Annotated in this window: 218 protein-coding genes, 2 tRNA genes and 2 pseudogenes (2 of these 222 cut by a window edge); 125 read left to right on the top strand and 97 right to left on the bottom strand. The window is 62.5% G+C overall.

Annotated elements, in window-relative coordinates; genetic code table 11:
- The 5 genes from glgC to bglA all read left to right on the top strand — a co-directional run.
- Positions 1-1,168, top strand: the 3' portion of a protein-coding gene (gene glgC, locus NKI70_RS07375; protein ID WP_254819896.1) for a glucose-1-phosphate adenylyltransferase. Its footprint begins 98 nt before the window's first position; 1,168 of the gene's 1,266 nt are visible here — the last part of the coding sequence; its start codon lies beyond the left edge, outside the window; the stop codon is at positions 1,166-1,168.
- A 3-nt stretch (positions 1,169-1,171) separates the two neighbouring features.
- Positions 1,172-2,617 carry a glycogen synthase GlgA gene (glgA, locus tag NKI70_RS07380; protein WP_352698738.1) on the top strand — a complete coding sequence of 482 codons (1,446 nt, stop codon included), beginning with the start codon at positions 1,172-1,174 and terminating at the stop codon, positions 2,615-2,617.
- Positions 2,618-2,620: 3 nt separating this feature from the next.
- Positions 2,621-4,249 carry an alpha-D-glucose phosphate-specific phosphoglucomutase gene (locus tag NKI70_RS07385; RefSeq protein ID WP_352698736.1) on the top strand — a complete coding sequence of 543 codons (1,629 nt, stop codon included), beginning with the start codon at positions 2,621-2,623 and terminating at the stop codon, positions 4,247-4,249.
- A gap of 211 nt (positions 4,250-4,460) precedes the next feature.
- The gene (gene glgX, locus NKI70_RS07390) at positions 4,461-6,467 is read left to right on the top strand and encodes a glycogen debranching protein GlgX (protein ID WP_352698734.1); all 2,007 of its coding nucleotides are present in this window, start codon (positions 4,461-4,463) and stop codon (positions 6,465-6,467) included.
- A complete protein-coding gene (gene bglA, locus NKI70_RS07395; protein ID WP_352698732.1) occupies positions 6,457-8,085 on the top strand; it encodes a beta-galactosidase BglA in 1,629 nt (542 codons plus the stop codon). Before glgX ends, bglA begins: the two co-directional genes overlap by 11 nt.
- 16 nt (positions 8,086-8,101) lie before the next feature.
- Here the strand turns inward: bglA and NKI70_RS07400 are convergent, their stop codons facing one another.
- Together NKI70_RS07400 and NKI70_RS07405 are read right to left on the bottom strand one after the other, a co-directional pair.
- Entirely contained in the window at positions 8,102-9,886 is a 1,785-nt protein-coding gene (locus NKI70_RS07400; RefSeq protein ID WP_352569901.1) for a pilus assembly protein TadG-related protein, read from the bottom strand.
- Between the two features lies 1 nt (position 9,887).
- Complete coding sequence (locus NKI70_RS07405) at positions 9,888-10,367, bottom strand: TadE family protein (protein ID WP_352618589.1); 480 nt, start codon at positions 10,365-10,367, stop codon at positions 9,888-9,890.
- Between the two features lie 382 nt (positions 10,368-10,749).
- On the opposite strand from NKI70_RS07405, the gene NKI70_RS07410 reads away from it, so the two are divergent.
- The 4 genes from NKI70_RS07410 to NKI70_RS07425 all read left to right on the top strand — a co-directional run bounded on the left by NKI70_RS07410 (position 10,750) and on the right by NKI70_RS07425 (position 16,157).
- Positions 10,750-12,342, top strand: a complete 1,593-nt coding sequence (locus tag NKI70_RS07410; protein WP_352569899.1) for a peptide ABC transporter substrate-binding protein — start codon at positions 10,750-10,752, stop codon at positions 12,340-12,342.
- Between the two features lie 159 nt (positions 12,343-12,501).
- A complete protein-coding gene (locus NKI70_RS07415) occupies positions 12,502-13,425 on the top strand; it encodes an ABC transporter permease subunit (protein ID WP_023679313.1) in 924 nt (307 codons plus the stop codon).
- Positions 13,418-14,536 (top strand): ABC transporter permease, encoded by a 1,119-nt coding sequence (locus NKI70_RS07420; RefSeq protein ID WP_352618583.1) that lies wholly within the window; start codon positions 13,418-13,420, stop codon positions 14,534-14,536. Before NKI70_RS07415 ends, NKI70_RS07420 begins: the two co-directional genes overlap by 8 nt.
- Position 14,537: 1 nt before the next feature.
- Complete coding sequence (locus tag NKI70_RS07425) at positions 14,538-16,157, top strand: ABC transporter ATP-binding protein (protein WP_352449088.1); 1,620 nt, start codon at positions 14,538-14,540, stop codon at positions 16,155-16,157.
- A 69-nt stretch (positions 16,158-16,226) separates the two neighbouring features.
- Here NKI70_RS07425 and NKI70_RS07430 read toward each other — a convergent pair.
- A tRNA-Pro gene (locus NKI70_RS07430) sits at positions 16,227-16,303 on the bottom strand.
- Positions 16,304-16,502: 199 nt separating this feature from the next.
- Between NKI70_RS07430 and NKI70_RS07435 the strand changes: the two genes are divergently transcribed.
- Together NKI70_RS07435 and NKI70_RS07440 are read left to right on the top strand one after the other, a co-directional pair.
- Positions 16,503-18,023, top strand: a complete 1,521-nt coding sequence (locus NKI70_RS07435) for a phosphomannomutase/phosphoglucomutase (protein WP_023679317.1) — start codon at positions 16,503-16,505, stop codon at positions 18,021-18,023.
- Positions 18,024-18,040: 17 nt separating this feature from the next.
- The gene (locus NKI70_RS07440; RefSeq protein ID WP_023679318.1) at positions 18,041-20,311 is read left to right on the top strand and encodes an AGE family epimerase/isomerase; all 2,271 of its coding nucleotides are present in this window, start codon (positions 18,041-18,043) and stop codon (positions 20,309-20,311) included.
- Here the strand turns inward: NKI70_RS07440 and betB are convergent.
- From betB to betI, 5 genes are read right to left on the bottom strand one after another with little or no spacing between them, the layout of a single operon-like run.
- Positions 20,275-21,738, bottom strand: coding sequence for a betaine-aldehyde dehydrogenase (betB, locus tag NKI70_RS07445; RefSeq protein ID WP_352724443.1), 1,464 nt, complete (start codon positions 21,736-21,738; stop codon positions 20,275-20,277). The two genes, NKI70_RS07440 and betB, sit on opposite strands and share 37 nt — an antisense overlap.
- A 59-nt stretch (positions 21,739-21,797) precedes the next feature.
- Positions 21,798-23,450, bottom strand: a complete 1,653-nt coding sequence (betA, locus tag NKI70_RS07450) for a choline dehydrogenase (RefSeq protein ID WP_352591577.1) — start codon at positions 23,448-23,450, stop codon at positions 21,798-21,800.
- A gap of 3 nt (positions 23,451-23,453) precedes the next feature.
- Complete coding sequence (locus tag NKI70_RS07455) at positions 23,454-24,461, bottom strand: threonine/serine dehydratase family protein (protein ID WP_502897384.1); 1,008 nt, start codon at positions 24,459-24,461, stop codon at positions 23,454-23,456.
- A complete protein-coding gene (gene betC / locus NKI70_RS07460) occupies positions 24,461-25,990 on the bottom strand; it encodes a choline-sulfatase (protein ID WP_352724444.1) in 1,530 nt (509 codons plus the stop codon). Before betC ends, NKI70_RS07455 begins: the two co-directional genes overlap by 1 nt.
- Positions 25,987-26,577: a transcriptional regulator BetI gene (betI, locus tag NKI70_RS07465; RefSeq protein ID WP_352454288.1), complete on the bottom strand. Its 591-nt coding sequence runs from the start codon at positions 26,575-26,577 to the stop codon at positions 25,987-25,989. The genes betC and betI overlap by 4 nt, the downstream gene beginning before the upstream one ends.
- 222 nt (positions 26,578-26,799) lie before the next feature.
- On the opposite strand from betI, the gene NKI70_RS07470 reads away from it, so the two are divergent.
- Positions 26,800-27,966, top strand: a complete 1,167-nt coding sequence (locus NKI70_RS07470) for an acetyl-CoA acetyltransferase (RefSeq protein WP_352591583.1) — start codon at positions 26,800-26,802, stop codon at positions 27,964-27,966.
- A gap of 26 nt (positions 27,967-27,992) precedes the next feature.
- On the top strand, positions 27,993-28,997 hold the full coding sequence (locus NKI70_RS07475; RefSeq protein ID WP_352591586.1) for an asparaginase: 1,005 nt from the start codon (positions 27,993-27,995) through the stop codon (positions 28,995-28,997).
- On the opposite strand, the gene NKI70_RS07480 is transcribed toward NKI70_RS07475, so the two are convergent.
- Positions 28,990-30,366, bottom strand: coding sequence for a TIGR03808 family TAT-translocated repetitive protein (locus NKI70_RS07480; RefSeq protein WP_352724445.1), 1,377 nt, complete (start codon positions 30,364-30,366; stop codon positions 28,990-28,992). The genes NKI70_RS07475 and NKI70_RS07480 overlap by 8 nt on opposite strands.
- A 153-nt stretch (positions 30,367-30,519) precedes the next feature.
- Positions 30,520-31,305 (bottom strand): TetR/AcrR family transcriptional regulator, encoded by a 786-nt coding sequence (locus tag NKI70_RS07485; RefSeq protein WP_352698721.1) that lies wholly within the window; start codon positions 31,303-31,305, stop codon positions 30,520-30,522.
- A gap of 21 nt (positions 31,306-31,326) precedes the next feature.
- Here NKI70_RS07485 and NKI70_RS07490 point away from each other — a divergent pair, with 21 nt between their 5' ends.
- Positions 31,327-32,145: a class I SAM-dependent methyltransferase gene (locus NKI70_RS07490; protein ID WP_352698719.1), complete on the top strand. Its 819-nt coding sequence runs from the start codon at positions 31,327-31,329 to the stop codon at positions 32,143-32,145.
- Positions 32,146-32,287: 142 nt separating this feature from the next.
- Positions 32,288-32,761, top strand: coding sequence for a GreA/GreB family elongation factor (locus NKI70_RS07495; RefSeq protein WP_352449075.1), 474 nt, complete (start codon positions 32,288-32,290; stop codon positions 32,759-32,761).
- Here the strand turns inward: NKI70_RS07495 and NKI70_RS07500 are convergent.
- The 4 genes from NKI70_RS07500 to NKI70_RS07515 form a co-directional block, all read right to left on the bottom strand.
- Positions 32,758-33,147: a type II toxin-antitoxin system death-on-curing family toxin gene (locus NKI70_RS07500; protein WP_352624564.1), complete on the bottom strand. Its 390-nt coding sequence runs from the start codon at positions 33,145-33,147 to the stop codon at positions 32,758-32,760. The genes NKI70_RS07495 and NKI70_RS07500 overlap by 4 nt on opposite strands.
- Positions 33,144-33,365, bottom strand: a complete 222-nt coding sequence (locus NKI70_RS07505) for an AbrB/MazE/SpoVT family DNA-binding domain-containing protein (protein ID WP_095496758.1) — start codon at positions 33,363-33,365, stop codon at positions 33,144-33,146. The genes NKI70_RS07500 and NKI70_RS07505 overlap by 4 nt, the downstream gene beginning before the upstream one ends.
- Positions 33,366-33,438: 73 nt before the next feature.
- Positions 33,439-35,562 (bottom strand): methylmalonyl-CoA mutase, encoded by a 2,124-nt coding sequence (gene scpA / locus NKI70_RS07510; protein WP_352698717.1) that lies wholly within the window; start codon positions 35,560-35,562, stop codon positions 33,439-33,441.
- Positions 35,559-37,001: a methylmalonyl-CoA mutase subunit beta gene (locus NKI70_RS07515; RefSeq protein WP_352698715.1), complete on the bottom strand. Its 1,443-nt coding sequence runs from the start codon at positions 36,999-37,001 to the stop codon at positions 35,559-35,561. Before NKI70_RS07515 ends, scpA begins: the two co-directional genes overlap by 4 nt.
- Before the next feature lie 276 nt (positions 37,002-37,277).
- Here NKI70_RS07515 and NKI70_RS07520 point away from each other — a divergent pair, with 276 nt between their 5' ends.
- From NKI70_RS07520 to NKI70_RS07535, 4 genes are all read left to right on the top strand, one after another.
- Positions 37,278-38,810, top strand: a complete 1,533-nt coding sequence (locus tag NKI70_RS07520) for a helicase HerA-like C-terminal domain-containing protein (protein ID WP_352698713.1) — start codon at positions 37,278-37,280, stop codon at positions 38,808-38,810.
- A 440-nt stretch (positions 38,811-39,250) separates the two neighbouring features.
- Positions 39,251-40,288, top strand: coding sequence for a YncE family protein (locus NKI70_RS07525; protein WP_352636405.1), 1,038 nt, complete (start codon positions 39,251-39,253; stop codon positions 40,286-40,288).
- A 1,201-nt stretch (positions 40,289-41,489) separates the two neighbouring features.
- On the top strand, positions 41,490-42,632 hold the full coding sequence (locus NKI70_RS07530; protein ID WP_245274795.1) for an MFS transporter: 1,143 nt from the start codon (positions 41,490-41,492) through the stop codon (positions 42,630-42,632).
- 811 nt (positions 42,633-43,443) lie between these two features.
- Complete coding sequence (locus tag NKI70_RS07535) at positions 43,444-43,635, top strand: DUF6494 family protein (protein ID WP_023679340.1); 192 nt, start codon at positions 43,444-43,446, stop codon at positions 43,633-43,635.
- Positions 43,636-44,055: 420 nt separating this feature from the next.
- Here the strand turns inward: NKI70_RS07535 and NKI70_RS07540 are convergent, their stop codons facing one another.
- From NKI70_RS07540 to NKI70_RS07560, 5 genes are all read right to left on the bottom strand, one after another.
- The gene (locus NKI70_RS07540; RefSeq protein WP_352724447.1) at positions 44,056-44,691 is read right to left on the bottom strand and encodes a hypothetical protein; all 636 of its coding nucleotides are present in this window, start codon (positions 44,689-44,691) and stop codon (positions 44,056-44,058) included.
- Between the two features lie 21 nt (positions 44,692-44,712).
- Positions 44,713-44,952: a hypothetical protein gene (locus NKI70_RS07545; protein WP_352698709.1), complete on the bottom strand. Its 240-nt coding sequence runs from the start codon at positions 44,950-44,952 to the stop codon at positions 44,713-44,715.
- A 199-nt stretch (positions 44,953-45,151) separates the two neighbouring features.
- On the bottom strand, positions 45,152-46,207 hold the full coding sequence (locus tag NKI70_RS07550) for a hypothetical protein (protein WP_031213483.1): 1,056 nt from the start codon (positions 46,205-46,207) through the stop codon (positions 45,152-45,154).
- 552 nt (positions 46,208-46,759) lie between these two features.
- Positions 46,760-47,584 carry a L,D-transpeptidase gene (locus NKI70_RS07555; RefSeq protein ID WP_023677853.1) on the bottom strand — a complete coding sequence of 275 codons (825 nt, stop codon included), beginning with the start codon at positions 47,582-47,584 and terminating at the stop codon, positions 46,760-46,762.
- 174 nt (positions 47,585-47,758) lie between these two features.
- Positions 47,759-48,421: a haloacid dehalogenase type II gene (locus tag NKI70_RS07560; RefSeq protein ID WP_023677852.1), complete on the bottom strand. Its 663-nt coding sequence runs from the start codon at positions 48,419-48,421 to the stop codon at positions 47,759-47,761.
- Positions 48,422-48,572: 151 nt separating this feature from the next.
- On the opposite strand from NKI70_RS07560, the gene NKI70_RS07565 reads away from it, so the two are divergent.
- The 4 genes from NKI70_RS07565 (at position 48,573) to NKI70_RS07580 (ending at position 51,734) form a co-directional block, all read left to right on the top strand.
- Positions 48,573-49,451, top strand: coding sequence for a branched-chain amino acid aminotransferase (locus tag NKI70_RS07565; protein WP_352470990.1), 879 nt, complete (start codon positions 48,573-48,575; stop codon positions 49,449-49,451).
- A gap of 107 nt (positions 49,452-49,558) precedes the next feature.
- Positions 49,559-50,155, top strand: a complete 597-nt coding sequence (locus NKI70_RS07570) for a superoxide dismutase (RefSeq protein ID WP_023677850.1) — start codon at positions 49,559-49,561, stop codon at positions 50,153-50,155.
- Between the two features lie 175 nt (positions 50,156-50,330).
- Positions 50,331-50,774, top strand: a complete 444-nt coding sequence (locus NKI70_RS07575; protein ID WP_352566539.1) for a c-type cytochrome — start codon at positions 50,331-50,333, stop codon at positions 50,772-50,774.
- Between the two features lie 9 nt (positions 50,775-50,783).
- On the top strand, positions 50,784-51,734 hold the full coding sequence (locus tag NKI70_RS07580; protein WP_352569879.1) for a cytochrome c: 951 nt from the start codon (positions 50,784-50,786) through the stop codon (positions 51,732-51,734).
- Positions 51,735-51,745: 11 nt separating this feature from the next.
- Here the strand turns inward: NKI70_RS07580 and NKI70_RS07585 are convergent, their stop codons facing one another.
- From NKI70_RS07585 to NKI70_RS07595, 3 genes are all read right to left on the bottom strand, one after another.
- Positions 51,746-52,129: an SET domain-containing protein gene (locus NKI70_RS07585; protein WP_023677847.1), complete on the bottom strand. Its 384-nt coding sequence runs from the start codon at positions 52,127-52,129 to the stop codon at positions 51,746-51,748.
- Between the two features lie 145 nt (positions 52,130-52,274).
- Positions 52,275-52,901, bottom strand: coding sequence for a LysE family translocator (locus NKI70_RS07590; RefSeq protein WP_023677846.1), 627 nt, complete (start codon positions 52,899-52,901; stop codon positions 52,275-52,277).
- Positions 52,902-52,978: 77 nt separating this feature from the next.
- Complete coding sequence (locus tag NKI70_RS07595; protein ID WP_352724448.1) at positions 52,979-55,090, bottom strand: S9 family peptidase; 2,112 nt, start codon at positions 55,088-55,090, stop codon at positions 52,979-52,981.
- A 674-nt stretch (positions 55,091-55,764) separates the two neighbouring features.
- On the opposite strand from NKI70_RS07595, the gene NKI70_RS07600 reads away from it, so the two are divergent.
- Positions 55,765-56,190: a Ros/MucR family transcriptional regulator gene (locus NKI70_RS07600; protein ID WP_023677844.1), complete on the top strand. Its 426-nt coding sequence runs from the start codon at positions 55,765-55,767 to the stop codon at positions 56,188-56,190.
- 114 nt (positions 56,191-56,304) lie between these two features.
- Here the strand turns inward: NKI70_RS07600 and NKI70_RS07605 are convergent, their stop codons facing one another.
- Together NKI70_RS07605 and NKI70_RS07610 are read right to left on the bottom strand one after the other, a co-directional pair.
- Positions 56,305-56,733 (bottom strand): SufE family protein, encoded by a 429-nt coding sequence (locus NKI70_RS07605; RefSeq protein ID WP_023677843.1) that lies wholly within the window; start codon positions 56,731-56,733, stop codon positions 56,305-56,307.
- Between the two features lie 112 nt (positions 56,734-56,845).
- The gene (locus tag NKI70_RS07610) at positions 56,846-57,214 is read right to left on the bottom strand and encodes a DUF5330 domain-containing protein (RefSeq protein ID WP_023677842.1); all 369 of its coding nucleotides are present in this window, start codon (positions 57,212-57,214) and stop codon (positions 56,846-56,848) included.
- Positions 57,215-57,733: 519 nt separating this feature from the next.
- Between NKI70_RS07610 and NKI70_RS07615 the strand changes: the two genes are divergently transcribed.
- The 3 genes from NKI70_RS07615 (at position 57,734) to NKI70_RS07625 (ending at position 60,663) form a co-directional block, all read left to right on the top strand.
- The gene (locus NKI70_RS07615; protein WP_352566204.1) at positions 57,734-59,479 is read left to right on the top strand and encodes an ATP-binding protein; all 1,746 of its coding nucleotides are present in this window, start codon (positions 57,734-57,736) and stop codon (positions 59,477-59,479) included.
- Positions 59,454-60,221 carry a peptidoglycan-binding domain-containing protein gene (locus NKI70_RS07620; protein ID WP_352566132.1) on the top strand — a complete coding sequence of 256 codons (768 nt, stop codon included), beginning with the start codon at positions 59,454-59,456 and terminating at the stop codon, positions 60,219-60,221. The genes NKI70_RS07615 and NKI70_RS07620 overlap by 26 nt, the downstream gene beginning before the upstream one ends.
- A gap of 94 nt (positions 60,222-60,315) precedes the next feature.
- Positions 60,316-60,663 carry a DUF1491 family protein gene (locus NKI70_RS07625; protein WP_352454316.1) on the top strand — a complete coding sequence of 116 codons (348 nt, stop codon included), beginning with the start codon at positions 60,316-60,318 and terminating at the stop codon, positions 60,661-60,663.
- 10 nt (positions 60,664-60,673) lie between these two features.
- Here the strand turns inward: NKI70_RS07625 and NKI70_RS07630 are convergent, their stop codons facing one another.
- Positions 60,674-61,684: a DUF2336 domain-containing protein gene (locus tag NKI70_RS07630; RefSeq protein WP_352569878.1), complete on the bottom strand. Its 1,011-nt coding sequence runs from the start codon at positions 61,682-61,684 to the stop codon at positions 60,674-60,676.
- A gap of 187 nt (positions 61,685-61,871) precedes the next feature.
- On the opposite strand from NKI70_RS07630, the gene NKI70_RS07635 reads away from it, so the two are divergent.
- Positions 61,872-62,057: a hypothetical protein gene (locus NKI70_RS07635; RefSeq protein WP_023677835.1), complete on the top strand. Its 186-nt coding sequence runs from the start codon at positions 61,872-61,874 to the stop codon at positions 62,055-62,057.
- A 14-nt stretch (positions 62,058-62,071) separates the two neighbouring features.
- Here the strand turns inward: NKI70_RS07635 and NKI70_RS07640 are convergent, their stop codons facing one another.
- The 5 genes from NKI70_RS07640 to NKI70_RS07660 form a co-directional block, all read right to left on the bottom strand.
- Positions 62,072-62,620: a DUF1254 domain-containing protein gene (locus NKI70_RS07640; RefSeq protein ID WP_352698706.1), complete on the bottom strand. Its 549-nt coding sequence runs from the start codon at positions 62,618-62,620 to the stop codon at positions 62,072-62,074.
- Positions 62,613-63,197 (bottom strand): DUF1214 domain-containing protein, encoded by a 585-nt coding sequence (locus NKI70_RS07645; protein WP_352569876.1) that lies wholly within the window; start codon positions 63,195-63,197, stop codon positions 62,613-62,615. The genes NKI70_RS07640 and NKI70_RS07645 overlap by 8 nt, the downstream gene beginning before the upstream one ends.
- 97 nt (positions 63,198-63,294) lie before the next feature.
- Positions 63,295-65,454 (bottom strand): transglycosylase domain-containing protein, encoded by a 2,160-nt coding sequence (locus NKI70_RS07650; RefSeq protein ID WP_352569875.1) that lies wholly within the window; start codon positions 65,452-65,454, stop codon positions 63,295-63,297.
- A 175-nt stretch (positions 65,455-65,629) separates the two neighbouring features.
- Positions 65,630-66,262: an NAD(P)-dependent oxidoreductase gene (locus tag NKI70_RS07655; protein WP_352569874.1), complete on the bottom strand. Its 633-nt coding sequence runs from the start codon at positions 66,260-66,262 to the stop codon at positions 65,630-65,632.
- Between the two features lie 19 nt (positions 66,263-66,281).
- Positions 66,282-67,175 (bottom strand): methyltransferase domain-containing protein, encoded by an 894-nt coding sequence (locus NKI70_RS07660; RefSeq protein WP_352698704.1) that lies wholly within the window; start codon positions 67,173-67,175, stop codon positions 66,282-66,284.
- 129 nt (positions 67,176-67,304) lie between these two features.
- Between NKI70_RS07660 and NKI70_RS07665 the strand changes: the two genes are divergently transcribed.
- The 16 genes from NKI70_RS07665 to NKI70_RS07740 all read left to right on the top strand — a co-directional run bounded on the left by NKI70_RS07665 (position 67,305) and on the right by NKI70_RS07740 (position 84,886).
- Positions 67,305-68,201, top strand: a complete 897-nt coding sequence (locus NKI70_RS07665) for a LysR family transcriptional regulator (RefSeq protein WP_352698702.1) — start codon at positions 67,305-67,307, stop codon at positions 68,199-68,201.
- A 309-nt stretch (positions 68,202-68,510) separates the two neighbouring features.
- A complete protein-coding gene (locus tag NKI70_RS07670; RefSeq protein WP_023677828.1) occupies positions 68,511-68,783 on the top strand; it encodes a hypothetical protein in 273 nt (90 codons plus the stop codon).
- A gap of 212 nt (positions 68,784-68,995) precedes the next feature.
- On the top strand, positions 68,996-69,406 hold the full coding sequence (locus NKI70_RS07675; RefSeq protein ID WP_352679781.1) for a DUF3168 domain-containing protein: 411 nt from the start codon (positions 68,996-68,998) through the stop codon (positions 69,404-69,406).
- A 373-nt stretch (positions 69,407-69,779) separates the two neighbouring features.
- Complete coding sequence (locus NKI70_RS07680; protein ID WP_352698700.1) at positions 69,780-70,079, top strand: hypothetical protein; 300 nt, start codon at positions 69,780-69,782, stop codon at positions 70,077-70,079.
- A gap of 64 nt (positions 70,080-70,143) precedes the next feature.
- Positions 70,144-70,809 carry a response regulator transcription factor gene (locus NKI70_RS07685; protein ID WP_352636416.1) on the top strand — a complete coding sequence of 222 codons (666 nt, stop codon included), beginning with the start codon at positions 70,144-70,146 and terminating at the stop codon, positions 70,807-70,809.
- 10 nt (positions 70,810-70,819) lie between these two features.
- Positions 70,820-72,247 carry an ATP-binding protein gene (locus tag NKI70_RS07690; RefSeq protein WP_352449218.1) on the top strand — a complete coding sequence of 476 codons (1,428 nt, stop codon included), beginning with the start codon at positions 70,820-70,822 and terminating at the stop codon, positions 72,245-72,247.
- 121 nt (positions 72,248-72,368) lie between these two features.
- Positions 72,369-72,803, top strand: coding sequence for an RT0821/Lpp0805 family surface protein (locus NKI70_RS07695; RefSeq protein ID WP_352449042.1), 435 nt, complete (start codon positions 72,369-72,371; stop codon positions 72,801-72,803).
- Between the two features lie 222 nt (positions 72,804-73,025).
- The gene (ccmI, locus tag NKI70_RS07700; RefSeq protein WP_352698698.1) at positions 73,026-74,162 is read left to right on the top strand and encodes a c-type cytochrome biogenesis protein CcmI; all 1,137 of its coding nucleotides are present in this window, start codon (positions 73,026-73,028) and stop codon (positions 74,160-74,162) included.
- A 3-nt stretch (positions 74,163-74,165) separates the two neighbouring features.
- Complete coding sequence (gene ccmE / locus NKI70_RS07705) at positions 74,166-74,609, top strand: cytochrome c maturation protein CcmE (RefSeq protein WP_023677821.1); 444 nt, start codon at positions 74,166-74,168, stop codon at positions 74,607-74,609.
- Positions 74,610-74,623: 14 nt separating this feature from the next.
- Positions 74,624-76,612 carry a heme lyase CcmF/NrfE family subunit gene (locus NKI70_RS07710; protein WP_352449040.1) on the top strand — a complete coding sequence of 663 codons (1,989 nt, stop codon included), beginning with the start codon at positions 74,624-74,626 and terminating at the stop codon, positions 76,610-76,612.
- On the top strand, positions 76,609-77,073 hold the full coding sequence (locus tag NKI70_RS07715) for a cytochrome c-type biogenesis protein (RefSeq protein ID WP_084641257.1): 465 nt from the start codon (positions 76,609-76,611) through the stop codon (positions 77,071-77,073). Before NKI70_RS07710 ends, NKI70_RS07715 begins: the two co-directional genes overlap by 4 nt.
- Positions 77,074-77,189: 116 nt before the next feature.
- Positions 77,190-78,746, top strand: coding sequence for a Do family serine endopeptidase (locus tag NKI70_RS07720; protein ID WP_352698697.1), 1,557 nt, complete (start codon positions 77,190-77,192; stop codon positions 78,744-78,746).
- Positions 78,747-79,144: 398 nt separating this feature from the next.
- Positions 79,145-79,819, top strand: coding sequence for a response regulator transcription factor (locus NKI70_RS07725; RefSeq protein WP_352454335.1), 675 nt, complete (start codon positions 79,145-79,147; stop codon positions 79,817-79,819).
- A gap of 6 nt (positions 79,820-79,825) precedes the next feature.
- Positions 79,826-81,295, top strand: a complete 1,470-nt coding sequence (locus tag NKI70_RS07730) for a sensor histidine kinase (protein ID WP_352679794.1) — start codon at positions 79,826-79,828, stop codon at positions 81,293-81,295.
- Positions 81,295-84,261, top strand: coding sequence for a bifunctional [glutamine synthetase] adenylyltransferase/[glutamine synthetase]-adenylyl-L-tyrosine phosphorylase (locus NKI70_RS07735; RefSeq protein ID WP_352724449.1), 2,967 nt, complete (start codon positions 81,295-81,297; stop codon positions 84,259-84,261). The genes NKI70_RS07730 and NKI70_RS07735 overlap by 1 nt, the downstream gene beginning before the upstream one ends.
- 145 nt (positions 84,262-84,406) lie before the next feature.
- Positions 84,407-84,886 carry an EF-hand domain-containing protein gene (locus NKI70_RS07740; RefSeq protein ID WP_352698694.1) on the top strand — a complete coding sequence of 160 codons (480 nt, stop codon included), beginning with the start codon at positions 84,407-84,409 and terminating at the stop codon, positions 84,884-84,886.
- 50 nt (positions 84,887-84,936) lie between these two features.
- On the opposite strand, the gene NKI70_RS07745 is transcribed toward NKI70_RS07740, so the two are convergent.
- On the bottom strand, positions 84,937-87,264 hold the full coding sequence (locus tag NKI70_RS07745) for a PAS domain-containing sensor histidine kinase (RefSeq protein ID WP_352698692.1): 2,328 nt from the start codon (positions 87,262-87,264) through the stop codon (positions 84,937-84,939).
- A gap of 188 nt (positions 87,265-87,452) precedes the next feature.
- Positions 87,453-90,098 (bottom strand): aminopeptidase N, encoded by a 2,646-nt coding sequence (gene pepN, locus NKI70_RS07750; protein ID WP_352698690.1) that lies wholly within the window; start codon positions 90,096-90,098, stop codon positions 87,453-87,455.
- Positions 90,099-90,251: 153 nt separating this feature from the next.
- Between pepN and NKI70_RS07755 the strand changes: the two genes are divergently transcribed.
- Together NKI70_RS07755 and NKI70_RS07760 are read left to right on the top strand one after the other, a co-directional pair.
- A complete protein-coding gene (locus NKI70_RS07755) occupies positions 90,252-90,476 on the top strand; it encodes a hypothetical protein (protein WP_352698794.1) in 225 nt (74 codons plus the stop codon).
- Positions 90,473-91,450 carry a DMT family transporter gene (locus NKI70_RS07760; RefSeq protein WP_502897762.1) on the top strand — a complete coding sequence of 326 codons (978 nt, stop codon included), beginning with the start codon at positions 90,473-90,475 and terminating at the stop codon, positions 91,448-91,450. The genes NKI70_RS07755 and NKI70_RS07760 overlap by 4 nt, the downstream gene beginning before the upstream one ends.
- On the opposite strand, the gene NKI70_RS07765 is transcribed toward NKI70_RS07760, so the two are convergent.
- The 3 genes from NKI70_RS07765 to NKI70_RS07775 all read right to left on the bottom strand — a co-directional run bounded on the left by NKI70_RS07765 (position 91,451) and on the right by NKI70_RS07775 (position 93,935).
- Positions 91,451-92,266 (bottom strand): helix-turn-helix domain-containing protein, encoded by an 816-nt coding sequence (locus NKI70_RS07765; RefSeq protein ID WP_352471021.1) that lies wholly within the window; start codon positions 92,264-92,266, stop codon positions 91,451-91,453.
- Between the two features lie 105 nt (positions 92,267-92,371).
- Entirely contained in the window at positions 92,372-93,253 is an 882-nt protein-coding gene (locus NKI70_RS07770; RefSeq protein ID WP_352698688.1) for a uracil-DNA glycosylase, read from the bottom strand.
- A gap of 37 nt (positions 93,254-93,290) precedes the next feature.
- A complete protein-coding gene (locus NKI70_RS07775) occupies positions 93,291-93,935 on the bottom strand; it encodes a hypothetical protein (protein WP_023677808.1) in 645 nt (214 codons plus the stop codon).
- On the opposite strand from NKI70_RS07775, the gene NKI70_RS07780 reads away from it, so the two are divergent.
- The 3 genes from NKI70_RS07780 (at position 93,886) to NKI70_RS07790 (ending at position 96,562) form a co-directional block, all read left to right on the top strand.
- Positions 93,886-94,068: a hypothetical protein gene (locus NKI70_RS07780; protein WP_198023574.1), complete on the top strand. Its 183-nt coding sequence runs from the start codon at positions 93,886-93,888 to the stop codon at positions 94,066-94,068. The genes NKI70_RS07775 and NKI70_RS07780 overlap by 50 nt on opposite strands.
- Before the next feature lie 106 nt (positions 94,069-94,174).
- Positions 94,175-95,854, top strand: coding sequence for an electron transfer flavoprotein-ubiquinone oxidoreductase (locus tag NKI70_RS07785; protein ID WP_352698686.1), 1,680 nt, complete (start codon positions 94,175-94,177; stop codon positions 95,852-95,854).
- 111 nt (positions 95,855-95,965) lie between these two features.
- On the top strand, positions 95,966-96,562 hold the full coding sequence (locus NKI70_RS07790) for a DUF922 domain-containing protein (protein ID WP_352501795.1): 597 nt from the start codon (positions 95,966-95,968) through the stop codon (positions 96,560-96,562).
- Positions 96,563-96,592: 30 nt separating this feature from the next.
- Here NKI70_RS07790 and NKI70_RS07795 read toward each other — a convergent pair whose 3' ends face one another.
- The 5 genes from NKI70_RS07795 to NKI70_RS07815 form a co-directional block, all read right to left on the bottom strand.
- Complete coding sequence (locus NKI70_RS07795) at positions 96,593-97,630, bottom strand: endonuclease/exonuclease/phosphatase family protein (protein WP_352698684.1); 1,038 nt, start codon at positions 97,628-97,630, stop codon at positions 96,593-96,595.
- Between the two features lie 80 nt (positions 97,631-97,710).
- Entirely contained in the window at positions 97,711-99,213 is a 1,503-nt protein-coding gene (locus tag NKI70_RS07800; RefSeq protein ID WP_352698682.1) for an AMP nucleosidase, read from the bottom strand.
- Positions 99,214-99,293: 80 nt separating this feature from the next.
- Positions 99,294-99,488, bottom strand: a complete 195-nt coding sequence (locus tag NKI70_RS07805) for a hypothetical protein (protein ID WP_352698680.1) — start codon at positions 99,486-99,488, stop codon at positions 99,294-99,296.
- A gap of 41 nt (positions 99,489-99,529) precedes the next feature.
- Positions 99,530-99,682, bottom strand: a complete 153-nt coding sequence (locus tag NKI70_RS07810; protein WP_023677802.1) for a hypothetical protein — start codon at positions 99,680-99,682, stop codon at positions 99,530-99,532.
- A gap of 209 nt (positions 99,683-99,891) precedes the next feature.
- Positions 99,892-100,236 (bottom strand): DUF2147 domain-containing protein, encoded by a 345-nt coding sequence (locus NKI70_RS07815; RefSeq protein WP_023677801.1) that lies wholly within the window; start codon positions 100,234-100,236, stop codon positions 99,892-99,894.
- A 459-nt stretch (positions 100,237-100,695) separates the two neighbouring features.
- Between NKI70_RS07815 and NKI70_RS07820 the strand changes: the two genes are divergently transcribed.
- On the top strand, positions 100,696-100,962 hold the full coding sequence (locus tag NKI70_RS07820; RefSeq protein ID WP_010915070.1) for an SEL1-like repeat protein: 267 nt from the start codon (positions 100,696-100,698) through the stop codon (positions 100,960-100,962).
- A 374-nt stretch (positions 100,963-101,336) separates the two neighbouring features.
- Entirely contained in the window at positions 101,337-102,458 is a 1,122-nt protein-coding gene (locus tag NKI70_RS07825; protein ID WP_023677800.1) for a branched-chain amino acid ABC transporter substrate-binding protein, read from the top strand.
- A 98-nt stretch (positions 102,459-102,556) separates the two neighbouring features.
- Here the strand turns inward: NKI70_RS07825 and NKI70_RS07830 are convergent, their stop codons facing one another.
- The 11 genes from NKI70_RS07830 to NKI70_RS07880 all read right to left on the bottom strand — a co-directional run bounded on the left by NKI70_RS07830 (position 102,557) and on the right by NKI70_RS07880 (position 111,277).
- Positions 102,557-104,545, bottom strand: coding sequence for an acetyl/propionyl/methylcrotonyl-CoA carboxylase subunit alpha (locus NKI70_RS07830; RefSeq protein WP_352591960.1), 1,989 nt, complete (start codon positions 104,543-104,545; stop codon positions 102,557-102,559).
- Positions 104,546-104,656: 111 nt separating this feature from the next.
- Complete coding sequence (locus NKI70_RS07835) at positions 104,657-105,031, bottom strand: hypothetical protein (protein WP_352591963.1); 375 nt, start codon at positions 105,029-105,031, stop codon at positions 104,657-104,659.
- Positions 105,032-105,074: 43 nt separating this feature from the next.
- Positions 105,075-105,455, bottom strand: a complete 381-nt coding sequence (locus NKI70_RS07840; RefSeq protein ID WP_245274740.1) for a hypothetical protein — start codon at positions 105,453-105,455, stop codon at positions 105,075-105,077.
- 29 nt (positions 105,456-105,484) lie between these two features.
- Positions 105,485-105,859, bottom strand: a complete 375-nt coding sequence (locus NKI70_RS07845) for a hypothetical protein (RefSeq protein ID WP_352698789.1) — start codon at positions 105,857-105,859, stop codon at positions 105,485-105,487.
- A 115-nt stretch (positions 105,860-105,974) separates the two neighbouring features.
- Entirely contained in the window at positions 105,975-106,505 is a 531-nt protein-coding gene (locus tag NKI70_RS07850; RefSeq protein WP_352449023.1) for an O-acetyl-ADP-ribose deacetylase, read from the bottom strand.
- Position 106,506: 1 nt separating this feature from the next.
- Positions 106,507-108,114, bottom strand: coding sequence for a carboxyl transferase domain-containing protein (locus tag NKI70_RS07855; protein WP_352698678.1), 1,608 nt, complete (start codon positions 108,112-108,114; stop codon positions 106,507-106,509).
- Between the two features lie 4 nt (positions 108,115-108,118).
- Entirely contained in the window at positions 108,119-108,502 is a 384-nt protein-coding gene (locus tag NKI70_RS07860) for a type II toxin-antitoxin system VapC family toxin (RefSeq protein ID WP_352698676.1), read from the bottom strand.
- A complete protein-coding gene (locus NKI70_RS07865; RefSeq protein WP_023677794.1) occupies positions 108,499-108,891 on the bottom strand; it encodes an AbrB/MazE/SpoVT family DNA-binding domain-containing protein in 393 nt (130 codons plus the stop codon). The genes NKI70_RS07860 and NKI70_RS07865 overlap by 4 nt, the downstream gene beginning before the upstream one ends.
- Positions 108,892-108,973: 82 nt before the next feature.
- Positions 108,974-110,137 (bottom strand): isovaleryl-CoA dehydrogenase, encoded by a 1,164-nt coding sequence (locus tag NKI70_RS07870; RefSeq protein WP_352679828.1) that lies wholly within the window; start codon positions 110,135-110,137, stop codon positions 108,974-108,976.
- Positions 110,138-110,185: 48 nt separating this feature from the next.
- Positions 110,186-110,848, bottom strand: coding sequence for a TetR/AcrR family transcriptional regulator (locus NKI70_RS07875; RefSeq protein ID WP_352645838.1), 663 nt, complete (start codon positions 110,846-110,848; stop codon positions 110,186-110,188).
- 150 nt (positions 110,849-110,998) lie between these two features.
- Complete coding sequence (locus NKI70_RS07880; RefSeq protein WP_023677791.1) at positions 110,999-111,277, bottom strand: acylphosphatase; 279 nt, start codon at positions 111,275-111,277, stop codon at positions 110,999-111,001.
- 199 nt (positions 111,278-111,476) lie between these two features.
- On the opposite strand from NKI70_RS07880, the gene NKI70_RS07885 reads away from it, so the two are divergent.
- Complete coding sequence (locus NKI70_RS07885; RefSeq protein ID WP_352724450.1) at positions 111,477-111,977, top strand: MarR family winged helix-turn-helix transcriptional regulator; 501 nt, start codon at positions 111,477-111,479, stop codon at positions 111,975-111,977.
- A 32-nt stretch (positions 111,978-112,009) separates the two neighbouring features.
- Here NKI70_RS07885 and NKI70_RS07890 read toward each other — a convergent pair whose 3' ends face one another.
- Positions 112,010-113,122, bottom strand: coding sequence for a pyridoxal phosphate-dependent aminotransferase (locus tag NKI70_RS07890; RefSeq protein WP_352698672.1), 1,113 nt, complete (start codon positions 113,120-113,122; stop codon positions 112,010-112,012).
- A 119-nt stretch (positions 113,123-113,241) separates the two neighbouring features.
- On the opposite strand from NKI70_RS07890, the gene NKI70_RS07895 reads away from it, so the two are divergent.
- A complete protein-coding gene (locus NKI70_RS07895) occupies positions 113,242-114,894 on the top strand; it encodes a tetratricopeptide repeat-containing sulfotransferase family protein (RefSeq protein ID WP_352622527.1) in 1,653 nt (550 codons plus the stop codon).
- 80 nt (positions 114,895-114,974) lie between these two features.
- Entirely contained in the window at positions 114,975-116,627 is a 1,653-nt protein-coding gene (locus tag NKI70_RS07900) for a tetratricopeptide repeat-containing sulfotransferase family protein (RefSeq protein ID WP_352622529.1), read from the top strand.
- A gap of 262 nt (positions 116,628-116,889) precedes the next feature.
- Here the strand turns inward: NKI70_RS07900 and NKI70_RS07905 are convergent, their stop codons facing one another.
- The gene (locus NKI70_RS07905; RefSeq protein WP_352622531.1) at positions 116,890-118,041 is read right to left on the bottom strand and encodes a porin; all 1,152 of its coding nucleotides are present in this window, start codon (positions 118,039-118,041) and stop codon (positions 116,890-116,892) included.
- Positions 118,042-118,490: 449 nt separating this feature from the next.
- On the opposite strand from NKI70_RS07905, the gene NKI70_RS07910 reads away from it, so the two are divergent.
- From NKI70_RS07910 to NKI70_RS07925, 4 genes are all read left to right on the top strand, one after another.
- Positions 118,491-118,581: transfer RNA gene (locus tag NKI70_RS07910), tRNA-Ser, on the top strand.
- A gap of 94 nt (positions 118,582-118,675) precedes the next feature.
- Complete coding sequence (locus NKI70_RS07915; protein ID WP_352622533.1) at positions 118,676-118,927, top strand: GIY-YIG nuclease family protein; 252 nt, start codon at positions 118,676-118,678, stop codon at positions 118,925-118,927.
- Positions 118,928-119,024: 97 nt separating this feature from the next.
- Positions 119,025-120,221: a porin gene (locus NKI70_RS07920; protein ID WP_352622535.1), complete on the top strand. Its 1,197-nt coding sequence runs from the start codon at positions 119,025-119,027 to the stop codon at positions 120,219-120,221.
- A gap of 238 nt (positions 120,222-120,459) precedes the next feature.
- Positions 120,460-121,521, top strand: coding sequence for a tyrosine-type recombinase/integrase (locus tag NKI70_RS07925; RefSeq protein WP_352698670.1), 1,062 nt, complete (start codon positions 120,460-120,462; stop codon positions 121,519-121,521).
- A gap of 248 nt (positions 121,522-121,769) precedes the next feature.
- Here NKI70_RS07925 and NKI70_RS07930 read toward each other — a convergent pair whose 3' ends face one another.
- Positions 121,770-122,681: an alpha/beta fold hydrolase gene (locus NKI70_RS07930; RefSeq protein WP_352698668.1), complete on the bottom strand. Its 912-nt coding sequence runs from the start codon at positions 122,679-122,681 to the stop codon at positions 121,770-121,772.
- A 230-nt stretch (positions 122,682-122,911) separates the two neighbouring features.
- Positions 122,912-124,951 (bottom strand): lytic transglycosylase domain-containing protein, encoded by a 2,040-nt coding sequence (locus tag NKI70_RS07935; RefSeq protein ID WP_352698666.1) that lies wholly within the window; start codon positions 124,949-124,951, stop codon positions 122,912-122,914.
- Positions 124,952-125,278: 327 nt separating this feature from the next.
- Here NKI70_RS07935 and dapA point away from each other — a divergent pair, with 327 nt between their 5' ends.
- From dapA to NKI70_RS07955, 4 genes are all read left to right on the top strand, one after another.
- Positions 125,279-126,160, top strand: coding sequence for a 4-hydroxy-tetrahydrodipicolinate synthase (gene dapA / locus NKI70_RS07940; RefSeq protein WP_352449009.1), 882 nt, complete (start codon positions 125,279-125,281; stop codon positions 126,158-126,160).
- A 25-nt stretch (positions 126,161-126,185) separates the two neighbouring features.
- Positions 126,186-126,665 (top strand): SsrA-binding protein SmpB, encoded by a 480-nt coding sequence (gene smpB, locus NKI70_RS07945; protein WP_023768487.1) that lies wholly within the window; start codon positions 126,186-126,188, stop codon positions 126,663-126,665.
- A gap of 106 nt (positions 126,666-126,771) precedes the next feature.
- Positions 126,772-127,500, top strand: a complete 729-nt coding sequence (locus NKI70_RS07950; protein ID WP_352698664.1) for a GH25 family lysozyme — start codon at positions 126,772-126,774, stop codon at positions 127,498-127,500.
- 107 nt (positions 127,501-127,607) lie between these two features.
- On the top strand, positions 127,608-128,129 hold the full coding sequence (locus tag NKI70_RS07955) for a hypothetical protein (protein WP_352698662.1): 522 nt from the start codon (positions 127,608-127,610) through the stop codon (positions 128,127-128,129).
- A 26-nt stretch (positions 128,130-128,155) separates the two neighbouring features.
- On the opposite strand, the gene NKI70_RS07960 is transcribed toward NKI70_RS07955, so the two are convergent.
- Both NKI70_RS07960 and NKI70_RS07965 read right to left on the bottom strand, forming a co-directional pair.
- Entirely contained in the window at positions 128,156-128,833 is a 678-nt protein-coding gene (locus NKI70_RS07960; RefSeq protein WP_245274739.1) for a uracil-DNA glycosylase, read from the bottom strand.
- On the bottom strand, positions 128,830-129,411 hold the full coding sequence (locus NKI70_RS07965) for a LabA-like NYN domain-containing protein (RefSeq protein ID WP_023677774.1): 582 nt from the start codon (positions 129,409-129,411) through the stop codon (positions 128,830-128,832). The genes NKI70_RS07960 and NKI70_RS07965 overlap by 4 nt, the downstream gene beginning before the upstream one ends.
- A 278-nt stretch (positions 129,412-129,689) precedes the next feature.
- Here NKI70_RS07965 and rpoZ point away from each other — a divergent pair, with 278 nt between their 5' ends.
- From rpoZ to NKI70_RS08060, 19 genes and pseudogenes are all read left to right on the top strand, one after another.
- Positions 129,690-130,091, top strand: a complete 402-nt coding sequence (gene rpoZ, locus NKI70_RS07970; protein ID WP_023677773.1) for a DNA-directed RNA polymerase subunit omega — start codon at positions 129,690-129,692, stop codon at positions 130,089-130,091.
- Positions 130,092-130,202: 111 nt separating this feature from the next.
- Positions 130,203-132,431: a RelA/SpoT family protein gene (locus tag NKI70_RS07975; RefSeq protein WP_023677772.1), complete on the top strand. Its 2,229-nt coding sequence runs from the start codon at positions 130,203-130,205 to the stop codon at positions 132,429-132,431.
- 86 nt (positions 132,432-132,517) lie between these two features.
- On the top strand, positions 132,518-133,096 hold the full coding sequence (gene pyrE / locus NKI70_RS07980) for an orotate phosphoribosyltransferase (RefSeq protein ID WP_352647483.1): 579 nt from the start codon (positions 132,518-132,520) through the stop codon (positions 133,094-133,096).
- Positions 133,097-133,138: 42 nt separating this feature from the next.
- Positions 133,139-133,549, top strand: a complete 411-nt coding sequence (locus NKI70_RS07985; RefSeq protein WP_352647481.1) for a VOC family protein — start codon at positions 133,139-133,141, stop codon at positions 133,547-133,549.
- 231 nt (positions 133,550-133,780) lie between these two features.
- On the top strand, positions 133,781-134,362 hold the full coding sequence (locus NKI70_RS07990; RefSeq protein ID WP_023677769.1) for a DUF2062 domain-containing protein: 582 nt from the start codon (positions 133,781-133,783) through the stop codon (positions 134,360-134,362).
- Positions 134,359-134,772, top strand: a complete 414-nt coding sequence (gene acpS, locus NKI70_RS07995) for a holo-ACP synthase (protein WP_352647479.1) — start codon at positions 134,359-134,361, stop codon at positions 134,770-134,772. Before NKI70_RS07990 ends, acpS begins: the two co-directional genes overlap by 4 nt.
- A gap of 77 nt (positions 134,773-134,849) precedes the next feature.
- The gene (gene lepB / locus NKI70_RS08000) at positions 134,850-135,599 is read left to right on the top strand and encodes a signal peptidase I (RefSeq protein WP_023677767.1); all 750 of its coding nucleotides are present in this window, start codon (positions 134,850-134,852) and stop codon (positions 135,597-135,599) included.
- Between the two features lie 4 nt (positions 135,600-135,603).
- Positions 135,604-136,329 carry a ribonuclease III gene (gene rnc / locus NKI70_RS08005; RefSeq protein ID WP_023677766.1) on the top strand — a complete coding sequence of 242 codons (726 nt, stop codon included), beginning with the start codon at positions 135,604-135,606 and terminating at the stop codon, positions 136,327-136,329.
- On the top strand, positions 136,326-137,252 hold the full coding sequence (era, locus tag NKI70_RS08010; RefSeq protein ID WP_023677765.1) for a GTPase Era: 927 nt from the start codon (positions 136,326-136,328) through the stop codon (positions 137,250-137,252). Before rnc ends, era begins: the two co-directional genes overlap by 4 nt.
- A gap of 367 nt (positions 137,253-137,619) precedes the next feature.
- Positions 137,620-138,324, top strand: coding sequence for an antitoxin Xre/MbcA/ParS-like domain-containing protein (locus NKI70_RS08015; protein ID WP_352454374.1), 705 nt, complete (start codon positions 137,620-137,622; stop codon positions 138,322-138,324).
- A gap of 363 nt (positions 138,325-138,687) precedes the next feature.
- Entirely contained in the window at positions 138,688-139,776 is a 1,089-nt protein-coding gene (locus NKI70_RS08020; protein WP_352698658.1) for a porin, read from the top strand.
- A gap of 117 nt (positions 139,777-139,893) precedes the next feature.
- A complete protein-coding gene (gene recO, locus NKI70_RS08025) occupies positions 139,894-140,667 on the top strand; it encodes a DNA repair protein RecO (RefSeq protein WP_352698656.1) in 774 nt (257 codons plus the stop codon).
- Complete coding sequence (locus NKI70_RS08030) at positions 140,664-140,939, top strand: PaaI family thioesterase (protein ID WP_352698654.1); 276 nt, start codon at positions 140,664-140,666, stop codon at positions 140,937-140,939. The genes recO and NKI70_RS08030 overlap by 4 nt, the downstream gene beginning before the upstream one ends.
- Positions 140,940-141,023: 84 nt before the next feature.
- Positions 141,024-143,719, top strand: a pseudogene (locus tag NKI70_RS08035) (DUF2339 domain-containing protein).
- A gap of 1,420 nt (positions 143,720-145,139) precedes the next feature.
- On the top strand, positions 145,140-145,658 hold the full coding sequence (locus tag NKI70_RS08040) for a sigma-70 family RNA polymerase sigma factor (protein WP_352622556.1): 519 nt from the start codon (positions 145,140-145,142) through the stop codon (positions 145,656-145,658).
- Positions 145,655-146,449, top strand: a complete 795-nt coding sequence (locus tag NKI70_RS08045; protein ID WP_352637867.1) for an anti-sigma factor family protein — start codon at positions 145,655-145,657, stop codon at positions 146,447-146,449. The genes NKI70_RS08040 and NKI70_RS08045 overlap by 4 nt, the downstream gene beginning before the upstream one ends.
- Positions 146,450-146,658: 209 nt before the next feature.
- Entirely contained in the window at positions 146,659-147,765 is a 1,107-nt protein-coding gene (locus NKI70_RS08050) for a peptidase C39 family protein (RefSeq protein ID WP_352637868.1), read from the top strand.
- On the top strand, positions 147,762-149,225 hold the full coding sequence (locus tag NKI70_RS08055; RefSeq protein ID WP_352448993.1) for a RimK family ATP-grasp domain-containing protein: 1,464 nt from the start codon (positions 147,762-147,764) through the stop codon (positions 149,223-149,225). The genes NKI70_RS08050 and NKI70_RS08055 overlap by 4 nt, the downstream gene beginning before the upstream one ends.
- 22 nt (positions 149,226-149,247) lie before the next feature.
- On the top strand, positions 149,248-149,520 hold the full coding sequence (locus NKI70_RS08060) for a DUF3303 domain-containing protein (protein ID WP_023719871.1): 273 nt from the start codon (positions 149,248-149,250) through the stop codon (positions 149,518-149,520).
- 129 nt (positions 149,521-149,649) lie between these two features.
- Here the strand turns inward: NKI70_RS08060 and NKI70_RS08065 are convergent, their stop codons facing one another.
- From NKI70_RS08065 to ygfZ, 3 genes are all read right to left on the bottom strand, one after another.
- The gene (locus NKI70_RS08065; protein ID WP_352698650.1) at positions 149,650-151,788 is read right to left on the bottom strand and encodes a putative bifunctional diguanylate cyclase/phosphodiesterase; all 2,139 of its coding nucleotides are present in this window, start codon (positions 151,786-151,788) and stop codon (positions 149,650-149,652) included.
- Positions 151,789-151,852: 64 nt separating this feature from the next.
- Complete coding sequence (locus NKI70_RS08070) at positions 151,853-152,485, bottom strand: YfbR-like 5'-deoxynucleotidase (protein WP_023719870.1); 633 nt, start codon at positions 152,483-152,485, stop codon at positions 151,853-151,855.
- Complete coding sequence (ygfZ, locus tag NKI70_RS08075; RefSeq protein WP_352724451.1) at positions 152,485-153,345, bottom strand: CAF17-like 4Fe-4S cluster assembly/insertion protein YgfZ; 861 nt, start codon at positions 153,343-153,345, stop codon at positions 152,485-152,487. The genes NKI70_RS08070 and ygfZ overlap by 1 nt, the downstream gene beginning before the upstream one ends.
- Positions 153,346-153,428: 83 nt before the next feature.
- Between ygfZ and NKI70_RS08080 the strand changes: the two genes are divergently transcribed.
- Positions 153,429-154,760, top strand: coding sequence for a dihydroorotase (locus NKI70_RS08080; RefSeq protein WP_352698646.1), 1,332 nt, complete (start codon positions 153,429-153,431; stop codon positions 154,758-154,760).
- A 32-nt stretch (positions 154,761-154,792) separates the two neighbouring features.
- Here the strand turns inward: NKI70_RS08080 and NKI70_RS08085 are convergent, their stop codons facing one another.
- The 4 genes from NKI70_RS08085 to NKI70_RS08100 form a co-directional block, all read right to left on the bottom strand.
- On the bottom strand, positions 154,793-155,596 hold the full coding sequence (locus tag NKI70_RS08085) for a hypothetical protein (protein WP_352637873.1): 804 nt from the start codon (positions 155,594-155,596) through the stop codon (positions 154,793-154,795).
- An 80-nt stretch (positions 155,597-155,676) separates the two neighbouring features.
- Positions 155,677-155,934: a hypothetical protein gene (locus NKI70_RS08090; RefSeq protein WP_023677749.1), complete on the bottom strand. Its 258-nt coding sequence runs from the start codon at positions 155,932-155,934 to the stop codon at positions 155,677-155,679.
- A gap of 373 nt (positions 155,935-156,307) precedes the next feature.
- Complete coding sequence (locus NKI70_RS08095; protein ID WP_023677748.1) at positions 156,308-156,685, bottom strand: TIGR02301 family protein; 378 nt, start codon at positions 156,683-156,685, stop codon at positions 156,308-156,310.
- 48 nt (positions 156,686-156,733) lie between these two features.
- Positions 156,734-157,159 (bottom strand): NUDIX hydrolase, encoded by a 426-nt coding sequence (locus NKI70_RS08100; protein ID WP_023677747.1) that lies wholly within the window; start codon positions 157,157-157,159, stop codon positions 156,734-156,736.
- A gap of 123 nt (positions 157,160-157,282) precedes the next feature.
- On the opposite strand from NKI70_RS08100, the gene NKI70_RS08105 reads away from it, so the two are divergent.
- Positions 157,283-158,044, top strand: coding sequence for an SOS response-associated peptidase (locus NKI70_RS08105; RefSeq protein WP_023677746.1), 762 nt, complete (start codon positions 157,283-157,285; stop codon positions 158,042-158,044).
- A 56-nt stretch (positions 158,045-158,100) separates the two neighbouring features.
- Here NKI70_RS08105 and NKI70_RS08110 read toward each other — a convergent pair whose 3' ends face one another.
- Entirely contained in the window at positions 158,101-158,250 is a 150-nt protein-coding gene (locus NKI70_RS08110; RefSeq protein WP_023677745.1) for a hypothetical protein, read from the bottom strand.
- 414 nt (positions 158,251-158,664) lie between these two features.
- Between NKI70_RS08110 and cysS the strand changes: the two genes are divergently transcribed.
- The 7 genes from cysS (at position 158,665) to rarD (ending at position 165,076) form a co-directional block, all read left to right on the top strand.
- Complete coding sequence (cysS, locus tag NKI70_RS08115) at positions 158,665-160,134, top strand: cysteine--tRNA ligase (RefSeq protein WP_352698644.1); 1,470 nt, start codon at positions 158,665-158,667, stop codon at positions 160,132-160,134.
- A complete protein-coding gene (locus NKI70_RS08120; protein WP_023677743.1) occupies positions 160,131-160,517 on the top strand; it encodes a VOC family protein in 387 nt (128 codons plus the stop codon). Before cysS ends, NKI70_RS08120 begins: the two co-directional genes overlap by 4 nt.
- Positions 160,518-160,523: 6 nt before the next feature.
- The gene (locus NKI70_RS08125; protein ID WP_023677742.1) at positions 160,524-161,015 is read left to right on the top strand and encodes a GFA family protein; all 492 of its coding nucleotides are present in this window, start codon (positions 160,524-160,526) and stop codon (positions 161,013-161,015) included.
- Entirely contained in the window at positions 161,012-161,488 is a 477-nt protein-coding gene (locus tag NKI70_RS08130; protein ID WP_352569652.1) for a GFA family protein, read from the top strand. Before NKI70_RS08125 ends, NKI70_RS08130 begins: the two co-directional genes overlap by 4 nt.
- Positions 161,485-162,441: a prolyl aminopeptidase gene (pip, locus tag NKI70_RS08135; RefSeq protein ID WP_023677740.1), complete on the top strand. Its 957-nt coding sequence runs from the start codon at positions 161,485-161,487 to the stop codon at positions 162,439-162,441. Before NKI70_RS08130 ends, pip begins: the two co-directional genes overlap by 4 nt.
- Entirely contained in the window at positions 162,438-164,060 is a 1,623-nt protein-coding gene (cimA, locus tag NKI70_RS08140) for a citramalate synthase (protein ID WP_352569654.1), read from the top strand. Before pip ends, cimA begins: the two co-directional genes overlap by 4 nt.
- Before the next feature lie 83 nt (positions 164,061-164,143).
- Positions 164,144-165,076, top strand: coding sequence for an EamA family transporter RarD (gene rarD, locus NKI70_RS08145; protein ID WP_352569656.1), 933 nt, complete (start codon positions 164,144-164,146; stop codon positions 165,074-165,076).
- 55 nt (positions 165,077-165,131) lie between these two features.
- On the opposite strand, the gene NKI70_RS08150 is transcribed toward rarD, so the two are convergent.
- Positions 165,132-165,266, bottom strand: coding sequence for a hypothetical protein (locus tag NKI70_RS08150; protein WP_352724452.1), 135 nt, complete (start codon positions 165,264-165,266; stop codon positions 165,132-165,134).
- On the opposite strand from NKI70_RS08150, the gene NKI70_RS08155 reads away from it, so the two are divergent.
- On the top strand, positions 165,265-165,483 hold the full coding sequence (locus tag NKI70_RS08155; RefSeq protein ID WP_352724453.1) for a hypothetical protein: 219 nt from the start codon (positions 165,265-165,267) through the stop codon (positions 165,481-165,483). The genes NKI70_RS08150 and NKI70_RS08155 overlap by 2 nt on opposite strands.
- Positions 165,484-165,511: 28 nt before the next feature.
- Entirely contained in the window at positions 165,512-166,417 is a 906-nt protein-coding gene (locus NKI70_RS08160; protein WP_352569659.1) for a LysR family transcriptional regulator, read from the top strand.
- A gap of 115 nt (positions 166,418-166,532) precedes the next feature.
- Here NKI70_RS08160 and NKI70_RS08165 read toward each other — a convergent pair whose 3' ends face one another.
- Positions 166,533-167,144, bottom strand: coding sequence for an LOG family protein (locus tag NKI70_RS08165; RefSeq protein WP_352569662.1), 612 nt, complete (start codon positions 167,142-167,144; stop codon positions 166,533-166,535).
- 114 nt (positions 167,145-167,258) lie between these two features.
- Between NKI70_RS08165 and NKI70_RS08170 the strand changes: the two genes are divergently transcribed.
- From NKI70_RS08170 to NKI70_RS08185, 4 genes are all read left to right on the top strand, one after another.
- Positions 167,259-168,764 (top strand): LysM peptidoglycan-binding domain-containing protein, encoded by a 1,506-nt coding sequence (locus tag NKI70_RS08170; RefSeq protein WP_352569664.1) that lies wholly within the window; start codon positions 167,259-167,261, stop codon positions 168,762-168,764.
- A gap of 60 nt (positions 168,765-168,824) precedes the next feature.
- Entirely contained in the window at positions 168,825-169,199 is a 375-nt protein-coding gene (locus NKI70_RS08175) for an ArsR/SmtB family transcription factor (protein ID WP_023677733.1), read from the top strand.
- A gap of 20 nt (positions 169,200-169,219) precedes the next feature.
- A complete protein-coding gene (locus tag NKI70_RS08180; RefSeq protein ID WP_352569666.1) occupies positions 169,220-171,106 on the top strand; it encodes an ABCB family ABC transporter ATP-binding protein/permease in 1,887 nt (628 codons plus the stop codon).
- Positions 171,107-171,195: 89 nt separating this feature from the next.
- Positions 171,196-171,543 carry an antibiotic biosynthesis monooxygenase gene (locus NKI70_RS08185; RefSeq protein WP_352569818.1) on the top strand — a complete coding sequence of 116 codons (348 nt, stop codon included), beginning with the start codon at positions 171,196-171,198 and terminating at the stop codon, positions 171,541-171,543.
- A gap of 5 nt (positions 171,544-171,548) precedes the next feature.
- On the opposite strand, the gene NKI70_RS08190 is transcribed toward NKI70_RS08185, so the two are convergent.
- Positions 171,549-172,415 carry an SMP-30/gluconolactonase/LRE family protein gene (locus tag NKI70_RS08190; RefSeq protein ID WP_352569668.1) on the bottom strand — a complete coding sequence of 289 codons (867 nt, stop codon included), beginning with the start codon at positions 172,413-172,415 and terminating at the stop codon, positions 171,549-171,551.
- Between the two features lie 264 nt (positions 172,416-172,679).
- On the opposite strand from NKI70_RS08190, the gene NKI70_RS08195 reads away from it, so the two are divergent.
- From NKI70_RS08195 to NKI70_RS08205, 3 genes are all read left to right on the top strand, one after another.
- Entirely contained in the window at positions 172,680-173,378 is a 699-nt protein-coding gene (locus tag NKI70_RS08195) for a phosphatidylserine decarboxylase (protein WP_023677729.1), read from the top strand.
- Positions 173,379-173,381: 3 nt separating this feature from the next.
- Positions 173,382-174,197, top strand: coding sequence for a CDP-alcohol phosphatidyltransferase family protein (locus tag NKI70_RS08200; protein WP_023677728.1), 816 nt, complete (start codon positions 173,382-173,384; stop codon positions 174,195-174,197).
- A 249-nt stretch (positions 174,198-174,446) separates the two neighbouring features.
- Positions 174,447-174,710, top strand: a complete 264-nt coding sequence (locus NKI70_RS08205; RefSeq protein WP_023677727.1) for a hypothetical protein — start codon at positions 174,447-174,449, stop codon at positions 174,708-174,710.
- A 121-nt stretch (positions 174,711-174,831) separates the two neighbouring features.
- On the opposite strand, the gene NKI70_RS08210 is transcribed toward NKI70_RS08205, so the two are convergent.
- Both NKI70_RS08210 and NKI70_RS08215 read right to left on the bottom strand, forming a co-directional pair.
- The gene (locus NKI70_RS08210; protein ID WP_352698787.1) at positions 174,832-177,054 is read right to left on the bottom strand and encodes an AMP-binding protein; all 2,223 of its coding nucleotides are present in this window, start codon (positions 177,052-177,054) and stop codon (positions 174,832-174,834) included.
- 141 nt (positions 177,055-177,195) lie between these two features.
- Positions 177,196-177,603, bottom strand: a complete 408-nt coding sequence (locus tag NKI70_RS08215) for a tautomerase family protein (RefSeq protein ID WP_023677725.1) — start codon at positions 177,601-177,603, stop codon at positions 177,196-177,198.
- A 116-nt stretch (positions 177,604-177,719) separates the two neighbouring features.
- Here NKI70_RS08215 and NKI70_RS08220 point away from each other — a divergent pair, with 116 nt between their 5' ends.
- Positions 177,720-178,574, top strand: a complete 855-nt coding sequence (locus NKI70_RS08220) for a LysR substrate-binding domain-containing protein (protein ID WP_352691795.1) — start codon at positions 177,720-177,722, stop codon at positions 178,572-178,574.
- Positions 178,575-178,770: 196 nt separating this feature from the next.
- On the opposite strand, the gene NKI70_RS08225 is transcribed toward NKI70_RS08220, so the two are convergent.
- Positions 178,771-179,679 carry a DMT family transporter gene (locus NKI70_RS08225; protein WP_502897760.1) on the bottom strand — a complete coding sequence of 303 codons (909 nt, stop codon included), beginning with the start codon at positions 179,677-179,679 and terminating at the stop codon, positions 178,771-178,773.
- A gap of 320 nt (positions 179,680-179,999) precedes the next feature.
- Here NKI70_RS08225 and NKI70_RS08230 point away from each other — a divergent pair, with 320 nt between their 5' ends.
- The gene (locus NKI70_RS08230; protein WP_352698641.1) at positions 180,000-180,506 is read left to right on the top strand and encodes an OsmC family protein; all 507 of its coding nucleotides are present in this window, start codon (positions 180,000-180,002) and stop codon (positions 180,504-180,506) included.
- 152 nt (positions 180,507-180,658) lie between these two features.
- Here the strand turns inward: NKI70_RS08230 and NKI70_RS08235 are convergent, their stop codons facing one another.
- The 15 genes and pseudogenes from NKI70_RS08235 to rpsF form a co-directional block, all read right to left on the bottom strand.
- Positions 180,659-180,880, bottom strand: a complete 222-nt coding sequence (locus tag NKI70_RS08235) for a hypothetical protein (RefSeq protein ID WP_254820234.1) — start codon at positions 180,878-180,880, stop codon at positions 180,659-180,661.
- A gap of 130 nt (positions 180,881-181,010) precedes the next feature.
- Positions 181,011-181,316: pseudogene (locus NKI70_RS08240) on the bottom strand (hypothetical protein); the annotation flags it as partial.
- A gap of 144 nt (positions 181,317-181,460) precedes the next feature.
- A complete protein-coding gene (locus NKI70_RS08245) occupies positions 181,461-182,207 on the bottom strand; it encodes an SDR family NAD(P)-dependent oxidoreductase (protein ID WP_023677719.1) in 747 nt (248 codons plus the stop codon).
- The gene (locus tag NKI70_RS08250; RefSeq protein WP_023677718.1) at positions 182,204-182,494 is read right to left on the bottom strand and encodes a hypothetical protein; all 291 of its coding nucleotides are present in this window, start codon (positions 182,492-182,494) and stop codon (positions 182,204-182,206) included. Before NKI70_RS08250 ends, NKI70_RS08245 begins: the two co-directional genes overlap by 4 nt.
- 26 nt (positions 182,495-182,520) lie before the next feature.
- Entirely contained in the window at positions 182,521-183,990 is a 1,470-nt protein-coding gene (gene purF / locus NKI70_RS08255) for an amidophosphoribosyltransferase (RefSeq protein WP_023677717.1), read from the bottom strand.
- Positions 183,991-184,115: 125 nt separating this feature from the next.
- A complete protein-coding gene (locus NKI70_RS08260) occupies positions 184,116-184,787 on the bottom strand; it encodes a CvpA family protein (protein WP_352698639.1) in 672 nt (223 codons plus the stop codon).
- Between the two features lie 47 nt (positions 184,788-184,834).
- On the bottom strand, positions 184,835-186,253 hold the full coding sequence (gene radA / locus NKI70_RS08265) for a DNA repair protein RadA (protein WP_352453216.1): 1,419 nt from the start codon (positions 186,251-186,253) through the stop codon (positions 184,835-184,837).
- The gene (locus tag NKI70_RS08270; RefSeq protein WP_023677715.1) at positions 186,253-186,858 is read right to left on the bottom strand and encodes a hypothetical protein; all 606 of its coding nucleotides are present in this window, start codon (positions 186,856-186,858) and stop codon (positions 186,253-186,255) included. The genes radA and NKI70_RS08270 overlap by 1 nt, the downstream gene beginning before the upstream one ends.
- 21 nt (positions 186,859-186,879) lie before the next feature.
- Complete coding sequence (locus NKI70_RS08275) at positions 186,880-188,370, bottom strand: replicative DNA helicase (protein WP_023677714.1); 1,491 nt, start codon at positions 188,368-188,370, stop codon at positions 186,880-186,882.
- A gap of 206 nt (positions 188,371-188,576) precedes the next feature.
- Positions 188,577-189,545: a small ribosomal subunit Rsm22 family protein gene (locus NKI70_RS08280; protein WP_352698637.1), complete on the bottom strand. Its 969-nt coding sequence runs from the start codon at positions 189,543-189,545 to the stop codon at positions 188,577-188,579.
- Between the two features lie 3 nt (positions 189,546-189,548).
- Complete coding sequence (locus NKI70_RS08285) at positions 189,549-189,872, bottom strand: YnfA family protein (RefSeq protein WP_352698635.1); 324 nt, start codon at positions 189,870-189,872, stop codon at positions 189,549-189,551.
- An 82-nt stretch (positions 189,873-189,954) separates the two neighbouring features.
- A complete protein-coding gene (locus NKI70_RS08290) occupies positions 189,955-191,244 on the bottom strand; it encodes a cyclopropane fatty acid synthase (RefSeq protein WP_352454398.1) in 1,290 nt (429 codons plus the stop codon).
- A gap of 153 nt (positions 191,245-191,397) precedes the next feature.
- A complete protein-coding gene (rplI, locus tag NKI70_RS08295; protein WP_254820243.1) occupies positions 191,398-191,982 on the bottom strand; it encodes a 50S ribosomal protein L9 in 585 nt (194 codons plus the stop codon).
- Between the two features lie 214 nt (positions 191,983-192,196).
- On the bottom strand, positions 192,197-192,445 hold the full coding sequence (gene rpsR, locus NKI70_RS08300; protein ID WP_006203718.1) for a 30S ribosomal protein S18: 249 nt from the start codon (positions 192,443-192,445) through the stop codon (positions 192,197-192,199).
- Positions 192,445-192,945, bottom strand: a complete 501-nt coding sequence (gene rpsF, locus NKI70_RS08305; RefSeq protein ID WP_292663863.1) for a 30S ribosomal protein S6 — start codon at positions 192,943-192,945, stop codon at positions 192,445-192,447. Before rpsF ends, rpsR begins: the two co-directional genes overlap by 1 nt.
- 455 nt (positions 192,946-193,400) lie before the next feature.
- On the opposite strand from rpsF, the gene NKI70_RS08310 reads away from it, so the two are divergent.
- Both NKI70_RS08310 and NKI70_RS08315 read left to right on the top strand, forming a co-directional pair.
- Entirely contained in the window at positions 193,401-194,222 is an 822-nt protein-coding gene (locus NKI70_RS08310; protein WP_352698633.1) for a pilus assembly protein TadG-related protein, read from the top strand.
- Between the two features lie 79 nt (positions 194,223-194,301).
- Complete coding sequence (locus NKI70_RS08315) at positions 194,302-194,946, top strand: vWA domain-containing protein (protein ID WP_352698631.1); 645 nt, start codon at positions 194,302-194,304, stop codon at positions 194,944-194,946.
- A gap of 31 nt (positions 194,947-194,977) precedes the next feature.
- Here NKI70_RS08315 and NKI70_RS08320 read toward each other — a convergent pair whose 3' ends face one another.
- Positions 194,978-196,903 carry an LTA synthase family protein gene (locus NKI70_RS08320; RefSeq protein ID WP_352698629.1) on the bottom strand — a complete coding sequence of 642 codons (1,926 nt, stop codon included), beginning with the start codon at positions 196,901-196,903 and terminating at the stop codon, positions 194,978-194,980.
- A gap of 247 nt (positions 196,904-197,150) precedes the next feature.
- On the opposite strand from NKI70_RS08320, the gene fabD reads away from it, so the two are divergent.
- The 9 genes from fabD to gmk all read left to right on the top strand — a co-directional run bounded on the left by fabD (position 197,151) and on the right by gmk (position 204,198).
- Entirely contained in the window at positions 197,151-198,128 is a 978-nt protein-coding gene (gene fabD, locus NKI70_RS08325) for an ACP S-malonyltransferase (RefSeq protein WP_352471091.1), read from the top strand.
- 52 nt (positions 198,129-198,180) lie between these two features.
- Positions 198,181-198,402: a type II toxin-antitoxin system RelB family antitoxin gene (gene relB / locus NKI70_RS08330; RefSeq protein WP_352467166.1), complete on the top strand. Its 222-nt coding sequence runs from the start codon at positions 198,181-198,183 to the stop codon at positions 198,400-198,402.
- Positions 198,386-198,652, top strand: coding sequence for a type II toxin-antitoxin system RelE family toxin (locus tag NKI70_RS08335; protein ID WP_352467165.1), 267 nt, complete (start codon positions 198,386-198,388; stop codon positions 198,650-198,652). The genes relB and NKI70_RS08335 overlap by 17 nt, the downstream gene beginning before the upstream one ends.
- A 54-nt stretch (positions 198,653-198,706) precedes the next feature.
- On the top strand, positions 198,707-199,444 hold the full coding sequence (fabG, locus tag NKI70_RS08340) for a 3-oxoacyl-[acyl-carrier-protein] reductase (protein WP_352453223.1): 738 nt from the start codon (positions 198,707-198,709) through the stop codon (positions 199,442-199,444).
- Positions 199,445-199,631: 187 nt separating this feature from the next.
- A complete protein-coding gene (locus tag NKI70_RS08345) occupies positions 199,632-199,868 on the top strand; it encodes an acyl carrier protein (protein ID WP_127851501.1) in 237 nt (78 codons plus the stop codon).
- A 34-nt stretch (positions 199,869-199,902) separates the two neighbouring features.
- The gene (fabF, locus tag NKI70_RS08350; RefSeq protein ID WP_352467164.1) at positions 199,903-201,165 is read left to right on the top strand and encodes a beta-ketoacyl-ACP synthase II; all 1,263 of its coding nucleotides are present in this window, start codon (positions 199,903-199,905) and stop codon (positions 201,163-201,165) included.
- Between the two features lie 93 nt (positions 201,166-201,258).
- Positions 201,259-202,479, top strand: a complete 1,221-nt coding sequence (gene mltG, locus NKI70_RS08355) for an endolytic transglycosylase MltG (protein WP_023677703.1) — start codon at positions 201,259-201,261, stop codon at positions 202,477-202,479.
- 138 nt (positions 202,480-202,617) lie between these two features.
- Positions 202,618-203,508, top strand: a complete 891-nt coding sequence (locus NKI70_RS08360) for a YicC/YloC family endoribonuclease (protein ID WP_023677702.1) — start codon at positions 202,618-202,620, stop codon at positions 203,506-203,508.
- Positions 203,509-203,541: 33 nt separating this feature from the next.
- Positions 203,542-204,198 (top strand): guanylate kinase, encoded by a 657-nt coding sequence (gene gmk, locus NKI70_RS08365; protein ID WP_023677701.1) that lies wholly within the window; start codon positions 203,542-203,544, stop codon positions 204,196-204,198.
- Here the strand turns inward: gmk and NKI70_RS08370 are convergent, their stop codons facing one another.
- From NKI70_RS08370 to lptF, 7 genes are all read right to left on the bottom strand, one after another.
- Positions 204,199-204,492 carry a DUF1330 domain-containing protein gene (locus NKI70_RS08370; RefSeq protein WP_023677700.1) on the bottom strand — a complete coding sequence of 98 codons (294 nt, stop codon included), beginning with the start codon at positions 204,490-204,492 and terminating at the stop codon, positions 204,199-204,201. It abuts the gene before it with no gap.
- A 75-nt stretch (positions 204,493-204,567) separates the two neighbouring features.
- A complete protein-coding gene (gene rsmA / locus NKI70_RS08375) occupies positions 204,568-205,407 on the bottom strand; it encodes a 16S rRNA (adenine(1518)-N(6)/adenine(1519)-N(6))-dimethyltransferase RsmA (protein ID WP_023677699.1) in 840 nt (279 codons plus the stop codon).
- Between the two features lie 67 nt (positions 205,408-205,474).
- Positions 205,475-206,494 carry a 4-hydroxythreonine-4-phosphate dehydrogenase PdxA gene (gene pdxA, locus NKI70_RS08380; RefSeq protein ID WP_352454406.1) on the bottom strand — a complete coding sequence of 340 codons (1,020 nt, stop codon included), beginning with the start codon at positions 206,492-206,494 and terminating at the stop codon, positions 205,475-205,477.
- Between the two features lie 12 nt (positions 206,495-206,506).
- Positions 206,507-207,433: a peptidylprolyl isomerase gene (locus NKI70_RS08385; RefSeq protein ID WP_023677697.1), complete on the bottom strand. Its 927-nt coding sequence runs from the start codon at positions 207,431-207,433 to the stop codon at positions 206,507-206,509.
- Positions 207,434-207,550: 117 nt separating this feature from the next.
- Positions 207,551-209,968: an LPS-assembly protein LptD gene (locus NKI70_RS08390; protein ID WP_352542725.1), complete on the bottom strand. Its 2,418-nt coding sequence runs from the start codon at positions 209,966-209,968 to the stop codon at positions 207,551-207,553.
- Positions 209,968-211,053 (bottom strand): LPS export ABC transporter permease LptG, encoded by a 1,086-nt coding sequence (gene lptG, locus NKI70_RS08395; protein WP_023677695.1) that lies wholly within the window; start codon positions 211,051-211,053, stop codon positions 209,968-209,970. Before lptG ends, NKI70_RS08390 begins: the two co-directional genes overlap by 1 nt.
- Positions 211,050-212,252 (bottom strand): LPS export ABC transporter permease LptF, encoded by a 1,203-nt coding sequence (gene lptF / locus NKI70_RS08400; protein ID WP_352724454.1) that lies wholly within the window; start codon positions 212,250-212,252, stop codon positions 211,050-211,052. The genes lptG and lptF overlap by 4 nt, the downstream gene beginning before the upstream one ends.
- 353 nt (positions 212,253-212,605) lie before the next feature.
- Here lptF and NKI70_RS08405 point away from each other — a divergent pair, with 353 nt between their 5' ends.
- From NKI70_RS08405 to NKI70_RS08425, 5 genes are all read left to right on the top strand, one after another.
- Positions 212,606-213,772 (top strand): flavin-containing monooxygenase, encoded by a 1,167-nt coding sequence (locus tag NKI70_RS08405; protein WP_352698626.1) that lies wholly within the window; start codon positions 212,606-212,608, stop codon positions 213,770-213,772.
- 73 nt (positions 213,773-213,845) lie between these two features.
- The gene (locus NKI70_RS08410; RefSeq protein WP_352471101.1) at positions 213,846-214,229 is read left to right on the top strand and encodes a VOC family protein; all 384 of its coding nucleotides are present in this window, start codon (positions 213,846-213,848) and stop codon (positions 214,227-214,229) included.
- A 49-nt stretch (positions 214,230-214,278) separates the two neighbouring features.
- Complete coding sequence (locus NKI70_RS08415) at positions 214,279-215,775, top strand: leucyl aminopeptidase (RefSeq protein ID WP_352621266.1); 1,497 nt, start codon at positions 214,279-214,281, stop codon at positions 215,773-215,775.
- Between the two features lie 38 nt (positions 215,776-215,813).
- Entirely contained in the window at positions 215,814-216,263 is a 450-nt protein-coding gene (locus NKI70_RS08420) for a DNA polymerase III subunit chi (RefSeq protein WP_352625021.1), read from the top strand.
- Positions 216,264-216,354: 91 nt separating this feature from the next.
- On the top strand, positions 216,355-217,281 hold the full coding sequence (locus NKI70_RS08425; protein WP_352724455.1) for an aminoglycoside phosphotransferase family protein: 927 nt from the start codon (positions 216,355-216,357) through the stop codon (positions 217,279-217,281).
- A gap of 27 nt (positions 217,282-217,308) precedes the next feature.
- On the opposite strand, the gene NKI70_RS08430 is transcribed toward NKI70_RS08425, so the two are convergent.
- Positions 217,309-217,776: a carboxymuconolactone decarboxylase family protein gene (locus NKI70_RS08430; protein WP_352454415.1), complete on the bottom strand. Its 468-nt coding sequence runs from the start codon at positions 217,774-217,776 to the stop codon at positions 217,309-217,311.
- 84 nt (positions 217,777-217,860) lie between these two features.
- Here NKI70_RS08430 and NKI70_RS08435 point away from each other — a divergent pair, with 84 nt between their 5' ends.
- From NKI70_RS08435 to NKI70_RS08455, 5 genes are all read left to right on the top strand, one after another.
- Positions 217,861-218,532: a TetR/AcrR family transcriptional regulator gene (locus NKI70_RS08435; protein WP_352724456.1), complete on the top strand. Its 672-nt coding sequence runs from the start codon at positions 217,861-217,863 to the stop codon at positions 218,530-218,532.
- A gap of 4 nt (positions 218,533-218,536) precedes the next feature.
- Positions 218,537-219,148, top strand: a complete 612-nt coding sequence (locus tag NKI70_RS08440) for a hypothetical protein (RefSeq protein ID WP_352699199.1) — start codon at positions 218,537-218,539, stop codon at positions 219,146-219,148.
- The gene (locus tag NKI70_RS08445) at positions 219,145-219,993 is read left to right on the top strand and encodes a 23S rRNA (adenine(2030)-N(6))-methyltransferase RlmJ (protein WP_352622390.1); all 849 of its coding nucleotides are present in this window, start codon (positions 219,145-219,147) and stop codon (positions 219,991-219,993) included. The genes NKI70_RS08440 and NKI70_RS08445 overlap by 4 nt, the downstream gene beginning before the upstream one ends.
- Positions 219,994-220,117: 124 nt before the next feature.
- A complete protein-coding gene (locus NKI70_RS08450; RefSeq protein WP_023677684.1) occupies positions 220,118-220,570 on the top strand; it encodes a hypothetical protein in 453 nt (150 codons plus the stop codon).
- Between the two features lie 123 nt (positions 220,571-220,693).
- The gene (locus tag NKI70_RS08455) at positions 220,694-221,446 is read left to right on the top strand and encodes a sulfite exporter TauE/SafE family protein (RefSeq protein ID WP_352622388.1); all 753 of its coding nucleotides are present in this window, start codon (positions 220,694-220,696) and stop codon (positions 221,444-221,446) included.
- A gap of 38 nt (positions 221,447-221,484) precedes the next feature.
- Here the strand turns inward: NKI70_RS08455 and NKI70_RS08460 are convergent, their stop codons facing one another.
- On the bottom strand, positions 221,485-222,120 hold the full coding sequence (locus NKI70_RS08460) for a TetR/AcrR family transcriptional regulator (protein ID WP_502897773.1): 636 nt from the start codon (positions 222,118-222,120) through the stop codon (positions 221,485-221,487).
- A 62-nt stretch (positions 222,121-222,182) separates the two neighbouring features.
- Here NKI70_RS08460 and NKI70_RS08465 point away from each other — a divergent pair, with 62 nt between their 5' ends.
- From NKI70_RS08465 to NKI70_RS08475, 3 genes are all read left to right on the top strand, one after another.
- Complete coding sequence (locus tag NKI70_RS08465) at positions 222,183-222,713, top strand: DinB family protein (RefSeq protein ID WP_352569694.1); 531 nt, start codon at positions 222,183-222,185, stop codon at positions 222,711-222,713.
- 492 nt (positions 222,714-223,205) lie between these two features.
- Entirely contained in the window at positions 223,206-223,643 is a 438-nt protein-coding gene (locus tag NKI70_RS08470; RefSeq protein ID WP_084641221.1) for a hypothetical protein, read from the top strand.
- Positions 223,644-224,128: 485 nt separating this feature from the next.
- On the top strand, positions 224,129-224,725 hold the full coding sequence (locus tag NKI70_RS08475; protein WP_352569696.1) for a glutathione S-transferase family protein: 597 nt from the start codon (positions 224,129-224,131) through the stop codon (positions 224,723-224,725).
- 78 nt (positions 224,726-224,803) lie between these two features.
- On the opposite strand, the gene NKI70_RS08480 is transcribed toward NKI70_RS08475, so the two are convergent.
- Positions 224,804-225,107, bottom strand: the end of a protein-coding gene (locus NKI70_RS08480; protein ID WP_292662341.1) for an outer membrane protein. It continues 347 nt past the right edge of the window; 304 of the gene's 651 nt are visible here — the last part of the coding sequence; its start codon lies off the right edge, out of view; it ends in the stop codon at positions 224,804-224,806.

Below are 225,107 nucleotides of genomic sequence, written 5' to 3' on the forward strand. Positions count from 1 at the left end.
ACGGGCCAAGCCGGCGGTCTATTTCGGCGGCAAGACCCGCATCATCGATTTCGCGCTGTCCAATGCGCTCAATTCCGGTATCCGCCGCCTCGGCGTCGCCACCCAGTACAAGGCGCATTCGCTGATCCGCCACCTGCAGCGCGGTTGGAACTTCCTGCGGCCCGAGCGCAATGAGAGTTTCGATATCCTGCCGGCCAGCCAGCGTGTGTCGGAAACGCAATGGTACGAGGGCACCGCCGACGCCGTTTACCAGAACATCGACATCATCGAGGCCTATGGGCCGGAATACATGGTCATCCTGGCCGGCGACCACGTCTACAAGATGGACTACGAAATGATGCTGCGCCAGCATGTCGAGGCCGGCGCCGACGTCACCGTCGGCTGCCTCGAAGTGCCACGCATGGAAGCTACCGGCTTCGGCGTCATGCATGTCGATCCCAAGGACACCATTATCTCCTTCATCGAAAAGCCCGCCGATCCGCCAGGCATTCCCGACAAGCCGGATTTTGCGCTGGCCTCGATGGGCATCTATGTGTTCAAGACCAAGTTCCTGATGGAGCAATTGCGTCGCGATGCAGCAGAGCCCGGCTCGAGCCGCGACTTCGGCAAGGACATCATCCCCTACATCGTCGAGCACGGAAAGGCGATCGCCCATCGCTTCGCCAAATCCTGCGTGCGCTCGACCGCCGAGAACGAGGCCTATTGGCGCGACGTCGGAACGGTCGACGCCTATTGGGAGGCCAATATCGACCTGACCGACATCACGCCGGAACTCGACCTTTACGACCGCGACTGGCCGATCTGGACTTATGCCGAGTTGAAGCCGCCGGCAAAGTTCGTGCATGACGAGGATGGCCGCCGCGGGTCGGCCGTGTCGTCTCTCGTATCGGGCGATTGCATCGTTTCGGGCGCTTCGCTGAAGCGAAGCCTGATCTTCACCGGCGCGCGCATCAATTCCTATTCGACGCTGGAGGAGGTTGTCATGCTGCCCGACGTTCATGTCGGCCGCAACGCCAGGCTGAAGCGCGTGGTCATCGATCACGGTGTCAGGATCCCGGAGGGGCTGGTGGTCGGCGAGGATCCCGTCCTCGACGCCAAGCGTTTCCGCGTTTCGGAAAAAGGCATCTGCCTCGTCACGCAGGACATGATCAACAGGCTGGGATCGTAGTGCATGCAGGTTCTGTCGGTGGCGCCCGAGATCTTTCCGCTGGTCAAGACCGGCGGGCTCGCCGACGTAACCGGCGCCTTGCCCGTGGCATTGGCCGGCAAGGGCGTCACCATGCGCACGCTCGTCCCCGGCTATCCCCAGGTGATGGGAGCCTTCAGGAAAAAAAAGCCGGTTCAGCAATATCCGTTGCTGCAGGGCGGCAAGGCCTCGGTGCATGCCGTCCAGATCGCCGGGCTCGACCTGTTCGTGCTTGACGCGCCGCATCTTTTCGACCGTCCCGGCGGCCCATACGGCAACGCGACTGGCGCCGACTGGCCGGACAATTGGCGCCGGTTCGCGGCCTTGAGCCAGGTAGGCGGTGATATTGCCGGCGGTGCGATCTCGGGCTACCTGCCCGATATCGTCCATGCCCATGATTGGCAGTCGGCAATGACGCTTGCCTACATGCGCTACGGCAAGGCGGTCGGCACGCCGTCGATGATCACCGTGCACAACCTCGCCTTCCAGGGCCAGTTCGGCGCCGGCATCTTTGGCGACCTTGGCCTGCCGGCGGCGGCGATGGCGCTCGACGGCGTCGAATATTACGGCGGCGTCGGCTTCCTCAAGGCCGGCCTGCAGGCGGCGTGGGCGATCACCACGGTCAGCCCGACCTATGCGCAGGAAATCCGCTTGCCCGAATTCGGCATGGGCCTCGACGGCCTGATCAACATGCGCTCCGTCGATCTCCATGGCATCGTCAACGGCATCGATACCGAGATCTGGAACCCGGAAACCGACAAGCATCTAGCCTCCAACTACACCGCAAAGACGCTCAAGGCGCGAATGCCCAACAAGGCCGCGGTCGAGGACCGTTTCAGCCTCGATCGCGATGACAGCCCGATCGTCTGCGTCGTCAGCCGGCTGACCTGGCAAAAGGGCATGGACATACTGGCTGCGGCCGTCGACGGCATCGTCGCGGCAGGTGCACGGCTGGCAATCCTTGGGTCTGGCGACGCTGGGCTGGAAGGCGCGTTGCTTGCCGCCGCAGCCCGCCATCGCGGCCGCATCGGCGTCGTCGTCGGCTATGACGAGGGACTCTCCCACACCATGCAGGGCGGCTGCGACGCAATCATTATCCCATCGCGCTTCGAACCTTGCGGGCTGACACAGCTTTACGGCCTGCGCTATGGCTGCGTGCCGGTCGTCGCCCGTACCGGGGGCCTTGCCGACACGATCATCGATGCCAACGAAGCCGCCATCTCTGCCGGCGTTGCGACCGGTTTCCAGTTTGCGCCCGCCAATGCCGGCGCCTTGCTGCACGCCGTCCGCCGCCTTGTCGAGGCGCATGCCAATCCCGCAGTGTGGACGTCGATGCAGCGGCAAGGCATGAAGGCCGACGTTTCGTGGGACAAAAGCGCCGAAAAATATGTCCAACACTATCGCTTGCTGCTTTCGAAAAGGGCTGCCTGACTGATGATCCGCACCGTCGCCACCAAACCCTATCCCGACCAGAAGCCCGGCACCTCCGGGCTGCGCAAGAAAGTCCCGGTGTTCCAGCAGGAGCACTATGCCGAGAACTTCATCCAGTCGATCTTCGATGCGCTGGACGGGTTCGAGGGCAAAACCCTGGTGATCGGCGGCGACGGCCGCTTCTATAACCGCGAGGTCATCCAGAAGGCCATCGCCATGGCCGCGGCAAACGGCTTCGGCAAGGTGATGGTCGGGCAGGGCGGCATCTTGTCGACGCCGGCCGCTTCGCATGTCATCCGCAAATACAAGACCTTTGGCGGCATCATCCTGTCGGCTAGCCACAATCCGGGTGGCCCGCATGAGGATTTCGGCATCAAGTACAATGCCGGCAATGGCGGCCCGGCGCCGGAAAAGCTGACCGACGCGATCTTCGAAAAAACCAAGGCGATTTCAAGCTTCAAGATCGCCGATATCGGGCAGGTCGACATCGACACGATCGGCACGGTCAAGACGGGGGACATGACCGTCGAAATCATCGATCCTGTCGCCGACTATGCCGAACTGATGGAAAGCCTGTTCGATTTCGACGCATTGCGGGCGCTGTTCAAGTCGGGCTTCCGCATGCGCTTCGACGCCATGCATGCGGTGACCGGCCCCTACGCCAAGGAGATCCTCGAAAACCGGCTCGGCGCGCCCAACGGCACCGCCCGCAATTTCATTCCGCTGCCGGATTTCGGCGGCCATCATCCCGATCCCAATCTGGTGCATGCAAAACACCTCTACGACGAGATGATGGGGCCGGATGCGCCAGACTTTGGCGCCGCCTCGGATGGCGACGGCGACCGCAACCTGATCATCGGCAAGGGAATTTTCATCACCCCGTCTGATTCGGTGGCGATGCTCGCCGCCAACGCCCATCTGGCGCCGGGCTACAAGGCCGGGCTGAAAGGCATCGCCCGCTCGATGCCGACCAGCGGTGCTGCCGACCGGGTCGCCGAAAAGCTCGGCATCGGCATCTACGAGACGCCGACCGGCTGGAAATTTTTCGGCAATCTGCTCGATGCCGGCATGGCAACGATCTGCGGCGAGGAGAGTGCGGGGACCGGCTCCAACCATGTCCGCGAAAAGGACGGCCTGTGGGCTGTGCTTTTATGGCTCAACATCCTTGCCGTGCGCGGCGAAAGCGCCAAGCAGATCGTCACCCAGCATTGGGCGGCCTATGGCCGTAACTATTATTCGCGCCACGACTACGAGGAGGTCGAGATCGATCGTGCCAACGCGCTTGTCGACGAGCTGCGCGCCAAGCTCGGCTCGCTGCCTGGCACCAGCGTGCGCGGCATGACGATCGCCAGCGCCGATGATTTCGCCTATCACGATCCGGTCGACGGCTCGGTCAGCAAGAACCAGGGCATCAGGGTGTTGTTCGAAGGCGGCTCACGCGTCGTCTTCCGCCTGTCCGGCACCGGCACCTCGGGCGCGACGCTGCGGCTTTATGTCGAGCGCTACGAGCCGGACAAGAACCGCCACGATCTCGACACCCAGGAGGCACTTGCCGATCTGATCGTGGCGGCCGACGACATTGCCGGGATTCTCAGCCATACCGGCCGCGCCAAGCCGAGCGTGATTACGTGAGCCTAGAGCGGCGCGCCTTTCCTTCTCCCCTTGTGGGGTCCGAAGGACGGGGCGAGACCCGTGGCTCGCCCCCGAGCGGTGGATCGGCGCGTAGCGCCGAGACGGTTGAGGGGTGTTGGACGGATCGCCGTAGGTGCCAAGCTGGAGCACCCCTCATCCGTCGGCGATGGCAACGCCTCAAACTGTCTACGACCTGCTGCTGTGAGCGCGCGTGAGCCAACTCGGCGCAACTATCACCAAGGAAGGTATCCGCTTCGCCGCATGGTCCTCGTCGGCTCGGCGCATCTGGGTCTCGATCTTCGACGCGCGCGGCAACCGCGAAATCGACCGGCTGGAACTCCAGTCGGAAGGCGAGGGCGTCCACGCACTTTTTGTTGCCGGTCTCGCCGCTGGCACCCGATACGGGTTCCGTGCCGATGGCGACTACGCGCCGGAACACGGTTTCTGGTTCGATCCCAACAAGCTGCTGGCCGATCCCTATGCCGTCGAGATCGACAGGCCCTATGCCTATGACGGCCGGCTAGCCGCGCGCCGTGGCGCGGGGGCCGACACGGCGTCGCTGATGCCGAAGGCCATTGCTGGCGCCTTGCCGGAACCCTTGCCTGCCTTGCCGCCTCTGTTTCGGTCCGGCGGCCTCATCTACGAAGTGCCGGTACGCGCCTTCACAAAGCTGCATTCGGACATTCCCGAGAAGCAACGCGGCACCATTGGAGCGCTCGCTCACCCCCTCGTTGTCGAGCATCTGCAAAAACTCGGCGTGGCAGCCATTGAGTTGATGCCGGTGACTGCATCGATCGACGAACGGCATTTACCGCCGCTCGGTCTGCGCAACGCCTGGGGTTATAATCCCGTGACCTTCATGGCGCTCGATCCGCGACTGGCGCCCGGCGGTCTGGCCGAGTTGCGCGGAACGGTCGCCGCGCTGCGCGAGGCCGGCATCGGCACCATTCTCGACCTTGTGTTCAACCACACCGGCGAAAGCGACCGGCTCGGCCCGACATTGTCGCTGCGCGGCCTCGACAGCCGCGCCTATTATCGGCACGAGCCGGACGGCGCTCTGGTCAATGACACCGGAACCGGCAATACGGTTGCGTGCGATCATCCGGTCGTCCGGGAAATGGTCCTCGACACGCTTCGCCACTTTGTCCAGCGCGCCGGTGTCGACGGATTCCGCTTCGACCTGGCGCCGATCCTCGGCCGCGTCGACGGCGTTTTCGACGCCGATGCGCCGCTGCTGAACGCCATTCGCAAAGATACTGTTCTTGGCGACCGGGTGCTGATCGCCGAGCCTTGGGATATCGGACCGGATGGCTATCAGCTCGGCAATTTTCCGCCGCCCTTCCTCGAATGGAACGACAAATGCCGTGACGATATCCGCCGTTTCTGGCGCGGCGACGGCGGCATTATCGGTGTCTTGGCGACGCGGCTTGCCGGTTCGTCCGACGTCTTTGCCAAACCAGGCCAGACAACGAGCCGCAGCATCAACTTCATCGCCGCGCATGACGGCATGACGCTGGCCGATATCGCTGCCTATGAGCACAAGCACAATGAGGCCAATGGCGAACAGAACCGCGATGGCCACGACGACAACCTGTCCTGGAACAATGGCCTCGAGGGCGAGACCGGCGACCAGCCAATCGTTACGGCCCGTTTCGATGACCAGTGCGCGCTGCTGGCGACGCTCTTTGCCTCGCGCGGCACGATCATGCTGACGGCCGGCGACGAGTTCGGCCGCACGCAGCGCGGCAACAACAACGCCTACGCGCAGGACAATGACATCACCTGGCTCGACTGGGCCGGGCGCGACCTGGCGCTCGAGCACCATACGGCTCTGCTCGCCAGGATGCGTCGTGTCGTGCCGGCGCTTTTGGACACAACGTTCCTGACCGGAGAACCGCCTGCGGGCTCGGAAATCCCAGACGTAGCCTGGCTGACGGAAACCGGCATGCCGCTCGACGAGGCCGCCTGGCACGATGCCAGGCGGCACCGGCTGGTCATGGTTCTCGGGAGCGGTGAGAACAGTCGCCTTGCAGTGGTCATCAACGGCGACCGCCGGGCCTGCATGTTCACGCTGCCGGAACGGGCGGGTTTTCTTTGGCGCCCAGCTATCGAACCGGATAGTAGCGATATCTCGCGGCCGGTGCCTGGGCGAACGGTCCTGTTCATGATCGAAAGCAGGACAGCGCGGGCGGGCGCAGGGGAGAGCCATGATGCCTGACAATGCCGAATGGTGGCGCGGCTGCGTCATCTACCAGATCTACCCGCGCTCCTTCCAGGATACGACAGGCGACGGCAGCGGCGATCTCCGCGGCATCACCTCGAGGCTGGCCCATGTCGCATCGCTCGGTGTCGACGCGGTTTGGCTGTCGCCTTTCTTCAAGTCGCCAATGGCCGATATGGGTTACGACGTTTCGGATTACTGCGCCGTCGATCCGATGTTCGGCACATCAGAGGATTTCGACGCGCTGGTTGCCGAGGCACACCGGCTCGCCCTGAAGGTGATCATCGATCAGGTCTTGTCGCATTCGTCGGATCGGCACGAATGGTTCGTCGAAAGCCGCACGAGCCACGACAACCCCAAGGCCGACTGGTACGTCTGGGCCGATGCGAAGCCCGACGGCACCGCCCCCAACAACTGGCAGTCGCTTTTCGGCGGCCCGGCCTGGGAATGGGACGCAACGCGCAGGCAATATTACCTGCACAATTTCCTCGCCTCGCAGCCGGACCTGAATTTCCACAACCCACAGGTGCAGGACGCCTTGCTGGAAACGGTGCGGTTCTGGCTCGAGCGCGGCGTCGACGGTTTCCGGCTGGATACGGTCAACTATTACGTCCACGACCGCTGGCTGCGCAGCAACCCGCCTTTGGCGGAAAGCGTCGCCGGCACCAATGCGGCAACCAGCCCCTATCTCTATCAGGAGCATCTGTTCGACAAGAGCCAACCGGAAAACCTTGCTTTCCTCAGGCGCTTCCGGGCCTTGCTTGACGAATATGAAGGCCGCGTCGCTGTCGGCGAGATTGGCGACGAAACTCGTTCCTTGCAGACGCTCGCCGCCTATACCGGCGGTGGCGACAAGCTCCAAATGTCCTACACGTTCGACCTGCTCGGCCCGCAATTCTCGGCGTCGCATGTGCGTGGCTGTGTCGAGGCCTTCGAGAGTAAGGTGTTCGACGGCTGGGTTTGCTGGGCGTTCTCCAACCACGATGTCGTGCGCCATGTCAGTCGATGGACAAGGCCCGGCGGCGATCCGGACAGGGTGGCGAAATTCTCGATCGTGCTGCTTTCTTGCCTGCGCGGATCGATCTGCCTCTACCAGGGCGAAGAACTCGGGCTGGAGGAGGCCGAACTGGCGTTCGAGGATTTGCGCGATCCCTTCGGCATCCGCTTCTGGCCGGCAATCAAGGGCCGGGATGGGTGCCGAACGCCGATGGTCTGGGAGGCTGGCGCCGACAATGCCGGCTTTTCGACGGGCAAGCCGTGGCTTCCGGTCCCGGCAAGCCATCGCGCCCGGGCGGTCGACGTCCAGGATGGCGAGCAAACCTCCGTCCTGGCGAGCTACCGGGCGATGCTGGCCTTGCGCAAGCAGCATCCGGCGCTGGTTCGAGGCTCGATCCGGTTCCTCGATGCCGAAGGCGACGTCCTTGCTTTCATTCGCGAAGGCGGTGACGAAAAGCTGCTCTGTGTCTTCAATTTCGCCGACGAGCCGGCCGGCTGGCAATTGCCACCGGATCTGGAAGCGATAGAGCCGATAGACCTTGGCGGTGCTGCCGGCGTCTTGCAGGAAAGAACTCTGTCGCTGCCGCCGCTGGGCTGCTTCCTCGGCCGGATCGGCTGAGCTCTATTTCATTATCTCATTGAACGAGCACGGAGCGCCCGCAAGTCGCGCCGACAACCCGCACATCGGCCTCGCCGACATGCACGCCGACAGCTGCAAGCACGTTATAGACCAGTTCGTCGACCGGCGCCGTCACGCCGTTCAGAACCGTTACCACCGCCGGCTTAACCGTTCCGAGCAGGGCCGTCACGTCCAGCCCGAGGCCCAGTGCATTGACCGAGAGCGAGAGGCCGCTGACCAGCGATGTCGTGAGTGATTGCGTCAGGTTTTTTGTAGCGACAGTTTTTATCGTCTTGTTGGCGATATCGGTGCTGTCGAACGTCAATGCGGTCGCATCGTTGTTGGTGATGGCAAGTGATGACGAACCCTTCACATCGAGCAGATTGAGGGTGAGCAGCAGAAGCTTTACGCTTACCTGTGCAATCGTGGCATCGGAGAACGATTGCGGATTGCTGAAATCGGCGAAGGCCGATGGGTTGTTGTCGGCGTCGCTGGTGGCAAGGTGCAGCGAGGCCACGCCAGGCTGCGCGGCGATCGAGACCTTGATGCTATCCGGCCGGCCCGTCGGGCAGCTGATGTCGGTTAGCTTGGCTTCCGCATAGGCGACTTCGACATGCAGAGGCAGGTTGACGGACAGCAGGCTGATGCCGCCGCCGAGATTGGAATTGCCGATGCCCACTGTGGTGACCAGCTTGATGCGCGTCTGCGCGGTGCGCACCACGGTGCCTTTTTCCCCGACGGCCAGCCAGGGTGAATATTGCATCGGTTCACCGATGGCGATGGCGAGCGTGGTGGAGGTAAGTCCCGGAATAGTGGCGCCGAGATCGACCTGGACCTGGTTTGAGCCATTGGCCAGCGAGGCGGCGGCACCCAGCATGCCCATCGCGCTTGCGTCGACGGAAAAGCCGGGAGACTTTTGTCCGAGGCCGAGCTTACCGATCGAGCCAAGATCGATAAGATGACTGAGGGGTATCTTGACTGTGTTGGTGGCCCTCGACGCGATCGTCTGCAGCACAAGTTTGCTGGCGCTGCCCGACCCGGACGCATTGGCCATGGCGGTCGCGATCTGGCCTACCGTCGCTTTTGACGCCAGCACGTCGGAATAGCTGACACCTGTCAGTTGCAACTGTACGGCAAGGGCATCGACGAACGAAAGCACGTTTACATCGGCCGAGATCAGCGCGTTGTAGTCCATGACGCTGAGCGAAATGTTGGCGCCCAGCAACTTGCTGAGAAGCGCGTTGAGGATGCCGCCATTGACGCTGAGGAGCCTGGACCCGACCGAGAACATCGCTTGCGGGGTCACACTGGCAATGGCTTCGGTGCCGACAACCGGAGTAGGGATGAGCGAACTGGCGAAATACCGGGCGGGGATTTTTTGCAGAGTGACGCGAACGGCGTTGTAAGGCGTTTTGCCGGCTTCGAAGCGCTTGTCGACACCAACGGAGGACGCCGCTGAGTATCGGCCGCCGGTGACCGACACGACGGTTTTGCCAACCGTGGGAACGATTGTCTGACCTGCCTTTTGAACAATGATGCCGGGCATTCGGTTGTCACTGAGCGTGGTTACCGCCGCGGCTTCCATATTGTTGATGTTCGACGCCGCGGTGATCGCCGCCAGATCGGTCATCGCCTGGGCTTCCCTGCGCTCCGTGTAGATCGAACCTTCGTCGACAGCGAAGGCCGCCAACCCCAGCGCGAACGGTGCTATCAGCGCCGTCATGACGGCAAAGTTCGCCTTCTCGTCGCCAACCATCGAGCGAGCGATCCGCCCGATGCCCCTCAGCAAGAACTGCGACATTTCAAATGCCTCCAATCCTGATGGTCGACCTGCGTGAGATCGTGGTTTGCGGCATCGCAAGGCTGGGCAACAGGTTCCAGATCGGCAGGTTGCTGGCATCGTACTGGATCGACACGACGAACTGATTTCCGTCGGCCGTGCTGTCCGTCGCTTGATAGGTCAGCTTGCCGGAATCGACGAACGGGTATCCACTGGCATTGTTTTTGACGAAACTCGCCACCAGCGCCTGGCGCTCGGTTTGATTCAATCCGGCAATTGCGGTGCGGGCGGCATCGGCGGCGATTTGCTGCAAGGAGTTGCTTGCACCAAAATAGATACCATATGCAACCATTCCGAGCAAAAGAAGGATAAAGATTGGGGAAAGCAGGGCGAACTCGACCGCGGAAGTTCCGGACTCTTCTCCAATTTTGCGTAGATTCGTCCGTACTTGGCGCAATATTTTACGCTTCAATGCGACAGTATTACTGTCTATCTTGTTCATTGCCCTTGCCCGTTGGAACCCAAGGTCGATGTGCCGATCCCATCGAAGTTTGTAACCCTTGGTTGCCTAAGAACCAATTAATACATTCCGGTAAACTGAAATGATCGGCCAGATTATTTCCCAGATCGGCGTTCTGGCCGGGAAACCCAGTCAAACTCATGGTTTCGACCATTGATTGGCCGCCCGCAAAACGACTGCCCCGGCCCCCTTACTTTGGGTGACCCCGAGAGTCTGTTGAAATAAAAAATCTCCACGTTACTGTTTGGCCACCAGCTGCCGGAAAAGGGAACCGGCTGCGCGCTCGAAAGGAACCAACCAATCGGTTTCGGGGCGTCAACACTTAGAGACGTGGCCGAAGGGCGACGTCATTAGGGAGAACTCCATGCTGAAACATGTGCTGAAGGCGACGGTACTCGCCACGACCATGGTCTTGGCCGCCGGTACGTTCTACACGCCGGCTTTCGCCGAGACCGTCTACAACCGCGGAGCCGCCGCCGAAGCGGAGACGCTCGATCCGCACAAGACCTCGACGGTCTACGAAGCCGATATCATACGCGACCTGTTCCAGGGACTGGTCATGCATGACCAGAAGACGAACCTCATTCCGGGCGCCGCCGAAAGCTGGACGGTGTCCGACGACGGCAAGGTCTACACCTTCAAGCTGCGCAAGGACGGCCTCTGGTCGGATGGCAGCCCGGTGACGGCGGACGACTTCGTCTATTCCTTCCGTCGGCTGGAAGATCCGGCCACCGCTGCCGAATACGCTTCCATGCTCTATCCCGTCAAGAATGCGGAGGAGGTCAATACCAAGAAGGGCAAGCCGGAGGATATGGGCGTCAAGGCGATTGACGCAAATACCCTCGAAGTCACGCTGAAGGCGCCAACGCCGTACTTCCTGGAGATGCTGACCCATCAGGCGACCTATCCTGTTAACAAGGCGTCTATCGAAAAGCTTGGCGCCGACTGGATCAAGGCAGGCAAGCTGGTCTCCAACGGGGCCTTTACAGCGGCGGAGTGGATTCCCAACGACCATTTGAAGCTGGTCAAGAATCCGAAATTCTGGGACGCCGCGAGCGTCAAGTTCGACGTCGTCAACTACATCCCGACCGAGGATCGCTCGTCGGCGATGAAGCGTTTCGAGGCGGGCGAACTCGACAGTTACGGCGACCTGCCGACCGAACAACTCGCCGATCTCAAAACCAAATTCGGCGACCAGGTCCGTGTCGGGCCATATCTCGGCATCTACTATTATGCGATCAAGACCGATAAGGCGCCGTGGGATAATGTCGAGCTGCGCAACGCCATCTCGATGGCGATCGATCGCGACTTCTTGGCGGAGAAAGTCTGGCAGAATTCGATGCTGCCCGGCTATTCCATGGTGCCTCCCGGCATCGAGGGCTATACGCCGGCAATGGCCAAATACGCCGACATGCCGCAGATCGACCGCGAGGACGCTGCCAAGAAGATCCTCGAGAAACTCGGCTATACACCCGAGCATCCGCTGAAAATGCAGATCCGCTACAACACTTCGGAGAACCACAAGAACACAGCGGTCGCCATTCAGGAACAGCTGAAGCCGCTTGGCGTCGAGATAACACTCCTCAATACCGACACCAAGACCCACTACTCCTTCCTCGAGCAGAAGGGTGACTATGACGTGGCGCGCGCCGCCTGGATTGCCGACTACAAGGATCCCGAAACCTTCCTCGGCATCTCCCGCAAAGCCAGCGGCAACAACTATTCGGTCTACAACAGCCCAAAATACGAGGCGGCGATGGACAAGGCGGCGGCCGCCGGCGGCAACCCTGCAGAACGCATGAAGGAACTCGCCGAGGCCGAGCGCATCCTCATCGATGACGTCGGCGAGATCCCGCTTCTCTACTACAGCTACCACGATATCGTTTCCTCGAAGTTGCATGGCTTCGACGACAATGTGATGGACATCCATCCGTCCCGCTTCATCAGCAAGGACTGATCCCTGGCCGGGCCACCGCGCATCGAATGCGCGGTGGCTTGCCGTCGCATCGGACCTCCGTGAATCGGATCGATTTCCGGAAAGCCGATGCGAAGATTTGAAGGCTAGAGCGCAATCGTCCAGCTGGACGCGCGTTGTTCTGGATCAAGCGGGGCACCGATGCTGCGTTACGTATTCCGGCGGCTTCTGACCGCCATTCCGACGCTGTTCGTCATCGTGACCATGGCGTTCTTCCTGATACGCGTCGCGCCGGGCGGCCCGTTCAACCAGGAGCGGGGCCTGAGCCCCGAGATCAGGGCCAATCTCGAAGCTCAGTTCGGCCTCAACGATCCGCTCTGGTTGCAGTACGTCCACTATCTCGGCAATCTTCTGCGCGGCAATTTCGGCCCCAGCTACAACATGCCGGATTTCACCGTCGGCGAGTTGTTCAAGGAGGGCCTGCCGATCTCAATCCAGCTCGGCGCTTCGGCGCTCATTCTGGCGCTGCTCCTCGGCAGCGTGCTCGGCAGTGTTGCCGCGCTCAACCAGAACAAGCTTGCCGACTATTCGGTGATCGCGCTGGCGACCGCCGGCAGCACCATTCCAACCTTCGTCATCGCCCCGGTAATCCAGCTTGCATTCGGATTGACCTGGAGGCTGCTGCCGATCGGCGGCTGGGGCGATGGAGCCCTCATCAATAAGGTCGGCCCGGTGCTGACGCTCGCCCTTCCGCAGATCGCCATCGTCGCCCGCCTGATGCGCGGCTCGATGATCGAATCGCTGCACTCGCATCACATCCGCACCGCGCGCGCTCTCGGCCTGTCCGACTGGTCGGTCGTCGTCAAGCATGCACTGCGCGGCGCCATCCTGCCGATCGTCTCCTTCACCGGTCCGGCAGCCGCAGCCCTTCTCACCGGCTCGGTCATCGTCGAGACCATCTTCTCTATCCCGGGCATCGGCCGCCATTTTGTCGTTGCTGCACTCAACCGCGACTACACGCTGGTGATGGGGACGGTGGTGGTCATCGCGCTCTTCACCATTGTCTTCAACCTGATCGTCGACGTCCTCTATGGGGTCGTCGATCCGAGGGTGCGCTATGACTGATATCGCAGTTGCCGCACCGGTCGTCGGCCGGTCCCTGTGGGGCGACGCCTGGGCGCGCCTCAAGGCCAATCGCGCGGCCATGTTCAGCCTCTATTATCTTGCCTTCATCGCCGTCATCAGCGTGTTTGGGCCCTATCTCGTGCCGCACCAATACACCACCATCTATGCCGACTATGTCCGTACGCCGCCGAGCTTCTCCGCCTATCCGAAGGCCGACATGATCGAAGGCGCTCTTGATGAGGCGATCAGGCGTATGCGCGTCGACATCAAGGAGTGGCGGCAGGAGGGCAGCCGTGTGTTCGTTACCGCAAAATCGTCCAAGCCGATCGACGACCGCAACATTCGCTACCTTGATCGTTCCGATACCTTTGATGACACAAAGATCGAGAGCAAATCGCCGGACGGTCTCGAAATGGTGATGAGTGCCTCGATCAAGCAGCAATATTTCCTGTTCGGCACCGACAATACCGGTCGCGATCTCCTGTCCCGAACGCTGATGGCCGGGCGCATATCGCTAGCCATCGGCCTGCTTGCCGGCATTGTGGCCGTGGTCATCGGCGTGCTCTACGGCGCCACCGCCGGCCTTGCCGGCGGCAGGGTCGACGAGGTGATGATGCGTGTCGTCGACGTGCTTTATTCTTTGCCGTTCATCTTCTTCGTCATCATGCTGGTGGTGTTCTTCGGCAGGAACTTCGTGCTGATGTTCCTGGCCGTCGGCGCGGTGCTGTGGCTCGACATGGCGCGCATCGTGCGCGGACAAGCGCTGTCGATCCGCCGGCAGGAATATGTCCAGGCGGCGGAGGCGATGGGCGTCGGCCAGCGCGGCATTCTGCTGCGCCATGTGATCCCCAATTTGCTCGGGCCGGTGGTGATCTACATGACGCTGCTGGTGCCGCAGGTCATTATCCTGGAGAGTTTTTTGTCGTTCCTCGGGCTCGGCGTCCAGGAGCCGATGACCAGCTGGGGCGTGCTGATCTCGGTTGGCGCCCAGAACATCGGCTCGGCCAACTGGCTGCTTCTGTTCCCGGCCTTCTTTCTCGTCTCCACGCTGTTCGCGCTGAATTTCGTCGGCGATGGGCTGCGCGACGCGCTCGACCCGAAGGATCGTTGAGATGGCTGCTTCCGAAACCATCCTCAGCGTCAAGGACCTTCGGGTCCGCTTCCGCACCCTCGACGGTGTGGTGGAGGCGGTGAAGGGCATCAATATCCACGTCAAATCAGGCGAAACCGTCGCCGTCGTCGGCGAATCCGGTTCCGGCAAGAGCCAGACGATGATGGCGGCGATGAGCCTGCTCGCCTCGAACGGCGAAGCCACCGGCACCGTCGATTATCGCGGCCGCAATCTTTTGACCTTGAGCAAGCCCGAGCTCAACAAGATCCGCGGCCGCAAGATCAGCATGATCTTCCAGGAGCCGATGACTTCGCTCGACCCGCTCTATTCGATCGGCAACCAGCTGATCGAGCCGATCCGCAAGCATCGCGGACTTGGCGCCGCCGCGGCGCGCGAGGAGGCGCTCAAGCTGCTGCGGCTGGTCCATATTCCCGATCCGGAGCGGCGGATGAAATCCTATCCGCACGAGTTGTCGGGCGGTCAGCGCCAGCGCGTCATGATCGCCATGGCGCTGGCCAACGACCCCGACATACTGATCGCCGACGAGCCGACGACCGCGCTCGACGTCACCATTCAGGCGCAGATCCTCATGCTGCTCGCCGAATTGCAGCGCAAGCTCGGCATGGCGATCGTCTTCATCACCCACGATCTCGGCATCGTCCGGCGCTTTGCCGATCGGGTCTATGTGATGCGCTATGGCGAGGTGGTCGAGGAGGGCGAGGCGGAAGCGATCTTCGCCAACCCGCAGCACGGCTACACCAAGATGCTACTTGCCGCCGAACCGACCGGCACCAAGGCGCCGCCGCCTCCGAATGCCCCTGTCCTGCTTGAAGGCAGGAACGTCGAGGTGACCTTCAAGATCGGCGGCGGATTTCTTGGCGGCGAGCCGCTGCTGCTGCGCGCCGTCGATCGCATTTCGATACGGCTGAAGCGCAACCAGACGATCGGCATCGTCGGCGAATCCGGCTCGGGAAAATCGACGCTCGGCCGCGCCTTGCTGCGGCTCCTGCCCAGCGACGGCATCATCCGGCTTGGCGACCGCGACATTTCCCACGCCGACCGCCAGGCGATGCGGCCGCTGCGGCGCGAATTGCAGCTGGTCTTCCAGGACCCGTTCGGCTCGCTGTCGCCACGCATGACTGTCGGCCAGATCATCACCGAGGGGCTCCTGGTCCACGAGCCCAATCTGTCGGGCAGGCAGCGCGATCTCCGCGCGGTCGACGCCTTGCTCGAAGTCGGGCTCGACCCGAACACGCGCAACCGCTATCCGCATGAATTCTCCGGCGGTCAGCGGCAGCGCATCGCCATTGCGCGCGCCATGATACTCAAGCCTAAAGTGGTGGTGCTGGACGAGCCGACCTCGGCGCTGGACCGCTCCGTGCAGAAGCAGATCGTCGAATTGCTACGCAAGCTGCAGGCCGACCACGAGCTATCCTATCTGTTCATCAGCCACGATCTCGCCGTCGTGCGCGCCATGGCCGACTACATCATCGTCATGAAGCAGGGCAAGATCGTCGAGGAGGGACCGGCCGAGGCGATCTTCAGCAATCCGCAGGCAACCTATACGCAGACACTGATGGCCGCGGCCATCGACGTGACGCGATTTCGCCTGAGCGCATAGCGCGATTGGTCAGACTGCGGCGGATGGTGGTTGTTTCGGGAACAAAAACAGCTAAGCCGCTGTTTTTTCTGGTCGGAGTGGCAGGATTTGAACCTGCGACCCCATCGTCCCGAACGATGTGCGCTACCAGGCTGCGCTACACTCCGTGACCAGACCGCGGGCTTATAGCCGCCGCATTTGGTTACTGCAAGCGCCAATGGCAGCGCTTCTGTCGCATTTCTTTCGCTTTCGCCGCCACGTCATACAGGTTTCAGTTTCCTGTCGCACAAACACGGCTTAAAGGGCTTCTGGGTAACCGTCCACTTGCCTCGAAGCACCTGATTCAGCCACCTGGAGTTTGCAGCTTTGTCGATGAAGATCGTTAGCGATGTCAGACCAAACACTTTTGAGTTTGAAACCTCTGCGTTGATCAAGCCGTCCGGGTTTCGCGAATATGATGCGCGCTGGTGGTTCGGCCATCCCGGCTCGAACGAAACGCCGGAACTCAATCTGATCGGCGTCCAGGCGCTCGGCATGGGGCTCGGCACGCTGATCCGCCGTCTGGGTGCCGGACCCGACATCGTCACCGGTCACGATTTCCGCTCCTATTCGCTTGCCATAAAGCTGGCGCTGGTTTCCGGGCTGATGGCGGCCGGCGCACGGGTCAAGGATGTCGGGCTGGCCCTGTCGCCGATGGCTTATTTCGCCCAGTTCGCGCTCGACACGCCGTCCGTTGCCATGGTCACTGCCTCGCACAACGAGAATGGCTGGACCGGCGTCAAGATGGGCGCGGCGCGCCCGCTGACTTTTGGTCCGGAGGAGATGAGTGCGTTGAAGGGGATCGTGCTGTCCGGCGATTTCGATCTTGTCGGTGGCGGCTCCTATGACTTCGTTGCGGACTTCCGCAAAACCTACCTTGACGATCTGACAGCGGGAAAGCGTATCTCGAGGAAGCTCAAGGTGGTGGCCGCCTGCGGCAACGGCACCGCCGGGGCTTTCGCTCCCGAAGCACTGGAAAGGATCGGCTGCGAGGTGATCCCGCTCGACGTCGAGCTCGATCATACGTTTCCCAATTACAATCCCAACCCCGAAGACATGCAGATGCTGCACGCCATTCGCGACAAGGTGCTGGAAACGGGCGCCGATGTCGGGCTAGGCTTCGACGGCGACGGCGATCGCTGCGGCGTGGTGGACAATGAAGGCAACGAGATTTTCGCCGACAAGGTCGGCGTCATGCTGGCGCGCGACATTTCGCACCTCTATCCCGGCTCGACTTTCGTCGTCGACGTCAAGTCGACCGGATTGTTCATGACTGACAAGGTGTTGCGGGAAAATGGCGCGGTCACCGACTATTGGAAAACCGGTCATTCCTATATCAAACGGCGCGTCGCCGAACTCGGCGCTGTCGCCGGTTTTGAGAAATCGGGCCACTTCTTCTTCAATCCGCCGATTGGCCGCGGTTATGACGATGGCCTGGTCACGGCAATCGCCATCTGCCAGATGCTGGACCGCAGCCCGCAAAGCAGCATGGCCGACCTCTATCGCGATCTGCCGCTGACCTTCGGCACGCCGACCATGTCGCCACATTGCGCCGATGAGCTCAAATACGGCGTCGTCGAGCGCGTCGTAGGCGACTTTCGCAAGATGAAGGACGAGGGCACGGTCTTCGCCGGCCAGAAGATCGCCGAACTGATCACCGTCAACGGCGTCAGGGTCGTGGCGGAGGATGGTACATGGGGGTTGGTGCGGGCATCATCGAACAAGCCTGAGCTTGTGGTGGTGGTGGAGAGCCCGGTATCGTCCGAGCGGCGCCGGCAGATGTTCGAAGCCGTCGATGCGGTGCTGCGCCGCAGCCCCGAAGTCGGCGCCTACAATCAGACCTTTTGAGCACGAGGCTTGTTTTCATGACCGAACGGATCGTCAGTTTTGTGATGAGCGGCGGCGTCGGCTCGCGGCTGTGGCCGTTGTCGCGCGAGGACAATCCCAAGCAGTTCCATGATTTCTCGGGCGACGGCTCAATGCTGGCCAAGACGCTGCGGCGGCTGACCGCGCGGCCGGAAGGCGAAACGCCGGTTTTCCTGATTGCCTCGGAAAGGCATGCCGACCGCGTTCATGCCGACATTGCCGGTCACGAGCTTTCCGGCGGCGGCCCGCTGTTCGAGCCGACCGGACGCAACACCGCCGCGGCCGTCGCCTTGGCAAGCCTGCGCACGCTGTCGGAATTCGGCGACAGCCTGGTGCTGGTGGTGCCGTCCGATCATGAGATCGCGACGCCACAGCAATTCTGGCGGAGCATCGAGGCCGGCACGGCGGCGGCGCGCCAAGGCAGGCTGGTGGTGTTCGGCATCAAGCCCGCCCAACCCGAGACCGGTTACGGCTACATCGAGGTGGCCGGCGAGCGTGATGGCATCTGCGATGTCTCGCGTTTCGTCGAAAAACCCGATCTCGCCACGGCGCAGAGCTATCTCGAGGCCGGCAATTTCTACTGGAACACCGGCATCTTCCTGTTTCGCGCCAGTGCCATGCGCGACGCGTTCATGGCCTTCCAGCCCGACATCTGGAGCGCCACAGAGGCTGCCTACCAGGCTGCGACATCGGATCTTTCCGGCCTCTACATGCCTCTGGAGCTCTATGCCGCCATCCCATCGACATCGATCGACTATGCGATCATGGAGCGCGCCAGCGGCATCGCCATGGTGCCGGCCGGCTTTCGCTGGAATGATCTCGGCTCCTGGCAATCGCTGCTCGACGTCGGCCCCTCCGACACGCAGGGCAATGTCATCGTCGGCGATGTCGTCGCCATCGATTGCGAGAACTCCTATATCCGCAGCGACGGCCGCCTGCTGTCGGCCATAGGCCTGAAGGACGTCGCCATCGTGTCGACCGCCGACGCCACTTTCGTCGCCCCGGTCAGCCACAGCCAGAACGTCAAGAAGATCGTCGAGCAGCTCGAAAAAAGCGGCCGCCTTGAGACCAGGTTCACGCCCGCCGACGACCGCGTCATCGAAAGCGGCGCCTGGCAGCGCCGCGTGCACCATTGGCTGTTCGAGGAGACGGTGCCGTTGTGGTCGACTGTCGGCGTCGATGAGCGCCACGGCGGGTTCCACGAGGCGCTCGGCTTCGATGCCGCCCCGCTGATGAAGCCCAAGCGCATGCGCACGCAGGCCAGGCAGATCTACGCCTTCGCCGTCGCCAAGGCGCGCGGCTGGAACGGCCCGGCCGATCGGCTGATCAGCCACGGCCTCGAATTCATGGCCAGGCACGGACGTACCGACAATGGCGGCTGGGTACGCACGCTCAACGTCGACGGCACCGTCGCCGACGCCGCCGAGGATGCCTATGACCATTCCTGCGTGCTCCTGGCGCTGGCGCATGCCCATATGTGCGGCAATCCCGATGCGTTGCGGCTTGGCCAGGAGACCTTTGCGTTCATCGACGCGCATCTCGAGGACGAACGCCTGACCGGCTTCCGCGAGACCTCGAGCGGCGAGGGCGAGCGCCGCTCCAACCCGCACATGCATCTGCTCGAGGCATTCCTGGCCTGGCATCAGGCGACCGGCGAGCGCGCCTATCTTCGTCGCGCCGCGCGCATCGTCGATCTATTTCGCAGCCATTTCTTCGACCCGGAAAGCTGGACGCTGGGTGAGTATTTCGACCATGAATGGCGGCCGGCCCCTGGCGGGAAGGGCACGTGGACCGAACCCGGCCATCATTTCGAATGGGCCTCGCTGCTGGTCGACTTCGCCGGCCGCAGCGGCCAGAGCGGCTTGACCGGCCTTGCCCGGAAGCTTTACGCGTCGGCGATTGCCAATGGCCTGAACCGCGCCACGGGCCTCGCCTACGGCGCCGTCTCGCGGCAAGGACTGCCGCTCGACCGCGTCTCGCGCAGCTGGCCGCAGGCCGAAGCGATCAAGGCGGCGATCGCGCTGGACGGTTCGGGCGGTCCCGACCTGAAGCCGGAAATCGAGGCGCGTGTCGGCCGGCTGTTCCGCTGGCACATCAATCCGGCACCGCTCGGCCTGTGGATCGACCGCATCGACGAGCGCGGCCGCTCCTTGGCGAGCGAGGTGCCGGCCAGCATCTTCTATCATCTCGTATGCGCGCTGACGCAGTATCTGGACGGCACGGCGCCCAAGGATCAGTACGGGCTGGCGACATCACCCGTCTCGACGTAGACCGACTTCAGCTGCGAATAAAGCGCCAGTGCCGCGAGCGAATTCTCGCGGCCGATGCCGGACTGCTTGAAGCCGCCGAACGGGATTTCGACCGGCGTCAGATTGTAGGCGTTGATCCAGCAGATGCCGGCCTGCAGTTCGGCAATGACACGATGGGCGCGCGCCAGGTCGCGCGTGAACACGCCGGCGGCGAGGCCGAATTCGGTATCGTTGGCGCGATCGATCACCTCGTCCTCGCTGTCGAATTTCAGCACGCTCATGACCGGCCCGAAAATCTCCTCGCGGGCGATGCGCATCGTGTCGACGACACCGGTGAACACCGTCGGCTCGACGAAGAAGCCGCCCTGAAAACCCTGCAGCGAAGGCACGTTGCCGCCGCAGGCGAGCACCGCGCCATCCTGCTTGCCGGCCTCGATGTAAGAGACCACCTTGTCGTGCTGCGCCTTCGAGACCAGCGGCCCCATCTGCGTGTCCGGATCGAGCGGATCGCCGATGCGGATTTTCTTCGTCCGTTCGGTCAGCCTCTCGACGAAACGGTCATGGATGCTACTCTGCACGAAGACCCGCGTGCCGTTGGAGCAGATCTGGCCGGTCGAATAGAAATTGCCGAGCATCGCGCCGCCGATGGCGTTTTCGAGGTTGGCGTCTTCGAAGACGATCAGCGGCGACTTGCCGCCGAGCTCCATCGTCGCGTGCTTCATCTTCGAGCCGGCGAGCGACAGCACTTTGCGGCCGGTTGGCACCGAGCCGGTCACCGAGACCTTGGCGACGACATCATGGCCGACAAGGCCGGCGCCGACATCGCCAAAACCCTGCACGACGTTGAACAGCCCGTCGGGCAGCCCGGCCTCGGTGTAGATTTCGGCGAGCGCCAGCGCTGAAAGCGGCGTGTTCTCCGACGGCTTGAACACCATCGCATTGCCCATGGCGAGCGCCGGAGCGGATTTCCAGCCGGCGATCTGGATCGGATAGTTCCAGGCGCCGATGCCGACGCAAACGCCGAGCGCCTCGCGCCTGGTATAGGCAAAGGGTCCGCCGAGATCGACGGCCTCGCCATTAAAGGTGGTGACGGCACCGCCGAAATATTCCAGGCAGTCGGCCGCCGACGGGGCGTCCGCAACCAGCGTCTCCTGGATCGGCTTACCGGTATCCAGCGTCTCGATGCGCGCCAGATCGGCATTGCGCGCGCGCAAAATGTCGGCGGCACGGCGCAGGATGCGGCCGCGCTCGACCGGCTTCAGCCGAGCCCAGGCCGGCTGTGCCGCACGCGCCGCCTCGATCGCGAGTTCCAGCACGTTCGGCGTCGCCGAGCGCAGCATGGCGATGGTCTCGCCGGTTGCCGGATAGATAACCGGCAGCGCTGCGCCGCGCTCGTCGTCGATATAGCGGCCGTTGACATAATGCGATGCCGTTGGCTGGGCGCGCATGACTGTTCTCCAAATCGTCTTGTCGCGGCATGCGGAATATGCGTCCGCCGGATCATGGCCTATCTGTCCGACACCTGCCAGCGCGGATTGATCCATGGTTCCTGGTTGGACGGTGGCAGCGGCGTACGCCCGAGAATGTGGTCGGCGGCCTTCTCGCCGGTCATGATCGACGGCGCGTTGAGATTGCCGTTGGTGACGCGTGGAAAGATCGAGGAATCGGCGACCCGAAGCCCTTCGACGCCAATGACGCGGCATTCCGGATCGACGACGCTCATCGCATCATCGGCACGGCCCAACTTGCAGGTGCCGCAAGGGTGGTAGGCGCTTTCGGCGTGGTCGCGAATGAAGGCGTCGAGCTCTTCATCCGATTGTACATGCGAGCCCGGCGACAGTTCCTTGCCTCGGTACGGATCGAAGGCCGCTTGCCCGAAGATCTCGCGGGTCAGCCGGATGCAGTGGCGGAACTCCGTCCAGTCGTCCGGATGCGACATGTAGTTGAAGCGGATCACCGGCTTCGATTTGGGATCGGGCGAGCGCAGCGTGACCGAACCGCGCGACTTCGACCGCATCGGCCCGACATGCGCCTGGAAACCATGCGCCTTGGCCGCCGCCTTGCCGTCATAGCGGACCGCGGCCGGGATGAAGTGATACTGGATATCCGGATAGTCGACGCCGGCGCGCGAGCGTACGAAGGCGGCCGCCTCGAAATGATTGGTGGCGCCGAGGCCGGACTTGAAGAACAGCCATTGTGCCCCGATCAGCGCCTTCGAGAACGGGTTCAGCACCGAGTTCAGCGTGATCTGCTTCGTCGATTCCTGCTGGATGTAGAGTTCCATATGGTCCTGCAGATTGCGACCGACGCCGGGCCGGTCGACAATCACCGGAATGCCGTTCTCCCTAAGGTGCTGGCCGGGGCCGATGCCGGACAGCATCAGGATCTTGGGTGAGTTGATCGAGGACGCGGCAACGATCACCTCGCGCCGCGCTCTGATCACCTGAATTCGTTTGCGCACTTCGATCTCGACGCCGGTGGCGCGTTGATTCTCGATGATTACCCGCCGGGCGAAACCCTTGACCAGGCTGACATTTTTCCGCCTCAGCGCCGGCCTCAGATAGGCGCTCGCTGCGGACCAGCGACGGCCGCCGCGGATGGTCTGCTCCATCGGCCCAAAGCCTTCCTGCTTCGCGCCGTTATAGTCGTCGGTCAGCTCGAAACCGGCCTGACGGCCTGCCTTGACGAAGGCGCCGTAGAGTGGGTTCGTCCTCGAGCCGCGCTGCACAGTCAGCGGGCCGCCGTGGCCGCGCCAGCCATTCTCGCCGCCATTGCTGTCCTCCATGCGCTTGAAGTACGGGAGCACATCGGCAAAGCCCCAGCCGGTCGCGCCCTGTTCGGCCCAATGGTCGAAGTCGCGGGCATGGCCGCGCACATAGACCATGCCGTTGATCGACGACGAGCCGCCGATGACCTTGCCGCGCGGCGTCGCCAGCACGCGGCCGCCGAGGTGCGGCTCCGGCTCGCTGGCAAAGCCCCAGTCATAGAGGCTCATATTGAGCGGGATCGACAGTGCCGACGGCATCTGGATCAGCGGGCCGATATCGCTGCCGCCATATTCGATGACGATCACCGAATGCTTGCCGTCCTCCGACAGCCGGTAGGCCATGGCCGAACCGGCCGAGCCGGAGCCGATGATGACGAAATCCGCTTCAAGCATGGTTCATGCGCGCCCGTGGTTCATATGCGCAATGAAATCGGCCAGCGAGACGTTGCCGCCGGTTGCCATTACGAGAACGGTCTTGCCGGTGACGTCGACCTTGCCGCCGAGCAACGCCGCCAGCGAAGCAGCGCCGGATGGCTCGAGCACCAGCTTCAGCCGCTCGAAGGCGAGGCGCATGGCGCGCCGCACCGAAGCATCGTCGACGGTGACGCCGCGAACGCCGGCGGCCTTCACCGCTGCGAACGGCGCGTCGCCGGGCCGCCGCGACATCAGCCCGTCGCAAATCGATTTCGGCCCGATCGGCATGGTTTCGATGGCGCCATGCGCCAGCGACGAGCCCATGCCGTCAAAACCTTCCGGCTCGACACCGATGATCTTCGTGGCTGGCGACAGGTAGTGAAAGGCCAGTGAAACACCGCCGATCAGGCCGCCGCCGCCGACCGAGCAGAACAAGAGATCGGCCTCCGCTTGCCTGGCGGCGATCTGGTCGAGTGCCTCCAGCCCGGCACCGGCTTGGCCGGCGACGATCTCCGGATCGTCGAACGGGTGTAGCAGCGCCAGGCCTTCGCTCGCAGCGATCTCGCGCGCCTTGGCGGCGGCGACTTCCTCACGCGCGCGCTCGCCATGGTCAGTCAGCACCACGCGCGCGCCGTAACCCAATGTGGCGTCGCGCTTGGCGGCCGGCGCGTCGATCGGCATGACGATGGTGACGGGAATGCCAAGCGCTTGGCCAGCCGCCGCTAGCCCCTGCGCAAAATTGCCGGAGGAGTAGGCGACGACGCCCTTTTTGGCTTCGTCAGGCGAGAGCTTCTTCAGCCGCCAGTAGGCGCCGCGCACCTTGAACGATCCTGCCCATTGCAGCGATTCGGCCTTGACGAAGACGCGGGCGGCGCCGGTCTCGCGCGCGAGTGCCGCCGATTCCAGCAGCGGCGTGACCTGCGTCGCCTTGGAGGTGACGGCATAGGCCTGCCTGAGATGGTCGAGCGAGGGGACGAGACTATCTGCCATCATTCGCCTCGCGGAAAGCGCTTCTGCTCTTCGAGCAGGTCGAGGTTCATGTGGTTGCGCATGTAGCGCTCCGATGCCTTCTGCAGCGGCTGGAATTCCCAGGGATAATGGGTGCCGTTGCGCAGCGCCGGGTAGACCACCCAGCGGCGTGCCTGGCTGGCACGCACCGCCGCGTCGAAGGCCGCCATGTCCCAGCGCGCCCGCACCTTGTCGGTGAAAGCGGCCACCAATGCCGCATTGGCCGGATCGGCGGCGAGATTGGTCAATTCCTGCGAATCCGATTCAAGATCAAACAGTTGCGGCGGATCGATCTCGCAATGGATGAATTTGTAGCGGCCCTCGCGCATCGCCACCATCGGCGCGTTGGAGCCTTCGGCGGCATATTCCATCAGCACCGGCGCGGAGCGTTTCTTTCCGTTCAGCAACGGCAGCAGCGACTGGCCGTCAGTCCACGGCGCAATCGCGCTGATGTCGATGCCGGCGAGGTCGCAAAGCGTCGGCGTCACGTCGAGATTGGAGACCGGCGTCTCGATCAGGCCGGCGGCGATGCTCTTGCCGGCGATCATCAGCGGCACCCGCGCCGAACCTTCGAAAAAGCACATCTTGAACCACAGGCCGCGCTCGCCCAGCATGTCGCCATGGTCCGAGCAGAACAGGATGATCGTGTCGTCGAGCATGTGTGTGTGCTCGAGCACCGACATCAATTCGCCGAGCTTGTCGTCGAGATAGGAGATGTTGGCGAAATAGCCGCGCCGTGCGCGGCGTATCTGCTCAGCGGTGATGTCGAACCTGTCATAGTCGCTGGCGCGGTAGAGCCGCTGCGAATGCGGGTCCTGCCTGTCGTAAGGAATGAAGCCGACCTCAGGCTCGAGCGCCGGGCAATCCTCGTAGAAGTCCCAATATTGCCGCCGTGCGACGTAAGGATCGTGCGGATGGGTGAAGGAAACCGTCAAGCACCAGGGCCGACGTGCGGCATCGTCGGAGACGCGGGCAAAATCATAAAGCTTCTGCACCGCATGGAAGGCGACCTCGTCGTCATATTCCAGCTGGTTGGTGATCTCGGCAGTACCGGCGCCGCTGACGGAGCCGAGATTGTGATACCACCAGTCGATGCGCTCGCCGGGTTTGCGATAGTCGGGCGTCCAGCCGAAATCGGCCGGATAGATGTCGGTGGTCAGCCGCTCCTCGAAACCGTGCAATTGGTCCGGCCCGACGAAATGCATCTTGCCGGAGAGGCAGGTGTGATAACCGGCGGCGCGCAGATGATGGGCAAAGGTCGGGATCGAAGACGCGAATTCGGCGGCGTTGTCATAGACCCCGGTGCGTGACGGCAACTGGCCGCTCATGAATGCGGCGCGGCCCGGCGCGCAGAGCGGCGAGGCCGTGTAATTGTTGCAAAAACGCGCCGAACGCGCGGCCAGCGCCTTCAGATGCGGCGCGTGCAGGAAGTCCGCCGGCCCATCCGGAAACAGCGTTCCGTTGAGCTGATCGACCATGACGATCAGGATGTTGGGTCGCTTGGATGTCACTGCTTCTGCCGTCCGCTGAGCTTCGTTTCGAGATAGTCCTCGACCAGTGCAATCGCGGTCGCGGCATCAGGAACACCGTCCTTCAGCGCGCGCCTGATATAGAGCCCGTCGATCAGCGCCGCGGTCGCTTCGGCGACCCGGTCGGCCTCGCTTCTCGGCAGGATGCCGGCCAGCCCGCTGAGCAGATTGGAATGCAGCCGGCGCGCATAGACCTTGAGCAGCCGGCGGAGTGCTGCCGATTTCTGCGCCTCGACATAGAAGGCGAGCCAGGCGGCGATCGTTTCGGGCTGGAACTGGATGTCGGAGAAATTGACCGCGACCACCGCCGAGACGCGCTGGCGCGCCGTGCCGGCCGCGCGAAGTGCACGGCGCGTATCGGCGGTGAGCTCGCTCAGGATGTGCCGCATCGTCGCCAACAGCAATTCGTCCTTGACGCCGAAATAATGGTGGGCAAGCGCCGAGGACACGCCGGCGCGCCCGGCGATTTCCGACATCGTCACATCAAGCGAACCGCGCTCGCCGATCGCCGAGATCGTTGCGTCGATGAGCGCCCTGCGGCGCAACGGCTCCATTCCGAGTTTCGGCATTCCTGCTCCGGCCTGTTGGGACAGATTATTTTTTATTGACGCATCAATCAACAAAAATCCAGCCTGATTTGCTGGCAAAAGCCAGGCACTATGACCAGATGATCAAGATCAAGCGATTGTGCGGTTCTGGCCCCTTCACGAAGCCGGCTGAACGGTTCATGCTTGAACAATGCTGAGGCGGGCCGCGACATACGTTGCCCGGCCCGCAGGATGGAGGTTGCCATGACAGCATGCATCGTCGGCTGGGCGCATTCGCGCTTCGGCAAGCTCGAAGGCGAGACGCTGGAGGGCCTGATCACCAAGGTGGCAGTCGAGGCGCTCGATCATGCCGGCATCGGTCCAGATGACGTCGACGAGATCGTGCTCGGCCACTTCAACGCCGGGTTTTCCGCCCAGGATTTCACCGCGAGCCTGGTCCTCCAGGCCGATGACCGGCTGCGCTTCAAGCCGGCGACCCGCGTCGAGAACGCCTGCGCCACCGGCTCGGCGGCGGTCAGGCAAGGCATCCGCGCCATCGACGCCAATGCCGCCCGTATCGTGCTGGTGGTCGGCGCCGAGCAGATGACGACGACGCCCGGTCCCGAGATCGGCAAGAACCTGCTCAAGGCCTCGTATCTGCCGGAGGACGGTGACACGCCGGCAGGCTTCGCCGGCGTCTTCGGCAAGATCGCCCAAGCCTATTTCCAGCGCTACGGCGACCAGTCGGATGCGCTGGCGATGATCGCCGCCAAGAACCACAAGAACGGCGTCGACAATCCCTACGCGCAGATGCGCAAGGATTTCGGCTACGAGTTCTGCCGGCAGGAAAGCGAAAAAAACCCCTTCGTCGCCGGTCCGCTGAAGCGCACAGACTGCTCGCTGGTGTCGGACGGTGCCGCCGCGCTTGTCCTTGCCGACACGGCCACGGCGCTGAAGATGCGCCGCGCCGTCGCCTTCCGCGCCAATGAGCATGTTCAGGATTTCCTGCCGATGTCGAAGCGCGACATTCTCGCATTCGAAGGCTGCGAGCAGGCCTGGAACCAGGCGCTGAAGAAGGCGGGCGTGACGCTCGGCGACCTGTCCTTCGTCGAGACGCATGACTGTTTCACCATCGCCGAACTGATCGAGTATGAGGCGATGGGCTTGGCCAAGCCGGGCGAGGGCGCCAAGCTGGCCCTGGATGGCGAGACGGCGAAAGATGGAAGGCTGCCGGTCAATCCGTCTGGCGGGCTGAAGGCCAAGGGCCACCCGATCGGTGCCACCGGTGTATCGATGCATGTGCTGGGCGCGATGCAACTCGTCGGTGAGGCGGGCGGCATCCAGGTGCCGGGAGCAAAGCTCGGCGGCATCTTCAACATGGGTGGTGCCGCGGTCGCCAACTACGTTTCCATTCTCGACCGGATCAGATAAACCCGCCCGCATTTGCGGGAGGTGACATGACAAATCCGGTTCTGGTCGAAGTCTTGCGCGGCGCTATCGTCGAGAGCGCCCATCGCGGCGCTGTTGCCGTCTTCGACGCCGACGGCAAGCCCGTCTGGGAGATCGGCGACACGGCACAGCCTGTGTTCCCGCGCTCGGCGGTCAAGGCGATCCAGGCGTTGCCGCTGGTCGAGAGCGGCGCTGCCGATGCCTACGACTTCGGTGACCGGGAGCTGGCGCTGGCCTGCGCCTCCCATTCCGGCGAGCCGCCGCATGTCGAGCTGGCGCGCGCCATGCTGGCGAAAGCCGGCCTCGACGAGACGGCACTCGAATGCGGCGCGCATTGGCCGTCGAGCCACGGGGCGACGCTGGCGCTCGCGCGCGCCGGCCGTGCGCCGAACACCTTGCACAACAATTGTTCCGGCAAGCACTCAGGCTTCCTATGCACCTGCGTTCACAGCGGCATCGCCCATCGTGGTTACGTCAAGGCTGGCCATGCTTCGCAGGAGATGGTGCGCGAAGCGATGCAGGCGGTGACCGGTGCTGCCCATGACGCCGATCACCGCGGCACCGACGGCTGCTCGATTCCGACCTATGCCGTGCCGTTGCGCAGCTTTGCCCTTGGCTTTGCCCGCATGGCGACAGGTGCCGGCTTCGAGCCGGTGCGCGCCCGGGCGGCGAAGCGGCTGCTTTCTGCCTGCATGGCCGAGCCGTTTTTCGTCGCCGGCACGGGCAGGTCCGACGTCGCGATGATGGAGGCCGCCCCGAGTCGGATTTTCGTCAAGGGAGGCGCCGAAGGTGTTTTTTGTGCAGCCCTTCCGGAGCTTGGCCTTGGCATCGCGCTGAAATGCGACGATGGCGCCGGCCGCGCCGCTGAAGTGATGGTCGCGGCCGTGCTGGCTAAGCTGCTGCACGCCGACCACGCGCTCGCTGTGAAATTGATCGAACAGGCAAATCCGCCCATCGAAAGCCGGATCGGCGCCAAAGTCGGCGCGCTCCGGCCGACGGCCACTCTCAACTGACGTGGTTGCGCTCGACGGTCAAATGCGCGTAGCCGGCATTGCCTGATGCGGCGAGGTCACCGGTCACTCGCTCGGCCCAGCGTTGGCCGACGATCGCGCCGTTCTGGACCCCGTCGATGACGTTGTCGGAGATGATTGCCGTTCCGGCACCTTCGACCACGCTGACGACGATGCCGGTTCCGGCCTTGCGGACGATGTTTCCCGTGGCGACCACATTGCGCATGAACGGTCCCCAGCCGATCTGCATGCCGTAGAGCGGCGCATTCTCGACGACATTGCCGGAAACGGTGGTGTCGGCCTCGACGCTGATGCCGACGCCGAAGCCGGGCGCGTCCGCAGGGTAGGGACCGCTGGTCGACAGATTGCGGACGATGTTGCCGGAGCACACGCCCATGCGGCCGCCTTCGTTGAAGTTGACGATCGAAATACCGTTCGCAGCACCATCGACGATGTTGTTGCCGATGACGGCGCCTTCGAACGAGAATTCGGAATACACGGCCGTCTCGCCCGAACGCGAGCAGGTGTTGCCGGTGATCTGCAAATTGCTGGAACTGTTGGCGCGGATCGCCGAGAACGCGCAATCCGAGACAATATTGCCGGAGATGATGACGTTGCCGGCGCGGAACGCATTGATGCCGTTGCCGTTCTGGCCGGTTCCGCCGCTGCGCGCCTGGATGCGCTCGATCCGGTTGCCGCTGACGATGGTGCCGTCTTCCGCCGCCTGCCAGCGGTGCACGAGAATGCCGCCATTGGCGCAGTCGGAGACGCTATTGCCTGATATTTCCAGGCCATCGGCCTCGACCGAATAGATGCCGGCATCGGCCGCACCGGATATCGCCGAGCGCTCGATTCGGCCCGAGGCATGTTCGAGCGCCAGACCGTTCTTGCCGCTGCCGGTCATCTGGCAGTTGTCGACGACCAGATGGGCGATGCGGCGCAGATCGAGCAGGCCTTGCGTGTAGTCGCCCATCCAGCGGTTGCTGCCATCGAACACCAGCCCGCTGAGTTCGATATGCTCGGCCCGTTCGGCCATAATGAGATGGCCATTGCCGCCATAGACGATCCGCGATGCGCCCGGCACGCCGGACAGGCGCACGCGGCCGGGCAGCGACAGGTTGGAAACGATATAGATCCCCGGCGGCAGGAACACCGGCATGTCGCGGTCGTGCGCGTCGCGCAGCAGCTTGGCGAAAGCCTTGCTCTGGTCGTCAAGCGCGCCGGGCCGGACGCCGCGCTCGGTAGCGTTGATCGCCCCGCGCATCGCGGCTTTCTCGACGCCGGCCAGGTTTTTCGCCGCTGCTTTGCCGAGCGAAATCCCCATGACCGCAAAGCCGGCGGTCTGCGCAAGCAGCGTTCTTCTGTTCAACATCGGCACAGATCCCTTGCGTCCAACGGCCACGCCGCAGGATTCGTGCCAGACTAGCCCGGTCGAAGTGTGGTGAAAATCTGAAGCTTGCCAGCCAGGACGGAATATCGCTTTCGGCCCTTCTGTGGGCGATCAAACGAAGCCCCTTTTGAGCCTCTATTCGATCCTCGTTGGCTCGGCGAACACCGCATTTACCCCGTTGAAGGCAAGTTGCAGGAATGTCTGGTCGATCTCCGCGGGGGACAGCTTCGTATCCCTCTCAAGCCACCAGTGCATCACTTCAAAGAACGCGCCAACGATGAAGCGTGTGGCGATCTCAAGTCTGGCCCCGCCTTGATCACCTTGGATATTCGCCAATTCATGGCGAACCTGCCTGCTTATCCAGCCGCGGATCTCTTCTGGCATTTCGCGCTTTTTCCCGCCCATCAGCGCACGGTGCATCTCCCGCGTGGCAAGAGCATGCTCGAACACCGGACCGCTGAAGGAAAAGCCCTTGGCGTTTCGCTGCGAATAGCGTTCGGCACCGTGCGCCTGCAAGGTCTTCAGATGGTCGTCGATCGTTGCTTTCCTCAAGCGGTCCTTGTCGGGATAGTGTGTGTAGAAAGTCGAGCGGCCGACATCGGCTTCCCTGCAGATGTCCTCGACCGTGATCGCCGTATATCCCTTCTCGGCGGTCAGTCTGAAAAGCGCCTGCTGCAGTCGGCTGCGGGTCCTGGCGACCCGACGGTCGATCGGTCCGGCTGGCATCGGCAACATCCTTTTCCGGCCATAGGACACCAAATCGTCCAGTATTGGGCGCGTCGGTGCGATGTGGCCAGTAAAACTGATACTGGACACACTGTCCAGTATCATATGCTCTTGCCGAAGGCCCAGCGCGATGCCCGGCTGGCCGGAGATAAAGCAATGCACCAACGTCTTTTCGGAACAATAGTTGGAGGGCATGCGCTAGTCGCGCTCGTCAAAGTGGCCGTGGTGCTCGCGGCATTTTTCTCGTTGGGACAGGCAAATGCGGTCTTTTCCTTGGGAATTCCCGTCCTTCTGCTTCATGCTGGTGTACTCGTCGTGATCGCAAGCCTATTGATATGGCAAAGCGCTCACGGGCGGCTGTCCGCCAAGGTCCGCATCCCGGCCGCCGGCGAGGAGAAGGCGCCGCATGTCGGCATCACGCTCCATTCCGCCGCCCTGTACGACACGCTCGCGTGGCTTCTGACCTTCGGCCGCGAACGTGCTTTTCGCGAAAGGATACTAAGTTTTGCGAAGCTGAAACCGGGAGAAGTGGTCCTGGATGTCGGGTGCGGCACCGGCACCACCGCGCTCCTCGTCAGACAGAAGGTGGGGCCGGAGGGGCGTGTGGACGGCGTCGACGCGTCCGCCGAAATGGTTGCGCGCGCAACGGCAAAGGCCCGGCGGGCAGGGTTACAAGTCGGGTTCTCGACCGCCACCGCTCAGGAACTGCCTTTCAAGGATGGGGAATTTGATGTCGTCCTCAGCACGCTGATGTTCCACCATCTTCCAAAGAAGGGCCGCGAGGAATTCGGCAGAGAGGCCTTCCGCGTCCTGAGGCCGGGCGGTCGTGTGCTTATCGTCGATTTTGCGAAACCGCCGCGCCAGAAGAGCACCTTTCGGCTCCACCGGCATGGTTACGTCGATTTGGACAAAGTTGCAGCGGATCTCGGCCGGCATGGCTTCAATATCGTTGAGCAAGGCGACGTCGGAACCAAGGGGCTCCGCTACCTAGTTGCGCAACCGGACCTTAGCCTTGCGGCCCTCGAAGCGCGATAGTGCGCCAAGTTGAGGCATTCGCATGGTCAGCTTTACACCCCAAGCAGCTGTCTAATCTCGGGTACTGAACCCAGATCTTCACCATTAGCCCCTTCATCAGCAATGGCTTGTGGAGTCGCCGTTCCAAGCCTAAGTTCGTCAGATGAGCAGGGCCTTCACCCGCGAGGAAGACAGCGAAAACGCCATTGCCGGCATCGGCGAGCGGCCGATCAGCCATCACCGCAATCTGGTCACGGAACGCGGCATGGCGCTGATCGATGCCGAGGTGGCCGCTCTGCGCGACGAACTGGGCAGAGCCGAGAAGAGGGCCGACCGCGAGCGCATCGCGCTGGTCTCGCGCGATCTCCGCTATTGGACGGCACGGCGGGAAAGCGCCGAGCTTTCGGTGCCGGAACCGGGCAGCGACCTGGTTCGTTTCGGCATGGGTGTCACCCTGGAAAGCGACGACGGCAAGAAGGTGCACTGGAAGATCGTCGGCGAGGACGAAGCCAATCCGGGCAAAGGGACAATTTCCCATATGTCGCCGATGGCGATGGCGCTGTTCGGCAAGAAGATCGGCGAAATTGCCGTGGTCAACGGCAAGGAATGGGAGATCGTCAAGCTCTCCGACAGTTAGTCTTCGAGCTTGACGACATGATCGCGGAAGAACGCCGCGGCGCCGGCCTCGTCGATTTCGCCGGCGGCGACGCCCATGACGAATTCGTAAAGCATGCCGTTATTGGCCGTCAGGGCATAACCATTCACAATCAGAAATGCGCCGGCCGCGACAATGGCCGTGCGTTTGTTGCCGTCGACAAAGGCATGATTTCTGGCAATGCCGAAGACATAGGCGGCTGCGAGTTCCTCAACCGACGGGTCTCCGTAGTTGGCCTTGGTTTCGGCGCGAGCGAGCGCCGATTCGAGGGCATTTTCATCCCTCAAGCCTTGTGCTCCGCCGTGTCGGCGCAACTGCTCCGCGTGCATCGCTTCGACTGCACGCCGCGTCAGAAACTCCCAGCTCATTCGGCGAGCTTCTGAAGCGCGACCTTGTATTTGTCCATCACCTCGCGGGCGGCTTTCATTTGCCGCTCGAAGCTGTCGTCCACCGGCTTCAGCGCAAGGCCGTCACCTGTTTCGACGATTTGAAGCTGGTCGCCGGCCTTCAGGTTCAGGCGGTCGAGAAGCTCCCTCGGCAGGATCACGCCTTCGGAATTGCCGATCTTGCGAATGGTCGTGTTCATGGTGAGGCATCCTGTTGCAACGCTGATTATAACTCAGCGTGTTTCTTGTTACAACAGACATTATAACAAAGCGTCAGCCGGCCTGCAGCAGCCGATCCATCAGCCGCTCCGCCGCTTCCGGGATAACCGTGCCGGGCGGGAAGATTTCAGTGGCGCCTGCCTGCCGGACTGAGTCGTAATCCTGCGGCGGGATGACGCCGCCGGCGACGATCAGCATGTCGTCGCGGCCCAACTTCTTCAGTGCAAGCTTGAGTTCGGGAATGAGCGTCAAATGGCCTGCTGCCAGCGACGAGGCGCCGACGATGTGTACGTCATGCTCGACCGCCAGCCTGGCGATCTCGTCCGGAGTCTGGAACATCGGCCCGACGGTGACGTCGAAGCCTAGGTCGGCAAAGGCGGTGGCGATCACTTTCTGGCCGCGATCATGGCCGTCTTGCCCCATCTTGGCGACCAGAATGCGCGGCTTGCCGCCGGACTTTTCCTCGAACGCTACGATCTTGTCCTGCAGCCGGTCGACCACCGGATTGTCGCCGAGCGCGTTGCGATAGACCCCGGAGATCGTCTGCACCGAGGCGACATGGCGGCCGAAGACCTTTTCCAGCGCCAGCGAAATCTCGCCGACCGTGGCGTTGGCGCGTGCGGCCCGGATGGCGCATTCCAGCAGGTTTGCGTTACTCCCGGCAGCACGGGTAAGCGCGTCGAGCGCGCTCTCGACGGCGGCGACGTCACGCGTGCCTTTCAGCCGCTGCAGCTTCGACAATTGCCGCGCCCTGACTTCGGCATTGTCGATCTTCAGCACGTCGACTTCGATGTCCGTGCCGGGACGGTGAGCATTGACACCGACCACGATCTGTTCGCCGGAATCGATGCGCGCCTGGGTGCGCGCGGCAGCCTCTTCAATGCGCAGCTTCGGTAGGCCCTTTTCGATCGCCGCGGCCATGCCGCCGAGGCTCTCGACCTCCTCGATATGCGCAAGCGCACGCGCCGCCAGATCATGCGTCAACCGTTCGACATAGGCGGAGCCGCCCCACGGGTCGATGATGCGCGTCGTGCCGGATTCCTTCTGCAGGATGAGCTGTGTGTTGCGGGCGATGCGGGCCGAATGGTCGGTCGGCAGCGCCATTGCCTCGTCGAAGGAATTGGTGTGCAGCGACTGCGTATGTCCTTGAGTCGCCGCCATCGCCTCGATCATGGTGCGGATGATGTTGTTGTAGGGATCCTGCGCCGTCAGCGACCAGCCCGAAGTCTGGCAATGGGTGCGCAGCGACAGCGAGCGCTCGTCCTTCGGCGAAAAGTTCTTCAGCATCAGGCTGGCCCACAAAAGGCGCGCTGCTCTCAGCTTCGCGACTTCCATGAAGAAATTCATGCCGATCGCCCAGAAGAAGGAAAGGCGCGGCGCGAAACGGTCGATGTCGAGGCCGGCCGCGACGCCGGCGCGGGCATATTCGATACCGTCTGCAATCGTGTAGGCGAGCTCGAGATCCGCCGTCGCTCCCGCCTCCTGCATGTGGTAGCCGGAGATCGAGATCGAATTGAACTTCGGCATGTGCTTCGACGTGTAGGAAAAAATGTCCGACACGATCCGCATCGAAGGTTTTGGCGGATAGATGTAGGTGTTGCGCACCATGAACTCTTTCAGGATGTCGTTCTGAATAGTCCCGGTGAGATCCTTCTGCGCGACGCCCTGTTCCTCCGCCGCCACAATATAGAGCGCCATGATCGGCAGCACCGCGCCGTTCATCGTCATCGAAACGGTCATCTCATCGAGCGGGATGCCGTCGAACAGCTGGCGCATGTCGAGAATGGAATCGATGGCGACGCCGGCCATGCCGACATCGCCGGCGACGCGTGGATGGTCGCTGTCATAGCCGCGGTGCGTGGCGAGATCGAAAGCGACCGACAGGCCCTTCTGGCCGGCGGCAAGGTTGCGACGGTAGAAGGCGTTGGATTCCTCGGCCGTCGAGAAGCCGGCATATTGCCGGATCGTCCAGGGTTGCTGGACATACATCGTCGGGTAGGGGCCGCGCACGAAGGGCGGCAGGCCCGGATAGCTGTCGAGATGCGGCAATCCCTTGAGATCGCCCTGGTTGTAGAGATGCTTGACGGCGATGCCTTCCGGCGTCATCCGCTGGCCTTTGACCTCGACCGGCGCCCGCCGCGGCGGCAACCAGCCGATCTGGCTGAAATCCGGGATCATGGCACGGCTCCGATCGACTGATCGATGCGGATCGGAAATAGCGGCTCGCACACCGCAACGCCTTCGGTGAAGGCAGGCCGCCGCTCCGCCGCCAGCGTCTCGACCGGACGCTCGGTCTTCGACGGGTGCAGCGTCGTGCCGACGATCGCCCGTTCGCCCGCCTGGTAGGCTGCGTTGCGGCGGGCGGAAGCTGCCTGGACGCGCCTCTGGATGTGGCCTTGCTCAAGGCTGGTCAGCACGCCGCCTTCCGCCTCGATCTGCTGGAACTCCTGCCAGGCCGCCGCGCAGAGCTCCGCAGTCAGCGCTTCGACGGCGCCCGAACCGCAAACCGGATCGGCGACGTGATCGACGTGGCTTTCGCTGGCCATGATCAGTTGCGCGTTGCGGGCAACGCGGCGGGCAAAGCCCGCGGGTAGGCCGTGCGCGATCGTGTGCGGCAGGATGGCGATCGAATCCGCGCCGCCGGCGGCAGCCGCGAAAGCGGCGATGGTGGTGCGCAGGATGTTGGTTTCCGGGTCGGCCGCCGTCATCATCCGGAAGGAGGTTTCGGCATGGATGCTGGCGGTGGAGGGCGGTATCGAGCAGGCCTCCTGGACACGCGCCCACAGTCTGCGCAACGCCCTGACCTTGGCCGTCGACACGAATTGGTCCTGGTCGACGCTGAGCGCAAAACCGATATGCGGCGCTGCGTAGACGAGCGGCTGGCGCGCCTTCTCGAACAGCCTCAGATAGGAGACGGCCGAGGCGAGCATGGTGCCAAGCTCCTGCGCCTCGGTGGCGCCGGCATTGTGGAACACCCGCCCGTCGGCTTCCAGCAGCACGCCGGGCACACCCATCGAAAAGAAATGCGCCAGCGATTGCGGCATCGAAGCCTGTAAAGCCTCGATCGACATGCGCAGCCTGCCGGTCCCGGCAAAGATCGCCGCCGGATCGATGCCGAAGGAGAGGTTGAGCTTTGCCGGGTCGGAGCGGCGCTTGGTCAAAAACGCCACCAGCCAGTCGGCCACGGCACGGCTCCAGGGATGGGCGTCGATGCGGATCTGGATGCGGTTGAGCGGCACGCCGTCGAGCACGCCCTCCAGCGCCTCCGCCGTCCTGGGCAAGCCATAGCCGAAGGCGTTCGGCGCACCCTCGAAGACAAGCGACAGTCCGGTGGCACCCTGCGCGACGTCTTCCAGCGCCTGCGCACTGGCGCGGCCGATGTCCGGATCGTCGATGCGCTGGCTGACGATCCACGGTGATCCCGGGTTGGCGCGCACGACAGGCTCCGCCGTGACCGAACGCTCGTAGAGCGGCTCGATGCGGATGGCGTCGTCCGTATGCGAGACGAGCTTTTCCTCGAAGGACCCGCCGGCCAGCGCCTTCTCCGCCAGCGCCAGCCATCGTTGCCGGTCGACGTTCGGAAGTTCGGCATCCTGGGTCAAGGCACCGGCGACCATCGGTTCTCCTCGTTCTAGCGGCCGCAGCGGCCGACTATGTCAGTCTACGGTCCCCGGCCCGATATCACAATGCAGCACACTTGCAGGTGCAACACGCCTTTCGTGACGGCGACCGTCAATCGATTGCCAAACATGGGCAGGTTCCGCAAGCTCCAAAAGCCATTTTCGACGGTGCCCATTGTCGCTGCGCAATGGCCTCACTATACCTGCGGCGGGGCTCCCTTTTCTTCAAGGGATCAGTGCATTCAACCCTATAGGTTTGCGGAGACCGGACACATGGCCGACGACACCAGTATCTTCATAGGGGCCAGCCGCAAGCCGGACGACAGCTATCAGCGGCCCGAACAGCTTTTGCTGCAATATGGCAATCGTCATGGCCTGGTCACCGGCGCGACCGGCACCGGCAAGACGGTGACCCTGCAGATATTGGCCGAGGGTTTCTCCAATGCCGGCGTGCCGGTATTCTGCGCCGACATCAAGGGCGACCTGTCGGGTATCGCCATGATGGGCACAGCGCAGGATTTCCTGGTCAAGCGGGCCGAGCAGGTCAAGCTCGATCCCTATGAATTCCAGGAATTCCCGGTCATCTTCTGGGATCTGTTCGGCGAGCAGGGCCACCCGATCCGCGCCACGATCTCGGAGATGGGGCCGCTGCTTCTGTCGCGGTTGATGAACCTTTCCGAGGCGCAGGAAGGCATCATGAACATCGCCTTCCGCATCGCCGACGAGGAAGGCCTTCTGCTGCTCGACTTGAAGGACCTGCAGTCACTGCTGGCCAACATCGCCGACCGCGCCGAAGAGATCGGCGCCCGCTACGGCAATGTGACGAAACCTTCGGTCGGCGCGATCCAGCGCACGCTGCTGGTTCTGGAGCAGCAGGGCGCTGCCAATTTCTTCGGCGAGCCGGCATTGCGGATATCCGACATCATGCGCACCACGCGCGATGGACGCGGCGCCATCAGCGTGCTCGCCGCCGACAAGCTGATGATGAATCCGCGGCTCTATGCGACGTTCCTTCTGTGGCTGATGTCGGAACTGTTCGAGGAACTGCCGGAAGTCGGCGATCCGGACAAGCCGAAGCTGGTCTTTTTCTTCGACGAGGCGCACCTTCTGTTCGACGATGCCCCGAAGGTGTTGGTCGACCGCGTCGAGCAGGTGGTCCGGCTGATCCGCTCGAAAGGCGTCGGCGTTTATTTCGTCACGCAAAATCCGCTGGATATCCCTGAAACGGTGCTGGCCCAGCTCGGCAACCGCGTGCAGCACGCACTTCGTGCCTATACGCCGCGCGAACAGAAGGCCGTCAGGACGGCGGCCGAGACGTTCAGGCCCAATCCCGACTTCGACTGCGCAACCGTGATCACGCAGCTCGGCACCGGCGAGGCGCTGGTCTCGACGCTGGAAGCCAAGGGCGTGCCCTCCATGGTGCAGCGAACGCTGATCCGCCCGCCGTCATCGCGGCTTGGCCCGATCACGCCCAACGAGCGCCGCAAGCTGATCACCGAGAGCCCGGTTGCGGGACAGTACGACGAGACCATCGACCGCGAATCGGCCTTCGAGATCCTGCAGAAGAAGGCCAAGGACGCCCAGGAGGCACAGGCGCAGCAACAGGACGCAGGCCGTTCGCGCTGGACCATTCCCGGCTTCGGCAATGACGATCCCCAGCCGACCGGCCGCCGCCGCGCGCCGCGCCCCTCCAACCGCCAGACGGTGGCGGAGGCGGCGATCAAATCCATCGTGCGCTCGGTCGGCTCGTCGGTCGGACGAGCGATCGTCCGCGGGATTTTGGGGAGCCTGTCCAGGGGGCGGTGAGGGGGCATCGGACCCGAAGGCGGGCATCTGTGTTGGCAAATTCTGTCTTGGCATCAAGCGCCAGCAGCCAGATCTGGTGGACAGAGGACGGCGGCTATGCGCCATTTGCCGACCTTCATTGCGTTTCTCCAAACCTGCCGTTCGCGCTACAGCCTGATACGACCATCAGCGGGCATAGCTGCGTCCTTGGCTCGGCGCTATCAGTAATCAGTGCCGCTATCGCTTGGTTACGTCAGGGTAAAAATCTGATGCTGGACATCAGAGGTCGAACGGTCGGAGTCGACCACCCAAAACCGAAGTTCAATCCGCGACACTATCCAATTGCCCGTCGCTTGTAATCAAGAGGTCATTGGCCTAATCTGAACTGAGGGGATGAGCAGTCTCCCCTTCAGACGGCTTCCGTCAAGCACTGCGCAAGATCCTATTGAGGGATGGCGCGCGTGGATGGCAGGTTCCTTTCAATTGCACTTCACTTATTGTCGCGAATTGTCGCAACTGCTTTGATGGCTGCGGCAAACCTGCCGGTTGCGACGTTTGACGCTGCGGGCCAAGGCACGGAGCCGCCATTACGGCTCGAGGCCAGAATCCCACTCGGAGATGTGCGCGGCCGCATCGATCACATGGCGATCGATTTAAAGAGGCGGCGCTTGTTCGTTGCAGAACTCGGCAACAACAGCATGGCGGTGGTCGATCTCACCCATCGAACCGTGCTTCGCACAATCAAGGGATTACGGGAACCACAAGGTGTCGGCTACCTGCAAGGGACCGACACCCTGTATGTCGCGAATGCCGGCGACGGCTCGGTTCGATTGTTTCGAGGAGCCGATTATGCCGCTATCGGCAAAGTCGACCTAGGGGAAGATGCCGACAATGTTCGCGTGGATAGCGCGACCAATCGGGTCTTTGTGGGGTATGGCAGCGGTGCGCTGGCTGTCATCAATCCCACGACTAACCGGAAAACCGGCGATGTGCCGCTAAAGGCGCATCCCGAAAGTTTTCAGCTCGACGCGAGGACGAGCCACGTCTTTGTGAACCTGCCGGACGTTCATTCAATCGCGGTCGTCGACCGCACATCACTGGCTCAAATCGCAAGCTGGCCGACCGCCGGTTTGGCCGGCAATTTTCCGATGGCGTTGGACGACCCTCACCAGCACGTCCTTATAGCTTTTCGCCACCCTGCGTGGCTCGGCATCTTCTCCATGGGAGACGGTTCGCTCGTCGCGACTGCGAAGATTTGCGGTGATGCCGACGATGTTTTCGTCGACTCGAAACGGCAGCGAGCCTATATCAGCTGCGGAGACGGATTCATTGACGTGCTGGATACCCGGGACCCGCCATATCGACGCATCGCGCATATTCCGACTGTGTCCGGTGCGCGCACTTCGCTCTTTGTTCCCGCGCTTGACCTGCTTCTTCTCGCGGTTCGAGCGGGCGGAGAGCAGCTGCCGGCAATCTGGGCGTTTCGTCCAACACCTTGAGGTGCGCACCCGTGTGGACGACGTTTTCCTGTTGAGCTGCATACCGATTGCCTATTCGGCATCGGGCGGAGATGCTTCAATGGCCAGGAGCTCTAAGCACTCAATCTCTTGCATCACCTTTCCAGCGATACCTTGCAAATCGCCGTACATGCCGACGGTCGACTCGATTGCGCCTTGTTGGATGATGCTGAGCTCTATTGGATCATGCAAAAGGCATTAAAATGACCGGGATGCCTGCGTTTGGTTCAACGCACAACCAGGAAGAGCTATGGGCGATGGTGGCCTTTACCCGACGTCTTCCAGAGATGTCGCAATCGGAATACGAGAAAACACCGAAGCCTCTGAAGGGCATCATCAGGCTGGAGGTGAAGACCGTGCACCGGCTGCGTTTCGCAAGTGAGTCGTACAGGGACTGCGGAAGGGCGGTCGTGATCGCTATCCGGTCGTGGCGACAAAGGGCCGCCTGATCCTCGGCTGTAGATCGTGTTCGCGCATCAGGCGACGAATCTTCCCTGCCGCCCAGGGCGGTGACGCTTGATAGCCAGGTTCGAATTTGTCGCGGAGGGCGCTGCTGGGATCACCGGTCCTAACTTGGTAAGACGTGGGTAGGTTGGATTGTCCGGTTCAATTGGTCATGACTGCCACGCAACGTCCGCGTCCGCGACCACGATCTGACGGAACTTCTTCCGCGATGGCAGCCTTCTTTTCAGGTTGCGACAGACGCAGGACATCTTCGAGACAGAGCGCGCCGCCATCTCCGCTGCCGCCGTCCCGCGCCGCGAATTCACGCGGGCCAACTTGAGGACTACCTGAGGACAACCGGGGCGACGCGTTGGTGTATATGACGCTCGGCACGGTGAAGTGGGTGGAGCTTGGTGTCCGCACGTCCTGTATGCAAGGTCACGGGCAGGTTCTGACCCTATTCCCGACCTTGACAGCCAAGCGCAATATGCGCCAGTTGCGTCTTCGGTCGTTGCAAGCCTTGACACGATATGAATCAGCATTGTTGGGCGGCAGCCTGAGGATTGAAACCGATATTCGCCTCGCTGGAATGTCTAACGCGACTCCGTCATGATCTTCCGGCCCTGTCGAGCGACGCTGCCAAAGCCGGTGACGCCAACGCAGGTGATGAGGGCAGGCTAGATCAGTGCAGCAGATCCGCCCGGCGACTTTTCTTTTTGCGGCCCGAGCCTTGCGCGACATGGGCGACGGCTTTGTGGCCGTTCTGTTGCCGGTCTATCTCCTCGCATTAGGCTTCGCGCCTCTGCAGGTCGGCATCATAGCAACCGGATCGCTGCTCGGTTCAGCGCTCTTAACCATCGCCGTCGGACTCCTTGGTGCCCGACACGATCACCGCCAACTCCTGTTTGCCGCCGCCAGTCTGATGGTCGCCACGGGTGTGGCCTTTGCTGTGGTCCACGACTACGCGCTGCTTTTGGTGATCGCCTTCGCAGGCACCATCAACCCGTCGGCCGGCAGCGTCAGCGTATTCGTGCCCTTAGAGCATGCCGTGCTCACACGCGAAGTCACCGACGCCGCGCGGACCAAGATGTTCGCGCGCTACAGCCTTGTGGGTGCGCTCGCAGCCGCGGTTGGCGCGCTCGCTTCGGTGACACCTGATCTTCTGGCTCCAGCCGGCCTCGATCAACTCACCGGCATCAAGGCGATGTTCGTGCTCTATGCGTTGCTGGGCCTGCTCGGCGGTCTCCTTTACGCGCAGATCCCGCAGCGCCGTCCAACGTCGGACTCCGGCAGCACGTCCGCGCTTGGCCCCTCGCGGAATATCGTTTTCAAGCTTGCGGCCCTTTTTAGCCTTGATGCCTTTGCCGGCGGCTTCCTCGTCCAGTCGCTGCTTGCCCTGTGGCTTTTCGAAAAATTCGACCTGTCGCTTTCGGAAGCGGGCTTTTTCTTCTTCTGGTCCGGCGTCCTTTCGGCGTTCTCATTCCCCGTTGCCGCCTGGCTGTCGCGGCACATCGGACTCATCAACACGATGGTGTTCACACACATTCCGTCCAGCATCGCCCTGATCCTGGCGGCCCTTGCGCCGACGCTCCCTCTGGCGCTCGCCCTGCTGCTGATCCGTGCCGCGCTTTCGCAGATGGACGTCCCGACGCGCTCATCTTACGTCATGGCGGTCGTCACGGAGGCGGAGCGGGCAGCCGCCGCGAGCTTCACATCGGTCCCGCGCAGCCTGGCTGCCGCAGCCAGTCCCGCCCTGGCGGGCGCTCTGTTCGCTGCCTCGTTCCGGGCTTGGCCCCTCCTCATCTGCGGTGCACTGAAGATCGCTTACGATCTGCTGCTGCTGATGCAGTTTCGGCACCTCAAGCCGCCGGAGGAACGCTGATATTTGGGTGCTTGACGGGGAGGGGTCAATCGCGAAGGCAAATGTTGGAAAGATCGTCGATCACTTCGGCTCTGACTCCGGACTTGTCGAATGCCTGATGTGACCCGACATCCTCGACGCGATGCCTGCAGACCATCACCCGCAGCGCAGCAGACAACGAAAGTCTCCGCTGGGCTCTGCCGATCAGGCAGGCCGTGCTTTGTAAAAGCGGCACCAACCATCGGGGCTGATTTCACCCGCGACAATCTAGGATGCATTCGGCTTCAGGAAATGGGTGCACCCGGCGCAGCGGCGACCTTTGTTTGGAACATCCTAATAAAGCGCCACAGGCTTTGGGGTTGTTTCGGCGCCGCGCGCCGCAGGCTGACCTGTCATGCAGGAAGCAAGCCCACCTGCACCGGCAAATCGCCGCGCCGGTCGTCGACGCCTTAAGAAATTTCCGGCGAGACAGCGCTTGGCCTGGCTTACGTTGTGCCGACCCGCAATTTATCTCACCACGATCTTCTTTAATGGTCTTTCCTCCCAATCGAACCCAAAGAAGCGCCGAGTGCTGATCAGATCGATTTGAGGTACTCGATCAGATCACTCTTTTCCTGATCGGTCAGATCAAGGCCGAGATGGCCGTCATAGTGCTCCTTCTGCGCAAGACGTCGATCGGTTCCACTCCTCCTGCCAGGGGTCGATCAAGTTTAAGGACCCGACGTCTCCTCCCGGCTCGAGGTCTATTTCAATAAAACCGTACGTCACCGTCCTGCTTCCTTGATCCCTTGCCTTCCCTTACAATCCCTTCCGGACACAGAGGAGTTCCGCCATGAGCGAAGACGCCGTCAACATGTCGATCCGCAAGTTCCTGAAGGAAGTCGGCGTCACCTCACAGCGCAAGATCGAGGAGACGGTGCGCGAAGGGCAAATCGGCGGCAAGAAGCTGAAGGTCCGCATGACGCTGACGGCGGAAGGCACCGGCCTCAACCACGTGGTGGACGGCGAGATCGAACTTCCATAAGCCGGGCGAAGCGACCTAGCGAAACGTCCAACGCGGCCGAAAGCCGTCGAGACGGATCAGCGGTTGGAATGGCGTCTGGCCGGGTCGATGTAGTACCGCTCACCCCACGCTCTTGCGACTCTGAGGGAACGCGAAAGACCGACCCAACCAAGCCGTTTGACCCGCGCTGGCAGCTGCTGAGTAGGCGAAGTCAGCATCGCCTCGATCGCGCCACGAACGGTCATTGGTCAGCTACTAACGGAATGTCTCGATCCCATTACTTGCCGTTCGATAGCGCGGACGGACATAACAGTCACGTGGCCTCATTGCGATCATGAGGCGTGCACCCTACCATTTGCCTGGCGGCCTTTAGGGGTCATCACCGTCGGGGGAGGCGTCTGCGCTGCCACCTTCTAAAACGTCGTCGCTTGCGACGCGGTTCTACTTACCGGCGTTGCTCAAGCTGAACAGATCGACGCGATCACGAGAGGGTAGCTCCGGCTGGTCCGCAACGACGAAAGCAGTCTTGTTCCAGCTAACGTCGAATTGGTCGAGCTTACTCACTAGCTTCCTGCGCTCTGCGGCGGAATGCAGCGCTTTGAGTGCCTGCGTTTCATCGGTGCTGATCCCGAGCAACCTTCCACCCGTGGCAGTAAGGTAGGCCAGCAACCAGCCAATAACGAAAGAAGCCGCTCGAATTATTGGCGTTGTGTCCAACAGCAGCGGAACAGAGAAGATCGAGCCCAAGACCACACCAATGCCGATTCTGACGGCTCTGTTGCGGCGAAGGGTCCCCTCGACATCAGTGCAAAGGGCCTCAATCGCATAACGGTCCTCACGGTGCTTGGCCTCCAGCTTTGCGCCCAAGATTGTTGCTTCTTGCTCCCTCTCCTTCTGTATCGTCTCAATTCGTTCATTGACCTTGTTTAACCGTTTTTTCCCTTCGGCTTTTGCCTTGTTGACCGCTTCCAGCCCTTTCTGACGTTCCTCTTCGAGGTGCGGATGCAGCATCTCCTGCCACAAAAGCGGGAGGTTTTCCTCGGTCACGACGTTGGACACACCTAGCGTTTTATCCATGAGGGCCTGCGCGCTGCGATCCTACGAAATCAGCAAATCGAGCTGGCGGCTCTTGTCGTCATCCCCCAGCGCATCAGTGAGCCGATTCACGGCCGCTACCACTCCCGGACGGATCGCGAGCACATGTTCGCAGCTTGCCAGCAGCATTCGTTTTGGAATGTTGAGATCACCGGCCCCCATGCCTGTGCGGAGCCAGATGGCGGTCGCAAGTACGCGGCGATGAACGACGGGCGGCACCGTTTCGTCAGGCAGTCCGCTCATTTGGACACACGCTCGGCGGACAATTTGGGCAAGAAGACCGTTCCGAGTCAGGCCGACCGCGTGCGACTTGAATATGTCTCGGCTAGTTCTGCCCCGCCGCTGTCTGACAATGAAGGCAGTGATGTCGGTGTCGTGTTCACGCGCCAACGGATTCTCGGCGTAACTGAGCCTGCCGTAAAGGTCCTGCCAGTTGTCCTTGTTAAAGAACTGGTGCTCGGATGGCCTGCTCCCGGGTTCGATACGTAGCCTTCACACCCACTGCGTCCAACAGGGGAGCAGGGTTGCGCGACACCTCGTTCACATACTCCCGCAAGACCTCACGCCTCAATAGGGCATGCGCAGTCGGGCCTGTAGGGCGCGGATTCTTCAAGACGGCTTGCAGGTTATTCTTTATCTCGTCGAGGCTCTGCCCGAAAATTCGAACCGAGGCCCCGATCCTGATGAGTTCGGCCACGACAGGGGCAGTGTTCTCGCGCGCCAACTTCCCGGAGACACCGAGAAGTTCCATCGCAACTGGCGCATCCAGATAGACAACGAGGTCGGTCTTATCGACCGAGGTCACCGGCTTCACAAAGTCCTGAACGACCTCGGTCAGAAGCCCGATAGCTGCAATCCGGGCAAGTACCTCAGCACTGCCTTGGTTCTCCTCGATTGCATGTTTGACGAAGCGCGCGCACAGGAATTTCTCTTCGTCTCGGAGGGAGGTCGTATTGGGGATTTCTACTACCTGCCGCAGCTTTCCTGACGCATCCGGTTTGACGCCCGCTTTGAACTCGATGCTCTTCTCGCTGAACGCTTCGACGTAAAGGAGCCATTCGACAAGGATGTCCTCGAACTCTTCGACGTCTCGGGGGATTGTAGTGAGTGGCGAAAGCGCTTCGGAGAACTCCTTAAACTGAGTGGCGATGCGGCGTAGCTCAGCCTCAACGGTCTGAGTGGATGCATCCGGCTCGCCGTTGTCAGCCATCTGAATCGTATACGTGGTATCCTTGGCACCTGCGATGTCAGCAACAATCCAGCCGTGACGCTCTAAGTAAGGGACAAATGTCTCGACCAGATCGGAGTTGAAGTTCCACTTGTACATATCGCGAATTGCTGCGGCGATGACATCTGGGTCGAGTTTGCTGCCATTGTGACGGCGCAAGATCGGATCGAAGAACGGCAGCAACCCTTCCAGCACGTTTCCGCTGTCATTTCCGAGTGCAGACAACGCCCCGTAAATGCGAACCGCCGACCGAGTAAGTTGCGTTGCCATGACCCGTATTGAACCGTTGCCTACGGTTGCAGACTAAGGGTCAACGTGGTCGCAGGCTACTGCTTATTGTGCATGTCAAGATGATCATGGTCGGTAATTGTTATGGTCAACGTCGCGGATAGACGCGAACAGCTTCCACCTCTCTTAGCCAAATCAATCCGAAGCGATCCGGCGCCCTAGTGGACGCTCCGCTTCCGAGCCGAGGCGTCGCAGTATGGTCACATCGGGGAAGGTCCGCTTCCGCTCATCGCAAACAGCCTCGAACCGTCGGGCTGAATGACCGCAAACAATAATCCATAGCCGACGATCGCGATCACTGGCCTTGGAATGTCTGGCAAGGGTCAGGAGCGCTGGTTGCGCTCAACGTCGGGTTTCGGGAAGGAGAAACGGCCCAGGACGGACAGCAATGGGTAGGGAACGCTGGTTGCGTTGAATGTCGGCTATCGGGGGGCTCGGCATAAGCATCGGACCTAAAAGCGGGCACGGGCAAGCCGACGCTCGGCAAAGCCAGCAGGAGCCGTGAGCAATCCCGCCTCCGCGCTTTCGACCAGCTCAAAAGATCGAGTTTGTGATCGATTTTATCGGGCCGAGCAGGATCGATCCTTCCGGCACGCCAGCGTCGATCGGGATGGCTTTGCGGTTTGCTGTCGCCACCATCGGCTGACCGATGTCGGCCGTCACCACGACCGGGGTCTTGTTCGGCACACGATCATAGAGATCGATGATGTCCTGGTTCATCAGGCGCACACAGCCCGACGACACCGACTTGCCGATCGACCGCCATTCCGGCGAACCGTGCAAGCGGTAGAGCGTGTCCTGGTTGCCCTGGAAGAGATAAAGCGCCCGCGCGCCAAGCGGGTTCTTGAGCCCACCGGGCATGCCGCCATTGTCGGCGCTGTACGGCTTCAACTCCGGCTGCCGGGCGATCATGTCGTCCGGCGGCGTCCATTTCGGCCATTTCTGCTTCCATTGGACCACCGCATCGCCCGACCATTCGAAGCCGGCGCGGCCGAGGCCGACACCGTAGCGGATCGCCTGGCCGCCCGGGCGCACCAGGTAGAGGAAGTGATTGGTGGTGTCGACGACGATGGTGCCCGGCTGCTGCCCGGTCGGATCGTCAACGATCTGGCGCAGGAACTGCGGGTCGATCTTGTCGGCCGGTATGGCCGGCAGCTCGAAGCCGCCATCCGACATCGGCCCATACATCGTCACATAGTCGCCGAGCGCCGGCTCGACATAGGTCGGCGGCGGTGGCTCGACCGGTTGTTGCGACAGCGTGGTGCAACTGGAGACCGCGACCGAGGCGGCGCCAAGGGCTGCTGCGTTGAGAAAACCGCGACGGCTCAGGCGAAAAGAGGACGATGGGGGTGTGAACATGATTGCCTTTTTTAAGTCTCAAATCGCAACAAAGCATAAATGCGTCCTGTTGCGCGCGGTTGCCCGAGCAATGCCCGGCGCGATAGGCGGTTCCAATTCTGGCCGCAGGGTGGACAAACAAAGGCAAAGCTGTGACCGGATCGTCACTGTTGCGCCGACGCAACATTTCCGGTGTCACCCCCCGGCGACCAGACCTTCAAGGGACGGCAGGATCAGGGCCGGTGGAAAATCCCGGTATTCCTCAGGCTGATTGGCGCGGTTGATCCACACTGTCCTGAAGCCGAATTTGGTGGCGCCGGCGACGTCCCAGCGGTTGGATGACTGGAAAGAGACAGCGCCCGGATAGAGGCGCCAGCCCGTGGTGACCATGTCGTAGACCGACGGATCGGTCTTGAAGCGCCTGACGCTGTCGACGGAAAAGACGTCGTCCAGGACCTGGTCGAGCGCGGCGGACTTGACGGCCGCTTGCAGCATCTCAGGCGAACCGTTGGACAGGATCGCCAGCCTTGCCCCCGATGCCTTGAGCGCCTTGAGCACGGCCGGTACCTCCGGATAGCAGTCCAGCCGCCAATAGGCCTCGAGCAGCTTCGCCCTCAGCCCGGCATCGGCGGATGGAACCTTGCGCAGGGCGAAGTCGAGGGCCTGCTCGGTGAGCTGCCAGAAATCGGCATAGGCCCCCATCAGCGTCCTGACCCAGGAATATTCCAGCTGCTTGGCGCGCCAGATATCGGACAGCAACTGGCCGTCCGGCCCGATCTGGTCGGCGTGACGGCGCACGGCCGCATGCACGTCGAACAGCGTGCCATAGGCGTCGAAAACGTAAGCCGCGAACTGCATTCGACAGTTTTGAGGCCGCATAAGGCAAGGCGCAAGCGCTGATTGCAGTCCGCCAGCCCGCTGGCCTCAACAAATCTCAGCCATGCCGGTTGACGGCGGCCGCCAAAGCATCTTCCAATGCGCCGCAACAAGCATCGAACGGAACCTGGCAATGACATTGGCGACAGCGGCGCAATCCGCGACATGGACCTTCGTCGACGGCGACTGGTACGAGGGCAATGTTGCCATTCTAGGGCCGCGCAGCCACGCCATGTGGCTCGGCACCAGCGTGTTCGACGGCGCTCGCTGGTTCGAGGGCGTCGCTCCCGATCTCGATCGCCATGCAGCGCGGGTAAATGCCTCGGCGATCGCGCTCGGTCTGAAACCGACGATGAGCACCGACAGGATCGTCGGCCTGACCTGGGACGGGCTGAAGAAGTTCGACGGCAAGACGGCGGTCTATATCAGGCCGATGTATTGGGCCGAGCATGGCGGCTATATGGGCGTGCCGGCCGACCCGGCCTCGACGCGTTTCTGCCTTTGCCTCTACGAATCGCCGATGATCTCGCCGGCGGGGTTTTCGGTGACGGTGTCGCCGTTCCGGCGCCCGACCATCGAGACCATGCCGACCAACGCCAAGGCCGGCTGCCTTTATCCCAACAACGGCCGTGCCATCCTCGAAGCCAAGATGCGCGGCTTCGACAATGCGCTCGTGCTCGACATGCTGGGCAATGTCGCCGAGACCGGCACCTCGAATATTTTCCTGGTCAAGGACGGCCATGTCCTGACGCCGGCGCCGAACGGCACCTTCCTGTCCGGCATTACCCGCGCGCGCACCATGGCCCTGCTAGGCGAATACGGTTTCACGACGACGGAAAAGACGCTGTCGATCCGCGATTTCCTGGAGGCGGACGAAATCTTCTCGACCGGAAACCACTCGAAAGTCGTGCCGGTCACCCGTATCGAGGATCGCAATCTGCAGCCGGGACCGGTGGCCAAGAAGGCGCGCGAACTCTATTGGGAATGGGCGCATTCGACTTCGCCCGGCTGACCCGCTAAAAAGCGGCCGGCGCTTCGTTTCCGGAGTTGTTCCAGACCAATCCAGTCCTATGTTAGTCCGGTATCGACACCGGATTTTTCCACGAGGGAGTACGACCGATGGCTTTTGAATTGCCCGCCTTGCCCTATGATTACGAGGCTTTGCAGCCTTACATGTCCAAGGAAACGCTGGAATATCACCACGACAAGCACCACAAGGCCTATGTCGATAACGGCAACAAGCTGGCCGCCGAGGCGGGCATGGGCGATTTGTCGGTCGAAGAGGCCGTCAAACAGTCCTTCGGCAAGAATGCGGGCCTCTTCAACAATGCCGCCCAGCACTACAATCACATCCATTTCTGGAAATGGATGAAGAAGGGCGGCGGTGGCAACAAGCTGCCGGGCGCATTGCAAAAGGCGGTCGACAGCGATCTTGGTGGCTACGACAAGTTCAAGGCCGACTTCATCGCCGCCGGCACCACCCAGTTCGGTTCGGGCTGGGCCTGGGTCTCGGTCAAGGACGGCAAGCTGGCGATCTCGAAGACGCCGAATGGCGAGAACCCGCTCGTCCATGGCGCGACGCCGATCCTCGGCGTCGATGTCTGGGAACATTCCTATTACATCGATTATCGCAACGCCCGGCCGAAATATCTCGAAGCCTTCGTCGACAGTCTCATCAACTGGGACTATGTGCTCGAACTCTACGAAAAGGCCTGATCCGTTCCAGAAAGCCCCGGCAGAACCGGGGCTTTTCTTTTTCTGCATCAGAACGACAGCTGCAAAAATTTCACGCAAGCGTGAGGCGAAGCGTCGGAATTTTTAAGCCATCCTTGCCGTTTGTCATCGGGGTGGGACCGCATTCTGAATTTGCCTTCAACATGGAGCCAAGTGAATGAGAAAGCTTATCCTCGCCATCTCGATGCTCGCCTTCGCCGGTTCGGCGGCATTTGCCGACCCGGTAGCCGACCGGCAGGCCCTGATGAAGGAACGTGGCAAGATCGCCGCCGGATTGTCGAAAGTGGTCAAGGGCGAGACGCCCTACGACGCCGCTTCGGTGCTGACGGCGTTGCAGGCACTGCAGGTCAATGCCGAGAAATTCCATGCCGGCGTCGACACGCTTTTCCCGGCGGGCAGCGACACCAGCGACACGACGGCGTCCCCAAAAATCTGGCAGGACATGGCCGGCTTCAAGACGGCTGAAGGCAAGTACCTCGCCGACGTCAAGGCGGCGGTCGCCGCAGCACCTGCGGATGCCGACGCGTTGAAGGCGCAGTTCAACACCATTGGCGGCGGCTGCGGCAACTGTCATCAAAACTACAGGGTGAAAAAAGGCTGATAGCGGGCAATGCGCTTGCTGAAGAAACTTGTCGGCGCCGCCCTCGTTCTGGGCGGCGCGGCCGCGATTGCCGGCTGGTTCCTGTCGGCTCCGGTCAGGCTCGATGCCGCAACGCTGGCTGAGCTTGGTCCTGGCGACGCCGCCAGGGGCAAGCGCATCTTCTACGCCGGCGGCTGCACATCCTGTCATGCCAAGCCTGGCTCGCAAGGCGACGCCCGTCTTCAGCTGGCGGGCGGCCTTGAACTCAAGACGCCATTCGGCACCTTCGTGCCGCCGAACATATCGCAGGATACCAGGGACGGCATCGGCGCCTGGTCGGTCGAGGACTTTGCCAACGCCATGCTGAAGGGCGTGTCGCCGTCGGGCGAGCATCTCTATCCGGCATTTCCCTATGCTTCCTACGCGCGCATGAAGCCGGCCGACATTGCCGATCTCTATGCATTCCTGAAGACGTTACCCGCGGTCGCCGGCAAGGCGCCCGCCAATTCGCTGGCATTTCCCTTCAACGTCCGACGCGGTCTTGGCTTGTGGAAGCTGCTCTATTTGAGTGACCAGCCGGTCGTTTCCTTTCCCGACGGCACACCGGATCCGGTGTTGACAGGCCGCTATCTGGTCGAAGGCCCCGGCCATTGCGGCGAATGCCACACGCCGCGGGATCTTGCCGGCGGCACCAGGAAGAGCCAATGGCTGGCAGGTGCGGCCGCCGCCGAAGGCAGCGGCATCGTGCCGAACATCACGTCGGGCGAGGGCGGCATCGCGGACTGGTCCGAGGCCGACATCGCCAACTATCTCGAAACCGGCTTCACGCCGGATTTCGATACGGTCGGCGGCGCAATGGTCGACGTGCAGCGGAACATGGCCGTGCTGACCCCGGAGGACCGCGCGGCGATCGCCGCCTACCTGAAAGCCGTGCCGCCGCACCCCAACGGCTATCCGGCGCGCAAGAAGCCGTCGAGCTGACGGCCGTTGCGTCAGCGGTCGCCGAGAAAGTCGAAGCCGGTTTCGAAGAAGTGATTGTAGTCGCAGGTCATTTCCTCGCCGGGCCCAATGTCGCGCAAGGCATAGGTCTCCTCCGGCTGCGAGACGTCGCAATTCGGGTCGTCGGCATGGTTCATGTAGCGCGCATCGTCGGCTTCGAAGACGATGTAATTCGGGTCGCGCCGGTCCGGATAGGCGTAGCGGTCGAGATAGGTTCTGACCGGCCCGGTTTCCCGCTCGTAGGCCGCTACCTCGATGCGCCGGTCGTATTTCGGGTCGAGCTTCCAGACCAGCGTGCCGCGGGCAATGTGGTTCTTGGCAAAGACGCCGATGCCCTGGATGGGCGATTTGTCGAGATAGACATCGACGAGCAACATGGCAGATCCCTGGGTGATTGTGTGTTGGCGCGGCTGTGAAAAGGCCGCGCACTGGGTAGCGCGCGGCCTTTGCAATTGCGAGCGGAAAATCAGCTGTGCCTGCCCATTATCCGAAGCCTCGTACGGCTCGTCGCCTGTCGAGACCCTAGCGCTGTTGCAGCGCCAGCCGGATGCCTAAGGCGCAATAGATACCGCCGACAGCCTTGCCTTGCCATCTCAGCACCGTCGGGTTTCGGCGCAGGAATGCACCGAGGCCGCCCGCACCCACGGCGAAAACCACCGTGCTGACGAGGCCCAACAGAACAAAGATGATGCCCAATATCGCCAGTTGAAGCATCACCGATCCGTTTTCAGGCCGCACGAACTGCGGAAGAAATGCGAGGAAGAAAAGCGCGGTCTTGGGATTGAGAACCTCGGTCAAAACAGCCTGCCGAAATGCTTTGGCAGCGGGGATCGCAAGTGCGCCGGCGGCCGGATAGGCCGGCGTTTTCTCGATGATCGCGCGAATGCCGAGATAAATGAGGTAGGCTGCGCCGATGTACTTCACGATGTTGAAAAGCGCCGCCGACGTGGCAATTATCGCCGAAATGCCGACGATCGCCATGAAGGTGTGAACCACGTCGCCGGCCGCGATCCCGGCGCCGGTCGCAATGCCCACCCTGGTTCCGGAACTGGTTGCCCGCGCCACCGTCAGAAGAGTGGCGGGACCCGGGATGAAGACAAAGCCAAGCACAACCGCGACATAAGCTATCAACGTGGCGAGATCGATCATTGGTGGGCTCCGCAACTCTCACCGCCAATGAAGCCACGTCGCGGAACGGAAGGCAATGACCGCTCATCCGCCGATGCTCACGCCGCAAGCTCGGCCTTGCCCGTCACCTTGAGCGCGAAGGCGTAGGTGAAGGCGATTTCCTCCAGTCTTGAAAACCGGCCGGAGGCGCCGGCATGGCCTGAATCCAGGTTGATCTTGAACAGCACCGGATTCCCACCTGTCTTGCGGTCGCGCAGCCGCGCCACCCATTTGGCCGGCTCCCAATAAGGGACGCGCGGGTCGGTCAGGCCGGCCAGCGCCAGGATCGGCGGATAGTCGAGTGCGGCGACATTGTCGTAGGGCGAGTAGGCGGCGATGGTCCGGTAATCCTCCGCCGACGCGATCGGATTGCCCCATTCCGGCCATTCCGGCGGCGTCAGCGGCAAGCTGGCGTCGAGCATGGTGGTGAGCACGTCGACGAAGGGAACCTCGGCGACGATGCCGCCGAAGCATTGCGGCGCCATGTTGGCGACCGCGCCCATCAGCATGCCGCCGGCCGAACCGCCTTGCGCAACGATGCGGTCATGCTGCGTATAGCGTTCGGCGACAAGGTGGTGGGCGGCAGCGACAAAATCGGTGAACGTGTTCATCTTGTTCGCCCGCTTGCCGTCGTCGTACCAGCCATAGCCCTTGTCCTTGCCGCCGCGAACATGGGCTATCGCGTAGACAAAGCCGCGGTCGACCAGCGAAAACAGATTGGTGTTGAACGCGGCGGGTACGGCTATGCCGTAAGATCCGTAGCCGTAAAGCAGGCAAGGGGCGGACCCGTCGAGCGGTGTGTCGCGGTGATGGAGGAGCGAGATCGGCACCAGTTCGCCGTCGGCGGCAGGCGCCATCAGCCGGCGCGTGACGTAGTGCTCCGGGTCGTGGCCGGACGGCACTTCCTGGGTCTTGAGCAGCACCCGCTCGCGGGTGCGCATGTTGTAATCGAAGACCTGCGCCGGGGTCGTCATCGACGAATAGGAAAAGCGCATGATCTCGGTGTCGTATTCGTAGGAGCCGGACAGGCCGAGCGAGAAGGCTTCCTCGTCGAAGGAGATCAGGTGCTCCTCGCCGCTCTTGCGGTCGCGCACGACGATGCGCGGCAGGCCTTCCTTGCGCTCGAGCCGGACCATGTGGTCCTTGAAGCCGATCATCGAAAGGATCAGCCGGCCCGCTTCGTGCGGCACCAGTTCCTGCCAGTTGGCGCGCACCGGATCATGGGCCGGCGCCGTCATGATCTTGAAGTCCTTGGCGCCGTCGGCATTGGTGAGGATGAAGAAGATGTCGCCGCCTTCCTCGAGTTCGTACTGCAGGCCCGTCTGGCGCGCCGCAACCAGCTTCGGCTCTGCGAACGGATCGTCGGCGCTCATGATGCGGTATTCCGAGGTCTCATGGTCGTTGATGCCGATCATGATCCACTCGTTGGAGCGCGTGCCGCCGACATCCATGAAGAAGCCGGGATCGGTCTCCTCGTAGATCAGCCGGTCGTTTTCAGGACCGTCGCCAAGCGCATGGAACAGCACTTTGGAAGGACGGTGGTTGGGGTCGAGGCGGGTGTAGAAAAAACCGTCATTGCCGGCATCCCACACACCGCCGCCGCCGGTGTCCGGGACCCTGTCCGCCAGATCGTTGCCGCCGGCCAGATCGCGGACGCGCAGCGTGTAGAATTCGGAACCCTTGTCGTCGAAGGCCCAGAGCAGCTTGCTGTGGTCGTCCGAATGATCGACGCCGCCCAGGCGGAAATAGGGCTTGCCCTCGGCCTCGGCATCGCCGTCGAGCAATATCTGCTTGTCGCCGCCGTCACGCGCCGTGCGGAAATAACGCGGCTGCTGGCCGCCAAGCTTGAAGGAGGAGCCGTAGGCGTAAGGTCCGTCCTTCATCGGCACGGAAGAATCGTCTTCCTTGATGCGTCCCTTCATTTCCGCGAAAAGCTGCTTCTGCAGTTGGACCGTATCGGCCATCAGCGCCGCCTGGTAAGCATTCTCGGCTTCGAGGTGGGCGCGGATTTGGCCGTCGAGCAGGGACGGATCCCTGAACATCTCTTGCCAATTGGCGGCCCTCAGCCAGCCATAATCGTCCGTCCGCGTTATGCCGTGATGCGTGTCGAAGATCGGCCGCTTCTCCGGCTGCGGCGGCGTGGCGGTCGGAAACACTGGGGTTCTGGTCATTGCGTCTCGCTGTGGAAGCTACTTGAATGGCGAATGAACACGCCGAGCAGCGCGGGTTCAAGGGCTATGATCTATTGTCGTGGTGGCTCGAGAGGACGGGCTGGAGGAGCGGATAACGAATATTTCTTCTCGGACTGCCGCGGTTCTCGCCGTCGCTGCGATGACCCTGCCAGTGCCGGTCAATCTCATGCAACTGCCTTCGCGGCTTGGCAAGTGGCCGATATGGCTGGGTCTACGGAAATACATTACCCCATTTCAATGACACAGCGCACCGCTCCGGCGACGGCTCGCGAGCAACAGTAACGCTTCGCAACCTATGATTTTACTGAATCCGCCGATCATCCAGGCTGTAATGCCGCCGGCAGGGTCAAGCATCGAACTCTATTTACCTGCTGCCGTTTGTGTAATGGCTGCTTGCCGCGGCGTCAGTCGATGCTGGTCTGACCAGAAAAAACGGCAAAGTTACGCTTTGCACGAAAGAGTGAAGCTGAATATGGAAGATTTGACTTGTATCGCTGAATAGACCGAAAGAAGCGAATTGACTTACTTGGCGGCCCGGCCCATTAAGATGCCGCGACGCGAATCGCGGAGGCTTTTTCCTGCACAAGTTCGCGCGATGCCCAACTATCGAAACGGGCGCAAACAGAAACAATTCTCGTTGGGGCCTGAACGCCATGGATATTACCGAAACACCTTCCAGAAACAGTGACGCGCTGATCGAGCTCACCGCCGACGTGGTGGCTGCCTATGTCAGCAACAATCCCGTACCGGTCGGCGAACTGCCGAACCTTATCGCCGATGTCCATGCCGCTCTCGGGCGTGTCGGCGGGGCCGCCGAGCAGCCGCCTGCCGACAAGCAGAAGCCGGCGGTAAATCCGAAGCGGTCGGTGCATGACGACTACATCATCTGTCTCGAAGACGGCAAGAAGTTCAAGTCGCTCAAGCGTCACTTGATGACCCACTATGATCTGACGCCCGACCAGTATCGTGAAAAGTGGAACCTGGACCCGAGCTATCCGATGGTTGCGCCCAATTACGCGGCCGCCCGTTCGCAGCTCGCCAAGAAGATGGGTCTCGGCCGCAAGCGCAAGGGACGCTGACAAGCGGCTCTTCCGGTTTGATACTCAAACGGCGCCTACAGGCGCCGTTTTCGCATTGTGGGGAGACCAAGCTCAGGCCGCCAGTTCTTCATGCCGCCGGCAATTGCCGTCCGGTCAGGCGGTCTGCTTCAGCGCTGCCTCGGCGTCACGCTTGATGCGCTTGACCATCGAGCGAAGACCATTGGCGCGCTGCGGCGACAGGTGCTCGTCAAGTCCGAGTGCCTTCAATGTGGCCTCTGCGTCGGTCCTCTGGATTTCGCTGGCCGGCCGTCCCGAAAACAGCGCCAGCATGATGGCGACCAGGCCGCGCACGATATGCGCGTCGGAATCGCCCTTGAAGGTGATAACGGGGTCGACACCCCCGCCTTGCTCGGTGGTCAGCCAGACCTGGCTGACGCAGCCGGGCACCTTGTTGGCTTGTATGCGTTGCTCGTCGGGAAACGGCGGCAGCGCTTCACCCAGTTCAATCACATAGCGATAGCGGTCTTCCCACTCGTCGAGCAGGGAAAAGTCGTCGCGGATGGTCTGGATCGTCGTCGTCATTCCCCCGGATATAGTCATCCGGCGCTGCCACGTCACGGAAAAAGAGGAGAAACGCCGCAGGTGCCGAGAGCGAGAGCCTTGCGGTTTAGCGATGAATTCGGCCGAAACAGTCTCAGTTCTTCGCCGGCAAGTGCACTTTCGCCGGCAAATCGACTTTCGCCGGCAACACGATTTCCTCGGACACGCTGCCGGTGGTCGTCACCGTATCGGGTTCAGCGGCCTTGTCGTCCAGCATGGCGGCCGCGATCTTGGCGGTCTCCCTGGCCCGGGCGGTGATGGTGTGCATTGCCGATTTGCCGGTCTCGCACACGTCCGGCTTGCGCTCGCAGATGCCGGCGATATCGCCGACGGCTTCGCGCGCCGCAAACAGCGCCTGGAGCGGCCCGACGCTTTCGCGGCCCGCATCATCGGCGCCGACACCCAGCGGCAGCGCCAGAAGCACCAGCGAAAACCAGAAAGCAGCTCTTATCAGAAAGCCCATCTGTCTGTCCTTTATGACGTCATGCATCCGAACCGCACGACCCTTGTACCGCGATACTGACACAGACGCGCAAAGGACGGCTTGTCCCGAAAGCAACAGTTTTCCTTAAATTTTAGGTAGATTCGAAACGAAGCGTTTTGAAGTTCATTTGCCTCGAACGGCTCAGATTTTATTTAGCAAATGATAACCATCCAACCTATTGTTTTTCATTATCATTTTCTTAATCGGCGACAGTTTGATGCCATCGGTCGTAGGTGCAGGCGCGGGCGGTGTGGATAACGCTCCGTTTACTATGGCGGCAATTGCCCCGGTTTTTCCGCGCCGGTATCCCGATATTTGCAGCCTGCCGGGGGACCATCGGCCCAGCCTTATCCATTCCTTAAACGCTGGATGCGAGTTTCGGAATCGACAAAAGCCGCCTGCAAAGCAGGGCCGTTCACGACCGGGTGCGTTGAGTTGAGTGCGATCAAGGCCAGATACGCCGAGTTGCCGGGCGCGATAGCCGCCGGTTGCGAACGGATGGTTCATCCGTCCGTGCTCGGCCAGAGCGATCGTCGCCGCCACAGTCGGTTCATTGGCGCCATGCTGGCGGCTCCTTTCTTCAGCGCGGGTGCAGCGGTGACGCTGGTCACGTCGGGCATGGGCGCGGCCGTGACCGTGGCTGCCATCTTTGCGGCGTTCGGCCTTTGCTGGTTCGCCGCCCTGCTGGTGGCTGCATCGGGCAAGATGACCCTGGCCGGCCAACTCGCCTTGGTCGTCGGCAGCGTTGCCCTCGGTGCCCTTATCGCTGCCGCCGGCGGTGTGGCCTCGCCGGTTGCCTTGCTCGCGGTAGCGGTGCCGTTTGAAGCGTGGTGGATCGGCCAGTCGCGCCGTGCCGTGATCTGGGGCGCCATATCGGCCTTTGTCGCAGTCTTGCTGCAGCCTTTAGCCGGTTCCGTCTTGCCGCTCGACCAGACCGAAATCGCCGCATGGCACTGGCTGGTACCACTGGCCTGGGCACTCACGCTCATTCCGCGTATCGCTCCGCTTCGCGGCGCCGCCAGCGCACAGTTCGATCCGGCCGGCAGCCACCGGCTCGAAGACCTCATCGACGCCGTCGTGCTGCGAATCGCGGCGCATGGCGAGGTTCTGGACGTCTCGGCTAAGGCACGCACTATGCTGCGGCTGCCACCGGAGCTGCTTTTCGGCACCGGACTTTTCGATCGCATCCATCTGTCCGACCGCGTCCCGTATCTCAGTGCGCTGGCCGATATGCGCGATGGCGCCCTGTCGCGCCGGCTCGACCTTCGCGTACGGCTGCCGCAGAGCAGTGGCGTGACGGCCGACAATTACCGGCCGTTCTCGCTCGAGATGATGCGCGCGCCGGGGCAGGAGACTGTCTTTACGCTTCTTCTGCGCGAGAACGACGAACTGGCCGGACTGCGCCAGGAGCTTGCCGCCGCCAATGAGGCGGCTGCCTCCGCCGAGGTGGCGAAAGGACGCTTCCTTGCCGTCGTCAGCCATGAGTTGCGCACCCCGCTCAATGCCATCATCGGCTTTTCCGACATGTTGCTGCACGAGATGTTCGGCAGCTTCAAGGATCCGCGCCAGAAGGAATATGTCGGGCTGGTCAGGGATTCGGGCCAGCACCTGCTCGCCGTCGTCACCTCGATACTCGACGTATCGCGGATCGAATCGGGCGCCTACGCGACCGAACCGGAACCGTTCCGCTTCCGCGAAGCGGTCGAGATGTGCCAATCGATGATGCGCCTGCAAGCCGAGGCAAAGGCCATCGATCTGCAGGCCCAGATCGCGCCGGACGCAGGCGAAATAAATGCCGACCGTCGCGCCGTGCAGCAGATCCTGATCAATCTCGTCTCTAACGCGATCAAGTTCACGCCCGAAGGCGGCAATGTCGTCATCGGCGCCAAGCGCATCGGCTCGCGGCTGCATTTCTGGGTCCGGGATACTGGCATCGGCATCGCCGAGGAAGATTTCGCCAATCTCGGCAAGCCGTTCATGCAGATCCAGAACGACTATACCCGCCGTTTCGAAGGCACAGGCCTCGGGCTCTCGCTGGTGAAGGGGCTGGTGGCGCTGCACGAGGGCACCATGTCGATCGAAAGCATGCCGGGCGAGGGCACTACGGTGACGATCAGCCTTCCCGTGAGCGGCCCGACGGGCCGCTCGGCGGAGAAGGCCGGCGTGGTGCCGATGTCCGCGGCCAAAGCCAGAGCGGACGGTGGCAAGGGGGAGAGCAATGGGTCGCTCCGCAAAACAGCCTAAGGCGGTCAAACGCCGCGGCAATGCCTTCGAGCACGGAGCTATGGCTCTGGGCAGCCTGATCTCGCGCAATCCTGTTGTGGTCGGCGGCTCCACCGCATTCCTGGTGACGCTGTTCTACGTCTCGGCGAACGCGCTTTGGTACCAGCCATTTCCGCATGCCGGCGCGTTTTTCGCCACCAGGAGTATCGAGCGCTTTCCCCGGGCGGACAGCGACGAGCCCGAAACCACCATCAATATCGTGCGTCCGGCCGCTGCGCCGATCAAGAGCGACCCGGTCGTCGAACAGGTCCAGGGCATTTTGAAGGATCTCGATTTCTATTCCGGCACCGTGGACGGGATTCCCGGACCGAATACGCGCAAGGCCATCCAGGCCTATCAGCAGAAGGTCGGATTGAATGCCTCCGGCGAGATCGACAGCGTCCTGCTGGATCAACTGGGTGCCACGCCGACGACCGCAGCCGTGGTTCCGCATCCCGTGCCGCGGCCGGTCGAAACGGTCGCTGTTCCAGCCGCCATTCCAGCGTCCGCACCGGCAAATGCGGTGGCGCCGGATCCCCGCATCGTCAAGATCCAGGCCGGACTGAAAGCGTTCGGCAATGACGACATTCAATTGGATGGCGTCGTAGGCGCGCGCACCAAGGCCGCGATCAAGGAATTCCAGGCGCTGTTCGGCTTGCCGGAGACCGGCGAGCCAGACGAGATCGTCTACGTCAAGATGCGCGAGATCGGCCTGACCAACTAAGGGTCGTGACGGCCGCTCGCCGGTCGCTCGGCAAAGACCGGTTACGGTTTTCCGGCCAATGCTGTAAGGACCGCCGCATGTCCAGGAATTCTCCATGCGGGTAACCACCGATCTGTGGGTGTCGGCGCTGTTGCGCCGGGTTTTCAGCGCCGGCGGCTTTGCCGCCGTGGTCAAGCGCGGCGCGACGGAAGCCGGCGCGGTTTTCGTGCTGGCGCGGGGCAGGCTGGGGGAGATAGCGCTGTTCGGGCCGGCGCCGCAGACGAGTTACGATTCAGCCAGGCCGGACGACCGTTTTTTCAGCCTGCTTGGCGAAGGCGACGATGCCGCCATCTTCGACGCGCGGCTGGAGCGCGAGAAGAGATTCGATCCGGATATCTGGGTGGTCGAGATCGAGGCGGGCGCCATTCCCGTCGAGGAGCTTATCTCGGTCAAGGCGTCGTAACGGCAAGCCTTCAGATGCGACGCGCCTTTGGGGTGGCGGCTATATCGGCGCTGTTCGGCTTGCGCAGGTCGGCATTTGCGGCGACGCGCCCAGGCTTGCGAACAATTTTCGATACGGTGTCGGCCTTCCAGCCGCGGAGCCTGTCCAACGCCGCGTCGCGGTGCAGCAGGCGGTAGCGGTCGAGGAAGATGCGGATCGCCTGCGGGTGCGGAAACTCGGTCGGATAGATGGCCGCCGTGATCAGGAACGCCTTGTCTTCACTAAGGTCGAGCGCGCGCAAGGCGGCCAGCAGCGGTGTGTAATTGTGGCTCGCGGTGAGCGTCCGCGCCGTTGAAAAATCGACTTCGAGCGCATCGGCGAGCGCTGTCTGGAAGAATGCCGCATTGCCGGTCAGCGCGGTCTCGCGCAGCTTGACATAGGTTTGTGGCTCGACGAACGGACTGATGGCGGCGCCGCTCTCGGCGCGCATCATGGATCGCAGCCTGCGGCGTACAGTTTCAGCGGCATCGGAAGCCTCTTGCCTGTTGACCTCGCCCGCAACCACTTCGGCGTTTTCGGACGCGGCTTTGGCGGTTGTTTCCGGCTGCTGCTGCGACCGCACCAGCGTCGGCCTTTCGAGCACTTTGATGAGATCCGCGATCGTTTGATTGAGATCCTTGCGGCGGGCAATGGCACGGGCATGCGGCAGGCCGTGACGCCCGATCAGCGCGATCAGGTCGACGTCGCTGAGGGCGCGCGAGCGGATCAGCAGCGGAGCGGCGATGTCGACCCGCTCCTGGCAAAGCCGCCGCACCAGCGCGGCAGGTGCATATTCGCATTCGGAAAGGGCTGCCGCGACGTAGCGGCGCGATTCGACCGAGACATTCTCGAAAAGCGGCAGCGTCAGGTCTTCGAGCTGCGCGATTTCCCGGCGCGAAGGGCGGGTGAGCGAGCAGAACGCCGATACCGCGGCGCGAAACAGCCTTTCGGCCTTTCCCGATTCAGCTCCTGCTGCGATTTGCCTGAAATCCGAAGCTGACACGAAGGATACGCCCGACACTCGACACGATCTGGACAGCGCTCTGCCGGGCTGTACCGGTTTCGCGTTTCCCAAGAACAAAGATCAATTTAGCGGCGATCCGTTAGCGCTCCGTTAACCTACTACCTTCTTAATCGACTATGGAGGCGTTGCGTTGTGCTCCGGGGCAACCGAGAGGAATACGCGAACCATGGGCATGGTACTGTCTTTCGTGCCGCGAACGGCGGCAACCAATCGAGCACAACAAGCCGCGCCGGCGGCAGTGATCATCTTTCCCGGGGTGCGCTACGAGCAGCGGCCGCTGACGGGCGAAACGCGGCCGGCCGGCCCCGACAAGCCGGGACCTTCGGGAACATTGCCGGTACCGCATCACTGAGCATCGGAACCGGCTTAAAAATCCTGCAGTTCGCAGGAACTCTGTTCGAGAAACCGCGAGACGATCGGCTTCCAGCTGTCGTCGGGCACGAACGAACGGACGACGAATACGCCTTCCTCTATCGGCGCCTCGACGAAGATGGCCCCTTGCAGTTCCTCGGGAAGATCCTTGCGGACCTCGATCATCTGGGCCGGCGTCAGCACAACGGTGTCGAGCACGCCTGCGGTCGCGCTGTGGTCGTTGAACGAGTAGATGTTGTGGCCGCCGCGGTCGTAGACCGATATCGACCAGAACGGCACCTTTCCCGGTGCCTTGACCCGCATCATCCCCTCGGCAAGATCGAAGCGGCATGCCGCCGCATAAAACAGCGGATCGACCGATTTCACCACCGGCGCGCCGCCGGCTTCCGCGTCGAGCCTGGTCATCTTGTAGAGATCCGAAGCCATGGCCAATCGCGACCAGGCGTCGCGTTCGGAAAACTCGGGGACGAGCAGCAGCACGATGATGTGCACGATGCCGGCGCCGAGCAGGCCGAGCAGCACGGCATGCAGCAGGCTACGCATTGCAGCCGACCTTCTGGATCTGCGGCAGCGTGACGTCCGAGAGACCGGTGCTGCTGGCGATCGGCGTGTCGTAGAACGTAAGCACCAAGTACATCTTGCCGGCGCCGCTGGTCAGCAGCCAGTTGCCGGGCACAGGGCGGCTGCCGACGGAAATGACCACCGAATTGTCGGCCTGGCGCAGCACTTGATAGGACTGCAGCGCAGCCGGCCTCGGCTTGCCGGTCTCGACCACGCCAAGCGACTGGTCGGCGGCATAAAGCGTCCAGAACCGGGCGGTGGGAAAGCCGCCCGCAATCTTGTAGGCACATTGCCGCTTGAGCTGTTCGCCGCCGGAATCGCGCTCGGCGATGAAGGACAGTCCTTCCGCCTGTCCGAGCGCCAGCACGCCTTCGCGAGCCACGCGGGCCTTCGAATAGGGATCTGCCGTCGGCGTGCCGATATCGGGGAAGGCGGTCCATTGGCCGATCCTGATGGCGCCGACGCCATCCTGCAGCTTCAGTGCATACCAGACGCTGCCGCCACCGCCGACGACGGCTATGGCAAGCGAAAGCAGTGTCAGGAAGGCGTTCTTGAGCATGAGGAGGCAGGGAACCGAAGGCCGGGACTGAAAGATTGCCGCTCGGGGATATCGCGGCGCAGGGCCTTGTGGCAAGCGGCCCTGTGGAATTGACCGCTCAGAGCGCCGACAGGGTCTCCGGCGCAGCGGGCGCGTCGAGCACGGGTGCCGCCTGGAACAGCTTCGTGAGTTCCTTCAGGGTCTGGGTGGTCCGGCTGGACAGCACCGGCGGACGCTCGGCGGCGGCATCGGCTGCTGCCTGTTCGGCGCTCTTCTTCTCCGCTTCCTCGGCCTTGGCAGCGATTTCGGCATCGACGAAGGGGTGATCGAGGCCGGGGATCGGTCTGAGGTCGATATTCTGGTGCGCATAGAGCATCAGGCGCTGCCACACCATGGCCGGCAGCGTGCCGCCGGTCATCTTGTTGGTCGCGGTGAAGTCGTCATTACCGAGCCAGACGGCGGCCGTGTAGTTGCCGGTAAAGCCGACAAACCAGGCATCGCGGTAGGACTGGGTCGTGCCGGTCTTGCCGGCGACGACGATGTTTGGAAGGGCTGCGCGCCGGGCAGTGCCGATCACCGGCACCGCCGCCAGCATGGTGTTCATGTATTTGAGCGCCTGCTCCGATAGCACCCGGTGCGGCGGCGGCGCATCCTTGGCGAAGTCGTAGACCACCTCGCCGGTACGGGTGAAGAGTTGGCTGACGCCGTGCCGGGTTCCGGCAAAGCCGTTCTGGGCAAACACGCTGTAACCCGTTGCCTGGTCCATCACGGTCATGCCCGACGTGCCGAGCACCATGGTCTTGTGCGATTCAAGCGGCGACTCGACGCCCATCGCCTCGGCCATCGCCTTGATCGGCTTGATGCCGAGATAATCCTTGGCCAGCCGCACCGGCACCGTGTTGATCGATTTGGCCATCGCCGTGATCAGCGTGACGTTGCCGGCCGACCCGCCATTGTAATTGTGGGGCGACCAGCTGCCCCAGGAGATGGGTCCGCCGGAAACCACCGAATCCGGCGTGAAGCCATGCTCCATCGCCGTCGCATAGACATAGGGCTTGAACGAGGAGCCGGTCTGGCGAAGCGCTTTGGTGGCGCGGTTGAACTGGCTGGCGCCGTAGTCGCGGCCGCCGACGATCGCCCTGACCGCGCCATTGGTCTCGATGACGACGATGGCGCCCTCGGTGACGTTGTATTCCTTGCCGAACTGGCGGAGGTGGAACTCCATCGATTCTTCGGCCGCCTTCTGGATGTTGGCATCGAAGGTGGTGTGGGCGACAAGCGAGTGCGGGCCACCTTTGGCGGCGATCTTCTTGACCTCGTCGAAGGCCCAGTCGAGGTAATAGTCGGGGCTCTTCTGCTCGCCGCGGTCGACGATTTCGGCCGGGTGCAGCCTTGCCTGCAGCACCTGGCCTTCGGTCATGAAGCCGGAATCGACCAGATTGGACAGCACCACGTTGGCCCGCGCCCGGGCGGCGGGCAGGTTTATGTGCGGCGCATATTTGGTCGGCGCCTTGAACAGGCCGGCCAGCATCGCCGCCTCGGCAAGGTTCAGGTCCTTGACGCTCTTGCCGAAATAGAAATCGGCTGCCGCCTCGATGCCGAAGGTGCCGCCGCCCATATAGGCGCGGTCGAGGTAAAGCTGCAGGATTTCCTTCTTCGACAGATTGGCTTCGAGCCACAGCGACAGGAACGCTTCCTTGATCTTGCGCTCGAACGTCCGCTCATTGGTCAGGAACAGGTTCTTGGCCAGCTGCTGGGTGATGCTCGAGCCACCCTGGACGACGGAATTTGCCCGCACATTCTCGAATATGGCGCGCGACAGGCCGAGCACATCGATGCCGTAATGGTCGAAGAAACGGCGGTCTTCGGTCGCCAGCACCGCCTTGATGACATGGTCGGGCATCTCGTCGACCGGCACCGAATCGCGCTGGATGATGCCGCGCTGGCCGATCTCGTTGCCGTAGCGGTCGAGGAAGGTGACGGCGAAGTCGCCTTGCGTGCGCCAGTCGCCGGCGGTTATCTGGAAGGCCGGCAAGGCCAGCGCCAAAAGCACGACGATGCCGCCGGCACCGAGCGTAAAGCCTTCACTCAACAGTTCGATCAGGCCACGGCGCCAGCCGCCGACGCGGAAACGCCGCGAGAAGATGGTCGCCGCTTCCCAGAACTGGCGCGCCCTGAAGCCGATTTCGTAGACCGAGGAATCGATCCATGCATCCACCGCCAGCAGCCTTGCGGCGATCGGACCTCTTCTCTTGCGTGGTTCCAAAGGACTGGCCATTCCAGGATCCGGCTGCGGCGATGCCGCCAACTGAGAAACCGCATACCGGCAATTTCACGGCGGCGCGCCGCTATGACTATTCGTCCATTTTGGCGCTGCCTACAAGGACGATGAAGATAAGGGCGATGAAGATAAGCGGGAGGTTTGTCGAGGGGAAGACGGCTCCCGTGCGGCGTCAGCGCAGGATGCTGACTGTCCTGCGCGAGTAGGTGGTGTCGTTGATCTGGGCGAGCATGAAGGCCGCTACGTCGGCCCGCGCCAGTGTCGGCAGCAGCGATGCCGCCCGGATGCCATTGCCATGGCGGAATTCACCCGTTGCCGCCCCATTGCTCAGCTTGGGCGGCCGCACGATGGTCCAGCCGAGACTGGATTGAACGACCAGGCTTTCCTTCACCTCATGGTCCGTCACCTCATGGCGCAGCACCAATGGCACGATGATGTTGCCCAACAGGAGGCCTAGTTGCCGCCGGCCGTCGCGAACGCCAAGGAATGAAAGATAGATGAGCCGTTCGGGGCCGGCCTGCTGCATCGCCGCGACGATGAAGCCGATGCCGGCAACGACGGCCGGATCGCGTTTCAGCGGCACGCCCACCCCAAGACAGCTGAAAACCGCATCATACCTAACAACGGCGCGTTCGACTGCCTGCCGATCGGCGACGTTTCCGACGATCACCTTGAGATTTTCGTGGCTGATGGCAAGCTTGCCCGGCGTGCGGACGAAGGCGGTCACCGCATGGCCCTTCGCCAACGCCGCCGAGACAAGCAGTCGACCCGTCGCACCGGAAGCGCCGAAGATCAGCAGTTTCATCGTCCGCTCCTGGAAACCGTTAGCCCCGCTTACGCCCGGCGACGAAGGCGACAGGCGCCCCGGTCGGGCCGGGCAGCAACCGGCTGTCGGCATAGCCGCTCTGATCGACCAGGTCCTGGGCTGCGCCCTTTTCAAAGACCGTGCCGCCCCACATTGTGGTGCGGAAGCGGGCGAGGGCGTCTCCCAGTGCATCCGGTCCAGGATTGACCATTGCCAGCAGCAGCCAGCCGCCGGGCCGCAACGCGGCGTGGCTGCGCTTGACGATGGCCCTGACATCCGGCTCGGGGATGAAGGCGCTTGGTACGAAAACAAGGTCGAACGCGTCCGTGTCCGCGATATCCTGGCCCAGCCCGGTGTGCAGTTCGATGCGATGTTCGAGCCCGGCTGCCCTGACGTTGGCAGCGGCCTGCGCGATGGCTTCAGGCAAGGGATCGACACCGACCGCCTTCAGGCCGGGCCATTGCCGCAGCATCGACACCGACAGGGCGCCGACGCCGACGCCGATATCCAGGAAGGCTGCGCCCGGTGCGGCGAGCCTCTCCGGCAAACCGGCCAGTTGTGGCGCGATCAGCCGCTTCAGCAACGCCGGGAAGCCAGATGAAACGTCGCCGAAGGCCTGGCGTAAACGGGCTTCCAGGGCCTCGACGCTTTCGGAGGAGCGCGACAGCAGCTTGCCACCTGAAAGCAGGTCGACCCGGATGCTGGCCAGCACCGGCGTAAGTTCGATGACGCCAGCACTTGCCACGACGTCGGAGGCGCCGAGTTCGGCAAGCACGGCCCCTGTGCGCCGGGCCACACTGCCCTCGAGTGGCGTGCCGGAAATACGCGCCTCCATCGCCAAACCGAGCGCCACCAACGCATTGGCCGACGTCGCGTGCCGCGCCACCATCGTTCGCAAACCTTCGATATCCATCGATCGCTTCCCTGAATTGGATCAGGCCTATTCTCGCGCGGACGTCAAATTCAGGCGATTTGCAATTTCCGCGCATGCTTGTGCAAAACTGCACAGGTGCGCGGCGAGGAATTGATCTAGACTAGGTTCGTGACCAAGACCGGCGAACCGGACTGGAACGATTTGCGCTACTTTCTCGCTGCCGCCCGCGCAGGAACGTTGTCGGGAGCAGCGCGCGTGCTCGGCGTGCGTCACACGACGATCAGCCGGCGCCTTGCTGCTCTTGAGGCGGCACTCGGGGTTTCGCTTGTCGTGCGAACGCGGCAAGGCATCGAGATCACGCCGCTTGGCCAGACATTGCTGCCGCTCGGTGATGACCTTGAACGTACCATGCAAGCACTGACGGCGCTTGTGCGTTCGGGCAAGAATAGCGTTCGGCTGGCACTGCCGTCGGGCTTCAGCCCCCTTTTTGCCGAGCGTATGGCCGGGTTCCATAAGACCCACCCCGATATCAATCTTGAACTGACGAGCGGCAGCAGGCCCGTGGACCTGCAGCACGGCGAGGCCGACCTAGCGGTCAGGATCGGCACCGTCGCCGCAGACGATTTGATCGCGCAGAAGCTTTGTGTTGCGGGCTGGTCGATCTATGCGTCCCAGCGCTATCTCGACCGTCACCCAATGCCCATCGACCCTCGCCAGTTGGCCGGACACGAGATCATTGGATTTCACGCAAGCCTTGCCGGCGTCCCCGGCGCCAAATGGGTTGAGGCGCACGGCGCCGGCGCGACAATTGTCCTTCGCGTTGCCGAAATGACGGAAATGTTGGCGGCGGCTCTGAGTGGCGCCGGTCTGGCGGTAATGCCCTGCATGTTGGCCGAAGCTGAACCGCGGATGGTGCGCCTTGCCCCCGACATTCTCGGCAGTCATCCGGTGTCGCTTGTCTATCGCCGTGAAATCGGGGCGGAGGCGCCGGTGCGCGCCGTCATCCGCTTCGTTTCTACCATCATCAAGGACCATGCCGAGGTGATCAGCGGCGAAACCCAGTAGGGGCATGGTGCAGCCGCTTGCGCGAGGTGCCGAGGATTGGCAGTCGTCACACGGGACGCTTGTCCCGCTCTTTGCGGGTCGCACCGTATCGTCCGGCGTTGGTCCTCTCGGAAGACTCGCTGGATACTCGATTTGCGGGAGCGCCAGAGAATCTTGCGATCCGCGATAATATTAACAGGTATTATTTCTGCCAGGTCTCTCACCACAGTTGGGTCATGCCAAATGCCTGAGAATTGAATTTCCGCTGTGAAACACCTATCTTACAGTGAAATTCACGTTTTCGACTTTAGCTGCAAGGAGATTTTACCGATGGCCCAAGGCAATCAGAACATCATGGGAAAATCTGAGGCTCGCTTCATGGAAAATCAAAAGAAGACGGCGGAGCGGAACAAAGCAACTGCCGAATATCTCTCGGAGGCGAAGGCCAGGACCATCAAGACGGCAAGGCTGAGGGAATTGCGACTGGCCAAGGAAGAGGCGGACCGCGCGGCGGCGGCTCTGAATCCGGTCGCGCCGAAGAAGAAGCGGGCGTCGCGGGCACTCAAGCAGGCCGTATCCGCATCGACGCAGGCGAAATCATGAGCCTGACATTTCACAATCCCAGCCGCAGCTAGGAAGCAAACGCATCCGCTTCGTCTGCCGCGGCGTCGCGCATCCCAGGAGCAGGGCTTATTGCCGAGATCATGAAGGTTCATAATCCGCATGAGACGCGCTGATTCGCGCTTTGCCGGGATGCCTTCATGCAACGCAGCTACGCAGCCGGGAGGTCGACGCGACGGGCGAAGGGAAAGACGATGACCGCGCCGGCCGTCGAATTGCAGAGGGCCATATTCGAGGCAGTGAACGGCGATCCCCACCTGTCGGCGGCACTGGGCGATGCAAGATTGTTCGACCATGCGCCGGAAAATGTTGCGTTCCCCCACATGACCTTCGGCCGCACCAGCGTCTACGATGGGGCAACGGGGATGGAGAACGACGCAGAACAGTTGCTGACGTTGCATGTCTGGTCGAAATCAGAGGCCAGCAAGGAAACCAATGACATCATGGACCTTGTTAGCACCCGCCTGCGCGATACGGCTCTCTCGCTCGGCGAACATCGCCGCGCCTACCTCAAGCTCGAATTCGCCGAAGCCCGCTACGACGAGGACCTTTCGGCCCATCACGGGCTGCTGCGCTTCCGCGCCGTGATCAAGGACGAGGGCTGACCACCGGGCACTTTTTGCAAATCGGGCAATTTTGTTCTTGCTTTGTGCCGGCAGCTATGCTACTAATTCCCCTATGGTGCTGATGGCGCCAGCGACCCGCCGCAGAGGCGGGTTTTTTGTTTCAGGTTCGGTTCGCCTGAACTGCCATCGGTTGCCTTGGGCCGGATGCTTCGTCCTCCCAAATGGTCCTGCCCGCCAGATGATGCCGGTTGTCGGCGAAGGATTGGAGGGCTAGGTTAAACATTGGCGATTTCGCGGAGCCGGGCGGCGAAATGGCAATCCGGTAATCTCGCGCTTCAGGGGTGTGGCGGGCATGCATTCGAGCGTTCACCGTTCATATCACGTTCAGCACCGGCGCGTTAGAACGCTGACCATGAAAACCCTTCGCTCCCACTTCCGGACCGCGGCACTGGCGCTCGCAGCCGCCGGTCTGCTTGCGTCGCAAGCGATGGCGATCCCCGTTGTCGTGCCCGAGCAGCCGCAGCCGGTCGTCCTGGCCGCCTCCGACTGCTACGCGATCGGCCAGCAGGTGGCCGAGCAGAATGGCGGCACCTTGGCCAAGGCCTCGCAGTCGACACGCGGCGGCCAGCCGGTCTGCGTCATCGTCGTGCTCGTTCCGGGCAAGGACGGGCAGCGTCCTCGTCGCTCGGAGATCGTCGTTCCGCTGAACTGAACCGTGCCGTTTCCCAGTCTGCCGGAATCGGCCTATATCTGAACAGCTTCAACAGGCCTTCCGCATGCGCGTACTCGTCGTCGAAGATGACAAGGATCTCAACCGGCAGATCGGCGATGCGCTGGTCGATGCCGGCTATGTCGTCGACCGCGCTTTCGACGGCGAGGAAGGGCTTTTTCTCGGCGACACCGAGCCCTACGATGCCGCGGTGCTCGATATCGGCCTGCCGCAGATGGACGGCATCAGCGTGGTCGAACGCTGGCGGCGCGGCGGCCGCAAGATGCCGGTGCTGATCCTGACGGCACGCGACCGCTGGAGCGACAAGGTTGCCGGCATCGACGCCGGCGCCGACGACTACGTCACCAAACCCTTCCACATCGAGGAAATCCTGGCCAGGGTGCGGGCCTTGATCCGGCGTGCTGCCGGGCACGCTTCGTCCGAACTGACCTGCGGGCCGCTCCGCCTCGACACCAAGGCCTCCAAGGCCGACGTCGACGGCGTGCCGCTGAAGCTGACCTCGCACGAATTCCGCTTGCTTGCCTATTTGATGCACCACATGGGCGAGGTGGTGTCCCGGACCGAGCTGGTCGAGCATCTCTACGACCAGGATTTCGACCGCGATTCCAACACGATCGAGGTCTTTGTCGGACGGCTTCGCAAGAAGATGGGCATCGACATGATCGAAACTGTTCGCGGCATGGGCTACCGCATGCGTAAGCCGGAGGCGTAACGCGGAACCGCTGCCTACAAAACCCGCCGTCTCGAACACGCCGTCGCTGCGGTCATGGCCGCGTTCGGTGGCGTTTCGCGTCATCGCCTTTTCCACGGTCTGGGCGATCCTCACTCTGGTCGTCATCTTCACCTTGATCACCACGCTCTATCGCCAGGCCAGCGAGCGCGGTTTCGACAGCCTGCTTTCGGCGCATCTGTTCAACCTGATCGGCTCGGTCGGCGTTTCCGAAAGCGGCCAATTGACCGGCGCCCCCGACCTTGGTGATTTGAGGTTCTCGGAACCGAATTCCGGCTGGTACTGGTCGGTCGAGCCTGCGTCGGAAGGCGTGCACGGCGATCTCCATTCGTCGTCGATGACCAAGGCGATCCCGTCGCCAAGCGTTGCCGAGGTGCCCTTCAATGCCAGCTTCCAGCGCAGCTATTCAGCGGACGGCATCGAAGGCGAGCAGTTGGAGGTGTTCGAGAGCGAGTTCGTGCTCGATGCGAAAAACCGCGCCGCGCGCTTCCGCGTCATGGGCAACCAGACCGAGCTCGAGCAGGAAATCGCCACCTTCCAGCGGCGCCTTTTGACCTATCTGTCGCTGTTCGGCGTCGGCATGATCGCCATCAATGCGATTGCCATCCTGCTCGGCCTGCAGCCGCTGCGCCGGGTCAGGAATGCGCTTGCCATGGTGCGCGAAGGAACCGCGCAGCGCCTAGACGGCCGTTTCCCGGCCGAGATCGAGCCGCTCGCCAACGAGACCAATGCGCTGATCGAGAACAACAGGCGTATCGTCGAGCGGTCGCGCACGCAGGTCGGCAACTTGGCTCACTCGCTGAAGACGCCGCTTGCCGTGCTGCTCAACGAGGGACGGGCGCTGGGTGGCGCCAAGGGCCAGCTGATCGCCGAGCAGGCCGCTTCCATGCAAAAGCAAGTGGACCATTATCTGCAACGTGCCCGCGTCGCCGCGCAGCGCGACAGCCTCGTCTACCGTACGCCGGTGGCGCCGCTGGTCCAGCGCATGGTTCGGGTGCTGCAGAAGCTCAACCCGCAGACGGCGCTGTCGCTCTCACTGCCGGCCACCGACATCGTCTTTGCCGGCGAACGCGAGGACCTGGAGGAGCTGCTCGGCAATCTGCTCGACAATGCGATGAAATGGGCAAGGAGCGCGGTCGCCGTTTCGGTCAAGCCAATCTCCAGCAAGGGTGGCGCTGGCACGGAAGGCGCAGCCAGCCTGTTCGAGATCAGCATCGAGGATGACGGCCCCGGCATTCCCGACGACAAGGCGCGCGAGGTGTTGCAGCGCGGCCGGCGTCTCGACGAGACAAAACCGGGCAGCGGGCTCGGACTTGCCATTGTCGCCGACCTTGTCAACGAGTATGGAGGCTCTCTGGCGCTGGAACGATCCGTCATGGGTGGATTGAAGGCGATGGTTCGATTGCGGAGCCTTCAGTAATGCTTTTCCAGATTGCTTTTCCAGGTGGCCGGCTGCGGCCAAATTTCCGACAAACATCGACATTATGGCCGCGCCAGCTGCTGACAGCGCGGCGGTCCAGCTCAAGAAAGCCGGTATTGGCATGAAGATTCGCGTCGCGCTCGTTTCCGCCCTGCTCGCCGTCTCCGGCTGCACAACGCTCGGCAAGGGCCCGGCCGTTACGGTGACGCCGGCCGCGACGCCCCCCAGCGGCGCCAAGGTGGCGACGACGATCATCTCCGCCATGGGCGGCGGCCTCGTCGGCGGCTCTATCGGCGCCGGCCTGAGCGAGACCGAGAAGCGCAGCGCGCTCGAGGCGGAATACAAGGCGCTTGAATACACGGCGAGCGGCCAGAAAGTGGCTTGGAAGAGCGACGGTTCGGCCCATCGCGGCGAAGTGGTCGCCGCCCAGCCCTATCGCGTCGGCTCGCAGGACTGCCGGCAATACACCCATACGGTGTTTACCGGCACCGCCGGCGCCACCGCGCGCGGAACCGCCTGCCGCAATGCCGACGGCAGCTGGACGCCGCTGACGTAGCTGGCCGGCCGTCGATCCGCCGATTCCGGTCCGGCACTAAAGCGCGTCGCGTTCGACCGGCCTCATGCGACGCGCTTTAGGTTCTTGTTTTGATGCATGGTCGTTATCGCAAAACCGCTGCACACTTTTGCGCGACATGCATTATCGATCGGAGCGGCCCCGCCAAAGCGTCGCAGCACGCTTGTGTTGGCAGGGCAAGGGTCTCGTTCTATTGGAAGAGCCATGCTGTTCTGGGTCATAGCCGCAATCCTTACGCTGGGCGCAAGCCTGGCGGTGCTGCTGCCCTTGGCCGGCGGATCGAAGAACGCGTCCGCTGCCGGCGATCACGATCTTGAAGTCTATCGCGACCAGCTGGCCGAGCTTGACCGCGATATGGCGCGTGGCCTGATCCAGCCAATGGAGGCCGAAGAGGCACGCGCCGAAATCGCCCGCCGCATCCTTCGCCTGAGCAATGCCGGCCACGCCGACGACACGGCGACGCAGCCGTCGCGGTCGACAAGGCTGGTGGCGACCGCGGCCGTGCTGCTGGTTCCGCTGGTCAGCTGGGGCCTCTATGGCCAGCTCGGCTCACCCGACCTGCCGTCGCAGCCGCTCAGCGAACGCCTGGCCAAGAACCCCGCCGACAGCTCGGTCGACGAGCTGATAGCCCGCGCCGAGGCGCACCTGGCGGCCAACCCATCCGATGGCCGCGGCTGGGACGTGCTGGCGCCGGTCTATCTGCGCATGCAGCGATACGCCGATGCGGTGACCGCCTATCGCAACGCCATCCGCCTCGACGGCGACAGCGCCGCCCGCCAGGCGGGTCTTGGCGAGGCGATCGCCAATGCGGCCGGCGGCATTGTCTCCGCCGAAGCGCAGGCGGCTTTCGAGGCGGCGTTGAAGCTCGATCCGGCCAATCCGAAGGCCTCGTTCTATCTCGCCATGGGCATGGCACAGGAAGGCCGCATAGCTGAAGCCACGGCGACCTGGCAAAAGATGCTTGCCGCCTTGCCGCAGGGCTCGCGGTGGCGCGGCGCCGTCGAGCAGGCGCTGGCCGAATCCGCCGCCCGCAGCGTCGCTTCGGAGGCGCCCGCGAAAGGGCCGACCGCCGAGGATATCGATGCTGCCTCCTCGATGTCGCCGCAGGACCGGCAAGCCATGATCAGCACCATGGTTGCCGGCCTCGACGAAAGGCTTCGGCAAAATCCGCGCGACGAGGAAGGGTGGATGCAGCTCGTTCGTTCCTATGCCGTACTGGGCAAGACCGATCAGGCGCGTGACGCGCTCAATCGCGGTATCGCCGTCTTTGGCGCGGACAGCGACCAGGCCAGGAAATTCACCGCCTTTGCCGCCTCGCTTGGCGTGACGGCGACGGAGTAGACGATGACGCGCAAGCAGAAACGACTGTCGGTGATCGCAGCGGGGTTGGGGTTTCTCGGTGTTGCCACAGGGCTGACCTTCTATGCGCTTGGCCAGAAGGCCTCCTATTTCTACATGCCGGCCGATCTGGCCACCGCCAGCCTTCAGCCGGGCCAGCGCATCAGGCTCGGCGGTCTCGTCGAAAAAGGTACGGTCGAGCGTAGCCAAGGCGCCACCGTCGCCTTTTCGGTGACCGACAACCAGAAGGACGTCAAGGTCACCTATACCGGCATTCTTCCCGACCTCTTCCGGGAAGGACAGGGCGTGATCACCGAAGGCTCGTTTGGCCCTGACGGAATCTTTGTCGCCGACAGCGTGCTGGCCAAGCATGACGAGACCTATATGCCCAAGGAAGTGGCCGACGGCCTCAAGGCCAAGGGCGTATGGCAGGAGAGCAAGAGTGACTAGCGGGTGCGGTGACAATGGTTGAAACCGGACATTTCGCCCTGATCCTGGCGTTTGCGCTGGCCCTGGTGCAGACGATGGTGCCGTTGTTCGGTGCGCGCACCGGCAACCACAAGATGATGGCCGTCGGCGCACCGGCCGCGCTGACCGGCTTTGCCTTGACGGCGCTGTCTTTCGTGGCGCTGACAACCGCCTACGCCGGCTCCGACTTCTCGGTTGAGAGCGTCTGGGAGAACTCGCATTCGCTGCAGCCGCTGATCTACAAGATCACCGGAACCTGGGGCAATCACGAAGGTTCGATGCTGCTCTGGGTGCTGATCCTGACGTTCTTCGGCGCGCTCGTCGCCGTCTTCGGCGGCAATCTTCCGGCGACGCTCCGGGCCAATGTGCTTGCCGTGCAGGGAGCGATCGGCGCCACTTTCTTCCTGTTCATCCTGACGACGTCGAACCCGTTCGTCAGGCTCAATCCGGCGCCTATCGAGGGCCGCGATCTCAACCCGATCCTGCAGGACCTCGGCCTCGCCATCCATCCGCCGCTGCTTTATCTCGGCTATGTCGGTTTCTCGATCTGCTTTTCCTTCTCTGTCGCTGCCCTCATCGAGGGCCGCATTGACGCTTCGTGGGCGCGCTGGGTAAGGCCGTGGACATTGGTTGCCTGGATGTTCCTCACCGGCGGCATCGCCATGGGCTCCTACTGGGCCTATTACGAGCTCGGCTGGGGCGGCTTCTGGTTCTGGGATCCGGTCGAGAACGCATCCTTCATGCCGTGGCTGGCGGGCACGGCGCTGCTGCATTCGGCGATCGTCATGGAAAAGCGCTCGGCGCTGAAGATCTGGACGCTGCTTCTGGCGATCCTGACCTTCTCACTGTCGCTGCTCGGCACCTTCCTGGTGCGTTCCGGCGTGCTGACCTCGGTGCACGCATTCGCCACCGATCCGACGCGTGGCGTGTTCATCCTCTGCATCCTGACGCTGTTCATCGGCGGCTCGCTGGCGCTGTTTGCCTTGCGCGCCTCCCGGCTGACGGCCGGCGGCCTGTTTCACCCGATCTCGCGCGAAGGCGCGCTGGTCCTGAACAATCTGTTCCTGACCACCGCCACCGCCACCGTGCTGGTCGGCACGCTCTACCCGCTCGTCGTCGAAGCCCTGTCTGCCGACAAGATTTCGGTCGGCGCGCCGTTCTTCAACCTGACATTCGGCCCGCTGATGGTGCCGTTGCTGGTCGTCGTGCCGTTCGGGCCGCTCCTCGCCTGGAAGCGCGGCGACATTTTCGCCGTCGCCCAGCGCCTGATGGCGGCTTTCGCGGCGGCGCTGCTCGCCGTGCTGGTGACGGCCCTGTTCATCGATGGCGCTTCGGTGTTGGCGGCACTCGGTGTCGGCCTTGCCTTCTGGCTGATCTGCGGCGCGCTCACCGATCTCGCCGTCAAATCCGGCTTCGGCACCGTCGTGCCCGCCACCATGCTCAGGCGCTTCGCCGGCCTGCCGCGCTCGGTCTTCGGCACAGCGCTTGCGCATCTCGGCCTCGGGCTGACAACGCTCGGCATTGTCGGCACGCTTTGCTTCGGCACCGAAAAAATCTTGGCGATGCATGCCGGCGAGACCGTCGAACTGTCCGGCCACAAGCTGCGCTTCGAGGGGCTCTATCCGGCCCAGGGGCCTAACTACAGTGAGGATCGCGGCCGCTTCGCCCTGCTAGGCGCCGACGGCAGCGTCGCAGGCGAGATCACCTCGGCCAAGCGCTCATATCCGGTGCGCCAGATGACCACAACCGAATCCGGCATCAGGACGATCGGCTTCAGCCAGCTCTATCTTTCGCTTGGCGACGAGGGCAGCGATGGCTCTGTGGTCGTTCGTCTGTGGTGGAAGCCGCTGGTGACGCTGATCTGGGGCGGCGGACTGGTGATGATGGCGGGCGCGGCGATGTCGCTGCTCGACCGCCGCCTGCGCGTCGGCGCACCGTCGCGCCGCAAGGCTGCGGCCGGCGTGCCATCGGCGAGCCCGCAATGAAAAGGGTCACGCTGGCCTCGCTGGTCCTGCTGCTGGCGCTGTTGTTCGCCGGCGCCGCGCAGGCGGTCAAGCCCGACGAGGTGCTCGCCGACCCGGCACTCGAGGCGAGGGCGCGCGCTTTGTCGGAAGGCCTGCGCTGCATGGTCTGCCAGAACCAGTCGATCGACGAGTCCGATGCCGACCTCGCCCGCGACCTGCGCATCCTTGTGCGCCAGCGCCTGGTCGCCGGCGATACCGACCGGCAGGTGATGGACTATGTCGTTTCGCGCTACGGCGAATTCGTGCTGCTGAAGCCACGCTTCAATCTGCGCAATGTTTTGCTCTGGGGGACGCCAGTTCTTCTGCTGCTCGTTGGCGGGACATTCATCCTGCTGGCCGCCCGTTCGCGCCGTTCGACGGTGACCGCTGCATTAACTGCCGAGGAACAGGCGGCGCTGGACAAGATGCTCCGCCGCGATTGATCGATACATTACGAAAGTTTCATGTACCGGAAATGGCGCCGTAATGTGCGGCCCTCTATTTCCTTTGTCGAGGATGCCAATCAAGGGGCGTCCCTTGAAAAGAGGATACGAGAACCATGAATGTTGCCCCCAATTCATATCTACGCACCCGCAAACGCCTTCTGGCCGCAGCCGCATCCCTGGCCATTGCCGGCGCGATCGGCTTTGGTGCTGTTGCCACCGGGACAGCCCCGGTGCTGGCCGACGCCGTGCGTGTCGAGGCACCGCAGGTCCCGAGCTTCGCCGATGTGGTCGAGCGCGTTTCGCCGGCGGTCGTCAGCGTGCGCGTCAAGGCCAAGATCCAGTCGACGGCCGATGACGGTTCCGGCCAGATGGACGACGAGGACGGCTTAGGCAATCTTCCCGACAACCCGCAGCTGCGCCGGTTCTTCCGCGAATTCCGCGGCTTTGGCGATCAAGGCGGCGATCAGGGCCCGAACGGAATGCGCCGTTTTGGACACCGTGACCGCAACAACGACCAGCCGCGGCCGGTGGCGCAAGGGTCCGGTTTCTTCATCTCCGATGACGGCTATCTCGTCACCAACAACCATGTCGTCGAGGAGGGCACCGCCTTCACCGTGGTGACCAATGACGGCAAGGAACTCGACGCCAAGCTGATCGGCACCGATCCGCGCACCGATCTTGCCGTGCTCAAGGTCGATGACGGCAGCAAGTTCACCTATGTCGACTTCGCCGATGATTCCAAGGTTCGCGTCGGCGACTGGGTGGTGGCTGTCGGCAATCCGTTCGGCCTCGGCGGCACGGTTACCGCAGGCATCGTTTCGGCCCGCGGCCGCGATATCGGCGCCGGCCCCTATGACGACTTCATCCAGATCGACGCCTCGGTGAATCGCGGCAATTCGGGCGGCCCGACCTTCAACCTCAACGGCCAGGTCGTCGGCATCAACACCGCGATCTTCTCGCCCTCGGGCGGCAGCGTCGGCATTGCCTTCGACATTCCCGCTTCGACCGCCAAGCAGGTCGTGCAGGATCTGATGAAGAACGGTACAGTCCAGCGCGGCTGGCTCGGCGTCGAAATCCAGCCGGTCACGCCCGAAATCGCCGAGTCGCTTGGCCTTGGGTCCGGCAAGGGCGCGCTCGTTGCCAGCGCGCAGGACAACGGTCCCGGCAAGAAGGCCGGCATCACCGCCGGTGAGGTGATCACCCAGGTGGACGGCAAGGACGTTGCTTCGCCGAAGGAACTCGCCCGTCTGATCGGTGCTTACCCGCCCGGCAAATCTGTCGATGTCACGGTGTGGCGCAACGGCAAGAGCGAGGCGGTTAAGGTCGATCTCGGCAAGCTGCCGTCGAGCGACAAGCAGGCCTCGGCCGACCAGCAGCCTGCCCCCGCGCCGAAGACCGACACGCTCGCCGATCTCGGCCTGACCGTCACCAAGTCTGACGATGGCAAGGGCCTTGTGGTGACCGATGTCGACCCCGACAGCGATGCCGCCGATCGCGGCATCCAGCCCGGCGACGTCATCACCTCCGTCAATTCGGCGGAAGTGAACGGCACCGGCGACGTCGACAAGGCGATGGCCGACGCGGTGAAGTCCGGCCGCAAGGCGGTGCTGATGCAGATCACCCGCGACGACAGCAACCGCTTCGTCGCACTGCCTGTCGCCAAGGGCTGAGCGCATGACCCCGAACACGTATTCCGTTTTCGGAAAGGCTCATGCGCCGATTCAAGGTGCTAGAGCGTCCTTTGCGCGTCCAAGAGGACGCGCGGCGCTCTAGTGGTCGACTTTTCCGGTGCGGCGGTTTTCAACACCCCCGAGCCGCCGCACGGGAAAGCAAGGGCCTGAATACGCTAGTCAGTCATCGTGTTCCGCCCCAGCGGCAGCGGGCTTCCCATCGCCCGCTGCCGCTCGAACATGCCGCTCAAGGCGTGAAGCAGTTTTAGGCTACGACATGCTAAAACAAAGACTTACCGCGTATCCCTGAATCACTTTGTTCGCGATACGCCATGGAGAAGGCCACGATGCATATGCCGGCCACTCAATCTTCCAGCGAAATCGCGTATAACGGTTCTATGAAGATTCTCGTCATAGAAGACGATCGCGAGGCAGCCGACTACCTGCAGAAGGCGTTCGCCGAGGCCGGCCATACCGCCCATGTCGCCGGCGACGGCGAAACCGGCTTCGCGCTCGCCGATTCCGGCGACTATGACGTCATGGTCATTGACCGCATGATGCCGCGCCGCGACGGCCTGTCGGTCATTGCCGGGCTCAGGTCCAGAGGCAATACGACGCCCGTGTTGATCCTGTCGGCGCTCGGCGAAGTCGACGACCGGGTCACCGGTCTGCGCGCCGGCGGCGACGACTATCTGACCAAACCCTACGCCTTTTCCGAACTGCTCGCCCGCGTCGAGGTGCTGAACCGCCGCGCTAGCGCCAGGGAAGCCGAAACCGTCTACCGGGTGGGTGATCTCGAACTCGACCGGCTGTCGCACTCGGTGCGCCGCGCCGGGCGCGAGATAACGCTGCAGCCGCGCGAGTTCCGCCTGCTCGAATATCTGATGCGCCATGCCGGCCAGGTGGTGACGCGCACCATGCTGCTCGAGAATGTCTGGGACTACCATTTCGATCCGCAGACCAACGTCATCGACGTTCATATCTCGCGGCTGCGGGGCAAGATCGAGAAGGGCTTCGACAAGCCGATCCTGCACACGGTTCGCGGCGCCGGCTACATGCTGAAAAGCGGCTAGAACCCCATGACTCTTTCCGTGCCGGCCATCATGAAGACGACGGCAGCGCGGCTTTCGGCGCTCTACCTCCTGCTGTTCGCCATCTGCGCGGTGCTGCTCGTGTTCTACATGACCTCGCTGTCGGCGCGCATGCTGACCGGCCAGACCCAGGACACGATCAACGAGGAGGTGCTCGGCCTCGCCCGCGCCTATCAGCGCGGCGGCTTGCCGCTGCTGGTCCGTGTCGTCGAGCAGCGCTCCCGCCAGCCCGGCGCCAATCTCTATCTGATCGCCGATGCCAACGGCCAGATCCTGACCGGCAACGTGCAGAGCCTGGAGCCGGGGGTGATCGAGGCCGAGGGCTGGACCACCGAACCGTTCTCATACCGCCGCTTCGGCGAGGGCGAGCTCGAGCGGCAGCGCAACCCGGTCTCCGACCCGAACGAGCCCGCCCAGAGCGAAGTCCAGGCCGAAGGCGAGAAAGGCCACAACGCCATTGCCCTGGTGCTGCGCCTGCCCAACCAGATGATCATGCTGGTCGGCCGCGACCTCGGCGAGCCGGAGCGCTTCCGCGCCGTCATTCGCCGCGCCTTGATGCTGGCGCTCGGCATGATGGGCGTCGGCGGGCTGCTGATCTGGTTCTTCGTCGGGCGCGCGGCGCTGAAGCGCATCGACAGCGTGTCGGAGGCGAGCCGCCGTATCATGGGCGGCGATCTTTCCGGCCGGCTGCCGGTCACCGGCGCCGGCGACGAGTTCGACCGGCTGTCGGAAAACCTCAATTCCATGCTGGCCAGGATCGCCACGCTGAACGAGGGCCTGAAGCAGGTCTCCGACAATATCGCCCACGACCTGAAGACGCCGCTGACCAGGCTGCGCAATCGCGCCGAGGCGACGCTTTCCGGCAAGCACAACACCAGCGACTACCGGCAGGCGCTGGAAGGAACGATCGCCGAATCCGATCAGCTGATAAAGACCTTCAACGCCATCCTGATGATCTCGCGACTGGAAGCCGGCTATTCCTCGGAAAGCACCACCAGGGTTGATCTGGCCGCTGCCGTGCACGACGTCGTCGAACTCTACGAGCCGGTAGCGGAGGAGGCGGGCGTGACGCTCGAAACTTCGGTGCAAGGTTCCTTCGCCGTCAACGGCAATCGCGAGCTGATTGGCCAGGCGCTGTCCAACATCGTCGACAACGCGATCAAATATTCGACCGACTCGACCTCCAGGCCTACGGTTCGCGTGACGCTGGAGCGTGTCGGTAGCGAGATCAGACTCGCCGTCTCCGACAACGGCCAGGGCATTCCCGATGATGTCGACCGCGCCAGGGTGACCGAGCGTTTCGTGCGGCTGGAAAAGAGCCGCTCGCAACCGGGTTCCGGCCTTGGCTTGAGCCTCGCCAAGGCGATCGTGACGTTCCACAATGGACGGCTTGAGCTTCTGCCCGGCAATCCCGGATTGTCGGTCGTCATGAGTTTTCCCGGGCGGGAGGATCGCTGATGGTGGCGAGGATGGCAGTGCGACGCCTCGAAACGGACTGGCTGTTGAAGCCGGCGATAAAGCTCGTTCCGCTGGATGCAAGCCGCGCCAGGCAGGAATTGTCGGAGATCGCCGACGCCGCGCGGCAAAAAGAACTGCCGCGACTGGCGAAATTCTTGGCAGGCAAGGGGGTCGTCCAGGATTTCCTCGCCGCCGTGTTCGACCTGTCGCCGTTCCTGCGCGATACCGCGCGCCGCCGGCCGCGGATACTCGATGCGCTTTTCGACGGGAGCGTCGAGGCGCGGCTGTCATCGATCGGCGCCGCGGTCGACAAGGCAGCACGCGTACAGGCCGTCTCCGAAAGCAGCCTGATGATGGAGCTGCGCCAATGTAAGGCGGAGGCGCATTTCCTGATCGCCTTGGCCGATCTCGCCGGCGAAGCCGAGACCTCCCTGACGGTGCGGCGACTGAGCGACCTTGCCGACGCCTGCACGCGTGCGGCCGTCGATTTCCTGCTCCGCGACGCGCATGAGCAAGGCAAGCTCCGATTGCCGGATGCCAAAAATCCGGCGCGACGCTCGGGCTGGATCCTGCTCGGCATGGGCAAGCTCGGCGCGCATGAGTTGAACTTTTCCTCCGACATCGACCTCGTCGTCTTCTTCGACCCCGATGCGCCAGCTGTCGTCGATCCGCTCGATGCAACCGAGCTGTTTTCGCGCCTGACCCGCCGGCTGGTCCGCATTCTCCAGGACCGCAGCGAGCATGGTTATGTCTTCCGCACCGATCTCAGGCTTCGTCCCGACCCCGGCTCGACGCCGCTGGCGATCCCGGTCGAGGCGGCGCTGCGCTACTATGAGGCGCGCGGCCAGAACTGGGAGCGCGCCGCCATGATCAAGGCGCGCCCGGTGGCCGGCGATGTTGCTGCCGGCGCCGTGTTCCTGAAGGAACTGCAGCCCTATATCTGGCGCAAATACATGGACTACGCGGCGATTGCCGACGTCCATTCGATCAAGCGCCAGATCCACGCCCACAAGGGCCATGGCGAGGTCGCGGTCAAAGGCCACAACGTCAAGCTCGGCCGCGGCGGCATCCGCGAGATCGAGTTCTTCGTCCAGACCCAGCAACTCATCGCCGGCGGCCGCTTTCCCGAACTGCGCGGCCGCGAGACCGTGCCGATGCTCGGCGAGCTCGCCGCGCGCGGCTGGATCACCGTCGACGCGCGCGATGCGCTCACCAGGCAATACTGGTTCCTGCGCCGCGTCGAACATGCCATCCAGATGGTTGCCGACCAGCAGACGCATATCCTGCCGGAGGACGAAGAGGGGCTGGAGCGCGTCGCCCGCATGCTGGGCTTTGCCGATGCGGCAGGCTTTGCCGAAACGTTCCGCGCGGCGCTGCACCAGGTCGAGCGCCACTATGCAGCGCTGTTCGAAACCGCGCCGGAGCTTTCGGCCGGCATCGGCAATCTGGTCTTTACCGGCGACGTCGACGATCCCGATACCTTGCAGACCTTGCAGCGGCTCGGCTTCCAGCGGCCGAGCGACATCTGCCGGGTTATCCGCGGCTGGCACTTCGGCCGCTACCGCGTCACCAGGTCGGCGGAAGCGCGCGAGCGGCTGACCGAACTGACGCCGGCGCTGCTGCAAGCCTTCGGCCAGACGCGGCGGGCGGACGAGGCAGTGATCCGCTTCGACGAATTCCTTGCCGGCCTGCCTGCCGGCATCCAGCTGTTTTCGCTGCTGCAGTCGAATCCGGCTTTGCTGAAGCTGATGGCGACTATCATGGGCGCGGCACCGCGGCTGGCCGCCATCATCACGCGCCGGCCGCATGTCTTCGATGGGCTGCTCGATCCGGCGCTGCTGAGCGAACTGCCAAACCGCGCCTATCTGTCGGCGCGCCTTGCCGCCTTCCTCGAAGGCGACAGAGCCTATGAAGACGTGCTCGACCGGCTGCGCATCTTTGCTTCGGAGCAAAAATTCCTGATCGGCGTCAGGCTGCTTGCCGGGTCGATCGACCCGCCGCGCGCCGGCCGCGCTTTTTCCGATCTCGCCGACCTGACCATCGAGGCGGCATTGCAGGCGGTGATGGCGGAATTCGCTTTGCGTCATGGCTATATTGCCGGCGGCCGGGTCGCGCTGCTCGGCATGGGCAAGCTCGGCAGCCGCGAACTGACGGCGGGCTCCGACGTCGACCTCATCCTGCTCTACGATCACGACGCCGATGCGGAGGAGTCCGACGGCGACAAGCCGCTTGCCCCCTCGCATTACTACAGCCGGCTGACACAGCGGCTGATCGCCGCCGTTTCCGCGCCGACCGCCGAGGGCGTGCTCTACGAGCTCGACCTTCGCCTGCGGCCGTCCGGCAACAAGGGGCCGGTGGCCACCCATGTCGACGCCTTCAAGAAATATCAGCGCCAGGACGCCTGGACATGGGAGCACATGGCGCTGGCGCGCGCCCGCACGATCGGCGGCGATGCCAAGCTCTGCCGCGAGGTCGAGGGAGAGGTTGCCGCAGTGCTCGCTCTGCCGCGCGATCCAGCCAAGGTGATGGCCGAGGCATCCGAGATGCGCGCCATGGTCGACAAGGAGAAGCCGCCGCGCGATCCCTGGGACATCAAGCTGATCCCGGGCGGCCTCATCGATCTCGAATTCATTGCCCAGATTGCGCTGATCACCGGAAAGATCGAAGCCGGCCGCAGGGCCACCGGCACGGCTGAGGTCCTGTCGCGCCTGGCGCCGGATTTCGCCAGCGCCCAGGTCAGGCAGGAACTGGTGGATGCCTATTCGCTCTATCTGGCGCTGACCCAGATAATACGGCTTTGCCTCACCGGCGCGTTCGAACGCGACGACGTTCCGCCAGGGCTTTCGGATCTGCTTCTGGCCGTCACCGACCTGCCGGATTTCGGGGTGCTTGAAGCGCATGTCGGGGAGACGTCGCAGAAGGTCAGAAAGGATTTCGACCTTCTGCTTCGTGCGAAACAACCGTGACGGCAACCAGCCGTACGGGCGAGAGCATCGGGCCCAAAATTGCGACCTGCTTTGGGAGGTTCCGATGTTCAATCAAAGAGATAGAGCGGGGGATTGAAGGTCCGCCGCTCTAGCATCGGGGGTGACGATGCAACAGGAGAAGACCATGAGAAAGACAACCAGACTTGCACTCGTTTTCGCAGCCCTGGCCGGCGCCGTCGGCACCGCTGCCTATGCAGACGAGCACTCCGGGGCCGGGCCGCGCGACGGAATGATGATGCGCCTCGGCAAGGTCATAAAGGACAATGACGGCACCATCACCTTCGACCAGTTCTCCGACGCCATGAACGCGCGGCTGAAGAAGATGGTCGCCGACAATGGCGGCAAGCTGACCGTGGCACAGCTCGCCGACGCGCTGGAGAAAGCACGCTTCGAGCAGATGGCCAGGCGCATCATCGCCCGTTACGACACCAAGGGCGACGGCACGCTGACCGCCGATGACATCACAACCCGCCAGAAGAAGGTCTTCGCCATGCTCGACCGTGACAATGACGGGAAAATCGAGAAGAACGAACTGCCGAAGGGTCCCGGCGGTCACCGCCAATGGGACGGCGAGGGCAATGATGGCACTGACGGCATGCAGTGAGAATTGATAACGCTCCGGCGGTGCGAGCCGCCGGAGACTTATTTTGTCATTCAGGCAGCGGCCCTGACCGCCTGCGCGGCTTTCTTGATCGGGATGCGTACCGAGACGATCGTGCCGACGCTTTCGGTCGAGCGGATCTTCAACGCGCCGCCCTGAAGCTCGGCCAGCGAGCGCGAGATGGCGAGGCCGAGGCCGGAGCCGGCATGGCTCTTGGAGAACTGGTTTTGCACCTGTTCGAATGGCCGCCCGAGCTTGCTCAGCGCCGCCTTCGGGATGCCGCAGCCATTGTCCTCGATCGTCAGGATCAGCGCGGCGGAAATGCTGCGGGCTCTGACCGAGATGTGGCCGCCTTGCCCGGTGAACTTCACCGCATTGGACAGAAGGTTGATGAGGATCTGCTTGATCGCCCTGCGGTCGGCGAACAGCGTCAGCGAATCGGCGATGCGGGTTTCGACGGTGATCGACTTTTCCGCCGCCTGCAGAGAAACGACGCGAACAGTCTCCCTGATGAGCGGGCAGAGATCGATTTCTTCCTGATCCAGGGCGAACTGGCCGGCCTCGATCTTCGACATGTCGAGGATGTCATTGATCACACCGAGAAGATATTTGCCGCTGCCGTTGATGTCGGTGGCATACTCTTCGTAGCGCGGCGAACCGAGCGGCCCGAACAGCCGCCGTTCCATCAGTTCCGAGAAGCCGATGATCGCGTTGAGCGGGGTCCGCAACTCGTGCGACATGTTGGCCAGGAATTCGGATTTGGCCCGGTTTGCCGCTTCGGCGCGCTCGGTTTCCTTCATGTATTTGCGATTGAGTTCGACGAGCTCACGAGCCCGTTCTTCTTCCGCGCGGCGGGCAAGGCTGAGGTCATGGATTGTCGCCATCAGCCGGCGCTCGCTGTCGACCAGCTTCTCCTGGTGCAGCTTGATCTGGGTGATGTCGGAGCCGACAGAGACGGTACCGCCGTCCCTTGTCCGCAACTCGTTCACCTGCAGCCAGCGGCCGTCGGCAAGCTGGCGCTCGAAGGTCACGCCTCCCTGCGGTCCGTTGGTGTTGGCAAGCCGCCGCTCCGAGGCGAAGGCCAGCATGCGTTCCTCCAGAACGGCGCGCGGAGCGCCCGGCATCACGTCGCGATCCAACAGGCCGTTGTCCTGCTGGTATTTGGAATTGCACATGATCAGGCGCTCGGACGAATCCCACAGCACGAAAGATTCGTTGATGTTTTCGATGGCTGTCCTCAGGCGCAGGTCCGCCGCTTCGGAGCGCAGCGCCAGATGCCGCTGCTCGGTGACGTCGACGGCGATGCCGATCAGCTGGATCTCCGGCGCTTCCGGGTCGATAACGTGTGCTCTTGCGCGCATCCAAACCCATTGCCCGTCGGCATGGCGCATCCGGAACACCTGATCGATATGGTCGATCTCGCGTGCGACGATCCTGTTGGCGAGTTCGAACAAATCGCCGTCCTCGGGATGAATGATTTCATCGACTTCGCCGAACGACAGCATCGTGTCACAAGGCTCGTAGCCCAGCATGTCGTACATCGAGCGCGACCAGTACATCTTGCCGCGCACCATGTCCCAATCCCACAGGCCGCAGCGGCCGCGTACCAGCGCCATGTCGATGCGCTGGTGGGCTTCGAGATAGATGCGATCGGCGGCCTGGGCGCGCGCCGCCTGGCCGAAATAGGCGTAGAGGATGATGATCAGCACACCGGCCGTCAGCACGAACAGCGTGACATTGAGTGACACCGTTTTGCGCCAGGCGTCAAAAACTGTCTCCCGCGGCACGAACGCTGCCGCGGCACCCTTTCGGCCGTTCGCCAGGCTCACTGCCGCGTACCAGTCCTGTCCGCCGATGCTGACCTCCATCACCCCGGCGCGGTCGCCGAACATGAACAGCGGCTGCCCGCCCTGTACGACGCCATCGAGCGACCGGCCCTCCCAGTGCATCGACTGCGGCGATACGGCAATGATCTTGAAGGCGCTATCGGTGATCGCCAGTACGTGGCTTCGGCCCATCGCGCCCTGACGACCGGTGCTCTCCAGCAGGTCCTGGATCGCGCCGGGCGTGGAACCCATGGTCGCATCGGCAGCGATCGAACTGGCCAGTTGGCCGGCGGCCAGCGCAAGGATCGCCTTGGCGTCGCGCTCGATCTCGTCGCGCTCGTTCATCAGTGACAGAAAGCGCAGTACTGCGATGATCAACAGAAACATGATAATGAGGGCCGGTATCGATCGCCGCAACAGCGGCTCGGCTGCCAGCAGCCGTCGGTAGGCAGGTTCGGCGATGAGCCGCGTATTGCCCGCGAGACCGTCGCTTCGCGCCTCGCGCCGCCCAAAAGCCGTCCCACCGGGCGCGCCCCACGCGTCCGCCTTCGCCATAAATGGCACTCCCCGATTTTCTGTCCCGCTTGACGATCCGGCAACGCCGCACTTCCGAATCGTCACTAAAGAATCAAAGGTGATTCGCCTTGTCCAGAGGCGCGGCGAAAAAAGATTAAAAATCGACTAAAATAACTGGGTTTTCGGGGGGTCTTCCCTTTTTCCCACAAGGGGACAACGGAGGTCGCTTACGCCAGGGTGCGCTCGACGATGTCTCGCAAATCGGCCGACAGCTTCTCGGTATTGGCGATCGAAAGCAACGCCTCCCTTGCCTTGGCCTGCCGCACCGGTTCGAGCGAGCGCCACGACCTGAGCGCCGTCGCCAGCCTGGCGGCCACCTGCGGGTTGCGTTTTTCGACCTGCAGCACCGTTTCGACGAAAAGCCGGTAGCCTTGGCCGTCGGTGCGATGGAAGCCGGTCTGGTTGGCGCTGGAAAACGTGCCGATGAGTGCCCGTACCCGGTTCGGGTTGGCCATCGAGAACGCAGGGTGGCCTGTCAAGGCGCGCACCGCGTCGACGGTTTGCGGGCCGGGCACGCTGGCCTGGATCTGGAACCATTTGTCCATGACCAGCGGATCGGTTGCATATTTCGCCTCGAAATCCGCCAGCGCCTTGGTCGCCTCCGGTGAGCCATGGTGACGGTGCGCAAGCACGGTCAACGCCGCGGCCCGGTCGGTCATGTTGGTCGCCGATTGGAAGTGCCCGGCAGCGAGTTCCGCACCTCCCGGCAGCAAGGAGAGATAGTCCAGCAGGACATTGCGCAGCGCCCGCCGCCCGGCACTGGCCGCGTCCGGGCTGAACGGACCAGTGTCGGCGAGCCGATCGTAAAGTTTGGAGAATATCTCGCGGTTGGCCTCGGCGATCGCAACCGCCAGCGCCTCGCGCGCCGCGAAAATGGCGTCGGGGTCGATGTTCTTGCCGATGTCGCGGGCGATATCGGCCTCGCCGGGCAGCGCCAGCGCCAGTGCCCGATAGGCGGGTTCGAGCGCTTCGTCGCCGGCTATTTTGCCGGCAAGCCCGGTCAGCCGGGCGCTGAACTCGGGTTGCCTGTGGTCCAGGATCTGGCGGAAGGCTGCAATCAGCGCATCGGTCAAAAGCGTGTTGAACGACTGCCAGCGCGAGAAGGCGTCGCTGTCGTGCCCAGCCAGAAAAAACTGGTCGTCGGGCCGCTGCTCGACCGAAAGTGTCACCGGCGCCGAAAAGCCGCGGTTGAGCGACATGGCTGGACGCTCGCCAATCCCGGAAAACCTGACGACATGGCGGCGTTTGCGGATATGGATGACACCGTCCTCGACGTTCGCCCCTTCGGCGCCGCTGTGGGCTATCGCCTCGCCACCGGCGCCAACCAGGCCGAAGGCAAGCGGAATGTGCATCAGCCGCTTGCGGCTTTCCGACGGCGTTGGCGGCACCGACTGCTCGATTTCGAGCGTGAATTCCCGCGCTGCCGGATTATACGCCGAACTGACGGTCAGGTTCGGCGTACCGGCCTGATGATACCACAGCGAAAACTGCGACAGGTCGCGACCCGAGACGTCTTCGAACACTTTGATGAAGTCTTCGATCGTCGCCGCCTGGCCGTCGTGACGTTCGAAGTAGAGGTCCATGCCGGCGCGGAACGTCTCGGCGCCGAGGATGGTATGGATCATGCGCACGACTTCCGAGCCTTTTTCGTAGACCGTCGCCGTGTAGAAATTGTTGATCTCGCGGTAGCGGCGAGGCCGGACCGGATGCGCCAGCGGCCCTTGGTCCTCGGGAAACTGATGGGCGCGCAGCGTACGAACCTCGGCGATGCGCTTGACGGCGCGCGAGCGCTGATCGGCGGAGAATTCGTGGTCGCGGAAAACCGTCAGGCCTTCCTTCAGGCAAAGCTGGAACCAGTCGCGGCAAGTGATTCTGTTACCTGTCCAATTGTGGAAATACTCATGGGCAATGATGGCCTCGATATTGGCGAAATCGGCGTCGGTCGCGGTTTCCTGGTCGGCCAGCACATATTTGTCGTTGAAGATGTTGAGACCCTTGTTCTCCATTGCGCCCATATTGAAGTCGGACACGGCGACGATGTTGAAGACATCGAGGTCGTATTCGCGGCCGAATGCCTCCTCGTCCCATTTCATCGACCGTTTCAAAGCGTCCATGGCGTAGCCGGCGAGCCTCTCCTTGCCCGGTTCGACATAGATTCCGAGCTCGACCCTGCGGCCAGACAGGGTGACAAAACTGTCCGAGATCTTGCCGAGGTCGCCCGCCACCAGCGCAAACAAATAGGACGGCTTGGGGAAGGGGTCGTGCCAGACCGCATAGTGCCAGCCGCCGGCAAGCTCGCCGCTGCCGGCCGGGTTGCCGTTGGACAAAAGCAGCGGCGCCTCATTGCGCTCAGCTTCGATACGCACCGTATAGACCGACAGGATGTCGGGACGGTCGAGGAAATAAATGATGCGGCGAAAGCCTTCGGCCTCGCATTGCGTGCAATAGACGTCGCTCGAGCGATAGAGGCCCATCAGCGCTTCGTTCTGCGCCGGCGCCAACACGGTTTCAATTCTCAGCTGGAAGCGCCTTGTCGCAGGGGGGCTGATGATTGTCAGTTGATCGGGCGTGACGAGAAAATCCGCAGGGCTCGGCTCCTGGCCGTCGATGGCGATGCCGCGGAGCGTCAGCCCGTCGCCATCCAGCACCAGTGGCACCGACGCCGCAATCCCGTCGCGGCGTTCGACCGTCAGCACGGCGGTCACATGCGTTGCTTCAGGCGAAAGGCGGAAAGTCAGGCTGGTTTCCGGAATGAGATAATCACTGGGGCGATAGTCTTCGAGCTTGAAGACCTGGCCGGTATCTGTGCGCATTCCTTGATTTTTCCTGTCGATCGGGTGCGGCGGGCGGGTCCGCTGGTCCAAATAATTTGAAGTCTGCGCTCTTTACACGAAACGCTCCCTCGACAAAACTGCAGCGACGTCTATTTCAGGCGATCATTTCCCAAGCATCATCGCGAGGCTTCCATGACCGTCGTCACGCCGAAATTCGGAACGAGCGCCTCTGTGTTGCGTCGCGAGGATGTGGCCTTCATCAAGGGCGCGCGGGAGGCGGGTACGATCGGGTCGATGCCTGCCGCGCTCAATGCGGTGACCGACGCGCACTACCGCACCTACGGCATCAGGCATATCGACATGCCGGCAACGCCGGCGTGCATCTGGGCGGCGATCGAGGAAGCAAAAGGGGCGTGACAGCCAGACCGGATTTGCCAGTGCTTGCAGTTGGCGACCTTGCCGGCGAGCACAGCACGCTGACCGGGATCTTGCTCAAGATCGTATCGGTGGCGGTCTTCGTCGGCATGTCGTCCTGCATCAAGGCGGCAGGCACCGTCCCGGCGGGCCAGATCGTCTTCTTCCGCTCCTTCTTTGCCATTTTTCCGATCATCGCCTTCCTCGCCTTCCAGGGAAAACTCGGAACCGCCTTTTCGACAAAGCGCCCGCTCAACCACATTGCGCGCGGCGTCGTCGGTGTCTGTGCCATGGGGCTCGGCTTCTTCGCGCTGACGCGGCTGCCGCTGCCGGAGGCGATCACACTGAACTACGCGCAGCCGCTGCTGGTCGTGGTGTTCAGTTCGATCTTCCTCGGCGAAGCCATCCGCATCTATCGCTGGAGTGCGGTTGCCGTCGGCCTGGTCGGGGTGCTGATCATCTCGTGGCCGGAACTGACGCTGCTCAGTTCGGGCGCTGCCCTTGGCGATCAGGAGGTGCTTGGCGTCATCGCCGCCCTGATAGCCGCGGCGATCTCGGCCATCGCCATGCTCCTGGTTCGCAACCTCGTCCAGAGCGAGCGGACGGCGACCATCGTGCTGTGGTTTTCGGTAACCGCGAGCGTCATGGCGCTGCTTTCGCTGCCATTCGGCTGGCAGGCGCTGACGCCAGCACAGGCGGGGCTTCTGATTGCCGCGGGTTTTTGCGGCGGGCTTGGCCAGATTCTGATGACCTCGGCCTATCGCCATGCCGAGGCTTCCGTCGTGGCACCGTTCGAATACACTTCGATGATCCTCGGCGTCGTCGTCGGCTATCTGGTCTTTGGCGATATCGCCACGATCAACATGCTGGTCGGCGGCATGATCGTGGTTGCGGCGGGGATTTTCATCATCTGGCGCGAGCGCCAGCTGGGTCTCGAACGCACCCGCACCCGCAAGGCCGTCGCGCCGGAAGGGTGATCAGCCCGCTGCGTCGGTCCGCTCTTTCGCCAGCCGCATCAGCACCGCCCGCGTCTGCTCGTCGGCGGGGAAAAAAGATTCGATCGCCAGCTCCGCCAGCGTCACGTCGAGCGGCGTGCCGAACACGGTGATGGTGCTGATGAACGACAGCACCGCGTCGCCATGGGCAAGCTTGAGCGGATGGACAATCGCGTTCGGCTCGACCGGCGCCGGCCGGCTGCTTTTAAGGCCGGACGGATAGGCCCGAAGCTCGCGCTCGAGCTCGACCAGAACCGGATCGGCGGCAGCGTCGTTCTGCCGCTTCAGCCGCTCCAGAAGATGCGTCCGCCATTCCGCAAGGTTGACGATGCGCGGCGCGATGCCGCCGGGATGCAGGCTGAGGCGCAAAACGTTGACCGGCGGCTTCAGCAGTGAGGCGTCGGCGACATTGGCGAGGAACGGGCCGATGGCGGCGTTCGCCGACACCAGGTTCCAATGCCGGTCGACGGCAAGCGCCGGGAACGGCTCGTGCGCCTTGAGCACGGTCTCGACCGCCGCCATCGCCGGTGCCATCGAGGCATCGTCAAGTGGTCGTTCGCTGAAGCTCGGGGCAAAGCCGGCGGCCAGCAGCAGCTGGTTGCGCTGCCTGAGCGGGATCGAAAGCTGCTCCGCCAGATGCAGCACCATGTCACGCGAGGGTGCGGCGCGGCCGCTTTCAACGAAACTCAGATGCCGCTGCGAGATCTCGGCCTCCATGGCGAGGTCGAGCTGGCTCATGCGCCGGCGTGTACGCCATTCGCGAATGAGACTGCCGGCGGAAATCTGGGCTGCTGTCATAACGAGATGACTAGGCCGGCAGTGGGCGCATTTCAATTACCTGCGAGGTCATGGTGCCGCCCTTCCTTCCTCGCAAGGGGAGGACGGAAGACGCGTTCTGCACCGTTACCCAAGTGCCCGCAACTTCGCCTTCACTTCGAGGAAATCCCGCCACGCCAGCTTCTTGTGCGCCGGCGTTCTCAACAAATAGGCCGGATGCAGGGTCGGCATGGCGGGAATGGCGACGCCAGACGGGGTCGTGTGGACGCGCCAGTTGCCGCGCAGCCGCAATATGCCTTCGGAGGTGTTGAGCAGGGTCTTTGCCGACGGGCCGCCGAGATTGACCAGCACCTTCGGATTGACCAGTTCGATCTGCCGCTCGATGAACGGCCGGCAGATCTCGGTCTCGTGCGGCGTCGGCGTGCGGTTGCCCGGCGGCCGCCAGGGAATCACGTTGGCGATGTAGGCAGATGTCCGGTCAAGACCGATCGCGGCCAGCATGCGGTCGAGCAGCCGGCCCGAGCGGCCGACGAACGGCAAGCCCTCTATGTCCTCGTCGCGGCCCGGTGCTTCGCCGACCAGCATCACCGCGGCAGTCGGATTGCCGTCGGCGAACACCAGGTTCTTGGCGGTGAATTTAAGATTGCAGCCGTTGAATGCCGCCATGTGCTGGCGAAGCTCGTCGAGGTTTGCCGCCGATCTCGCCAGTTGCCGCGCCAATGCCGCCTGCGCCTCGTCGGGCACCGTTGACATGGCCGGGGACGTTCGCACTGCCGGTGCCGTATTCGGTCTCTCGCCCATTTCGCCGCGCGACACGCTCGTCGAGCGATGAGGCGATGCATTTTCACCGGCCGGCAGAGCGGCCGCCGCAGGCACCCGCTCGGGCGGCCTGGCTTCTGCAAACCTGTTTACCGGCTGTTCTTCAAGTGCCTCGTCGACGCCGGCGCTGGCGTAGAAGGCCAGCAGCTCGGCGAGATCGGCTCGGCTAGTGTGGGGGGCGGCAGTCATGGTTTCACATTCGGCCGCGGAGCTTGAATTTGCAAGTTCAGCTCGACGGTATGCGCGGATCCTGCACGAGATAGAACGTCCAGCGCGGCGTGTAGTCGGTGATCAGGAAATAGAAGCTGGCGGTCTTCAGCGGGTCGATCTTGCCGTTCTTGAACAGCAGGCGGTCATACGGTTCGAAATTGCGGTCGAAATCGGCGTAGCTGCTCGACCAGATATTTTCGGGCGTTTTGTTGCGCTGGTCGAACGACAGGCCGTCGCCGAACACGCTCGGCTGGTCGAGGATCTCCTGGAGTTCGAACTGGAACTCGACCCAGGCTTGGCCGCTATTGTTGAGCACGTCGATGCGCATATACATCAGACCATTGGCGAAGTCTCCCGCCTTGCCGAACGGCTGGATCGGCCTTGTCGTGCGAATGGCCAGCGTTACCGGCGTCGCTGAATTCAGCTCTTCGGTGATGACCAGCGGATCCTCTTTCGTGCCGATGCCGGAAGCCCCGGTGATGCGGAAACCGCCGCGCTCGTCGGAAAAGGAATAGGCGCCGGTCGCCCAGACCAGTTGCTGCTCGGCACGGGCATCGAGGGCCGTCAGTGGCAGAAGCGCCAAGAGCGCCGCACGGCAAAACCGGCCGGGCGTGAAAAAAAAGCGCGTCGATGAAAAGCCAGCCGGCCCGAATATGCGCATGGCGGGAAGTATGGCCGATAAGCAAGCCGTCGAACAATTAAAAACATCAGTGCGACATATCTGTGCAAACGGAATAGGATTGAAGATTGATGCTCGTCACCGCGAATCTGTGCGGCAGGACGCGACTTTTTGACGAAATCGGTATTGTCACGTCCGCGCCGGTTTCCCGTCGCTATTTGATGCGCTATGCAGCGCGTGAGCCAGCAAGATGCCGGGAATAGCGAGCCAGTGAGGGATCGATGAGCGATATCGAACGCGAAAGCATGGAATTCGACGTGGTCATCGTCGGCGCCGGCCCGGCCGGCCTCGCCGCCGCGATCCGTCTCAAGCAGGTCAATCCCGAGCTTTCCGTCGTCGTGCTGGAAAAGGGCGGCGAAGTCGGCGCGCACATCCTGTCCGGCGCCGTCGTCGATCCGATCGGCATCGACCGGCTGCTGCCCGGCTGGCGCGAAGAGGAGGGTCATCCCTTCAGGACACCGGTCACCGATGACCATTTCCTGGTTCTCGGCCCCGCCGGTTCGTTCCGTCTGCCCAATATCCTGATGCCGCCGCTGATGAACAATCACGGCAACTATATCGTCTCGCTCGGCAATGTCTGCCGCTGGCTGGCGACCAAGGCCGAGGCGCTGGGCGTCGAGATCTATCCGGGCTTTGCCGCGGTCGGCCTGCTCTACAACGAGGCCGGTGCGGTCACCGGCGTCGTCACCGGCGACATGGGCGTCGAGAAGGACGGCACGCACGGTCCGGGCTTTGCGCCGGGCATGGCGCTGATGGGCAAATATGTCTTGATCGGCGAGGGCGCGCGTGGCTCGCTGGCCAAGCAACTGATCGCCAAACACCACCTTTCCGACGGCCGCGAGCCCGGAAAATACGGCATCGGCCTCAAGGAACTCTGGCAGATCAAACCGGAAAACCACCGGCCGGGCCTTGTCCAGCATTCCTTCGGCTGGCCGCTCGATTTGAAGACCGGCGGCGGCTCCTTCCTCTACCATCTCGAGGACAACCAGGTGGCAGTCGGCTTCGTCGTTCACCTGAACTACAAGAACCCCTATCTGTCGCCCTTTGACGAGTTCCAGCGCTTCAAGACACATCCGGCGATCCGCGGCACCTTCGAGGGTGCCAAGCGGCTGGGCTATGGTGCCCGCGCCATCACCGAAGGCGGCTGGCAGTCGGTGCCGAAACTGTCCTTCCCCGGCGGTGCGCTGATCGGCTGCGCGGCCGGCTTCGTCAACGTGCCGCGCATCAAGGGCTCGCACAATGCCGTGCTCTCCGGAATGCTGGCGGCCGAGCATGTCTGTGATGCGATAGCCGCCGGCCGCACCAATGACGAGTTGGCCTCCTACGAGGCCGCCTGGCGCGCCACCGATATCGGCAAGGACCTGAAGAAAGTGCGCAACGTCAAGCCGCTATGGTCGCGCTTCGGCACCATTGTCGGCGTCGGCCTTGGCGGCCTCGACATGTGGCTGAACACGCTGTTCGGCTTCTCGCCCTTCGGCACGATGAAGCACGGCAGGGCCGACTATGCGACGCTGGAACCGGCCGCCGCGCACCAGAAGATCGCCTACCCGAAGCCGGACGGGGTGCTGACCTTCGACCGGCTGTCGTCGGTGTTCCTGTCCAACACCAACCACGAGGAGAACGAGCCGGTGCATCTGCTCGTCGCCGACATGGACCTGCAGAAGCGCTCTGAGCATGACGTCTATGCGGGACCCTCGACGCGTTACTGCCCGGCCAGCGTCTACGAATGGGTCGACAAGGATGGCAATGCCGCCGCCGATCCTGCGGCCAAGGATGTGCGTTTCGTCATCAACGCGCAGAACTGCGTGCACTGCAAGACTTGCGATATCAAGGACCCGAACCAGAACATAAATTGGGTGCCGCCACAGGGCGGCGAGGGCCCGGTCTACCAGAACATGTAAGTCACAAGGTTTGCTCCGGACTAAACAAGATGAGGAGCAGCGCAACCGTAGGATTGTTGAATAAACCGCCTGCCTGTGTTTCCTTTCTGCGGCGACAGGGAGGAAGGAAAAATGCGCCTGGCAGTTCTGACGAGCGTTGTGGCGATCGGGGCATTGTGCGCCCCTGCAGCCTTGGCCGGCACTAAGGTGCTGGTCAAGACACGAACTTACAACATTGCCGGAACCACCGGCGCGGCCCTGATCGAGGCCATGGATCGCAGTGGGCCGAAGCACGGCTTCATGACCCACGCCATCGCGCAGACCGGCTACAGCGTCGATGATTGGACCTTCGACGCCCAACGGGAAAACGGCGTCTGCCGCCTGCGCCAGGCCAACGGGACGCTCAATCTCTTCTATACCTATCCCAAACTAGTCTCAGCCACGTCGCCTGCGCTGCAGAAGCGCTGGAAGCGGTTCTTCGCTGGCGTTCGCGCCCATGAAGAGACCCATGGCCGCATCGCCAGACAGATGATGCGGGCCACCGAAAAGTCGGTTCGAGGGCTGACAGTCGGTGATGACCCGCACTGTTTCGAGGCACGTCGCGAGGCAAAGCGCCGGATCAATGCCATCTATGCCGAATACGAGGCAAAGCAGATCGCCTTCGATGCGCACGAGCATCGCGACGGCGGCCCTGTCGAGCACCTCATCCGCGCTTTTGTGGGCCAGTAATAAGCCAGGTCGAGATTGGACTGCGGATTTTCAGCTTCGCGTCCCGCCAGGCAGCGCCGCAAGCGCGGTCGCCGTCTGGTGCTCGTCGAGCGGCTTTTGTTCATCCGACCGAAGCGAAAACTCCACCAGCACCGGCAGATGGTCTGAGCCGGTGTCCTCAAGGGTCGACGCCGAATGGATAACAATGGCGCCCTTGCTGAAGACCTGGTCGATCGGCAGTCCGGCGAAGCGCAGGAAATCCGGCAGCCTTCTGTAGAGCCAGGTCGGCCCGACCGACGGCATTACAGTCAGCTTGCCAAGCGATGCGACGCGCCGGACGGCGGCGCTCCATGGCGCTGCGTTGCAGTCGCCTGCCAGGATCGACGTCTCGCCAAGCGAGGCGATTTCGTCAGACAACCCTCCAATCTGCCGTGATTGGTTGTGCGGCCATGGCCAGGTGAGGTGGATGGCGGCGACATCGACGTCGGTTCCGCCGAAATCGACCGTGGCGATCGCCATCGCGCCGCGGCTGTCGCAGTGCGGCTCCGTGCCTATGCCAAACGGTCGTCTGGACAGCAGCGCAACGCCGAACACGCCATTGGGATATGGGCAGAGGATCCGGTAGGGATAGCCGCCGGATAGCAGCCCAAGCTTTGCCTTCCACGTTTCGGACACCTCGTCGAGGGTGATAACATCAGGCTGGGTCCGGCCGATCAGCGACAGCACCTTCTCAGGCGTTGGATTGTTGAACCTGAGGTTCATCTGCAGCAGGCGGTAGACTGGCTCGTCACCGGGTTTGGCTTCGTAGGCGGCCTGCACCTGCCATAGCCGCGAAAGCGGCAAGGCATTCGGCGTGGTGGCAAAGGAGGCTATCGCAAACAGCAATGCGACCGCGGCCTGCAGGCGAAACGAGGTGGCGAGCAGCGGCAGCGCGCAAAGCGCCATCAGCACCGAAAAATGGACGCGGAAATGAGCAAAGGAATCGAGGGCCGGATGCAGCGATCCGAAGAACCCGGCCACCAGCGCGGCCGAGAGTGCAAGCATTGCGACGAATGCCAGCGCAACCGTCATGTCCCAAACACGTGCCATCGCTTTGTCTATCGGCAGAAGTGCGGCTCAATCAAGATGACGAAATGTCCTGACCTGGACCGACACATGCGATTCGGCATTTACTGGAAGGCAGTTTCCGAAAAGCTCCTGAGTTTGCGCGAATGCAGCCGCTCCATCGGCATTTCAGCCAGCTTCTCCATCGCCCTGATGCCGATGGTCAGATGCTGCGCTACTTGCCGCTTGTAGAACTCGGTCGCCATGCCCGGCAACTTCAATTCGCCATGCAGCGGCTTGTCGGATACGCAAAGCAGCGTGCCATAGGGCACCCTGAAGCGGAAGCCGTTGGCGGCGATCGTCGCCGATTCCATGTCGAGAGCGATCGCCCGCGACTGCGACAGCCGCTGCACCGGCCCGCGCTGGTCGCGCAGCTCCCAGTTGCGGTTGTCGATGGTGGCGACGGTGCCGGTGCGCATGATGCGCTTGAGGTCGTAGCCGGAAAGCCCGGTGACCTCGGCGACCGCTTCCTGCAGCGCCACTTGGATTTCAGCCAGCGGCGGGATCGGCACCCAGACCGGAAGATCGTCGTCGAGGACATGGTCTTCCCGAACATAAGCGTGTGCCAGCACATAATCGCCCAGCGCCTGCGTGTTGCGCAGGCCGGCGCAATGGCCGAGCATCACCCAGGCATGCGGCCGGAGCACCGCAATATGGTCGGTGATGGTCTTGGCATTGGAAGGGCCAACGCCGATATTGACCATGGTGATGCCGCCATGGTTCGGCTTCTTCAAATGATAGGCCGGCATCTGCGGCAGGCGAGGGGGCGCAGCACCCTCACCAGGCGCGCTGTCGCCCACTTTGGTCACGATATTGCCCGGCTCGACGAACTCTACATATCCGTTACCGCCATTGGCCATCAATTCGCGTGCACGGGCGACGAATTCGTCGATGTAGAACTGGTAGTTGGTGAACAGCACGAAGTTCTGGAAATGCTGGGGACTGGTCGCCGTATAGTGCGACATCCGATGCAGCGAATAGTCGATCCGTTGTGCGGTGAACGGCGCCAGCGGCCGTGCCTCGCCCAATCCCACTTCAAAGGTACCGTTGGCGATCTGGTCGTCGGTGCCGTCGAGATCCGGCACGTCGAACAGGTCACGGATCGGCCGTTTGATGCGCTCCGCAGCGGCGCCGTCGACATGCGTGCCTTCGAGAAAAGCGAAATGCAGCGGGATGGGAGTGGTCGATTCCGAAACCGTGACCGGAACGCCGTGGTTGCGCATGATCAGCCGAAGCTGTTCGGTGAGGTAGCTTTCGAAAAGAGCAGGCTGGGTGACGGTGGTTGAGAAATGCCCCGGCGTCGGCATGTGGCCATAGGCCTGCCTTGAGTCGATTTGGGTGAACGAACTCGTGGTGACGCCGATCTCCGGATAGAAGGCCCGGTAGCGTTTGTTGTTGTCGCCGCCCGCGGCGAGCGCGGCAAATGAATCGCGCAGGAACTTGGTGTTGCGGTCGTAAAGCACCTGCAGGGCCGCGACCGCCTTCTTGGCATCGTTGAAGCTCTGTCGGCCAAACGGCTCCGGCGTGACGACCGATTCAATGGCTTGGGGATAGATTCGCTTTTCCATGACTCAATATAGAGAGTTGGACGCGCGGTTGGGAGGGGGTAAGGCGGCCTCAATACGCGCTGTCGGCGTTTTTCGGTCTGCTAACCGCGCTGCAGGCTAACCAGCAGCACAAAGCCGAGGCCTGACTTCCTCAACGCAGGCGCCTCGATCGTCGAGCCAGCATTGGTGCGCATCGTCGGCACGGCCAGTACCGGGACCGAAAGAACAGTCAGGATGCGCGCCGCGCGCGGCAGCAGCCGAAGCGTCTTGAGGGTGTTGGCGGCGAGGCGGTTCATCGGCGTTTTGCTTTTCTCTAAAGGTTCAGCTCTTTGTCGTTTCAGTGGTGAAGATGGTTCAAGCAACCGAGTCGGCAGGAACTGGCGACGTCCCAGGAGCGGGACGGCCGGCCGGCTTCGGCGACAAGGACGGCGAACAACATGCCGAACAGGCTCATCAGCAGGCAGACGATGGTGAAGCGGCGGGCAAGCATTGCGCGGTGTCTCCTTCAATACGCATGACAATGCCTTGCCCCGGCTGAACCGGCTCTGATGGCTCCGTTCATCTGGGGTTCAAAATGGTTGATGATCTCTGGGCGTGCCGCCTTGAAAGCAGCGACCTATGGCGACGCCGCGGCTGCGAGACCGATAACATGAAAACGGGGCCGACTGGCCCCGCTCACCCCTGGCAGGAATGGCACGATCAGAGCTTATGCCAGGTCTGGCTCTTGCAGATCAGCCCGCCGAGCACGCAGCCGCTCATCTTGAGCGAACTGCCGGAAAGCGATGCTTTGCCCGAATAGGTCTTGTCGGTTTCCGGGTCGGTTATGGTGCCGGCATATTTGTTGTCGCCGGCAACCTTCAGTGAACCGATGTTCTTGCCGGCAAATTTGCCGGATTTGAGCGTAATCGAAAATGCCCCGCCGCCACCCGAAATGGCGGCAGTCGATCCGGCTTGCGTTTTCCAATTGCCTTCGATCGGATCGGCCCATGCCGCGCCGGTCATCATTATTGCGGCCGCGAGGGCCAGGCTCACTTGTCGAAACATGTCTTTCCTCCCTCAGGTAAGTCCAATCGGGCTCCGTCCCGGGTGTCTGCCCCTTACGCAAACGTAAGCTAGTCCAGCTCCCGGAAAAACAAAAGCGGTGCCGCGACGGAAGGGTTGCGGGTTTTTGCCCGCTCCCGAACGGCCGCGCCGGCGAAAAATGAAACGGGCCGCACACGTCTTTGTCTTCTGTGGTTAGCGGAGTCTTGATCCGCGCCTCGCAAGTTTTCTTCAAATCTTGTGCAAACCGGCGCGATTGCTGGCTTTGTATCCTTAACGAATTTTCGCGTTTACCTCTTGTTTTAGCTTTGTTTTCCTCAAATTAAGCACGCCATTTAACGACGGATTCAAGCCTCCGGGGCATTCTCGAAAGCATCGAAAGAGCGGCCGCCCCCGACGGTAATCAAGGACACCGAGGGACAGACGGAGACAGCTCTCGGGAGCCAGAACAGGGGATTTGAAATGGCACGTTTTGAAATGCTTGAAGCCGGCTTCGGCGCCATGGGGGCAACTGCCCAGGCCGATATTCTCTTCGAGTTGGGCATGATGTATGCGACTGGCCGCGATTGCGAGACCGATGTCGTCGCCGCCCACAAATGGTTCAACATCGCCGCGATCAAGGGTTCGGCCCGCGCCGCTGAACTGCGCTCCGAATTGTCTGCCGCCATGTCGAAGGTCGAGATCGCCAAGGCGCTGCGCGAAGCTCGCGAATGGATGACGATGCACTGAATTCGCCGGCATCGACTTCACAAGGGTACTGACCTCACAACAGGGATGCTTCGGGTCAAGGCCGCGCAGAGGGCCGGGCCCGAAAAATCAAGGCCGCGCAAGACGGCTGAGCCAACAAGATCAAGAACACGGCGGCAAGCTGTGCAATAGACAGGGAAGGCGAGCGGGTCCTGGCGCCGATGGGAAGCTCATGGCAAAAGCCGCGACCGGCCGGAACAAGGCTGGCGCGGCTTTGTCTTTGGGACTGCGTGTTGCAGGCCCAATCGAGTGCCGACGATGCGTCTAGACAGCCCCGGTGAAGGGTGAAATTCTCCCGCCACTCTGGAAGAGGCGCGGCCGGGATGGTCGCGCGAGAGTGGAGGAGTTGTGTCACCATGAAGAAATTCAGTATTTTGAGCGCCGCCATATTTGGCCTAATGATGACCGCGCCGGTAGCCTTCGCCGACGACATCACCTTTTCGGTGGTCGGACCGATGACCGGTCAGCTTGCCACCATCGGCGATCAGTTCAAGCAGGGCGCGCAAGCCGCCGCCGACGCGATCAACGCGGCGGGCGGCGTCGACGGCCGCCAGATCAAGCTCGACATCGAGGACGACCAGTGCGATCCGAAGCAGGCGGTTTCGGTCGCCAACCGCATCATCGCCAATGGTGTCAAGTTCATCGATGGCCACGCCTGCTCGGGCTCCAGCATCCCGGCCTCCGCCGTCTACGCCGAAGCCGGTGCGCTGATGATGAGTCCGGCTTCCTCGAACCCGGTACTAACCGACGCAGCGGCGAAGGCCGGCTGGCCGACGATCATGCGCCTCTATACGCGCGACGATGCGCAGGGCGCTTTCATCGGTCCATGGATCGCCAAGAAATATGCCGGCAAGAACGTCGTCATCATGCACGACAAGAGCGCCTATGGGCAGGGCGTGGCCGATGCCGTCAAGGCAACGATGAACCAGAACGGTCTCAAAGAGATCCTCTACGAGGGCATCAACGCCGGCGAGAAGGACTATTCCGCGCTTGTTACCAAGCTCAAGGAGCTGAAAGCCGACGTCGTCTATTTCGGCGGCTATCACCCCGAAGCCGGCCTGATCCTGCGCCAGTCGGCGGAGCAGAACCTCAAGTTCCAGTTGATCATGCCGGACTCGATCGCTTCCCCGGAATTCTGGCAGGTTGCCGGTCCGGCCGGCGAAGGCACCATGTTCGTCTTCCCATCGGACCCGCAGGCGAAGCCCGAAGCCAAGGAAGCCATCGCCAAGATCAAGGCCGGCGGCTTCGTGCCGGAGGGCTTCACGCTGTTTTCCTATGCGGTGATCCAGGCCTTCGCCGAAGGCATCAAACGCGCCGGCAGCGACGATCCGGCAAAAGTCGCTGAAGCGTTAAAGAACGGCCAGCCGATCAGCACGGTTGTCGGCTCGGTCACCTTCGACGAGAAGGGCGACCTCAAAAACGCCAGCTACGACATCAACCAGTGGCACGACGGCAAATACGCGCCGATCCAGCCGTGATGGCCGCGGCGCCGCAAGACGCGCTGCTGTAATTGAACATGGCCGGGGTCAAACCCGGCCATGTTGTTTTTGGCGACGCCTTTGTCACGCGTTCGAGATCACTTCGTGGATAGGGAAACAGCAGTCAACTGAGGTTCCTCGGCAAAGCGAACCAGCACGGTGCCGTCGGTTACCTGCGCGCCTTCGGCAGCAATCTCGGCGATAACCCCGTCATGGGGCGCGGCAATGGTGTGCTCCATCTTCATCGCCTCCAGGATCAGCAGCGGCTGGCCCTTGATCACGGACTCGCCTCTGGCTGCACGCACCAATTTGACTAGGCCGGGCATTGGCGCGCGCAGGCTGCCGGAAGCGGCGGCGGCTTCGTCGGCTCGCGCCAGCGGATCCGGCACGGCAAAACCGTAGCCTATTGCACCATCGAAGACCGTGACGTGGCCCGGCCAGCGGGCGAGGCGAGGCGCGGCGCGAAGATCATGCGAATTGACGCTGTCATAGGGCGCATCCAGCGCCACCTCGAACCGTCCGTCCGGCCGCACCGACACGCGCGTGACGATCTCCTGCTCGCCAAACTTCAGCAGCATGCGCCGCGCTACAGTGTGGAAATGCGCATAGCCGGCCAGTGACGACCAGGGATCGTCCGAGGACGGCAAGTCGCCCGCACCGGACGCGGCAAGTGCCGCGGCGGCAATCGTCTCACCGCTCGGCGGCGGAACCGCCGTCAACGCCTGCAGATGCCTAGCGATCAGGCCGGTATCGACATCGCCCGCCGCAAAATCTGCATCAGCGACTAGGGCGGCAAGGAAGGCAGTGTTGACCGTCGAGCCGGCGATTTCTGTCTGCGACAGCGCCGCGCCAAGCGCTGTGAGCGCTGCCCGTCTGTCCTTGCCGTGGATGATCAGCTTGGCGATCATCGGGTCGTAAAACGGCGAAATCGCATCGCCGGCGCGCACACCGGTTTCGATGCGCATGGTCGCACCCTCCGGTGCCGGCTGCGGAAATTTCAAATGGTGCAAGGTGCCGGTCGCCGGCAAAAACCCTCTTGCCGCGTCCTCGGCATAGATGCGCGCCTCGAAGGCGTGGCCGGAGAGCGCGATCTCGCTCTGCGTCTTCGGCAGTTTTTCGCCGGAGGCTACCCGCAACTGCCACTCGACCAGGTCGATGCCGGTGACCATTTCGGTGACGGGGTGCTCGACCTGCAGGCGGGTGTTCATTTCCATGAACCAGAAACGGTCGGCCTTCAGCCCTTGCGAGGCATCGACGATGAACTCGATCGTGCCGGCGCCGGAATAGTGGATTGCCTTGGCGGCTTTCACCGCCGCCTCGGTCATCGCCTTGCGCAGTGCCGGCGTCATGCCCGGGGCAGGCGCCTCCTCGATCACCTTCTGGTGGCGGCGCTGTGCCGAGCAGTCGCGTTCGTGAAGATGCACGGCGTTGCCGAAATTGTCACCAAACACCTGCACTTCGATGTGGCGCGGCTTGTCGACATATTTTTCCACCAAGACGCGGTCGTCACCGAACGCGGCTTTCGCCTCGCGCCGCGCGCCCGACAGTGCTTCCGAAAAATCATCGGGATGCTCGACGCGCCGCATGCCTTTGCCGCCGCCGCCGGCGCGCGCCTTGATCAGTACGGGGTAGCCTATCTCGCGCGCCTTGGAGGCGAGCAACACGATCTCCTGCGCTTCGCCATGGTAGCCCGGAACGACAGGCACGCCGGCCTTTTCCATCAGCCGCTTGGCCGCGTCCTTCAGTCCCATGGCGCGGATCGAGGCCGCCGACGGGCCAATGAAGATCAGCCCAGCCGCCGCGACCTGGTCGACGAATTCGGGGTTTTCCGAAAGAAAGCCGTAGCCCGGATGGATGGCCTCGGCACCTGTGGCCAAGGCCGCCGCAATGATCTTGTCGCCGCGCAGATAGCTTTCGTTGGCGGGAGAGGCGCCGATATGCACCGCTTCGTCGGCCATTTCGACATGCAAGGCGCGATCGTCGGCGTCGGAATAGACGGCGACGCTGCGCACACCCATCCTGCGTGCCGTGCGGATCACCCGGCAGGCGATCTCGCCACGGTTGGCGATCAGGATCTTGGCGAACATCGGGCCTCCACAGGCAGAGCTGCCGCCAACGGCGCGAATTCTCGTCACGCGAACTGCGGCAATGCCCTGCTTTGTAGTCTGGCGGTCAAAGGGTAGGCAAGCGAGGCCTGCCTACTTTGAGGCCGCGATTTCGCAAGCTCCCCCGGTCGTGACCCTGTAACGGTCGCGGGTGACCTGGCAGGATTTCATCGCCATATCCTCGGCAGCCTTTTGCGAGGGCGCATTCAAGCGCGAGCCGCACAGGATGTACAACGAACGCACCCGGGAATACGGAGTGGTCGCATAAGCTGAATGGCCGCTGGCCGCCACATAGGCCTTATATGCCTTGGTGCATGGCCGATCCGCGGTCGCCGGAAAATACGGGTAGAAGCGGACGTCGCCCTTGCTTCCAGCCAGCGATTCCGCCGCGCCGACATTGGGGCTCGAGATTAGAAGCAACCCGGTTATTAGCGAGAAGACTGCTTGTTTGACGCCTATAGATTTCATTTTTCCCACCCATTGAATACGTCGAAGGCCGACGAGTGTCGGTCTATTTGGAGGCAGCTATGGCGCAGGCCCCTGCAGTCGTGACCTTGTACTTGCTGCGCGCGGACTGGCAGGATTTCAACGCCAGCGCCTCCGCAGCCTTCTGGGATGTTGCATTCAGATAAGCACCGCAAATAGTGAATTCGGTTGCCCAGTTGAATGGCGTCATCGCATAGGCCGAGTGACCGCCAGCCGCCACATAGTCCTTGTAATTCTTGCCGCAGCCTCCGATTGTACCCGGTGCAAAATAGACCGGAAAGCGGCTGTCGCCCTTGCTTCCCGCCAGCGATTCGGCGGCGCCGACATTCGGTGCAGAGGCCACAAGCAGTGCAAGTACCGACATGGTTGCTCGCTTGATTGATAAAGATTTCATTGCCAAACCCATTTGAACCCCAAACACTGAAATATATTCGCCTACTTGGAGGCAGCGATTTCGCAGCCGCCGCCTGTTGTAACTCTGTAACTGTTGCGGGCGGCCTGACAGGATTTCAACGCCAATTCTTCGGCAGCTTGCTGTGACGGTGCATTCAAGCGCGAGCCGCAGATGATGTACAGAGAACGCACCCGGGAATACGGAGTGGTTGCATAGGCTGAATGGCCGCCGGCCGCTACATAGGCCTTGTAGGCCCTGGTACACGGATCCTTCGGGCTCTGCGGCAAATAGGGATAGAAACGGGTCTCGCCCTTGCTTCCCGCCAGCGACTCCGCTGCGCCGATGCCAGGGGTCACTAATATAAGCAACCCTGCAAGTAAATGCACAGTTGTTCTCTGAAAAACCCGCCGCCTCATCTTCGCCCAATCCCCATTGGTATTTGCGATGATCAATAGCCGTGATTCTTTCGTCTGGCCAGATCGAGAAGCAAAAAATAGTCTGGAGATGTGGTGGGTTGTCTCCCGCGCAGGGTCACACCCTGCCGAGTGCAGCAACGACCCGCTGATACAATTCGGTCGTCGGCTCGTCGAAGCAGCAGAAAATGACGGTTTCCGGAACGATGTTCTGGCCGATGAAGGCGCTCACGGTCCCGACAGCAATTTGCGTCGCCTGATCCTTCGGATAGCGGTAGGCCCCGGTCGAGATCGCTGGAAACGCTACCGTCCGGCAGTCCTTTGCGGCGGCGATTTCGAGCGACCGGCGATAGCAGGAGGCGAGCAGTTCGGCTTCTCCTTTGCTGCCACCTTGCCAGACCGGCCCGACCGTATGAATGACGTAGCGCGCGGGCAGCCTGTAGCCCTTGGTGATTTTTGCGTCTCCGACCTTGCAGCCATGCAAGGTCCGGCATTCTGCCACAAGCTCGGGGCCGGCCGCGCGGTGGATAGCGCCGTCGACGCCGCCGCCTCCGAGAAGAGAGGTATTGGCGGCGTTGACGATGGCATCGACCGCCAGCTTCGTGATGTCGCCGGTTTGAATGCGAATCCTCTGGCCGATTTCGCTCATCTCACATCCTGAACACGCCGAATTTTGTCTCCTCGATCTCGGCGTTGAGCGCGGCCGAAAGGCTGAGCGCCAGCACCTCGCGGGTCTTGGCCGGGTCGATGATGCCGTCGTCCCAGAGCCTTGCCGACGAATAGAGCGGGTGTCCCTCGTGCTCGTACTTCATCAGGATCGGCTTCTTGAATTTCGCTTCCTCCTCGGCGCTCCATTCCCCACCCTTGCGCTCGATGCCTTCGCGCTTGACCACGGCAAGCACCGTTGCCGCCTGCTCGCCGCCCATCACCGAAATGCGGGCATTCGGCCACATCCACAGGAAGCGTGGCGAATAGGCGCGTCCGCACATGCCGTAATTGCCGGCGCCGAACGAGCCGCCGATGATCACGGTCACCTTCGGCACCTTGGCCGTTGCGACCGCCATCACCAGCTTGGCGCCGTCCTTGGCGATGCCGCCGGCCTCGTATTTTCGCCCGACCATGAAGCCGGTGATGTTCTGCAGGAAAATCAGCGGGATCTTGCGCTGGCAGCACAACTCGATGAAATGCGCGCCCTTTAGCGCGCTTTCTGAAAACAGCACGCCATTGTTGGCGACGATGCCGACCGGCATGCCGCTGAGATGGGCGAAACCGGTGACCAGCGTGGTGCCATAATTCTGCTTGAACTCATCGAACTCGGAACCGTCGACGGTGCGGGCGATTACCTCGCGCACGTCGTAGGGCTGGCGCAGATCCGTCGGCACGATGCCGTAGAGTTCATGTGGATCGTGAAGCGGCGGAATCGATTTCTGTAAGGCAAGGCTTACAGTCTTGTTCCGATTCAGGTTTTTGACGATACGCCGGCATATGGCCAGCGCATGCTCGTCGTCGAGCGCATAGTGGTCGGCAACGCCGGAAAGCCTTGTGTGCACGTCGGCGCCACCGAGGTCCTCGGCGGTGACGTCCTCGCCCGTGGCCGCCTTCACCAGCGGCGGGCCGCCGAGAAAGATGGTCGCCTGGTTGCGCACCATGATTGTCTCGTCCGACATCGCAGGCACATAGGCGCCGCCGGCCGTGCACGAACCCATGACGCAGGCGATCTGCGGAATGCCGGCGGCCGACATGTTGGCCTGGTTGTAGAAGATGCGGCCGAAATGATCGCGGTCGGGAAACACCTCGTCCTGGTTGGGCAGATTGGCGCCGCCGCTGTCGACCAGATAGACGCAAGGCAGATTGTTCTGCAATGCGATCTCCTGTGCACGCAGATGCTTCTTCACCGTCAGTGGATAATAGGTGCCGCCCTTCACCGTGGCGTCATTGACGACGACCATCACTTCGGTGCCTTCGACGCGGCCGATGCCGGCGATGAGGCCGGCCGAAGGGATGTCCTCGCCATACATCGACCATGCCGCGAACTGGCCGATTTCGAGGAAGGGCGAGCCTGTATCGAGCAATTGGGCTAGGCGTTGCCGCGGCAGGAGCTTGCCGCGGGAGACGTGCCGCTCACGCGCCTCTTCCGAGCCACCGCGGTCGATGGCGGCGGCTTTTTCAGCAATATCGGCGACCAGCGCCCGCATGCGCTCGGCATTGGCGCGGAAGGCATCGGAGGCGGACGACATCTGAGAGGTGAGGGGGGCCATGGCGCTACCGGATCAGCTCGATCTTGCAGCCGACATCGAGGTCGCCCCAATCGCGATCAGCGGTGACGGCAATGGCATTCTCGCGAATTGCCAGCGCCAGGCAAGCCCGATCGCCCAGCGACAAGCCGCGATGCCGCGTCAATTGGCGAAGCTGCCCGGCGGCGATGCCCATCGCGTCGTCGAAAGCGGCGATCGGCATGCCGAGACTGGCGAGGTCGTCCGCGGCCTGTTCCATGCTGCGTCCCTTGTCGATCAGCTTGGCGATGATTTCGGCCGCATTGACCGAACTGCATTGTGCATCCGGCGCGAGCCCCAAAGCATTATCGGTGCCTTGCTCGTTGAGCAGGATTGCGAGCGCCGCCGAACTGTCCATGACGTAGGGCTTCATTTCGCCCGCTTTCCTGTCGTCCCTTCGGCGTGAAGCCGGTCGAGACGCTTGTCGCTTCGACGCTGCTCTTCCCGTCGCTCTTTCAGAAATTCGTCGACGACGCTTTCACCGGGCTGTTTCAACGCTGACAATTCGGCCTGGACGCGTCGCAGATTCTGCAGCCACGATCTTACCCGCAGCTCGCCGTTTTCGACATGAAGGATCATGTCCTCGCCAGGCTTCACGCCCATCTCCTCGCGCATCGCGGCAGGAATGACGAAGCGCCCGCCCTCGCCAAGCTTGACACGCTCGCGTTTCGCCGGAGCACGAAGCTGTGGTTGGCGAGCGCCGGCATCGAACCGTGCTTGCGGATCTTCGTCAAATCCGGACTTTCCCGTTTTGCCAGCCATGGTCCGTCTCGCCTGTGTTGTGGCACATATTCGGAAGTGTGCCACATCGTGCGGCTTCTGGCAAAATCTCAAAAAGACGCCATCAGGCGCCCTCCACCATGATTTCCCGCCCGATCAGCCAGCGACGGATTTCGCTGGTGCCGGCGCCGATCTCGTAGAGCTTGGCGTCGCGCAAAAGCCGGCCGGTCGGGTAGTCGTTGATGTAGCCGTTGCCGCCCAAAAGCTGGATGGCGTCGAGCGCCATCAGCGTTGCCTTTTCGGCGGCGAACAGAATACAGCCGGCAGCATCCTTGCGGGCCGTCTCACCGCGATCGCAAGCGGCGGCCACGGCATAGACGTAGGCGCGCGCCGCGTTCATCGTCGCATACATGTCGGCGAGCTTGCCTTGCACCAGCTGGAATTCGCCGATCGGCTGACCGAATTGCCTGCGTTCATGCACGTAAGGTATCGCCACGTCGAGGCACGCTGCCATCAGCCCGACCGGGCCGCCGGCCAGCACGGCGCGTTCGTAGTCGAGGCCCGACATCAGCACCTCGACGCCGCGCCCTTCCTCGTGCAGCACATTGTCGAACGGCACTTCGACATTCTCGAACACCAGCTCGCCGGTGTTCGAGCCGCGCATGCCGAGCTTGTCGAGCTTTTGCGCCACGGAAAAACCGGCAAAAGCCTTTTCGACGATGAAAGCGGTGATGCCGCGCGAATTGAGTTCCGGATCGGTCTTGGCGTAGACGACCAGCGTCTCGGCGTCCGGCCCGTTGGTGATCCACATTTTGGTGCCGTTCAGCACATAGCGATCGTTGCGCTTTTCGGCGCGCAGGCGCAGCGACACCACATCGGAGCCGGCACCCGATTCCGACATCGCCAGTGCGCCGACCTTCTCGCCGCTGCAGAGCGAAGGCAGATATTTTTCCTTCTGCGCCTGCGTTGCCCAGCGGTTGATCTGGTTGACGCAGAGGTTGGAATGGGCGCCGTAGGAGAGGCCGACCGAGGCCGAGGCGCGCGAAATCTCCTCCATCGCCACGACATGGGCGAGGTAGCCCATGCCGCTGCCGCCGAAATCGGGATCGGCGGTGATGCCGAGCAGGCCGAGCCCGCCGAGCTCCGCCCACAGATGTGCCGGGAATTCGTTCGAGCGGTCGATCTCGGCGGCGATCGGTGCTATCTTTTCCTGCGCGAAGCGCCGCACCAGGTCGCGCAGCGCCTCGATGTCTTCGTCAAGCCCGAAGTTGAGCGTCTGCGTGTACATGCCGTTCCTCCCGGCGCACGATCCCGAAAATCGGGATCATGCGCGAAATCAAGTTGCTAGAGCGTCCTTTGCGCGCCCGATTAGAGGCGCGGCGTCGTAGCTCGTTGACGCGCCATCGCTCTTTGCTCCAACAAGGCGCATTGTCATTGCTAGATATGTAGCGGTGACTTCGGCGATCGACAGTCGTTCGCCCGGCCGGAACCAGACGATGACGCCGGTCATCATCTGGATCAGCGCCATGGCGGTGAGCCCGGTGTCTTCGATGCTGAATAACCCCGCTTCGACGCCGTCGCGCAGGATGGCGCGCAGCTCCTTCTCGTAGGCCGTGCGCATGCGCAGGATCTGCGTGAGTTTTTCATGCGACAGGCTGCGCAGCTCCATGTTCGAGACATGGGTGGAGTGGCGGCGTTCGATATGGAAAGCGATGTGGTTTTCGACATAAGCGGCAAGCCGCGCTGCCGGATCGGCGCCGACAGGGCGTGTTGCGCGCCACGCCTCGATCAAGCCTTCCATATGCTCACGCATCAGCATGAACAGAAGGTCCTGCTTGGTCGGGAAGTAGCGGTACAGCGCCGCTGCCTGGACGCCGACCTCGGCCGCCAGCTGGCGCATCGACATCGCCTCGTAGCCGAGACGCGCAATCAGGCTGACCGCCGCCTCGCGGACCGCAGCTTCGGTCTTCTCTCCGTCGGAACCGGTCGTACGCGCCATGACAAGCCGCCTTTTCGCGGATAATAAAACAAACGTTCAATTAATTCAAGGACCGAGGCATGTCCGGGCAGGGCAATGGCTTCAGATTTGCTCTATCTGCACCCTGGAGAATTTTGTGCGATGGAAGCGAATGAGCAGGACCATGCCTTGCTAGGCAACAATCCTGAAATCGGCCGACGTGTCGCGAGCCTCGATCTCTTCGACATCGACCTTTGAAACCGCTGCCCCTGGCGGCCCTTGCCAAAACCGTTCGATCATCGTCGAGACCGCCGCCCCGGTCCCTGCGATCAAGGCTGTCACCGAGCCGTCAACTTCGTTGCGCACCCACCCGGCAAGGCCAAGCGCCGACGCCTCGCGCCGCACCCAAACCCGGTAGCTGACGCCTTGCACCTTGCCGTATATGCGTACCTGCACCGTACGATCGGTCATCGCGCTCTCCATCCTTTGAGTCGAGTCTGGCGCATCGCCGCGCAAATTCAACCGCGCAACGTGCATCGAAGGTTTCTCTCCGGTCGCTATCCGCCAGATTTCGCACTGCGAGATAGGTGGCGCCTCCACCGATGATTGACTAAGTCAAATAATAGGCGATCATGGCCCTGACGGAGCGGTCCGTCCGAAGGAGGTCGACATGCCGGCCGATCGGAATGCCCTTGTCGCGGAGATACGTGGCTTCAATCGCTTCTACACGCGCCTGATCGGGCTGCTCGACCTGACCTTGACGCACAGCGTCTATACGCTGGGCGAGGCGCGGCTGCTGTTCGAATTGGGCGGCCGATCCCGCGCTGTCGCCAATAGCGGCGGTGAGGCAGGGTTTCTTGCACGGGCGTTCCACCTCGATCTCCGGCCGGCGGCCTCCGAAATCGCTGCCGAACTCCGCCTCGATCCGGCCTATGTCTCGCGCGTCCTGAGGAGGTTCGCCGCCGCTGGCCTGACCGAGACACGCTCTGACCCAGCCGATCGGCGCAGACGTATCCTGTCGCTGACCGCTCGCGGAAGTGCTGAGCTCGCCAGGCTTCAGGCTGCGGCGGATCGCGACCTCGCCCGGCTGACGGCCGGCCTCGCCGATGGCGCGGCTGCCGAATTATCGGACGCCTTGAAGCGCGTCATGCGTCTGCTCGGGGAGAAATAGCGGGCAGCACTGGAATCCCGGCGTTGCGCTCTTCAGTTCCCCCGCGCTGCCGCCAGTGCGCCAGGCAGTTCCTCGGCAAAGATGTCGAGCTCGTGGTCGAGGCCGACACTGACCCGGATGCAGCGGTCGAGAACCGGCACCATCGGCTTGCGGATGAAGACGTCGCGTGACAACAGCGCCTGTAGCACTTTCAGTGCGAAAGCGCCGTCGCGGCCGCAGTCGATGGTGACGAAATTGGTCGCCGAAGCCAGCGGCTTCAGCCCGCTCGCTTCGGCTATTGCGGCGATACGCCGGCGGCCGGCGGCGACCCGCGCCACCACGCTATCCAGCCAAGCCTGATCGGCAAGCGCCTCGACACCGGCGATCTGCGCCATGCGGGTGACGCCATAGTGGTTGCGGATCTTCTCGAAGTCCCGAATCACCTGGGCCTCGGCCACCGCATAGCCGCAGCGTATGCCGGCCAGCCCATAGGCCTTGGAGAAGGTGCGCATGCGGATGACGTTCGGCGGCGCCACATCGATCGGCGGCAGCGCTGAGGCTGGCCCTAATTCGCCATAGGCTTCGTCGAGCACCAGCATTGTGGTCTCCGGCAAGGCTTCGATGAAGCGGCTGAGCTCGGCGGCTTCCCACCAGCTGCCCATCGGATTGTCCGGATTGGACAGGTAGACCAGTGGCGCCTTTTCCCTGGCCACTGCCGCCAGCAGGCCGTCGAGGTTTTCCCGATCGTTCTCGTAGGGCACTGCGACCAGCCGGCCGCCGACGCCGGCAACATGAAAGTTGAAGGTCGGATAGGCGCCGAGCGAGGTCACCACCGCATCGCCCGGCGCCACATACATGCGCGCAACCAGGCTGAGCAGCCCGTCTATGCCTTCGCCGACGACGACGTTTTCGGCGCCGACACCGAGATGCCGGGCCACGGCTACCTTCAAATCGTGATTGTCAGGGTCGCAGTACATCCACATGTCGCCGGCAATCTCGGCCATACGGGTAACGACGCGCGGCGAAGGGCCAAAGCTGCTCTCATTGGCGCCGATGCGGGCGCGAAAGGCGCGGCCGCGATCACGCTCCTGCGCCTCCGGGCCGACAAACGGTACCGTGGAGGGAAGCGCGTCGATGAGCGGCGTAAGGGGAGGGCGCAGGCGCATGATAGGGCTCGTTCGAAAGGGGGCCTTCTTGCTAGCCTGCCAGCTTGGCCTGCGCAAGTTCCGCGGCAGGCGGGCACGTCAGGCTGGATTCTCCCGGATCATTTTGCTAGCGAGACATGATGAGCAACCGACTGCCGCCCGCCTGGTCCAAACATATAAAGTCCCGCTCGGCGCCGAAAGTGGAACCGCCGAAAGCCAAACCATTGTCGCGGGCGCAGGCTGACGACATGCTGCTGAAACAGGCATATGACTTTCAGCAGGCCAAGCGGTTGGCCGAGGCTAAGGAACTGTGCCGTCGCGTGCTGGAGCGCACGCCCAACCATCCCTTGGCATTGTATATCATGGGCACGCTATTCATCGGGCTCGACGATGAAATTGCATTGCGATATTTGGCGCGAGCCGTCGGCGAGGAGCCTCGAAACCCCTATTACCACCTTAGTCTGGGTGAAACCTATCTGAAGGTCAGCGAATATTCGCCCGCAATCACGCATATTCAGCAAGCATTGAAGCTGAAGCCGGATTTGCTGGAAGCGCTTTGCGCGTTGGGACGCGCTTACGTCGAATTCGACAAGGCTGACATGGCTCTGCCGCTTTACGAGAGAGCGCTCAAGATCAACCGCGATCATCCTCGCGTTCGGGCGGGATTGGCCAGCGCCCTCATCGGTCTCGGCCGCATGGACGAAGCCGAAATCTATCTGAAAGAGGCGATCGAACGTCGCATAGCCATGCCAGCCGCCTATAATGAGCTTGTGCGCACGCGCAAATTCACTGAAGAGCCGGCGGAACTTAAGTCCATCTTGCGCGAGCTTGGCAACCCAAAGCTTGACCCGGACAGTGCGATGACACTTCATCACGCTGCCGGCAAGGTGCTGAACGACCTTAAGCGCTACGACGACGCGATAGATCATTTCAAGAAAGCCAAACAGGTCGCCGGCTATAAGTTCGATCTGGAAACCTATCGCCGCTGGGTCGACTCCACGATCGAGTTCTTCAACCCGGATATGTTGGCTGCCAAGGCGGGTTATGGAAGCCCATCGGAAGTGCCCGTGTTTGTACTGGGCATGCCCCGCTCGGGGACCACCCTGACCGAGCAGATTTGCGCGAGCCACCCGGATGTTCACGGCGCAGGAGAACTCAGCAAGCTAAGACGAACTGCAAATGCTGTCGGCCTTACGAGGCTTTCGGCACAGGGCTTGGGCCAATCGATCGTGCCGATCACCCCCGACCTAGCCAAGATGCTGACCGAGGGGCACCTGTCCTACCTTCGTGAGCGTGCGCCGACCGCACTTCGCATAGTCGACAAAATGCCCCAGAATTTCGAACTGGTCGGTCTCATAGGCCTTCTTTTCCCCAACGCGCGGATTATTCACTGTCGCCGCGACGCCATCGACAATTGCCTCTCATGCTTTTTCCTGAATTTCTCCAAGGGACACAGCTACATCACCGACCTGCAGACGCTCGGGCTGTATTATCGTGAATATGATCGCCTGATGCGACATTGGGACAAGGTTTTTCCGGGACGCATCTTCGAAAGTCGCTACGAGACGCTGGTTGCGGATCAGGAGGCACAATCGCGCCGTCTGATCGATCATCTTGGATTGCCCTGGGACGATGCCTGCCTGCGCTTCTTCGAGAATGACGGTTCGGTCAACACGGCCAGTCGCTGGCAGGTTCGGCAACCCATCTACAACTCGTCCATCAAGCAATGGAAAAATTATGAGAGCAAGATCCAGCCGCTGATTGACGCCTTGGGCGACCTAGCCGAACTTTGAACAAGGAGGGCGCCCGACAGGATAGGCCAGCCCTTCAGGCCAGGCTGGATTCTCCCGGACCATTTTGCTAGCGAGACATGATGAGCAACCGACTGCCGCCCGCTTGGTCCAAACACATAAAGTCCCGTTCGGCGCCGAAAGTGCAGCCGTCGAAAGTGAAATCGCCCTCGCGCGCGCAAGCTGACGACATGCTGCTGCGACAGGCGCTCGAACTTCAGCAAGCCAAGCGGCTCCCGGAGGCGGAGGAATTATGCCATCGCGTTCTCGCCCGCACGCCCAACCACCCGCTTTCGCTCTACATCCTCGGCACGTTGGGGCTCGGTATCGACGACGAGTTGGCTCTCAAATATTTTGCGCGGGCAGTAAGCCAGACGCCTCAGAATCCATATTTCCACCTTAGCCTGGGAGAGGCCGGTCTGAAGCTTGGCGACAGCTTGCTTGCGATCAGGCACCTGCAGCGCGCCTGCGAATTGAAACCCGATCTGGTGGAAGCGCTTTGCGGACTGGCGCGTGCCTACGTCAACTTCGACAAGGCCGAGATGGCTTTGCCCCTTTACGAGAAGGCGCTAAAGATCAACGGCGACCATCCCATGGTCCGGATTGGTCTGGCTGGTGCGCTCACCAGCCTCGGCCGCATGGACGAAGCCAGAGCCTATCTCGATCAGGCAATAGAACGTCGCGTCGATGTTGGGGCAGCCTACAATTACCTGGTCGACACGCAAAAGTTCACCGAAAAACCTGCCGAGCTCGACTCTATCCTGCGGGAACTCTCCAATCCCAGGCTCGAACCCGTTGCTGCATCGCAGCTTCACCACGCGGCAGGCAAAGTGCTGAACGATCTTCAGCGCTATGAAGAGGCGATAGATCACTTCAAGAGGGCGAAAAAGGCCGCTGGTCACGATTTCGACCTGGAGTACTACCGCCGAAGCGTCGATTCCATGATCGAGATTTTCAGCCCGTCACTATTGGAAGCCAAGGCTGGCCACGGCAGTCCGTCTGAAGTGCCTGTGTTTGTGCTGGGCATGCCCCGGTCGGGGACGACGCTGACGGAGCAGATCTGCGCGAGCCATCCGGATGTCCATGGCGCCGGGGAGCTTACGAAGCTGCGGCGAATCGCGAACTCGATGGGCTTTAGAATACTGTCGGATGAGGACCTGCGCAGTTCGATTATGTCGATGACGAGGGATCAGTCGAGGGCACTGGCCGAAGAATACCTGTCTTATCTGCGCCAGCACGCGCCTGCCGAGCCCCGCATCGTCGACAAGATGCCGCACAACTTCGAGTTTATCGGCGTGATTGGAATTCTCTTTCCCAACGCACGCATCATTCATTGCCGGCGCGATGCCATCGACAATTGCGTCTCCTGCTTCGTCTTGCATTTCACCAAGGACCACGGCTACAACGCCGACCTTGAGACACTCGGGTTGTACTACCGCGAATATGATCGCTTGATGCGGCACTGGGACAAGGTCTTTCCCGGACGTATTTTCGAAAGCCGCTATGAGACGCTGGTTGCGGATCAGGAGACGCAATCGCGCCGTCTCATCGATCATCTCGGCTTGCCTTGGGACGATTCCTGCCTGCGCTTTTTCGAGAGGAGCGGATCGGTCAATACCCCCAGCCGCTGGCAGGTCCGGCAGCCGATCTATAGTTCATCCGTCAAACGCTGGAAAAAGTATGAGAGCGCAATTCAGCCGCTGATTGACGCCTTGGGCGATCTGGCTGAAATTTGAACAAGTAGGATGCGCCCGATCGGCCGAGGTCGATCGTGACTTGCTGTCGAGATACATTGATCCGGTAGGCCAGCTCTTCAGATCGGCCCAAGTTTTTCTTTGCACGAACAAGCGTGCGGAGCGAGCATTGCATTCGACCAGCCCTGCGATCGGCTGCTCAGCAGCAGCCTGCATTATGCATCGAGAGTTGACAGCTGCGTCGCGCCGATACGAAAAACCCGGCGGTTGCCCGCCGGGTTCAATCTCAATCTAGCTCGGACTGTTAGAATGAGCGCTGGAAGCGGAGCATGCCGCCGACGCTGTCCTTGTCGTCGGCATTGGTCCAGTTGCGATCGTAGGCTTTGTCAAACTGACCGTCGCGGGCCCAATCAACTTCGGCAGTGATCGTGAAGCCGGGAACGATATCGTAGGCAATGTTCGCGGCGACGCCGTAGTTTTTGTCATCGTCAGCCGACGCCTGGAGGTTGAACGAGGTCTTCTCGTTTATGGTGTAAGTGCCACCACCCCAGACTGCCCAGTTGCCGCCCCATTGCTTGTAGAAGTTGCGGTCGATGTTGTCGTCAGAGCCGTAGCCGGCCATGATGAACAGCGTCAGGTTCTGTATCGGCGTAACGTCGACGCGAACCTTGCCGGCCCACTCTTCCCAGGTGCTGTCATAGGCGGCGACACCGGTGATCGAGCCCCAGCCCTGTGTGTATTTGATACCGCCGACGACATACGGGACATAGCTGTCGATGGAATCATTGCCGCTGTTGCTGTCTTGGAAAATGCCAGGATCCGCGGCGGCACTGCCCGAACCGGTTTCCAATGAAGCCACGGCCGAGAAGCCGTTGCCGGCATCGAAGTAATACTGGACGACATTGGTGTCGAAGCCGCCGTAGGGGACCAGCGTATCCTGGATGACGTTGCCGGCGTAGCCGATGAAGGTATCGAAGGCCGATTCGTCCTTGCCGACGCGCAGACCACCGAGCTGGACCCAGGCAAAGTTCAGCGAAACGCTCGTACCGCCATTGAAGTTGTCATCAAGGTAATCGTTGTGGTTACCCCAGTTGAAGCGCGTCTCGGTGTAGGTCTTCAAGGTGCCGAGCTCGGTTTCCTGGCCGGTCCAGGTCTTCAGCGTGAAGCGGGCGTGCTTGTAGTAGGTATCCTGCGAGTCGCCGTCCTGCTGATCGGTGGTCTTTGCACCGTCGAATGAGCCGACGTCGCCGATGCCGATGTCATAGCGGACGTAGCCGCCGATGCGCAGGCAGGTTTCGGTGCCGGGGATGTAGAAATAGCCAGCGCCGTAGACGTCGCAAATCTTGACGTATTCAGCGGGTTCCGGCTCGGCGACGACGACGGCGTCGGCGGCGCGCGCACCGGAAACTGCGATCAGTGCCGCAGCGGAGCCGAGAAGAAGGCTCTTGATGTTCATTTTCTGACCTCCAGTCAAAAGTTAAAAAACGGGTCTGGGTATTCTTTGCTGAAGGACAGCGTTCCCTGCCCCATCCCCACTACCGAAAAAGATGCGCACCGCGCCGCTCCTTCAAACCCGACATTACCCATGAGACGGCGGCGTTCAACCACGATCGTACCGGCAAAAGGTTTGTGTTGGCGCTATACCCCAGCGTTGTTGCACAAATGACACGATTTGGCCTCACTCCGAAAGCTCCCGTTAACCAACAGCCCTTCGCAAGCCGTAGCAAACGGCGGATTCCGGCGATGGTCGGCCTGAAATGTGACCATGGCCCGAGTCGCGAACCAGGGAATTGCCGCAGAATCGCCACATCGCCGGGCGGCGCTTTGGCGAAGGGTCGATTTTTCAAGGATAATAGCGCCAGCTTGTTGATTGTGCCGGCGCTTTTCTTTATCCACCGGCGCAACGGAGAGGTGGCCGAGTGGTCGAAGGCGCTCCCCTGCTAAGGGAGTAGAGGTCAAAAGCTTCTCGTGGGTTCGAATCCCATCCTCTCCGCCACCCTACGCCCTGCGGGCTTCGGGTGGCAGACCACCCGAAACCGCATTTTGGGCGTAGGGTGTCGCCCGAAGCTACGAAGTAGCGTAGGGGGACCATGTGGTACGTCTATTTTCTGCAACTCCGTAACGGCGATGTCTATGTCGGATCGATCAACGATCTTCGACGCCGTTTTGATTCGCACCGATCAGGCTATGTGACTTCGACTAAGGCTTATCTGGCTGCAATCTTGAAGGCCTACATCGGGGTTGAAACCGAGGCCAACGCACGGCAACTCGAGCGATATTTCAAGACCGGTTCGGGCAAGGCCTTTGCGAGTAAACGTTTTTGGCCGACAGAGCCTCGCTGACGGCCTTAGGACCTATCTATTTGAAATATAAATAAAAACGAACCCAACGAGTTGCTTTTCGCCGACCTCCGTCCCGATTCTGACTGGAGGTCAGAAAATGAACATCAAGAGCCTTCTTCTCGGCTCCGCTGCGGCACTGATCGCAGTTTCCGGTGCGCGCGCCGCCGACGCCGTCGTCGTCGCCGAGCCGGAACCCGCTGAATACGTCAAGATCTGCGACGTCTACGGCGCTGGCTACTACTACATCCCCGGCACCGAAATCTGCCTGCGCATCGGCGGCTATGTCCGCTATGACATCTCCGTGGGCCAGGCTGGCTCGTTCGACGGCGCCAGGTACCAGGACCTGTCGGATGCCTTGGATGGTGAAGACAACGTCAACGACGGCTATTACAAGCAGGCTCGCTTCACACTGAGGACCTACACCGGCCAGGAAACCGAGATGGGCACCTTGAAGACCTACACCGAGACCCGCTTCAACTGGGGAACCGGTTATCAAGACGTGCCTGGGTTCGACGAGCACTTTTCCAGGTTTGGTAGCAGGGGCGTTTCGCTGAATTTCGCCTGGATCCAGCTCGGTGGTCTTCGCGTCGGTAAGGACGAAACAGCCTTCAACACGTTCACCGGCTACGCCGGCAACGTCATCCAGGATACGATCGTTCCCTACGGCGGCTTCGACACCAATGTCGTCCAGTACTACTTCGATGCCGGCAACGGCTTCTCGGCCGTGGCTTCGTTGGAAACCGGTGAAGGCTTTATCCTTAACAGCGCCAATACTGCCACCACTCTCGGTCACGACTCGGTCGACAGCTATGTTCCGTATATCGTTGGCGGCGTGAAGTACACGCAGGGCTGGGGTTCCATCAGCGGTGTTGTTGCCTATGACAGCAGCCTGGAAGAATGGGCCGGCAAGGTTCGCCTCGACGTGACGCCGATGCAGAACCTGTCGCTGTTCCTGATGGCCGGCTACGGCTCTGACGACAATCTCCCGCGCAACTTCTACAAGCAGTGGGGCGGTAACTGGGCAGTCTGGGGTGGTGGCACCTACACCATCAACGAGAAGACCTCGTTCAACCTGCAGGCGTCGTATGACGAAGCCAAGGAAGCTGGCGTCGCGGCCAATATCGCCTACGATATCGTTCCCGGCATGACGATCACGGCCGAAGTGGACTGGGCTCATAACAGCCACCACATCGATAGCGACTCGCTGCCCGGTTATGAATACAACTGGACCGGCATCCCGGGCGACAAGAAAAACGCCGTTGGCGGCTTCCTCCGCTTCCAGCGCTCGTTCTAAGGGCTGGACTTAAGGCAAGTGAAATCCAGCCCGGGCGCCTTAACGCCCGGGCTGTTTTTGTTTTCGCGACTGGTCGCAAACAGAAGGAAAAGGGGGTTCGGTAGCTGAACAGGGTTGTGGAACGATGTCGTTGGGATCCGCCACTGGTGGATGAAATCGGCCGCAACGCTTAAAACTCTTGAAAGGGCACCGCCAAGCAGGTAGGTCTAGGCCTATCCACTCGGGGGTGTGGCGAATAATGACGAACGATGCGATTCAAGAGGGAGGAACCTCTGATCATTTTTCGATGTTTTCTTCTCAAACTGCAAAAATAAAATTCAGTTACAACAAGATACGAGAAGTAAAGTCGCACAGGATCGGAGAACTTTTTTCAGCATACCGGGACATACTTTGGGATGACGGGCGGCATAAATACAATGTCAGCTCCTTCATCGGCGAAATAGACGAGATCCTCCTTGGGGAGCGTTTCAGCGCCTTTGACCAAAGCACCCTCGACAATCTTATCGGCACCTTGCGCCAGCGCGGCAACAGCAACGCAACCATCAATCGGAAGATGGCTGCCCTCAGCAAACTGCTGCGCAAGGCTCACAAGATGGGAGATATCCACAGCCTGCCCGAGTTCCGCCGCCAGAAGGAGCGGGCGGGACGGATTCGTTTCCTCGAAAGGGACGAGGAGGCCCGGCTGTTCGCTGCCATCAAGAGCCGCAGCGAGGACGCTTATCGGCTTTCCGTCTTTCTCGTCGACACCGGTTGCCGCCTCGGCGAAGCGCTGGGTTTGATCTGGAACGATATCCAGGAGCACCGCGTCAGTTTCTGGATCACCAAATCCGGCCGCAGCCGCACCATTCCGATGACCGAGCGGGTAAAAGAGGTGATCAAGCTGCCGGCCACCGAGGGCCGCCGGCCCAAAGGCCCGTTCACCAAGCTCAGCCAGGCGCAGTTTCGCGCCATCTGGAACGATGCTAAGGCCGAAGTCGGGCTTGGCGCCGACGATCAGGTCGTGCCGCATATATTGCGCCATACTTGCGCCTCGCGTCTCGTCCAGGGCGGCATCGACATCAGGCGCGTGCAGATGTGGCTCGGTCACCAGACGCTGTCGATGACCATGCGCTACGCCCATCTGGCCACCAACGACCTCGATGGCTGCGTCACTGTGCTGGAGACGCCGCGGTGCAGTGGCGCGGACAGTGGCGGCGCAAGCGCTTTGTCTGCTCATTCAGCGATGGATGAGCAGAAGAATAAGCCGGCTAAGAGCGAAAAGTCTCCGAAAACCGTGGTGAAAAGAGCAAAATCCCGGTAGTGTCGCCCATCTGGGTCGCGTACGGCTCTCCCTTCTCCCCTTGTGGGAGAAGGTGGCCGAGCGCAGCTCGGTCGGATGAGGGGTGTTCCAGGGAACGCCAACGCCTCATTTCTTCCAACACCCCTCAACCGTCTTGGCGCTACGCGCCAATCCACCTTCTCCCACAGGGGGAGAAGGGAAGAAACGTGGGCACCGACTTCGACAATCTGTCACCGCTAAATAGGGTCCGTGTAAAGCTTTCAAGGTGGTTATTTGATCTTGAGTTTTACTTCTAACCACCCCGCCCGCTCCGCCCGATCGAAAAAACCAGCGATCCTGCCCGGCAGGATCCCGGACTCCAAAAACGGTGCATGGCCCTGGCCGTCGGCGGTGATCGTCTCGATATCGGTATGGCGCGTCCGCATCTGCTCGAGCGTTTCGGCGGACAGCAGCTTCGAATTCGCGCCGCGTATGACGAGCATCGGGATGGCCGCCAGCGCGTCGAACTGTGGCCAAAGATCGGCCAGCGGCCGGCTGGGATCGAGCCCCGCCAGCGTCTCGACCAGTTTCGGATCGAAATCGGGCAGAAATCCCTCCTCGGTCTCGCGGTAGAGGGCTGATGCCATCCGCTCCCAATCCGCATCGGTCAGCGCCGCAAAATCCGCGCCATGGGTGCTGCGCAGGCCGCGGACCACCTCTGCGTACGTCTTCGGCCTGGGCGCGAGGTCGAGATAGGAGCGGATATGGGCGAGACCTTGCGACTCGATCACCGGGCCGATGTCGTTGAAGACGATGGCCTTCAGCACTGGCGGCCGCATCGCCCCGAGCACATGGATGATCAGTCCGCCGCGCGACGTCCCAATGAAGGCTGCCTTCTCGATGTTCAGCGCCGCCAGCCCGGCAAGGATATCGCCCGCCTCGATGCCGATATTGTAATGGCCGATATCGGCATCGTAGGCGGACTGCCCGCGCCCGCGATAGTCGAAGGCGACGACGTTGCGCTTCGCTTGCGCCGACAGATAAAGCGCCAATTCGTGAAAGTCACGGCAATTGCGGGTCAGGCCGGGCAGGCAAACGACTGGCCAGCGGCCGGAATTCGCTTCGCCGTAGATGCGGGCGTGCAGGGACAGCCCGTCCGGCGCGGCGTAGAAGAAATCGGAGAAGCCTTCGTCGTTTGGCATGTACACTCGATTCCGTGCTGCTGTCAGATCGTTGCGACTGCTACAGGCGAGGGCAGGGGCGGTCAAATCGGGGGCTCTTCCTTCTCTCCTTGTGGGAGAAGGTGGATCGGCGCGTTAGCGCCGAGACGGTTGGGGGGTGTTGGACGGAGCGCTGTCGGAACCAAGCTGGAGCACCCTCATCCGACCGAGCTTCGCTCGGCCACCTTCTCCCACAAGGGGGGAAGGAAAGGCTAACCCCGGCCGTTCACCAGATCTCCGACAATATCGTACTTGCCGGAGATACGCATCTTGTAGACCTCGTAATTCTCCATCACGCGCTGAACGTAACTTCTTGTTTCCGTATAGGGAATCCGCTCGATCCAGTCGACGACTGCATCGACGTCCTTGCCGTGCGGGTCGCCGTATTTCGCCACCCACTGGGCGGCGCGGGCGGGACCGGCATTGTAGCCGGCGAAGGTCAGCACGTAGGAGCCGTCGAAGCGGCCGAGCTGCTCGCCGAGAAAGGCAGCGCCCAGCGTCGCATTGTAGCCGGCATCGGTGGTCAGCCGGGCCTGAGAAAATGTCATGCCGGCCTTCTTCGCCAATTGCTTGGCCGTGCCTGGCATCAGCTGCAGCAGTCCTCGCGCGCCGGCGCTGGAGACGGCGCCGATGTTGAACTCGCTTTCCTGGCGGGCAATCGCATAGGCCAGCGCCTTGCCCGAGCCGGAAATGTTGGCGGTGTCGGGAATGACGCCGAGCGGATGCGACAGCGCGCCGACGTCGATGCCACGTGCGCCGGCGATCTTGCCGACCTTCAGCGCCATGAAATGGTTGCCTTGTCTTTCCGCCAGCATCGCAAGCAGCGCCAGTTCGCCGGGGCTGCTCAACTGCCCGGCAAGGTCGCGGTAGAGGGTTTCGGCATAGCGGTCATAGCCAGCCTGCTGCAGCCGCTCGATGGCGCTGACAGCCTCGCGGGTGGCAAAATTCCGGCGGTCGGCGGCACTTGGCTGCGGGTAGACGATATTGAGGGTCCGCTGGCCGACACGCTCGCCGGCGAGCTGGCCGTAAAAGGTCGTGCCGTAGCTGGCGGCGCGGCTGAAATAATCCTTGGCACTGCCGGGACCGCCGACCTCGGCGGCACGGCCGAGCCAGTAATAGGCGCGCGACAGCGACATCGGCCCTTGGGCGAGCTCCGCGATTTGCGCAAAATGCTTGGCGGCGGTGCTCGGGTCGTTGAGGCCGCGCAGCGCGTACCAGCCTGCATGGAATTCCGCCTCGGCAGCATTGGCGGGACTTTCGGCGGCATGCGCGGCGACTATTCTGTAGGCGGTCTTCATGTCGCCCTGGTCGACCAGCTCGCGCGACAGCACCCGGCGTTCGACCCACCAGGCGTCCGGATCGACCAGCGCGTCGCGGTCGCCCGGCGCCTTCAGCACCAGCGCGGCGGCATCGGAAAATTTCTGTTGCTTGCGCAGATATTCGGCTTCGGCAAACAGATAGCCGGCCGCCCGCTGCGCTGCCGGCACCGCCTTCAGCAGCTTGGCCGCGTTCTTGTCGCCTTTGGTGACCGCCGCCCAGGCATCGGCCAATTGCTGGGCGCCGGCGAGACCGGCGACGCGCAGCGCCGAAGCGACCCGATCGGCATAAAACATGCGCTCCATGCGGAAGCGATGGTCGGCGGCCGGGATCAGCGCGCCGAACTCGCGGATGACCGCCGCCTCGTCCGTGGCTTCGAGCTTTTCGGTGCGCCAGAATGGCGACAGCACCGAGCGCGCCGCCTTGGTATCGCCCAGCGCTACATAGGAGCGGGCAAGGATCACCACGCCCTCGAAGGTCAGCGGCTGGCTGCCGTCGAACGCCCGCACCACGACCTGTGGCGCGGGGTTCTCGCGATAGAGCGCGCGCTCGCTGTTCTTGCGCAAGGCGATCGTGCCCGGCCAGTTCGGCAGCATCTTCGCGGCATCGGCGATGTCGCCGCTCGGCACTTGGTCGCTGCCATAGAGCGCAATCGCCCAGGCAAGGATGTGCCGATCGAGCGATTTGGCCGGCAGCGCTTCGCGCACCTGGCGCGCGCGCTGAATGTCGTTTGCCGCCAGCGCATCGAGACCGCTCTTCAGCGCCGCGACGCTGGCGGATGGCGAAGGGGACTGCTTCAGTGCATCGTTCTGCGGCTCCGTCATCGGGATCGCCGACGTGACCTGCCCATCGACGCTGCCGCCGATCGCCGCGCCGGGGACCAGCACAACGATCGCGCCGAGAAGCGCGAAAAGATGAGGCCGCCTGGTCGGCATGGATTTGGTCTTTTCCTATTTCTTCGATGCTACAGCTGGCACAGATGAACTGCAGCCTATTCGTCTGTGATGAAGGGCCCGTAAAGAAAACCCTATCGAGGTCGTTCGAATTGCAATTGCTGGCGCAATGCTTGCCGCGCAACAATGTCGAGACTATGGTGCGCCGCTTCGCTTTCGGCTAGAAGGCGCGCACGACAAACACCTACAGCGCCGCGCGTCTTCTCAGACGCGCAAAGGACGCTGTAGCAATTTAAATTGGCGCATGATCCTTTCCGAAATCGACTGCGATTTTCGGGGTCATGCGCTAGTCCCAAGGAGTTGGACGACATGCTAAGAGGCTCGCTGACCGCGCTCGTCACACCGTTCGAAAAGAGCGGCCGTTTCGACGAGAAAGCCTTTCGCGCGTTCATCGCCTGGCAGATCGCCGAAGGCACGACGGGCGTGGTCCCGGTCGGCACCACCGGCGAGTCGCCGACGCTGTCGCATGACGAGCACCGCCAAGTCGTCAAGGTTTGCATCGAGGTCGCCAAGGGCCGGGTTCCGGTCGTCGCCGGCGCCGGCTCCAACAACACCGACGAGGCGGTCGGCCTGGTCCAGTATGCCGAGAAGGCGGGCGCCGACGCGGCCCTTGTCGTCACGCCCTATTACAACAGACCGACGCAGCGCGGCCTCTATGCGCATTTCGCCGCCGTCGCCAAGGCGACCAGCCTGCCGATCATCATCTACAACATTCCACCGCGCTCGGTGGTCGACATGAGCCCGGAGACGATGGGGCAATTGGTGCACGACTTCAAGAACATCGTCGGCGTCAAGGATGCCACCGGCAAGGTCGAGCGGGTTTCGGAGCAGCGCGCCACCTGCGGCAAGGATTTCATCCAGCTCTCCGGCGAAGACGCCTCGGCGCTCGGCTTCAACGCGCATGGCGGCGTCGGCTGTATTTCGGTGACGGCAAATGTCGCACCCAGGCTTTGCGCTGAATTCCAGGAGGCAACGCTTTCCGGCGACTGCGCCAAGGCGCTCGACCTGCAGGACCGTCTGTTGCCGCTGCACAAGGCGATTTTCATGGAGCCCGGCGTTTCCGGCGCGAAATATGCGCTGTCGAAGCTGGGCAAGGTCGAGAACGTGCTGCGCTCGCCGCTAATGACGGTCGAGCCGTCGACCGCCGAGAAGATCGACGCGGCGATGAAGCACGCCGGCTTGATAAACTAGGGATGAGGCGCCACCTCTCCGCATCATGAATCAAGTCAGAAAAGCCGATCCCAACAACAAGACCGTTGCGGAAAACCGCAAGGCGCGGTTTTCCTATGAGGTGCTCGACACGATCGAGGCCGGCCTGGTGCTGACCGGTACGGAAGTGAAATCGCTGCGCCAGGGCCAGGCCAATATCCAGGACAGCTACGCCTCGGTCGAGGGCGGCGAGATCTGGCTGATCAACTCCTATTTGCCGGAGTATCTGCAGGCCAACCGCTTCAACCATGAGCCGCGCCGCCGCCGCAAACTGCTGCTCAACAAGCGCGAGATGGCCAAGCTGGCGCAAAGCGTCGACCGCGAAGGCATGACGCTGGTGCCGCTGAAGATCTACTTCAACGACCAAGGCCGTGCCAAGCTGCTGCTCGCCGTTGGCCGCGGCAAGAAGCTGCACGACAAGCGCGAGACCGAAAAGCAGCGCGACTGGTCGCGCGAGAAGGGCCGGCTGCTGAAGGAGCGAGGGTGAGGAGCGGTCCGCGAAGCGGAGGAAAAGCCAGCGATTTGGCTTTTCGAGCGACGAACGCCCGGAGCCATAGCGGCGGGCAGGGCGGACCAAAAGGGATAGGTCTCGTTTGAAAAACCGGATCGTCTTATGGGGCGCGGCCGGTCTGCTCGTGGCGGGCCTCGTTCTGGCCGGCGGCTATACCTACTTCCAGACGTTTTCTCCGGACCGCCGCAAATATCCGGTCAGGGGCATCGACGTCTCCCATCATCAGCGGCAGATCGACTGGCGGCGTGTTGCCGCCGACGATGTCGCCTTCGCCGTGATCAAGGCGACGGAAGGCGGCGATCATGTCGACGATGCCTTCGCCGCCAATTTGCGCGCGGCCCGCGCCGCCGGTCTTGCCGTCGGTGCCTATCATTTCTTCACCTTCTGCAGACCGGGTGCCGATCAGGCACGCAACTTCATCTCGGTGGTGCCGCACGATCAGCCTTTGCTGCCGCCGGTGGTAGACATCGAGTTCGGCGGCAATTGCCCGCAGCGGCCAACTCCCGAACAGCTGAGCGCCGAACTCTCCGCCTTCCTCGGCCCGGTCGAGGCGGCGTTCGGCAAGACGGCGATCCTCTATGTGACCGACGAGGCGGCGCAAGCCTATGCCGGGCAGCTAGCCAGCCGCCCGCGCTGGCTGCGTTCGCTGGCGCTGCGGCCGGGCCATGACAACTGGATCTACTGGCAGTATCACAACCGGGGCCGCGTCGACGGCATCAGCGGCGACGTCGACCTGAATGTTCTCCAGGGCGGACCTGCGACGCTGGCCGCATTGTTTGCCGCAGCGCCTGAAGCGACGGCGTCGGATTGACGCTATTCCTGTCCACCAAAACACCCTCGATGGCCCGAAGACAGAGCGACGAAGCGTTCCCCATGTGGCTATTCATATCGCAGGCGGCGCCGTGCTAAGTACATTTGATGCCGGAGCGCCCTTCATCAACCAATGACAGCAACGCCCCGCCTGCTGCGACGGACGGCGGCGACCCCCGCCTGGCATTTGTCTATGCGGAGGCGGTGCGTGGCCTCCAGCACCAGCAGGGCGTGGTTGAAAGTCTCAATACGCGCGCCGGCAATCTGATCTTCGCAACCGCGTTCGCGAGTTCTCTCCTCGGAGGCAGGGCGCTCCTGGATGGCGTGGGGCCTTGGGACTGGCTGGCGCTGACATTGCTTTTTCTTATCGGGCTGCTGGTCGCGATTATGGTGTGGCCGTATTATAACTATACGTTCCGTTTCGATCCAGAGAAGCTGCTCCAGGACTTCGTCGATCGGCACCCTCCCGCAACCCTGGACGGGATGCACCGAGCGCTTGCGCTGCGCATCAAATCCGACATGGCTAGCAATTGGCGGATCATCCAACGCCTGCGCGTCGCGCTGCAGCTTGCACTGTTTCTGTGGTTGCTGGATCTCCTGGCCTGGTTGTTCGCGATCGCCCGAATCTAGGGCTTGCCAGCGGGCCTCGTCCGACTCTATGTCTTCAGAAAAGCTTCTATCTGACTGAAGACGTTGACGAACATCGCTTCCGTCAACACGCCGGTATTGGTGTTGTAGCGCGAGCAATGATAGCTGGAAAACAGCGTGATGCCATTGGCCTGCTGCTGCCCACCATGCCGGAACGGATAGGCGGCAACGCGCTGGCCGAGCGCCCGCACGGTCGACTGGTGCGCGATCGAGCCAAGCGCCAGCACAGCGCGCAGATTTGGAAATCGCGCGATCGTCGGCACCAGGAACGTCCGGCAGGTCGCTATCTCGGCGCCAACCGGCTTGTTGTCCGGCGGCACGCAGCGCACCGCATTGGTAATCGCCGTACCGACAAGCTCCAGCCCGTCATCCGGTCGCGCTTTGAATTCGCCGCGCGCAAAGCCGTGCGCGATCAGCGTGTTGTAGAGCAGGTCGCCGGCAAAATCGCCGGTGAAGGGGCGCCCCGTCCGGTTCGCCCCGCGCAGTCCAGGCGCCAGCCCGACGATCAGCAGACGCACTGCATCCTCGCCTTCCGGCGGCAAAAAGGTCGGCACCGGCGCGTTGAACCAGGACGGCTCGCGCCGTCGCCACTCGGCGATGAAGTCGTGCAACCGCGGGCAGAGCGGGCAATCGCGATCGGGTTCGGGGGAGACGACCAGGGGCGCGGTCAAGGCAACGACCGTCAATAGTCTTCCTCGTCGACTTCGGCCGGTTCGGGCCGGCGCACCGGCCGCTCCGACGGATCGCGGCCGACTTCATTCTTAAGCGTCATCAAGTCGATGAAATGGTCGGCCTGGCGGCGCAGATCGTCGGAGATCATCGGCGGCTGCGAAGCCATGGTCGAGACGATCGACACCTTGCGCCCGCGCCGCTGCAGCGCCTCGACCAGCGTGCGGAAATCGCCGTCGCCCGAAAAGATGACATAATGGTCGACGACATCGGCAAGCTCGAGCGCATCGACGGTCAGCTCGATATCCATATTGCCCTTAATCTTGCGCCGGCCGGTCGAGTCGGTGAATTCCTTGGCCGGTTTGGTCACCACCTTGAAGCCGTTATAGTCGAGCCAGTCGATCAGCGGCCGTATCGAGGAGTATTCCTGATCCTCGACCAGCGCGGTGTAGTAATAAGCGCGCAGCAGATAGCCGCGTTTCTGGAAGCTCGCCAGAAGTTTGCGGTAATCGATGTCAAAGCCCAGCGCGCGCGAGGTGGCGTAGAGATTGGCACCGTCGATAAAGAGAGCGATTTTTTCACGAGGATCGAACATGGAAAATGTCCTTTTTCGAAATAAGCGGTCGTCTAAATGCGTGGCGACTATCGGCCGGTCTGATAATAGACCTGTTGGCCTTCATCGTTCGAGATAACGCCAGTTTTACGGCAATCCAAGGCACCATGCCGCACCGCAAGCAATTGTGATCGGCGCTGTGTCGTCGCAGGCGGCCCGCGTCAGAGCTGCGCACCGCCATAAAAGCTTGTATTTTGGCAGCGTTCAGGTTATGGACCGCGCCTGTTTTCCATCAAATCCAGGCATGAAAGGGGCAACTCATGGCCCGCGTAACCGTTGAAGATTGCATCGACAAGGTCGACAACCGCTTCGAGCTGGTGCTCTTGGCCGGCCACCGCGCCCGTCAGATCAGCCAGGGCGCGCAGATCACCGTACCGCGCGACAACGACAAGAACCCGGTCGTTGCGCTCCGCGAAATCGCCGAAGAGACGCTGTCGCCGGACGACCTCAAGGAAGATCTCATCCATTCGCTGCAGAAGCATGTCGAGGTCGATGAGCCGGAAGCCGATGGCGAGGCGATTGCCGACCAGACCGGCAGCGCCGTTGCAGCCACCGATGCCGACGACGCCGAGGACAACGTCACCTTCGATCGCATGACCGAAGAAGACCTGTTGGCCGGCATCGAAGGCCTGGTGCCGCCGGAAAAAAGCGACGATTATTGATCTTAGCGACAACTGCCGACACTTTCGCGTCGGCAGTTTCGTGGCTATCTATGACATGCGCCGTACGCCAGTGCGGCGCATGATTCATTTCAGCATTGCGAGATCCCGGCCATGATGCGTCAGTATGAGCTTGTCGAGCGCGTGCAGCGCTACAAGCCTGACGTCAACGAGGCGCTGCTCAACAAGGCCTATGTTTACGCCATGCAGAAGCATGGCCACCAGAAACGCGCCTCCGGCGACCCGTATTTCTCGCATCCGCTCGAAGTCGCCGCCATCCTCACCGAAATGCACATGGACGAGGCGACGATCGCCGTTGCCTTGCTGCACGACACGATCGAGGACACCACGGCGACCAGGGCCGAGATCGACGAATTGTTCGGCCCGGAAATGGGCAAGCTGGTCGAGGGCCTGACCAAGCTGAAGAAGCTCGACCTCGTCTCGAAGAAGGCCGAGCAGGCGGAGAACCTGCGCAAGCTGTTGCTGGCGATCTCGGAAGACGTGCGCGTGCTTCTGGTCAAGCTCGCCGACCGCCTGCACAATATGCGCACGCTCGACCATGTGCCGGAAGCCAAGCGCCTGCGCATCGCCGAAGAGACGATGGACATCTACGCGCCGCTGGCCGGCCGCATGGGTATGCAAGGCATGCGCGAGGAGCTGGAGGAGATTGCCTTCCGCTTCATCAATCCGGAAGCCTACCGCGCCGTCACCGCACGGCTGGCCGAAATCTTCGAGCGCAACAAGGGCGTGCTGTCGGAGATCGAGAAGGCGCTCTCCACGCTGTTCGACAAATATTCGATCAAGGCCGAGGTCAAGAGCCGGCAGAAGAAGCCGTGGTCGGTATTCCGCAAGATGGAGGCCAAGGCGCTGTCGTTCGAGCAGCTGTCCGACATTTTCGGCTTCCGCGTCGTTGTCGAGACGGTCGAGGACTGTTACCGCGCGCTCGGCGCCATCCACACCACCTGGTCGATGGTGCCCGGCCGCTTCAAGGATTACATCTCGACGCCGAAGCAGAACGACTACCGCTCGATCCACACTACCATCGTCGGCCCGTCGCGCCAGCGCGTCGAATTGCAGATCCGCACCTATCAAATGAACAAGATCGCCGAATACGGCGTCGCGGCTCATTCGATCTATAAGGATACCGGTGGCAAGATGAATGGTGCCGCCCATGCGATCTCGAAGGAAACCAATGCCTATGCCTGGCTGCGGCGCACCATCGAGCAGCTTGCCGAAGGCGACAATCCCGAGGACTTCCTCGAAAACACCAAGCTGGAACTGTTTCAGGACCAGGTATTCTGCTTCACGCCGAAGGGCATGCTGATCGCGCTGCCGCGCGGCGCCACGCCGATCGACTTTGCCTATGCCGTCCACACCGACGTCGGCGACACTTGCGTCGGCGCCAAGGTCAATGGCCGCATCATGCCGCTGATGACGGAGCTGAAGAACGGCGACGAGGTCGAGATCATCCGCTCGAAGGCGCAGGTCCCGCCGGCGGCGTGGGAATCGGTGGTCGTTACCGGCAAGGCACGCTCGGCCATCCGCCGCGCCACCAAGAACGCCATTCGCAAGCAATATTCAGGTCTCGGTATCCGCATTCTGGAGCGCGCCTTCGAACGCTCCGGCAAGACCTTCACCAAGGAAAGCCTGAAGCCGGTGCTGCACCGGCTGGCGCGCAAGGACATCGAGGATGTGCTGGCCGCGGTCGGCCGAGGCGAACTTGCCTCCACCGATGTCATGAAGGCGGTGTTTCCCGACTACAAGGACGAGCGTGTCACGCTGGTCGCGCCCAAGCAGCGCGAGGAGGGCTGGTCGAAGATCCGCAACGCCGCCGGCATGCTGTTCCAGATTCCGGGCCGCGCCGCACGCAAGGACAAGAACCAGCCGCGCGACGACGCGGTGCCGATCCGCGGTGTGCGCGGCGATCTGCCGGTGCGCTTCGCGCCGGAAGGGGCAGTGCCAGGCGATCGCATCGTCGGCATCGTGCAGCCGGGAACCGGTATCACCATCTATCCGATCCAGTCGCCGGCGCTGCAGGCCTTTGACGACCAGCCCGAGCGCTGGATCGACGTGCGCTGGGATATTGACGAGCGCACCAAGGAGCGGTTCCCGGCGCGCGTCTCGGTCACCGCCATCAACGCGCCGGGCTCGCTGGCCGACATTGCACAGGTCGTCGCATCCAACGACGCCAATATCCACACTCTGTCGATGGTGCGCACCGCGCCCGATTTCACCGAAATGCTGATCGATCTCGAAGTGTGGGACCTCAAGCACTTGAACCGGCTGCTGTCGCAGCTAAAGGACAATTCGAGCGTCAGCGATGCAAGGCGCGTGAATGGGTGAATAGTGAATAGTGAATAGTGAATAGTGAAGAGGGTGCTCTCACTACCATTCACCATTCACCATTCACCATGGACATGGAGTGAACGATGAACACCGATGAAGTGCTGGGCATTTTCCGCGAGGCCGGCGCCGTTCTCGAAGGGCATTTCATCCTGACGTCGGGCCTGCGCAGCCCGGTCTTTCTGCAGAAAGCGCGTGTTTTCATGCATGCCGACAAGACCGAGCGCTTGTGCAAGGCGCTCGCCGAAAAGATTCGCACTGACGTGCCCGGCAGGATCGACTACGTCGTCGGCCCGGCGATCGGCGGGCTGATCCCGGCCTATGAGACCTCGCGCCATCTTGGTGCGCCGGCGATCTGGGTCGAGCGGGAAGGGGGCGAATTCAGGCTGCGCCGTTTCGAGATCGCCAAGGGATCGCGCGTCGTCATTGTCGAGGACATCGTCACCACCGGCCTGTCGATCCGCGAGACCATCGACTGCCTGCGCGGCCTTGGCGCCGAAGTCGTTGCCGCCGCATGCATCATCGACCGTTCGGCCGGCAAGACCGATGTCGGCGTGCCGCTGATCGCACTCGCCGAATACGAAGTTCCGGCCTATCCGGCCGACAGGCTGCCGCCCGAACTCGCCGCCATACCGGCGATCAAGCCGGGCAGCCGCAATATCTAATGCATGTCGCCCAAAAGTGTGCGGCGGTTTTGGGACAACGACATGCATAAAAACAAGTCAAGAGGCGCTTCCGTGATTGCCGGCATCGATCATTTCGTGCTGACGGTTCGTTCGGTGGACGATACCTGCGCCTTCTATCAGCGCGTGCTTGGCTTCAAGCGCCTCGACGAGCCGGACCGACCAACGGCGCTGCTGTTTGGAACGCAGAAGATCAATGTGCACGAGGTCGGGCACACCTTCGAGCCGAAGGCGAAGGCGCCGACGCAGGGCTCCGGAGATTTCTGCTTGATTGCTGCCCGGCCGCTCGCCGAGATATGTGCCAACCTCGCCGCCAATGGTGTGGTGATAGCGGTCGGCCCGGTCGAGCGTGTCGGCGCTCGGGGTGCGATGATGTCGGTCTATTTCCGCGATCCGGACGGCAATCTCGTCGAGGTCAGCGAATATCGATCCTAAGTGACGCTCCTTAAATTCGCCGCGATCATGCCCTGTTCAGAACGGCGACACCCAGGGCCGGCGCGACCGGCCACCAAGCGGATGCCGTCGGCCTCGTTGTTCTTCGGCCAGCGCATCGCTATATCAAAGTCGTAGTTGCTTTTCGGCGACCGCAGAGCGCAGCATGGGGCTGTCGCGCCCGGCTGGAGAAGCCGGCGTGAAGCTATTGACGGAACTAGGAACAGGAACAGAGTGCTTTTTCGACGGCGCAAGCCTGATGGTTTTTTCGAGCGGGTGCGTACTTATTTGTGGCCGCGCCGCTCGTTCTCGCGCTCGCTGCGGTATTTTTCCAAGCGCATCCTGCGGCTTAGGGCCACGCCGCATGCCGTGGCCGCAGGTGTTGCGGCGGGCGTATTCGCGTCGTTTTTCCCGCTTGGCTTTCACTTCATCATTGCTGCCATCCTGTGCTGGCTGATCGCCGGCAATCTGGTCGCGGCAGCACTCGGCACGGTCTTCGGCAACCCCCTAACCTTTCCGCTGCTATGGGCCGCCTCCTGGGAGGTCGGCAAGCTGATCCTGCATGAACACCTGCCGGCGCATGGCCCGCCCGCGCATCTCGGCGACATGCTGCATAATCTTTCCTTTGCGCAATTGTGGGGACCGGTGCTGAAGCCGATGACGATCGGCGCAATACCGCTCGGCCTGGTTTTCGGCCTGCTGTTTTACGGCATCACCCGCTGGGGCATGGTCACCTTCCACGAGCAGCGCCGCAAGCGGCTGGCCGAAAGAGCGGCAAAGGCTGGAAAAACCGGGCCGGAAGTTCCTGCCGAATGATTATCGGTATCGGCAGCGACCTCATCGACATCAGACGCATCGAGAAGTCGCTGGAACGCCATGGCCAGCGCTTCATCCAGCGCATCTACACCGAGATCGAACAGGCGCGCTCCGAAAACCGCGCGGCGCGTGTGGCCTCCTACGCCAAGCGTTTCGCTGCCAAGGAAGCCTGCGCCAAGGCATTGGGTACCGGTATGGCGCAGGGTGTGTTCTGGCGCGACATGGGGGTCGTCAACCTGGCCAGCGGCAAGCCGACCATGGCGCTGACCAATGGGGCGGCCGCGCGGCTGGACGAAATTCTGCCTGAAGGGCACCGCGCGGTGATCCACCTCACCATCACCGATGATTTTCCGCTCGCTCAAGCCTTTGTGATCATTGAAGCGTTGCCGGTCGAAGAAGCGCCACATTGATTGCATCTGACCACCGGCATGACGTTGCCCAGCGCGCGCCGAGACTCTATACCATCCAACGCACAATCGAGGACGACATGAGCGTGGCTGAAAAAACCCAGAAGAAATCCGGCGGACTTGGCGAAACCGTCAGCGTCATAGTCCAGGCCCTGCTGCTTGCGCTGGTCATCCGCACGCTCCTGTTCCAGCCGTTCTCGATCCCGTCCGGGTCGATGCGGCCGACTTTGCTCGAAGGCGACTATCTCTTCGTCACCAAGTGGTCCTACGGCTTCTCCCGCTATTCACTGCCGTTCGGGCCGAACATCTTTTCGGGCCGCATCTGGGGCTCAGAGCCGAAGCGCGGCGACGTGGTGGTGTTCAAGTTTCCGCCGGATCCTTCTGTCGATTATATCAAGCGCGTCGTCGGCCTGCCGGGCGACAAGATCCAGGTCAAGGATGGCCAGCTCTTCATCAACGACGTGGGCGTGCCGCGCGTCAAGGTCGGGCAGATCGACAACCGCGACATCACCGAGGAGAACGGGCCGGTCGATGTCTATCGCGAGACGCTGCCGAACGGCGTCAGCTACGACACGCTCGACCTGACGCAGGCTTCGATCGGCGACAATACCAAAGAGTTCAAGGTGCCGCCCGGTCACTATTTCATGATGGGCGACAATCGCGACAACTCGTCGGACAGCCGCTTCACCGTCGGCTTCGTGCCGGACGAGAATTTGGTCGGCCGCGCCAACCTCATTTTCTTCTCGATCGGCGGCAGCGCCAGCCCGCTCGAAATCTGGAAATGGCCGTCACTGATGCGCGCCTCGCGCCTGTTCGATTTCGTCAATTAGGGCCATGGCGGCGACGAAACGGCTGACCGCCGATGCGCTCGCCGAGGCGCTCAGGGAGCGCACCGGCCACAGTTTTGGCGACCATCAGCGCCTGCAGCGGGCGCTGACCCATGCCAGCGCTCGCGGCAGTCACGCCGGCATCGACTACGAACGTTTCGAATTCCTGGGCGACCGCGTTCTCGGCCTTGTCGTTGCCGATATGCTGCTGGCGGCATTTCCCGACGCCGCCGAGGGTGAGCTGTCGCTGAGATTGAACGCTCTGGTCAACGCTGAAGCCCTGGCGGAAATTGCCGAGGAGATCGGCCTGCCGGAACTTATTCGCGCCGGTTCGGACGTACGCGGCCTCGACGGGCGCAAGCGCGTCAATCTGCGCGCCGATGCATTGGAATCGCTGATCGCCGTGCTCTATCTCGACGGAGGGTTGGAAGCGGCCCGTGCCTTCATCCACAGATACTGGCAGCCGCGCTCGCAAGCCATTGACGCCGCCCGTCGCGATGCGAAAACCGAACTCCAGGAATGGGCGCATCAGGCGGCAGGCGCAGTGCCGGTTTACATAATCGACAGCCGCGAGGGACCGGACCACGATCCGCTGTTCACCGTCAGTGTCAAGGTCGGCGCCTATCCGCCGGCGACCGGCAGCGGGCGCTCCAAGCGCGAGGCGGAGCAGGCTGCAGCCGCGGCACTTCTGCAGCGGGAAGGCGTCTGGCTCGATCAAGGGAGTGCCGCATGACCGCCACCGAAGCTCCGGCAACAGAAGCTCCCGCTACCCGCTCCGGCTTCGTCGCGCTGATCGGCGCGCCCAATGCGGGGAAATCGACGCTGGTCAACCAATTGGTCGGCGCCAAGGTGTCGATCGTGACGCACAAGGTGCAGACCACGCGCGCTATCGTGCGCGGCATTGCCACCCACAACAACGCGCAGATCGTCTTCGTCGACACGCCGGGCATATTCAAGCCGAAGCGCCGGCTGGACACCGCGATGGTGACCACAGCGTGGGGCGGTGCCAAGGACGCCGATATCGTGCTGCTCTTGATCGATGCCGAGCGCGGCATCCGGGGCGATGCCGACGCCATCCTCGAGCGGCTGAAGGATGTCCGGCAGCCGATGGTGTTGATCCTCAACAAGGTCGATCGGGTCAAGCACGAGACGTTGCTGGCATTGTCGGCGGCAGCCAACGAAAGGGTGCCGTTCAAGCGCACCTTCATGGTTTCGGCGCTGACCGGGTCCGGCTGCAAGGACCTGCTCGACTATCTCGCCGAGACCTTGCCGGCCGGCCCCTGGTACTATCCGGAGGACCAGATCTCCGACCTGCCGATGCGCCAGCTCGCGGCCGAGATCACCCGCGAAAAGCTCTATCTCAGGCTGCATCAGGAACTGCCTTATTCCTCCCACATCGAGACCGAGAAATGGGAAGAGAAGAAGGACGGCTCGGTGCGCATCGACCAGACAATCTATGTCGAGCGTGACAGCCAGAAGAAGATCGTGCTCGGCCATAAGGGCGAGACGATCCGCGCCATCGGCCAGGCCGCGCGCATGGAAATCGCAGGCATACTCGAGCAGAAGGTGCACCTCTTCCTGTTCGTCAAGGTGCGCGAGAACTGGGGCGACGATCCCGAGCGCTACCGTGAAATGGGGCTCGAATTTCCGCACTGAGCCTGTTTGGGCGATCCGCAGAGCGGCCTGTTGGCCGCCTCAGGATTCTGAGCGGTCGCCGGGCTGCCCGATTGGTCGACTTGCATATTGAACAGCCGGCCGAATCATTCCGGGAGGCCATGCGCCGGCCATGTCGGGCCGACCCGTTCCTTGGGGGTACCGGCGCGACGGGAAATCCTGAGCGGTTTCTGAGAAATTTCCGATACTTCATGCAAAACAGGCCAGCTGACCGGCTGGAACTCCTGCCGATACTGCGATCGAGCATGGTTACCGTTTGTCGTCTCTCCGTCATACACCCTGCCTATAGGCGTGCGAAGACCCGCTTCCGAGCAAACCGGAACAGGCGGGCAAGCAGCCAGATTAGGACATGACCAGGACTTGGAATCGCATCGACCCCATCCGTCAGATCGAGTTTGCAAACGCCGTCGCTGTTGAGATCGAGCGCGTGCTGGCGCGGCAAGGCAAGGTTACGAACAGCGATGCGGTCGTTGCAGCGGGCAGGGTCGCCGGCGCCGTTGCCGCCGCCGTCGCTTTGCTTGCGCCGACCGACATCAGTGCGATCGACACCATGCAGGAAAGATTACCCGGCATGGCGTCGCGTTTCGTGCGGATATTGGCAGCCGAAGCTGCGGAACGCCGTGCCCGGACGCATCTGTCGACGGCGCACGAAGGCCAAGGGGCAGACATCCAACACCTGGCCGGAACGGGCGACCTCGACTCGATGAGGCTCGAGGACTGGGCCGGTCGGGTCGCCGGGTCGACGTTCCTGCAGCAAAATCTCGGCATATCGCGCTCGACCCTGCATCGCTGGCAGCGGAGCGGCACCGTCGTTGCGTTGCGCACCGGTGGCCGCAAACATGTATTTCCCCTGGCCCAGTTCATCGACGGCAGGCCGGCGCCGGGTATCAAGGAAGTGTTATCCGCGATGCCCGATCCACGGCATGCCTGGTCGTGGCTGATCGGCCCCGCGCCCGGCCTCGCCGGACGTATTCCCATTGAAATGCTCAAACGGGATCTGGTGGCAGAAGTCGTTCTTGCCGCACAGAACGCAGCGATGGCGAAGTCGCCTTGATCTCGCTGCCAACGTTAGAAGTCTATTCCAAAAAAAGAACACGTAGAAGGAATGTATGTCGGACTCGTATCGGTTTGCCGGCTAATGGCATAAGTATATTTTTGTACAATTGTGACAGTGTGTCGTTTGTGCCGGGGGCAAATTGTGAAGAAAATATAAAGTGATATTTGTGCAACATGAATTTAGTCTGTTATACAAACATTGATTATTTTTGGAATCGTCATTGAGACTGGAATGCGGATGAGTATGTTCGCCGCCTGAAGAGGGGGTGCGGTGCGCGCCTTTTTCGACGTGGGTGAGGCGTTCAGCCGTTCAACCCATGAATCCAAAGCCATTTTTAACTTTGACTGGAGAGGTCAGAAAATGAATATCAAGAGCCTTCTTCTCGGCTCAGCCGCGGCATTCGTCGCGGTCTCCGGTGCGCGCGCCGCCGACGCTGTTGTGGTCGCCGAGCCGGAACCCGCCGAATACGTCAAGATCTGCGACGTCTACGGCGCTGGCTACTACTACGTCCCCGGCACCGAAATCTGCCTGCGCATCGGCGGCTATGTCCGCTATGACGCCAGCTTCGGCGACGCCGGCCGCGTTTTCGATGGCGCGACGACACATGACCTTATGGACGGTGACGAGCAGCAGACCTGGAACAAGAATGCCCGCTTCAATCTGAAGACGTGGACCGGCCAGGAGACCGAGCTCGGCACGTTGAAGACCTATACCGAGACCCGTTTCAACTTCGGCAACACCAAACACACCGTGAGCGGTGTTGATTTCAGCGTGCAGGACAACAAGGCGGTTACCCTGAACTTCGCCTGGATCCAGCTTGGAGGTTTCCGCGTCGGTAAGGATGAAACTGTCTATGATTCGTTCATCGGTTACGCCGGCAACGTCGTCCAGGACACTATCATTCCTTACGGCACCAAGGACACCAACCTGATCAGTTACTATTTCGATGGCGGTAATGGCTTTACGGCAGTCGCCTCGGTCGAAACGGGCTCCGGCGCTGACCAGTCGATCGACAGCTACGTTCCGTTTGTCGTCGGCGGCGTGAAATACAAGGGCGACTGGGGTGCGATCACTGCGGTCGGCGCCTATAACAGCACGTCGGAAGAATGGGCCGGCAAAGCTCGCCTCGACGTCAAGCCGATTACTGACCTGACCCTGTTCGTGATGGCGGGCTACGGCAGCGACGACAACGTCGCGAAGAACTTCTACAAGCCGTGGACTGGCAACTTTGCCGTCTGGGGCGGCGGCAGCTATGCCGTCAACAAGAAGACGTCTTTGAACGCCCAGGTCTCCTATACCGACGACCAAGACTTCGCCGTTGCGGCCAACGTCGCCTACACCATCGTTCCTGGTTACACGATCACCGCCGAAGTCGATTATTACGACAATTTCGATGCCGACGATGCCGACACAATCGGCGGCATCTTCCGCTTCCAGCGCTCGTTCTGATCAAACGACGATCTCGCAAAAAACGGCCCATAGCGATACGCTACGGGCCGTTTTGGTTTGGCGGCGGATACGTCGCACATCTTGATTTCGCCATCCAACCGGTGACAAGCTCTCGTCATGGAATGGCGCGACGAGGGAATCATTCTCGGCACCCGCAAGCATGGCGAAACCAGCGCCATTCTCGAGGTGATGACGTGCGCGCATGGCCGCCATCTCGGTCTCGTGCGCGGCGGCCGTTCGCGCAAACAGCAGCCTGTCTTGCAGCCCGGCAATCGCGTCGACCTGTTGTGGCGGGCGCGGCTCGACGAGCATCTCGGCACCTTCCAAGTCGAGGCTATCGAGATGAACGCCGCCCGGCTGATGGACAGCGCCGTTGCCGTCTACGGCCTGCAGACGATGGCCGCGCATTTGCGTCTTCTGCCTGAGCGTGACGCCCATGGCGGCCTTTACGAGACGCTTGCGGTGATGATCGCTCATCTCGACGATGCCGATGCCGCCGGCGAGCTGGTGGCCCGCTTCGAGCTGCTGGTACTCGACGAACTCGGTTTCGGCCTCGATCTCAGCCAGTGTGCGGCGACCGGCACCAGGCAGGACCTTGCCTATGTCTCGCCGAAATCCGGCCGCGCCGTGTCGCGGGCGGCGGGCGCGCCGTGGCGCGACAAGATGCTGGCGCTGCCTGCCTTCCTGCAGCGCGGCTCCGGGCTGCGCGCCGATCCGGCGGCGATCGAGGACGCCTTCCGGCTGACCGGCTTCTTTTTGACCCGCCATGTCTACGAACCGCGCGGCATCGAGCCTCCCGGCGCCCGCGCCGGGTTTCTCGCCGCCTTGCGCAGGCATCATTCACCCGGCCATGAATCCGGCAAGGCAAGCGCCGGGGAAACCACCAGATGAGCGAAGTTGAACCTGATCCCGAAAACGTTTCGCCGCTCGGCCTTGGCACCATTTCGCAGGTGGGCGAGGCCCATGCGACGGCCGAGTTCAAAGTGAATTTGACGCGGCCGATCACGCCAAGGACGGGCGAGGTGGTGTGCGACGGCAAAGTGGTGCACAAGGGCCGCACGCTGACGGTTTCGGAAGCGGCGCTGAACGACGCCAACGGCAAGCTGCTGGCTTTCGGCACCGAAACATGCTCGATCTTTCCGGCCAATCTGGCGGCACGTTGAATGGACCGGCCGTTTGGCCGCCGCATTTGAATGTCACTGAACATTGAATGTCAGTGACAACTGGCCTGGTTTGGGGGAACCGCCATGTTTGAAAGCCTGATTGGCCTCGTCGCCATCATCGCGCTGTTCGTCATCATTTCACGCCAGCAGAGCCGCATCGGCCTGATCGAGCGCGAGCTTGGCGCCTTGCGCAGCCTTGTGCTTTCGGGCACGCCCGCGCTGCCGCCGCAAGCCAAGGAACCGGCTGCAAACGACAGCAAACCGGCGGATGCCGCAATCCCGCTTGCGGCTGCAGCCGACATGGCCGTATCGCCACGGCCCGCAGCGGTCGTGTCAGCTACAGAGGCCGATGCCGATACAACGGCGCCGTCCGCGCCGGAGTCGGCGCAACCGGCGGCAGCGGCGAAGGCAGCTCGCCAGTCCGACGTCGAAACGGCGCTCGGTACCCGCTGGGCGGTCTGGGTCGGCGGCATCGCGCTGGCGCTGGGTGGCTTGTTTCTGATCCGCTACACCATCGAGGCCGGCATTTTCGGGCCACGCGTGCGGCTTGTCATGGCGGCGGCACTCGGGCTGGTGCTGGTCGCCGGCGGCGAGTTCATCCGGCGCACCGGCTTCAGGGTGCCGGTGCAAGGCGCTGCCGGTGCCTATATCCCGGCGATCCTGACGGCGGCCGGCGCTTTCATCCTGTTCGGTACCGTCTACGCCGCGTACAGCGTTTACGGCTTCATCGGCCCGACGCTCGCTTTCACGCTGCTCGGCGCCATCGGGGTGGCGACGATCGCGGCAAGCCTGGTCCACGGTCAGGCGCTGGCCGGCGTCGGCCTGCTCGGTGCCATGGTGACGCCGCTGCTGGTCGCCTCGCAGGCGCCCAATCCGTGGGCGCTGTTCGGCTACCTGGCGATCGTGCTCGCCGCCACCTGCGTCATTGCCCGCATCCGCGACTGGAGGCTTTTGATGGCCGCAGCCTTCGTCGCCACGGGCATCTGGACCATCTTCTACATGACCGACGCGCCGGGGGCGAACCTTGCCGTCATCCTCTTTATCGACGGGGTGACACTGGCCGTGCTCGCCTTCGTCTGGCTTGGCCGCCGCGACGAAGCGGTCGCCGGCAGCGGCTTCGACTGGCCGTCGATCGCGCCGGGCTTCTTCGTTGGCCTTTCGGCGCTGGCCCTGTTTGTCGATCCGGCCTTCGCCGCCATCCGCGGTGCATTGCCGGGGGCCGCCCTTGTCGCAGCCCTGGTGGCGGTGGCGCTCTACCGGCCGCGGGCGCTTGCACTGCTGCACGCCGCCGGGCTGGCGACGGTACTGGTCTATTTCGGCATCATTCCGCCGACCACGATCGCTTCCGATTTTTCGGGTGGCACTCTTGGCGTCGACGGCATGCCGGTCGTGGCGTCCGATGCCTTGATGCTCAGGGTCGGCATCGCGCTCGGCCTGGTCTTCATCGGCGCCGGCTTTTGGGCGGCGCGCCGTTTTGCGGCCGCTGGCTGGCTGCGCGCCGCCGCATGGGCGGCCTGGAGCGCTGTCGCGCCACTGGTTTGCTGGCGCTCTGGTCTGCCTTCGGCAATCTCGACCGTGATCTTGCTTATGCGGCGGTCGCAGCCGTTTTGGTCGGCGTCTTCGTCGCCGGCGGCGAATGGATAGCGCGCGGCGAAGCGCCGCCGCTGACCGGCGGCGCTGCCGTCTCCTTCGCGCTCGGCGGCGCGGCGATTGCCGGCCTGCTGATGCTGCACATGGCCTTCGGTTCAGGCTGGACAACCATCCTGCTCGGAGCAGCCGCCGTCGTGCCGGCGCTGGCGACGCGCTGGCGCAGCTATCCGGTGCTTGGCTGGATTTCCGTTGGTGCGGTGATTGCAGTGCTCGGCCGCGCTGCCTTCGACCCGACCATCGTCGGTGCCGAGTTCCTGTCGAAGACGCCGGTGTTCAACTGGCTGCTGCTTGGATATGGCGTGCCGGCGCTCGCCTTCGGCTTTGCCGCCTGGCAGCTTGCCCGAACCACCAACGGCCGACCGCGCCTCGGAATGGAGGCCGGCGCCGCGCTGTTTGCCCTGCTCACCGTCGCCATGCTGGTGCGCCATGCCATGCATGGCGGCGTCATCGATACCGCTGCTGCGACGCTTGCCGAACAGGCGATCTACACGCTGATCGCCATCGGTGGCGGTGCCATCCTGGTCGCCATCGACATGCGCTCGCCAAGTTCGGTGCTGCGCTACGGCTCGATTGCAGCGGGCGTGGTCTCGGTCGCGTTCATCGTCCTCCAGCATTTTCTGGCGCTGAACCCGTTGCTGACGGATGAATCGACCGGCAGCATTCCGGTGTTCAACCTTCTGTTGCTCGCCTACCTCTTGCCGGCAGTCGCGACAGGCGCACTGGCGCTCTATACCCGCGACAAGCGGCCGAAATGGTATGCGGCCATGCTGGCGGTTGTGGCGGCGGTGCTCGCCTTCGCCTATGCGACGCTGTCGGTCAGGAGGCTGTTCAAGGGTGAGTTCATCGGCCTGTGGAGCGGCCTCGGCCAGCTCGAGACCTATACTTATTCGGCGCTCTGGCTGGTCATCGGCGTGGTGCTGCTCACCGCCGGTGTCTGGCTGAGGTCGCAGGTGCTGCGCATTGCGTCGGCGGCGCTGATCTCGGTCGCCGTGCTCAAGGTCTTCGTCTTCGACATGTCGGAGCTGGAAGGTGTGTTGCGGGCGCTGTCCTTCATCGGCCTCGGCGCGGTGCTCATCGGCATTGGCTTGTTTTATCAGCGGCTGCTGACAAGGGCCGCGAGGGAGGCCTAAGGGATCAGGGGAGATCGCTGGAGTCACGGCCTTCCTCAATTTTCCAAGGATGCAGAAAAGGCGCTGTCGCCGAAGCTGCCAATCTCCCCAGTTGTGGGGGAGATGCCCGGCAGGGCAGAGGGGGGCGCGAAGGAACGCGGCCTCAAAGGCGAACAGGGCGAAGCGAATTCGCATTTTTTGCCGGTCGCAACGTATTTTGTTCTTGCTTTGTGCCGGCAGCTATGGTAATAATTTGGGTATGGTGCCAATTGGCTCCAATGACCCGCCCGCCGAGGCGGGTTTTTTGTGTGTGCCGAGCATGATCGACAGCTCGGAGGTGCAAGTCCTCTACCCAGCCTGATGGCGGCGAAGGGTTATCGAAGCACAAGGGCGTCGTCGTGAGGCGGGGTCTGAAGGAAATGTGGAGCAAAACCACGACCCGATGGACAAGAACCGGATATGAGGCCTACCCGGCCGGACGAGCGGGCAACTGACCGCGAAGTCCAAGGTCATCAAGGGCCGGGGTGGTAAATCTGGCGGGTGTGCGGGGAAGGCGGTCGATCTTACCTTGGGAGAGCTGTGCCGTGTCCGGGATTCCGGACTGGGCCCGCCGTGAGGCGCGCCGATCGCGGTGCAGAAGTCAGCAGAGGGCATAATAGTCGCCGGGCTTGCCGCGGAGGCGAAGGCCCGAACGGTTTGGAAGGACGAGTAGGACGGAGTTCTCGCATTGGCCATGCGGCGGAAAATCCAGCTGGAGCTAGCCTTCCCTGAAGCCTGAAGTGGGAGCGGGTGAAGCCCGCAACCGTCTCGGGGCAGGGACCGAAGCCGGTGCGGCGAACGCCGTTTCCGAAAGCCCGGCGGCCATGGCTCCTGCCAAAGCCGCATAACCAGCCGAACCGCCCTGTACGGACCCGTATGCTGGGTAGTGTGGGAGGGGAGGAGCCGCAAGGTTAACCCCATCCCGATTCTGGCTCCTTTTGATCAAATGTTGCGTGATCTGCCGATGGCAATGTCGGCGGGACAGCGCCCTGGACAGCGCCCCCCTCTGTCCTGCCGGACATCTCCCCCACTTGCGGGGAGATCGCTGTTATTACTGCCTTCGCCAATCTTCCAGGGATGCAGAAAAGGCGCTGTCGCCGAAACCGCCAATCTCCCCCCTTGCGGCGGCGGGCCAGAGGGTGTGCGAAGGAACTCGACGGCTCGATTCTGGATCGCTGCGCCTTCCGGCACGTGCCAAGGCGGGATATCGGGTCTTTGTCGCGTCGCTCGCGATGGGAGGGACTCTGTTTGCCTCTCAATCCTGCCGGGAATAAACCTGCCGCTGGCAGCGTTATTCAGATGCTTGGGTGACCGGGGCGGCGGACCGCTTCGCGCTGGCCGCTTGCGCCGCGCCGCGAAGGCGCGTTCAATCACCACGGACAGGGCTCCAGAACCAGCGGTCATGGACGAAAAGAAGGCAGCAATCCTTGGTGAAATACCGCGTCTGCGCCGCTATGCACGCTCGCTGTTGCGCGACCGCGATTCCGCCGACGATCTCGTCCAGGATTGTCTCGAGCGGGCACTTGTGCGGCTCGACAACTGGCAGACAGGAGAAAGCCCCAGGAGGTGGCTGTTTACGATCATGCATCATTTGTTCATCGACCAGATGCGCAAGGTGAACCGGCGCGGCGAGGCAGCGATGCTGCCGCTCGAGGCGAGCGAGGCGCAGGCAGCACCCGCCGAGCAGGTCGAGAGCATCGCCTCGCGCGAGATCGTCGAGGCTCTGCAGGCGATCAGCCCAGACCGGCGCGCGGCCCTTGTGATGGTCGCCATCGAAGGGTTTTCCTATGCCGAAGCCGCCAACATCCTTGGAGTCCCCGCCGGCACTTTGATGTCGCGCATCGCGCGCGGGCGTGAGGAACTGCGCGCGCTGCTGGATGATACCGCGCGCCGCCGATCGATAAGGATCGTCGAGAAATGAGCCGGCGCGATTTCTCCGAACGCGACATTCACATGGCGCTCGATGGCGAGTTGCCGGGCGACGAGCGGACGGCCTATGAGGCATGGCTCGACGCCAATGCCGAGATGAAGGCCAAGAGCGCACGCTACGCCGCCGACCGGGCAGCATTGCGCGCGGCCTTTAACGGCGTGCTGGACGAACCCGTCCCGGTGCGGCTGAATAAAGTGGTGCTCGGCGAGGCGCCAGCGGTCAGAGCGTCGCCGTCGCGCTCGCGTTGGTGGCTTGCGGCCGCCGCTGCCGCCATCCTGGTGATTGGCGGTGCTGGCGGCTATCTTGCCGGCATCGGCGGCCTCGGCCTGGAAAATACGGCCGAGGACCAGCTTGCCGAAGAGGCGATTGCCGCCCACGTCATCTATGCCGCTGAAAAGCGGCATGCTGTGGAAGTGCCGGCAAGCGACAAGGATCATTTGCAGAACTGGCTGTCTAACCAGGTAGGTTTGAAGCTCGTCGCGCCAGATCTGGCGGCGCAGGGATTCCAACTGGTCGGTGGCCGGCTGCTGCCTGCCGGCCAGGGCAAGGCCGCGATGCTGCTTTACGAGGACGACAAGGGCGAGCGCATATCGCTCTTCGTAATCGCCGAATCGGCGGCCAAGGCCAAGGGCACTTATGGGTCGGAGGAAAATGGTCCTGAGGCCGTCTACTGGCTGGACAAGGGTTATGGCTGTGCCGTCGTCGGATCGCTGCCGCGCGAGCAGCTAGCCGCGGTGGCCAAGAGCGCCTATGGCCAGCTTCTGGCGGGCTTGAAAAGCTGAGCAGGATCTCGTTTTTCCGGAGCCGCGCCGATGCCGAAACACGAAGGTCGTTTCAAAGCCTTTGCGCGACCTGCCTGCCTTGAAAACTGTCACAATTCGGCCCTAATCGAGGTGCGATAGCGCTTGCTGAATGCTGGCGCTTCGGCTGGTGTGACCGATGTTTAGACTAGGGCCGTTTCCACAACCCAATCGAGGTTTTCTGAGCCCGCATGCCTGCCGAGATTCGCAAGGCCCGCGCGTCCGACGTCGATGACCTCGCCGCCATCGAAAAAGCCGTTTTCTCGAGCGACCGCATTTCTCGCCGCTCCTTTCGCCAACTGATCGAACGCGACACCGCCGAACTGCTGGTTGGCGAGAACGATGGCCACGTCGCCGGCTATGCGGTCGTGCTGTTTCGCAAGGGCAGCGGCGTCGCACGACTCTATTCGATCGCCGTCGGTCCATTTTTCGGCGGCCGTGGCGTTGGCCGCCTGCTGCTGGAAGAGGCTGAAGCCGCCGCTTTCGAGCATGGCCGCATGATGCTTCGTTTGGAAGTCCGCGAGGACAACCCGCGCGCCATCCAGATCTACGAGCAGAGCGGCTACCGCAAGATCGGTCGTGAACCGGACTACTACGAGGATGGCGCCACGGCGCTGCGCTATGAAAAGACCTTGCGCGGCGACATTCCGGTCGCCACCGAAGTGCCGTTTTATCAGCAGACTTGCGAATTCACCTGCGGACCATGCTGCCTGATGATGGCGATGGCTTACTTCGGCCCCGGCTTCGTGCCGGATCCGGTGATGGAAATCCGGCTGTGGCGTGAGGCGACGACCGTTTTCATGATGTCGGGGCCGGGCGGCTGCGAACCGTTCGGGCTGGCCGTCGCCGGTTATGAGAGCGGGCTTGCTGCTGAGATCTATGTCTCCTTCTACGGCGCGCTGTTCCTGCAGTCGGTGCGCAGCGAGGACAAGCGCCGGGTCATGGAGCTGGCGCAGGTCGACTTTCGCCGCCGCGCGGAACTTTACGGTATCCCGGTGAATTACCGTTCATTCGGGCTTGACGACATTCGCACCGCGATCGCAGAGGGAAAACTGGTGCTGGTCCTGATCAGCGGCTTCCTGATGTTCGGCAAGAAGGTTCCGCACTGGGTATTGGCCATCGGTGACGACGGCGATCATATCCTGATCCACGACCCTTGGGTCGAGGTCGAGCGGCAGGAGACGATCCTCGATGCTGCCAACATTCCCGTGCCTTACGGCATCTTCATGAACATGGCGCAATTCGGCCGCGACGGATTGCGCGCCGCCATCACTCTCGGAAAGCGCGACAGCCAATGACCTGGGTCATCCTTACCGGCCGGCAGAACGATCTCGACCAGGTGGCGACGCCGCACAAGATCATCACCAATCGCGACTACCTTGCCCATCCGGCACTGTTTCGCGGTCAGCGGCCGAAGGTCATCAACCTGTCGAACAATTATGGCTACCAGAGCCGCGGCTATTACGCGTCGCTGCTTGCCGGTTCGCGCGGCCATAAGGTCATCCCGACGGTCGAAACGATGATCGACCTGTCAGAACGCAAGCTCTATGAGCACGCGTTGCCGGAACTCGAACTCGCACTCAACAAGTGCCGCAAGGACCTGGGTGGCGCTTTTCCGCAGAAGGTCTGCATCTTCTTCGGCATCGGACCATCCAGGATCTGGGACCGCTTCGCAAAACTTCTGTTCGACTGGTTCCGTGCCCCGGCTCTCGAGCTCCACATCAGGGACAGCGCCGAATGGGCCTCGATCCGCAAGATTGGCTTCCATCCCCTGGCCAGGATGACCGAGGACGAGGAAACGCACTTTCTCCAGTGCCTGGAGACCTACACCAACCGCGAGTGGCGCGACACCAAGGGCCGCACGCCGGCGCGCTACACTTTCGCAACGCTGGTCGATCCGCATGAGGAACTGCCGCCGTCGGAGATTTCGTCGCTGCGCCACTGGGCCAAGATCGCTGAAAAGATGGGCGTCGAAATCGAGCCGATCACCAAGCGGGATCTGGCCAAGCTCGCCAACTACGACGCGCTGTTCATCCGCGAGACCACTTCGATCTCCAACCACACCTACCGCTTTGCCCGCCGCGCCCAGCAGGAAGGCATGCCGGTCATCGACGATCCGCTGTCGATGATCCGCTGCACCAACAAGGTCTATCTCAACGAGCTGATGACCTACAACAAGGTACCGGTGCCGCCGACGGTGATGATTGCCGGCACCTCGGACCTGGAAGTTGCGGCACAGACGCTGGGCTTCCCGCTGGTGCTGAAGATCCCGGACTCCTCGTTTTCGCGCGGCGTCAAGAAATGCGGCACCTTTGAAGAGTTGAAGACGCTCGCAACCGAATGGCTGGAGGATTCCGACCTCCTGATCGCGCAAAAATTCATTCCGACGGAATATGACTGGCGTGTCGGTGTCCTCGGCGGCCAGCCCTTGTTCGCCGTCCATTATCTGATGGCCAAGAAACATTGGCAGATCGTCAATCATAAGGCCAACGGCAAACCCGACCAGGGCGGCATCAAGACCTTCACCCTGAAGGAAGCACCGGCCCATGTCGTCGAGACGGCGGTGAGCGCGGCGCGCTGCATTGGCGACGGCCTCTACGGCGTCGACCTCAAGGAAACCAGGGACGGCGTCTTCGTCATCGAGGTCAACGACAACCCCAACCTCGACCACGGCTGGGAAGACTCCGGCGAAAAAGACGAGGTCTGGGTGCGGCTGACGCAGTGGTTCCTGGAGCGGCTGGACCGGCCGGGGCGATAATATCCGAACTGAGGGGAAAAAGATGCTGTTCTTCGTAACCGAGGATTTTCGCGGCTGCGACCGCAAGGAGATCTACCGCCGTTTCCGCGACCAGGGCCGCCTGAAGCCGGACGCGCTTCTCGTGCACCACAGCTGGATCGCAGCGGATATGAGCCGCTGCTTCCTGCTGGTGGAGGCCGATGACGTCACGCTCCTGCAGCGGTGGGTCATCGAATGGGCGGATCTGGTCGAATTCGAGATCGTTCCCGTGGCGACGAACAAGGATATGGTGGAGGCATTGAGCGGACATCTCTGACCCGTTGGGAACCTCCTGGTTCGCCACACCTGAATGCCGCCTTCTCCTATCAAGGAATTAACACGCGGATCGAGCGTCATCTCAAGGAGATCTAAGGCGGTTGCCCGCGCTTCCGCGAGACTGTCGCACTTAGCCGGACTGCCGGATCGTCGCGCTCGACTTCAGCAGCCGATTAATGTCCGACGCCTTTGACGGCACCCCGATCAAATAGCCCTGGGCCTCGACACAACCCTCCTTTTGCAGGAATTCAAGCTGCGCTTCGGTCTCGACACCTTCGGCGGTGACGGTGATGCCCAGCTGTGCGCCAAGCCCGATGATGGTGCGCACGATCGCCGCGGTATCGCGACTGTCGATGTCACGGGTGAAAGAGCGATCGATCTTGATCTTGTCGACGGGAAAGCGCCTGAGGTAGCCCAGCGACGAATAGCCGGTGCCGAAATCGTCCAGCGCGATGCGGACGCCCAGATCGCGTAGCTGCCTGAGTGTCTTGAGCACCAGATCGCTCTCGTCCATCAGCACGGTTTCGGTGATTTCCAGTTCAAGCCGGTTGGCCGGCACGCCCGAGAACGCCAGTGCCGAGATAACGCTGCGGGCAAAGGTACCGCTTTTGATCTGCACGGCGGAGACATTGACTGCGATGCGCCAAGCCGCCCAGCCTGCCGCGGTCGTGCAGGCTTTTCGCAGCGCCCATTCTCCAAGCGGCACGATCAGCCCGGTCTCCTCGGCGGCCGGAATGAAGTCGTCCGGCCGTACCAGGCCGCGCACCGGCGAACGCCAGCGCATCAAGGCTTCGGCACCGACGATTTCGCCGGAGGCGATGTTCATGATCGGCTGGAAATCCAGCTCGAATTCCCGGCGCGACAGCGCTGCCCTGAGATCGATTTCGAGCGCCCGGCGTGCCCGCACCATCGCGTCCATGGCTGGTTCGAAGAAGCGGTACAGGTTGCGCCCTTCGCTCTTTGCCCGATAGAGCGCCATATCGGCATTTTTCAGCAAAGTGTCGGCGTCCTTGCCGTCATTCGGAAACAGCGCGATGCCGAGACTGATGCCGACACGCATGTCGTGTCTTTTGTCGCGAAACGGCTTTCCGATGATCTCGACGATGCGTTTGGCCAGCTTTTCCGCGTCGCCCGGGCTTTTGAGATTGAACTGGATGATGACGAATTCGTCGCCGCCGAAGCGGGAGACAACGTCCGTTTCATTGCGCAGGCACCGTTGCAGCCGTTCGGCCACGCATTTCAGCAGCCAGTCGCCGGAAGGATGGCCCCAAGTGTCGTTGACCGCCTTGAAGTGATCGAGGTCGAGCGAGAATATCGCCAGCGATCCGTCTCTCGTCTCACTCAGGGCTTGGTCGAGCCGTTCGCGAAGCATCGAGCGATTGGGCAGGTTGGTCAGTGTGTCGTGGTGCGCAAGATGGGTCATGCGCTCTTCCACGCGCCTGCGCTCGGTGACGTCGTCGAACGTCGCGACCCAGCCGCCGCCGCTCATCGGCCGGCGCGCAACCAGCAGCGTTCTGCCGTCAGCGAGATGGCGATGCGTTACGTGTGTTTTCCCCGCCCGCAGGCAGGCTTCGATTTGCGAGATTTCGTTGTCGGGGTCGAGCTTTGTATAAATGCCCAGTTCCAGCAGCCGCTTGAACGCATCATGGTGACTCATGCCAAGCGGGAAGTCGGCCGGCCTGACATGATAAAGTTCCAGGAAACGTTCGTTGCGCACGATCAGCTTGCCATCCGCATCGTACATCAAAAGGCCTTGCGACATGTTGGCAAGTGCCGCGTCGAAACGGCGGTGCTGCTCCTTCAACTCCTGCTCGGCGCGCCGTTGCTCGGTGATGTCCTCGTAGATCGATACCCAACCGCCTGACGCCAGCGGCCGGTGCGAAATGTTGACGATACGCCCGTCTGCAAGCGTTTCCTCATAGGTGGAAGGTTTTGCCTGGTCGATATAGGGCTTGCGGATGGCATAGAGTTGCTCAGCGCTTTGCGAGGCGATGCCGATATCCACGCTGTGCTGGAGGATGTCGAAAAACCGGATGCCGGGCCGCACCACTTCGGCGTCGAGGCGAAAGATGCTGATGTAGTTCCTGTTGCAGATGATCATCCGTTCATCGGCATCGAACATGCACAGGCCATGCGACATGTTCTCGACCGCTGCCGAAAAACGCTCGTTCTGTTCGCGTAGCTCGTCTTCAATAGGTCGCGGCTGACCGACGCCTTTGGCCCTCCGTCGGCGGACGGACGAACCAGCCTTGATACCGGCAACGGGCATGAGGCAAGCCTATGGACCATGGTTAACCATGGCACTGTTGTCCCTGCCGGTTAATTTACCGTTTTCAGCCGGCTGGAACGGCAGTCTGGCGTCGCGACTTTTCGATCGCCGCAAAGCGTTTGAGAAAGGCATTCTGCGCCCAAGTCACCGAGCGCGGCGTGACGTCGAAGCGCTCGGCGTTGAAGCCGCGCGGCCGCCCGAAGAACTCCGTCGCCTCTGCCGTCGAAAAACCCGCAAGCAGCGTTGCTTCGAAATAAGCGGCGATCTGATCCGCTCGCTTGATCTCCTTGCGCAGTCCCGCGTCGAGTTCGGCCGGCAGTGAAAAGCGCAGATGGATGGCGCGCTGCAGTCTGATCTCGCAATCCCTGTAGCTGCCGCCCATCACGGATTTGAACGGCGAGATCATGTCGCCGATGACATATTCCGGCGCGTCGTGCAGCAGCGCCGCCAACCGCGCGTCGGCGTCGGCATCCGGCATCAGCTCGCCGACAAGCGTTTCGACCAGCAGCGAATGCTGGGCGACCGAAAAGGCGTGCTCGCCTCTGGTCTGGCCGTTCCAGCGTGCGACGCGGGCAAGGCCATGGGCAATATCGGAGATCTCGATGTCGAGCGGCGAGGGATCGAGCAGATCGAGCCGTCGGCCGGACAGCATGCGCTGCCAGGCGCGCGGCGGCGCCCCGGCGCGATCGGCAGCCATCAGGCGTCCTCCGGGCCGATGGCTTCCTGCGGAAAGCTGAATTTCGCCCAGGACGGGATAGCGAGCGACACGGCGACGTCCTCCGCCAGGATCGGCAGGCCGGCGTCGAGCGCTGCCTTGACCCGGTCAATGCGGGCAATGGCAAGGCCTGTCCTGGCCGCGGTCGAGCCAAGCGTGCCGACCGGTCGCCCCTCCACGGTCAACTCTGCGCGCGAAGTGGGCAGGGTGCGTTCGGCCGAGACAATCAACACCCGACGCCTGGCAGTGCCGCGATGCTGCATGCGCGAGACGACCTCCTGGCCGACGTAGCAGCCTTTCTTGAAGCCGACACCGCCGATCTCGTCGAGCAGCACGTCATGCGGAAAAGCGTCGCCGAGTTGGTAGTCCGCACCGCTTTCTGCAATGCCATGGGCGATGCGAAAGGCTTGCCATGCGGCAAGGTCGCCGCCATCTGCGGTGTCATCATAGAAGCGCTTGACGGCAGTATCGACAAACCGCGCATCAGCAAACGGTGCTGATTCAAATTGCGAAGTGGTTGAATCGCTTCCCCATGCGACGGCCACAACCGGCTGATCCAGCTTGGCAATTTCGACTTTGGCGCGCAATTTGTAGAGCGTCAGCCGTCGCATGAAATCATCGGCGGTCTCGGTACGGCATTCAAGTCGGAAAGCATTTTCGTCGGCGCGCGAGATCAGGAAGTCGAAAAGGATCTTGCCTTGCGGCGTTAGCAGCGCGCCGGGCTTTGCTTCGCTGCTGCCGAGCACGTCGAGGTCGGTGGTCAGGATGTTCTGTAAAAAGTGCTCGGCATCCGGCCCGGACACGGAAACGAGTGCGCGATCTCTGAGCGAGGCAAAGGGCATGGTGGGAAAACGAGCCTGATCTTGCAAAACTATCGGCCATTACGTAAGCCGCTGGCACTTCCCCCGCAAGAGACCGGATCCGTATGGCCCTCATCTACGATCTCATCCTGACAGGCGGCACCGTGGTCAATCACGACGGCCAGGGTTTTCGCGACGTCGGCATCAATGGTGGGCGCATCGCTGCCATCGGCGACCTCCGCCAAGCGTCGGCCGGTGAGACGATCGAGTGCCGTGGGCTGCACATCCTGCCGGGCGTCGTCGACAGCCAGGTGCATTTCCGCGAGCCGGGCCTGGAGCACAAGGAAGATCTGGAGACGGGCTCGCGGGCAGCGGTGCTCGGCGGCGTCACCGCCGTCTTCGAGATGCCGAACACCAATCCGCTGACCACCAGTGAGGCAACCCTTGCCGACAAGGTACGGCGTGCCACCGGCCGCATGCATTGCGACTTTGCCTTCTGGGTCGGCGGGACCCGCGACAATGCAAAAGACGCTGGCGATCTCGAGCGGCTGCCTGGTGCGGCCGGCATAAAAGTTTTCATGGGCTCGTCCACCGGCGACCTGCTGGTCGAGGACGACGAAGGCGTTGCCTCGATCCTGAGGAACACACGCCGCCGCGCCGCCTTTCACTCCGAGGACGAGTTCCGGCTGCGCGAGCGGCTTGGCGAGCGCATCGCCGGCGATCCGTCCTCACATCCGGTGTGGCGCGACGAGATCGCTGCGTTGCGCTGCACGGAGCGCCTTGTGCGAATCGCGCGCCAGGTCCGCGCCCGGATCCATGTGCTGCACATCTCGACCGCCGAGGAGATAGGCTTCCTCGAACAGCACAAGGATGTCGCGACCTGCGAGGCGACGCCGCATCATCTGACGCTGAGCGCCGATGATTATGCGCAGTTGGGCACCCTGATCCAGATGAACCCGCCGGTGCGCGCCACGCGCCATCGCGACGGGGTCTGGTACGGCGTTGCGCAAGGCATCGTTGATGTGCTCGGCTCCGACCATGCGCCGCACACGCTGGCCGAGAAGGCAAAGCCTTATCCGGCGTCGCCGTCCGGCATGACCGGGGTGCAGACTTTGGTGCCGATCATGTTGGATCATGTCAACGCCGGCCGGCTGACGTTGCAGCGCTTTGTCGACCTGACCAGCCACGGCCCGCAGCGTATTTTTGGCATCGCCAGGAAAGGCCGTATTGCCGCCGGCTACGATGCCGATCTGACCATCGTCGATCTGAAGCGCCGCGAGACCATCGCCAACGCCCAGCAAGGCTCCAAGGTCGGCTGGACGCCTTATGACGGCAGGCAGGTGACCGGCTGGCCGGTCGGCACCATCGTTCGCGGCCGGCGCGTGATGTGGGAAGGCGAGATCGTCGCGCCGGGCCAGGGTAGGGCGGTGGAGTTTTCCGAGGCGTTGGCGGGCTAAGCTCCTGTCTCCAAGAGACCATGCTTAGCCACTCAATCGCCGGCGACGAAGAACGTCCATTGTCCGGTCGGCGTGATGCCGACGCGGTAGAAAATGTAGGCACCGAACTGCTTCATGTCGTCATAGTCGCTGGCGGTGACGATCTTGAACAGCTCGACCCGCTGCCTGGCATCGAGCTTGTCCAGTGGCAGGGCGAAGAAATAGGGCCAGACATAGAGATCCTGCGGCGTGCCGGCATCGACATGGACAAAACCGGCATTGAGCACCTCTTCCAGGATGGCGAGGATCTCCTGGCCTTCCGTGTCGCCGGAAAGGCCTTTCAGGAAGGCGATCGGGTCGCCCTCCATGTCGCCCAGCGACAATTGGGTCATCATGTCTCCCGTGCCGATCAGCGGCCGAAGCTTTTCGATGTCGCCGCTTTTGCACGCCTCGACGATCAGATCGTGCATGCGCCTGACCGGTTCCGGCAACTTGGCGAGGTCGTAGACGACTTCGGGCACAGGCGCGTCGGGATCGACATGCGGATTGGCCACGCCGCCATCATTGGCCGGCCCTTTCGGTTCGGTTTGTTCCGGCTCGTCGGATGGCGTCGGCTGGCTGGCCGGTGGTGGCGTCGTGCCGAGCGGGCCGGGCATCGGCACGGTACTTCCAGGCGGCGACATGTCACCGTCGGGCGGCGGCGTGACCGGCGAAGGCAGGTCTTCGCGCTTAATCTCGCTGAGGGCGTGAGCGGGACTGCTCGCAAGAAACAGTGCAAGGGGAATCGTGGCGCAGGAAACAGTAAGCCAAATGCTGAGGACCAGGCCGCGCGGCTTGCCTGATATCGAAAAATTCACCGCCTGCTACTCCCTGGTTCCAGCCCATCCATGTGCCCGGACATGATGTCCGGCGGCGCGCCGTCGTCAAAGAACCGGGGTCAGTGCCGCAGTCTTTCGGGCTCGAAGGCCCCGGCAATCACCTTTTCACGCATGCGATCGAGCAGGGCAAGCGCCGAGGTCTCGCCATTGGTGCGCAGCATTTCGCCGAATGCCGTTTCGAGGGCTGCCTCGGCGATGATTTCCGGCTCGATCCCGGCCGACAATCCTTCTGCCCAGGCTTCGCTGTGGCTTTCCACGGCGGTCAGGCGCTTTTCTTCCCTGACCAGCGCGTCGATGTCGTTGACGCCATGTTCCATTGCGATTTCCACCCTTTCAAGCGGTGATCCGTTGGACAGGGATCAAGCTTGAGTTGTCCCTTTTACACGCAGGCGCAGTAAGTATTTGTAAATACGACATTTTTTTGGTCGTCTTCTACAAATTCCGTCGCGTCCAGCAAACCTGCGTCCGATCCGATTCAAACTTAGCCGATTAGGCCGGCCAAGGGGACGGAAACCTTCAGTTTGAGTTAATTTCACATTCGCGCGCTAACGTTTCGTTAACATAGTTGCAAAAGTGCAACATCAGGTTTGCACCAAGACCTCACCCGAGGCAAGCGGAGAAGTGTCGAACGCGTCCGCCGCCACAGCGCCGGCGGTTGATGCCGGTTTGCCGGAACGGCAGCTGCCGTCGTCAGTTTCCGTAGCGCGAAGCGATGTCGCGAGACAGCGTCTCGCCTTCCTTCATGTAGCGGCTGATGGCTTCCGTCGCCGAGGCGGTGCATTGCGTATAAGTACCGCCGAACGACCGGTAGCCGCGGTTGAAGCTGGCGATGAAGCGGGCGCGCCGCTCCGGGTTCGGATTTTCCGATGCGATCAGTTTTTCCATCTCGGCTCGCCACCGATCGCCCTTCTCGCCACACAGATTACGCAGGAAATGCAGCGAGCCGAGCACTTCCGCCAGCCGCATCAGCCCGGGCTCGAACGGTGCTTCGGCGGCAATCGCCGGGCGCGCACCGACAACCACACTGACGGCGAGGCATGCGGCGAGAAACGAAGACGTGCGGCTCATGAGTCCTTGTGCTGAAACAATTTGTCGCCTGCAAGGCGATTCTCTGGCTCAGGTCCCGCCGTCTTTGTTGGGACCGAGTAGATCGTCCGCAATTTCAAACACCGCATCGGCGAGCGGCATCGCTGTCATTTCGGCCAGCGTATAGAAAGCCGCGGTCTCGGCGTCGTCGCTGGCCACCGCCTCGCCGCCAGCATAATCGGCCCCAAACACCGTCAGCCAGTAGTCGACCGGATGCCCGTCGCCGCTGCCGTCGATGTGGATTTCCCGCAGCGGCCGATAGCTGCGCGCCTGCAATCCGGTCTCTTCCAGCAATTCGCGCCGTGCTGCCTGTTCCAGCGTCTCGCCGGCTTCGACCTTGCCGCCGGGAAAGGCATGGAGGCCTTGCGAGGGCGGCCTGGCCCGCTTGACCAGCAGCACCGTGTTCTCGCGCACGACGCAGACCGAGACTGCCGGAATGATCTTGCGTGCTTCCATGGGCTTCGGATCGCTCGATTGGCATAGCCCGTTGTGGACCGGCCGTCGGCGAACAGCTTTAGCGGTTGCGAAAGGCGGGTTCCATGGCCACTTTCACATGCCACCAATTCGAGAGCTGAATTCATGTGCGGACGCTTTGCCTTGACCGCCACTCCGGACCAGACCGCCGCCTTTCTCAGCCTGGCGGAACTTGAGGAGTTTCCGGCCCGCTACAACATCGCGCCGACGCAGCCGGTGCTGATGGCGCTCGCCGGATTGCCGCAGGCGCCGGGCTCGAACCTGCCCGACCGCCGCTCGATGCTGGTGCGCTGGGGCCTGATCCCGGCCTGGGTCAAGGATACGCGTAACTTCCCGCTGCTGTTCAACGCGCGTTCTGAGGGGGCTTCGGAAAAGGCGTCGTTTCGCGCTGCCATGCGCCATCGCCGCGCCCTGGTACCGGCTTCGGGATTCTACGAATGGCACCAAACCGGTGGCAGAAGAGGGCAGCCCTATTGGGTGCGGCCAAGGCGTGGCGGGCTTGTCGCCTTCGCCGGGCTGATTGAGACCTATGCCGAGCCGGGCGGCTCGGAAATGGACACCGGCGCCATTCTGACCGCCCACGCCAATGCCGATACTGCCCATATCCACGACCGCATCCCGGTGGTGATCCATCCCGAAGATTTCGCGCGCTGGCTGGATTGCAGCACGCTCGAGCCGCGCGATGTGGCCCATCTGCTGAGACCCGCCCAGCCCGATTTCTTCGAAGCGATCCCGGTTTCCGACCTCGTCAACAAGGTCGCCAATACCGGGCCGGAGATTCAGGAGAAGGGCGTCGTCGAGCCTGAGCCTAAGAAGGTCAGGCGCCAGAAGTCCGGCGCGAACGACAGTCAGATGAATTTATTTTAGCAAAAGCTACTATTGCTGGGTGCGCCGTGAGCGCCTCAACCTTCCCGACGGCATTCTCAGGCAGCGCGCGGCGAAACGATCTTCTGCGCCGGCTTCTTCTTCTTCGCGGTGTGCAGAAGAGCTGCGACGATTGCTGCCGGGCCGATCGCCCGGTAGTGGCTGGCGAGCGCCGGTTGCTTGGCGCGGTTGGATTCTTGCTTAGGCATTGTTCTCTTCCCTGGTAACGTCTTCGTGTCTGCGTTTGCTGGCCGAATCCGACCAAATCGTGACGCTTGCTGATCTAGCCGGCGAATGTTTCATCACAGTGCCGACCTGTTTAATAAAATGTTTCAGTGGCTCAATTCCTGTGAGCCAACGATATTTTTGGCGAAGGTAGCGACTTGACGGCAACACCGGGCAAGGCGATAAAGCCGGCCATGAAAACGTCTTTCGCCATTTGTGGCATTTGCATTATCGGCTAGCCTCGCGCTGGTCCTGGACGTTTTCGCCTCATCTCCTCCCAGATTGGACAAACGCCCCGGCCAGCAGGCTGGACCCCGATTTGCGCCTCGGCGTAACCGACTCCATCCAGAGCACGATCCCAAAAGATCATGCCAAAGTAACGCACCGGGAACGCACGTATGTCTGACGCATCGAAGAGCCTGCGCCTCTACAATACGCTAACGCGGAGCAAGGACGATTTCTTCCCGATCGATCCGCGCAACGTGCGCATGTATGTCTGCGGCCCGACGGTCTACGACTTCGCCCATATCGGCAATGCGCGGCCGGTGATCGTCTTCGACGTGCTGTTCCGTTTGCTGCGCCATCTCTACGGGCAAGCGCACGTCACTTACGTGCGCAACATTACGGACGTCGACGACAAGATCAACGCCCGCGCACTGCGCGATTTCGGCGGCGAGATTGCCTCTGGCAAGCTGTCGCTGAACGAAGCGATCAGGCGGGTCACCGAAAAGACCGCCGGTCAGTTCCACAAGGACGTTGCGGCGCTCGGTTGCCTGGAACCGACGGTCGAGCCGCGCGCCACCGAGTTCGTCGAGCCCAGGCCCGACGGCAAGGTCGACATGATCTTCTTGATTCAACGCTTGATCGAACGCGGCCATGCCTATGTCGCGGCTGGAGAAGTCCTGTTCGACACCGCTTCCATGCCGGACTACGGGCAGTTGTCGAAGCGCAATCTCGACGAGCAGCAGGCCGGCGCCCGCGTCGCCGTTGATTCGCACAAGAAGAACCCGCAGGATTTCGTACTGTGGAAATTGTCTTCGCCCGAGGAACCGGGCTGGGACAGCCCGTGGGGCAGGGGTCGGCCCGGCTGGCACATCGAGTGCTCGGCGATGTCGGCCGCCTATCTCGGCGAGGTGTTCGACATCCATGGCGGTGGTATCGACCTGATCTTTCCGCACCACGAGAACGAGATCGCGCAATCGCGTTGCGCCCACGGCACCGAAACGATGGCCAAGATTTGGATGCACAACGGTTTCCTGCAGGTCGAGGGCCAGAAGATGTCCAAGAGCCTGGGCAATTTCTATTCGATCACCGAATTGCTGGAAACGGATACCTTTGGCGGCCGCAAATGGCCGGGCGAGGTGCTCAGGCTGGCGATGCTGATGACGCACTATCGCGAGCCGATCGACTTTTCCGTGCGCAAGCTGGAAGAGGCGGAGAATACGCTGCGCAAATGGAAGCGGGCGGCCGATCTGGCGCCGCCGACGGCAAAGCCGGTGCCGGCGGATGTGATCGAAGCGCTGTCGGATGACCTTGCCACCTATGCCGCATTCCAGTTGCTGACGCAGTTGGCTGGTGATGCTGTTGATTTCAACGCAGGTAGCGGCAAGGCAGCCGCCGAAGACAACGATGCTGCCGCTTCACTGAAGGCATCGCTTCTGTTCCTCGGCTTCGACATCGCAACAGCCAAGGTGGATGAAGACGCCATTGCCAAGGCGATCGCCAAACGCCTCGCGCTGATCGCCGCCAAGAACTGGGCCGAGGCCGACCGCATCCGCGACGAGTTGCTGACGCAAGGCATCCAGTTGAAGGACGGCAAGGACCCCGTCACCGGCGAACGCATCACCACCTGGGAGGTAAAAAGATGATCGATCATCTCGGCATCACCGTTTCGGATTTCGACGCGTCGAAGGCTTTTTACGACAGGGCGATAGCGCCGCTCGGCGCCTCGCTGCTTTACATGGTGCCGCAGGAATATACCGGCGGCGCCAAGGTCGGCGGCTACGGCCGCGACCGGCCGGTGTTTTGGCTGCATGCCGGCAAGGACAAGCCGAAGGATCATCAGCATGTCGCCTTCACCGCTCGCAGCCGCGCCGAGGTCGATGCCTTTCACGCCGCGGCGATTGCCGCCGGCGGCAAGGACAATGGCGGGCCGGGCCTGCGCCCGCACTACCATCCGAACTATTATGGCGCCTTTGTTTTCGATCCCGACGGCAACAATGTCGAGGCGGTTTGCCATGCCCCGGAGTAGTGCGCGATGAGCCTCGACAACAGACCGGTCTATACAGGCGGCTGCCAGTGCGGCGCGGTGCGCTTCCGCGTCGAAGGAGCTCTCGGCGATGCTTCCGTATGCCATTGTCGCATGTGCCAGAAGGCGAGCGGCAATTTCTACCTGCCGCTGGTCTCGGTGCGCGGCGCAAGGCTGGACTGGACGCGCGGTGAGCCCAAACGCTTCCGCTCGTCCAACGCGGCTTTGCGCGGTTTCTGCGCCGAATGCGGCACGCCGCTGACCTTCGAAGCGCCCGACGGGGTGGCCCTCGCCATCGCCACATTCGACCACCCCGAGGAGATCGCCCCGACCATCCAATGGGGTGTAGAAGCCAAGCTCCCGTACGTGGATCACGTCCACGAATTGCCAGGTGAGGAAACGATGGCCGACGTCTCGTCGGCCTCCTATCTCGCCGATCTCGTCTCCTACCAACATCCCGACCACGACACCGAACAATGGCCGCCGGAGGAAAAATCATGACCGAAACCGTTCGTACCGGCGGCTGCCAGTGCGGCGCCGTGCGCTTCCGCATCCACGGGGCGCTCGGCCGCTCGTCCATTTGTCATTGCCGCATGTGCCAGAAACAGTTCGGGTCGTTTTTCGGCGCGCTGGTGACAGTGCCGAGCGACGGGGTCGAATGGGTGCGCGAGGAGCCGAGTTACTTTCAGTCGTCGGTCAACATCGATCGCGGCTTCTGCGCCCGCTGCGGCACACCGCTGACCTACCGCCAGCCCGGCGCGCTGGAGATCGCCATCGGCGCCTTCGACGACCGTTCCGATCTGGCGCCGCAGATCCAGGTTAACTACGCCGCCAGGCTGCCTTGGGTCGAGACGATCTTCGACGCGCCGATCCATGACGACCCGGATTTCTACGCGCGACAGGAATCCATCATCTCCTTCCAGCATCCCGATCACGAGACGGCCAACTGGCCGCAGCAGGGCCTGAAATTATGAGCAGCGAATTCCGTACCCTCTATCCCGAGATCGAGGCTTTCGAGTCCGGCATGCTCGACGTTGGCGATGGCCATCAGGTCTATTGGGAGCGCTCCGGCACCAGAGGGGCCAAGCCGGCTGTCTTCCTGCATGGCGGGCCGGGCGGCACCATTTCGCCAAAGCACCGGCGGCTGTTCGATCCGAAGCTGTACGATGTCATCCTGTTCGACCAGCGCGGCTGCGGAAAATCGACGCCCAATGCCTCGCTTGAAGCCAACACCACCTGGCACCTGGTCGCCGACATCGAGCGCCTGCGAAAAATGTGCGGCTTCGACAAATGGCTGGTGTTCGGCGGTTCGTGGGGTTCGACGCTGGCGCTGGCCTATGCCGAGACCCACCCCGAGCGGGTCAGCGAACTGGTCGTGCGCGGCATCTACACGCTGACCCGCGCCGAACTCGAATGGTACTACCAGTTCGGCGTGTCGGAGATGTTCCCCGACAAGTGGGAGCGGTTTCTGGCGCCGATCCCGGAGGCCGAGCGCGGCGACATGATGGCCGCCTACCGCAAACGGCTGGTCGGCAGCGATCCTGTGGCGCAGGTCGAGGCCGCCCGCGCCTGGAGCCTGTGGGAAGGCGAGACGATCACGCTGCTGCCGGAACCGGAAACCAGCGGTCCCTTCGGCCAGGATGATTATGCCCTGGCTTTCGCCCGCATCGAGAACCACTATTTCGTCCATGCCGGCTGGCTGGAAGAGGGACAGCTGCTGCGCGATGCATGGAAGCTTAAGGATATCCCGGGTACCATCGTTCACGGCCGCTACGACATGCCGTGCCCGGCGCGCTACGCCTGGGCGCTGCACAAGGCGTGGCCGCAAGCGGATTTCCATCTGATCGAAGGCGCCGGCCACGCCTATTCGGAGCCGGGCATCCTCGACAGGCTGATCCGCGCAACGGACATGTTTGCCGGGAAATGACCATGGCTCGCGAGCGCCTTTATCTGTTCGACACCACGCTGCGCGATGGTCAGCAGACGCCGGGTGTCGACTTCTCCGTCGAGGACAAGATCGCCATCGCCAAGCTGCTCGACGAGTTCGGCATCGACTACGTCGAGGGCGGCTACCCCGGCGCCAATCCAACCGACACCGCCTTCTTTGCCGAGCGCCGCACGGCCGATGCCAAGTTCGTTGCCTTTGGCATGACCAAACGGGCAGGAGTGTCGATCTCGAACGATCCTGGGCTTGGCGCGCTGGTCCAGTCGAAGTCGGACGCCATCTGCTTCGTCGCCAAGAGTTGGGACTACCATGTCCGCGTCGCGCTCGGCTGCACCAATGAGGAGAACCTCGAGGCGATCAAGGCCTCGGTCGAGGCGGCGCTCACTGCCGGCAAGGAGGCGATGGTCGACTGCGAGCATTTCTTCGACGGCTTCAAGGCCAATCCAGATTATGCGCTGGCCTGCGCCAGGACGGCCTACGATGCCGGCGCGCGCTGGGTGGTGCTGTGCGACACCAATGGCGGCACGCAGCCCTCCGAGGTGCGCGCCATCGTCGAAAAGGTGATCGCCGCCGGCATACCGGGCGATCATCTCGGCATCCACGCCCATGACGACACCGGCCAGGCGGTGGCGAATTCGCTTGCCGCCGTGGGGGCCGGCGTGCGCCAGATCCAGGGCACGCTGAACGGCATCGGCGAGCGCTGCGGCAACGCCAACCTGATCTCGATCGTGCCGACATTGGCGTTGAAGCCGGCCTTTTCGGGCCGCTTTGCTACAGGCATTTCGGCAGAAGCGTTGACCGGTATATCGCGCCTGTCCCGCGCCTTCGACGAGTTGCTGAACCGCGCGCCCGAAGCGCAAGCGCCCTATGTCGGCGCCTCCGCTTTCGCCACCAAGGCCGGCATCCATGCCTCGGCGCTGGCCAAGGAGCCGGCGACCTACGAGCATGTGCCGCCAGAGACTGTCGGCAACCGCCGCCGCGTCATGGTTTCGGACCAAGGTGGCAAGGCCAATTTCCTCGCCGAGCTGAAGCGGCGCGGCATCGACATGCCCCGGGATGACCATCGCCTCGATGCGCTGATCGCTGTAGTCAAGGAACGTGAGGCGGAGGGCTACGCGTACGAAGGCGCCGACGCCAGCTTCGAGCTTCTGGCGCGCAAGATGCTGCATGGCCTGCCGGAATTCTTCCGCGTCACCTCGTTCCGCTGCATGGTCGAGCGCCGCTTCGACGCCAACGGCCAGCTGAAGACGGTCTCGGAGGCGATCGTGAAAGTGCTGGTCGAGGGCGAGGAGAAGATGTCGGTCGCCGAAGGCCATGGCCCGGTCAACGCGCTCGACATTGCGCTGCGCAAGGATCTCGGCAAATTCCAGAGCGAGATCGCCGATCTCGAACTGGCCGACTTCAAGGTGCGTATCCTCAATGGCGGCACCGAGGCGATCACCCGCGTGCTGATCGAATCGCATGACGGCACCGGTGCGCGCTGGTGGACAGTCGGTGTCTCCGAAAACATCATCGATGCTTCGTTCCAGGCGCTGATGGATTCGATCGTCTACAAGCTGATGAAGAACCGCGACATGGCGGGATTGGCGGCGGCGGAATAGCGTTGAACCATCAGCGAGACTCCATTGATCCATCAGCAATTTGCGATGGTTTTGGGCAAGCCGCTGGCGCATAGCCTTGGGCCATGGCTACCCAAGCACTTCAAATCGAGGCCGATACCAAAGCTCGTCGCGGCTTCCTGCTGGCGCTCGGCGCCTACCTGCTTTGGGGGCTGCTGCCCTTCTACATGAAGGCTGTCGCGCATCTGCCGCTGGCCGAAGTCATTGCCCACCGCATCGTCTGGTCGGTGCCGATCGCGGCCGCTGTCCTGGTCTGGGCCGGCCGCACTGCCGATTTCAAAGCGGCAGTTCGTTCACCGCGCATCATTTCGATGGCGGTGCTGACGGCGGCGCTGATCTCGGTCAACTGGGGCATCTATGTCTGGGCGATCGCGGTCGACCGCACCATCGAGACCGCGCTCGGCTACTACATCAACCCGCTGGTCAGCGTCGTTGTCGGCGCGCTGCTCCTCGGCGAGCGGCTCGACCGCCTGCAGATCGCGGCGGTGGTGCTGGCGGCAATCGCGGTCGCGGTGCTGACCATCGACGCCGGCAAACTGCCCTGGGTGTCGCTGGTGCTAGCCTTTTCCTTTGCCGCCTATGGCTTCTTCCGCAAGACGCTGCCAATCGGCCCGAGCCAGGGCTTCCTGCTTGAAGTGCTGCTGCTGTCGGTGCCGGCACTCGGCTACATCATCTTCCTGATCGCCACAGGACAGGATCATTTCGTCTCCAGCTCGCTGAACGACACCGCCTTGCTGATCGGCTGCGGTCCGGTCACCGCCGTGCCTCTGCTGTTGTTTGCGTTCGGCGCCAGGCTGCTGCGCCTCTCCACCATCGGCATCATGCAATATATCGCGCCGACGATCGTCTTTTTGATCGCGGTGCTGATTTTCGGCGAACCCTTCGGCAGTGTTCAGGCCATAGCCTTCGGGCTGATCTGGGCGGCACTGGCGATGTACTCCTGGTCGATGTTTTCTTCGGCGCGCAAGACCGTTTCCGCATCAGCTCGAGCCGCGTAACGAAGAAAGGCGGCTGGCCGGTCTTAATGCCGGCAGCCGCGTCTTTCACGAGCGCTCAGCGCTTCGGCCCGAAGCCGGGATATGGCTGCAGCGGCACGACGGCGGCAATATCCATCATGCCGGCCTTGACCAGCGGTAAAGTTGCAAGATGGTGGCGCACATCGACATCGCTGCCGGCTTCGAACATCATGCCGCTGCCGGGAATGTCGCCCCGATTCCACGGCGCCTTCGGCATAGAGCGTGCGGCGCTGCTCGGCCTCGCCAGGCAGCAGCGGCGCGAAATCGGCGTCGGTGAACTTTTCGGTGTTGCGCGCAAGAAGGGCAAAGAACTGCATCGGAATCTCCTGATGTTGGCCGTTGGAATGGCGGAAATATTCGCTTCTGCTGGCCAGACAGTCCAAGACTGATTAGGCTAAATTTGAGACCTCACGGGACTTGAGCATCGAAGCAACAATGTTCGACCTGCGCCAGCTCCGCTATTTCATCACGGTGGCCGAAACCGGCAACGTCGGGCGTGCCGCCGAATTGCTGCACATCTCGCAGTCGCCGCTCAGCCGTCAGATCATTCAGCTGGAGGAGCAGCTGGGCGTCGCACTGTTCGAGAGGGCGAGGCAGCGTGTTCATCTCAATGCCGAGGGCCGCGCTTTTCTTGCCGAGGCGCGTGCGCTGCTGGCCCATGCAAGACGGCTCGAGGAACTCGGCCGCAATCTCGCCAGCGGTACGGTCGGCCGTCTCGCCATCGGTTATGTGGAAGGTGCGGTCCATGCCGGGCTTGTCGCTCGGATGCTGCGCCAGTTTCGCCGCGACCGGCCCGAATTTCATCTTCAACTGAAGGGTCAGCGTTCCGCCGCCCAGATCGAAGCGCTGCGCGAACGATCGCTCGATCTGGGCCTTGTCAACACGCCTCCTTCTGCCGATGATCCCGACATCGTCGCCATGCTCATCATGCGCGAGCCGCTGGTTCTGGCGATGCCGGAAGGCGATCCATTGGCAGAAATCGCGGAGATACTGCCGCAGCAACTGGACGGCCGTACCTGGATCACGGTGGTGCGCCAGCCTGACGACACCAACCGTAGCCAATTTCTCGCCGCCTGTGCGAAGGCCGGTTTCCTGCCCGACATAGCCTATGAGACGACCGATCCGTTGACGTCGTTGGGCTTGGTCAGCGCCGGGCTTGGGCTGGCGACGGTGCAGGCCAGCCTGCGGAGTGCCGCCCCGCTTCAGATCGTGTTTCGCGATCTGCCGTGGTTCGAACGCACCGTCTCGATCCATCTCGCCTGGCGGCGTCAGGACAAGCGTGCGGTCATCGGAGACTTGAGGAAGGCAGTAGGGAAGGAGTGAATAGTGAATAGACAGGCGCCGGTTTGGAAAGTCTTCTACTTCACCATTCACCATTCACCATTCACCATTCACCATTCACCATTCACCATTCACCATTCACCATTCACCATTCACTCTACATCTTATCAATCACCGACTGCACGCCCTCCGTCGGTGCATCGACGGAGAATCCCGCCACCATGATAGCGGCGACGATTGCTTCCGGATCCTCGACCACCAGCGGCTTGACCCGTTGCGCCGTGTGGATGAAGCCCTCCGCTGCCATGTGGTCGAGCAACGCCAGCATCGGATCCCAGAACCCTCCGACGTTGCCGAAGACGATCGGCTTGCGGTGATGGCCGAGCTGCGCCCAAGTCATGATCTCGACGATCTCCTCGACGGTGCCGATGCCGCCGGGCAACGCCACAAAGGCGTCGGATTTCTCGAACATCCTGTGCTTGCGCTCGTGCATGTTGTCGGTGACGACGAGCTCGTCGAGCCGGTTAAGCGCGGTTTCGGTCGCCTCCCTGTTGATCAGAAAACGCGGAATTATGCCGGTTACCTTGCCACCGGCCTTTAATGCCCCTTCAGCGACGGCACCCATGATACCTTTAGTGCCGCCGCCATAAATCAGACGCAGGCCGGACTTGGCGATCGAGCGGCCAAGCAGGTGTCCGGCCTTGATATAGGTTTCATCTCGGCCCGGGGACGAGCCGCAATAGACGCAGACAGATCGAATCGTGTTCATGTTATGATTGGTGATAGGGACTATTGGCATGGTCAAGCCCTGGGGCGGGCTTTTTCTTGTCGGCTTTGGTAAAACAGGCTAGACCGAAATTAGGTGGCTAAGGGGCAGGGAAACATGGCAATTAATCCATTGAAGGCGTTTTTGTTCGCGGCTGGCGGCTCTGTCGCCGCGGCGGGAACCGCCTATGTATCGGGCGCGCTCGACCCGTATCTCAATTCTACCCGGCCTGCGGAGGTCGCGGCGCTGACGCCGCCGGCTTCGAAACCGGCCGCTCCGGCGACCGAGGGCCGGCTGCCGCCTGCGTCTGCCGCGTCCACCGATGCGGCAGCGCCCGCCGCGCCGGCCACAGCAGGTGCAATCGTGCCGACCTTCGACATCGTGCGCGTCGAAAGCAACGGCTCGATCGTCGTCGCCGGCAATGCGGCGCCCAACGCCAAGGTCGAGATTCTCAACGGTTCGGCTGTCCTCGGCTCGACGGTCGCCGGTCCCGACGGCGCCTTTGCCATTATTCTCGACGATCCGCTGAAGCCCGGCGACTACACGATCACACTGCGCTCGACGGCTGGCAATGTCGTGACCGCCTCGGCGCAGACCGCCGTCGTTTCGATCCCCCAGAATTCCACCGGCCAGGTGCTGGCAATGGTCGAGGAGCCGGGCAAGCCGTCCGAACTGCTCACTGTTCCGGGCCCTCAGGCGAAATCTGACGCCTCGCCGCCTGTCGGCGAACAGGCGGCCGTTCAGCCACCCGCCACCGGCACCGAATTGCCGGCTGCCGCAGCGCCGGCGCCAGCCGCCCCGGCGGCTGATGTTCCAGCAGCGCCTGCTCCTGCCGCGCCGGCCGCTGTTGAAGCCGCGCCGGCTCCGGCAGCACCCGCCACACCGGCAGCGCCCGCCACTCCCGCGGCGGAGCCGAAGATCGTCGTCGAAGCTGTCGAAATCGACGGTAACAAGATTTTCGTTGCCGGCCTTGCCGATCCCGGCCGCAAGGTGCGTGCCTATGCCAACGATATCCTGCTCGGTGACGCGAAGACCTCGCCCGACCGCCACTTCCTGGTCGAAGCGACACGCGACATCCCGGTCGGCACCTACACCATCCACGTCGATGCGCTCGACGCCGACGGCGTGACGGTGGTGGCCCGTGCGGCTGTGCCGTTCGAGCGCGAGCCTGGTGAGGCGGTTGCGGCCGTGGCGCCGGCCGAGCAGAAGCCTGCCGGGATAAAACCAGCCGAGCCGAATGCTCCGGCGACCGAAGCCGCACCGGCAACGGCCGCCGAAACGCCCGCAACTGCCCCCGCTCCTGCAACCGAGGCCCCGGCCGAAATGGCTGTCGCAACGCCCCCGGGCGAAACTCCCGAGACCGTGGCGCCAAAGCTCGAACATGCCGATGGCGCAGTCATCATCCGCCGCCATGACACGCTGTGGCGGATTTCGCGGCGGGTCTATGGCCAGGGCATGCGCTACTCGACCATCTATCTCGCCAACCAGGACCAGATCAGCAATCCGAACCGCATCTGGCCGGGGCAGGTGTTCAAGGTGCCGGAGAAATCGAAGGAAGGCGAGCCCGCCGATCTCAAGGCAATGGGCGACCAGATGACGACGGCGCCAGTCAAGACCGAGTAGCCGTTCTGCCCATCAGGATAGCTTGCGGCAGGGCCAGTCATCGTTTATCGCCGATGGACGATGACCGAATCCCCCCTCGTAACGGACCGAAGCCGCGCGGCAGATGAACGCGCGCCGGCCAACTGCACGCCGGCCAACTGCACGCCGGATAGCCGCGCTGTCGCTGTCCGGCTCGCGGCCCTTTCGCATCCAGCGCGGATCGAAATTCTCAAACACCTTTCCGCAAGCCGTTCCTGCTGCTGTCGAGAGGTCGTCGAGCATCTCGACCTGGCGCAGTCCACCGTTTCCCAGCATTTGAAGATCCTGGTTGAGGCCGGGCTGATCCGCTTCGAGCCTGACCGCCAGCGCTCGCGCTATGAGCTCGACCGCGCCGCGCTCGCCGATGTTTCGGCATCGCTGGCCGCGCTGGTCGATTCCTGCTGCTCCGGCCGCTAAAATCATAAAGGTAAACAAGAATGGCCGAGAAAACCGTTTCCGCAGATTCCGGCTCGACCTTCAGAACGTTGCGCAATCTCTGGCCCTATATGTGGCCGGCCGACCGCGCCGACCTGAGGGCGCGCGTGGTGTGGGCAACCGTACTGCTGGTTGTCGCCAAGCTGACCCTGGTGGCCGGACCCTATTTCTTCAAATGGGCGACCGACGCACTGGCCGGCGATAGCAAATCGCCGCCGCCGCTGCCGGCCCTGTTGCTGGCGCCGGTCATGCTGGTCGTCGCCTACAATGCCGTGCGGCTGGTGCAGCTCGGCTTCAACCAGTTACGCGACGCCCTGTTTGCACGGGTCGGCCAGCATGCGGTGCGCCGGCTCGCCTTCCGCACCTTCGTGCACATGCACGAACTGTCGCTGCGCTTCCACCTCGAACGGCGCACCGGCGGACTGTCGCGCGTCATCGAGCGCGGCACCAAGGGCATCGAGACGATCGTCCGCTTCACCATGCTGGCGACGGCGCCGACAATCGTCGAATTCGCGCTCACCGCCGGCATCTTCGCCGTCGCCTATGGCTGGCTATACGTCTTGGTGATCGCGGTCACGGTCTGGCTCTATGTCTGGTTCACCGTTAGGGCGAGCGATTGGCGTATTTCGATCCGCCGTGAGATGAACGAAAGCGACAATGAAGCCAGCACGAAGGCGATCGACTCGCTGCTCAACTACGAAACAGTCAAATATTTCAATAACGAAGCCATGGAGGCCGAGCGGTTCGACCGGTCCACGGCGCGCTATGAGTTGGCGGCGACCAGGACCTGGACCTCGCTTGGCTGGCTGAACTTCGGCCAAGGTGTGATCTTCGGTATCGGCATGACCGTCGTCATGGTGATGTCGGCGCTCGAGGTGAAGGCGGGCACACAGAGCGTCGGCGATTTCGTCTTCGTCAACGCCATGCTCATACAGCTTTCGGTGCCGCTGAATTTCATCGGCATGATCTACCGCGAAATTCGCCAGGGCCTGACCGACATCGAAAACATGTTCGATCTGCTTGACGTCAAGCGTGAGATCGTCGATCGGCCGGGCGCCAAGCCGCTGGTCGTCGATGCCGGCAGGGTCGAGTTCCGCGACGTACATTTTTCCTACGACCCCAACCGCAAGATCCTGAAGGGCATCAGCTTCGAGGTGCCAGCCGGCAAGACGGTGGCCATCGTCGGCCCCTCCGGAGCCGGCAAGTCGACCATTTCGCGGCTTTTGTTTCGCTTCTACGACATCCAGCGCGGCAAGATTCTGATCGACGGCCAGGACATTCGCGACGTGACGCAGGAGAGCTTGCGCGCTGCCATCGGCATGGTGCCGCAGGACACGGTGCTGTTTAACGACACCATCGCCTACAACATCCGCTACGGCCGCGTCGGCGCCAGCGAGGAGGATGTGCGCAAGGCGGCAGAACTGGCCCAGATCGGACCGTTCATCGAGCGGCTGCCCGACGGCTATCGCTCAATGGTCGGCGAGCGCGGATTAAAACTGTCCGGCGGCGAGAAGCAGCGGGTGGCGATTGCCCGCACCATTTTGAAGGCACCGCCGATCCTGATGCTCGACGAGGCGACCTCGGCGCTGGACAGCCACACCGAGCAGGAGATCCAGGCGGCACTCGACCTGGTCAGCCAGGGCCGCACCACCCTCGTCATCGCCCATCGGCTGTCCACAGTGATTTCGGCCGACGAGATCATCGTCCTGCAGGATGGCCAGATCGCCGAGCGCGGCACCCATGTCGCCTTGATAGCCAAGCGCGGCCTTTATGCATCGATGTGGGACCGCCAGCGCGAGGCAAGCGAGGCCGAGGAGCGGCTGCGCATTGCCCGCGAAAGCGACGAGTTCGGCGTCGTCGTCCGCCGCCGCACCTCGGAGGTGAGCTGAAAATTCGTGCTTGACCTCAACTTAAGTTGAGATCGTAGGCCGTTTTGGATCGCAGCAAGATGCGTCGTTCAAAAACGGAGACAATCGATATGAATGGGATAAATCAGGCAGTTAGTGGCGGCAGTGTATTCCGGGTGGACAAGTTTGTCGTTCCGGCCAACGCCCGCGAGGAGATTCTTGCCAAGGTCCGGATGACGCATGATTTGCTGCGCCAGCAGCAAGGGTTCGTCCAGGATTTCCTGCTTGAGCAATTCTCGGGGCCGGGCGAGTTCAACCTCGTGACCATTGTCGAATGGGAAGGGCAGGCCGCCGTCGACAAGGTCGTGCCGATCATCAAGGCCGCGCATGAGCGCAGCGGCTTCAATCCTCAGGAGACCATCGCGCGACTTGGCGTCAAGGCCGATATTGCCAACTATCAGCGGATTCACGGGATGTAAGCTCTCTACGGCCAGCCGGCGCCCGGCGCAGTAGCGTCGACGCTGAGCACTTGGCCGGTACGGGCATCGCTGATCATATGTTCGAAGCCGCGCCATTCGGCGGCGACGATGAACAGCGTTTTTCCCTCGCTGCCGCCGAGCATGCAGGCAAAGCAGCCGCGGTCGACATCGACACTTTCGAGCATCGCGCCGCCCTCGCGCACCCGCACGCAATGCCGGTTGGGAACGTCGGCGTACCACGCCGCACCTTCGGCATCTAGGCAGATGCCGTCGGGAAAACCGTTGCCGAGATCGGCCCAGACCCTCCGGTTGGAAAGGCCACCATCGGCAGCGATGTCGAAGGCGGTCAGCCGGTTGGCGTGGGACTCGGCAACGATAAGCGTCTTGTTGTCAGGCGTCACCGCCATGCCATTGGCGAAGGCGAGGTTCTCAGCCACCTGCTGAACCGAGCCGTCAGGCGCGACCAGCACGATGGCGCCGGGGCCGAAATGCTGGCCGGGACCCGGAGCAGGCCCACCACCATTGACATAGATGTTGCCGCGTCCATCGACGACGATCTCGTTCCACGGGCTCTTTGATAGTTGTCTCAGATCGGCATGGGTGACCAATGTCCCGTCTGCCTCCTGCCTGAGGATCAGCCCTTCGCGGCCGGACACGACAAGCAGGCGCCCGTCCGGCAGCCAGTCAATGGAATAGGGCAGGGTGGCCGGCACGGTGAGCGCGATCTCGCTGTTGCCTAGGGCGTCAACGGCGATGATCTGGCCTGTGCCCCAGTTGCAGAACCACAGCCGGCCATCGTGCCAGCGCGGTGACTCGCCGAAGGCCAAGCCGTTCATCACCACTTGCACTTGCCTAGCTGCTGATTTCTGCATGGGCCGAGAACCTCCGGGTTTGCGCAAATCGTCATGGCCGAAAGGCCGATGAGAGGCGCTGTCTTGCCAAGGACGGGCGAGAGTGCTGCGTTCCGACAATCGCAATGAACATTTCCGGTTGATCACTTCGGCAGTCCGGATGCTGCTAACGGCATCCTGAAACGGCGGCGACCGCCACCCCCCGAGCGCTCTCATTGTCGCGTTGCGACCGCGGGGTGTTTCCGCTATTGAGGCCGGACTTGGAACCAAGGTTGCCCTCATCCCATGAGCCTCGTTGACACGATCAAGAATGCGTTCGTTCCGATCCATCGCGAGGGTTATCCCTTTATCGCTGCATTCGGCGCGGCGACGCTCTTTCTTGGCTATTTCTCCTCGACCCTGTTCTGGATCGGTCTCATCCTGACGGCCTGGTGCGCCTATTTCTTCCGCGATCCCGAGCGTGTCACGCCGATCGACGACCGGTTGGTTGTCAGCCCGGCCGACGGCATCGTTTCGGCGGTTGGCCCGGCAGTGCCGCCGCGCGAGCTTGGCCTCGGCGGCGGCGAAATGACCCGCATCTCGGTATTCATGAACGTCTTTTCCTGCCACGTTAACCGCTCTCCGGTGCGTGGCCGCATTTCCAGGATCGAGCATCGGCCAGGAAAATTCCTCAATGCCGAACTCGACAAGGCAAGCACCGAGAACGAGCGCAACGGGCTGGTCATCGAAAGCCCCAATGGAACGGTGGCCGCGGTGCAGATCGCCGGCCTCGTGGCGCGGCGCATCGTCTGCTGGGCCGAGCCCGGCGGCGCCATCGGCACCGGCGAGCGCTTCGGGCTGATCCGCTTTGGCTCGCGCGTCGATGTATTCCTGCCCTCGACCGCGACGCCGCGTGTCGCCGTCGGCCAGACCGCGGTTGGCGGTGAGACGGTGCTGGCGGAATTCGGCGGCGTTGCCGCAACGCCGCTCGTGCGGATCTCCTGACCGGTGGCCCCGCCGTTCAAGAAATTCGAGGCGCATGGCGGCGGTGGCCCGCGCATTCGCGAAATCCCGATGCGCATGGTGCTGCCCAATCTGGTCACGGTGCTCGCCATCTGCGCCGGCCTGTCCGGTATTCGCTTCGGCTTCGAGGGCCGCTTCGAGCCAGCGGTGGTGATGGTGCTGCTCGCGGCCTTCCTCGATGGTATCGACGGCCGTCTGGCGCGAATGCTGAAGGCGACTTCCAAATTCGGCGCCCAGATGGATTCGCTGGCCGATATCGTCAATTTCGGCGTGGCACCGGCGCTGGTGCTCTATGCCTTTCTGCTCGACAGGGCAGGTTCGCCGGGCTGGATCGCCGCGCTGCTGTTCACCATCGCCTGTGGGATGAGGCTTGCCCGTTTCAACGTGCTCGACGAAGAGCTCGACCGTCCGCAGTGGCAGACCGAATATTTCGTCGGCGTGCCGGCGCCGGCGGGTGCGGTGCTGGTGATGCTGCCGCTCTATCTGTTCTTCCTCAGGCTTGGGCTTGAACCCAGCCGCCTGGCAGCCTTCATTGCCACCGGCTTTACAATATTGGTGGCGTTCCTGCTGGTCAGCAGACTGCCCGTCTATTCCGGCAAGAGCGTCAGGATACCGGGCGACAGAGTGCTGCCGATCATCCTCGCAGTCGTCCTCTACGTCCTGCTTTTGATGACCTATCCCTGGTATACGCTGACGGCCTCGGTTGCCGGCTATCTGGTCTTCTTGCCGTTCAGCGTGCGCGCCTATTCGAGACGCGCCAAGCGCGAAGGCGAGAAGGTGCCGTCCTCGGATATTGGCTGACAGATTTGGTGCCAGTTCGCGTTGGGCCTGGCAGTGCATGATTCCGAAAAGGGTCGTCCGTTTAGACTCAGGACCGGCTCACACAGCGCGCGGCGCTGTGGAATGCACCTCAAAAACACCGGTTTCGGAACTTGCTGGGCGGCTAGACCGTTTGTGTTTGGTAGGTCCGTCTGAGCGGCTGCTCGTGGTACGTCATCTACGTCGCGCAAGCTGCCGCATCGGGCTCAGAACCATCGGAAACGAGGAGAAATGGCTGTCATCCTCATCGGCGTGTTACTGACTGTCGCCGGCCTCGTCTATATGGCGGTAGCAGCCATCATGCGCGGGCGGCTTAGTGAACCGGCCGCTGTCTCCACCGCGCCGGACAGTCCGACGCCTTATCTCGCAACACCAGGTCCGACCCTGGAGCCGCGGCGGCGCGGGCTCCGTTTTCTCGGCCTGTCGCAGAACTGGCCGGGCCTGCTGATGATGGCCGTCGGCGCCATTCTGCTGTTGTCGGTGGTGGTCTTCTAATGCATTCGCGCAAAAGTGTGCAGCGGTTTTGCGATAACGGCATGCATAAAAGCAAGAATCTAAAGCGTGTCGCACAAGGCCGGTCGAACGCGACGCGCTTTAGAGTTCTCGACAGCAAACCTCAGGCGGCTGCGCTCAGTCCCAGCCTCTCGAGTGCCAGCTTTCTAGTCGAGACATAGTCGGTCTTGCCGGAGCCCAGTACAGGGATCTCCTCGACCTTGACGATGTCGTTCGGCACCATCAGTTCGGCCGCGCCGGCTTTTTTGCCGAATTCGCGCAATTCGTGGGGATCGGCATTGTCGGCGGTGGTGACCAGAACGAGGCGCTCGCCGCGCCGCTTGTCCGGCACCGCTACCACGGCGTGATGCTCTTCCGGCCACAGCGACTGCACCAACATCTCGACCGCACCAAGCGATACCATCTCGCCGGCTATCTTCGCGAAGCGCTTGGCGCGGCCGCGAATGGTGATGAAGCCTTCGCGATCGACCGAAACGATATCGCCGGTGTCGTGCCAGCCTTCGAGCGGCTGCAACTCGCCAGGCCGGTCGCCGGTCATGTAGCCCATCATCAGGTTCGGCCCGTCGAGCCACAGCCGGCCGGCGTCGCTGATGCCTTCGACTGGTTCGAGTTTCATGCGCATGGCCGGCAGCAGCCGCCCGACCGTTCCATCGCGGCCGTGGATGGCGGTGTTGACGGCAACCACTGGTGCGGCCTCGGTCAAGCCAAAACCTTCGATGATCTCGGCCTGGAAGCGCTCGCGGTAAACCCGGCGCGTCTCCGGCTTCACCGCCTCGGCACCGGCCACGACGAAGCGCAGGCTGGAAAAATCGCCGTCCTTGGCGGTGCGGGCATAGTTGGCGAGGAACGTGTCGGTGCCGAACATCACCGTCGGCCGGACCTTGCGCGCCACCTCCGGAATAAGTTTGTAGTGGAGCGGTGACGGGTAGAGGAACAGCTTTACTCCGGTGACCAGCGGCAGGATGGTGCCGCCGGTCAGCCCGAACGAGTGGAACACCGGCAGCACGTTGAGCAGGATATCGGCCGGCGAGATGGTGATGCGAGCTTCCGCCTGCATCGCATTGGCAAGAAGGTTCCGGTGCGACAGCACCACGGCCTTGGGCGTGCCTTCCGAGCCGGAGGTGAACAGGATCACCGCCGGCTTGGCTGCATCCTGGCGCTGCAACGGCCAGCGCCACAGCAAGCCGGCTGCGGCCTTGTCCAGCACGGTCACGCTTGCGCGGACATCCTCCAGCCACAGCAGTTTCGCCCCGCCCTTTTCCACCGCCTCGACGATGTCGGCGAGGTTGGCCTTTTCGACAAAGGCGCGTGAGGAGACCACGGTACGGATCATCGCCGTGCGGATGGCGGCGGTGACGCTGGCCGGGCCGGCGGTATAGTTGATCATTGCTGCCACCCGCGCAGTCGACAAAAGTCCGACGAACGACAGCACGACGCCATTGGCGTTGGGCAGGAGCAGCCCAACCGCTTCGCCCGGCGCTGTTATTGCCTCGAACCGTCGGCCCAAAACCCTGGCGCCGATGAACACTTTCCGGTAGCTCAGGGCACCGCCAATGACGTCCTCGATTATTGGGTGCGAAGCGCCAACACGGTCGGCCGCATCGCGCATGGCGAGGAACAGCCCTCGGTCGAGATCACTGCCGAAAAGCCTGGCCTCGGCGAAGCGATCAAACAGCGCATTGGTGTTGGAGGCCTGATCTGGGTTCCGCGCCACCAGCTTGGCGATGGTCATCGGCTCCAGCGCGCTGATCGACAGCTGCGGAAACCAATGGCGCGGCGCCTTGTCCGCCGGCGTCAGCGAGGCCGGCAGGCTGCGTGCGCCGGCAACGAAGACCGGCACGATACGGGCGTCGGCCTGCATGGCGATACGGGTGATGGCGCGAAACAACCGAAACGACTTGACGTCTGGCTCGACCGCATCCGGCAGGTAAACGGCGAGCCGGCCCTTGCCCTTCAGCACCCGCACCAATCTGCGGCTGACGAAGACATGCTCGGCGTTGAAGGCGATGGTGCGGCCGAGCTCGCGCCACGGCTCCAGCCACGGCGATCTGGCCGAAGCCTGGTCGAGGATGTGCAGCGTGTCCTCCGGCAGCAGCGACAGCATCAGCGCCGGCTCGATGCGTGACTGATGCCAGATGACATAGATGACCGGGGTCACCGACCTGCGCGCAATCTTGATGCGCTCGTCGCTGATCCGGTAGGCGAGCTTGAACGGCACGTAGAGCAGCGCCTGGCTCAAACGCAGGCCGAGGCGGAACTTCTCCACCACGCCGATCAGCAGCCAGGCCGCGACAAGACCCGCAAGCAGCGCCAGTGTCAGGATCATCGCCGCATCTCCCAACGATCTCACGTCACGGCTCTTCAGTGGCCGCTTCGGGTGAGAACCTAGCCGAAGTTGGATCAACGTCAATGCGGCTCCATTTTTCCTTCTCTCCTATGTTTGATTCGGCTCGGCTGCCTATCGCAGCTACGCCGCTTTCATCCTTCCGCTGATGAAGCGGAATTCCTGCGTCTTGCCGCCAAAGCCATAGGCGGCCGCAGGCACTTCATGCACGAGGGCGTAGCTTTCCTCATGCACCTTACCCAGCAGCCGACCGAATGCCGCGAAAATTGCCTGCAGATACGCCTCCAGTTCGAGCTTGGTGTTGGTGCCGTCGACAACCTTGATGTCGAGCCAGGCCGTGTTGGTGCCATGCTCGGCCAGCGACTTGCCGCCGGCGAACCAGTGCTCGGGGTCGTGATAGGAAATGGCAACAGCTGTGATCGTCGCGTCCTTGCGCAGATGCGTGGCCGTCAGTTCGGTCACTTCCTTGGCAATGGCGGCGGACAAAGCGGCATCGGGCTTGCCGGTAACGCTGACATTGATGATCGGCATATTTCTTCTCCTCGGTTTCAAGCGGCGCCTCTTCGCCGTCGAGAAAATCATGCCATCATCCTTTGATCAAAAAAAATCGAATTGTTTTTTGATAAACACTTTGATAGTATCGAATTGTGCAGATGTTCGATCCCGACCTCCTCAAAACTTTCCTCGCTTTCGTCGATGGCGGTTCCCTGGCGCGGGCCGCGTCGATCGTCGGTCGCTCGCCGTCCGCAGTGACCGCGCAGATGCAGCGGCTGGAGGATGTTGTCGGCGAACCGCTGCTGGTGCCGCAGGGGCGAGGGCGCGGCCTGACGTCGGCAGGCGAGGATCTGATCGTTCACGCGCGTCGCATCCTTGCCGCGCACCGCGAGGCGTGGCTGGCCCTCAAAGGCGCGCACGCCGACGGGCGCGTCGCCATCGGCACCACGCAGGATTTCGCCGACAGCGGCTTGCCGCAGCTTCTCAGGGCTTTTGCTGTCAGCCATCCGCGCGTCAGGATCGAACTGCGCGTCGGCCGTTCCGCCGAACTGGCGCAGGCTTTGCAGGCCGGCACCCTTGATCTGGCCATTGCCATGCGACAGGTGCCGACACGGGACGAAGTCGGTGTGCTCAAGGAACCAATGATCTGGCTTTGCTCACAGAACGGGCTGGCCACCCGCCACGACGAACTGCCCTTGGCGCTGCTCGATCCCCATTGCGGGTTTCGCGAAGCGGCGACCAGTGCACTCGATGCGGCCGGCCGTCGCTACCGCATTGCTGCCGGCAGTGCCAGCCTTGCCGGCCTGCGCACGGCGGTGCACGCCGGCATCGCCTTGACGTTGAGGACGGCGCGCTTCGCGCATTCCGGCATCGTCGAGGCGCCGCGCGATCTTGATCTGCCGCCGGTGCCGGTCGCCGAATTCGCCGTCCGCTTGCGTGAGGATGCCGACCGGCCGGCGCAGGATCTGGCAGCGTTGTTCAGCGGCAACCTGGCCTTGGCCAATTGAGCCAGCAAAGAAAAAGCCGACCTTGCGGTCGGCTTCTAAGTAGGACGGGCCGAGGGGTTTGGGGGGACTTGGGGTGGCCCGTCGCAGCCATAATGCCTGAGCCCTATGATGGTTCCATGACTTTTCAAATTAATTTTCAGGACCGGATTTCTCGTGATCGGACCACCAACTCGCGCTCGGACGCGGCGAGGATTGGTCATGCATCCGCTGCGCGCTGCCTGGCCATCAGCCAGTCGCGGCCGGCGTGAGCGAACACCGCGCAAAGCACGATGGCGCCACCGACCATGCTGGCTGCCGGCGGGATCTCCGCCAGGAACAGGAAGGCAAACAGGATCGCGAATGGCACTTCAGCTGAACCCAGCAATCCGGACTCGGCCGCCGGAATAAGCCGGGTGCCCTCCGTCCACAGGATCGAAGCCAGCGCGAATGAGGCGCCGAAGGTGGCTAGAAGCACAGCGTCCCTGGCCGAGACAGCCAGCGGATCGGCGACGAACCAGCCGAGCACGAACAGAAGGAATGCCGACACCGCACCCGCCCACACCACCGGCGTGTCGCGGAAGGCGCGCACCATGATCATGTAGAGCGCGCTGCCGATCGTCATCAGCAGCGCCAGCCCGTCGCCGAACAAATGGCCGGTGCCGAAGCCGGACCAGACCATGATTGCCACACCGCATAGTGACACAGCAGCGGCCGCAAGCGTCTGCAGCCGGAACGGCTCGCGGACCAACAGGAGGGCCAGCAGCGCGGTGACGAACGGGGCCGTGGCATAGATGATCGCGACATTGGCGACAAACGTGAACTTGAACGCCGAGATAAAGGCGATGCTCGCGAGCGCGCCCTCGATCGCCAGCAGCCAGCCTCGCCAGCCGAGCCGCAAGCTGTCGCGACCGCCGGAGCGCTGGCGGCGCCATAGGACATAGAGACTGATCAGGATCGAGCCGACGAAGCCGCGCCAGCAGGTAATGGTCAGCGGGTCGGCATGGATCGATTTGGTCAGCACGCCGGTGAGGCCGAAAACGGCCGCCGATGCCGAGACCAGGATGATGCCGAGGGTACGCTCGCGGGCGCTTTCCACTGTGCATGGCATGTCCAGCGATCCCATCATCTCACCAGCCTACGCTGCCCTTCTTGACACCATAGCGTCAGCTTGAGGCGTCCTGCATCGAAAACAGCAGGTAGGCAGCCCCGATGAACAGGATTCCGGCAAGAACCCGTTCGCGGGTTTCCACGATGGCGATATCGGCCATATGTCCGGCGGCCTTACGAATGTGTTGCGAGAGACGGTGTGAAGGCGTTGGATGCTCCCCGTATCGTCAGGCTATACAGGCGAAACCCTGCCAAGCGCTACGCCAGTGGAGACTTGCGTTTGGGCAGACGGCATCGCCGTTAAGCAGCGAAGCCAGGCAACTATGGGAGAGAAACGAAATGGACGCGATCGCATTGAAGGCCATGCAGGCGCCGCTGAAGGTGGCCTATCGCGACGACGCCTCGCGCGCGCTGATTACTCTCCGCGCCAAAGGCTCGATCGACGACCAATCGATCGCCTGCAAGGTCGAGACAGGCAGGGCGATCGCCATTGCCGGGCTGCATCCGGCGACCGGCGGCACCGGGCTCGAACTCTGCTCCGGCGACATGCTGCTGGAGGCACTGGTGGCTTGCGCCGGCGTCACGCTGAAGGCGGTAGCGACGGCGCTGGAATTCAAGCTTGGGGCCGCCACGGTGGAAGCCGAAGCCGACCTAGACTTTCGCGGCACGCTTGGCGTGGCAAAGGATGCGCCGGTTGGCTTCCGCGCCATCCGGCTGACATTTGGCCTCGACACCGACGAGCCGCAGGAGCGCATCGATGCGCTGCTCAAGCTGACCGAGCGCTACTGCGTCGTGTTCCAGACCATCAGCCAGAAGCCGGAGCTGACGGTAAGCGCGCGACGCTGACGATCTCCCCCTCGAGGGGGAGATGTCGCCGAAGGCGACAGAGGGGGTTGTCTCGCGTGAACCGCCAACCGTTGCAGCAGGCCGAGCCCGGTCGGACCAACCCCCTCTGGCCTGTCGGCCATCTCCCCCTCAAGGGGGGAGATCACGCTGTCCTACTGCGCCGACGGCTCCTCGGCGTCGCCCTCGTCGGCGAAGGGCGAGGCGCTCGGCACGCACTGCACCGACCAGCCGGCCGGCGTCGGTTGCTTCTGGTATTCGGTTATGGCGAAGGCGCACTGTTCGCGGGTGTCGAATGTGCTGGGCAGCACGACCATGCCGCCTTGCGGGCCGGCGATCACCAGATACCAGACTAACGCTACGCTCGGTGCCGCCATGAGTATTTCCTCGCTCTGCTTGTTTTGGGAGTCGCACGATCCTAGCAACTCCGGCCCAGCGGCGAAAGCTGGGCCAAAGCGCGGCGTTAAGCCACGGCATCACAGCCACGTGACGTCGGGTCGTTTTGGTTCAGTTCACCGCAAAACAATAGAACAGGCCGTCGCCGCCGGTGCCCTTCAGCGCTTCCTGGCTGCAGCCACCGCGTGACGCATGCGAGGAATTCCACGATTTGGCGGCTGCCGAATCATCGAGGCCGGTACGATCGTGATGACCCATCATCGCCACACCTTCTGCTCCGCTCAGCGTCCAGTCGCCGCAGGTCTGGTCGGCTATTTTCGTGCCATCCGGCTTGGAGCCGGTCAACACGTCGTGCCGGTTGGGCGTGTCGCCGCGGCCGTTGACCATTTGGCCCTTTTCGTCGAGTGCCGTCTGTCTGCGACGACGCGGCGCCGATTACTGCAAGCAGCGCGGCGGCAGTCAAGAGAAGCAGCCTCCGCATATGGTCCTCCGTTTCTCGAATTGTGGCACCCGAACAACGTTGGTGCCGGCGCAATTCTTCCGGCAAAATGCGATATGTGGCTACTCCGGCTGCCGGTAGGCGACAAAGCGATTGTGCTTGGCCTGGAAGATCAGCCCGGTCTCCTTGAGCGTAGGGCTGGCCAGCGGCACGATACGCTTGGCGATCTCCGAAGGGTGCGGCAGTGTTTCAGGATCCTCGCCGGGTACGGCCTGCGCCCGCATCGCGGTGCGCGTTGCCCCGGGATCGGCGGCATTGACCCTGAGCGGCAGGTTTTCGGTCTCATGCGCCCATGAACGCGTCATGGCCTCGACCGCCGCCTTCGACGCCGCATAAGGCGCCCAGAAGGCGCGTGCGGAGTGGGCAAGGCTGGAGCTCAGCACGATAGCACGGCCGGCATCGGAAAGCCTGAGCAGCGGGTCGACCGAGCGGATCAGCCGCCATGTTGCGGTGACGTTGATGGTCATCACCTTCTCGAAGGTCTTGGCCTCGACATGGCCGATCGGGGCGATGACGCCGAGCACAGCGGCGTTGGCGACCAGTATGTCGAGCTTGCCCCAGCGCTCGTGGATGGCGCCGCCCAGCCGGTCGATCCCCGCCATGTCGGCAAGATCGAGCGGTACCAGCGTCGCCTGTCCGCCACCTGCCTTGATCTGGTCGTCGAGTTCTTCCAACCCGCCGACGGTGCGAGCAACCGCAATCACATGCGCACCGGCCGCGGCAAGCTCCCTGGCGACGAAATAGCCGATACCGCGCGAGGCGCCGGTGACGACCGCAACGCGGCCGGAGAGATCGAGGGGAGGGGTCATGAGCTATTCTTGGGTTGCTGGTCTAAGAACGACAGCTGAATGAAGGCAATCAATTGTTTGGCGGAATTCTCGTCAAGAGGGGCAAAAACCGTTGCATCACCACCAATGGCTTTGACGACGACATACTTGTCCTGAGTCTCCCTCGCCTCTCTAGCTTGGCAAAAAAGAAATCCATTACCGAGAGGCGTATCGATATCGACCTCAGATCTAATCTGATCTTTGAGCAAGGATTTTGCAAATGAGAGTGAATCCTTGAGGGCTTGCCATAAGCCTCGTCGAGCGCTCATGTCTTACCCCCGTCCGGATCGGAATTCTAAGACCCGCCCGCCGCCAGTAGCGACAGCGTGCGCACATTGTCGGAGCCTTCGAAGTCGGCAAGCCGGGTCGGATACTGGCCGGTGAAGCAGGCGTCGCAGAATTGCGGCTGCTCGTTGTCGCGGCCGGCCTCGCCGACGGCGCGGTAGAGCCCGTCGATCGACAGGAAGCCGAGCGAATCGACGCGGATGAACTCGGCCATCTCCTCCACCGACATGCGCGACGCCAGCAGCTTCGACTTTTCCGGTGTGTCGACGCCGTAAAAGCAGGAGGCGCGCGTCGGCGGCGAAGCGATGCGCATATGCACTTCCTTGGCGCCGGCATCGCGCACCATCTGGACGATCTTCTGGCTGGTGGTGCCGCGCACGATCGAATCGTCGACCAGCACCACGCGCTTGCCTTCGATCATGCGGCGGTTGGCGTTGTGCTTGAGCTTGACACCCATGTGGCGGATCGAATCGCCGGGCTGGATGAAGGTGCGGCCAACATAGTGATTGCGGATGATGCCGAGCTCGAACGGAATGCCCGCGGCCTGCGAAAAGCCGATCGCCGCCGGCGTGCCCGAATCCGGCACCGGCACGACGATGTCGGCCTCGACCGGACTTTCCTGCGCCAGCTCGGCGCCGATGCGCTTGCGCACTTCATAGACGTTGCGGCCTTCGACCGACGAATCCGGCCGCGCGAAATAGACATATTCGAAGATGCAGAAGCGGGTCTTCTGCGGCTCGAACGGGAACAGGCTTTCGATGCCCTTGCTGGTGACGACGACCATTTCGCCGGGCTTCAGGTCGCGCACGAAACGCGCACCGATAATATCGAGCGCGCAGGTCTCGGAGGCGAGAATCCAGGCGCCGTCGAGATCGCCGAGCACCAGCGGGCGGATGCCGAGCGGGTCGCGGCACCCGATCATCTTCTTGGACGTCATCGCCACCAGCGAGAAGGCGCCTTCGACTTGGCGCACCGCATCGATGAAGCGCGAATTCAGGTCGCGCTCCTTGCTGGTGGCAACCAGGTGCAGGAGCGTTTCGGTGTCGGAGGTGGAAGAGAAGATGGCGCCTTGCTTCTGCAGGGCGCGCTGAACGGTCATGGCGTTGGTGAGATTGCCGTTATGGGCGACGGCAAAGCCGCCATCGGCAAGTTCGGCAAAGAAAGGCTGGATATTGCGCAGACCGGCGCCGCCGGTGGTGGCATAGCGTGTGTGGCCGATGGCACGGTTGCCTTGCAGGCTGTCGATGACACGCTGCTTAGTAAAGGTGTCGCCGATCAGGCCGACATGGCGCTCGACATGGAATTGGGTGCCGTCATAGGAAACGATGCCGGCCGCTTCCTGGCCTCGATGCTGCAACGCATGCAGACCGAGCGTTACGATGGCTGCGGCGTCCTGCCGGCCGAAAATGCCGAACACGCCGCATTCGTCGTGGAAATGGTCGTCGGCTTCGGCGGAAAGCACGTCGTCTGCGTCTGCCACTGAGGCTGCCATTGGGGCTCAAGCTCCGCTAAAGTCGCCATATAAGGTCATAGCGCATCGAAAGCAACGCACGTCGTGCGGCGTTCACATGATCGACAGTCTTGAGCCTGGCAAGTCTGTCGAAATCAGTTTGCCGGCGCCGGGTTTGCAGGTGCCGGCGTCGCGGGCGCATTGTCGGCCGGCGGCGCATCGCTGTCGTCGGGTGCCGGAGCAGTGGTGTCGTCGCCGGCGGCAGGGGCTTCCGCTGCAGGCGCGTCGGGGGCCAGAGGCGTCTCGGTGGCCGGCTGATTCGGATTGAGCTTGTTGAGGATGGCGTTTTCCGGATCCTCGGGCAGCAGGCTTTCGAGCTTGGCGCCGATCGATTCGAGCAACGGCTTTGACTTGGCGTTGGCAATCCAGCCTGGAGCCTTGGCGCCGGCCAGCCAATTGAAGAAAAGCAGCGCGACAGCGACGACCAGGATGCCGCGCGCCGCGCCATAGAGGAAGCCAAGTGTACGATCGAGCGCGCCGATCCTGGAATCGATGATCCAGTCGGCGAGCTTCATGGTGATGACCGAAACGACGATCAGCGCGACAATGAAGACGATACCGGCGGCCGCCGCCATGGCGGCCTTTTCATTGTCGACATAGGGCTGAATGTAAGGCAGCACCGGCTTGTAGAAGAAGAAGGCGGCGGCCGCGGCGGCTGCCCAGGAGATGATCGACAGGATCTCGCGCGAAAAGCCGCGAACCATTGCGAGCATCGCCGAGACCAGGGTGAAGCCGACGAGTATTCCGTCAAGCAGCGTAATCGGCATGTTTTTCGCCCCACTCCGATCTCTTTTTCACGACTCGACGAGCCGCATCACTCTTGCTCGTCGGCGCGGCTGCGCCGAGAGCCGGCTATGCGCGCCACGAGATCGGCAAGCTCGGTGGGCTGGAAAGCGCCGGCTCCGATCCCCCCGACCCCATTGCCGCCAACAAGTTCCTCGCTGCCCAAGGGCAGAACCGCGCGTCCGAAACCCAGCTTTTCGGCTTCCTTGAGGCGCTGCTGCGCATGCGCAACCGGCCTCACCGCACCCGAAAGGCTGATTTCGCCGAAATAGACGCAATCGGCGGGAAGGGCAAGACCGGTGAGCGAGGAAACCAGTGCCGCCGCCACTGCCAGGTCGGCCGCCGGCTCCGAAATGCGGTAGCCGCCGGCAACGTTGAGATAGACGTCGTGCGTGCCGAAACGGACGCCGCAATGGGCTTCCAGAACCGCCAGGATCATCGACAGCCGGGCACCGTCCCAGCCGACGACGGCGCGGCGCGGTGTGCCCAGCGTCGATGGCGCCACCAGCGCCTGGATCTCGACCAGCACCGGCCGTGTGCCTTCCATGCCGGCGAAAACCGCGGCACCCGGCGACTTCGCATGGCGCTCACCGAGGAAAAGCTCGGACGGGTTGGCGACTTCCCGCAAGCCCTTGTCCGACATTTCGAAGACGCCGATCTCATCGGTTGGCCCGAAGCGATTCTTGACCGTGCGCAGGATGCGGTAGTGGTGGCCGCCTTCGCCCTCGAAATAGAGCACCGCGTCGACCATGTGCTCGACGACGCGCGGTCCGGCGATCTGGCCCTCCTTGGTGACGTGGCCGACCAGAACGATCGCCGCCCCTGTGGATTTTGCGTAGCGGATCATCGCCTGGGCGGCGGCACGCACCTGGGTCACCGTGCCGGGCGCCGAATCGGCCATATCGGTCCACAGCGTCTGGATCGAATCGAGAATGACCAGATCCGGCCGCTTGCCATCGGCGATGGTGGCGAGGATGTCCTCGACATTGGTCTCGGCGGCGAGCTCGACCGGGGTGTCGGCGACGCCGAGCCGCTGGGCGCGCAGCCTGATCTGGGCGACGGCTTCTTCGCCCGAGACATAGACGATGCGGTGGCCCTTTGCTGCCAGTGCGGCGGCGGCCTGGGTGAGCAGCGTCGACTTGCCGATGCCGGGATCGCCGCCGACCAGCAGCGCCGAGCCGCGCACGAAGCCGCCGCCGGTGGCGCGGTCGAGTTCGCCGATGCCGGAGACGATGCGCGGCGCGTCCTCGATGTCGCCGGAGAGGCTGGTCAGCACCACCGCGCGGCCCTTGCGTGCATTGCGCGTATTGGCCGGGCCGGAACCTATGCCGCCTGACGTGCCTTCCTCGACCAGCGTGTTCCACTCGCCGCAGGCATCGCATTTGCCGGCCCAGCGCTGATGCACCGATCCGCAATTCTGACAGATGAACTGGATACGGGACTTGGCCATCAGTTTATTGGTTCCAAGAGGTATTTGGAACGATCCCAGTAAATCGGCAAAGCATTTTCGACTGTATCGAAATGAGTGCGGCGCTGGCCGTTGCTCTGAGCCCAATTGTCGTATGCCGACCAACATGCATAGATGAACAAATTTACCGCCAAATCATTGTCTCGCCTGACTTCTTCATGCAGCGTTTCGAACAATCGCCTGAGCGCTAACGAGAGGCGGCGGTCCTGAAGCCGATGCATGAGAAGGAATGCACACCCGATCGCAGCGACAGACGTACTCTGCCGAGAGTCCCCTGACCAAAGTGCCAAAAGGCCCAGAAGATCATCGATGTCGCGAGTCGTTCCCAGCTTCCAAATCCGATAGAGGCCGGTCACTGCCGCGCTTCGCGTATAGTCTTCGACATGCTTGGCAAGGAATTTCCTCACCAATTCAACGTTCTCGGGCGTCGGTTCGCTCGAGTAGCAGAACACCAGCAAACCGGCGTGCGATTCCGTGCGAGAAATTGACCCGGCAGATCTCAAATATTCAGTGAGTTGCGCGCGTTCATCCTCGGAGATGTCATACTCTTCGAATTTTATCCTTTGGTAGATATCGCTAAAGTCCAATCGGCTGCTCCGCGACAATGCCTACTCGAACCGATCCGGCAAATGATGCTCTTCCGCAAGGTCCGAGAAGCGGGTGAATTCGCCCTGGAAGGCGAGGCTGACCGATCCCGTTGGGCCGTGGCGCTGTTTGGCGACGATGACCTCGGCCTTACCGCGCATCTCGTTCATCTCGTGTTCCCATTTGATGTATTCGTCGGTGCCCGGCTTCGGCTCGCGGTTCTTCAGATAATATTCCTCGCGGTAGACGAACAGCACCACGTCGGCGTCCTGCTCGATGGAGCCCGATTCGCGCAGATCCGAAAGCTGCGGGCGCTTGTCGTCGCGGCTCTCGACCTGGCGCGACAGCTGCGACAGCGCGATGATCGGCACCGCCAGCTCCTTGGCTAGTGCCTTGAGGCCGGTGGTGATCTCGGTGATTTCCTGGACGCGGTTTTGCGAGGATTTTGCGCTCGATCCCTGCATCAGCTGGATATAGTCGATAACGATGACGTCGAGGCCGCGCTGGCGCTTCAGGCGACGCGCGCGGGCCGACAGCTGAGCGATGGAAATGCCGCCGGTCTGGTCGATGAACAGCGGGATTTTCTGCATTGTCTGCGAGCAGGCGACCAGCTTTTCGAAATCCATCTCGCTGATCTCGCCGCGCCGGATTTTCGACGACGGGATTTCCGTCTGTTCGGAAATAATGCGGGTGGCCAGCTGTTCGGATGACATTTCGAGCGAAAAGAAGCCGACGACGCCGCCATTGGCCGCCTTGAACGAGCCGTCCGCCTGCTGCGCCGGGACATAGGCCTCGGCGATGTTGAAGGCGATATTGGTGGCGAGCGAGGTCTTGCCCATGCCGGGGCGGCCGGCAATGATGATCAGGTCGGACGACTGCAGGCCGCCCATGCGGCGGTCGAGATCGCGCAAGCCGGTAGCAACGCCCGACAAATGCCCGTCGCGCATATAAGCCGCATTGGCCATGTCGACGGCGGTCTTGACGGCATCGGTGAAGCTCTCGAAGCCGCCATCGTAGCGGCCGGTTTCGGCCAATTCGAACAGGCGCCGCTCGGCATCCTCGATCTGGTCGGAGGGCGACATGTCGACCGGCGCGTCATAGGCGATGTTGACCATATCCTCGCCGACAGTGATTAGCGCGCGCCGCGTCGCCAGATCGTAGATGGCGCGGCCATAGTCGGTGGCGTTGACGACGGTGACGGCCTCGACCGCCAACCGCACGACATATTGCGCCACCGTCATGTCGCCGACCTTCTCATCGGCCGGCAGGAAGGTCTTCAGCGTGATCGGCGTCGCGATCTTGCCCATGCGGATGAGCTCGGCCGCGACCTCGAAGATCTTTCTATGCAGCGGCTCGTAGAAATGGCCGGGCTTCAGGAAGTCGGAGACGCGGTAGAAGGCATCGTTGTTGACCAGTATGGCGCCGAGCAGCGCCTGCTCGGCCTCGATATTGTTCGGCGCCTCGCGATAGAGCGGTGTTTCCGCCACGCCGAATTTTCGTGCTGCCTCTGCCATGATGTCCCCGGTCCTGATCCCCGTCTTTCGATATCAGAACGAGACAAGTCGGTGATGACTTATCTGCATCAGTCCCCAACCAACCAACTTTGATGCCCACGATTCACAGCCAGGTTCTTTCGGTGGAAAGAATCTCGATTGACTCGAATCAAGATGGCGAGCCTAGCCGTTCTCAGGCGAGAACAAAACAGGAAAATAGCTGCCGGTCATTCCGGCAAGGCATCACCCCAATCCAGTCGCCGCGCGGCCTTGAACGTCTCGCCGTCGCGCTTGGTGAACAGTCGCTCGGCAGCACCCCCATCCTGTTCGCAAAGCTTCAGCAAGACCTTGCCGGAGCCCGACTTCGGCGGTGCGATCACTCGCGCTCGAGGCGGAGCGGCCGGATGGCGGGAGGCCGCGACAAAGATGAATTTCTCGTCCTCCCACGGCACCTCGGCATCCTTGGCCAGCCGGTGCAGGCGCGAGCGGGCGACGCGACGGGCGAAATGGCACCAGTCGGGAGCGACGAGCGGGCAGGGCGCCTCATGCGGACATGGCGCGAGCACATGCGCGCCCGCCTCGATCAGCTGCCGCCGCACGGCAAGAATACGCTGCCAGCCGGCCGGCGTGCCCGGCTCGACCACCAGCAGCGTGTCTGCGGTCAGCTGCCAGAGCCGGTCGACGAGTTTTGCCAGCGATGCCGGCGCGATCTCATCCAGCACATAGGCCGAAGTCACCAGCTCGGCCGGATCCAGATCGACCAGGTCGATGGTGATGTCGCCGGTCCGCCAGGCGGTCCTGGCCGTGATCGAATCCGCGGCAAGTGCTTCGCCGACCCTTCGTACCGCGGCGCCGGCCTCGAGTAGCACCGCCTGTTCGAGATCCGGCCAAAGATTGATTGTGGCCCAAAGCACCGTGCCAGGGCCGGCGCCGACATCGAGCAAGGTCTTCGGAGCATAGTCGGGCCGAGACTCGCCCACCGCATCGAGGCTGGCGCGAACGGCCGCATAGGTCGCCGGTAGCCGCGTTGCCAGATAGGCCTTCACCGCCATGTCTTCGGCCATGTGCAGGCGACCGTCGCGCAACTCTGCGCGGTAGCGGTCCGACAGCGTCTTTGCCGCTTGCTTAAGCATCGGCAACGGCACCTGTTCGAGAAGGCGGTCGACGCCTTGTCTAAGCGGGACGGGCAGTTCCATCGCTTACGCCGCCCGAGGTGCGAGCACGATGACCGAGGCGCCAACGATGCAGATCGCGGCACCGGCAAGGTCCCAGCGGTCTGGGCGCACGCTTTCCGCCAGCCACAGCCAGACCAGCGAGGCGGCAATGTAGATGCCGCCATAGGCGGCATAGGCACGACCGGCCGCACTGGCGTCGACCAGCGCCAGCAGCCACGCAAATAGCACCAGCGAGACGAGACCGGGCGCCAACCACAGCGGCGACTTGTCCAGCCGCCACCACGCCCAGAACGAAAAGCAGCCGGCGATCTCGGCAAGTGCGGCGGCGACGTAGAGGAGGTAGGTCATGAAAAAAGGTCCCGCGTTGACGAGACCTTTTTCAGCGTGCCGGCCGGCAATGGCAAGCGGCAATGGTGCAATCGCAGGCAGTCTACTCCGGATCCGCCACCTTGCGGCGGCGAGTGGGCTTGGCCGCAGAAGCCTTTTCACGACGTCCAAGATCGCGCATCTCCAGCGCCTTCTCGCAACTGGCCATGTAGTCGCGCGTCATCGGCAGCGTGTCGTTCTTCTTGGCAATCTGGATTTGGAAAATCACCAGATCCTGCCAGCGGAAAGCGGCTTCCGAGGCGGCAAGATAGAACTCCCACATGCGGCAGAAGCGCTCGTCATAAATCGCCTTGGCCTTGTCGCGGTTGGCGGCGAAGCGCTCGCCCCAATGCTTTAGCGTCTCCGCATAATGCAGCCGCAGGACCTCGATATCGGTGACGACGAGCCCCGATTTCTCGATGGCCGGCATCACTTCGGAGAGTGACGGGATGTAGCCGCCCGGGAAGATGTACTTGCGGATGAAGGCGCTGGTTGCCCACGGCACGCCGGAGCGGCCGATCGTGTGCAGCAGCATGACGCCGTCCGGCTTCAGCAGCGTCGCCGACTTGTCGAAGAAGGTGCGGAAATGATTGACCCCGACATGCTCGAACATGCCGACCGAGACGATGCGGTCGAAACGCTCATTGAGCTCGCGATAGTCCTTGATGTCGAAATGCACCCGGTTTTGCAGGCCTTGCGCATGGGCGCGGTCGGTGGCGACGCCGTGCTGCTCGGTCGACAGCGTCACGCCTTGCACGTCGACGTCGAACGCCTTGGCTAGATAGAGCCCAAGCCCACCCCAGCCGGAGCCGATATCAAGAACCGTCTGGCCGGCCTTCAGCCTGAGCTTGGCGGCGATATGGCGCTTCTTGGCCGCTTGTGCCTCGTCGAGCGTCATGTCCGGCTGCTCGAAATAGGCGCAGGAATATTGCATGTCCTCATCGAGGAAGAGGCGGTAGAGGTCGCCCGACAGATCGTAATGGCGCTGCACGTTGCGGCGCGCCCGCGACGCCGTGTTGATCTGCTGCAGGCGCCGGAAGGCGTGGCGCAGACCTTCGATCGCCTTCGACCAGGTGGCATCGATACCGCCGCTGCCCATGTTCTGGAAGGCAATCCGCATCACCCCCAGAACGCCGCCCTCGAGAATGTCGAGTTCACCGTCCATGTAGGCTTCCGGCACCGCCAGCATCGGATCGAAGGTTATTGCGCGCTCGGCATGCCTTGTCTTGATGTGCATGTGCACCGGCTCGCCGCTGCCGTCACCGAAAGTCACCATCGAGCCTTGCGGCCCTGTCACCTTGAGATTGCCTATGCGGACCAGGCGGTCGAGAACGCGTTTCAGCAGAATATTCATGACCAATTGTCCCCTCTCGGCCAGACATGCTGTCCTATTCTGCATCAAGATATAGGGGTTCGAAAAGTTCCATTTGGCATAAAAATGCCCGGGTACGAGGCCCGGGCATTGGTCCAGAATAGCGATTAGCCGGCGAATGCCGACGAATGACGATCAGCCGTTGTCTTCGCCGCCTTCGAACTCCGCATTCGGATCGAAGAAGTTTTCCGGCCGCGCATTATCGTTGATGTCCTCGCCGTAGATGGCTTCGGCGGTGGTCAGTGTTTCGCCCTTGGCCTGGCGCTCGGCTTCGTCGGCCGTGCGGGCAATGTTGAGCGTGATGGTAACCTCGACTTCCGGGTGCAGCGCGATCGCCACATTGGTGACGCCGATGGTCTTGATTGGCTGGTTGAGCAGGATCTGGTTGCGGTTGACCGAAAAACCTTCCGCCGTCACCAGCTCGGCGATGTCGCGCGTCGAGACCGAACCATAAAGCTGACCGGTTTCGCCGGCCGAGCGCACGGCGATGAAGCTCTTGCCGTCGAGCTTTTCTGCAATCTGCGCGGCTTCGGACTTGCGCTCCAGGTTGCGGGCTTCGAGCTGGGCCCGCTGTCCCTCGAACTTCTTCTTGTTAGCTTCGTTGGCGCGCAGCGCCTTGCCTTGCGGCAGCAGGAAATTGCGGGCGAACCCGTCCTTGACCTTGACGGTATCGCCCATCTGGCCGAGGCGGGAAACGCGTTCGAGAAGAATGACTTCCATGGTTTTGTTCCTTCGCTTGGGCGCTATCCTCAGGATCGGCGCCGAATTGTCTGGAACAGGTCAGGAAGCTGGGGCGTCATCGCCTGTGTCGCTGTCCTGCCTGTCGCGGCAGTTAGGATCTCTTGTCGAAATCCAACCCGGGATTTAGTGTTCGATCCGGCTACGCCCGTCGTGGCCGGTGAAAAAGCGGGCGGCGAACCGCCCGCCTGAAGTGTTAGCGGACCACGTAGGGCAGCAGGCCGAGGAAGCGGGCGCGCTTGATCGCCTTGGCGAGTTCGCGCTGCTTCTTCTGGCTGACGGCGGTGATACGCGATGGCACGATCTTGCCGCGCTCGGAGATGTAGCGCTGCAGAAGCCGCACGTCCTTGTAGTCGATCTTCGGCGCGTTGGCGCCGGAGAACGGGCAAGTCTTGCGGCGACGGTGGAAGGGGCGCCGGGTTGGGATCTGGTTGATGTCGACCATTATTCTGCGGCTCCTTCAAAGCCTTCGCGCGGACGGCGCGGGCCACGATCGGCACCGCCATCGCCGAAGCTGCGCGGCGGACGATCACCACGGTCACCGCGATCGCGGTCGCCGAATGAGCGCGGGCCACGATCGCCACGGTCGCGGTCGCCGAAGCCGCCGCGTTCCGAGCGCTCTTCGCGCTTCTGCATCATTGCCGACGGACCTTCCTCATGCGCATCGACCTTGATGGTCAGGAAACGCAGTACGTCCTCGGACAGACCCATCTGACGCTCCATTTCGTTGAGCGCGGCCGGCGGGCAGGTGATGTCCATGAGTGTATAGTATGCCTTCCGGTTCTTGTTGACCCGGTAGGTGAGGGACTTCAGTCCCCAGTTCTCGACCCGGCCGACGGACCCGCCATTCGCGGTGATGACGCCCTTGTACTGTTCGACAAGCGCATCGACCTGCTGCTGCGAGAGGTCCTGCCGGGCAAGAAACACATGTTCGTATAGAGCCATAGTATTCGTGCCTTTCTTCGTTTCTCTCCCGGTTCCCGGCGGCAAAAGCCTCTGCAACTTCTCTGACCCGCAATCCTTGCGAAGGCGGGGAAGAAAGGAGCATGACGAGACGGTCGAGAGCGGAGACACGGGAGGCGGAAGCGCTTCTGGCTTCACGCGAAGGTTTCGAAAAACCTCCGGCCCTCCGTTCAGCCCCCAGCAAGGACCGGCAGATTGCGGGCGTCTATACAGGAATTTGACCGCAAAGCAAGGCCAAACGACAGGGCAAACGGCCCTACCGTCCCAGAGCGCCACGGGCCTCGACGGCAAGGCTTACGGATTTCCTGAAACCGGACCTTAACCACCATGCGAAGTTCCAGCACCGGCGGGCGTGGCGGCAACCCGTCGTTCATCATGCGGATGCAAAAGCAAACAGTCTGTGCGAGGTCGGCAGCAAGGCGGTTTTGGGGACAAAAATGCTTTTCGACAAATTCTGCCGTTCGAAGAGCGGCAACTTTGCCCTGATGCTGGCGTTCGGGCTGCCTGCGGTTCTGACCGCCGTCGCCTTTGCCGTGGACGTGTCCACCTTGATGAGGGCCAAGGTCAGCTTGCAGAACGCGCTCGATGCCGCGAACCTTGCATCTTCGCATCTCGGCGACATCGAGGCTTCGCGCAAGGACGTCTTCGACCGCTACTTCCAGACCAATGTCGCCGGCCACAGCGAGTTGAGGAACGCCGAAGCGACGCTTACCGTGGAAAGGGGCCTCAATTACATCCAGACAAAGGCTGTCGCCATGGCGGACGTCAATTTGAACTTCGCCTTCCTGTTCGGCAACGACAAGCGCATCACCGTCGATGCCGGCGCCGTCGAATCGACCAATCAGCTCGAAGTCGTGCTAGTGCTCGACAATACCGGGTCGATGGCCAGCAACGATCGCATCGGCGCATTGCGGACGGCGGCGACGGCCCTGATCGATATGCTCGAAGCGGCGAAGTCGCCGACGCGCAGCGTACGTGTCGCGGTGGTGCCGTTCGTCACCGCCGTCAACGTCAAGGGCGAGGACTACGATCCGGCCTGGATCGACATGGCCGGCAAATCGCCGAACAATGGCGCCAATTTCCCCTTGGTCGGCGGCAAGCGCGTCAACCATATGGACCTGTTCAAGCAATTGGGCGTCGAATGGAGAGGCTGCGTCGAAAGCGCGGCCCGGAACCAACAATGTTTCCGACATTTCGCCCGACCAAAACAAACCGGACACCCTGTTCGTACCCTATTTCGCGCCGGACGATCCAGGTAACGCTAAAAATCCAACCAGCTCCTACGGCAATTCAGCGACCGGCTACAACAATTCCTATCTCGACGATACCGTTGTCACCGTGCTTCCCGGCCTCACCAGCGACATGGCGAAGTACAGTGTTTCGACGATGAAGCTGATCAACGACAAGAGAGGCCCACTGACTATCGGCCCAAACCGGGCCTGTCCGACGCCGATAGTGCCGCTGACCGATGATTTCGACAAATTGCGGAAGGCCGTCGGTGAGATGATCGAATGGAACGGCTCGGGGACCAATGTTTCGGAAGGCTTGTCATGGGGGATGCGGGTGCTCTCGCCGGAACCGCCTTACAGCGACGGCGCGCCGTTCAGGGCGTCAGGCACGACCAAAACGGTGCTGCTGCTCACCGACGGCGAGAATGTTGTCTATGGCGCGAAGGATACGCCACAGAAATCGGACTATGGCTCCTACGGATTCCTGGCCTCGGGTCGGTTTGGATCCAGCGACCAGACCGCGGCTGCGCGCAATGTCGACGATTGGACAACCAATGTATGCAACACATTGAAGAAGCAGGACGTACAGATATTCACAGTGCTGCTGCAGGCCGACACCGCAGCCAACCGCAAGCTCTACGAGGCCTGCGCATCGTCGCCGTCGGATTATTACCCGACCAACGACGTCAGTCAGCTCGAAAGCGTCTTCCTGAAAATCGGAAGCTCGATTTCGCAGCTGCACTTGACGAACTGAACGACGTCGGCCGCTCTCCCGCAGCCGCTGCTCAACTCGTGTGTGCAGCCACTTTGCCTGTGGTTTCGGGGAAGAAATCGGGCGCCGCATGGCGCTTGCCGAACATCATGTCGTATTGCAGCAGACGGAAGTCGCGGATTGCCGGATCGATCTCTTTCTGACGCGACCAATCGGGGGTGGCGTCGCCCCCGGGTGCCAAAAGCAAATTGCGGTCGATAACGCGGTAGCGCTCTCGCAACTGTCCGAGGAAGCCGGTGTAATAGGGATGGCTGATGCCGGCTGTCTTCAGGATATGGTAGGGCAGGAAGGACGGGCTGACGGCGCCCAGATCCTCGGCCGGGCCGCTGCGATTCGACCAGACGACCAGCGGCGTCTGGTGGTGTAGCAGCATCTGGTCGGCCGCCTCCTTGCGCGGCGCAACATTGTCCTTCAGGAAGCCGGTCTCGACGTAGACCGGCCCAAGCGGCGGCAGATGGTCGCCGAAGAACGCGATGACGGTCGGCCGCTCGCGTTTCTTCGCCCATTCGATCAGCCGCTCGAGGCCGCGGTCCGCGTCGGAAGAGCCTTCGGCATAGCTCAACAGCGATTCACGCGCCCATTGGCTGATCGGCGCCTGCACCTTGTGGGTCGGATTGTTATAGCGATACGGCTCATACGGCCCGTGGTTCTGCAGGCTGACGGCGAAAAAGAAGACCGGCTCGGCGCTGGTATCGGCTTCGTGGATGATCTCGTCGGTCATCGCAGCGTCCGACGCGAGCGGTCCGCGCTTCTGCATGGGCGGCAACGTCTCCTCGGACTTGAAGTCGTTGAAGCCGAAATCGGCATAGACAGCCCCCCGGTTCCAGAACCAGTTAGTGCCGGGATGGATAGCGCGCGCCCGGTAGCCTTGACTTTTCAGGAAGGTCGCCAGCGAGGGAGTCGGTGTCCGCACATATTGCTGGTAGGGAATGCTGCCCGCCGGCAGGAAGGCGTTGGAAAAGCCGGTCAGGGCCTCGAACTCGATGTTGGCCGTCATGCCGCCGAACTCGGGCGAGAACATGTAACCCGTGCGCAGTGCCCGCACATTGGGGATAGGGTCGGGCGTGATGGTGACGCCGGGTAGCTTGGTCGGATCCCAGAAGGATTCGCTCATGACGACGATGATGTCGGGCTTCTCGGCGGGTACCGAAGCCGTCACCTGCGGTTTGCCGATCGCTTCGATCGCCTTGCCGGAATAGCCGGGCGGCGCCGAGACATGCGCCATCGGGACGTTCAGCGCGAAGGCGAGCGCAAAACCGTTCGAGGCATAGTTTTCCTTCTGGTCCCACATGATCGGGATGATCTGCAGCCGGTCGCGTGTCCACGAGAAAGTGGCATAGTCCATGATGGAGACGAAGAAGGCGATCAGCGGCACCGTCAGCGTCAGCCGGGCAAGGCGGCCCTTGTGGCTGAGTGCCGGAACGCGGCGGCGCCATAGCCGCCAGCCATAGACGAGCAGCGACAGCCCGCCGACGATGCCGATCGCCAGGGCAATGGCGGTTCCCGGGCGATCGCGTACCAGAAGCGGCATCAGTGCCACGATCTGCCGGGAATAGAGGAAATCGGTCGGATAGAGCGGATCGCCGAGATACAGCGACTTCTGGTGGCCGACGAACGCCAGCGACAATGTCAGCGGCGCGACGATCATCAGGCTCTGATGACTGCGGCCGAGCACGGCGTCAAGGCCGATGAGGATCAGCGCAAAAATGATGATCGTGGTCCAGCCGGGTTTGAAAGGCTGCAGAAAGAAATCAATGGTGCCGGCAAAGTTGCCGCGCACGATCAGTTCGATGGCAAACACAAGGACGGCCGCAGCCAGCAAGCTGATAAGGCCATAGCGGATGACAGGCCATTTGCGCGCCGGCAGATAGCCGGTCGACGGATCGCCTTCAAGAAACTGGGGCGCCGCCTCGGCTGCGCTCTGCTTGGTCTTTGCCACTTCAATAGTTCCCCGGCCCGCAACAAAAGCGTCACTCGATTGTCATCGAACTGTCACGCAAAGCTTAGCGCCTGCGGCGGAAATAAGAAGAGCCAGCAAACAAATCGTGAGCGGTTTTCATCATGAGTGATCGCCAAAAAGCCTGCCGAAACAGGCACTCGGCCGATATTACGCGATCAAGGTTGGACTTGACTTGGCCGCACGCCTTGCGTCACAGGCAACGTGAACCAGCAGCTGGGAGCCGCCGATGGCCATCGCATTCACCTTTCCGGGGCAGGGCAGCCAGGCTGTCGGCATGGGCAAGGACCTCGCCGATACCTTTGTGGAATCGCGGCGGATCTTCGAGGAAGTTGACGACGCGCTCGGCGAAAACCTATCGAAGCTGATCTGGGAAGGCCCGGAAGAGACGCTGACGCTGACCGCCAACGCCCAGCCGGCGCTGATGGCGGTGTCGCTTGCCGCAATCCGGGCGCTGGAGGCGCGCGGCTTCTCCCTGAACGGCAAGGTCACCTATGTCGCCGGCCACTCGCTCGGCGAATATTCGGCACTTGCGGCCGCAGGTTTCGTTTCGGTCGCCGACGCCGCCCGGCTGTTGCGCATCCGCGGCAACGCCATGCAGGCGGCTGTGCCGGCCGGCGAGGGCGCCATGGCGGCGATCATCGGGCTGGAGCAGGCCGACGTCGAAGCCGCTTGCGCAGAGGCCGCCCAGGGCGCCGCCAAAGATCCCGCACAAGCCTTGGTTTGCCAGATCGCCAATGACAATGGCGGCGGCCAGCTGGTGATCTCCGGCGCCAGGCCAGCGGTCGAACTGGCGGCGAGGCTATGCACGGAGAAGGGCGCCAAGCGGGCGCTGATGCTGCAGGTCTCGGCGCCCTTCCATTCGGCATTGATGAAGCCTGCGGCCGAGATCATGCGGGAGGCGCTGGCCGCCGTGACGAAGAGTGCGCCGGTCGTGCCGCTGGTCTCCAATGTTACGGTGACCCCGACGAGCGATCCCGACGAGATCGCCCGCCGACTCGTCGAACAGGTGATCGGGCGCGTGCGCTGGCGCGAAACGGTGGAGTGGTTCGGCAGCAACGGCGTCGTGACGCTTTACGAAGTGGGCGCCGGTAAGGTGCTGTCGGGGCTGGCCCGCCGCATCAACCGCGACATTGCCACCAGCAGCATCGGATCGGCGGCGGAGGTCGAGACCGCACTTGCCGCCTTGGGTGACCACGTAGCTTGAATTCATCTGTGCTTGCCGCTACATGAATACATGTATCGCAACAAGGTGCGGCATGCCCACATCGATCCGCCTTTCTCCTGAAGTCGAGCAGCGCCTGGATTTTCTCGCGGCCAAGACTGGTCGCAGCAAGGCCTACTATCTGCGCGAGCTCATTGAACGTGGTCTGGAGGACTTGGAGGATTACTACTTGGCTGCCGAAGTCGTTGAGCGGATCAGGCGTGGTGAAGAAGACGTCATGAGAGCCGAGGACTTCTGGCGTGGCCTGGACGCTTGAATACGCCCGCTCGGCGCGAAAATTTGTCGAAAAACTGGATCCGCAGACACGTCACCGTATCCGTGATTTTATTGAAAACCGCATTGCCGTTCTCGACAACCCGCGTGAACTCGGCAAACCGCTGAAGGGCCCGCTCGCAACCTTTTGGAGATATCGCGTCGGGGATTATCGCATCATTTGCGATGTGCAGGATAACCGGCTCGTCATTCTGGTGGTAACCATAGGCCACCGCGGCGACGTTTACAGATAGCCGAACTCACCGGCCCGTATGATTGGCCAGTACGATTTGGGAAGAGGATAAAACATGTTCGAATTGACCGGCCGCAAGGCGCTCGTCACCGGCGCATCGGGAGGTATCGGCGAGGCGATCGCCCGGGTGCTGCACGGCCAGGGCGCCATCGTCGGCCTGCATGGCACACGTATCGAGAAACTGGAGGCGCTGGCCGCCGAACTGGGCGACCGGGTCAAGCTTTTCCCGGCCAATCTTTCCAACCGCGACGACGTCAAGGCGCTCGGCCAGAAGGCGGAGGCCGACCTCGAAGGCGTCGACATCCTCGTCAACAATGCCGGCATCACCAAGGACGGGTTGTTCGTACGCATGGCTGACGCCGACTGGGATAGCGTGCTCGAGGTCAACCTGACCGCCGTGTTCCGGCTGACCCGCGAGCTTACCCATCCGATGATGCGGCGCCGCCATGGCCGCATCATCAACATCACTTCAGTGGTTGGCGTCACCGGCAATCCCGGCCAGACCAACTACTGCGCCTCCAAAGCCGGTATGATCGGCTTTTCCAAATCGCTGGCGCAGGAGATCGCCACCCGCAATATCACCGTCAACTGCGTCGCCCCGGGCTTCATCGAATCGGCGATGACCGCCAAGCTCAACGACAAGCAGAAAGAGGCGATCATGGCGGCGATCCCGACCCGGCGCATGGGCACGGGCGCCGAAGTCGCCTCTGCCGTCGCCTACCTAGCTTCCAACGAGGCAGCCTACGTCACCGGCCAGACCATTCATGTGAATGGCGGCATGGCAATGATCTAACACTTGGGAAAACGCTTCATTCCGTCTTGGATGCACGGGATTTTTCGTGTAATGCCGCCCGCAACCCGGCGGTTCGGGCAAAAACCGGTCCTGTTCCGCTGCGTTTCCGGCAGGACCATCTTTCAGCTTGATTAGCGGCATTCTGCCCGCTAACGAAGACAGACAACCAAAAGACGAGGATGCCCAAATGAGTGACACCGCAGAGCGCGTCAAGAAGATCGTCATCGAGCACCTTGGCGTCGATGCCGAGAAGGTGACGGAGCAGGCGAGCTTCATCGATGATCTGGGCGCGGACAGCCTCGACACGGTCGAACTTGTCATGGCGTTCGAAGAAGAGTTCGGTGTCGAAATCCCGGACGACGCCGCCGAGACCATCCTGACTGTTGGCGATGCGGTGAAATACATCGACAAGGCCTCCGCCTGACGCTATTTGCAGTCATCACCGGGGAGGACCTGCGATGAGGCGTGTCGTCGTCACGGGCCTTGGGCTGCTTTCGCCGTTCGGCATGGGCTTCGAGCACAGCTGGAAGGAGCTTCTGACCGGCCGCAGCGCAGCCAAGCGCATCACCGAATTCGAGGTGGAAGACCTTGCCTGCAAGGTCGCCCACGTCATTCCGCGCGGTGACGGCTCCAATGCCACTTTCAATCCTGAAGCCGTTCTCGAGCCGAAGGAACTGCGCAAGATCGGCGATTTCATCCTGTACGGGATCGCGGCCGCCGACGAGGCACTCAAGGATTCCGGCTGGCAGCCGAAGACGCATGAGGAACAGTGCGCCACCGGCGTGCTGATCGGTTCGGGCATCGGCGGCATCGAAGGCATCGCCGAGAATGCGATGATCCTCAAGGAACGCGGTCCGCGCCGCATCAGCCCATTCTTCATCCCTGGCCAGATCATCAACCTCGTCTCCGGTCAGGTCTCGATCCGGCATGGGCTGAAAGGCCCCAACCATGCCGTCGTCACCGCTTGCTCGACCGGTGCGCACGCCATCGGCGATGCCGCCCGGCTGATCATCTGGGGCGATGCCGACGTTATGGTCGCAGGCGGCGCCGAAGCGCCGGTGACGAGACTGTCGATCGCCGGGTTCGCCGCTTGCCGCGCGCTCTCCACCGAGCGCAACGACGCGCCACAAACGGCCTCACGCCCCTATGATCGCGATCGCGACGGCTTCGTCATGGGCGAGGGCGCCGGCGTTGTCGTGCTCGAGGAGCTCGAACACGCCAAGGCCCGCGGCGCCAAGATCTATGCCGAGGTCACCGGCTACGGTCTGACCGGTGACGCCTATCACATCACCGCGCCTGCCGAAGACGGCGACGGCGCTTTCCGTTGCATGACCGCGGCGCTGAACCGGGCGAAGCTGACGCCGGCCGATGTCGACTACATCAACGCGCACGGCACCTCGACCATGGCCGATACGATCGAACTCGGCGCCGTCGAGCGGCTGGTCGGCAACGCCGCCTCGAAGATATCGATGTCGTCGACCAAATCGTCGATTGGCCACCTGCTGGGCGCGGCTGGCGCTGCCGAGGCGATCTTTTCGATCCTCGCCATTCGCGACAACATCGCGCCGCCGACCATCAATCTTGACAATCCGGAGCGCGAAACGGCGATCGACCTGGTGCCGCACAAGCCGCGGGCCCGGCAGATCGACGTGGCGCTGTCCAACTCCTTCGGCTTCGGTGGCACCAACGCCTCGCTCGTCTTCCAGCGCTACAATGGCTGACCGCTCTGCCGGTTTCCGTCTGCCGTCAATTTTGCCATATTCGCCCCTACTCTGCCCGAGGGGATTCGTCGCAAGATCAAATGGTAGGGCGCTATGAACACAAATCCGGCCGATAACGGGGAATTCGGGCAACGGGCAGCAACGCCCGGCCCGATCGTGCCGAAGACGGCCAGCGAGGCGTTGCGGCCCGAGGCCGGCACGCCGCCGCCGAAGCGCTCGCGTGCCTCGCGCAGCCAGTTCGTCGTGTTCATGAACTTCGTCATCTCTTCGGTGATGCTGATGGTGCTGGCGGCAGGCGTTGCGCTGTATTTCGGCAAGCAGGAGTTCAACGAGCCCGGCCCGTCGGCCAATGGCGACACTTTCCTGGTCAAGCCGAATAGCGGCGTCCAGGAGATCGCCGACCAGCTTGAGCGGCGAGGGCTGATCAGCGACGCCCGCATTTTCCGCCTTGGCGTGCGCGCCTTCGGCAATGATTCCGCCCTGAAGGCCGGCGAATACGAGATCAAGCCGCAGGCGTCGATGCACGATATCATGGAACTGCTGAAGAGCGGCAAGTCGGTGATGTATTCGCTGACTATCCCCGAGGGGCTGACGGTCGCGCAGGCGCTGCAACGGATTGCCGAGCAGGACGCGCTGACCGGCGATATGCCGTCGACCACTCCACCTGAGGGCAGCCTCGCCACCGACACGCTGCGTTTCACCCGCGGCGCAACACGCCAGCAGATGGTCGACAAGCTTCTGGCCGACCAGAAGAAGCTGGTCGACGAGGTCTGGCAGCGCCGAGCGCCGGATTTGCCGATCGCCAACGTTGAGGATTTTGTCACCCTAGCCTCTATCGTCGAGAAGGAGACCGGCAAGGGCGATGAACGCTCGCGCGTAGCCGCCGTCTTCCTCAACCGGCTGGCCAAGGGTATGCGGCTGCAGTCGGACCCGACCATCATCTACGGCCTGTTCGGCGGCAAGGGCAAACCCATCGACCGCCCGATCTATCAGTCGGACATCCAGAAGCCGACGCCCTACAACACCTATCTGATCAACGGCTTACCGCCGACGCCGATCGCCAATCCCGGCCGTGCGGCGCTGGAGGCAGTCGCTAATCCGTCGAAGACCAGCGATCTCTACTTCGTCGCCGACGGCACCGGCGGGCACGTCTTTGCCTCGACGCTCGATGAGCATAACGAGAATGTCGCTCGCTACCGGGCACTGCTGAAAAAGCAGGCGCAGGACGCCGCCAAGGCCGGGGCAACCAATACCGGAGCCGACACGCCGGCGGGAGCCATCGTTGACGATGCGGGCGCCACCGCCGCCCAGTAGGGCCGGACGCCATCAGGTTGGCCCTGTGCATGTCCGGGTGGATGTGCAAGGGCTGCTATGGCATTGAAATTCACATGATCCTGTCCGGAGAAAATCGCTCCGGCTTGAGGGGCATTCGGCAAAGGGACGCACGGCTACATGAACTTGCAGAGCATGACCGGTTTTGCGCGCAGTGTCGCCGAACACGACGGCACTTCGATTGCCTGGGAAGCCAAGTCCGTCAACGGCAAAAGCGTCGAGGTCAGGCTGCGGCTGCCGCAAGGTTTCGACCGGCTGGAGCCGGCCGTCCGGCAGACGGTGCAAAAGCGTTTTGCGCGCGGCAATTTCCAGATGACGCTGACCATTGGCCGCGCCGCCGGCGCTCAAGCGCAACCCGTGGTCAACGAGGCTTTCCTGAAGGATCTGGCGGGCTTGGCCAAGCGGCTGCAGGAGCAGTTCGGAGTAGCCCCTGCGGCGGCCGACGGCCTGCTTGCGCTGCGCGGCGTCCTCGACATTCCCGAAACCATCGAAACCGAAGAGGCGCGCAGTGCGCTCGATACCGCAATACTGTCGGCGCTGGAAGCAGCACTGAACGGGCTGCAGCAGGCGCGCCAGGGCGAAGGTGCGGCACTTCGTTCCCTGCTGTCCGGCCATATCGATGCCATCGAGGCGCTGACGCTGCGGGCCGAGGCCGATCCATCACGCGAACCGGCCACGATCCGCGAAAGGCTCGCCGAGCAGATCCGCCTGTTGATGGACGCGTCTGCCAACCTGGACGCCAGCCGGCTGCATATGGAAGCGGCGTTCCTGGCCACCAAGGCCGACATACGCGAGGAAATCGACCGGCTGAAGACACACGTGGCGTCGGGGCGGGCACTGCTCGCCGGCGGTGGCGCCATCGGCCGCAAGCTCGATTTCCTGGCACAGGAATTCAACCGCGAATCGAATACGCTGTGTTCCAAGTCGAATGCTGCCGCGGTCACCGCCATCGGGCTGGAACTGAAGGCGGTCGTCGACCAGTTTCGCGAACAGGTCCAGAATCTGGAATGATCCCGATGCCAAGCCACATGACTGCCAAGCCCCATGACCGCTAGGGATGTGGGTTCCCGCATTCGGCGCCGCGGGCTGATGCTGGTCTTGTCGTCGCCGTCAGGCGCCGGCAAGTCGACGATTGCGCGCAATCTGCTGGAGAGCGATTCCAGCCTGGAATTGTCGGTCTCGGTCACCACGCGGCCACGCCGCGGCAGCGAGATCGAGGGCGTCCATTACCACTTCCGTACCATGCGCGAGTTCGAGCGGCTGCGCGATTCCGATGCGCTGCTCGAATGGGCGGAGGTGCACGGCAATTGCTACGCGACGCCGCGCGAGCCGGCTGAACAGGCGCTGGCCGAAGGCCGCGACATGCTGTTCGACATCGACTGGCAAGGCGCTCAGCAACTCAAGGAGAAGATGCGCGCCGACATCGTCTCGATATTCATCCTGCCGCCATCGATGAAGGAATTGAAGGCGCGGCTGAAGCGTCGCGCCGAGGACCAGGAAGCGGTGATCGAGACGCGGCTCAAGAACGCCCGCAACGAGATCGAGCACTGGAAGGAATATGATTTCGTCATAGTCAACGACGATCTCGACCGCGCTTTCGCCGAGGTGCGGGGCATCGTCACGGCCGAACGGCTCAGACGCGATCGCCGGCCGGGCCTGTTCGATTTCGTCTCGGGGCTGCTCGACGAAAAGACGGATTGATCAAGGCGCTGTCCCCGCGACCAGGATCAGATTGCGGCTGAGCGCGGCGTCGCGCAGTTCCAATGCCGCGGCATATTCGGCGGAGCGGTACCAACGCCGCGCCGTGTCCATGTCGGGGAATTCCACGATGATCAGCGGCCCGGGAGACCAGTCGCCTTCCAACCTTTCCACCTCGCCGCCGCGTACCAGATAGCGCCCGCCATGCTGGGCGATGGAGGCAGCCGCGCTGGCGCGATAGGCTTCGATAGCCTCTGCGTCACGGATCGTGACGTCGGAAATGACATAGGCGGCCACTGTTTGTCTCCGGGCAGGGTTTGTCCGGCTATCTATGCCATGAGAGCGGAAATTCCACGCGGACGCTTCCCGGCATCACACCGCGTTGGTCAGGCGAACGAATTCCTCGACGCTGAGCGTCTCCGCACGCCTGGTCGGATCGATGCCGGCGCGGGTGAGCAGTGCCTCGCCGCCGAGGCTTTTCACGCTCTGCCGCAGCATTTTCCGGCGCTGGCCGAATGCCGCTTCGGTGACGCGGCTGAGCCGTTTCACCTCTGCCGGCAAGGGGTTGGCACGCGGCACAAGATGCACCACCGAGGACGTCACCTTGGGTGGCGGCGTGAACGCCTGCGGCGGTACGTCGAAGGCAATCCTCGCCTCCGTCCGCCAGCCGGCCAGCACGCCGAGCCGACCATAGGCCTCGCTGCCGGGGCTGGCTGCAATGCGTTCGGCGACCTCGCGCTGGAACATCAGCGTCATCGATGTGTAGAACGGCGGCCACTCGGTGACGGTCAGCCAGCGGATCAGCAATTCGGTGCCGATATTGTAGGGCAGGTTGGCAACGATTTTCGCCGACCCGCCGCTTCCCGGCACTCCTTTTGCAAGCGCTGCAAAATCAGCTTTCAGCGCATCGCCGGCTACGATCTCGAGCCGACCCGGATAGTGGTTCGCGATCTCGGCCAAGGCCGCCAGGCAGCGCTCGTCGCGCTCGATCGCGACGACCCGCCGGGCGCCGTTGAGGAGCAGGGCACGAGTCAGCCCGCCCGGACCGGGACCGACCTCGATAACCGTAACGTCGCTCAGGTCGCCGGCGGTTCGCGCAATCTTGCTTGTCAGGTTAAGGTCGAGCAGAAAATTCTGGCCCAGCGCCTTTTTCGCCTGCAGCCCATGGCGCTCGATCACCTCGCGCAGTGGCGGCAGGCCGTCTATGCTCATCGGGCTGGGCTCATCAGGCGGGCTCATCGGGTTAAGGCCATCGAATTTGGCTGATTGGGCTCAGGGCCTACGGCCTTTTCCCGGTATCGGCAAGAACGCGAGCGAGTTTCAGCGCTGCAATCAGGCTGCCGGCACGGGCGATGCCCTTGCCGGCGATGTCGAAGGCGGTGCCGTGGTCGGGCGAGGTGCGGACGAAGGGCAGGCCGAGCGTGACGTTGACCGCCTCGTCAAACGCCAGCGCCTTGGCCGGGATCAGCGCCTGGTCGTGATACATACAGAGCGCCACGTCGTAGCCGGCGCGGGCGCGAGCATGAAACAGCGTGTCGGCCGGCAATGGCCCGAAGGCGTCGATCCCTTCCTGCCTCAGCCGGTCGACTGCCGGGCGCACGATCCGCTCGTCTTCGGTGCCCATGGTGCCGCCTTCGCCGGCATGCGGGTTGAGGCCGGCAATGGCGAGCCGCGGCTTGGCAATTCCGAAGCGGTTCGCAAGGTCGGCGGCGGTGATGCGGCCGGTGGCGACGATAAGGTCCGTCGTCAGCTCTTTCGGCACCTCGGCCAGCGCGATGTGGATGGTGACCGGCACGGTGCGCAGGTCCGGTCCGGCAAGCAGCATCACAGGCGTCACTTCGGTGCCGGTGTGAAGCGATGCCAGATGCGCCAGATATTCGGTGTGGCCGGGAAAGCGAAAGCCGGCGTCGTAGAGCGGCTTCTTGGCGATGGGGCAGGTGACGACCGCGGCAGCGCGGCCAGCCAGGCAGTCGGCAACGGCGCGGTCGATCGCCTCGATGATGCCGGCGGCGTTGGCTGGATCCGGGCGGCCGGGACTGTCGACGAAACGGGCAGCAAGCGCCACCACCGGCAGCGCGCGCGAAAACACCCCCGGCGCTAACGCCGGCGTCGTCTCGGCAATCGCGATATCGGTGCCGAGCCTGTGCGCCCGCGCGGCAATCAGTGCCGGATCGGCAAGGAGATAAAAAGACGGAACGCCAGCGCTATCGCGGGCCTGCCAAGCAGCGATGGCGATGTCCGGCCCCACGCCGGACGGATCGCCGACGCTCAACGCCAGCGGAAGCTCTGCGTCAGCCACGGCGCTTCGACTTCAGCGCTCGATTATGCGGGCTTTCTTCCGCAACTCCTCGACATATTTCTTCGAGAGTTCGTCGGCGTTCTTGTCGTTCGAACCTTCACTCTGGAACACCATCTGCGCGGCTTTGTCGTCTGACACTTCGCGCGACGAGCAGATGCCGATGAATTCGACACCGCGGTCGGTTTCGCGCGTCGTGGTGGCGCCGCCGACCTTTGTAGCCTTTATCTGCTCGGCCCAGTCCGCCGGCAATTGGGGCGCCAGCACCCGGCCGAGATCGCGAACGGTGACATCGATCAGGCCCTTGGCGAATTCGCGGGTGGTGTTGCAGCCGTTGAAGCGGGCGCGCATGGCATCGGCTTCGCGTTTGCGCTTGGCCAGCGTCGCGGTTCGCTCGGCGGCCGGCACCACGAAGATGACCTGCTGCAGCATGTACTCTGTGGCGCTCGGTTTGCTGCCGCCTTTTTCGAGCATGCGCTTGACGAGGTCCTGCTCGCTCATTGCGCCGCCACCGTCTCCGGAACGGGAACGCGCGGTCAGCGCCTGGTTCCAGGCCATCTGTGCCCGGATAAACTCCTTGAAATGCTCCTTGGTGACGCCGGATTGCGCCATCGCGCCGTCAAGCTGCTTGAGCGGCATCTTGTTGCTGGTGGCGAAACGCTGATAAGCGGCATCGACCTGCGCGTCGCTGATGCGGATGCCGAGCCGCCGGGCTTCGGCCAGACGCAGCGTCTGGTCGATCATTTCCTGGCCGGCATCGCCCTTTCTGTGCTGCAGGCGCAGGAAAGCGGCCCGATGCTGGATGTCGCCGGTGGTGATCGGTATATTGTTGACGACGTATTTGATCTCGGTGGCGAAAACTGGCCGCGTCACCGCGGTGGTCGAGAACGCCACCAGCAGCGCGAACCCTGCCGAAAAGAGGTATTTCCTCATCGAAAGCATCCCAATTCCATCCCGATTCAGCCGAACCTATCCCAGTTCAGGCCGTCAAAATTCGTGCCTGCTCTATGCGGCGAAACAATGTCGTCCGCCAGCCGCCCCGTTGCCGACCGCTGCCCGTTATTGAATGGTGTCGATGGAGCGTTGCGACGAGCCGAAATCGCCGAGCGTGCGGAACGACAGGTTGAAGCCGACGTTCTGCGATACTTCCTTGGTGTTCAGGTCACGTCTTTCCGAAAACGTCATCAAATAGGTAAAGCACGAATCACTATAGGCAAAGCCGACCCCGTCCTTGACCAGAACGCTCTGCTCCAGATCATATGTGCCGGTGCCAAAGACGCGCCAATTCTCGGCAAGATGTGTCGAGGCGCCGAGCGTAACCTCATGGCGATCGGTCGAGAAGCCATAGAGTGGCTGCGCCTGGATGAAGGCGTATTTGGCGCTCAGCGACACCGGCAGGCCTGAAAAGGCGGCCTTTACCTCAGCGCGGCGGATCTCGAAGCTTTGCTCGTCGAAACGGCCGCTGACCGAGCCGGAAAACCCGCTGGGGCTGTTGAAGCCGACAAGGCCGACATAGTCGGAGGTTGCAGTTTCAAGACCTGAATAGGCGCCGACATTGACCAGGTCCGGCGTGCCGAACGAGTTCTGGCCGCCGAGCTGGTAGGATTGGCCGAACACCGCATTGGTGCCCCAGCCATTGTCATATGCGCCGGAATAGCGCAGCCCGACATTGGCGCGTGTGCCGCCTTCCATGCGGTCATAGCCCGAGAATTTGTCGCGCTCGAACAGCGTCGTGGCGTCGAAGACGAAGCTCTGGGCGTCCTCGTTGGGGACCGCCAGCCCGCCGACATATTGCTCGTTCGGACGCATGAATACCTGCGCCATCGGTTCGAAGACATGGCTGGAACTGGTCATCGAAAACAGCACCGGCCAGCGCATCTCAAGGCCGGCGGTCGCCATGTAGCGGGCAAGCGATGAACGCATATCGTCCTCGACGCCGAGATTGGTCGCCATCTGGTTGACGGCGTCGAGCGAGGCCGAGGAGGCGTTGACGTAGCCGGCGTCGCCGCGCAGCGCCAGGAGCGGTGTCAGCAGCAGCCCGCCATCGGTGGTGAAGGTGCGCTTCCATTCGGCTTCCGCGGTAAGGCGCCCGGATTGACCGTCGATGCCGCGGACGTTGTTGACGGACGAAGGGATGCCCGAATTTGCAAGAGCCGTATCGAGCCTGTCGCGGTCAATGACCCGCGCGTTGACGTCGAACGACAGCTGCCCGCCGGCCACCGGCATGTCGGGGATATAAGCGTAGTCGAGCGAGGGCAGCACCCAGGGCTGCTTGGCGGCGCGTGCAGTCGGATCGCTGGCGAGCGTGTCTTCCTGAACCTCGAAGTGCATGGCGCGCACGTCGAAGTAATTGCGATCGTTGAGCCCCGTCAGGTACACCTCGGAGCGGTGCACGCTATCGTTGAAGCCATCGATGTCGTAGGTGCGCGCGAAATTCTTGTCGCTCTGCAGCAGGATGTCCCAGCCGAAGTCCCAGCGCGGGTTGATGGCGAACTGGCCCTGGGTGCCCATCATGCCGCGGAACCTGTTCGGGTCGCCTTCGGTACCCGAATTCACGTTGTGGCCATTGTCGTCGATGAAGGCGTCGGGATTCTCCTGCCGGATGCCCGCAATCTTCAGGCTGTACTGACCGTTGTTGAAGCGCTGCCTCCACTCGGCCTCACCGAGGAAACCTTGCTTGGTATAGCCGCTGCCAGTGACAGTGAGATCGTAGGTCGGCGAGAGCGCGAAATAATAGGGGACTTTAACACCGACGCCGAGATCGCTCTTGTAGGCGACGCCGGGGATCAGGAAGCCGCTCTTGCGCTTGACCGTTGGGTCGGCGATCTCGAAAGCCGGCAGATAGGCCAGCGGAAAGCCGAAGAACTCGAAATTCGAGTTCTCGAAGCGAACCGTCTTCTTCTCGCCGTTCCAGATGATCTTCCTGGCCTTGATACGCCAGGTCGGCGCTTTGTCGGGCTTGTCCTCGCACGGCTCGCAGGCGGTGTAGACGCCATTGTGGAACGTCGTCAGCACGCCGCCCATGCGCTCCGCGCTTTCGGCGGCGAAATACGCCTTGTCTATGGTCTCGACCCGCAGCGCGTTGACGAAGCCGTCGGCGAAATCGTCAGTGATGTCGGCATGCTGCGAATAAATTTTGGTGCCGTCGCTATTGACGAGTTCGACATTGCCGCTGGCGACGAGGCGTTTGGTGTTGCGGTTGTATTCGACCCGCTGGGCGACGAGACGGTTGCCGCCGTAGTCGATCTGGACGCCGCCGACGGCCGTCACTGTCTGCTTGTCGTTGTCGTAGACCAGCGTATCGGCTGCCAACAGCATCTGCGTGCCGCTCGGAACCTTCGTTGCCAGCTCACTGACGTCCTGGGCGAAAGCCGGAGCAACCGGGGCGGCGCTGGCAAGCAGGCATGCCAAGGCGCTCGCCGCAGAGAGGCGTGCCAAACCGGCGTGCCTATGGCTGCGCAAAACCGCCTCCCTCACTAGCCGTCTTCCTTGTATAGCAGGAATGTCACCCCGAAGAACATAGCCACGACAACCGGGACCCAAGCCGCTACGGCAGTGGGTACGAATCCCGCTACGCCGAATGCCTTGACCAGCACCGAAACGACATAAAGCAGAAAGCCGGCCACGATGCCACCCAGAATCATCGTTGCCGACTGCCCCATCCTCGCAAATCGCATTGATACCGTTGCCGCAATCAGCGTCATCGCGACAAGCAGGAAGGGCAGCGCAATCAGGGAATTGAACTGCATGGCGAAGGCGTTTGCCTTGAGGCCGAAGGAGCGGGCCACTTCGATCTTGCCGGGCAGATCGTAGAAGGGAATGGTCTCAGGGCGCGCCAACCGCTCTTGCACGAATTCCGGCTTGAGATTGGTCGGCAGCCGATCGCTAGGTAACGACTGGATGGTACCGTCCCGGAACACCTTGACGTCCTGCAATTCCCAGTAGCCGTCCCGCAAAAAGGCGCGCGCCGCATCCTTGCGCTCGATGATGTCGCCTTGCGGGCTGAAGCTGAAGAAGACCGCGTCGGCCATCTCCAGGCCTTGATTGAGAATGGCGCGCGCGCCGATGATGGTGTCGCCGGCGTTGGTTTTCTGCCTGATCCAGGGCGCAGCATCGGCCGAGACGCTGTTCGACTTGCCCGAACGGAGCTGGGTCTCGATCTCCTCGGACCAGGAATAGGCGTGCGCGGCTACCGGATTGATGACGCCGACCGACAAGGCTCCAAACAGCAGCGCCCCGATGCAGCACGGCAGCAGGAATTGCCATGCGGAAACCCCGGCGGAACGGGCAATGACCAATTCATATTTGCGGTTGAGCGACACCAACGTCGCCATCGCCGAGAACAGGCCGACGAACGGCACCGTCTGCAGCATGATCATCGGCATCCTGAGCCCCGAAATGGCGAACGCAGTTGCGTAGGTGAAGCCCGGCACGCCGGTCGTGCGGCCGGAAAGCTCGGTGAAATCGATCAGGAACACCAGCGCCAAGAGGCCGATGAAGAACCAGATGGTGATCGTCACATAGCGAAAGAAGAAGTACCGACCCAGAGTCCAGCCCATCAGCCGGCCCCCTGCCCGGATGCGCCACGCCTGGCAAAACGGAGCTTGATGGCGCTCCAGCCGTCACTGAAGCGGCCGGCAAGATTGGTTATCCAATCGGCCCAGGCAACCGGCAGTTCCATGGTCCGGTTGGACACGATGAACCAGATGGCGATCGCCGATGCCACGATCGGGACGCCGTAGACCATATAGGCATATTGCGGCACCTTGTCGGCCTTGCCGGCGGCAAAGAACCCGAGCCAGCGCACGAACAGTGCGATCGCGATTGCCGTGATCAGCGGGTGCACACGCGCCTCGCGATGCGAGCGCGCATCTCCGGCAACGGCGAGCGCGATCAGCGCGAAGACGAGCGAATAGGACCACTCGGAAAAACGCTGGTTGAGCTCGGCCAGGTACCTGTTCGGCTTTTGCTGGTACATCTTGTCGTTCGGACTTGGATTGAGCAGATACTGGGTCGTCCGGTCCTTCGGCAAAAGCAGGATGTCAGATGATGCCGACATGAAAGCGGACAAGTCGAAGGCGTAGGAGGTGAACCGGATCACCGAGAGGTCGCCAGTCATGGTTTTGCGATGGATGACGCCGTCATTCATCATCAGCACCTTCTCGTCGCCGCGTTCGATGATGCTGCCGGTCTTGGCGTAGTAGATGAGATTGACGCCTTCTTCGCGCGAATCGGCGACGAAGATGCCGCCGAGACGGTTGTCGGGAAGCCGTTCGCCAACCTCCAGGAACAGGCCGTCATCGATCTTACGGAAGGTGCCTTCCTGGATGATCAACGACAACAGATCGGCACGCGACGACGCAATCAACTCGCGGTTCTTCTGGCGTGCGTAAGGGTCGACGCCATTGTCGACGGCGAAGGAAAAAACGCTGGCTGCAAGTGCCAGAAGCATGATCGGCCTGACGATGGTCCAGCGTGAAGCGCCGGCGGCATTGATGACGGCCAGCTCCGAATCCGAATTCATCACGCTGAGTATCTGGGCGACCGCGACCACCAGGGCGAACGGCACGACGATCGGAACGATCGTCGGGATGATCAGCGCTGCGACTTCGAAGAAGGTGAGGGCCGACTGACCGCTATCGGTGACGAGGTCGATGCGGGCGAGCACCTGAGTCGTCCAGACGATCGCCAGCGTCCAGACGAGCGCCAGCGCGAATACCGCGAAAGCACGGCGCATGATGTAACGTTCAACGACCTTCATGAAGGCTTTTCTCGGCGATTTCGAACGGCATCATGCCTTGGAACAAGGTAGTCGTCCGGCGCCGGCTGCACAACTGGCTCAGTTTGGCGGTTCGATCTGGGTTCTGTCCCGGATCGCAAAATCCGCTGGGCCGGAGTGTCGGCGGCAATGGATAAGAAAGAGCGAACATTGTTGGTTAACAACAGGTTGCGGCGGGAAGCGGGGCCGTGCCGCGACGAATCGTGGATGGTTCGATATCGCATATGGGAGCGATTTCGGCCAAAGTCTTGTCAAATGCGGCAAAACGACCAAATGTCGCGCCGGTCGCGACCGCCGCGACATGATAAGACGGGTCAGGATCTGTGAGCCCCAGCATGGAAGCGGAAAAATTGCGCGGTCAAACCGGTCGGGAAACGATCTTTGACGGCGCGATCGTGGTCGGCGCCGGCGCAGCCGGCCTTGCCGCCGCCCACGCCTTGATGAAGGCCGGCGTACCGACGCTCGTCCTGGAAAAGGAGAGCCGGCTTGCCGAACCCTGGCATCGGCGGCACCAGCGGCTGCACCTCAATACGCATCGCGATCTCTCGACGCTGCCCGGCGTCGGCTATCCCGCAGGCACCCCGGCTTTTCCGCATAAATCGGCCGTCATTCGCCATCTGAACGATTTCAGCCAGGCGCATGGTCTGCCGGTCGCATTCGGCGTTGCCGTTGAAGAGATCACGTTCGACGGCGATCACTGGACCGTGCGGACGAACTCCGGACGTCGTCTGGCGCGTCATGTCGTCGTCGCCACCGGGCGCGACCGGCAGCCGTTTATTCCCGCGTGGAAAGGCATGAAGGATTTTGCAGGCCGGATTATCCATTCGGCCGATTTTGGCGAGGCGAAGGACTACGTCGGCAAAAAGGTGCTGGTCGTCGGAGCCGGCAATTCGGGGTTCGATGCACTCAATCATCTTGCGAATGCAGATGCCCAAAGCATCTGGCTGTCGGCCCGCAACGGCCCGTCGCTGCTGCCGAAACGCATCGGCAAGGTCGCCGTCCACAGGCTTTCACCGTTAATGGCGAGCTTGCCGGTGCGGCTGGCCGATGCGGTGATGGCGACAACCCAGCGCCTGGTTTTCGGCGACTTGACGAAATTTGGGCTTCCGCCGGCTCCCACAGGCGGTGCGAGCCGTCTGAGCGCCGACTACACCGCGATCGCAGCCGATGACGGCGCGGTTCGCGCCATCAAGGCAGGCACGATCGTGGTGCTGCCACCATTGCGGGAATTTACCCAAGACGGCATCGTATTGAATGACGGCAGGTTGATCACGCCCGATATCGTCATTGCAGCGACCGGCTATCGCACCGGTCTGGAGCAGATGGTCGGCAAGCTCGGCGTTCTCGACGGCAAGGGCGTTCCGCTTTTCAACGGCGGCGATGCCGATCCGAAATTGCCCGGCCTGTGGTTTACCGGCATGCGGCCGAGCATTCGCGGTTGTTTCGCCAACGCCCGCATTCAGGCCAGGACGATAGCGGCGCGGATTGTCAAGCAGCGATAATGAGCCGGACTATGCCGACTGTTCCGCCCGCAATAGACACGCCTTGTTGAAAGGTGCTCGAACCGAAAGGTCAATGGTCATGACGCCAGTCAGCATTCGCTACATGGTCGATGATGTCGCCGCCTCGATCGACTTCTACTGTGGACATCTGGGCTTCGCTGTTGAACAGGACGCGCGACCGGCTTTTGCTTCCGTCACACGCGGCGCTTTACGGCTCCTTCTAAGCGGCCCCGGCAGTTCGGGTGCACGGGCGATGCCGGATGGCCGGCAGCCGGTGCCGGGAGGTTGGAATCGCATCCTGTTGGTGGTGCCGGACCTGAAAGAAGAGGTTGCGCGCCTCAAGAGTGCTGGACTTGTCTTTCGCAACGATATCATAACGGGCGTCGGCGGTTCCCAGACGCTGCTCGAAGACCCATCGGGCAATGTCATCGAGCTGTTTCAACCCGCCGCTCACTGACGAACGTTTCTCGCAATAATCCAACTCACTTCCCCGAAAGCAGGACATGATGAATTCGAGACCTTCGATCGCCTTTGCCAAATTCGCCGCGCCCAAAAAAGGCAGCGTTTTCGTTCTGGTGGCCGACGAGGGCGGCCTCAGCGATGCCGCCAGGGCTTGCGATCCGGCAAAGACCCTCGAGCGGGCTTTTCCGGTCGCCGACTTCACCGGCAAATTCGCCAGCCTGGTCGAAGTGCTGGCACCGGAAGGGACATCGCTCGAGCGGCTGGTGGCGGTCGGTGCCGGCAAGGGTTCCAATCTCGATGATTACGCCTGGCTGAAGCTCGGCGGCACGATTGCCGCGTCCTTTCGCAAGGCAACCGAAGTGGCCGTCGTGCTCGATCTTCCCGGTGCGGCCGTCAGCGGCAGGCAAGCCGTTCAGCTTGCAGCGGGCATCCTGCTGCGCAGCTATTCCTTCGACAAGTACAAGACCAAAAAGAACAATGGTGACGACAAGCGCGAGCCAAAAAAGCCGGTCAAGGTGACTATTCACACCGCCGATCCGGCAGCTGCAAAGAAGGCCTTCGCCGATGAAGCGGCGGTGATCGACGGCGTCTTGCTGGCGCGCGATTTGGTCAATGAACCGGCCAATGTTTTGGGACCGGTGGAATTCGCCGCCCGCATCGCCGAACTGGAGGCGCTCGGCGTCACGGTCGAGATCCTGGCCGAGAAGGAGATGAAGAAGCTCGGCATGGGTTCGCTGCTGGGCGTAGCGCAGGGTTCGCCGCGTGGCGCCCGCATCGCGGTCATGCGGTGGGACGGCGGCAAGGCCAAGGAAAGCCCGGTCGCCTTCGTCGGCAAGGGCGTCACCTTCGACACCGGCGGCAATTCGATCAAGCCGGCGTCGGGCATGGAGGACATGAAGGGCGACATGGGCGGCGCTGCTGCCGTCACCGGGCTGATGCACGCGCTGGCCGCGCGCAAGGCGAAGGTCAATGTCGTCGGCATTGTCGGGCTGGTTGAAAACGCCGTCGACGGCCACGCTCAGCGACCGGGCGACATTGTCACCTCGATGTCGGGCCAGACTATCGAAGTGCTCAATACCGACGCCGAGGGCCGCCTGGTGCTGGCCGATGCGCTCTGGTACTGCAACGACCGCTTCCAGCCGAAATTCATGATCAATCTGGCGACGCTGACCGGCGCCATCATGGTCGCGCTCGGCCAGCATTATGCCGGCCTGTTCTCCAACAATGACGAGTTGGCGGACCGGCTGACGGCGGCCGGACAGGCGACGCAGGAGCGGGTGTGGCGCATGCCGCTCGGTGCCGAATACGACAAGCTGATCGATTCCAAGAATGCTGACATGAAGAACATCGGCGGCCGCCATGGCGGCGCCATCATCGCCGCGCAGTTCCTGCAGCGCTTCGTCAAGGACACGCCCTGGGCGCATCTCGACATCGCCGGCACCGCGATGGGCGCGCCTTCCAACGAGATCAACCAGTCATGGGCTTCCGGCTTCGGCGTCAGGCTGCTCGACCGGCTGGTGCGCGATCATTACGAGCAATGAGCGGCTGGGGCGGGACTCCGACAATGTAGACTGAACGCATGGCCGAGATTCTGTTTTATCACCTGACCGAATCGACGCTGGAGGATGCGCTGCCCGGCCTCCTGGAGCGCAGTGTCGATCGCGGTTGGCGCGCCGTGGTGCAGACCGGCACCGAGGAACGGCGCGACGCGCTGGACCAGCATCTGTGGACTTTCCGGGACGATTCATTCCTGGCCCACGCAACGGATCGCGAAGCCCATCCCGCCGAGCAGCCGGTGCTTCTGACCGTCGGCCCCGACAATCCGAACCAGGCGCAGATACGCTTCCTGGTCGATGGGGCGGCGCCGCCGGAGCTTGGCGGCTACCAGCGCGCCGTGTTCCTGTTCGACGGCCACGATGCAGCCCAGCTAGAGGCGGCACGCACGCATTGGAAGACAATGAAGGAGGCCGGCCACACCGTGACCTACTGGCAGCAAACGCCTGACCGGCGCTGGGAACGCAAGGCTTAGAGAATTTGCCGGCAAGGGAATCACTGGCGCCGCAAGAGTGCGATGACAAAAAGATGGACCGCCGGCTATTCAGAAGACCGGAGCAAGCTCGATGCCGCCCGATGAACGAACGCCAGGCATGCCGATAGATGCCGCACTTGTTCGCCGGCTGATTGCCGCGCAGTTCCCCAAATGGGCGGACCTGCCGGTAGAGACGGTCGAGCCTGGCGGCTGGGACAACCGCACGTTCCGGCTGGGCGACAGCATGTCGGTGCGGCTGCCGAGCGCTGCCGCCTATGTCGCCCAGGTCGAGAAGGAGCATCGCTGGCTGCCCCGCCTGGCGCCTCACCTGCCTCTGCCGATACCCGTGCCGCTGGCCAAAGGCGCGCCCGGGGAAGGCTATCCATGGCCTTGGTCCGTCTATCGCTGGCTTGGCGGCAGACCGGCGGCTGGTGGACTGATTGCCGATCTTACCGAGTTCGCCCGTTCGCTGGCCGGCTTTCTGGTTGCGCTCTACCGGATCGACGCTGCCGATGGGCCACCGGCAGGGCAGCATAATTTCCACCGCGGTGGCCGGCTTTCGGTCTACGACGCCGAGACCCGAGCCGCGCTCTCGGCGCTCGGCGGCCGCATCGACAAGGCCGCCGCCGAGGCCGTGTGGGCGACGGCCCTTGCCGCGCTATCGCAAGGGCCGCCGGTCTGGGTCCATGGCGACGTCGCCTCGGGCAATCTGCTCGTCGAAGATGGCAAGCTCTACGCGGTCGTCGATTTCGGTAGTTCGGCTATCGGCGATCCTGCCTGTGATCTGGTGATCGCGTGGACGGAATTTTACGGCGAGAGCCGTCAGGCGTTCCGCGACGCCATTGCCCTTGACGAGCACAGCTGGGCGCGCGCACGGGGCTGGGCGTTGTGGAAGGCGCTGATCGTCGCTTCGGGACATGACGGCAACCAGCGCGAGGCGGAAAAATCGTGGCGGGTCATCAATGAGGTGCTGGCGGATCACACAAACAGTCGGAGCGGGAAGGCTAATTCAGTCTGAACGCGTCCCGCTCTAATAACGAAAGCATTACTGCCCGCCCATCTCCTTCCTGAACGTATCGAAATCGACCTGCATGCCGTTGAAGATGGTGCTCCAATGGCGGGTCAGCGCTGAAACGGCGACCGCCTCCTGGATCTCCTCGTCGGTGGCGCCGGCGCGCTTGGCGTCCTGCGTGTCCGACCAGATACAGTAGTTGCACGGGATTTGCGCCGCCACCGCCAGCGAGATCAGCGACTTGACCTTCGGCGGCAGCGCCGTCTTGTCGCTGAGCTGGATGGCCTTGACCTCGGCCCATGCACCGGGCAGACCGGCTTTCGGGAACTGCTTTACGAAACCGGGCACCCCGCCCATGGTCGACTGGATGTCCTTGACGGTCGCGTCATACTCATCGGCATAAGAAGGAGCTGCAGCCAGGGTCAGCACACAGGTGGCGGCGAGCAGGCAGGCGCGGCGGATGGAAGAATGCGTTGATGAAAGAGTACGATAGGCAGACATGACATTCTCCTCTGGCGTTTGTTTGCCTTACGGTGTAAGGTAATGTCAAAATGAACCTTACAGCGTAAGTTGTCAAGCGGCACCATGGACACATCGATCAAAAAAAAGCGACTGCGCGGCCGGCTGTCTTGCGAGATGATCGAGGATGCGGCTTTGAAGGTTATCGAGAGCGAGGGCCTCGCCGGGTTTTCGATGCGCAAGCTGGCGGCAGAACTCGGCTGCGAGGCGATGAGCATCTATCACCACTTTCCTTCGGTGGCGCATCTCTTCGAAGCCTTGGTGGATCGGCTGATCGGCTCCCTCGAAATGCCCGACGCGGACCTCCCTTGGCGACAAAGGTTACGCATTGCCGTGCAGGATTTCCGCCGCGTCGCGCGTGAGCACCCGGCCTTTGCCACGTTCCTTGTAACCTACCGGATGAATTCGCCGACCTGTCTCACTTGGCTGAACGGCATCCTTGGCGTGTTCGAGGCCGGCGGCTTCGGACCGGAACTGGGCGCGCGGCTGTTCCGCACCACCGGCTATTATCTGATGGGTGCCATCCTCGACGAGACTGCCGGCTATGCAAAGGGGCCTTCGGCCGTGACCATCGTCAGCGACGAGCAACTGGCGCAGGATTTTCCAAAAATAGCTGCGGCCGGGCGTTATTTCGGCACCGCCGAATTCGACCGGACGTTTGATCTCGGCCTTGACATGCTCCTGGACGAAATGGAGAACGCCCGCGACTGCGCCAGCGCGCCGAACACCGGGTCTTGACGTTATGTGCTCCCTGTTCGCCCTGATACTGCTCATCGGTACCGGCATCGGCGTCGTCTATCCCTGGGCGATGACCAATTTCTCCGGCCGTGAGATCGGCACCTGGCGGGTTTACGACCAGGGCCGGTTCAAGCCGGTGACCGTGCCCCTGAGCGCACGCGACGGGCCGCTACGCGTGCTGGTCGACCTTACGGCGAGAGCCGAGCGCATCGTCTCGCAGCAGCGCACTGTGTTGACCCTCACTGCCGCCACCGGCGGCAGGACGGTGCTCGCCTCGACGCTGCAGTTCAATCACTCCGACAATCCGCGCCAGGTCAGCCCGCAACTGCCGGACAGGATCTTTCGCGACGAGGCCGGCCTGATCCCGACCGTTACCCCTGGTTCCTACATCTTCACCGTCGGTCCGGGCGACGCCGAAGGCATTCCGATGCGGGCCGTCGATCTCGTCCTGCGCTCGGGTGCCGGCGAGGTCGACCGCCGGGCGCGCCCGGTCGGTTTTTCCCTGATGGCGGCCGGCCTGGTCGGGCTGGTGCTGGCATTCCGTTTCGGCGGCCGCCGGCCGGAAAATCCAAACTCGCAGCCGCCACCGCCGCGCTGGGGCAGGGGCTCCAATTGAACTATCGCCACGCCTACCATGCCGGGAACTTCGCCGATGTCGTCAAGCATGTCGTGCTCAGTCGGCTGATCGAATATCTGAAGCAGAAGGACAAGGCGTTTCGGGTCATCGACACCCATGCCGGGATCGGCCGCTACGATCTGTCCTCGACCGAAGCGCAAAAGACCGGCGAATGGCAAGGCGGCATCGGCCGGCTCGTCGATGCGGCCCTCGATGCGCCGGCGGCGGCACTGCTGTCACCGTATCTTGAAGCCGTAAATTCGCTCAATCCGGATGGCGGCGTGAAAAAATACCCGGGTTCGCCGCTGATCGCCCGGCACCTGATGCGCAAGCAGGACCGGCTGTCGGCAGTCGAACTGCACCCTAAGGATGTCGTCAGGCTGAAGGCGCTGTTCGACGGTGACTTCCAGACCCGGGTGATCGAGCTCGACGGCTGGCTGGCGCTCGGCGCGCATCTGCCGCCAAAGGAAAAGCGCGGCCTCGTGCTCATCGATCCGCCTTTCGAGGAAGAGGGCGAGTTCGGTCGCTTGGTCGACGGGCTGCAAAGAGCCCATCGGCGCTGGCCAGGAGGGATTTACGCGCTGTGGTATCCGCTCAAGGACCGCAGGGCGGTCGCCGCCTTCCGCAAGGCGCTGAAGCAGACGGGCATTTCGAAGCTGCTCGACATCGGTTTTGAGATCAGGCCGGACGCCGTCGAGCCGAGCCTCGACGGCTGCGGCATGGTGGTGGTCAATCCGCCCTTCACGCTGGAAGGCGAGTTACGGACGCTGCTGCCGGCGCTGCACCGGCTGCTTGCACTTGAGCAGCCGTCGCATTGGACGCTGGACTGGCTGGCGGGAGAGTAGTTTGAGGCGCGGCCCTGCCGTTCCGTCAGCGCAACCATCGTCACCACAACCACGGTCGCTACAACCGCTTGACCGCGCGTCAGCGAATCCGCACAGTGCACGCAGTCGACCTTGAGAGGCTGCCATGACTCGCTTCGCCCAATCCGCCCTTGCCGCACTGCTCGCCTTTTGCACGCCGCTGGCCGCGCCTCTTGGCGTCACCCAGGCAGTCCAGGCGGCCGACCTTGCAATCTATACCGACGAGGATAGCGGCGTCTGCGGCGAGGCCTGGGTGCTGAACAAGATCACCGACCGCTTCTCCTATCAGGTGCATCACGTGCCGCATCTGCCCGATGTGCAGATCGTCGACTTCCAGCGCATCCACCAGCATCGCTATCTGCCGGCCGACGACACCTGGCCGATCGGCCGCCGTTATTGCGGCGCCACCGTCAGCCTCTCCGACGGCGGCGCCCGCACCATCTGGTACCTGATCGAGGAAGGCCAGGGTTTTGCCTCGATCGGCGACAATGTCGAATTCTGCGTCTCGGGCTTCGACCGCTGGATGGTCTACAACGGCCGCTGCCGCGTCCTGCGCTGATCGCACTCGCTGATTCCGACTTTTTAGCACCGGCCACCTGATCGACCGTCACCGTTTCCATGCGGCGCAGCATTCGCGGGAAGCGCGATCTGCTGTCACGAGTTTGCGGGGAAACAGCACCACATGGATTCGCTTGTTTATACTGTTGCTCTCGGCGCGGTCGTTGCAGGCTTCGTCCAGGGGCTTTCCGGGTTCGCTTTCAGCCTGGTTGCCATGTCGATTTGGGTTTGGACCGTGGAGCCCCAGCTTGCTGCTGCCATGGCGGTCTTTGGGGCGCTCACCGGTCAGATCATCGCTGCCGTCACCGTCCGCCGGGGTTTCGATCTCAGGCTTCTGCTGCCCTTCCTGATCGGCGGGACCATAGGGATTCCGGTCGGTGTCGCCATCCTGCCCTTGCTGGATGTGCAGTTGTTCAAGCTGGTCTTCGGCGCGCTGCTGGTCGTTTGGTGTCCCTTGATGCTCTTTGCGCGTCGCCTCCCTCCCATCACGGTCGGGGGTCCTGTTGCAGACGGTGCAATAGGTCTGGTCGGCGGCATCATGGGTGGACTTGGCGGCTTCACCGGCCCGGTTCCAACGCTGTGGTGCGTGCTGCGCCAATGGGAAAAGGACAGGCAGCGTATTGTCATCCAGAATTTCAACCTTGTGACCCTCTCCATGACGATGGCCGCCTATCTTGCGGCCGGAAAGATCAAGCTCGAAATGCTGCCGATGTTTGCCGTCGTCGCGCCGGCGATGTTGATACCGACACTCCTTGGCGCGAGACTCTACATCGGCGTTAGCGAGGCGACTTTTCGAAAGATCGTCCTCACACTCTTGGCCGCATCAGGTGCGGCATTGTTGGCATCGTCCTTGCCGCACCTCATAAGCCGGGTTTGAACGACACACAGAAATCCCGACTTCCGCCGTGCCATGCGCTATCGACCGATGCGGCCTGCTCCCGATAGGTAGGCGCAGATCAGGTCGACGAGTTGCTTTTGCAGCTCCGGCGCGGCGAGCATGTTCCGGCGTGCCGCATTGTGGATCACACCTTCGATCGCTGACGACAGCACGCGCGCCACGGTCTGCATGTCGGCGCCTTTCCTTGGCTTGCGATAAGTGGCGACAGCAGTCGCATAGTGATTGAGGTATTGCGCCTGGAACGAAGCATGGGCGGCCCTGGAGCCGCGATCGCCCGGCGTCTCGTCGAGCAGCACCTGGTGTAGTGTCGGGTGAATGCTGTGCGCCGCGATCATGCCGCGCACCAGCTCCTGCGCGAATTTCCTGAGCGGCTTTTGGTCTTCCGCCGAATCGCGAATGACCGACAGCACATGATCGAAGTGACGGCGCCGGACGGCAGCGAGCAGGGAAAGCTTGTCGGGAAAATACTGGTAGAGCGTGCCGATGCTTACACCTGCTGTCTCGGCAACCTTGTTGGTGGTGAAGCCGGCCCACCCCAGCCCGCTCAGAACATGAGCCGCCGCCTCGATGATCGCCTCGACGGTTGCTCTGGAACGCGCCTGGCGCGGCTGTTTGCGCATGCGCGGATGCGGTTTTGCAATGCGAGTAGACACGTTCGCCCATTCTCCTGAAAATATAAACAACATACTCGCATTTCCGGAAAAGGACACCGACCATGAATGCGCTCGCTCTGCTTCGCAGCCTGTTTGCCTATCAGGCCTGGGCCAATGACGAACTGCTGGAAAAGCTCGCGAGTCTCGACCCGCATGTTCACGGCAAGGAACGGCAGGCCGTGATACGGCTCGTCGATCACAGCCATGTGGTGTCGCGGATATTCTCGGCGCACCTGGTTGACGCAAGCCATGGCTACTCCGCCGACACCACCGAGGACACGCCGGCGTTCGACGAACTTCGCGCCGCGGTCGCAGCGACCGATCGCTGGTATCTCGATTATCTCGAAACCGTTTCGTCGCGGCAGCTGTCCGAGCCCGTCGCATTCGTGTTCACCGACGGGGATAAGGCATTGATGTCGCGACAGGAAATGCTGACCCACGTCGTACTGCACGGCGGCTATCATCGCGGTGAAGCGGGGCGCATCCTGGCGCAGATTTCGGTCATGCCGCCATGGGATACCTTCGCCGTCCATCTCCACAGGGCCGAGCCTTCGCGCCGGCTGCAGATAGGCCGTGAGCCGCTCGGCGCCTGAACGGCCAAGCGCTTTCGATCACGGTCGGCTCGACCGGATCTATCGACGGATATCCTGTCCTTCAGAAATGCGAGCTGTCTGCTTACTTTCATCGCGTCGTGCAAGATAGTGCAGCGGCGTGCTCGTCGCGTTGCTTCCTACTTACCTGTAGTTTATCGTTTCGGACAAGACGAGGCGGGCGACCGCCTTCGCTCTTGACAATGTTCGCGCCGAGCGTCGGACGTTGAAGCGCAAAGCTGGTCGAACAGGTCATGAGCTTGACGAGAAGACCGGTCGAGATAGAGCGACCAGAATTTCTGTCGCAGAACTTCGCTGCGGGACACAAAGATTCGCAGCCGATTTTTGCGCGGGTAAAATGGTCGCGCGCTCGCCGTAACCGAAACTTAAGCTACAAAAATCATTCTAATGCTTCGCTGGCTAGCAAGCCGCGAGTCAGATATGCAATGCGCGCCGGGTCAATAACGGCCGTCGGCACAACGGAAGGGGCATGATATGGCTAAGCAGTCATCCAAAGCGCCGGCATCCAAGGCACCGGCAAAGTCACCGGCAAAGAAAGCACCGGCAAAAGCAGCCGCGGCAAAGGCCGCAACTGCTGTGAAGAAAGCAGCACCCGCGGCCAAAGCGAAGGCCGCTGCGCCTAAGGCAAAAGCAGCGCCGGCCAAAAAGCCGGCCGCCAAGGCCGCGGCAAAACCAGCCGTGAAGAAAGCAGCACCGGCCAAGGCAAAAGCAGCACCGGCCAAGGCCAAGGCTGCACCGGCAAAGAAGGCGGCACCGGCCAAGAAGCCGGCTGCAAAGGCCGCGGCGAAGCCCGCTGCGAAGAAGGCAGCACCGGCAAAGGCCGCCGCTGCGAAATCTTCTGCAGCAGTGAAGAAAGCAGCGCCCGCGGCCAAGCCGAAGGCAGCGCCCGCAAAGGCGAAGGCCAAGAAGTAGTCGCGGTCCTGCTGTCGCAGGGGACAGTACTCAAGACAGCCAGGGCGGGATGCCGGACAGGCGCCTCGCTTCTTGGTTGACAGTCGGGCAGGACCAGAAAGAGGCGGGAGGAAGACGTCTTTTCGCAGCTCCCAGGACTTCGCCATGCGGCGAAGTCCGGTGGGATATTCGTGGCTGCCAAAACCAACCTTCGGTGCAAGGCCGAGTTGGTAGTTGCTCGGATCTGGATTGTCCGACCTGCTCGCGTCTGCCGCCGCACCTCCGGCTCATCGCATCCGAACGCGAGACTATGGCTGCACGCTGGCGGCGCGGTTTTCCGCCTCTGGCCGTTGATGAACCCTGCATGATCGGTCAACAGTGCCACGCACGAGCCCCTGTCGGAATCGATTTTCGGTAAGGGTCATGCGCGAAGTCACAATGCTACCGCGTCCTTTTGCGCGTCCAACAGGACGTATGGAGCTGTAGCCGACAAACAGGAATCGACAATGCCCAGACTGCTCTACGCGTCTACTTCTCCCTATAGTTCCAAGGTGCGCATGGCAGCACTTCATGCCCGCATTGCGGTCGATCTCGTGCCGATAAAGACCGAGGAAAGGCCGGCCGAACTGATCGGCGCCAATCCGCTCGGCAAGATCCCGGTGCTGGTGCTCGATGACGGCCGCTCGGTCCACGACAGCCGCGCCATCACCCAGCATCTCAACCGGATGTCGAAGAACGCATTGTTTCCGCGCAATCCCGACAAGCGCCTTGAGGCGGAGGTGCTGGAGGCATTGGCCGACGGCATCTGCGACTGCGCGCTGTCGATGGTCTATGAGCGGCGCACACGGCCGGAAGAGATGGTCTACCAGCCTTGGCTCGAGCGCCAGTGGACGAAGATTTCGGCCGCGCTCGATCTGCTCAACGCGAACCCGCCGAAGCTGCCGAAGAAAATCACCCTCGGCCAGATCGCACTGCGCGCCTGCCTCGGCTATCTCTCGCTGCGCTTCGCTGGAAAATGGGAAAAGGGCCGCGGCCGGCTGACGCGCTGGGCGGCACGCTTCGACGAGAAATTCCCGGAGCTGAAGCCCGCCATCCCGGCTTGAGGACAAGCGGTCTCAACCGATGCCAACAAAAAAAGCCGGGCGCGAGGCCCGGCTTTTTCGTGTCGTGGCTTGGACGACTTAGAACTTCATACCGACGCCGAAGGTGACGCGATTGTCGGTCGACTTGACCTTGCCGATACCGTCGAAGTCCTTCCTGCCGAAGTCCGTGTAACGATACTCGACACGGCCGAACACATTGTCGGTGATCTTGATGTCGGTACCCACGCCGGCTGTCCAGCCAAACTGCGTGTTGGTGTCGCTTACGCCGGCAGCTTCAATCTTCTGGTTCTTCAGCGCGCCACCGGCGGTGCCGTAGAGCAGGATGTCCGGGGTGACAGCGTAGCCGAGACGGGCACGCAGCGAGCCCTCGAAGCCACCCTTG

It is taken from the genome of Mesorhizobium sp. M0500, from assembly GCF_040321165.1.
In the GTDB taxonomy this organism is placed as follows: Bacteria; Pseudomonadota; Alphaproteobacteria; order Rhizobiales; family Rhizobiaceae; genus Mesorhizobium.

Bases quoted from the DNA above. Each gene is read 5' to 3' on its own strand.
- NKI70_RS08215 (WP_023677725.1), bottom strand. From the start codon at position 177,603: ATGCCGATCATCAATGTCAGCGTTACCGGCAAGCCCGATGCCGCTTTG.
- NKI70_RS07830 (WP_352591960.1), bottom strand. From the start codon at position 104,545: ATGTTCGCCAAGATCCTGATCGCCAACCGTGGCGAGATCGCCTGCCGG.
- era (WP_023677765.1), top strand. From the start codon at position 136,326: ATGACCGCCACCGAAGCTCCGGCAACAGAAGCTCCCGCTACCCGCTCC.
- NKI70_RS07515 (WP_352698715.1), bottom strand. From the start codon at position 37,001: ATGGTCGCCGGTGCCTTGACCCAGGATGCCGAACTTCCGAACGTCGAC.
- cimA (WP_352569654.1), top strand. From the start codon at position 162,438: ATGACCATGGCTCGCGAGCGCCTTTATCTGTTCGACACCACGCTGCGC.
- NKI70_RS08190 (WP_352569668.1), bottom strand. From the start codon at position 172,415: ATGCAGAAATCAGCAGCTAGGCAAGTGCAAGTGGTGATGAACGGCTTG.
- NKI70_RS08260 (WP_352698639.1), bottom strand. From the start codon at position 184,787: ATGCCGATTACGCTGCTTGACGGAATACTCGTCGGCTTCACCCTGGTC.
- NKI70_RS08385 (WP_023677697.1), bottom strand. From the start codon at position 207,433: ATGCTTTCGATGAGGAAATACCTCTTTTCGGCAGGGTTCGCGCTGCTG.
- NKI70_RS07880 (WP_023677791.1), bottom strand. From the start codon at position 111,277: ATGACCGATCGTACGGTGCAGGTACGCATATACGGCAAGGTGCAAGGC.
- NKI70_RS08040 (WP_352622556.1), top strand. From the start codon at position 145,140: ATGGACGAAAAGAAGGCAGCAATCCTTGGTGAAATACCGCGTCTGCGC.
- NKI70_RS08195 (WP_023677729.1), top strand. From the start codon at position 172,680: ATGAGCCTCGTTGACACGATCAAGAATGCGTTCGTTCCGATCCATCGC.
- NKI70_RS07640 (WP_352698706.1), bottom strand. From the start codon at position 62,620: ATGCGTAGCCTGCTGCATGCCGTGCTGCTCGGCCTGCTCGGCGCCGGC.
- NKI70_RS07600 (WP_023677844.1), top strand. From the start codon at position 55,765: ATGGATATTACCGAAACACCTTCCAGAAACAGTGACGCGCTGATCGAG.
- NKI70_RS07605 (WP_023677843.1), bottom strand. From the start codon at position 56,733: ATGACGACGACGATCCAGACCATCCGCGACGACTTTTCCCTGCTCGAC.
- ccmE (WP_023677821.1), top strand. From the start codon at position 74,166: ATGACGCGCAAGCAGAAACGACTGTCGGTGATCGCAGCGGGGTTGGGG.
- NKI70_RS07925 (WP_352698670.1), top strand. From the start codon at position 120,460: ATGACGAACGATGCGATTCAAGAGGGAGGAACCTCTGATCATTTTTCG.
- rpsR (WP_006203718.1), bottom strand. From the start codon at position 192,445: ATGGTCGACATCAACCAGATCCCAACCCGGCGCCCCTTCCACCGTCGC.
- betI (WP_352454288.1), bottom strand. From the start codon at position 26,577: ATGCCGAAACTCGGAATGGAGCCGTTGCGCCGCAGGGCGCTCATCGAC.
- NKI70_RS07895 (WP_352622527.1), top strand. From the start codon at position 113,242: ATGAGCAACCGACTGCCGCCCGCCTGGTCCAAACATATAAAGTCCCGC.
- mltG (WP_023677703.1), top strand. From the start codon at position 201,259: ATGAACACAAATCCGGCCGATAACGGGGAATTCGGGCAACGGGCAGCA.
- NKI70_RS07805 (WP_352698680.1), bottom strand. From the start codon at position 99,488: ATGAACCGCCTCGCCGCCAACACCCTCAAGACGCTTCGGCTGCTGCCG.
- NKI70_RS08435 (WP_352724456.1), top strand. From the start codon at position 217,861: ATGGACACATCGATCAAAAAAAAGCGACTGCGCGGCCGGCTGTCTTGC.
- bglA (WP_352698732.1), top strand. From the start codon at position 6,457: ATGATGCCTGACAATGCCGAATGGTGGCGCGGCTGCGTCATCTACCAG.
- NKI70_RS08310 (WP_352698633.1), top strand. From the start codon at position 193,401: ATGCTTTTCGACAAATTCTGCCGTTCGAAGAGCGGCAACTTTGCCCTG.
- radA (WP_352453216.1), bottom strand. From the start codon at position 186,253: ATGGCCAAGTCCCGTATCCAGTTCATCTGTCAGAATTGCGGATCGGTG.
- NKI70_RS08045 (WP_352637867.1), top strand. From the start codon at position 145,655: ATGAGCCGGCGCGATTTCTCCGAACGCGACATTCACATGGCGCTCGAT.
- NKI70_RS08235 (WP_254820234.1), bottom strand. From the start codon at position 180,880: ATGGCGGCACCGAGCGTAGCGTTAGTCTGGTATCTGGTGATCGCCGGC.
- NKI70_RS07645 (WP_352569876.1), bottom strand. From the start codon at position 63,197: ATGCTCAAGAACGCCTTCCTGACACTGCTTTCGCTTGCCATAGCCGTC.
- NKI70_RS08475 (WP_352569696.1), top strand. From the start codon at position 224,129: ATGCCCAGACTGCTCTACGCGTCTACTTCTCCCTATAGTTCCAAGGTG.
- pip (WP_023677740.1), top strand. From the start codon at position 161,485: ATGAGCAGCGAATTCCGTACCCTCTATCCCGAGATCGAGGCTTTCGAG.
- NKI70_RS07810 (WP_023677802.1), bottom strand. From the start codon at position 99,682: ATGCTTGCCCGCCGCTTCACCATCGTCTGCCTGCTGATGAGCCTGTTC.
- recO (WP_352698656.1), top strand. From the start codon at position 139,894: ATGGAATGGCGCGACGAGGGAATCATTCTCGGCACCCGCAAGCATGGC.
- ccmI (WP_352698698.1), top strand. From the start codon at position 73,026: ATGCTGTTCTGGGTCATAGCCGCAATCCTTACGCTGGGCGCAAGCCTG.
- NKI70_RS08280 (WP_352698637.1), bottom strand. From the start codon at position 189,545: ATGGAACTGCCCGTCCCGCTTAGACAAGGCGTCGACCGCCTTCTCGAA.
- NKI70_RS07520 (WP_352698713.1), top strand. From the start codon at position 37,278: ATGGCCGACGACACCAGTATCTTCATAGGGGCCAGCCGCAAGCCGGAC.
- NKI70_RS08360 (WP_023677702.1), top strand. From the start codon at position 202,618: ATGAACTTGCAGAGCATGACCGGTTTTGCGCGCAGTGTCGCCGAACAC.
- NKI70_RS08065 (WP_352698650.1), bottom strand. From the start codon at position 151,788: ATGCCCGTTGCCGGTATCAAGGCTGGTTCGTCCGTCCGCCGACGGAGG.
- NKI70_RS07655 (WP_352569874.1), bottom strand. From the start codon at position 66,262: ATGAAACTGCTGATCTTCGGCGCTTCCGGTGCGACGGGTCGACTGCTT.
- NKI70_RS07905 (WP_352622531.1), bottom strand. From the start codon at position 118,041: ATGAACATCAAGAGCCTTCTTCTCGGCTCCGCTGCGGCACTGATCGCA.
- NKI70_RS07495 (WP_352449075.1), top strand. From the start codon at position 32,288: ATGAGCAGGGCCTTCACCCGCGAGGAAGACAGCGAAAACGCCATTGCC.
- NKI70_RS07405 (WP_352618589.1), bottom strand. From the start codon at position 10,367: ATGAACAAGATAGACAGTAATACTGTCGCATTGAAGCGTAAAATATTG.
- rpoZ (WP_023677773.1), top strand. From the start codon at position 129,690: ATGGCCCGCGTAACCGTTGAAGATTGCATCGACAAGGTCGACAACCGC.
- NKI70_RS08455 (WP_352622388.1), top strand. From the start codon at position 220,694: ATGGATTCGCTTGTTTATACTGTTGCTCTCGGCGCGGTCGTTGCAGGC.
- NKI70_RS08020 (WP_352698658.1), top strand. From the start codon at position 138,688: ATGAATATCAAGAGCCTTCTTCTCGGCTCAGCCGCGGCATTCGTCGCG.
- NKI70_RS07915 (WP_352622533.1), top strand. From the start codon at position 118,676: ATGTGGTACGTCTATTTTCTGCAACTCCGTAACGGCGATGTCTATGTC.
- NKI70_RS08425 (WP_352724455.1), top strand. From the start codon at position 216,355: ATGCCGCCCGATGAACGAACGCCAGGCATGCCGATAGATGCCGCACTT.
- NKI70_RS08180 (WP_352569666.1), top strand. From the start codon at position 169,220: ATGGCCGAGAAAACCGTTTCCGCAGATTCCGGCTCGACCTTCAGAACG.
- NKI70_RS07425 (WP_352449088.1), top strand. From the start codon at position 14,538: ATGGCTGCTTCCGAAACCATCCTCAGCGTCAAGGACCTTCGGGTCCGC.
- dapA (WP_352449009.1), top strand. From the start codon at position 125,279: ATGCTAAGAGGCTCGCTGACCGCGCTCGTCACACCGTTCGAAAAGAGC.
- NKI70_RS08275 (WP_023677714.1), bottom strand. From the start codon at position 188,370: ATGGCAGAGGCAGCACGAAAATTCGGCGTGGCGGAAACACCGCTCTAT.
- NKI70_RS07530 (WP_245274795.1), top strand. From the start codon at position 41,490: ATGGGCGACGGCTTTGTGGCCGTTCTGTTGCCGGTCTATCTCCTCGCA.
- smpB (WP_023768487.1), top strand. From the start codon at position 126,186: ATGAATCAAGTCAGAAAAGCCGATCCCAACAACAAGACCGTTGCGGAA.
- NKI70_RS08345 (WP_127851501.1), top strand. From the start codon at position 199,632: ATGAGTGACACCGCAGAGCGCGTCAAGAAGATCGTCATCGAGCACCTT.
- NKI70_RS08225 (WP_502897760.1), bottom strand. From the start codon at position 179,679: ATGATGGGATCGCTGGACATGCCATGCACAGTGGAAAGCGCCCGCGAG.
- NKI70_RS07865 (WP_023677794.1), bottom strand. From the start codon at position 108,891: ATGGCTGGCAAAACGGGAAAGTCCGGATTTGACGAAGATCCGCAAGCA.
- NKI70_RS08245 (WP_023677719.1), bottom strand. From the start codon at position 182,207: ATGACCCCTCCCCTCGATCTCTCCGGCCGCGTTGCGGTCGTCACCGGC.
- NKI70_RS08030 (WP_352698654.1), top strand. From the start codon at position 140,664: ATGAGCGAAGTTGAACCTGATCCCGAAAACGTTTCGCCGCTCGGCCTT.
- acpS (WP_352647479.1), top strand. From the start codon at position 134,359: ATGATTATCGGTATCGGCAGCGACCTCATCGACATCAGACGCATCGAG.
- NKI70_RS07720 (WP_352698697.1), top strand. From the start codon at position 77,190: ATGAATGTTGCCCCCAATTCATATCTACGCACCCGCAAACGCCTTCTG.
- NKI70_RS08070 (WP_023719870.1), bottom strand. From the start codon at position 152,485: ATGGCTGCCGATCGCGCCGGGGCGCCGCCGCGCGCCTGGCAGCGCATG.
- gmk (WP_023677701.1), top strand. From the start codon at position 203,542: ATGACCGCTAGGGATGTGGGTTCCCGCATTCGGCGCCGCGGGCTGATG.
- NKI70_RS07815 (WP_023677801.1), bottom strand. From the start codon at position 100,236: ATGTTTCGACAAGTGAGCCTGGCCCTCGCGGCCGCAATAATGATGACC.
- rpsF (WP_292663863.1), bottom strand. From the start codon at position 192,945: ATGGCTCTATACGAACATGTGTTTCTTGCCCGGCAGGACCTCTCGCAG.
- scpA (WP_352698717.1), bottom strand. From the start codon at position 35,562: ATGATCCCGGATTTCAGCCAGATCGGCTGGTTGCCGCCGCGGCGGGCG.
- ygfZ (WP_352724451.1), bottom strand. From the start codon at position 153,345: ATGCCCTTTGCCTCGCTCAGAGATCGCGCACTCGTTTCCGTGTCCGGG.
- NKI70_RS07715 (WP_084641257.1), top strand. From the start codon at position 76,609: ATGAAAAGGGTCACGCTGGCCTCGCTGGTCCTGCTGCTGGCGCTGTTG.
- NKI70_RS08285 (WP_352698635.1), bottom strand. From the start codon at position 189,872: ATGACCTACCTCCTCTACGTCGCCGCCGCACTTGCCGAGATCGCCGGC.
- NKI70_RS07675 (WP_352679781.1), top strand. From the start codon at position 68,996: ATGACCGCGCCGGCCGTCGAATTGCAGAGGGCCATATTCGAGGCAGTG.
- NKI70_RS07565 (WP_352470990.1), top strand. From the start codon at position 48,573: ATGACATTGGCGACAGCGGCGCAATCCGCGACATGGACCTTCGTCGAC.
- NKI70_RS08110 (WP_023677745.1), bottom strand. From the start codon at position 158,250: ATGCCTAAGCAAGAATCCAACCGCGCCAAGCAACCGGCGCTCGCCAGC.
- NKI70_RS08185 (WP_352569818.1), top strand. From the start codon at position 171,196: ATGAATGGGATAAATCAGGCAGTTAGTGGCGGCAGTGTATTCCGGGTG.
- NKI70_RS08090 (WP_023677749.1), bottom strand. From the start codon at position 155,934: ATGGAACATGGCGTCAACGACATCGACGCGCTGGTCAGGGAAGAAAAG.
- NKI70_RS07650 (WP_352569875.1), bottom strand. From the start codon at position 65,454: ATGGCCAGTCCTTTGGAACCACGCAAGAGAAGAGGTCCGATCGCCGCA.
- NKI70_RS07795 (WP_352698684.1), bottom strand. From the start codon at position 97,630: ATGGCACGTGTTTGGGACATGACGGTTGCGCTGGCATTCGTCGCAATG.
- NKI70_RS07555 (WP_023677853.1), bottom strand. From the start codon at position 47,584: ATGTTCACACCCCCATCGTCCTCTTTTCGCCTGAGCCGTCGCGGTTTT.
- NKI70_RS07585 (WP_023677847.1), bottom strand. From the start codon at position 52,129: ATGTTGCTCGTCGATGTCTATCTCGACAAATCGCCCATCCAGGGCATC.
- NKI70_RS07410 (WP_352569899.1), top strand. From the start codon at position 10,750: ATGCTGAAACATGTGCTGAAGGCGACGGTACTCGCCACGACCATGGTC.
- NKI70_RS08290 (WP_352454398.1), bottom strand. From the start codon at position 191,244: ATGAATATTCTGCTGAAACGCGTTCTCGACCGCCTGGTCCGCATAGGC.
- betA (WP_352591577.1), bottom strand. From the start codon at position 23,450: ATGCTTGAAGCGGATTTCGTCATCATCGGCTCCGGCTCGGCCGGTTCG.
- NKI70_RS07670 (WP_023677828.1), top strand. From the start codon at position 68,511: ATGGCCCAAGGCAATCAGAACATCATGGGAAAATCTGAGGCTCGCTTC.
- NKI70_RS08130 (WP_352569652.1), top strand. From the start codon at position 161,012: ATGACCGAAACCGTTCGTACCGGCGGCTGCCAGTGCGGCGCCGTGCGC.
- glgA (WP_352698738.1), top strand. From the start codon at position 1,172: ATGCAGGTTCTGTCGGTGGCGCCCGAGATCTTTCCGCTGGTCAAGACC.
- NKI70_RS08210 (WP_352698787.1), bottom strand. From the start codon at position 177,054: ATGATCCTGACACTGGCGCTGCTTGCGGGTCTTGTCGCGGCCTGGCTG.
- NKI70_RS07840 (WP_245274740.1), bottom strand. From the start codon at position 105,455: ATGGGTTTGGCAATGAAATCTTTATCAATCAAGCGAGCAACCATGTCG.
- NKI70_RS07835 (WP_352591963.1), bottom strand. From the start codon at position 105,031: ATGAAATCTATAGGCGTCAAACAAGCAGTCTTCTCGCTAATAACCGGG.
- NKI70_RS07800 (WP_352698682.1), bottom strand. From the start codon at position 99,213: ATGGAAAAGCGAATCTATCCCCAAGCCATTGAATCGGTCGTCACGCCG.
- NKI70_RS08465 (WP_352569694.1), top strand. From the start codon at position 222,183: ATGAATGCGCTCGCTCTGCTTCGCAGCCTGTTTGCCTATCAGGCCTGG.
- NKI70_RS08105 (WP_023677746.1), top strand. From the start codon at position 157,283: ATGTGCGGACGCTTTGCCTTGACCGCCACTCCGGACCAGACCGCCGCC.
- NKI70_RS07610 (WP_023677842.1), bottom strand. From the start codon at position 57,214: ATGGGCTTTCTGATAAGAGCTGCTTTCTGGTTTTCGCTGGTGCTTCTG.
- NKI70_RS07985 (WP_352647481.1), top strand. From the start codon at position 133,139: ATGCATAAAAACAAGTCAAGAGGCGCTTCCGTGATTGCCGGCATCGAT.
- fabD (WP_352471091.1), top strand. From the start codon at position 197,151: ATGGCCATCGCATTCACCTTTCCGGGGCAGGGCAGCCAGGCTGTCGGC.
- NKI70_RS07400 (WP_352569901.1), bottom strand. From the start codon at position 9,886: ATGTCGCAGTTCTTGCTGAGGGGCATCGGGCGGATCGCTCGCTCGATG.
- NKI70_RS07850 (WP_352449023.1), bottom strand. From the start codon at position 106,505: ATGAGCGAAATCGGCCAGAGGATTCGCATTCAAACCGGCGACATCACG.
- relB (WP_352467166.1), top strand. From the start codon at position 198,181: ATGCCCACATCGATCCGCCTTTCTCCTGAAGTCGAGCAGCGCCTGGAT.
- NKI70_RS08100 (WP_023677747.1), bottom strand. From the start codon at position 157,159: ATGGAAGCACGCAAGATCATTCCGGCAGTCTCGGTCTGCGTCGTGCGC.
- NKI70_RS07680 (WP_352698700.1), top strand. From the start codon at position 69,780: ATGAAAACCCTTCGCTCCCACTTCCGGACCGCGGCACTGGCGCTCGCA.
- NKI70_RS07575 (WP_352566539.1), top strand. From the start codon at position 50,331: ATGAGAAAGCTTATCCTCGCCATCTCGATGCTCGCCTTCGCCGGTTCG.
- NKI70_RS07975 (WP_023677772.1), top strand. From the start codon at position 130,203: ATGATGCGTCAGTATGAGCTTGTCGAGCGCGTGCAGCGCTACAAGCCT.
- NKI70_RS07540 (WP_352724447.1), bottom strand. From the start codon at position 44,691: ATGGATAAAACGCTAGGTGTGTCCAACGTCGTGACCGAGGAAAACCTC.
- NKI70_RS07870 (WP_352679828.1), bottom strand. From the start codon at position 110,137: ATGTACACGCAGACGCTCAACTTCGGGCTTGACGAAGACATCGAGGCG.
- NKI70_RS07470 (WP_352591583.1), top strand. From the start codon at position 26,800: ATGACAGCATGCATCGTCGGCTGGGCGCATTCGCGCTTCGGCAAGCTC.
- NKI70_RS07725 (WP_352454335.1), top strand. From the start codon at position 79,145: ATGAAGATTCTCGTCATAGAAGACGATCGCGAGGCAGCCGACTACCTG.
- NKI70_RS07545 (WP_352698709.1), bottom strand. From the start codon at position 44,952: ATGAGCGGACTGCCTGACGAAACGGTGCCGCCCGTCGTTCATCGCCGC.
- NKI70_RS07755 (WP_352698794.1), top strand. From the start codon at position 90,252: ATGACCGTCGTCACGCCGAAATTCGGAACGAGCGCCTCTGTGTTGCGT.
- NKI70_RS08410 (WP_352471101.1), top strand. From the start codon at position 213,846: ATGGTCATGACGCCAGTCAGCATTCGCTACATGGTCGATGATGTCGCC.
- NKI70_RS07485 (WP_352698721.1), bottom strand. From the start codon at position 31,305: ATGCCCTCCAACTATTGTTCCGAAAAGACGTTGGTGCATTGCTTTATC.
- NKI70_RS07440 (WP_023679318.1), top strand. From the start codon at position 18,041: ATGACCGAACGGATCGTCAGTTTTGTGATGAGCGGCGGCGTCGGCTCG.
- NKI70_RS08015 (WP_352454374.1), top strand. From the start codon at position 137,620: ATGACCAGGACTTGGAATCGCATCGACCCCATCCGTCAGATCGAGTTT.
- lptF (WP_352724454.1), bottom strand. From the start codon at position 212,252: ATGAAGGTCGTTGAACGTTACATCATGCGCCGTGCTTTCGCGGTATTC.
- NKI70_RS08440 (WP_352699199.1), top strand. From the start codon at position 218,537: ATGTGCTCCCTGTTCGCCCTGATACTGCTCATCGGTACCGGCATCGGC.
- NKI70_RS08230 (WP_352698641.1), top strand. From the start codon at position 180,000: ATGGACGCGATCGCATTGAAGGCCATGCAGGCGCCGCTGAAGGTGGCC.
- NKI70_RS07635 (WP_023677835.1), top strand. From the start codon at position 61,872: ATGGGCATGGTACTGTCTTTCGTGCCGCGAACGGCGGCAACCAATCGA.
- rnc (WP_023677766.1), top strand. From the start codon at position 135,604: ATGGCGGCGACGAAACGGCTGACCGCCGATGCGCTCGCCGAGGCGCTC.
- NKI70_RS07860 (WP_352698676.1), bottom strand. From the start codon at position 108,502: ATGAAGCCCTACGTCATGGACAGTTCGGCGGCGCTCGCAATCCTGCTC.
- NKI70_RS08170 (WP_352569664.1), top strand. From the start codon at position 167,259: ATGGCAATTAATCCATTGAAGGCGTTTTTGTTCGCGGCTGGCGGCTCT.
- NKI70_RS07955 (WP_352698662.1), top strand. From the start codon at position 127,608: ATGCCGGAGCGCCCTTCATCAACCAATGACAGCAACGCCCCGCCTGCT.
- NKI70_RS08125 (WP_023677742.1), top strand. From the start codon at position 160,524: ATGAGCCTCGACAACAGACCGGTCTATACAGGCGGCTGCCAGTGCGGC.
- rplI (WP_254820243.1), bottom strand. From the start codon at position 191,982: ATGGAAGTCATTCTTCTCGAACGCGTTTCCCGCCTCGGCCAGATGGGC.
- pepN (WP_352698690.1), bottom strand. From the start codon at position 90,098: ATGCGCACAGATACCGGCCAGGTCTTCAAGCTCGAAGACTATCGCCCC.
- NKI70_RS07535 (WP_023679340.1), top strand. From the start codon at position 43,444: ATGAGCGAAGACGCCGTCAACATGTCGATCCGCAAGTTCCTGAAGGAA.
- NKI70_RS07890 (WP_352698672.1), bottom strand. From the start codon at position 113,122: ATGCGCCTGCGCCCTCCCCTTACGCCGCTCATCGACGCGCTTCCCTCC.
- NKI70_RS07735 (WP_352724449.1), top strand. From the start codon at position 81,295: ATGGTGGCGAGGATGGCAGTGCGACGCCTCGAAACGGACTGGCTGTTG.
- NKI70_RS08175 (WP_023677733.1), top strand. From the start codon at position 168,825: ATGACCGAATCCCCCCTCGTAACGGACCGAAGCCGCGCGGCAGATGAA.
- NKI70_RS07855 (WP_352698678.1), bottom strand. From the start codon at position 108,114: ATGGCCCCCCTCACCTCTCAGATGTCGTCCGCCTCCGATGCCTTCCGC.
- betB (WP_352724443.1), bottom strand. From the start codon at position 21,738: ATGCGCGCCCAGCCAACGGCATCGCATTATGTCAACGGCCGCTATATC.
- NKI70_RS07775 (WP_023677808.1), bottom strand. From the start codon at position 93,935: ATGCGCATATTCGGGCCGGCTGGCTTTTCATCGACGCGCTTTTTTTTC.
- NKI70_RS08450 (WP_023677684.1), top strand. From the start codon at position 220,118: ATGACTCGCTTCGCCCAATCCGCCCTTGCCGCACTGCTCGCCTTTTGC.
- NKI70_RS08120 (WP_023677743.1), top strand. From the start codon at position 160,131: ATGATCGATCATCTCGGCATCACCGTTTCGGATTTCGACGCGTCGAAG.
- NKI70_RS07660 (WP_352698704.1), bottom strand. From the start codon at position 67,175: ATGGATATCGAAGGTTTGCGAACGATGGTGGCGCGGCACGCGACGTCG.
- rsmA (WP_023677699.1), bottom strand. From the start codon at position 205,407: ATGAGCATAGACGGCCTGCCGCCACTGCGCGAGGTGATCGAGCGCCAT.
- NKI70_RS07745 (WP_352698692.1), bottom strand. From the start codon at position 87,264: ATGGCGAAGGCGGACGCGTGGGGCGCGCCCGGTGGGACGGCTTTTGGG.
- NKI70_RS07845 (WP_352698789.1), bottom strand. From the start codon at position 105,859: ATGAGGCGGCGGGTTTTTCAGAGAACAACTGTGCATTTACTTGCAGGG.
- NKI70_RS07505 (WP_095496758.1), bottom strand. From the start codon at position 33,365: ATGAACACGACCATTCGCAAGATCGGCAATTCCGAAGGCGTGATCCTG.
- NKI70_RS08050 (WP_352637868.1), top strand. From the start codon at position 146,659: ATGCCTGCCGAGATTCGCAAGGCCCGCGCGTCCGACGTCGATGACCTC.
- NKI70_RS07580 (WP_352569879.1), top strand. From the start codon at position 50,784: ATGCGCTTGCTGAAGAAACTTGTCGGCGCCGCCCTCGTTCTGGGCGGC.
- NKI70_RS07695 (WP_352449042.1), top strand. From the start codon at position 72,369: ATGAAGATTCGCGTCGCGCTCGTTTCCGCCCTGCTCGCCGTCTCCGGC.
- lepB (WP_023677767.1), top strand. From the start codon at position 134,850: ATGAGCGTGGCTGAAAAAACCCAGAAGAAATCCGGCGGACTTGGCGAA.
- NKI70_RS08415 (WP_352621266.1), top strand. From the start codon at position 214,279: ATGAATTCGAGACCTTCGATCGCCTTTGCCAAATTCGCCGCGCCCAAA.
- NKI70_RS08205 (WP_023677727.1), top strand. From the start codon at position 174,447: ATGGCTGTCATCCTCATCGGCGTGTTACTGACTGTCGCCGGCCTCGTC.
- NKI70_RS08420 (WP_352625021.1), top strand. From the start codon at position 215,814: ATGGCCGAGATTCTGTTTTATCACCTGACCGAATCGACGCTGGAGGAT.
- NKI70_RS07935 (WP_352698666.1), bottom strand. From the start codon at position 124,951: ATGCCGACCAGGCGGCCTCATCTTTTCGCGCTTCTCGGCGCGATCGTT.
- NKI70_RS07875 (WP_352645838.1), bottom strand. From the start codon at position 110,848: ATGGCGCGTACGACCGGTTCCGACGGAGAGAAGACCGAAGCTGCGGTC.
- cysS (WP_352698644.1), top strand. From the start codon at position 158,665: ATGTCTGACGCATCGAAGAGCCTGCGCCTCTACAATACGCTAACGCGG.
- NKI70_RS07480 (WP_352724445.1), bottom strand. From the start codon at position 30,366: ATGTTGAACAGAAGAACGCTGCTTGCGCAGACCGCCGGCTTTGCGGTC.
- pyrE (WP_352647483.1), top strand. From the start codon at position 132,518: ATGAACACCGATGAAGTGCTGGGCATTTTCCGCGAGGCCGGCGCCGTT.
- rarD (WP_352569656.1), top strand. From the start codon at position 164,144: ATGGCTACCCAAGCACTTCAAATCGAGGCCGATACCAAAGCTCGTCGC.
- NKI70_RS07920 (WP_352622535.1), top strand. From the start codon at position 119,025: ATGAACATCAAGAGCCTTCTTCTCGGCTCCGCTGCGGCACTGATCGCA.
- NKI70_RS08430 (WP_352454415.1), bottom strand. From the start codon at position 217,776: ATGTCTGCCTATCGTACTCTTTCATCAACGCATTCTTCCATCCGCCGC.
- NKI70_RS08405 (WP_352698626.1), top strand. From the start codon at position 212,606: ATGGAAGCGGAAAAATTGCGCGGTCAAACCGGTCGGGAAACGATCTTT.
- fabF (WP_352467164.1), top strand. From the start codon at position 199,903: ATGAGGCGTGTCGTCGTCACGGGCCTTGGGCTGCTTTCGCCGTTCGGC.
- NKI70_RS07385 (WP_352698736.1), top strand. From the start codon at position 2,621: ATGATCCGCACCGTCGCCACCAAACCCTATCCCGACCAGAAGCCCGGC.
- NKI70_RS07560 (WP_023677852.1), bottom strand. From the start codon at position 48,421: ATGCAGTTCGCGGCTTACGTTTTCGACGCCTATGGCACGCTGTTCGAC.
- NKI70_RS07740 (WP_352698694.1), top strand. From the start codon at position 84,407: ATGAGAAAGACAACCAGACTTGCACTCGTTTTCGCAGCCCTGGCCGGC.
- NKI70_RS07930 (WP_352698668.1), bottom strand. From the start codon at position 122,681: ATGCCAAACGACGAAGGCTTCTCCGATTTCTTCTACGCCGCGCCGGAC.
- NKI70_RS07475 (WP_352591586.1), top strand. From the start codon at position 27,993: ATGACAAATCCGGTTCTGGTCGAAGTCTTGCGCGGCGCTATCGTCGAG.
- NKI70_RS08060 (WP_023719871.1), top strand. From the start codon at position 149,248: ATGCTGTTCTTCGTAACCGAGGATTTTCGCGGCTGCGACCGCAAGGAG.
- NKI70_RS07455 (WP_502897384.1), bottom strand. From the start codon at position 24,461: ATGGCAGATAGTCTCGTCCCCTCGCTCGACCATCTCAGGCAGGCCTAT.
- NKI70_RS07770 (WP_352698688.1), bottom strand. From the start codon at position 93,253: ATGACTGCCGCCCCCCACACTAGCCGAGCCGATCTCGCCGAGCTGCTG.
- NKI70_RS07500 (WP_352624564.1), bottom strand. From the start codon at position 33,147: ATGAGCTGGGAGTTTCTGACGCGGCGTGCAGTCGAAGCGATGCACGCG.
- NKI70_RS07765 (WP_352471021.1), bottom strand. From the start codon at position 92,266: ATGACAGCAGCCCAGATTTCCGCCGGCAGTCTCATTCGCGAATGGCGT.
- NKI70_RS07900 (WP_352622529.1), top strand. From the start codon at position 114,975: ATGAGCAACCGACTGCCGCCCGCTTGGTCCAAACACATAAAGTCCCGT.
- NKI70_RS07730 (WP_352679794.1), top strand. From the start codon at position 79,826: ATGACTCTTTCCGTGCCGGCCATCATGAAGACGACGGCAGCGCGGCTT.
- NKI70_RS07790 (WP_352501795.1), top strand. From the start codon at position 95,966: ATGCGCCTGGCAGTTCTGACGAGCGTTGTGGCGATCGGGGCATTGTGC.
- NKI70_RS08055 (WP_352448993.1), top strand. From the start codon at position 147,762: ATGACCTGGGTCATCCTTACCGGCCGGCAGAACGATCTCGACCAGGTG.
- NKI70_RS07965 (WP_023677774.1), bottom strand. From the start codon at position 129,411: ATGTTCGATCCTCGTGAAAAAATCGCTCTCTTTATCGACGGTGCCAAT.
- NKI70_RS08250 (WP_023677718.1), bottom strand. From the start codon at position 182,494: ATGAGCGCTCGACGAGGCTTATGGCAAGCCCTCAAGGATTCACTCTCA.
- NKI70_RS07615 (WP_352566204.1), top strand. From the start codon at position 57,734: ATGGTTCATCCGTCCGTGCTCGGCCAGAGCGATCGTCGCCGCCACAGT.
- NKI70_RS07570 (WP_023677850.1), top strand. From the start codon at position 49,559: ATGGCTTTTGAATTGCCCGCCTTGCCCTATGATTACGAGGCTTTGCAG.
- NKI70_RS08155 (WP_352724453.1), top strand. From the start codon at position 165,265: ATGCCGCTGCCGGGAATGTCGCCCCGATTCCACGGCGCCTTCGGCATA.
- fabG (WP_352453223.1), top strand. From the start codon at position 198,707: ATGTTCGAATTGACCGGCCGCAAGGCGCTCGTCACCGGCGCATCGGGA.
- NKI70_RS08080 (WP_352698646.1), top strand. From the start codon at position 153,429: ATGGCCCTCATCTACGATCTCATCCTGACAGGCGGCACCGTGGTCAAT.
- NKI70_RS07710 (WP_352449040.1), top strand. From the start codon at position 74,624: ATGGTTGAAACCGGACATTTCGCCCTGATCCTGGCGTTTGCGCTGGCC.
- NKI70_RS07415 (WP_023679313.1), top strand. From the start codon at position 12,502: ATGCTGCGTTACGTATTCCGGCGGCTTCTGACCGCCATTCCGACGCTG.
- NKI70_RS07550 (WP_031213483.1), bottom strand. From the start codon at position 46,207: ATGGCAACGCAACTTACTCGGTCGGCGGTTCGCATTTACGGGGCGTTG.
- NKI70_RS08150 (WP_352724452.1), bottom strand. From the start codon at position 165,266: ATGATGTTCGAAGCCGGCAGCGATGTCGATGTGCGCCACCATCTTGCA.
- NKI70_RS07590 (WP_023677846.1), bottom strand. From the start codon at position 52,901: ATGATCGATCTCGCCACGTTGATAGCTTATGTCGCGGTTGTGCTTGGC.
- NKI70_RS08470 (WP_084641221.1), top strand. From the start codon at position 223,206: ATGGCTAAGCAGTCATCCAAAGCGCCGGCATCCAAGGCACCGGCAAAG.
- NKI70_RS07820 (WP_010915070.1), top strand. From the start codon at position 100,696: ATGGCACGTTTTGAAATGCTTGAAGCCGGCTTCGGCGCCATGGGGGCA.
- NKI70_RS07685 (WP_352636416.1), top strand. From the start codon at position 70,144: ATGCGCGTACTCGTCGTCGAAGATGACAAGGATCTCAACCGGCAGATC.
- NKI70_RS07620 (WP_352566132.1), top strand. From the start codon at position 59,454: ATGGGTCGCTCCGCAAAACAGCCTAAGGCGGTCAAACGCCGCGGCAAT.
- NKI70_RS08165 (WP_352569662.1), bottom strand. From the start codon at position 167,144: ATGAACACGATTCGATCTGTCTGCGTCTATTGCGGCTCGTCCCCGGGC.
- NKI70_RS07595 (WP_352724448.1), bottom strand. From the start codon at position 55,090: ATGACCAGAACCCCAGTGTTTCCGACCGCCACGCCGCCGCAGCCGGAG.
- NKI70_RS07625 (WP_352454316.1), top strand. From the start codon at position 60,316: ATGCGGGTAACCACCGATCTGTGGGTGTCGGCGCTGTTGCGCCGGGTT.
- NKI70_RS07785 (WP_352698686.1), top strand. From the start codon at position 94,175: ATGAGCGATATCGAACGCGAAAGCATGGAATTCGACGTGGTCATCGTC.
- NKI70_RS07885 (WP_352724450.1), top strand. From the start codon at position 111,477: ATGCCGGCCGATCGGAATGCCCTTGTCGCGGAGATACGTGGCTTCAAT.
- NKI70_RS07420 (WP_352618583.1), top strand. From the start codon at position 13,418: ATGACTGATATCGCAGTTGCCGCACCGGTCGTCGGCCGGTCCCTGTGG.
- NKI70_RS08095 (WP_023677748.1), bottom strand. From the start codon at position 156,685: ATGAGCCGCACGTCTTCGTTTCTCGCCGCATGCCTCGCCGTCAGTGTG.
- NKI70_RS07825 (WP_023677800.1), top strand. From the start codon at position 101,337: ATGAAGAAATTCAGTATTTTGAGCGCCGCCATATTTGGCCTAATGATG.